This window comes from Bacteroidota bacterium, assembly GCA_035506275.1.
GTDB lineage: Bacteria > Bacteroidota > Ignavibacteria > UBA10030 > UBA8401 > JAGVPT01.
This window is the reverse complement of record DATJPT010000009.1, coordinates 56693-286578: the sequence shown is the minus strand read 5'-3', so window position 1 is coordinate 286578 and position 229886 is coordinate 56693. Positions and strand designations below refer to the sequence as shown.

The window sequence follows — 229886 nt, the reverse complement described above, 5'->3', positions numbered from 1 at the left end:
AAACAGTCCGCAAGGTTCGCCGCTACGTTGAACTCCCCGCCGCTGACATGGATCTGGCATTCCGTCGCCTTCCTGAATGGAATGATGCCCGGGTCGAGTCGGTGGACCAATGCTCCCACGGAAACGAAATCAAGTCCCCCCGCCGCGGGGATCTTCATACCATAATTCATCGATGCTCCTTTTTAGTCTTGCTCATGAGATGCTGCAGTTATGCAGCATTAAGCTTTTTATCTTCTCTAAGCCGGTACAAATGCTGTCCGGCATTTTCGACAACTAAAAGATCTCCGTTTTGATTTGCCTTCCATTCCGCGACATTGATCGACCTGTAATCGACATATCCAAGGTTGACGGCCTCACAGACTTCTTTGGAAATTGAGGTGGCGAGTGTGACCTGAACGCGCGGGCGCTCTATTCCATTCTCAAACGTGCCGATCCCTTTTACATTGGTCGAGTGCGCAAGAATGAGCTTCGACATTCCTGAAAAACGATCCCATTGTTTCGTAAAATAGTCCCGGGTATGATATCCGACCTTGCGGATTTCTTTCCCATGAGTGTACGAAATTTCTTTGATGTGCGGAGCGTAGATAATGACTTCTCCGCCGTCGGCGACGATCGGCTCATGCTTATACATCACTTTTCCGGCGACCCAGATGTCATCGTAGATTTCCGGAGCGAGCCCGAGTATTTGTGGATAGCCATGATCGACATACTTGATGTGAATCCTCGACGATACATCAGCTGCTCTTCCCCATGCTTCTTCCGGCGAACCGATAAAAAGCGCGGTAACAGAATGATCATCCACGACGTATGCGAAGCATATTCGGGGAACCGAAATAAGCGAAGCGGCCTTATTGATGACGCGGCGCACCGGCGTATCCTTGATGCCGTTGACAGCGGGATTGGTGATGAGGGCTCCGATCCAGTGGAAGGTCTCGATGATCTTTTCTCCGCCGATTCCGGGAAAAAAATACTTGTTTCCGCCGGCGAATCCGACCGTTTCATGCGGCACGACCGGGCTGACGACAATAAGCTGGTCGTAATCAAAGATCCTTTTATTGATCGTGATATCCACCGCGTCTGTGAATAAACCAGTGGAAAGTTCCGTCATATCGGACGCAGAGATCATGCCGATGGTCCGAAGTTGCGCCGGGTCGTTGTGTGCGTGGTTGAAAAATCTCGTCTTGGCGTATTTGGACGAATGCTCTTCGGCGGTAATTCCGACATGGCGCAGAATAATCTCATCCTCAAGAGGATGATGCGTGCCGGTCGCGATCAGGTAATCGAGAGCTTTGACTTTAGGAGAGAGGATCTCTCCGAGCGTTTTAAAAAAGATGGGGAGATGAGCGTGTCTTGTTGTATCGGGAATGATGACCAGAACACGTTTCCCGTCCAAAGGCAATTCAACAAGCGCTTGCTCGCTCAGCCTATAGATCTCATCTTCAGCGTTTTGATGCGGGATATTGTCTCTTCCAACCATCATATGTTATTAGTCTCCACCAAACTCAACCCGGAACCCGATCGTCTTCAGCGGTTCGGCTAATGACGCCCAGGCCGGCGACAATTCAACGGTCGAGTTAAAAAATTCGCGCCGCACTCCGTATCCTGAACGCAATCGCTGAAAGAACGAGCGGCGTTCATCCGGTTTGACATTTGCAATCCCTCGTAACGATCTGTCATCGGTTTCGATGTCGTAACACTTGCTGACGATCTCACTCAAGATGTCTTCTTTCGATCTCGAGCTCGATGGAACGACGATCCGTCCGGCGGCAGGGGTTGGCAGGGAGTTCCCGGGTGTCCACGAGTCGCTTTCGCCAAAGAACTTGCAGGCGGCGGAATACGTCATTTTCACCGCAGCAAGCTTTCCATCATAGGAATATCCGGCGATATGCGAAGTCCCCAAATCGACCTTGCCTAACAACTCGACATCGATGACCGGTTCTCCTTCCCATACATCGAGAACGACGCCCCCGAGGTGATGCTGATCAATGGCATTCTTGAGCGCGCCGCCATCCACGACAGGGCCGCGCGATGTATTGATCAGGACCGCCCCCCGTTTCATCGCAGCGATGCGCGTCCCGTCAAAAAGATGATACGTCGGGTCGCTTCCCCCTTTTGTCAGCGGGACGTGAACGGTGATAATATCGGCTTGCATCAGTTCATCCAGCGGGAGAAACGCCGGATTGTTGCTCGAGCGTGCAAGCGGGGGATCGTTCTGCAGTACTTTCATCCCCAGGGCCTTGGCATTCCTCACGACCTTGCTCCCCACGTTGCCAACGCCGACGACCCCTAAAGTCTTCTCCGACAGCACGAACCCCTTCCGTTTCGCCATTGTGAGCAGCGCCGCAACAACATACTCAGCAACGGAATTTGCATTGGAACCGGGAGCGCTTGCGAAGCCGATATTCCGTGAAGCGAGATAGGCGAGGTCGACATGATCGGTCCCGATCGTCGCCGTTCCGACAAATCTGACATTGCTTCCTTCGAGGAGTTCCTTGTTGACCTTCGTTTCCGAGCGAATAATGATCAGGTCGGCGTCGTGGACCGCGTCGCGCGTGATCTCGCGTGTCAACAAAGGGTGGACGTTGCCAAATTGCCGGAAGGCCTCTTCAACGAGAGGATTTTTATTATCGACAACAACGTGCATACACTCTTTCCACAAAGGCCAGCCGGTGTTGGGTGGCCAACGATGTCATGTCTTTTTGTGAATCAGATCGTCATACTCGTAAAGCCGCCGTCAACGGCGATCATCGCACCGGTAACGAACGAAGAAGCTTTTTCCGAAGCAAGCCAGAGAAGCGCCCCTGATAACTCTTCCGGCTCGCCATACCGCCCCATCGGCGTATGGGCAAAAATCGACTTGCGCCGTTCTTCCGTCAGGATCTTTCGATTTTGAACCGCCGGGAAAAAACCGGGCATGATCGCATTGACGCGAACCTTATACGGCGCCCATTCCCGCGCCAAAAACCGGGTCATATTGTTGATTCCGGCCTTTGATATAGAGTAGGTGAACACACGAGAAAGGGGAAGCTCGGACGAGACCGATGAAATATTGATGATGCTCCCCCCGGATTTTTGCTCGATCATCTGCCGGCCGAGAACACGGCACGAGAAGAAGACCCCTTTGAGGTTCGTGTTGAGAATTCTTTCCCACTCTTCTTCCGGGATGTCAAACACGGGGGTCGGCGAATTAACTCCAGGAGCGTTGACGAGAATATCGACCTTTCCCCACCGCGCCAACACTGCGTCTTTTCCTTCGAGGATGCCCCGCTCCGACGACGCATCGAATGAAAATGCTTCTGCGATCCCTCCGGCTTCCGTAATGGTCGTCACGACATTGTCCGCACCGGCCTGATTATTGTGGAAACCGACGGCGACCCTGGCAGAAGCGCGCGCCAGTGTCCGAGCCATGGCTCCCCCAAGCACGCCGCTGCCGCCAATCACGACAGCGACTTTATCCTTCAGGTCAAAGAGATTTTCGACATACGACATGATAATCTTCTGAATGCAAATAAGGGACGATGGTCACATTTCAGATCAAGATACGAAAAAAGAAACAATGATACCGAGGCGTCCATGCGGTGCGAAAGATCTCTGCATGCTTTTCACGCAAACTCAAAATATCTTTTTGCGTTGTTATAGCAGACATCTTTCACGAGGCCGCCGACAAGGCCGAAATCGTCGGGGAGCAAACCCTGTTCCATTTCCCTGCCGAGAATGTCACAGATCAAACGTCGGAAATACTCATGTCGAGGGTATGACAGAAAGCTTCGCGAATCGGTCAACATCCCGACAAACTGACTCAGCAATCCCATGTTGGAAATTGCATCAAGTTGGCGGGTCATCCCGTCCTTCTGATCAAGAAACCACCACGCCGCGCCGTATTGCATTTTTCCCTGAATGGAGCCGTCCTGAAAATTGCCGACCATCGTCGCACACACCTCGTTATCGCGGGGATTAAGATTGTAGATGATCGTTTTCGCCAGTTTTCCCTCCTTGTCAAGCCTGTCAAAAAATTTTGCCATCGACTGAGCAATGGGCAAATCACCGACGGAATCGGAACCGTTGTCGGGGCCGAAAGCGCTAAACAGTCGGGAGTTGTTGTTCCGCATCGCGCCGATATGAAATTGTTGAACCCATCCCTGTTCCCAATCCATCACAGCCAATTCATACAACATGGCAGACTTGAATATTCTTGTTTCAACGGAATTTACATTCTTTTTCTGCAATAGCTTTTTGAAAATGGCCTTCACCCGGGATTCGGTGTATTCGTCCGCATAGATCGTTTCAAGCCCGTGATCGGAGAGTTTGCAGCCATGTTTGGCAAAAAATTTATGCCGCGCTCGAAGAGCGTCACGGAATGAATCGAATGACGTTACCGTAATGCCGGAAATTTTTGAAAGGGACCTGACGTATAATGCAAAAGCTCCGGCGTCCTCAACGGCAAGCGCTCTGTCCGGGCGGAACGCCGGAAAGAGCTTTGCTCCGTTCGGTTTTTTTGAATACTGCTCATGATATTCGAGCGTATCAATGGGGTCGTCCGTGCTGCAGACCACTTCAACGTTCATCTGCCGTAAAATTCCCTGCGTGGTGAATTGAGCGGTAGCAAGTTTTCCGTTGCATTCATCCCAGATTTCCTTCGCCGTTTCTCCGCTGAGCAGTCGATCGGTGATCCCAAAAGGGCGCTTCAGTTCAAGATGCGTCCAGTGATAGAGAGGGTTGCGGAGCGTTTTAGGAACGGTCTCCGCCCATTTCTGGAACTTCTCCCAATCGCCGGCATCTCCGGTGATATATCGCTCCTTCACTCCGCATGCTCTCATTGCCCGCCACTTGTAGTGGTCTCCTTTGAGCCAGGCGTCAGCCATATTCTCAAATTGCCTATTTTCAGCAATATCTCTCGGCGAAAGATGGCAATGGTAATCGATGATCGGCAGTGTCTCGGCATAGTCATGGTAGAGGCGCTGCGCCCTTCGCGTTCCAAGCAAAAAGTTGCTGTGTGCAATACTATTTTTCATAGAAGGATCTTTCCAGTTTGGTGTACCAACGATTCGTCGAGTATCAAGGTAAGAATTTTTATCTAATGGTTCAAAACGTTTCCCTTCGGGGGCTTATTTTGGTTGAATCTTCGAGGGCGCGGGATGGTGGAAAATAATACAAATGACTATATTCAATTGCCCACTCCCTTTTGGAACGCACGGTAAGAACTGAAAACAGCCTTGTTGTCTATCGATCGCGGCAGAATACGTTTTTTCCCTTTTGTCTCATTGGAGCAAAAAACAATTTGAAATGAATTCATCGTCCACTGTTTTTCTCTCATCAAGGAGGTTGTATGGAGGTTATGGATCTTTTAGGCGCCCTTTTCCGCTGGTTCCATATTATTGCCGGACTGCTTTTTGTCGGATTGAACTGGTGGTTCAATCTCGTGTTCACACCGTTCGCGGGAGCGACGGACGGTGAAACACGGAAGAAGGCCGTTTTGGAACTTGTTCCCCGCGGGCTTTACTGGTTCAAATGGTCCGCGATTTATACCGGCATCTTCGGCCTGTTTTTGTTGATCGTAATTTTTTATATGGGAGGTATGACGATCGAGGCTCAGCAGGCATGGACAACGGGAAGTTACATCATGGCAATTCTGGTCCTCCTCATTTATAGAGTCTACGTCGTCCTTGCAAACAGCGCTCTTGGAAAGGACCTGCGCATGATGGGTGCGATCGGTTTTGCCATCGTCGCCGTGATGATCTTTGGGATGATCGCATTCGGCAACTTCAGCTACCGTGGATATGTCATCCATCTCGGCGTGATGTTCGGCGTGATCATGATCGCAAACGTCTTCGAGACGATCCTGCCGTCGCAGAACAAGATCATTAAGGCGATAAAGGGGGGCGCCGTGCCCGACCCGCTTCTCGTATCTCGGATCGCTCAACGCAGCCAGCACAACATGTATCTTTCTGTGCCGCTGCTATGGACAATGATCGAAGCGCACACTGCGGTCCCCGCAGCAAACAGCTGGCTGTATTTGCTGGCGGTCGTTGCGTTCGGATGGATCATGGTCGCATACGTGCTGAAAAAAACGACGAAGGTTCAAGGGTAATTCCATAAGAGGGAGGACGAATCCGGGAGCGTTGCATCAAGCTTTTCTTGCATAGACAGGGAGATCAAACTCCTTCCCTAACACGGAAGCAAGCCCCTTTCCCTCCCGGCTGAATCCCCAATAGAAGAAACATCCGATGGGATGTTTTCTTTTGATCGCTTTGATCGATTTACGGAGGAGACGCTTCGCCAGCCCTTTTCCCCGTTCCTCGGGAAGGACAAGCACGGAGCACAGATAAAGTGCGTCGTACTTTATTTTCAGGGGCGTTTTCATCAAGAGATCCTTCTCGCTGATCTTCTTTGAAATGAATGCTTTCATAAGCGTCGAGGTGGTGGGGAGCACAAGCGCCCATGCAATCGGCCCCTTTTTATTTCGGATCTCCCCCATCGTATTCGGATGAATGGATCTCAGCAGTTCCATCGTCTCGGCGCCGACGGAAATTTGCATCGGATCGCTCTTCGCCTCGAAAAACTCATCGGCGAGCCGTATCATCCTTTCAAGATTTTCATTCTTCATACCATCCCCGTTACCTACTTTCGCAGAAGCGCAAATTTTCCTTTGATAGATTCGCCCGGGATCTGGATAAAATAAATATAGACCCCCGAAGAAGCGGGTTCGTTGTTGTCTTTCATTCCGTTCCATTGAAACACTTCCCCGCCGATCAATGTCGACAAGGTTGTCGTCAGCACTCCCGAGTACACCCGTTTCATGTCGGAAGAAAAGATCGAGAGAGTTCCTTTCACCGGGGCTGATCCGTTCACCGGAAAGCTGATCTGGTTGGATCCGTTTGCCCGAAACGGATCCGGGAAGGGAGTGTTGATCGGATTTCTGCCGACAAGAACTTTCGAATACCAATTTGAAGGGTCGGGGACATTCAAGCTCGCCGAAAGGCTTGTATTCGCCTGTTCCGAGAGGGTGGAAATGTATTGAAACAAGCCGCCGTATCCCGTGACGGCAGAATCTAACTCAATGTTGGAAACGACAAGCGGCTCGTTTTCTGTCCCGAACCGGATCGAATAATAATTCGAAGCAAGAACGGGAAGGCTGCCGCCGACCGATTGCGACGGCGGAGAAAAGTTGACCGCCGACGAGATGATCTCCGGATACAGCGCCCCTTCAGGATAGTAAAGGGTCGAATCGCTCCTGGCGCCGGTAAAGTAATTCCAGACCGTCCATTCCGCGAAAGCGCTCTTGAAGCTCGAATAGTACGGCCCCCTTTGCAACGCACGGTCGATGGCTTGGAGCGGCGGGGCAACGGTTATTTCCTGCCATGATTGGAGTATGGCGTTTCTGCCGAAGCGCTTCGCCACGAAATGCGCCCAGATAGCTCTGCTGTACATGATGAAGTCGCCCGAATTGAACGGCGTCTGCGGATTCGCAAAATGTCCCTCGGAAGAACTTGTGTACTGGAGATAATCTTTTACCTGGGGAAAGACAACGTCTTCCATCCACACCGAAGTGATCTCATAAAAGAAAATATCGCTCGACCAGTAACCGTAGTTGCCGATCTGAATACTGTGATGCAGTTCGTGCGCAAGGGTTACGCGCAGCGCCGGAAGTCCTCTGTTGTATTCTGGGTCAACAAATTGAAATGCGTTGTCGATGGTCGTGAACGATGTCCACGTTCCGCCGTCTTGTCCATCTGGCTTTATGAGCAGAGCGCTGTCGGGCGTCGTATAACCGTAATCGCCAAGGTTGGTAATGTAAATATCGTGTTCAGGCCCTCCTCCCGCGTCGCCATCCGATGGAATCGGAAGGTATCCAAGAGTTTGAGTTTCAAATGACATGCAATAGTTGGCGATGGCCGCAACGGAGTCGGCAAACTGATCGGAGGTTCCGGGGATTTGCCGGTAGAGCGAATCGAGCATGGCCGGAGCGGCAGCTCCAGTTGTGTCATAATGAACTCGCACAAGCCCGGAGAGAATGCTCTTTTGGGTTGCAGGGCGGTCCAGAACTATTTGCAGCGCCGAACGTTCTTCCGGATTCAGTGCGTCCCGATGCCTGATGGCGTATGAAATGACCGGGAAGCCGCACTTCTCATGAGAGGTAGTTCTTTCGCCTTCTCTCATGAATTGTTTGAGATCCTCATAGCTCCGGGCCCTTGCTTCTGAATCATACTTCTGCGGAGGGTCATTTCGGCATATACCCTTCTGCCCGATGAAGCAAAAAGCAACCGCTATCAAAATTCTGTATGTGTTTTTCGACTTCATCATCTGCACATACTATTGTAACGAATGAACTGAGAGAATTCAAGCAACGGTCTAAGGAAGCAATCTCCTGTTTCGAGGACAGGTCGCACCGGACTTGGACCGGAACCTGCGTTCGTTACCTGCCGAGTCGAGCTCCGAATGGCCATATTCTTTGGTCCGCATTAAATGCAACCGGACGTTATCCGCACGGAGATGATTCGTGGCTTTACTCGGTTGCCTGAATTGATCGCCCAAAACTGGATCACCACTGAAGCGTCGTAGTGATAGCCCCGTTACCTGAGGTGGTTTCTCCGGGCATATTCCCGCAAAAAGATGAATTTTTAAGCCAAAAACTAGATATGGACGTGATTATGGGGTCCGAATCTCGTCTGTGCTGCCGGACCTTCTCTACGTATCTTTACGCCCGGCCATCCGCCACGAACCGTAGAACAAAAAATACGATAAAGTACCTATTGAAAATCCCTCCATCCGGATTAACTTACTACCTAATAATTGTGCCGGTAGATTTCAGATGTGCTAATCCCGATTCATAGGGAGGGAAAAAATGGGAACATCAAAGATCATTGTAGGACTTGGCGCATACGTTATGATCGGAATGTACACGCTGCTCTTCACGAACACCGACCAGGCCATCTTCAACGTTGCACAGTCCCAGTCGTTCCACGACCAGGCGCGGCAAATCTCCACTTCGGGGATCAAGTTTTCTGTCGGCGATGTCGGCGGCAATTCCGCTGCGGTATTCCCATCGGCTACGGTAAGTTTTAGCGGCGGAAGCGTTACGTATGCGGGAGACAGACCGGCCGGTCTTTCGGCGACGCAGATGCGCATTACTTCTACTGGCTCGTATAACGGATTTCAGGTAACGATGGTGGCCATCCTCCAGTATACCGGAGTGAAATGGACAATCCAACGGATCTATCAAGTGCCGGATCCGGCGGAGTATTCAAGGCTCAGTTAGCAAACAGATCGACCCCCAATTCTCCTCCAATGCGGTGCCTGGTGCATCGCATTTTTTTTTGCCAAGACGCAATGCGATCGGCATATATCAAAACTCGCGTTGAACCCTGCCGTCGACGAGGGTGATGACCCTATCCGCCATCGCGGCGAACTCCTTGTTGTGTGTGACGATCACAAACGTTTGATGATGTTTTTGTCGGAGTTGCAGGATCATTGAATGAAGAGACCGGGCATTCTCTGAATCGAGATTCCCGGAAGGTTCATCCGCCAGGATCAACTTAGGCGAGTTCATCAATGCACGGGCGACTGCCACGCGCTGCTGCTCCCCTCCCGACAGTTCGCTCGGCTTATGATCAAGCCGTTCTTCAAGTCCGACATCGGCAAGCAATGTCCGCGCCCGATCCAATGACGGAGCAAGACGCCCTCCGGCGATGAGGGCCGGGATAGCGACATTTTCTGCCGCGCTGAATTCCGGCAGTAAATGATGGAACTGAAAAACGAACCCGACCTCTTTATTTCTGATCGACGCCAGCGCATCGTCCTTCAGTTCGAAAATATTCTTACCCCCCAGGATCATCTCCCCCTCATTCGGCCGGTCGATCATGCCGAGAATATGAAGAAGCGTGCTCTTGCCCGCCCCCGAAGGACCGACGATGGCAACGATCTCTCCGGTTTCGACCTCCATCGAGACGCCTTTCAGCACAAGCAGGGATTTCCCTCCGCCTGCCTCAAATTGACGATGAATATTTTTCGCAGAAAGAAGCATTATGAGTCCTGTCTTATTCCCATCGAATGGCTTCCGCGGGAAGCAGGGCTGCCGCCCGTCGTGCCGGATACAACGTTGCACCATAGCTCAGAGCGAGCGCCGCCGCTGCGACCGAAACAAAATCGGCCGGCCGAATTTCAACCGGAATTGCCGGAATGATGTACACCGTCGGATCCAGCGCAAACAAATGAAACTGTATCTGTGCATAACAGATAAGGAGCCCGAGGATGCTCCCGGCCGTCGTTCCGATGATGCCGACCAGCAATCCTTCATAGCGAAAGATGGAGATGATATCCCGGTTCGTCGCCCCCATCGTCTTGAGGATGCCGATGTCGCGCGTCTTCTCGATCACCGACATGGTCAGCGAGCCGAGAAGGTTAAAGGTCGCGACGCCGATGATCAGGCACAAAATAACGTAGGCCATCCACCGTTCGATCTTCATCACAGAATAAAGATCCTTGTGGAGGTCGTACCAGGTCATGACCTGAAAGGCCGAAGGAAAAGCTTCCCCTATTTTCTTCTTCATCCCGTCGGAATCGTTGATGTCTTTCAGCCGCACTTCATAACCCTGGATCGCATTCCCCTCCTGAAACAATTCCTGCGCCGACGAGAGAGCCATGTAGCCGTACAGCGCGTCGTAATCCTTGTTATTGGATTCATAGATGGCTGCAACCCGGTACGAACGAACGATGGGCGTGCCGAATCCGAGAAGTGCGCGCTGCGAACCGGCTGGACTGATCATCATAACGCTGTCGCCGCTTACAACGCCGAGCCTGTCCGCGAGCGTCATCCCGATCATCATATCCCGGGCGGCCGTATCCCGAAAATTGATCTTACCGAGCACAATGTCGTTTTCCACGCCGGTGATTTTATCGATGCTTCCCGGCTCGAGTCCGCGGATGAAAACAACTTTGCTCTGGCTTCGCGAGACGATCATGGCTTTGCCGCTGACGAATGCGCCGATTCCGGCCACCTGCGGGTCGGCGCGCAGCATGCGAGACACCCGGTCGAGATCCTGCTGCGCCGTCCGTTCTGTCCGCTGAATCCTGATGTGCGGGTCGAAACCGATCAGAATAGAAGTGACAAGGCCGTTAAATCCGTTGAAGACGGAGAGGACGACGATCAGTGCGGCAACTCCGATCGTAATGCCGGCGATCGAGATCACCGAGATCACCGTAATGAACCCGGCCCCTTTTTTGGAGATAAGATGCCGCTTCGCTATGAAGGACCTGAATGACATTAGTGGAACCGTATCGAACGAATAGGGTCAAGCCGTGCGGCGATCGCCGACGGAATGTACGCCGCGAGAACACATAGCACGAACGCGATCACCGAGACCAGGGCGAAATTTTCCCAATGGAAGAGGATCGGAACCTGCGTCATGAAGTAAATTGACGAGTTGAGCGCAAAGAAATGGAACGTCTGCTGGGCCCAGCAGACGGCGAAGGCGAACACGTTGCCGAGCATCGTCCCCAGCAGGCCGATGAACATTCCTTCGTAGAGAAATATTTTCTTGATGTCGGAATCCGAGGCCCCCATCGACTTGAGAATTCCTATTTGGTTTGTCTTTTCCATGACCACCATCAGCAGCGTACCGATGATGTTCACTGTGGCAACGAGAATAATGAGGCCGAGAATGATCGGCACCGGCTGTTTCTGCAGCTCGATCCAGGTGAATAAATTCCGGTACAGCTGGAACAGTGTCCGCGGATAATACGGGTAGCCCATAAGGTCCTGAATTTTTTCCGCGACGGCCGGCGCGGTGTCAATATCCTTCAACAGGACATCAAAACCGGTGGCCGTAGAGCCGAGCATGAAAAGCGATTGGGCAGCGGTAATATCGGTAAAGAGATAGACATCGTCGTATTCCGACATCCCCGATTCATAGACGCCGGTGATGACAAAAGGAAGTATTTTCGGCTGGCGCATTTCATAATAACTCCCCGTGAGACCGAAGACCGCGATCGTGTCGCCGCAGTGCGCATCCAATTTCTGAAGAAGCTTTTTCCCGATAACGCATGCAGCGATTTGTCCTCGGGAATGAAGGTCGTAGTTCCCTTCGATCATATAGTGCCGGGCCGTCGTAATATCGTTGGCCGGTTCCACCCCTTTGACCAGAACTCCTTCAACATCCTTGCCGAAGCTTACCATGCCCTCTTTGGAAACAAAGGGCGCAATAGACGCGATCTCCCGGATCGAGGTTTGCATTCTCTCTGCCGCGGAGTCATAGTTTTTGAACGTCTGTGTCTGGAAGCCCGTCACCTGAATATGTGTCGTGAAGCCCGCGACTTTGGATTTTATTTCGTGTTCAAACCCGGCAAGGATCGTGAGGGTAATGATGAGCGCAGCGACGCCGAGCATAATGCCGGCGATCGCAATGACGGTAAGAAAGGAAAGAAAATCTTTTTTCCCCGCCCCGTGCCTGAATTTCAAGTATCGGCGCGCTATGAACGAAGTGTAGGGCATCGGAAGGTACCCTTCCCTGCTAAGTGACGTTATTTTCCGCCATACATCATAAGGTACCCCTTAATGAATTTGTCGAGGTCGCCGTCCATTACGCCGTGCACATCGCTCGTCTCCACTTCCGTGCGGTGGTCTTTCACCATATTGTATGGATGGAACACGTACGAGCGGATCTGGCTGCCCCATTCGATCTTTTTCTTCGTCCCTTCGATGACGGCGAGCCGCGCCTCCTCCTCTTCGCGCCTCATTTGATACAGCCGCGATTTCAACATCTTCATTGCCCGTTCTCTGTTCTGAAACTGGGAGCGCTCCTCCTGGCATGCGACAACGACGCCCGTCGGAACATGGCGAAGGCGGACCGCGGTCTCCACCTTGTTCACGTTCTGCCCCCCTTTGCCTCCCGAACGGTAGGTCTCCATCTCAACGTCCGCCGGATTGATCTCGATCTCAATGTCGTCATCGATTTCAGGATACACGAATACTGAAGCGAAGGAGGTATGCCGGCGCTTGTTGGCATCGAACGGCGAGATGCGCACGAGCCGGTGGACCCCGATCTCTGCTTTGAGGTAGCCGAAAGCATGGTCCCCCATCACCTCAAGCGTGGCGCTTTTAATTCCGGCGCCGTCGCCGTCAAGCCGGTCGACAAGAGAAACCTTATACTTCCTGTTCTCGCACCAGCGGATGTACATCCGCAGCAGCATGTCGGCCCAGTCCTGCGATTCGGTCCCCCCGGCGCCTGAATGGATAGTGAGAATCGCATTGCGATGGTCGTCGACCCCGCTGAGCATATTCTTGAATTCAAGGTCGGAAAGAGCCTGGGTGATCGTGGAGATCTCGCGGGCGATATCGTTTTGGTAGGATTCGTCTTTCGATTCTTCAGCAAGCTCAATCAGCGCTTGCGCATCGTCGATCAATACTTTTATTTTTGCCCATTGATCGACCCACTGTTTCTGCTGATTGATCTCCTGCAGGACCTTCTGGGCGGCAACATTATCATTCCAGAAGCCTGCGGCCGAGGACTGTCCCTGCAGTTCGGCAACCTTCTTCTCTTTCGAATCAAGGTCAAAGGAACCCCCGGAGTTTTCCCAAGCGTTCAACCGAAGATTTTAACTGAGCTTTTGATTCTTCAAACATCAGATCCCTGCAGTCATGTTTACCGATTCGACATTAAACGACTATTTCAAGCGTATATGGAGCTCATCCAGCTGCTTCTTGTCGACTTCCGAAGGTGAGTCGTCCATCAGCGACATGCCGCTGCTCGTTTTCGGAAACGCGATGACGTCGCGAATCGACTTTGCGCCGGTGAGGAGCATGGTGATGCGGTCGAGGCCGAACGCGATGCCGCCATGCGGCGGGGCGCCGTAACGGAAAGCATCGAGCATGAAGCCAAATTTGGATCTCGCTTCCTCCGGACCGATGCCAAGCAGACCGAACACTTTGCTTTGCAGTTCGGGAGTGTGAATACGGATCGATCCGCCTGCGATTTCGTTTCCGTTGAGCACAAGATCATATGCGCGAGCGCGGGCCCTGGACGGGTCGGAATCCAAAAAAGCCTCGTCTTCCGCTTTCGGCGAAGTGAACGGATGATGCATCGCAACATACCGTTTTTCCTCTTCCGAATATTCGAACATCGGGAAGTCGACGACCCATAGAAGACTGTTCTTCGATTCATCGATCAGATTCAGCCTCTTCGCCATTTCGAGACGGAGCGTTCCGAGGGTTGCGTATGTCTTCTGCCACGAATCGGAAACAATCAACACGAGGTCGCCGGTTCTTGCGCCGGCCCGCTCGCATATTTTGACAAGTAAATCCTTTCCCAGAAATTTCTCGATCGCCGATTCCGCCCCCTTTTCCGTCAGCTTGATGTACGCCAATCCCCCCGCTCCCAGTGATTTCGTGAAGTCAACAAGGTTGTCCATTTGATTGCGTGTATAGCTGGCACCGCCGGGGACGGAAAATCCTGCAACGACTCCGCCTTTGGCGACGTTCTCCGCAAAAACCTTGAAACCCGACCCTGCAACAATGTCGCTGAAGCCGGCGAACTTTAGCTCAAACCGAAGATCGGGCTTATCGCTTCCGTACCCTTCCATCGCATCCCTGTACGTCATGCGCGCAAATGGAAGAGACAGGGTAATTCCTTTCACTTCGGAAAAGAAATTCTTGATCACCCCTTCGGTGATCGCCTGAATGTCGCTTTCATCGACAAAAGACATCTCAACGTCGATCTGGGTAAACTCGGGCTGGCGATCTGCGCGCAGGTCCTCATCCCTGAAGCACTTCACGATCTGAAAGTATCTGTCGAAGCCCGCAACCATGAGGATCTGTTTGTAGGTCTGCGGCGACTGGGGGAGCGCGTAGAATTTGCCCGGGTGAACGCGGCTGGGCACAAGATAATCGCGCGCCCCCTCCGGCGTGCTTTTCATCAGCACGGGGGTCTCAACTTCGATGAAGTTATGTCCGTCAAAGTAGCGGCGCGCGATCTGATAGAGTTTGTGCCGCGTCAGAAGCGATTGCTGCATCGGGGGACGGCGCAGGTCGAGATACCGATATTTGAGACGGAGGTCTTCGTTCGCTTCAACCCGTTCTTCGATCGGAAACGGCGGAGTCTCTGCCTTATTCAAAATCGCCAACTCATTCGTAAGAATGTCGATCTCCCCGGTCGATAATTCGGGATTGTCCGTTCCTTCAGGTCGGCGCTCGACCTTTCCTGTCACGGAAAGGACGTACTCACTGCGCAAGTCTTTCGCAAGCTGATAGACTTCCTGATTATGCTGTGGTCCGAACACGACCTGTGTCTTACCATACCTGTCGCGCAGGTCAATAAAGATCACGCCGCCAAGATCGCGCCGTCGGTCCACCCATCCGGTGAGAGTCACGGTCTGTCCGATATGCCCTGCATTAAGCTCGCCGCAGGTATGGGTTCGTTTTTTATACTCCATGAAAGAGTTCTTTTCCTGCTTTCGATGTTGAACAAAAAAAATCCCGTGATCGGGATTACAATGTTCGATGCTGTTTGATTCTCTGGTAGAATATAGATAAAATCAGTCGAAGTTTCAATTGTTTTTAGGCCTGAACAAATCATGGTTCCCGCAGCAACAAAGAGCGTCCCTTGAATGCTGCTTACAGGCTATCCCCCTATTATTTTTGCATCTTTCGCTACCCATAGGTATATTCAATCATGATTTCATCGCGTCGGCCGTTTTGTACTGAGCGGCTGCTCCCTAAAAAAGCTTGTCCTAAGAACACTTCTTCTTCCTCCTTTTGCGGTCATTAAAAAGATCAGATGTCTTACACCGTAAGAAAATTATCCCCGCGCTTGCTTTCCGACCTCGAGAAGCTTTTCGGGGCTAACGGGGCGTGCGGCGGGTGCTGGTGCCAGGCATGGAGGATTGAAAAAGGAGAACGGTGGCCGGAGATTAAGGGAGCAAAAGCCAGATCCCGGCTGCGCAAGGGGGTTCGCAACGGGTCGATTCGCGGGATGCTCGCGTACGATAAAAGTGTCCCGGTCGGCTGGTGCACCTTTGGGCCGCGTCATTCCTTCCCGCGGCTCAATCGCGCCCCCTCGCTGCGATGCGGCGATCCGGAGCGCGTTTGGTCTGTCCCCTGTTTTTTTGTTCCACGCGCATATCGGGGGAAGGGAATCGCGTCCGAGTTGCTTGCCGGGGCGTTGAAAGAAATGCGACGCCGTGGAGTTGAAATAGCCGAAGGTTATCCGACCAAACCGGGAAAGGATGGACAATACATCTCCTCCTTTTCCTGGACAGGGACACAGTCAATGTTCAAAAAAGCTGGCTTCAGTATCGCAGGAAACCCAAACGGCGCAAAGCAGCGCGTCAGAAAATTTTTGTCTTAAACGTAAAAACAACTCTTGTCGTCAAACCAGTCAGCATCAATGAAAAGATCCGCAATACGATGAGGATCTCATGGAACAACGAGCATTTGGCAATACCGGACTTAAAGTTTCTGCACTTGGATTTGGAGCCGGCCACATCGGCAGCAATAATTTGCCGGAGAAAGAAGCAGAAGAGCTGCTGAATCTTGTTCTCGATTCCGGAATCACGCTTATCGATACGGCACGGTCCTACGGATTATCGGAAGAGAGAATTGGAAAGTATCTCGGCCGTCGCCGCAGCGAATTCGTCCTGTCGACAAAAGTCGGCTACGGGATCCAGGGTTTTGAAGATTGGACATACGAGTGCGTCCGGGCCGGAATCGATCAAGCGCTGCGGCTTCTCCGGACGGACCATATCGACATCGTCCACCTGCACTCCTGTCCGATCGGCACGCTCCAGTGGGGGGAGCCGCTTCGGGCGATCGAGGAGGCCGTTCGTGAGAAAAAAGTTCTCGTCGCTGCATACTCTGGGGAAAACGAAGCGTTGGAGTGGTCCGTCGAGAGCGGCCGGTTCGGTTCGGTCGAACACTCGGTGAACATCTGCGACCAGCGATGCATCGAGAACAGTCTCGCAGCGGCGTCCGCAAAAGGAATGGGGGTCATCTCAAAGAGACCGGTCGCGAATGCTCCGTGGCGCTTTGCCGAATGCCCGGTAAGCCACTATGCGGAAGAATATTGGTGGCGATGGAAAACCATGGACGTCGACCCCGGCGGCCTTGAGTGGCAGGAAGTTGCCCTGAGGTTTGCCGCGTTCACACCGGGCGTTCACTCGTGCATCGTCGGCACCGTTAATCCGGAACATTTGAAAAGGAATCTCGACATTATCGAAAAAGGGGCGCTTCCTCAAAAACTTTATGAGACAATCCGGCAGGCCTTTAAGACGAACGACCCCGGCTGGTGGGTCGGCCAGGTCTGAGACCTAAAGATGTTCACGAACATTGTTATGGAGCCGCTGTGACGCTTGAAGAAAAAAAGATCTACAGTCAGATCCATCCGGTTAAACTGCTGACAGACGTCGTCACGGGATTTGGAGCGGTCTATTTGTTGTGGCTGCACTTTCTTATTGCCGGCGTTTCTCTCGCCTTCATTCCCTCGACGGTTGCCTCGCTGGTGCTCATAGCAAGGACCGATTTGGAGAAATACAAAGATTCACCGTTCGGGACATATCTCAGAAGAACCATGGCATCGAAATCATCCGACTGGATCCGCTTCGGAGGTTTCGCCATCATGCTGACCGGAGGATGGATCAACGTGCTGCCGTTGTCGGCGGTGGGGTTCCTGATCATTTTATTCGTCTGGCTGAAGGGGCTGATGTTCGGGAAAAAGGCGGGGGCAAAGACGCGTTAGCGCTTGAGATTGGGCGGCATTTCTGAAACCGTACCGGAAAGTAAAAAGCCTGCTGCGAACAACCGCGGCAGGCTTTTCTTTTTGAAAACTTCCGCTTACGCGACGTGGCGGCTTACTTTTTCCACAAGGTTTCTCTTGGGCACTGCTCCGACAATCTGCTCGACAACCTTCCCTCCTTTGAAAACCAACAGGGTTGGAATGCTTCTGATGCCGTACTGCATCGACACCGCCGGATTTGCATCGACATCGAGCTTTCCGACTTTGAGCTTGCCGTTGTATTCCGTCGCCATTTCTTCCACATAGGGCGCGATCATCTTGCACGGACCGCACCAGGTGGCCCAAAAATCGACGAGGACCGGCGTGCTGGAGTTCAACACTTCGTTTTGAAAATTCGCATCGTTGACTTCTACTGGCTTCATGAACTTCTCCTTTGTGAATAATTACGCTGACACTTTAATTGCATTTTTTCCCAAAATCGACCTCACGCTTTCGATGAACTGGTCCGTCGGAGCGACCGAATACTTCCTCGATACATAGACCTGCTGCTGTGCAAATTCCTTCCCTATAACATTGAAATAACAGTTGCAGTTCCCCTTGTTCTTTTCCATGATCTGCTGGAGCGTCAGCATCTTTCCCGAATCGACCTCATCCGAATTGATCAGGAAAAAGACCCGCTTGGCGAATTTCTCACGGACCTTGTCCATGGCAATAATATCCGTGGCCACGATCTTGATAACGTCGCCGCTTACCTCGCCGTTCCCTTCAACAAAGATCATTGACTCCGGCTGCAGCAGCTCTTCGTGCTTTTTATACAGGCTTGAAAAGACAACGCATTCCGCCTTCCCGGTAAAGTCCTCGAGCGTGATGAACGCCATCGTTCTGTTGTTCTTATCGATCTTCTTCTTCACGGTCGCGATGACCCCTCCGGCCCGGACCGTTCCGCTCTTCACCCCTTCCACATCGCCTAAATGAAGTGTTGCAAACGAGTTGATCTCATTCTCGTATTTCAACAGAGGATGGCCTGAAACATAAAAACCAAGGACGGCCTTCTCGTTCGACAATTTTTCCGACTCGGTCCACATCTGAACGAGCGGAAGGGGCGGGGCGCTGAGGGGCGAATCTTTTGTCCCGGCACCGTCAAAGAGGCTGGATTGTCCCCGTTCCGTATGGGTTTGGATATTTTGTGCGGCGGCGATCGTCTGTTCGACGGCGTTCAGCATTTGCGCCCGGTTCCTGTTGATCGAATCAAAAGCGCCGGCAAGGATCAGGCTTTCGATCGTTTTCTTGTTGACGACCCGGAGGTCGACGCCTTTGCAGAAATCGAAAAGCGAGGTAAACTTTTTTCCCCCTTCGCGGGCATGGATGATCGCCTCGACCGCATTCACGCCCACGTTCTTAATCCCGGCCATTCCGAAACGAATGCCGTTCTTTGATACCGAGAAAGTCGGCTCGCTCTCGTTAACGTCCGGCGGAAGCACCTCGATTCCCAATTTTCTGCAATCGTCGATGAGCAGAACGATCTTGTCCGTATTCCCGATTTCCGACGTTAACGTCGCCGCCATGTATTCGGCGGGATAATGCGCCTTCAAATACGCCGTCTGGTAAGCGACGACGGAATACGCCACGCTGTGTGATTTGTTGAAGCCGTACGAAGCGAACTTTTCGATAAGGTCGTAGATCTCTTCTGCAAGCTTCTGTCCGATGGCGTTCGTCCTCTTGGCCCCCTCAATGAATTTATTCTTTTGCGCCGCCATCGCCGCCTTGTCCTTCTTCCCCATTGCTCTGCGCATCAGGTCGGCTTCAGCAAGAGTATAACCGGCAATGTCGCTCGCGATCCTCATGACCTGTTCCTGGTACACGATGACGCCGTACGTTTCCCGGAGCGTTTCTTCCATTTTCGGGTGGAGATATTCGATCTTTTGCTGGCCGTGTTTCCGCTTGATGAAGTCGCCGATGTTCTCCATCGGCCCCGGACGATACAGCGCATTCATCGCAACGAGATCGCTGATCGACGTCGGACGAAGCTTGCGGAGCCAATCCTGCATTCCCGAACTTTCAAACTGAAAGACCGCAACGGTCTGGCCTTTATGAAACAGCTCAAAGGTCTTTTGATCCGTTTCAGGAAGCGCGTCCAGGTTGATCCTCACGTTGTGGTTTTTAGCGATCAGGTCAAGCGCATTTTCGAGGACCGTCAGCGTCCGAAGGCCGAGAAAATCCATCTTGAGCAATCCGGCGTCCTCCAGGTCCTTCATCGTATACTGCGTCATGAGTTCGGTGGAAGGCGACTTATACATCGGCACAAAATTGCTGATGGCCGCCGGCGCGATGACAACTCCTGCCGCATGGGTCGATGCGTTGCGGTTCATCCCTTCGAGAACCTTTGAGACCTGGATCAGCATCTGAATCTTCGGGTCTTTGCTTTCGCGGAATGATTTCAGTTCGGGGACCGACTCGAGCGCTTCGGCGATCGGCATGACCTTCCCCTGATTGACGGGGATCTGCTTCGTGATCGGCTCGACCACCGAAAGAGGAATGCCGAGCACGCGCGCGACGTCCTTCAATACCGCGCGGGAAGAAAGCGTACCGAAGGTGATGATCTGAGAGACCGATTCTTCGCCGTATTTATTCCTGACATAGTCGATGACCTTTTCGCGTTTGTTGTCCGAAAAATCGACGTCAATATCCGGCATGCTGATACGGTCGGGGTTGAGAAAACGTTCGAACAGAAGGTCGTATTTCAGCGGGTCGACGTTCGTGATCCCAAGCGAGTACGAGACAAGGCTTCCGGCGGCGCTTCCTCTCCCGGGCCCGACCATGACGCCCATCTCGCGCGCAGCCCGGATGAAATCGGCCACGATCAGAAAATACCCGGAGTATCCCATCTTGCGGATCACCCCAAGTTCATGGGTCATTCGCGATTCGATCGAGGGAGTGATCTCAGCATACCGGCTGCGCAAACCTTCCAACGAGAGCTTATCGAGATAGTCGTCAAGCGTAGAAACGCCGGCATCGGAAGGAATGGGGAACTTCGGCATGAAATTCGTTTTCATGTCCAGCTCGAGGTTGCACTTCTCCGCAACTTCAAGCGTGTTCTCGATCGCTCCGGGATAATCCCTGAAGAGCTCCGACATTTCCTCTGCCGATTTGAAATAGATCTGGTCCGTGCCGTAGCGGAGCTTGGAAATATCAGGGGCGTTTGTGCTGCTCGCATCCGGGATGAGAAGCATGATATTGTGTGCAACGGCATGTTCGGGCTTGATATAATGAACGTCGTTGGTAGCGATCAGCTTGATGCCAAGTTCTTTCGATAGCCGCGGCATTCCTTCCAGGACATTCTTTTCTACCTCAGTGTGATGATTCTGGATCTCGAGGTAAAAATCGTCGCCAAGGAGTCCCTTGTACATCCCCGCGATCTCCGCCGCTTCGGCATAATTGTTATTGACCAGATGCGCAGCGACCACCCCATTGGCGCAGGCTGAGAGAGCAACAATGTCTTCATGGTACTTTGTCAGGAGCTCGAAATCGATCCTCGGCTTATAATAGAAACCCTCAGTGTGGGCCAGGGTCGTAAGTTTGAGGAGATTTCGGTACCCCTTTTCATTCTTTGCCAACAGGACGAGGTGATGATACACGCCCCGCCCCTTTGATTTTGCTTCGCCGCGCAAGGTATCGGATTGCGACATCTGTCCCCGGTCGAATCGGCTCCCTTTCGTCACGATGTAAAACTCCGACCCGATGATCGGTTTGATCCCCTTCTTTTTCGCTTTCTTATAGAATTCAATCGCTCCGGACATGACGCCGTGGTCGGTAAGCGCAACGGCCGGCATCTTATGCTCGAGCGCGGCGTTCAACAGCGATTCTACGGTCGTCGCGCCGTCCAGGAGACTGTAATGAGTGTGGTTGTGGAGATGGATGAACTGAGGCACGGAATGCTTCTTGGGTTTAAGTGTTTGCTATAATATCGGACATGGACTTAAATTTCCAGCACTAGAAGTTTGCGTTCCGTCATTTCCTGAATCGCATAGCGAACGCCTTCGCGGCCGATGCCGGAATCCTTCACACCGCCGTACGGCATCGTATCGACGCGAAATGTCGGATAGTCGTTCGCTATCACGCCGCCAACGTCGAGATGCTTGTACGCATACATGATGGAACTCATATGATGGGAAAAAATTCCGGCTTGCAATCCATAACGGGAGTTGTTGACTTCTTCAACGGCATCTTCGAGCGAATTGACTTTTGTCAACGTCACCACAGGACCGAATACTTCCTCGCTGCAAACCTTCATAGACGGTTTGACGTTATCCAGCACCGTCGGCTCGAACATTGACCCTTTTCTTTTACCCCCCCATGCGACCGCCGCTCCTTCCTCAACAGCTTCCTTCACCCACGCTTCAACTCTTTCAGCCTCTGCGAGGCTGATCATCGGTCCAACGATAGTATCGTCTTCCAGAGGATTGCCGACCTTTACTTCCGAACAGGCTTCAAGAAATGGTATTTCGAACTCTCTCCACACATTTTTGTGGACGTAAATTCTTTGCACTTTAATGCACACTTGTCCGGCGTACGCAAAGGCTCCGAGCACACACCGCTCGATCGCAAGATTGAGGTCGGCCTGATGATCGACGATGACAGCTGCGTTGCCGCCAAGCTCGAGCACTACTCTTTTCTTTCCGGCTTTCTGTTTGAGATCCCAGCCGACACGGGCGCTTCCGGTAAAGCTCAGCATCGCGATGCGCGGATCGGTGACCAACAGTTCGGCAGAAGCGTTCGATGCCGGGAGAATGTTGATCGTCTCCCGGGGAAGTCCCGATTCAAGCAGACATTCGCCGAGCACGAGAGACGTCAGCGGGGTTTGCGGCGGAGGCTTGATGATAAAACTGTTGCCGGCGGCAATGGCCGGGGCGACCTTGTGGGCGATAAGGTTCAACGGAAAGTTGAACGGGGAAATGCAGGCGATCGGCCCGATGGGAAACCGTGTCACGATCCCCTGCCGATTTTTAACAGTGCTTGTGGAGTCAAGGGGAATCACCTCGCCCTCAATGCGCGTCGCTTCTTCCGACGCGGCCGAAAACGTCGATATTGCCCGATCGACTTCCGCATTTGAGAACCGGATCGGCTTCCCCGATTCATTGGAGATCAATTCGGCGAACACAGCGCGCCGGTCGGATATTGATTGCGCGATCCTCGACAGAATTTTTGCCCGCTCATACCCGGAGAGCGCCCGCATCGAGGAATAAGCAGTCACCGAGCGCCGGATGGCTTCATCGACATCGCTCTTGCCTGCCAGGGATACGACACCGACAGCACTCCCGTTGAACGGGTTTGCGATGTACGCTTTGTCGTCGGAAGAGCGCCATTCGCCGGCAACGAGAAAATCAAACTGCTTCGTCATTGACTCTGGACAAGATTGCTCACTTCCTGGAGAAGGTTTTCAACGGGAACTGTCCATCGCTTCCCCGTCGAACGCTCCTTCAGTTCGATCTGATTGTTCTTAAGGCTCTTTTCCCCCACCACGACCTGCAACGGCATTCCGAGTAGATCGGCGTCGTTGAACTTGAATCCCGGCGTAACGTTTGTCCGGTCATCATACAATACGGAGATGTTCTTTTCCAGCAGCTGTTCGTAGAGCTCTTCGGACTTCGCTTTGACGGAATCCGAATTTACATTGACGCAGATGAGATGAACATCATAGGGAGCAATGGACCTGGTCCAGATGATCCCTTTGTCGTCGTGATGCTGTTCGATATGGCAGGCGATGATACGGTCGATGCCGATGCCGTAGCTCCCCATGATGATCGGCTGCTCTTTCCCCTGGTCATCGAGGAAGTTCGCCTTCAGGCTGACCGAGTATTTTGTCCCAAGCTTGAAAATATGCCCGGCTTCAATGCCCTTCACGATCCGGAGAGGCTTTGAGCAATTTGGGCACGGCTCGCCGTGTTCCACCGTCCGCACATCGACATACGCTTCGATCTTTACGTCCCGGTTGAAGTCGATATTTGCGTAGTGATAATCGTTTTTGTTCGCGCCGCTGATGAGTCCGTTCGCTCCCTCGAGCCGTTTATCCGCGATGATCTTAAATTTCGTTTTCAACCCGATCGGGCCGATCGACCCGGCGTCGGCGCCGGTCAGGGCGGCCAATTCTCCGGGCTCTGCAGGCCGCACGTCGGCATTGAGGACCGACTGGAGCTTTGTCTCATTCAACTGATCATTTCCCATCATGAAAACGAGGACCGGTTTCCCTCCGCTGATATAGACAAGGGATTTCGCGCACAACTTCGTGTCCACATGGAGAAATTTCGCAAGCTCGTCGATCGTCTTAATATTGGGGGTATAGATCTCTTCTACCGATTTATTTTCAGGGACACGCGCCGCTCGTGCAGCTCCGGAACTGGCCACTTCAACGTTCGCGGCATAGCGGCAGTTGTCGCAAAGCGCAACCGTATCTTCGCCGGCGTCGGATTCGACCATAAACTCCTGCGAGCCGCTCCCTCCCATTGCGCCGCTTGATGCACCGACAACAAAGAAATTCAGCCCGCAGCGGGAATAAATATTTCTGTACGCCTTCGCGTGGAGGTCGTAGCTTTTGTCCAATCCTTCCCATGCAGCATCGAGGCTGTACGAATCCTTCATTAAGAATTGCCTGCCCCGCAGAACTCCCGATTTCGGCCTCGGCTCATTGCGGAACTTTGTCTGGATCTGGTACCAGATCTGCGGAAGCTCTTTGTAGGATCTAATATGATTTTTCGCGATCGAAGCGATCACTTCTTCATGAGTCGGCGCCAGGACCAGCGGGCGATTCTTCAGATGAAACATCGTATCGCCGAATGCCGCCACGCGGCCGGTCTCTTCCCACAGCTCTATCGGGTTCAATGCCGGAAGGAAAAATTCCTGTCCCCCGATCGCATCCATTTCTTCGCGAACGATCTGGATGACTTTTTTCATCACAGCGTACCCGAGAGGGAGAAACGAATAAATACCTGCGGCCAGCGGCCTCATCAATCCGGCGCGCAGCATGAGCTGGTGGCTCGGGATAACGGCATCGGCGGGAACTTCTTTGACGGTCGGTAGAAAGCCTTTAGAAAATCGCATATGGTATTCGATCGATCTTAATAAGGAGGAAAATAAAGCTTGAATACAGAATTCAGGAGACAGAACTCAGAGAACAATGACCGCTTACAAATGACACACAAGCTTCGCGATTTTTTTCAGATGGGCTGCACGAGCGGTTTTACATCATTCAACGCTGAAATTACTCTCAGGTAGAAGATACAAAAGACGGCAACGCTAAGCAAGTGAGGAGAAACAAATTGCGTGTGGCTTCGCGATTCACAATTGAATAAATCGGCATTTAAAAAAGCCAGCGTATTGACTTCTTGAAAAATCTTTGATTACATTGATAGGTGTCACTGAATAAGTGCATGTTGTTTAGTACGCTTTTTCAAGTTCATCAGCGTTATTTCAGACTGATTCGAATTAACGACCCAAGCAGCAGAAGGCGCGAATCTGAGCATCAGGAAAAATCAGCTTCATTGAACCGATCAACGGACCACTTTTTTTCTACCCGAGAAGATCACCATCGAGCTAACGCAACATGTCATGTTTTTTAGGCAAGAGAGGTTTCATCGTATCGCAACGGTCCCGCAGGTTGACGTGCGGGGCGCGATGAATCCCGGGTAGGAATTCCGCTTTCAAAGAATTTTCCGCTTCAGTTTACATCCGCGAGAATCGCACCTTCTGTGTCGACGTTAATTCCATGTGAGGATGGGCACGAATGGCTCCAGGCAGGTGACCTTGAGCCCGAATCTGCACGCTACCGAAACCATGGAAATTGTGCTTCTTCCCATCGATAAGAACATCCCAGAAGATCTACTTCCAATCCGATTGTACTTCAGCAAGAAAAGGAGTCTGCCATGCGCATCTCTACGATCATCATTTCTTTTTTCCTCTTTGTCGGCACAGGATACGCTCAAACAAACCTTTCCGGCACTATCGCCGCCGACTCTGTCCTTACACCGGCAGGCAACCCGTACATCGTAACCGGCGACGTTACCGTCAATGCGCCGCACACGCTCACGGTTGATTCGGGAGTCGTGGTGCGATTCCAGGCGAACACCGGTCTCTATATTTTGGGACACTTAAATGCCCGTTGGGCTGCGTTCACATCCAACAAAGACACCGCAGGCGGTTTTGCCCAAAAGGGAGATTGGAGCGGAATTCAAGTTGGAAATTACGGAATGGCAGGGACAGCGTTGCTCGACACCTGCCAGGTCAAATACTCGGGGGGCGTCCAGGCAGACCTCTATCTTGTCAGCGGCAGCGCATGGATCAACGGATGTTCAATATCGAATTCAAGCAAAGATTGTATCGTCAACATGGGGGGGAGCCTGACGCTGCAAGGTACTACCGTATCGAACGCATCGGGCAACGGTCTCTCTCTCAGCGGCACTTCAACGACCACAGTGAATGCCTCGACCATATCGTTCAGCTCATGGCCGGTATGGTGTGGAGCAAGCACCGCCGCGATCTTGTTCAACGGAGTCAACAATTTCATGTCGAACGCCAGCAACGGGATCAACATGGCCTTTACTTACAGCGGCAGCATGGTGCTCGACACGGCTTCGATCCCGTATGTTTTTTTGCAGGACTTTTACATCAACAGTGGCGCTGTAGTGACAGTATGCGCAGGGAATGTCCTGAAATTCGGCAACGGAGCTCACTTGAACGTCAACGGCGGCTTTTCGGCCGTAGGCTCGATCAATCATCCGATCAGTTTCACCTCATATAAGGATGACAACCTTGACGGGGACACCAACGGTGACGGAACGACAACCGCGCCGTCGGTCAATGATTGGGGGGGTGTTGTATTTGAAGATCAGTCGGTCGACTCTCTTTGCGTGATGAAATATTGCGCGGCCAGCTTCGCGGGGTACGGAGGAATCGGCGCCGTGACGATGTACAATGCAAACCCGGTCATCGACAGCTGCACGATGGCAAACAATCATTTCGGAGCGATGATCCAAGGAACCTCGAGTCCCATGTTCAGCAACAATACCATCGGATCGAGCGAGCTCGTGCCGATCGCGATGTCATTCTCGGCCAACCCGGTATTCAACAACAACGCATTTTCGTTCTCCGACAACGCCTACGACGCCATCGGGATCATCGGCGAAACGTTGTCGGCAAACGCGTCGCTTCCCATCAGGTCGGTCACGAGCAAGACGAATGTGACCTACCTCCTGCTCGGTACGGTTGTCGTGCCAACGGGAAAGACGCTGAACATCAATAAAGGGATCGTGATCAAAGCGTACTCGCCCGACCAGCACATCGCCGTCCAGGGAAAACTTGTCGCCAACGGGACGTCTGACAGCTTGATCGTTTTCACCTCCGCCAAAGACGATGTTTTCGGAAACCCGCATGACACCAACAAGGACGGAACCGCCACGAACCCTGCCATTGGGGACTGGTCGGGAATCGTTTTCGAACCCAACAGCGATTCTGCCTCCGTCTTGAATTACTGCAGAATTACGTACGCGGACCTGGAACCGTATTATCTCTATCAATACAACTCGACCTTCTATTACAAAGGCGAAATCACGATCCTCAACGCCAGCCCGACAATTTCCAACTGTCAGATCGGAAATGCGCGCTACGGAATCTACGCCGCTTTATCATCCAACCCTCACATCAATAATAACTCGATCTTCAATACTGACTTTACCCCCATCGCCATTTCCACGGCGGCAAACCCGGCATTCGTCGGAAATACTTTTACGAACGTTGCGTGGACGGCTCTCGGTCTTATCGGAGAAAATGTCGTCGCCAACGGAACGATCCCTCAGAGGACGGTGGCAGGGATCGTCAATATCACGTACGTGCTCCTGGGGGACATCATGATCAACTCGGGAGTGTACGTCACGGTTTCCCCCGGCGTGGTGGTCAAGTCGGGCGGACCGGGAATCTATGTCAACGGCGGCTTCAAAGCTAAGGGGACGGCAGCCGGAGGCATGGTCACGTTTACCTCCTTGAAAGACGACAACGTCGGCAATCCGCACGACACGAACGGCGACGGGGCTGCAACGTTTCCCGGCGCCGGAGACTGGAGTACGATTCGTTTTCAGGGGACCAGCGATGACGCCTTCTGCTTACTCGACAGCTGCATTCTAAAGTTCGGCGGGAACACGTCCAGTCTTCCCAATCAAAATTCTGTTGCATGGGGCCTCGTAACGTTCACGGATGCGGGGGGAACGATCTCAAATTGCACGCTTTCGGATTCGTATAATTTCGGGCTTCGATGCGAGAACAGTTCGACGCCGGCTGTGAGTAAAGTCTCCATTATCAATTGTAAATCCGACCCAATCGGCATGTCCCTTCTTGCCAATCCCGTATTTTCCAACATTACGTTCACGGCAAATCTCAGCAAAGGGATCAGAATATTGGAAGGGACGCTTTCTTCGGATGCAATCCTCGCCACGAGAAACATCGCGGGCATCACGAACGTCGGCTATATGATCGACCAGCTGATCGTGGCACCGGGGGCCGTTCTGACGATCCAGCCCGGCGTCGTCATCAAGTTCATCTACAATTATTACTACAGCTACGGCATCATGGTCGAGGGCGCCCTCATTGCAAACGGAACGCCCTCCCAGCCGATCGTCTTCACGTCATTTAAGGATGATTCCAACGGCGGCGACACGAACAACGACGGCAATGCGACGACGCCTAACCCGGGTGACTGGAGCTCCGTTGACTTCACCGCCTCCAGCAGCGACAGTCTCAACTCTTTGCAATACTGCTATTTTCGGTACGGCGGAGTATTTCCGTACGCCCTTTCGGGGGATATGAGCTACAAGTGGGCGTTGTTGAGGGTCTATGACGCTTACGTGAACGTGAACCATTGCACGTTTGAGCAGTCGGGAACGGCCGGCGTCGGGGTTTTTGGAAGCGCCCACCCTTCCCTTGTCAACAGCAATATCTACAACGTCAAATCAACGCCTGTTGCACTGAGCATGTTCTCGAACCCGTCATTTTCGACGGACAGTGCGCTCAATGTCGGGTACATGGCGCTCGGCGTGGTGCCGGAGACGTATTCGTTCGATGCAACCGTTCCGGTCAGAAACTTCGGAGGGTACAACGACATCACGTATTTTCTCTTTTCCACATGTTCGATCAATACGGGAACGACCATCACCGTTCCAGCAGGCATCGTCTTCAAGAATGGGCAATGGGTCGTGAACGGCGGGCTGACGATCAAAGGGACATCGTCAAATCCGGACGTCTTCACCGATCCGGCCGATGATGCATACGGAAATCCCAAGGACACGAACGGCGACGGTTCGGCGACGAAGCCAACAATACAGAGTTTCAGCAGGATCACGTTCAACGACGTCAGCGTGGACAGCATATGCGCCGTACGATACGGAATTTTCCGTTTCACCGATGTCGGAGTATCGCTGCAGCAAGCCGCTCCGGCGATCACTCATTGCATTTTCGATTCCGACAATTGGGGCGTTTCACTGAACAGCGTCTCGACGCCGTCGCTCGATTCGTGCCTCTTCAGGAACCTGGTCTTTGCTCCGATGGACATTTCTCTTGTGTCGTACCCCCGATCGACCCTGGCGGACTCCATCTGCGGCACGACGTACAAAGCCATCGGCGTGATCACGGAAACGCTCGCCTCGGACGTGACGCTTGCGAAGCGTACCTTTGGCGGAATTCACGGCATCCCATATTTCTTCAACGACTACACCGTGGGAAGCAACGCTGTCCTCACGATCGCTCCGGGGGTTATCCTGAAATTCACCCCCGGCACCGGGATGAATGTGAATAAGGGGCTGATTGCCGTCGGCGCGGCTTCGGCCGACAGCACGATCGTCTTTACCGACATCCGTGATGATTTCTATGGCGGGGATACCAACTCCGACACTACAACATCGCACCCAACCGATACCTATTGGAACGGCAATTGGTCCTACGCTTATCAAGGATGGACGGGGATCTCATTTGCCGATCAATCGCTGGACCCGATGTGCACACTTTCGCATTGTGCGTTCCGTTACGCCGGGATCAATCAAACGTGGATCAACAACATGTATATGTACGGTGCGGCAGTCATGGCATTCAATGCAAGTCCAACCATAACGTACAGTTCGTTGACGAACAACGGCAACGGCGTCGCGGCATTCGGTTCCTCCAATCCTGCAGTGAACTATTGTGATATCTACAACAATCTTGACAACGGAATCAATAACGTCAACAAATCGTTCGACCTGGATGCCCGATGGAATTGGTGGGGAAATAATTCCGGGCCGACGAATGCAGGGAATCCTGACGGCACCGGACAGACGGTGACAGATTCCGTCAACTATGTTCCTTTCCTCGGAAGCGGCTCGGCCAACCCGATCGCGGGCGACGTCAGCCTCAACGGCTACGTCCAGGCCTATGATGCCTCACTGATCCTGAAGTATGTCGTCAACCCTAGCGGAGATACGCTGAATGCGATCCAGCAGAGCGTGGCAGACGTCAGCGGCGCCATGGGTATCACTGCTTACGATGCGTCGTTGGTGCTTCAGTATGTTGTCGGCCTCATTAATGTCTTCCCCAGCGAGATAGCATCTTCGACGAAGCAACTATCCCGGCAAGGGAAAGAGCTCATCGCATTGGAAAAGGCAACCCACGCCCTGCTTACCGTTGAAAGTACGGGGGCTGGTCGCGGAGATTCGTTGGTGGTGATGCTCGACCTTCAGAACGCTGCCGGCGTTGCTTCCGCAGAAATCACGCTGAAGTACGATCCCTCCGTCTTCACCTTTTTAAAAGGTGGGACAACAGATGCTTCAAACGGATTCTCGTTCGAATCATTCAGCAACCAAGCGGCCGGCACAACAAAGCTTGCGTTGGCAGGGACCGGCGTCATGAAGAACAGCGGAGCCTTTGCCTATGCGGCATTCAGGGTCTCAAACGACGTTCGGGGAACGATCGATTCAAAGATCGAGGTAGAGAGATTTGTCGCCAACGAAACCGACTTAACGAGCAGCGCAGCCGCCGGCAGCATCAAGGTGGTGGGGAAACCGACCTCATATTCGCTCGATCAGAACTATCCCAATCCTTTCAACCCATCGACGACCATCGGCTACCAGCTGCCGGAAGATAACACACATGTCCGGTTGACGATCTACAGTATGACAGGCCAGGCCGTTAAAACCCTCGTCGACGAAAATCAAAAAGCGGGCACCTATAGAGTTGTATGGAACGGCACAAATAACGCAGGAGCGCACATAAGCAGCGGCGTTTATTTCTATAGAATGACTGCTGGGAAATTCGTTCAGGTAAAGAAACTTTTGCTCCTGAAGTGATAAACCGCAGAGCGATCGGCTAATAATACTTTGATTATCATAAAAGGTGCTCTATGGTTAGAACTTTTAGGTTGGCCTCCCTACTTCTGCTGACAGTGATCTCTCTGCCGCAGGTGAAGGCGCAAGTGGGGATAAGCACCCACGATACCAGCGTCGTGAGCGGGACGAAATTTGCGCTCCCCGTCTATGTCGATTCAAGCCTTACAGGCAAAGGTGTTACATCGTATCAGCTTCAAATCAGCTACAACACCTACTACATGGCATTCGATACGGTGATTGTAAGCGGCAGTTTGACTCAAACACTCGGATCGGCAGACTTTAACATCCTCTCTCCCGGCACGCTTACGCTTGCCGCCGCGGGTTCGACTCCGCTTGCGGGCAAAGGTATTCTGGTGTATCTCCGCTTCAGGCTCTTGAATCCAGGAGATGTCTCTGTTTCTTTTTCAGGAGGAACGTCAAGCAATTTTCTGAACGAAGGAGACCCTCCCGTCATCCTTAGCGCGGGAGCCATTCACATCGCTCCCGCTCTTACCCTCCAGATCTATCCCGCCGGCGCATTATTGGCCGTCGGCGATCAAGTGCAGTTCAATGCATACAGCGGGACGGGTGCCTATCATTGGTGGTTGACAAACCCTGCCGTTGCATCGATCGATTCCAGCGGCCTCCTGACCGCGCGTCATGTCGGGTTTACGAAAGTCATCGCAAGGGACGATGCCGGAACAATCGATACGGCCGGCGGTAGTATTGAGGTGCGGCCGTTCAGACTCTTTATCCGGGACACTTCGAACACACAGGGACAAACGCTGAACGTTCCCCTTTGCACGACGGACCTGTCGGGGTTGAATGTGACCTCCGGATTTTTCCAGGTCCAATTCAATCCGAGCATTATAACTCCGACCGGAGTGATTCAGGGGGGCACGCTCCTCTCATCGTATCCAGCCCCGGCTTTCAATCTCGCCGCGGGGGGCATGGCAAATATTTCGTTTGCCGGATCAACTCCGTTGAACGGAAGCGGAATTCTCCTTTATCTTCAGTGTAAAGTCTCAAAAGAGAATTCGGGCTATTCGATAATAGCTCCTGCAAACATCCTCTTCAACGAAGATTTGGCGGGAGATTCCACATCGGCTACTTTTCAGGCGATAAGTTTAACAAGCTTCACGCTGTCTCCAGCAACCGCAAAAATAATTGTGGGCGATACGCTGCGATTCACACCGTTCGGAGGGACTCCTCCATATTCGTGGTCCACATCCGACTCGACCGTTGCAACGATTAGCGCAGGCGGCCTGCTGACAGCGCTGAAAAGCGGGACAATCTCGGTGCGTGCGGCCGACATCTACGGCGGGAATGGCTCAGCATTTCCTATAGAGATCTACGCCGCCCGGGTCAGTCTTGCCGATACGGTGGCTGTTATCGGCGACACCGTTGATGTTCCGGTTGCTCTCTCGCCGGTGACCCCCTCCATGCATGTGCAGAGTTTACAATCGACCATCGCGTTCGATTCATCGGTCGTTCATCTTCTTGGCCTGATTTCGAACGGGTCGATCACAGCTTCATGGGCCTACAGTACCAACGTTTCCGGGAATCAAATCGCCGTGGCGGCTGCAGGTTCATCCAGTCTGACAACGGCAGGAATTTTGTTCAAACTGCGCTTTGTCGTCCCCCCCTACGCCGCTTTGGGGGCCGTTTCAAACTTGACAATCGTTCAATTCCTATTGAATGAAGGGGCGCCGACAGTAATGCTTGTGAACGGCAGCATTCGAGCTTCGTCAGTGGGGCTCCCTGCTCCCCCATCGGGGCTTACAGCCGCAGCGGTCAGCTCTGGAAGGATCGACCTCACCTGGCGCGACAACGCAACAAACGAGACCGGGTATATCGTCGATAGAAGGACCGACACGCTTTCAAATTGGGCAGCGGTGGCAAATCTCTCCGCAAATACCACCTCGGTGTCTGATTACGGAGTTGCGGACGGAAGCAAATATTACTATTCGGTCTACTCAGTGAATTTCGCCGGGAACTCCTCCATGTCAAATGTTGCCTCTGCCGTTACGCCGATGCAGCCCCCGACAAATCTGACCGTCCAGCAACTATCCGGCGCCGTCGTCGGCCTGACGTGGCAGGATAACTCAAGCTCAGAAAACGGATATTACATAGAAAGAAAACTCGGCACAGCCGGCGTTTATGCCGTCATCGATTCAGTTCCCACAAATGCATCGACGTATTCTGATACATCAGGGATGCCCGGGAACACATACTTTTATCGTGTTCGCGGATATAACGGATTTATCAGATCCGGGTATTCGAATGAAGTGAATATGACGATCACCGGCGTCAAATCGTCGGGTACAATTCCGGATAGATTCGATGTTCTGCAAAATTATCCGAACCCGTTCAATCCGGCAACGACAATAACGTATCAGCTTCCGCTCAACTGTTTTGTGACGATGAAGATCTACGACATGCTTGGAAAAGAGGTCCAGACGCTCGTCAATCGACATGAGACCGCCGGCATTCATACAGCCGTCTTCTTCGCTTCTTCATTGCCCAGCGGAGTCTATCTATGCCGGATGCAAGCGGGAAACTATGTTGGAATAAGAAAGCTTATACTTATGAAGTAAATACGCCGTCATTTATTAAAACAGTGATCGACAAGCCCCGCTTAGAGCGGGGTTTTTATTGGCGCCACAACCTGACGATTGAGGGGTGATGTCCGGCAGTGGGGTCTCTTCAATGGATGGATCGAAGAAAACCAACACGCTGCAGCCCTTCGGGAGGACGAAAGCGCCGCGTCTTCGCTCAAGGGGGTAAATTCCTTGTATGCCATTCAAAACAAACGTCCCCCGCTCCCTGCTGAGCCCCCCTACTTGCAACTCACTATTTTATTTGGTATATAATCGACGCCAACCGGAGACTTGGAACATTCGCGGCGAACGAATGCACACTCTTCTCCAAATCTCCCCGACTAGAGTATGACTGAAACTGAAAACCGCCAAGCGCGGCCATTATCTATTCATTTTTTTGGATGAAACCACCAATGATTAACCCTGCCCTCATTCAGACTCCTCTGAAGTTGATTCGAACGTCCAGGATTTCCGGGTACGCTCTTGCTTGCTCGGCAGTCTTTCTTTTCTGGTACACATCGCCGCGCGTCTTCTCCCAGACCGAGCGTTCCGTCATATCGCTCGCCGTCGATGCAACCGACGCACCCCGCAAGATCTTGCACTCGCATGAATCGATCGCAGTTCACGCGGGGACCGTAGACCTGTTCTATCCAAAATGGATACCGGGAGAACATGAACCAAGCGGACCGGTCATCGATATGGCCGGCTTGAAAATCACTGCGGATGGAAGAACGCTTTCGTGGCGGAGGGATCTTGAAGAGATGTACGAAATACATTGCACCGTCCCTGCCGGAGTCGGTAAGATCGACGTGTCGTTTGACTTCATCCTGCCCCCGCAAGCCGAAGGGTTCTCCTCAGGGGCATCATCAACAGCACAGCTCCTCGTCCTTAGCTGGAACCAGGTGATCGTGTACCCGCTTTCGGCAAGCCCCGGTAACATCACCGTCGATCCGACATTGACAATTCCCTCAGGCTGGAAATTTATCTCTGCACTCACACCAAAGACTCAGTCGAATAATTCGATCGTGTTCGCGCCGGTTTCATTGACGATGCTGATCGACTCCCCTCTCTTAACGGGGGCCCATCTTCGCCGTGTCGACCTGACACCTTCGTCGGGGGTACCGCATTTTCTCAATCTACTTAGCGACAACGAGGCCGCGCTCAACATTCCCCCCGAACAGATCAAGGCCTACAAACATCTCGTAACGGAAACCAACGCTCTCTTTGCCTCCCACCACTATGAGCATTACGATTTTCTTTATACGCTCAGCGATGAGGTCGCGCACTTCGGGCTTGAGCATCATCAGTGCAGCGATGATCGAGTGGCGGAGCGAACGGTCATTGATGAAGATCTGTTCAGAGCCCGTGCCGGCCTGCTGCCGCATGAGTTCGTCCATTCATGGAACGGAAAGTTTCGCCGCCCCGCAGGACTCGCCACCGGCAACTACTCAAGCCCGATGAAGGACGATCTCCTCTGGGTATACGAAGGATTGACTGAATATTTGGGCGCGATATTGACGGCACGGTCCGGGCTTCTTACACCCGGGGAGTTTCGGGATGACTTGGCTCTTGTCGCGGCGCAAATGGATAACCGCCCCGGAAGGACATGGCGCCCGCTGCAGGACGCCAACGATGAGGCCTCGCTTCTGTATAACGCGCGGACCGATTGGGATTCGTGGCGACGGGACGTCGATTTTTATGATGAAGGAGAGCTTATCTGGCTGGAAGCGGATGTTCAGATCAGGCAGCTTACCGGCGGCGCAAAATCGCTCGACGATTTCTGCAAACTATTCCATGGCGGCGCCAATAATGGACCCGAGGTCAAGCCGTATGAGTTTGACGAGGTCGTGTCAACGATGAATAGAGTAGCGCCGTTCGATTGGAGGTCGTTCTTTGAGACCCGGCTCCGTTCTCTTGATGCCCATGCTCCATTGAACGGCATCGAGAAAAGCGGGTGGAAGCTGGTCTACCGCGATACGATGAACGAGATGCAAAAATCGATCGAGGAGAGCAAAAAAATCACGGACCTTCGCTTCTCTCTCGGCCTGTCTTTGGAAGAAGATGGAACGATCACCGACGTGATTCCGGGAACGCCCGCCTATAAAGCGGGGCTTGGCCCGGGGATGAAATTAATTGCGGTCAACGGCCGAAAATATTCAAAGGAGATCGTTCGCGACGCACTGAGACTCGGCACCGCCTCATCCCAGCCGCTTGAACTGCTTGCCGCAAACGGAGAGTTCTACAGAACGTATTCAACGGACTATCACGGGGGTGAACGGTATCCATATCTCGAACGGGAGTCAGCAGTCCCGGAAATTTTAAGCCGAATCATCGCTCCGGCAACGCCGAAGTGATCGCTCAATAAAAACCGAACGTCAGCGAAATCACGGTAATAAAGAAAGAAGTCTTTTTCCGATCATCCACCATTGTGAAAGGAACGTTCCATGAGCGACGCCGCACGGTATGAAATAAAAGACACAACGGGCAACCCAGCCCCTCTTGGGCTGCTCGCCTTCGGCATGACGACGGTACTCCTCAACATCCATAATGCTGGATTCTTCGAATTGAATTCGATGATCCTGGCGATGGGGATCTTTTACGGCGGTCTTGCTCAAATTGTCGCTGGAATTATGGAATGGAAAAAGAACAACACCTTCGGCACGACCGCTTTTTCCTCGTACGGATTTTTCTGGCTTATCCTCGTCGCGCTGATCGTCATGCCGAAATTGGGATTTGCCGAAGCGACGTCAAAAACCGGCATGATCTGTTTTCTGACTTCGTGGGGGATCTTCACCCTGTGCCTTTTTGTAGGCACCCTGAAGCTCTCAAGAGCCTTGCAGGTGGTCTTCGGATCGTTGACCCTCCTCTTTTTCCTTCTTGCCATCGGCGACGCCACCGACAGCGCATCCCTGAAACAATTCACCGGTTTCGAAGGGATCTTTTGCGGACTGTCGGCAGCATATGCCGGAGTGGCACAGGTCTTAAATGAAGTTTATGGGAAGGTTCTCCTTCCTCTGGGACCTGTAAAGAAATAGACTTCTCAGAAGAATTTTTGAGGCTGGATTCAACGCTGACGGGGGACGATGGTTCGCGACCATCGTGCCCTCGCGCAGACTCGAACTGCGATTAGAAGTTTAGGAAACTCCCGTTCTATCCTGTTGAACTACAAGGGCTGGGATTGAATGACGACAGCAGAAGCGTTGATGTAATTTACTGGTTAATGCTCACCTTGTCAACCTCATGAAAAAAATAATTCCGGCGTTCTGCGCATGATTTGACTCCACTCCGCATGAATGTTCTCCCCGACCGTTCATGGTGCAAATACTTTGGCTTTGCGCTGAACCTGGTTCGAGATGATGAAAGCAATTGCTCGGAGAGCCGCGGTATTCCTCCTGCCCAACCAACGTTAAAAACTTTTCCTCACCAAGCCGCCCCCGATGGAAATGTCTTCCAGAAAGACTGCTTCGCTGCCTGCTGTACGACTCCGTTTGAAGTGCAAAAGAGCACTTCGGAAGAACGAGCGGGCATGCTTTTAACATCGAGTATCACAAAATTCGAGGATGGTTTGAGAGAAGAAGATGTCTCCGGCTTCGACAGAGAGATGGCCGCTATCAAAGATCATCATATCTCACGACGCGCTTTTTGGATGCCATTCGGCCCCGATCCCATCAACAGCAGACAGTACGGCGAAAGTTTTTTGCTGATACGGCGCAACAGAAGGATGCGACTGTGGTGGTCGCGCGATCAAATGACAGCCCTCTCCCCCTGACTCAAGATTATACATAACTGCGGTCGGCCCCACCGCAGGACGACTCGCGGAGAACCCTGCAAGCGGCCGCTTCCGACGACGAGAATTGTTGGCGATGAATAATGCCGGCCTGGGGAGAATTTTGAAGACGTTTGGGTTTTACGGTGCTATGCAAACCTGTGGATAAATCGTCTTACATTGCCTGTTGCTGGTCGCAGCAGTCTCATCATTGGTCCCCTTTCCATTCCTTCATTTTTCACCCTGGCGAATTCGGCCACAATTCTTCCTATTTCTGATAAGTTAGTTTGAGAATCCTAATTATGCGGTATGATTTAAAGGCATAATTCTTGTGGACTTAATGATATATCGTTTTTAAGATTCCGGCCGAAAATTTATGGGGAAAATGCCGATAGACTACATAGGGTTTTCCTCTTTCGGCGATTAAGATTTAAGGATGGATCAGGGAGCTGACGCCGGCCGGCGGGGCGGATCGATGAACTTTGTTAGAGAAGGATCCTTTGAACAGTAGCGAAGAGCGTTTCTACATTTCCGTCGAATCGTTGCGCATCAACATCACAAGGCGGCTTATTCCTCTTTTTTTCACGGCACTCTTCATCACCACCGTCATTTCGTTCTCAAGAATCCCGATGATGGGATTCCCCCCCTTAATGATCGTGCAACTGGTGATGGTGTGTGCTGCAGGAGGATTGCTTTTTGCTCGAAACCGCCTCCGCGCCGATCACGCAGCGCTGGTGATGGTCGGGATTTTCTCATTGTACGTGATTTGCGGCGCAGCCAGTATGGGACTGCTCTCAGCCACCTTTGTCCTGGGGCCGATCATTTCCCTCTACCTTATGCTCCTTGGCCACCGGAGATCTGCTTATGCAAGCATCGTTCTCACGTTTGTCTTCTTATGTGTCATTGGCGCTCTGTTCGTTTCGGGAAAGTTCGATTACCGCCTTTCTCCTGATGAGTACGTGCATTCGTTGTCAGCATGGTTGTTGATGATCTTCAGCATCACCCTCATCTCCGCATCATTCGTTGTCCCGTTTGAACTCATCCCAGGCGTCTTGGAAGGAAGTGAAGAGCGTTTCCGCGAAGCAATGGAGAACGCGAATGTCGGAATCTGCCTGACAGGACTTGATGGACACTTTCTGATGATCAACGACGAAATGTGCCGTTTGCTGGGTTACGACCGGCAAGAACTGGGGCAATTAAGCGTTATGGACATCACGTACCGCGATGACCTCGAAAAGACGCGCGCTTTTATTGAAGGCGCTCCGAACGGCCGTGAGGAAAAAATCAACCTGGAAAAAAGATTCGTTTGCAAGAACGGGGGGCTCTTGTGGGCGAATGTTTCGAGCGCGTTGCTCCGTGACCATCAACGAAAACCGCTCTACTTTATCACTCATGTCCGGAATATCACTCAAACGAAAACCTCCGAGCAGGAACTGAAGCAAGCCCTCGAATGGCAGGAGGCAATATTTCAAGGTTCGCGCGATTCTGTTTTTATTACAGACCGCACGTCTCGATTTGTTGCGGTCAACGACGCCGCTTGTGCGCTCACCGGGTACCCCCGGGAACAGCTCCTCACGATGAGGATCCCCGACCTGCACGATCAACCCGATTTAGCGGCATACGAGAAATATCATCAGAGAATTTTCGACGGAGAGGAGATCGTCTCAGAAGCAAAGATTCTGAGACGCGACGGCACAAAAATCGATGTGGAATTCAGCAACAGGCCGATCACCGTCGTTGGGTCGTCCTACATGCACACAACGGGCCGCGATATCTCTGAGCGGAAACAGACGGAAGACGCTCTTCTTGAAAGCGAAGAACGGTATCAGCGCATCAGCAACGCTGTCACCGACTATATTTATACCGTTCATGTTGTTGACGGCCGCCCTGTCGAAACGGTGCATGGCCCCGGCTGCGCTACGGTGACCGGCTACGAAAGCTCAGAATTCGCGGCGAAGCCGTATCTCTGGTTCGAGATGATAGCGCCCGAAGACCGGGCAATGGTCGAAGAACAATCCGGGCGTATTCTTCGCGGAGAGGAGACCTCCCCAATCGAACATCGAATCACCCATAAAAATGGGGGGGTGCGATGGGTGAGGAATACTTTCGTCCCCCACCGCGGCGCTCGGGGGGAACTTTCTTCATACGATGGATTGATCCAGGACATCACCGAGCGTAAAGTTGCAGAACAAGCCCTCCAGGAAAGCGAGACAAAGTACCGCTCGCTGGTCGAGGAGTTCGCCGATGCTATCGCGATCTACGTGGACGGGAAAATCGTTTTTGCGAACAGCGCGAGCGCTGGTTTGATGAGAGCATCGAGCACGCAGGAACTCATCGGGAAATCGGTCATTGATCTTGTCCATCCCGATTATCGGGCATTGATCGCCACGAGAATGGCTGAAGTTCTGACCAACGGCAAACCGCTGCCGCTTCTTGAGGAGAAATTCATCCGCCTGGATGGAACCGTTGTCGACGTCGAGGTGAAAGCACTGCCGGTCTCGTTCGGCTCGAAAGCAGGGGTGCAGATCGTCGTTCGCGATATTTCGGAGAGAAAGCAAGCGGAGGCTGCGCTCCGTGAAAGCCAGGCCCGCTACCGCGCAATGATCGAACAAAGCAGCGAAGGGATCACCATCGCCGACCTCGACGGCCGCTATATCATGGTGAATCCCGCCTATTGTATGATGACCCAATACTCCGAGAGCGAACTGTTGACGATGCATGTCAGCGACCTGCTTCTGCCGCAATCCTCGTTGAAGCTCTTTAAGAGCGTTGCGGCCGAGAATAAAATAGGGTCCAGAGAAGTTGAGCTAAAGCGAAAGGATGGTACCACGTTTATCGCCCTGATCAGCGGGGCGCCCCTGGAAATTGGGAACAAGAGATATGTCCAGGGCATCGTCCAGGACATCACTGACCGTAAACGCGCTGAAGAAGAATTGCGCGAAAGCGAAGAACGGTTTCATACGATGTTTGAAATGCACGATGCGGCTATGCTGATCATTGAGCCAGATTCTGCGCGAATCCTCGACGCGAACCCTGCAGCCGAAAGATTCTACGGTTATGCCGGCGCTCAGCTCCGCACAATGACGATTCACGACATCAACATGATGCCGGTCGAAAAAGTCAGCGGTGAAATGCTGCGCGCGTCATCCAGTCAAAAAAACACTTTCTTTTTTTTGCACAAGCTCGCCAACGGCGAAAACCGGTTTGTCGAAGTCCATTCATCTCCTATCAGCATCGGGGGGAAACAAAGACTGTTTTCAATCATCCACGACATCACCGAGCGCAAGAAAGCCGAAGAGCAGCTGCGCAAACTTTCCGTTGCAGTGGAACAAAGCCCCGTTTCCATTATTATCACGGATACCAAGGGGTGCATCGAATACGTCAATCCAAAATTCACCGAGGTAACGGGTTATGCGAACGACGAGGTCCTCGGGAAAAAGCCCAGCATTTTGAAGTCGGGCGAGACCCCCGATAAGGAGTATAAACACCTATGGGACACCATCAGCTCGGGAAAAGAATGGCGCGGTGAGCTTCACAACAAGAAAAAAAATGGGGAACTCTTCTGGGAAATAGCGTCGATCTCTCCTGTCAGGGATGAGAACAATGCTATCACCAATTATCTCGCCGTCAAAGAGGATATCACGGAGCGAAAACGCGCGGAGGAAGCGCTTCGTCACGCACAGAAATTGGAAGGAATCGGAACGCTTGCTGGCGGGATCGCCCATGATTTTAACAATCTTCTGAACGCGATCATCGGCCAATCGTCGCTGGCTCTCGGGAGATTGCCGAAAGAGAGTCCAGCCGAGGGAAATATCTCGAAAGCTCTGAAGGCAGCCGAACGCGCGGCGGACCTCACACGCCAGCTTCTTGCGTATTCCGGCAAAGGGAAATTTCTTTCAGAAGATTTCGACCTCAATAAGCTTGTAGAAGAAAATGCCCAGTTGCTCGAGGTTTCAGTTCCAAAATCGAGCCACTTGCGTTACGATCTTGATACGTCGGTGCTCTGCATGCGCGGTGACATGGGACAGATCCAACAGGTTGTGATGAACCTCATTATCAACGCCGGTGAGGCCCTGGGAACGAAAGCGGGCCACATCACCGTGTGCACAAGGCGGATCGAGATCACCGAACGCGATTCAGAATACTGGAAATACACGAACAATCCTTTGCCGCCCGGGGCGTATGTTTCATTCCAGGTGAACGACAGCGGCCACGGGATCAGTTCACAGGTCATGGCGCGGATCTTCGACCCGTTCTTCACCACGAAATTTACGGGACGAGGGTTGGGGCTTGCCGCTGTCCTCGGCATCATTAAAGGACATCATGGAGGCATTCGGATCAGCAGCGAAAAAGGAAAAGGTTCGGAATTTGAAGTGATCTTTCCTTACGTGAACTCGTCCGGTTCGACAGCATCCCAAGAGACCGATGAGGCCTCGCCGATCAACGGGCGAGGAGAATCAATTCTCCTGATCGACGACGAGCCCGCAATACTAGAGATGCTCGCAGACGTTTTGACCGATGCAAATTTTACCGTCCTGCAGGCATCGAACCCGGCCGACGGGATCGCTCTTTACCGGGAACATTCCGACAAAGTTTCGCTCGTAGTCTTGGATTATTCTATGCCGGGGATGGATGGAAAAGCCGCCTTCAATGAGCTCGTGAAAATAAACAAGGCTGTCAAAGTGCTCCTGTGCTCCGGTTATACAGAAGAAGAGATCAGGTCGGCGTTCGGGGGGAGTGCACCCGAAGGGTTTCTTCAGAAGCCGTACAAGCCAAACGCACTGCTGCACAAGGCATCAGCGATGCTCGCGCGAAGATCTTCATAATGTGTTGTGAAGCGTAGACATTTCCGTATGATCTTACTGCCGTTTTCAACCCGCATCTAAGCACTATCAAAGGAGGTACTCTTCATGGATCCTGTATTATTATCGCGTCTTCAGTTTGCCCTCACAGTAGGGTTTCATTTCATTTTTCCGCCGGTCACGATCGGGCTCGCCTGGCTGCTTGTGATCGTCGAGGGGCTTGGGTGGAAGAAGAATGATCAAACGTACGTCCGTGCCGGAAAATTTTTCGCAAAAATTCTTGCGCTGACTTTTGCCGTCGGCGTCGCCACCGGCATCGTCATGGAATTCCAGTTCGGCACGAATTGGGCCGAGTATTCGAAATTTGTCGGAGACATCTTCGGGGCTCCACTGGCCGCGGAAGGGGTCTTTGCCTTCTTTCTCGAGTCGACGTTCCTGGGCCTCTACCTGTTCGGCCGGAATAAAGTCTCCAAAGGAGTCCATTGGTTCTCGATCCTGATGGTCGCACTCGGCTCCACCATATCGGCGTTTTGGATACTGGTAGCAAGTTCGTGGATGCAAACGCCCGCAGGATTCCGCATCCAGAACGGCCGGGCTGAGCTTACCGATTTCTGGGAGGCCGTATTCAACCCCTCGACACTTCCGAGATTTTTTCATACCGTCGATGCCGCCCTGATCGCCGGCGCGTTCATTATGGCCGGTATCTCGGCTTACTTGATCCTGAGAAACAAAGAAACTGAGACCGCAAAGCGCTCTCTCACCATTGCGATCACATTCGGCCTTCTTGTTTCTGTCATGGAAGTTTTCCCCTTCGGGCATATTCACGGTCAGCAGGTTGCCCGGACTCAGCCGGAAAAATTTGCGGCAATTCAAGGTCTTTACGCTACCGAGAAGGGGGCGCCGCTCGTCTTCTTTGCCTATCCGACCGTTCCCCCTCCCACACTTCGGGCTCCTATCGAGATCCCCGGACTGCTGAGCTGGCTGGCATTCGGCGATCTCCAGGCGCCGGTCAAAGGCATCAATGAATTTTCACAGGACCAAATCCCGCCGCTCTGGCCGACGTTCGTTTCATACCACAACATGGTGCTGCTCGGGCTCTACTTCATTGCGATGATGTCTTTCGGGTTTGTGCAGCTGCGCAGAAAGAAGCTGTGGGAAAGCCGCCGACTCTTAAAATTTTTCGTGTGGTCGATGCCTTTTCCCGTCATCGCTTGCCAACTCGGATGGATCACTGCCGAAGTTGGCCGGCAGCCATGGATCGTGTACCATATCATGAAAACCGGCGACGCCATTTCCAAGACCGTCAGCGCAGGAGAAATTCTCTTCTCCGTGATTTTATTCGGCCTTATCTATCTCCTGCTCGGTTCTTTGTACATCTATCTGTTTATTCAGGAAATGAAGCATGGACCTGAAGCTGCAAATGGTATTTCGTTCTCTCAGCCAGCAAAGGAGGTGGTACGCTAATGGACCTGAACACCGTTTGGTTTTTACTCGTGGGGGTTTTGTTGATCGGTTATGCAATTTTGGATGGTTTTGATTTCGGTGTTGGCGTCGTACATCTATTCACGAAAGGGGAAGAACGTCGACGAATCAACATCAACGCGATCGGGCCGGTATGGGATGGCAACGAGGTGTGGCTCCTGACGGGGGGCGGCGCACTCTTCGCCGCATTCCCGATCGTCTATGCCACCGTTTTCAGCGCGTTTTATCTCGCCTTAATGCTCTTATTGCTTGCCTTAATTCTGCGGGCCGTGTCGTTTGAATTCCGCAGCAAGGTCGATTCGCCGGGCTGGCGGGCGGCATGCGATTGGGCATTCGGCCTCGGAAGCCTTCTCCCCGCGGTTCTGCTGGGCGTAGCGTTCGGCAACATCCTTCGGGGCGTTCCGATCGATGCAACCGGCACTTTCGTTGGAAGTTTCCTCGGCCTGTTGAATCCTTATTCCGTGGCGGTTGGCCTCCTCTCGCTAGCACTTTTCGTGATGCACGGGGCAATCTATCTGGCCATGAAAACAACGGATGATCATCGTGGCTGGATTGTAAAATGGATTACTCCTTCTTGGATCACGTTTGTTGCCCTCTACGCCGTTGCAACGCTGGCGACGTTTTTTGAAGCGGGTTTCCTCTTTCAGGGAGTGTTAAGCAATCCGCTTTTCTGGCTTCTCATTCTCCTGCTGTTCGGGTCGGTCATCTACATCCCGATCGCAGCAAAGGGGGGGCAGTATTTCAAAACGTTCATTGCGTCTTCCACGCTCATTGCCGCGATGATCGGGCTTGCTGCTGTGAGTCTATTCCCGAGGCTCGTCCCCTCGAACATCGATCTTGCAAACAGTCTCACGATCTATAATGCATCTTCGACACAAGGGACACTCGGCACGATGCTGGTTATCGCATTGATAGGCATGCCGGTCGTTATTGGGTATACGATCTTCGTCTACCGCGTGTTCAAGGGGAAGGTCTTGTTGTCAAAAGAGAGCTATTAGAGAGTCCGTCAGAGGGCTGAGCGCCGTCCGCACCGGGGAAAAACCCGAACGCGGACGGCGTTTAAGTCTATCACGAAGAAGCCTCATACTTCCCGAAAACCGTCGGAGTGAAATCGTTCTCTGTCGCGGTTTCTACTCAAGCAAACAATGTCCATCGGGCGTTCAACCATCGTATGGCAGGAATGCCACTTGACGGCGTTCATAAAATATGATATATTGGCGTCGAGTGAGGGAAGCGGCGCGGAAAAGACAAAGCCTCCGCAATGATCGACGGAGCCATCCGGCTCTGGTCAATTGATTCTTCTCGCATCCAACCTCCATCGGGGACACTCATGTGAAATGGAATTATCGGTGCCCACAATGCAGCAAACGGCACGCCAACGACTGGGGAGACAGAGATAAGACTCTTATCTGTCCGAACGCGAAACAGAGCTTTCGATTGCCATCGCCGGAGCAACAACATGACGGATTTGTTGACTCCCACGAATGGCCGGAGGAGATGGAAAGAGCGGTTGTTCTCCTGAAAGGAAATATATGCACTGTGCCAGGATGCAAGAAACCGTACGAAACCCTCGACCATCGGATTCCCTGGTCGAATAACGGGCATACTTCCGTCGAAAACCTCTTTCCGATGTGCAAAGAACATAACGGTGCTAAAGGAGACATGCAGTACAACACATGGCTTTCCGTCAAGGATCATCAACCTCGCCTCCCCGTCGATGGGGGAAACGAGAGAATCGTGTCTGAGAAGGACCCGGCAATACAATAAGTCAATCCGGCTGAATCAATATGGAGGACCCTTTCCATGAAATGGTATCATTATGTGATGTGTTTCCTGGCCGGCCTCTTCCTGGCCAATACCGTACCGCATTTCATTCACGGAGTTTCAGGAGATAAATTCCCTTCGCCGTTCGCCAATCCTCCCGGCAGAGGACTCTCTTCCCCATTTGTCAATGTTCTCTGGGGATTCGCAAACATGCTGGCCGGATATTTTTTGCTTCGAGGAGGCAAACTCTCACGGGAAAAGATGTGGAGTCTCGTCGCATTTTTTGCCGGCGTGCTTTGCATGAGCATCATGCTCAGTTTTACTTTTGCCGATAAGGCACAATAAAATCTGACAACCGCCTCTTCAAGCTCATACTAACAAACGATGAGAACAGTGACCGTCCCCGACCGCCGATTCAGCCTCCTTCCTTTTCTTTTGAGTATGCTCCTCCTCCTTCCCTCCTGCTCACGGCACAACGAGGGGGAAAAAGGCCTCTCTCAAGATGCCGATGACTATCGGGCGATGTCCCAGGCTCCTGGGATCCAATATCCTTCCGACCAAATTACCTTTCATCAGACCAACCTCCATTTTCGGTACGAGCTTCAATCTGCCACAACGGATGCGCAACGTTCGGCTATCCTGGATGAATGTGATAAAGCACGAACGAAATTCTTCAAGGAGAGGAAGAAACATATTGACAACTGGATAGGCCGAATTGCAGAAGTACGGAATGAAAATAAAGGGGCATGGACATTTCTGAGAATTGTCAGCGAAGCTGGGATGCTGTTGGTCTCCTATCAAACCCACTACCAGCGCTGGCCCACATGGAAAGACAACTCCGTCATCGACAAAGGGACAAAACCATATCAGCAAGTCGCTCATCTCGGCGTCGGTCAATTAGTGACATTCTCGGGAGTATTCGTTGAGAGTATTTACGACAGATACAGTGAGACCAAGACCCTCGACCTTCCATCAGTGAATTCTCCTTCGGTGGTGATCAAATTCAATAGCATCACTCCGTACTCCCCGGCGGCGAAATAATAAAAATATTCATTCGATTTCTTCAATACGGCCGTCCTTCCTTTCTTCCATTCACATCACTTCGTTACCAGCCACTTGGCTGAAATTAGCCAGCACGATTAGCATCGAGCACTCCCCTCCCTTCTGCGCAATCCGTATCCGAGTATTTTCGCGATTCTCAGAGGATTCCGCCGCATACGAATAAGTTCGTCGTGGCACGCCTGTTGCTCAAGTAAATAGGGGGAGAGATATTATTGCAGGGGGCGTCGCTCCGGAGGTAAGGTTTACGTTTTCTGCCTCCTCAGGACTAATACGAAGGAGAAACAAATTTTCCTTCTATCGCAAACGGGTCGCCTCCGTTCGACCCCCTCAATGGAGCCCTGCTCAAGAAACAGTCACGATCAACATTGATGACAAAAACCCCATGGGAAAAATTTCTCTCGACAAACTCAGCGAAGGGATGATCATTGATGAAGCTGTCAGCGACCTTCACGGCACGATGCTGCTGCAAAAGGGGACTGCGGTCACTCAATCAGGAATCAAGATCTTAAAAACGTGGGGCATTACTGAAGTGAGTGTTGACGAAGCCAGCACAAAGCAATGCGAAGGGACGACGGAGCCTCAGACCCCCCCCCGGTTCATAGAAGAAGCGACAGCCGAAGCAGCAGTGCTTTTCAGATATGTCAACGAAGCGAACGCCTTCTCGAAAGAGCTCAAGCGAATCGCAATCAGCCGCATCGCCGGAGCGAAATCGAAAGAAGGGTCGCCATGCTGAACAATCCCCGGGAACTGATCGACGGATCGGAAAGGCTTTCTTCCATTTCGGTAGTCCATGACCGGCTGCATGAGGCAATTTTCAACCGGCAGACGACCGTGGCCCAAATCAGCGCCATTATCATGCAGGATGCCGGCTTGACCGCCAGGCTCCTCCGAATCGTCAACAGCGCATATTTCGGGTTTCCAAGAAAAATCGATACAATATCGCGGGCCGTGATGATCATCGGCACGCAGCAGCTGCATGATCTCTCGATCGCAACGTCGATCGTGAAACTCTTCCGCAATATTCCCGAGCGGTTCGTTTCGATGGAATCATTCTGGAAGCACGGTATCGCGTGCGGCCTTGCAGCGAGGGTCATCGCATGTCTCAACCGTGAATCGAACGTCGAGCGCTTTTTTGTCGCCGGGATTCTCCATGATGTCGGAAGGCTGATCATGTACGATAAAATACCCGACGTGATGGACGAGGTATTCGATTCCATCACTGAACATCCCGCTCCCATGTTCAAAGCCGAGCAGGAAATTGTCGGCTTCGACCATGCCGCGGTCGGCGGGGCGCTGATCGAAGCATGGCGCCTTCCGGGAAGCCTCGAAGAGGTTATCCGGTATCACCACACTCCCATGCTTGCAAGCCGTTACCGCGACGAGGCGTGCGTCATCCACATCGCCGATGTCGTAGCTCACACCATCCAATGCGGGAGCAGCGGAGAAATATGCGTCCCTCCTTTCGACGAGGAGGCATGGCTGGCGTTGGGGCTTAACCCGGGATTTCTTCCTCAAATCTTCGACCTCGTGGACCGGAATCTCGACAGTGTTTTGAAAATGTTTCATGCGGGGGAATCATGACAGATGCAGACCATCAGGCGGGCCCGAGCGCCGAAGCGCTGCTGGAGCGCGTGCGTTTTCTCGAGGAGACAAACCAATGGATGCTCGAGTCGTTCGAAGAAGTTTCCACCATCGACGACGAGCAATCCTCGCTGCAATCAGGCTGGGATAAACTTTCGATTTACAGTTCGACGCGCGAACATCTTCGCCGCCTTGTCGGGCTGGAGACGACGGCTTTTTTCATCCCCGACGAGTCGACCAATGAATTTACCCTGGACGATGTCGATCCGCCAGGCGACCGTCATCTGATTCTTAACGAGGTGAACCAGTTTATCGACGAGGGCCTTTTTGGCTGGGCGCTGCATCAAAGCAGGCCTATTCCTATTCCGTCCCGAACCGACGGGCGCGTCTTCGTCCTGCACGGCCTTGAGACCCGGCGGAGCGTCATCGGGATGTTCGTGGGCATCGCGGCCGGCGCTGAATCTATCCCGAATAAGCTGGCGCTCAACCTGATGTCGATAATCCTGTTCAAGACAGCCGCCGGCCTCGAACAGCTGGAATTATACCGCCGTATCAGCAATCAAAACAGGCTCCTCGAGCAGAAGGTTGAGGAACGGACAAAGGAGCTGATCGCCGCGAAAGAAATTGCCGTCAGGGCTTCGCGGCTCAAATCCGAATTTGTGGCGAACATGAGTCACGAGCTGCGGACCCCCCTCAGCGGCATCATCGGCATGGCAGAACTTCTCCTCGGCGCTGAACTTCCAAACGAAGAGCGGAGGTACGCGGCGATCATCCGTGCATCAGGAGATACCCTCCTCGCGATCATCAACGACATTCTTGATTTTTCAAAGATCGAGGCGGGCAAGCTGACACTCGAACGAATTCCTTTCGACCTGGGACAGATCGTCGCCGAGGTCGCCGCGATCCTTGAGGGAAAAGCGGCTGAAAAAGGGCTGAAGATAAAAACGGATCTCCCTGAGAAATGCCTTTCGAATCTGCTGGGAGATCCGTTGCGTCTGCGGCAGATCCTGATGAACCTCGTCGGTAACGGGATCAAATTTACCGACCGGGGCTCGATCGCGATAAGCGCATCGATCGAACCGCCGGGCGTTGAGAACCCGATGCTGAAGATTTCGGTCTCCGACACCGGCATCGGCATTGCCGATGAAATTCAAAAGAACCTCTTCCAGAGTTTCACCCAGGGAGACGGGTCGACAACGAGAAAATACGGCGGAACCGGTCTCGGCCTTGCGATATCCAAACAGCTGGTGGAACTAATGGGAGGGTCGATCGGCGTTCAAAGTCACGAGGGGGAAGGAAGCACATTTTGGTTTACTCTCCCGCTTCACGCTCAACACGCGGTCCGGGAACCATCAGCAGTCCATATCATAGACCGGCTACACGATCATTCCCCTGATCCCCCCCCAATTTCAAGCGGCAAAGAGGATCATGCGCCGATGATCGTCGGCAAGGATGTCCGCATTCTGATCGCTGAAGACAATCAAATCAATCAGGAAGTCGCCAAGGGGATGCTCGAGAAATTCGGCGTGCAGGCGGCAGTCGCCGGCAACGGCCGTGAAACTGTCGAAGCGAATCTTCGGACTCCGTTTGATCTGATCTTTATGGACTGCCAAATGCCCGTGATGGACGGTTATGAGGCAACCCGGCTCATCCGGAGCAGTGATCAGCGGAGGGACAGGCCCGTGATCGTCGCGATGACGGCCAATGCCTTCAACGAGGACCGGGAGCGATGCATTCAGGCCGGGATGGACGATTACGTTGCGAAGCCGTTCAGGAAATCTGACATCGAGGGAATCCTTAGAAAGTGGCTGCCGCGCATCGCGATCAACGCGGGCACACCCCAACCCGTTCAGGCGTCTTCGGTCCTGACAGCGCCCCCCGCGACCGTCATAGATCCGGAACGCATCAAAGAAATTAACAGCATCACCTCGCACGGACATCCCAGCCTGTTACGACGCATCACGCGGCAGCTCGATAATGACTCGCCAAAAAGAATTCTTCAGATGCGTGAAGCGGCGGTTGCACAGGATGCCGGGAAGATCCGAATGGCCGCTCATGCCCTTCGGGGAAGCGCCGCTCAAATCGGCGCCGTCGCAGTTGCAGAACTTAGCGAGCATATAGAACTTCTTGCAATCAACGGCCATCTCGCAGAGACCGAACACCTGGTCGATGAACTCGAGGAGGCCCTTAAAAAAACAGTGTCGCAGCTTGAGACATTAATCCCAAAGGATGACCTTTTATGAAAATTCTTGTTGTCGATGACGACGTCGTCTCCCAGCTCCTGATCACGGAACAGCTGCAAAGCCTCAATTACGAAGTGTCTGTCGCCTCGGACGGCAAAGAGGCATGGAGCGTCTACCAGGCTAAGAATCCCAGGATCGTCATTACGGATTGGATGATGCCTCAGGTGGACGGCCTGGAATTGACCCGCATGATCCGGTCAGAGAACAGGAATGCGTACACGTTCATCATTTTCCTCACCGTTCTCCGGGGCAAAGGAAGTTATCTTGAAGCGATGAAAGCCGGAGCCGATGATGTTCTCACAAAGCCGTTCGACTCGGAGCAGCTGGCCGCGCGCTTGCAGGTCGCGGAACGCATCCTGAACATGCAGCACGAGATCCGGCAGCTTCAGTCGATCCTCCCGATCTGCTCCTACTGTAGACGGATCCGCCAGGATGACGACACATGGGTGTCAATCGAAAAGCACATCAAGCAGAAGACCGACACCTCGTTCTCGCACGGCATTTGTCCCGACTGCTATCACAGTCATGTGAAGCCGGCCATTGAAAAGCTTCGCGGCAAAGAAAAAGCTGTGTAAGGATTTTCCTGCTCCAGGGATCCGATCATTACGTCAATGCATGAAGGGAATAGTATGGGAATGAAAATACCGGGGAAGCCGACACTCAGACTTTTGGTCATCCTTGGCGGAGCCATGGTGGCGAGCGAGATAGCCAGCGTAAAGATTCTCCCCCTTTTCTTCAAGAGCGAAAGCTGGACGACGTCGCTTACCGAGGCGGGGTTGTTTACGTTGATTACGTTTCCCCTCGTCTATCTTTTTTCGTTCAAGCCAATGGACAGATTGTATGACAGGCTTCGCGAAACGGAAGAGCGTTTTCGAGCCACGTTCGCTCAGGCGGCCCTCGGCATAGCTCATGTTTCGCTTAACGGCAGATTCATTCTGGTCAATGCCCGATGGTGTGAGATCGTCGGCTATTCCCGGGACGAACTGATGACAATGAGGTTTCAGGATATCACACATCCGCAAGACCTGCAAAATAGCCTCGTGAATTTGAACTCGTTGCTGGCCGACGAAACCCGGACACTGACTACGGAAAAACGTTACCTCCGAAAGGACGGATCTGTCGTCTGGATCAATCTGCGGACTTCGTGTGTTCGAGACACTTCCGGTACGCCTCAGTATTTCATCTCCATTATTGAAGATATTACCCAGCGGCGGCAGGCAGAAACGGCCCTGCGCGAGAACGAGCATAACATGAATGCCATTCTGGAGTCGACCGCCGACGGCATTGCAGCCGTGAACAGTGAAGGGAGAATAATAAAATCCAACCAGCGGTTTGCCGAACTATGGAGGATCCCTCAATCATTGATCGATTCGGGGGATGAAACAGAGGTGTTCAATCATGTCCTGACAGAGGTTACGGACCCGGAAGCATTCCGTTCGAAGATTCAGCAGCTGCGAGGATCCGACGGCTTCGATTTTGACACTGTGTATTGCAAGGACGGCAGGGTCTTTGAGCGGTATTCCTCATCGATAACCAACGGGAGACAACACAGCGGACGCGTGTGGTCGTTCCGGGACATTACAAAGCGGACGGAAATGGAAAAGGATCTGCGCGAAAGCGAAGAGCGCTACCGCTCCATTATCAATGCGTCCCCCGACAACATTACCTTCGCCCGGCTCGACGGAAGTATTGAGATGATCTCACCGCTCGCCGTTTCCATGTTCGGTTATGATTCCGAAGAGCAGTCGCGCGGGTTGAATATCGTGGATTTTATCGTTCCAAGCGACCGGCCTCGCGCTCTCGCCAACATCGCGGCGAGACTCCATGGCGAGCCGATGCGGTCGAACGAGTACCGGGCGTTGCGTAAAAACGGAAGCACGTTCGACATTGAGGTCAACACAGACTTTATTCGTGACCGTGATGGCCGGCCTGAAAAATTAGTGCTGGTCATTCGCGATATCACCAAACGCAAAGAGGCTGAACAGGCGCTCCGGGAAAGTGAAGAGAGATTCCGGTCCGTCTACGAAAACTCAACCATCGGGCTGTACCGTACAAAGCCCGACGGGACCATCCTCCTTGCGAACCCCACGATCATTGAAAAGCTCGGATATAAGACGTTCGACGAACTGAAGTCGAGAAACTTGAACCGCGAAGGGTTCGAGCCGTCGTACGAACGCCGGCAGTTTGTCGAGCAGATGGAACGATGCGGCGAGATTCGAGGGCTGGAATCGGCCTGGAAGAAAAGCGACGGGTCGATCATTCACGTCAGAGAAAGCGCCCGTGCGATCAAAGATGGAGCCGGCAACACGCTCTATTACGACGGTACCGTAGAGGATATCACCGACAGAAAACGGGCCGAAGAGGCGCTCAGAGAAAGCGAAGCTCATGCCAGAAAACTTGCCGCTATCGTCGAATCGTCCGACGACGTCATCATTAGCAAGACGCTGGAGGGCATCATTACCAGCTGGAACAGAGGGGCGGAATCGATCTACGGTTACTCTCCGAGCGAGGTGATCGGGAAGCCCATCTCCATCCTCCTTCCCCCCGGCTCTTCGGACGACATGGAGGAGATTCTCGATAAAATCAAGGCGGGTTCGAAACTGGTCCATTACGAAACTGTCCGCCAGAAAAAGAACGGCGAACGGATCGAGATGTCCCTGACGATATCGCCGATCAAGGATCCCGACGGACGCATTGTCGCTGCGTCGACGATCGGGAGAGACATTACGGAACGGAACCGAGCGGAGAGGCTGCTGAGGCAGAGCGAGGACAAGTTCAAAACGGCATTCCTGACAAATCCCGACGCGGTGAACATTAACAGGCTTGATGACGGGATGTACGTTTCGATCAACCCGGGCTTCACCCGCATCATGGGCTACTCGGAAGAAGAGATGGTGGGAAAAACATCGCTCGGACTCGATATCTGGGTGCATCCCGAGGACAGGGAAAAGTTGATCGACGGATTGCGGGAAAACGGAAGGTTCGACAACCTCGAGGCCCCCTTCCGGACGAAGCATGGTGAGATCATCGTCGGCCTAATGTCCGCTTCCATCATCGAAATGGAAGGCGTCCCCCACATTCTCTCCATCACGCGCGACATCACCGACTTGAAACGGAGCGAAGAGAAAAAACTCGAGTTGGAACGCCGCCTTCTGCAGTCGCAAAAATTAGAAAGCATCGGGACCCTTGCCGGAGGCATTGCGCACGATTTCAATAACGTGCTCGGCGGAATTGTCGGCTATACTGAAATGTCGCTTCAGTATGCCGAGAAAAACTCAAAACTCGAGCGAAATCTCTTCAAAGTCCTCAAAGCTACCGAAAGGGCAAAAAATCTGATCCAACAGATACTGACATTCAGCCGAAAGACAGCGCCGCAAAAAGCGATCATTTCGGTCCGGCCGGTCATCAGAGAAGTGCTGGACATGCTGAAGGCTTCGATCCCCTCCTCCGTCACGATCCTCTCCGAACTGGACAAGACCGCAAAGCCGATCTTAGCTGATTCGACCAAGATCCATGAAGTGCTTCTGAATCTTGCCACCAATGCGGTTGATGCCATGGAAAGGCGGGGGACGCTGACATTTCGCCTTCTGTCTGTCATGCTCGATAAAGGTTTTCACGGTCAAGTCGGAGAGATCACGCCGGGCGAGTATACCGTCGTGGAAGTGTCCGACACGGGATGCGGAATGGATGCCGCGACGCTCGCGAGGGCATTCGAACCTTTCTTCACGACGAAGGCGGTCGGGATCGGCACGGGAATGGGGCTCAGCGTCGTGTTGGGGGTCCTCCAATCGTTCGGAGGAGATGTTCGGGTGGAAAGCATCGTTGGAAGAGGGACAACGTTCAGACTCTTCTTCCCCGCGGTCGATGATCCGGTCCCAGAAATAACGGATGAGGAGGCATTGAAGAAGCTGTCGGGCGACGAAACAATACTCTTTGTCGACGATGAACCGATGCTCATCGAAATGACGAAAGAGATACTGGCCCCGATGGGATACACCGTGATCGGCATTACCGAAAGCATCGAGGCGCTGCATTTCATTCAACAACACTCGAGCGACATCGACATCCTGATCACCGACCAGACCATGCCGGGCATCTCGGGAATGGAACTGGCAAAAGAAACGTTGAAAATACGAAGCGATCTTCCGGTTGTTCTCTGTACCGGATTCAGCAGCGAATTGAACCCGGAGAGAGTGGCCGCGATCGGCATTGACCACATCTTAATGAAGCCTTTTCGCGCAAACGAATTGAGCGGAATTATCAGGGATATTATTGATCATCAACAATAAAGGTTCGTATGGCAAAAATACTTGTGATCGACGATGATGAAATCATGAACGGAATGATCGTGCAACTCCTGTCGGAAGCCGGGTACGACGTGGAAGGAGCGCACGACGGGAGCCTCGGCTTAAAAATGATCGAATCCAAAACGTTTGACCTGATCATCACGGACATCGTCATGCCGGAAAAAGAAGGAATTGAAACGATCATGGAAATCCGGGGACAGAGCAGGAAAACACCGATCATCGCCATTTCGGGGGGAGGGAAAATTGAGCCGGAACAATATCTCCGGATGGCTCAGCATTTCGGCGCAGATTACACATTCCAGAAGCCTTTTGACCAAAAGCACTTTCTAGCTGCGGTGCGGGAATGTCTGTCGGGACTTTAGCCATGAACCCCGTTCTTCAAAAAAGATCTCCGCAATAGGCCTGCTGTTAACGCTTGACTCTCCCCTTGATTACATATACATTGGGTTGGCTGTAAGCCTGGGGATGGAGTGGGGATTGAGGGGAAAGACCCTTGGCTTCGCAAAGAAGAGAAGATGAGGGTTTTTTGTTTTATAACGGCCGACTGTAAAGCCAAGAAAATCCTCCTCTTCCGGCACACGCGCAGCGAGCATCGATAGCTGCTTCACCCGACTTCCAATCAACTTCTCTCATGGGACAACAACAGATTCTTCTCGTCATTCTCGGCGTGATCGTGGTCGGCGTGGCGATCGCGGTCAGCATTGCGATGTACCAGGACAACGCGATTGACCACAACCGCGCCGCAGTCATCGGCGATCTGAAAAAACTCGCGATCAAGGCCCAGCAATACTATTCAAAGCCGACCTCTCTTGGAGGAGGAGTCAATACTTTTTCCGCCCTCACCGCTGACGCGACAGGCCTGGCGCAGCTCGCAACGACGGCATTCACGGACAACGCCAATGGGACGTACACGATCAAGACGGCCGGGAGTGATTCCGGGATTGTCTTTGAAGGGGTTGGAAAAATCGGCCTCAGCGACGGAACTTACCCTACGTACGACATGACCGTGACCCCGTCAACTCAGACACCCACAAAATTAAATTGAATAGGGGATCATTTCAGCCAGACCATACGGGGACAATTTTCCTTCGAATTCATCCTGCCGGAAAGAAAAAGGTAATTAAGCACGTTTGGGCGTTGGGCGGTTCAACTATCTTTCGGCAGAGGGGCCTCAGCGGGGAGATTACGAATCTCTTGAAGTTGATGGCGGATGTAGGCGAGCTCCTTTTTGAGTATCTGCTCCATCGTTTCGAATTCGAGAGCGCGCATTTCGTCGGTCTTGACATGCAGCTGCTGGAGCATTAATTCCGATTTCAAACTCACCTGGTAGTCGAGGTCCGCCTTCAAACGGTCCTGTTTTTGGGCTCTATTCTGGCTCATCATGATCAAGGGGGCCTGCAGAGAGGCGACCACGGCAAGGACGAGGTTGAGGAAGACAAAAGGATACGCGTCGAACGGTTTGAAAATAAACTCCATGACGTTAAGTAGAATCCACAGGATAAGGCAGACGAAAAAATAAATGACGAACGTCCAGCTTCCTACAAAATCTGCGACCTTGTCGGCGAGCCTGTCCCCGAAGCTCAATTGCTCCTCCATCTCGACATTCACGTTTTTCGAAGCGAGCGTCGTCACAAGGTCGTTCGTCGCGCGCAGCCGCTTTCCCATCTCGCTGATCATCGAGATCGCCACCGTGGGACGGGTGGTGACAAATTGGATGAAATGATCGCGCATCATTTCCAGAAGCCGGCTGTCGCTGGTTGCCGTGGCTTTGGCCGTCCGGGGAAGCCCGTCAACAAGAGAAAGCTCGCCGAAAAATTCTCCCTGGCTCAGGAGGGAGACCCGTATGTCCTTTTTCTCGGTCTGGGACGGGACTGAAATCTCAATACTCCCTTCCTCGATGATGTACATCGAAGACCCGCTCTCCCCTTTCCGGAACAACACTTCGTTCTGCTTCAAATCCCGGGGATGCCACAGGGTACGCAAGACTTCGAGATCAGCCGATGAGAGCTTTTCAAAAATCGGAATCTTGGCCAGAAACTCTTGAGAGATCATAGGCAGTACCATCGATAAAAATCAGACGTCTACGCGGAGCCGTAACGTTATCAGGCCGTGAGCTGGTTGCCGCATTCCTTGCAGAATCTGCTTCCCACGGGGTTGTTCGCATGGCATTTTGAGCACGTCACGCCGGAAAGAGATTTTCCGCATGAAGGGCAGAATTTTGCCCCCTCGACAAAGGGAGCGCTGCAGTATGGACAGACGTTCTTTTTCTCTTCGATAACTTTTGCTTCATCCGCGGCGATGTCTTCCTGAATGTCCTTGCTCGCTTTCCTGAATTCTCTGACTCCCTTCCCGAATCCTTGCGCGATTTCGGGAATTTTTTTAGCGCCGAAAAAAATCAGGATGACGAGAAGGATCAAGATCAGTTCAGGTGCACCAAGATTTCCCATTTTCTTCCTTTCAAAGATGTTTTTCTTTCCCCGCCTCTGAGACAGCCGAATCTCCTGCTGCCTTTCATCCTTTCGCATTGAAGACAAAACCAAAGGAATCCCCTCATCTTCCGCGAGGCAGAGTCATATTGTTCCAATATACACAATCGAAGAATAGTACTCAATGGCGGGAAGAAAATCACTTCGGCCTTGAATTCGAGGAAATAATGCCATATACTATATAGTTTTGGAACCGCATTCTTCATCTATCCACTCAGTGAACATGGGACATAAAAAGATCAATCGTCTTGTCGCTCTTGCAGTTTTTGCAGTAACGATGTGCACATACCTTTATACGCTTCCCCCGACCGTCGTTTTCTGGGACGTACCGGAACATTGCGCGGCATCGTATCTCCTTCAGGTTCAGCATCCTCCGGGCTCTCCTCTGCTCGTCATCGTCATGCGCGTCGCTTCGATGATCCCGCTGTTCTCGGACATCGCCGTCCGCATGCATTTCATCAACGCGCTGGCGAGCGCGATCGTCGTGACGCTTCTGTACCTTATTACCGTGAGGGTGATCCTCCTGCGTCATGATCTGCCCGAAGCTCCGTTCGACCGGATCGCGGTCTACGGTTCCGCAGCGATCGGCGCCCTTGCATTGACATTCAGTACGACATTCTGGTTTAACGCTCTCGAGACCGAAACGAGGAACACGAGCCTCTTGTTCACCGCCATCATCATCTGGCTCGCCCTCCGGTGGCATGAAGAATACGAGGAACCGCACTCCGACGCCTATTTGCTCCTGATCACGTTTCTTGTCGGGTTGACAACGGGTATTCACATCCACGGGCTTATGGGATTCTTCGTCGCTATTCTCGTGGTGTATTTCCGTTTCTACAAGCAATCGTTGAAACAATTCCTCTTTTCAACGGACATTATCAAGTTCGGCGTTGTCGCCTCGCTGATCTTTTTCAGCGCGTATCCCGGCATTGTGAAATGGTACCCGTCGATGCTTGCCGGCGAGGTCTTCGGGATCACGACCGACCTGTGGGTTGTGGCCGCCGTCGTTCTCCCGCTGGCGGCGTTCTATCTGCTGTACCATTCCATCAAAACCAATAAGAGGATCCTGAACATTGCGGCGCTGTCGTTTCTGTTCATTCTTCTCGGATATTCGATCTATGCCGTCGTCTACATCCGGTCGAATGCCAACCCCCCGATCAACGAGGACAACCCGAATACGCTCAAACGCCTTGTGATGTATCTCGAACGAGAGCAGTACGGCGAGACGCCGCTCCTCCAACGCCGCTGGTCGAACGAACCGGACAAGATGGAATATTTCAAACAGTACACGAGCGACAGCGATTATTTCTGGCGATACCAGATCAACCATATGTACCTCAGGTATTTCGGCTGGAATTTCATCGGCAAGGAGGACGACTGGCAGGGGGCCGGAGTCAAGTTCGCTCAATTGTTCGGCATCCCCTTTCTTATCGGATTGATCGGGTTCTATTATCATTGGAAGATAGACCCAAAGATGGCCTTCATCATGACGATCTATTTCGTGCTGACCGGCTTTGCCCTCGCGGTCTACTTCAACATGCAGCAGGAGCAGCCGCGCGAGCGTGATTACTTCTTCGTCTATTCCTTCTTCGGGTTCTGTCTGTGGATCGGCATGGGGACACTTGCCATCGTGAATTATCTTGAGCAGATACTGAAAGAACAGCAGGCGAGGATCGCCGGTTATTGCGCGCTGGCACTTGCGTTTATTTTCGTCCCGGCGAACATGCTCCGGTCCAACATCCATCCGTCCAGCCGCTACGGGCACTACCTCGCATGGGACTACGCGTACAACCTGCTTCAGAGCACTGAGAAAGACGCCATCCTCATCACCAACGGCGACAACGATACCTTCCCGCTGTGGTACCTGCAGGATGTCGAAGGAGTCAGAAGAGACGTCAGGGTCATCTGCCTGAGCCTTGCGAACACCGATTGGTACATCAAGCAGCTGAAAGATACCGAACCGTTCGGAGCGAAAAAGGTGCCGATCAGCATGACGGACGATCAGATCACGGGCATTCAGCCCGTGCAGTATGAACCGCAGATGTTCTCACTCCCCGTGCCGCGGAGCGCCAAGGAAGAATGGGACACGATGTCAACGCCTCCGGCAAATTCCGATGTTGCCCTCCAACATTCACTCGGGTCGGAAATTGTGGATACGGTAAAATTCGTCATGCCGGCAACGCTGCAATTCGGAAATATCAAAGCGCTCAGGGTGCAGGACATTCTTGTCTTTGACATTGTCCGCACGAACCGGTGGGAGCGTCCGATCTACTTTGCAACAACAGGCGGAGACGACAGCAAGATCGGTCTTCAGGACCATATGGAGATGCGCGGGCTTGCGATGAAGCTCGTTCCCCGGAAAGTCCGCAATTTTTGGGAAGGCGTGAATGAGAACGTTCTTCGAAAGCAGCTCATGACGGATGTTCAAACTCCGCTTCAAACGCCGTCATTCGGTTTTCGGTGGCGGGGACTCCAGGATCCGGCGGTGCATTTCGACGAAAACCAGCGCCGGCTTATCATGAATTACCGGCAGGCGTTCCTCTCGCTCACCGTCTATCTCACGAACGTCAAGCACGATTCGGCCGGCGCTATCGCAGCGCTGAACAGAATGGAACAGGTCATTCCGCATGCTCTTCTCTCCATCGACTATCGGTCCAAAGCCGACATCGCGGAAATTTACAGAATAAACGGAGATACTCTCCACGCACGTCAATTTGCCGCGGAGCTCGTAACGGAATTAAACCCGTACCTGACGAACGCACAGATGACCGAGCAATTGGATCAGTATAACCCTCTTATCGTCCTGTCGCAATCGTATGAATCCCTGAAGGAGTATGACAAAGCTATCGCGACCATGAACCATGTCGCCGAGGTCTATTCACGCATACCCGGGATCAGAAACATGGTGGACCAAAGGATCCGGGAGATAAAGGCGATCCAAGCGAAGTAGGCGGGCTACGGCTCTACGCCCGATGAAAAGAAAAACCCCCGTACGACCGGGGGTTTTTCTTTTTGAGGAGGCAAACTCGTTACCGGTAAAGACGATGGCGCTGGATGTACTGCTGGACAACGCGGGGAACAAGATACTGAATCGACCTTCCCTGGTGGATCATCTCCCTGATCTCCGAGGAGGATATTTCAACGTTAGGCACCGAGGCGAATATTACCTTCTTAGAGCTACTCTTTTCGGGGGCTCTCAATTGTTGAGATGGTCTGTTCATCACCGCCAGCGACGCCAGCTCGAGTATCCGCTCAGGATTTTTCCAGGTATCAAACTCCGCGTAGTTATCCGCTCCGATAATCAGAAACAATTTACTGCCGGGGAAATTCAGCCTGAATGCTTCCACGGTGGTATAGGTGAACGATGTTCCCCTCCTCTTTATTTCTATATCGGAAAAATCAAATCGAGGGTTTAAGCCAACCGCCAGCCGTACCATCTGCAATCGGTGCGTCGCCAGTTTTTCTTCCCCCTTTTTCTTATGCGGCGAGATGAATGAGGGGACAAAAAACAGCTTATCCAACCCGAGCTGGTCGCAAATACTTTCAGCGACGATCAAATGTCCCGCATGCGGGGGGTTGAAGGTGCCGCCAAAGATGCCGATCCTTTTTGGTGGAGTGATCATATATTCCTACATAGCGCGGTGATATACTTCGAGTGTCCTTCGTGCAGTTTCTTTCCACGAAAATCTGGAGGCGCGCTCGATTCCGTTTCGAATCAATGTATTCTTCAAATGATGATCCCGCAGCACGTTCACCATGGCATCGGCAAACATTCTATATTTCCCCGTCTCGCAGAGTATCGCCGCATCTCCGGCAATCTCCGGAAGGGAACCGGCATCCGATGCTATGACGGGAGTCCCGCATGCCATGGCCTCCAACACCGGCAGGCCGAAGCCTTCATAGAACGACGGAAGGACAAACATTTCGGCCCCCTGATAAGCGCGATTCAAATCTTCATTCGACAACCAGCCGAGCGAAGCAATTCTCCTGGAGAGATGCAGCGAATCTATTATTGCGGAGAATGCTGCATTCGACTTGGGATCGCTGCCGACAAAAACCAGGCCTAAATCCGGATATGATGCGGTCACCTCGTTGAATGCCCGAAGAAGAACATCGATCCCTTTATGAGGCTTTGTATTTCCAACAAAGAGAACATATGGACGATCCAGCCGGAATTTCTCTCTGAACTCTGTTGACGATGATGACCGGCTAAACTGCTCCGAGACTCCGAGATGAATAGGAATGATCTTATCCTCACTGACTCGGAATGACCGAAGAATATCGAGCTTAGTGAACTCTGAATCTGTAATGATAAACTCTGCGCTGCTGGTCGCATGCAACATCATTCCGTAAGAATATGACCGCTGCAATAAAGAAAAATCCCGCGGAAACCGCAAATGAATGAGGTCATGAATCGTTACCACTGATGGACATTTTAAGCCAAAGGGAAGAGTATAATGGGGGGAATGGAAGAGTGAGACGCCCCTGGAATTAATTTCTCTTCCAAAAAAAGCAAACTCTCCCACGGAATATTTCCCGTGGGCTGAAACGGATGTCTTCCATCTTTCGGGAACAGCAACAGTCTCAGCGTCCTGCGGACCTAGGAACAGGTGGAAATCAGGGGCCGCGGGGAGCGATATGAATTCGCTGAGAAGATGCTGGATGTATGTTCCGATCCCGAAGTCATGATATTTTCTTGCGTCTATTCCTATGAGCGGCATCGGAGGTGTTCGTTGTGACAGGAACTCTTCAGGCGTGTTGCTGCATTGCCCGTCTTCTTTGTCGTGCACAATTTACAAAAAAATACCCTAAAAGAAAGGACCGGCCGGTGACTTCTGTAACGGAAAGCCTGAACACTTCCCGTCGTTGATTAAGTAAAAACTTCTGTGTATCATCAATACGAGAAAATTCACACTTATAGGTTCAATGGAATCGTCCGTCCGCCCTGCCCAGACACTTCTTCGCAACACCGTATGGTTATTCGCAGCTCAGATCGTATTGAAGTTACTCGCATTTTACTCGACCGTTGTCGTCGCAAACCGGCTTGATGTCGAGAACTTCGGCCTCTTCAATTTTGCTATTTCCTATACCACCTTATTTCTTCCCTTTTTTGATCTGGGACTGGACGCCTTTTTGGTGCGTGAAATAGCAGTCGGCAAGGACGAAAGCCGTACTCTCTTATGGTCTGCAGTCGTTTCCAAGTGTTTTCTGTCGACGGCCGGTTTTGCCGCGATTTTCCTGATTTCCCTGTTTGTCGACGCCGCCCGACTGCACGGAACCGTCATCCTCCTTGCAGCTCTGGCCTTATTTCTCAAAAACCTCAGCACCTCGTTTGTAAGCCTTCTCAGGGGAAACCACCGGATGGACCTTGACGCAAAGATCTCCGTCGTCTCAAAGGTCGTCGAGGTAGCGCTCACGTTAGCGGCGGTCTGGCTCTATTCCAGTATAGAAATGATCCTCTACTTTTTGATCGTCGCAGCGCTTTTCCAGCTCGTGTATTCCGCTGCAGTTGCTTACCGGCATGCACGCCCGAATTTCGCCTTTTCCCTGCCGCTCGCAAGAAGATTGTTGGCAGGGGGAATGCCGTTCGCATTGACCGGCCTCTCCGTGATGATCTATTTTCACATCGACACCGTTATGCTTTCGGTGATGGTCAGCGAACAGGCGGTGGGAATCTACAGGGCGGCCTATAACATTGTGCTTGCGGCGACCAGCTTCTCGTCGGCTTTCGTCATTGCCTTGTTTCCCATGATCGCCAAGCTGTATGAATCGGACAGAAAGAGTGCGGTCTCGCTCTCGTCCAATGTGATATTCTATGCTCTTATTTTTTCGCTTCCCATCGCGGTCGGCGGGACGATCATTGCGGACCAGTTCATTCGCCGGCTGTACGTAGCGTCGTTCGGCGAGGCGGGATTTATTCTGCAAATTCTCCTCTGGTGGGTGCCGTTAAGTTCCGTCACCTCTATCCTTGGATTCATTCTCGGCGGGATGAACCTTCAGCGGTATGTGCTGGGAGTTTCGGTGATCAATGCATTGTTCAACGTGGTCGCGAACCTCATCCTCATCCCGATCATCTCGTTTGTGGGAGCATCCATCGTGACCGTGCTGACTGAACTGCTTGGTTTCTTTCTCCTTTCCGCTATCGTGCGGAAGCAGTTCGGAAATGTCTTTGAGTCTTTCCCGTTGGTCAAGGTGCTTCTGGCCAATGCCTTCCTCCTCCCCCTTCTTTTGGCAACGAACCATTCCCCGGTTGTCTGGCTTATCATTCTTGGCGGATTACTCTATTCAGCTGGATTGTTCGTCACAAGAGCGGTCTCGTGGGGGGAAATAGCAAAACTAAAATTTCTCCTGCAAAGATCTTGACTCCCCGTATGAAAAAGAAGTATCGGATCCTTGTCGATGCGCGTGGGACCCAGGAAGGCTACAAACAGCATAAGATCCGGGGAATTGGTACCTATGTTCACAACCTTTTGTCGCGCCTTCCCGTTTTGACGGACGAGGTCGAGTTCACATACCTGCTCGATAGTTCTAAACCCATCGATCCTCAGATCGGCGGTCTGCCGGTACAATTTATGTACCACAAAACGCCGGGAATAGATTTTTATCAGATGCAATATTTCGCGGCGCAGGTTTCGCTCTCGAAGCTACTCTCAAAGGAGTCATTCGATCTTTGCCATTTTGCGACTCAGGACGATGCCCCTTTTTCCCCGCCAGGGCCGGTCTGTGTTTCTATTCTCGACACCATCACAATTTCGATGAAGCAATTATACGGACCGGTGAAGCAATTGAAGCAGGCATTTGTCCGCTCATGGTCCCGCCGGGTTGTCCGTTATTCGGCCGCGGTCGTCACCATCTCGGAACATTCAAAAAAGGATATCATAAAGCATTTCGGCGTCCCTGCGGATTCGATCTACGTGACATATCTTGGCGTGGATGAGAAATATTTTCAAAAATATTCCCTGAAACAGATACAGAATGCCAGGAGCCGATTTGGACTGGATCAGCCGTATTGCCTTTATATCGGAGGCATCGACCCGAGGAAGAACGTTTTTACGCTTCTCGAAGCGCTGGCAATGGTCTGCCGGCAAAAACCCGATTATCCGAACTTAGCACTCGTCGGGCAGATATCAGATCAGCGGGAATATCCGAAGCTTCTTCACGCATTGCGCTCTCTCGGGATCCAGGATCGCGTGCGCCTGACCGGGTACGTCCCCGAAGAGAGTCTGCCGGCGCTCTATGCGGGAGCTCAATATTTCATTTTTCCTTCGCTCTATGAAGGGTTTGGCCTCCCCGTCGCCGAGGCAATGGCTGCGGGGACACCGGTTATCGCTTCGCGCAATTCATCGATTCCCGAGGTCGGCGGGGATGCGCCTCTGTATGTTGATGTTGCCGACCCGCACTCGCTTGCCAGCGGCATGCTTGCGCTGGAAGCGAATAGTTCCCTCGTCTCGAAAATGAGGGCAAAGGGAAAAATTCAGGCAAAACAATTTTCCTGGGAAGAAACCGCCCAAAAAACAATTGATATCTATCGCACCATCATTCACCGACAAGGTAAAGGCTCCGATGGCAAAGGAATTTAATCCAAGTCAGTTCATGGCGGGAAGCGAGTTTTCCCGTGCCTATCAAAAGAAATATGCGGAGCTGTTCTCCCCCGGACAGGTTGTGCTGGACGTTGGCTGCGGCACCGGTGTCTTTATGGAACTTCTCAAAGAACGCGGCGTCGAAGCAGTCGGCATCGATACATTCCATCAATCGATCATGGCATGCAAGGGGAAAAAGCTTACCGTTTTCGAGAAGGATGCGTTGCAGTTCCTAAAGACAACCCGCCAACAATTTGACGGCGTGATGCTGAGCCACATTATCGAACACATGGCACCAAAGACCGTGATGCAGCTCTTTGAATTTGCTGCGCGCTCTTTACGCAAAGGGGGACGCATTGTCATTCTTACGCCGAATTTCCTTCAGCTTGACGTCGCTCTGGAGACTTTTTGGCTCGATACCACCCATGTCAGACCTTACCCGATCCCTCTGCTCGAAAAACTCCTCGGGCATGCAGGACTTAACGTATCAGCATCCGGCTACGATAAAGACACGGGGCATACATTACGCACAAAGATCGGCCCGCGTGCTGTTGTGAAAGTATTGTGGTATACCTGGAAGAAACTGACGCTGGGAAGGCATTTCGGAAAAGGAGATATTTTTATCGTAGCAGAAAAACTGTAGCAGCCGTACGGAAGCAAGAATTCAGGTCACAGCTTCATCGCGTTCATTACCGTGCTCATATCTTTATCCCCCCGCCCCGAGAGGTTCACAATAAGCGTTTCTTTTTTTCCCATCGCCGGAGCAGCTTTTACGGCGTGCGCCACGGCGTGTGCGGACTCCAACGCCGGGATGATTCCCTCGATACGGGAAAGAAGAACCATCGCATCGAGCGCTTCTTTGTCCGTGATTGAAACATACTCGACCAGGTTATTGTCCTTCAAATAGCAATGCTCCGGGCCCACTCCCGGATAATCCAAGCCGGCCGAGATCGAGTGGGCGAGTTGCACCTGGCCATCCTCATCCTGCAGCAAGTATTGCATCGCTCCGTGCAGCACTCCCTGTTTCCCTTTCGCAAGCGCCGCGGCATGTTTTCCGCTCTCCAGCCCAAGCCCGGCCGCTTCAACGCCGATGAGTTTAACGGCGGGGACGTCGTTCAAAAAAGGATAAAACATGCCCATCGAGTTGCTTCCCCCGCCGACACATGCAACGATGGCTTCGGGGAGTTTACCTTCTGCTTCAACGATCTGGCGCCGGGTCTCTTCGCCGATCACCGATTGAAAATCACGCACCATCATCGGATACGGATGCATTCCGACGACCGAGCCGATAATGTAGAACGTCGTTTCGACGTTCGTCACCCAATCACGGATCGCCTCGCTCGTTGCATCCTTCAATGTCCTGCTCCCCGAAGAGACCGGCCGCACCTCAGCGCCGAGCAATTTCATCCGGGCCACGTTGGGCGCCTGCCGCTCCATATCCTCCTCCCCCATATAGACGATGCACTCCAGTCCAAACAATGCACAGACGGTCGCCGTGGCCACCCCGTGTTGGCCGGCGCCGGTCTCCGCAATAATTCTCTTCTTCCCCATTCGCTTGGCGATCAGAACCTGGCCGATGGTATTATTGATTTTATGGGCTCCGGTGTGGCACAAGTCCTCCCGCTTGAGATAGATCTTCGCCCCGCCAGCATGAGAAGTTAAACGTTCCGCAAAATAAAGCGGGGTCTCTCTTCCCACAAAGTGTTTTAAATAGTAACGAAATTCTTTTTGAAAATTCCCATCGCTGCGAAGCTGAAGATAGCGGGAGGTCAATTCTTCGACTGCGGGCAGCAATGTTTCCGGGATGTATCGGCCGCCGTAGACGCCGAAGTGCCCCTTGCCGTCGGGAAGACTTTCCGGATATTTGACCTTCTGCATACTCTGCATGACTTTAACCTAAGGAATGCGCCTCACGCGCTTGACGAATAAAGTCTATCATTTTCTGATGATCCTTAACGCCGGGACGGATTTCAACACCGCTGCTGACGTCCACCCCGTATGGTCTCACTTTTCGAACAGCATCCATAACATTCTCGGGAGTCAAGCCGCCGGCTACAATGATCCTGCCGAATTGTTTTGCCCGCTCGGCAATCGCCCAATCAAATCTTTGCCCCGTTCCGCCGAACTCGCTGCTGCTGAACGCATCCAGCAAATAGCTGTCGACGGCATACAACTTCATTTCTTCGATCGACCTCATCCCTGCGATATGAATAGCTTTTATAACCGGAAGGCCGAACCCTGAAACATCGAGAGGAGCTTCATTTCCGGAAAACTGAAGAACATTGATGCCAGTCTCCTGAATGGCCGCCGTCACATACTCTTTGCTGGGATCCACAAATACGCCTACGCGGGAAACTTCCGCGGGCATCTCCTTGATAATCTCAGCGGCGCGGCCCGGCGCGATGTAACGTTTGCTCGCAGGGTAAAAATTAAAACCGAGAGCATCGGCGCCGCCCTTAACTGCTGCACGAGCGTCATCGAGGGTCGTAATGCCGCAGATTTTTATGAACAGGGGGCTCATCTAACCGGCCGCCGGGACCTGAAACAAATCGCGCAGAGCTTTTGTCCGGTTCTGCTGCGACATCAAATGCTCTCCGACGAGGATCGCGTCAAACCCGGCCTGCCGGAGCTGATCAAGATGATGCGGGTTTCGAATGCCGCTTTCGCTCACCGCCACGGTCGAGTTAGGGATAAAGCGCTTCAGCATCAGCGACGTTTCAACATTCACCTCGAATGTCTGAAGGTCCCTGTTGTTGATGCCGATCATGAGCGCACCGCATTGCACCGCCCGGTCGATCTCATTTTTGGTATGACATTCAACAAGGCACTCAAGATCGAGGTCGCGCGCAATGCTCATGAATTTTACCAGCTCCGACTCCTTGAGTGCGGCAACGATAAGCAGGATCGCATCGGCCCCAATGACGCGCGACTCGTACACCTGATATTCATCGACGATAAAATCCTTGCGAAGCACCGGCAGGACGACATGCTGCTTGACGGCGCCGACGTAGGAATCAGAGCCCAGAAAATATTTTTCATCCGTCAATACCGAAAGCGCTTTTGCCCCTCCGACCTGGTATTCGCGCGCGATCTTCTCCGGCCGGAAATTCTTCGCGATCACCCCCTTGGACGGTGAGGCCTTTTTGATCTCAGCGATGCAGGCGAGCTCATCGACCTCGCGCGACCGGATCGCATCCATGAAGCCCCTTGTCGGAGGAAGGCTTTCCAACTGCTCAACGAGGGCAAGAAGGGGCGCCTTGGTCTTCTTCGCGGCAACTTCGACCCGCTTGGTCTCGAGTATTTCCTTTAATTTATTCATGCTCCTCTTTCGCCGGGCTGATGATCGTTTTCACTTTGACCTGCCGGATACGGCGCTCATTCTTTTTAACCACAACGAAACTGAGATTCTCAAACGGGATCTCTTCGAGCAACTCAGGGATTCTTCCCGTCTGTTTATGGAGGAATCCGCTGATCGTTTCGTAATCGGCGTCGTCCGGAATCGAAGAATGAAACCGCTCGTTGAAGTCGTGGATGCTCATGCCGGCGTTCACAATAACCGAACCGTCGATATTCGTCTCAACGTCGCGGTGGTCCTCGTCATACTCGTCCCGGATCTCCCCGACGATCTCTTCCAGGATGTCCTCCATCGTAATGATTCCTTCTGTGCCCCCGAATTCGTCGATCACGATCGCCATGTGCTGTTTCTTCGTCTGCAGCTCGCGCATCAGGACGCTGATCTTTTTCGTCTCCGGGACAAAATACGGAGGACGAATAATGTCCTGAAGGAGAATGACATCCCGGTGTTCGAACATGCTCAGGAGGTCTTTGGTGTAAACGATCCCTACAATATTATCGATGGTCCCTTGAAAGACCGGCACCCTCGAATACCCTTCATCGATGACCACACGGATGAGCTTGTCCCGGTCGACCGAAAGTTCGACGGCCACAACGTCGGTCCGCGGAACCATGATCTCCTTCACTGTCGTGTCGGTGAATTCAAGAACGCTCTCGATCAGCTCGCGCTCGGTGGTATCGATGACGCCGCTTTTCTTCCCCTCCTCTAAAAGCTGTTTGACGTCGTCCTCGGAATATTTCTGGCGTTTCTTTTTTGAAGCGCTCAGCAGGCGCGCGATAAACGAGCTTAAAAAAGGATGCGGCTTTGAGCCGTCATTCATGTTCTCATCCTTTTTCATTTGCTTCCCGAAGTGCGGCGAACCCCTTTGAGAATCGCGGAGAGAGGGTTACGTTCCGAAATTGTATATTCTGACGTGGAGCACATGATCTTAATTAGTCTGGTTGACCAGCTCTTCCAGCTTCTTTTTTGCCCTCCCGGAATCAATGGATTCTTCCGCTAATTTCACCCCTTCGGCAAAGGTCGAGGCTTTCCCCGCAATATAGATAGCTGCCCCTGCATTCAGGAGCGTAATATTCCGCTGCGCATTTTTTTTCCCTTTAAGTATGTCATTAACGATGCGTGCGTTGAATTCAGCGTCCCCGCCGACGATGTCGTCAAGTGTGCCCGACGGAATTCCCACGGAAGAATGATCGAACTCGTACGTCGAAACGGTTCCATCTTTTATTTCGCTTATAATGGTCCTGCCGAACGTGGAAATCTCGTCCAACCCTCCTTCGCCATGGACGACCATCGCTCGTTCAGTCCCTAGATCTAGGAGGACGCGGGCGAGAAGCTCCGTTAGCCGGCCATCGAAAACTCCCATGAGTTGCCGCCGTGCGCCGGCCGGATTTGTAAGGGGGCCTAAGAGGTTGAAGACTGTCCGCATGCCAAGTTCCTTTCTGACCGGCGCCGCGTATTTCATCGCGCCATGCATCAGCGGAGCGAAGAGAAATGCAATTCCTACCTTGTCAAGACACTCTTCCACCTTCTCTTTTGGAATTTCAATGTTCACGCCGAGAGCCTTCAGAACGTCGGCGCTGCCGCATTTACTCGAAATTGCGCGATTGCCGTGTTTTGCAACGACCGCACCGGCGCCGCACGCAACAATGGCCGCGGCGGTGGAGATATTAAATGTCCCGAGCGCGTCCCCTCCCGTCCCGCATGTATCGATGACCGAGGGATGCTTCGTTTCGATCCTTGTCGCCTTCTCCCGCATCGCCTGGGCGCATCCTGCGATCTCCGCTACTGCTTCCCCCTTCATCCTGAGCGCGGTCAAAAAGGAGGCTATCAACAGCTCCGACGCATTCCCCGACATGATCTCCGACATCGCATCGTAGGATTCCTCACGCGTCAGGTCCTTTTTTGAAACCAATTTATGGATCGATTCTCGTACCATTTGTGACAATGTAACGTATGTGCGCTAGATAATCAATTTATCGAAATTGATGCTTGGCCGAATCGTTCAAATGGTAAAAATTGAACGACCATACAGGCTGCATGTCAGTACACAACCTCTTCCAGGAAGAGTCCCTGGGGAGGAGCAGCCATGCCAGCCTCGCGCCTGTCTTTTGCTTCGATGATCTTCCGGAATTCTTCAACCGAAATATATTCTCTCCCGACATCGACCATCGTCCCGACAAGCGCGCGAACCATCCCGTATAAGAACCTATTCGCACGGATCGAGAACACGAGCTGCTTCGGTGATGGTGTGCTCCAGCCGGCGCTCATGATATTGCATTCGTAATTATCGACACCCGAGTTTGCTTTGCAAAACGACTGAAAGTCTTTTGTTGTCCGGACGAGAGCGGCAGCATCATTCAATCGATCGACGTCCAGTGGATAAAAAAGCTGCCAGCAATAGTTTCGCTCAATAGCTGTCGGCTTCTGTACGATGAAATAACGGTAGAAGCGTTCGCGCGCGCTGTACCGCGCCGAGAACTTTTCCGGTACTTCTTCGGCGGAATGGACAATGATCTCGTCGGGCAGAAGGCTGTTGAGCGCCCGTTGCAGATCGTTCAACGATATCGACGACTCAATCTTAAAATTGGCCGCTTGCCCACGGGCGTGGACGCCGGCGTCCGTTCTTCCGGCACCGGTCACTGTCACAAACTCATCGGTGATCAGGCGAAGGACGGTCTCGATCTCTTCCTGGACAGAGCGTCCGTTGGCCTGACGCTGCCATCCAACAAAATCGGTCCCGTCATACTCGAGGACTACTTTAATGTTCCGCACAGCTTCCTCGCATAAAAAAAGCCCCGGTTCTTTCGGGGCTTGCGATCGTTGATGAAAGTACTCTCGGCCTAAAATCGTTGAGTATACGTCAACCGCATCCCGTCTATCTGACCGGTCTCGCCGTTCAGATTCGGCTCCAACTGCCAGGAGCCGAGTCCCTCAACGGCATTTTTGTTGTAATGCCTGACGAGCCGCGCAGCGTTCACCGCGCTGACGATATGATTCAAAAGCACGGCTCCCAGCACGAACTTCGCGTTATTAAAGATCTTATCCCCCGACACGCGCATCGACCTGAAATGCAGCCGGTCGGCATCGGTGTCCCAGCTCCAAAAGTATCCGGACGCAGGGTCATACACATCAACCAGGTCGCGTTCCCGAAGCTTCTGGTCGTTGTATTGATAGACGTTATCGAAGTTCCCCATGTTGACAAAAAACTGGTCGTTCTTCCCTCCCAGAAGTGCACCCGAATGAGCTGCCGCGTACTGACGCGCATCGCTTTGAAACCAGCTGCCGTATTGTTCAAACGATGCGTACGTCAGCCACAGGGCTGCTTCCGCAGTAAGAGAATATCTCCCGCTGCTGAACCCGTCAGCATACCATTCCCCCATTCCGGGCAGGATCAATGAATACAGGACTGCCACGGCCTGGCTTTTCTTTTTGAACCCTGGCGTGTTGTCAACCGGCGAAGACAACGGCGATATTTCCCCCCCTGGATTTGTCGACAGCGTATAGCGAAGCGGCGGTACGGGAATCTGTCCAAGCGATGCAGACCCCAACGCGATCACGGAAACAGCGAGAATGATGAGAGATTTCACGGTGCCCTCTTTAGAAGTACTAAAGTGAAGTATGGTATGGTCAGAAAGCTTTCACTAGTACCAAGTATTGCAGTTCCTCCGATCGTTGTCCGTGAATTATCGCGCAAAAGCCCGCGCTGAATGGGGCTCAACGGGGATTCGCTTCGCCGCTGGTTCGAGGCTCTTGACTTCTCCGCTGCAACCTTCCGGCGTGCGCTCTTTCAAAACAACCTCTGCGATGGAATTTTCCAGCGAAGGTTGATACGGCACCGAGACACGGATATAATTTTCCGTGTATCCGGAAAGCATTCCCTTTTCGATTGAACTTTCTATCAGGACCTTTTGTGTTGAATCGAGTTGAGACAGATAAAACGACTGACGTTTCTGCCCGCTCAAGATCCTCACCATCTCGCTCCGCCTGAATCTCACACGCGGTTCCACGCGTCCGTCGAGTTCCAGGGAGGGAGTATTCGGGCGCTCAGAATAGGTGAACACATGAAGATAGCTTACGGGAAGTTCATGGAGAACGTCGAACGACTTCCTGAACAATTCATCCGTCTCGCCCGGAAATCCGACGATGACATCGACCCCGATCCCGGCATCCGGCGCTTTCGTTTTAATGGAGCTGACAAGCGACCGGTAATCGGAGCTTGTATACCGGCGCCGCATTCGTTTCAGAATCTCGTCGCTGCCGCTTTGAAGAGGGATGTGAAAATGATTGCAAACCTTTTCCGACGAGACCCAGAAGTCGAGAAGCTCGTCCGTCAAGAGATTCGGCTCCACTGAACTTATGCGGATCCTTTCGAGACCATCGATCGTTTCCAACCGCCGCAGCAATGCGATGAGCGAGGTGGCGTCGTGCTTGCCGAAATCTCCGACGTTGACCCCGGTGAGAACAATTTCCCGGTATCCCTGATCGACCAGATGAACCGCCTGCAGAACACAGTCTTCGACCGATTGGCTCCTGCTTTTTCCCCTCGCCAACGGAATCGTACAAAACGAACAGTTAAAATCGCATCCATCCTGGATCTTGAGGAATGCCCTTGTCCGGTCGTCGGCGCCGCCGGAATAGGCCGGTCCAAAATCCGATGCGGCGCCGATCGGGGAAACGAAGACGCGCGGGGATTCGAACTTTTCGAAGCCTTCCGCATAATCGAAGAGATGGAACTTCTCGCTCGCGCCGAGGACAACGTCAACGCCGTCGATCGAAGCGACATGCTCCGGCTGGAGCTGCGCGTAACAGCCGATGACGGCAATGAATGCATCGGGAGAGGTGCGCCCTGCCCGGCGGACGAGCTGACGGCATTCCCGGTCCGCCCGTTCCGTAACGCTGCATGTATTGATGACGCAGACGTCCGACCTCTCACTGAACGGAACGATCATGAAGCCGCGGTCGGCGAATTGCTTCTCGAGGCTCGCCGTTTCAGCGTAGTTGAGCTTGCATCCTAGCGTATGAAAAGAAACTTTCTTCATTCAAAAAAAGGACGTATAAAAAAAGAGTCCCGGTGTCGGGACTCTTCAAACCATCAGCACCGATTGTCAGTGGAGCGACGCTTCGGCAGCGGCCCGTTCGTCGGGAGACGGCGAAACAGGTATTGCATCCTTCAGCGTGATCGGAGGAAGCTTGTGCTTCGAAACATACTCATCGACAAGCTTCTGTTCCTTCCCACGCAGATATTCCACGACCGAAAGGACGATCTTCTTGCTGTCGCGGTCGAATTCGATCACCGTCAACGGCAGCGTATCGCCTATTTGGAATGCTTCGGCAATATTCTTGATCGAAGTCTGCGAGAGCTGCGATAAGGGAACAAATCCGTCGACGCCGAGCGGGAGTTCAACGATGACCCCCTTCTCGATGATGCGGACGACCTTCCCCTCGACTTCTGTCCCGACTTTGTAGGAAGTAGAGAACGTCTCCCACGGATTGTCGTTCAGCTGTTTATGGCCGAGCGAAATTCTCCGTTGATCGACGTCGACGCCGAGGATGACCACATCGATGGAATCGCCTTTCTTGACGACCTCTCCGGGATGGCGAATTTTCTTTGTCCACGACAAGTCGGAGATGTGGATCAAACCGTCCACGCCCTGTTCCAGCTCAACAAAGACTCCGAAGTTCGTCAGGTTGCGGACGACGCCGGTATGTTTCGAACCGACAGGGTATTTTTGGAGGAGCGAAAGCCACGGGTCCGGTTCAAGCTGTTTGATGCCGAGCGAAATCTTCTTGTTGTCCTTATCAAGCGACAAAATTATGGCATCGATCATCTGTCCCATCGAAACGATCTGGGACGGATGCTTGACATGCTGTGTCCAGCTCATCTCGGAGATATGAATAAGGCCTTCGATGCCCTTTTCGATCTCGATGAATGCGCCGTAATCGGTGAGCGAAACGACTTTGCCGTTGACCTTCGTCCCGACCGGGTATTTGTTCTGGATGTTCTCCCACGGATGCGGCTGAAGCTGCTTGTATCCGAGAGAGATGCGTTTCTTCTCCTCGTCGAAATCGAGCACGACGACGTTGATGGTCTGGTCGAGCTTCACGATCTCCGAAGGATGGTTGACCCGGCCCCACGAGAGATCGGTAATATGGACAAGCCCGTCGACTCCGCCCAGGTCGATGAACACTCCAAAGTCGGAGATCGCTTTGACGGACCCTTCCAGGATCTGCCCTTTCTCGAGGCTGCTGAGAATCGCTTTCCGCTGGTCGGCCATTTCCTCTTCGACAAGGATCTTATGGCTGACAACGACGTTCTCCGACGGGTGGTTGATCTTCACCACGCGGAAATCCATTTCTTTTCCGATCAGCGCGTCGAAATCACGGATGGGACGAACGTCGATCTGCGAACCGGGAAGGAACGCGTCGATTCCCATGAGGTCGACAACGATGCCCCCTTTGATCCTGCGAAGGCAGCGTCCTTTGAGCACTTCGCCGCTCTCGAACGAACGGGTCACGCGCTCCCAGATGCGCATGAAATCAGCGCGCTTCCGTGAGAGGACGAGCTGTCCGTCCTTGTCCTCGATGCTCTCGAGGAAGACTTCGACCTCGTCGCCGATCTTCACGTCGTTGATGTTGGGGAACTCGTTCACCGGCACGGTCCCTTCGGACTTGAACCCGATGTCGAGCGCGACTTCATTATCTCCGATATGAACAACTCGGCCTTTGACGATCTCGCCTTGCGAGATCTTGCCGAGCGTCTTTTCGTAGATCGCCGCTAATTCCTTGAATTCCGACTCCGTGTATCCTTTTTCTTCTTCGAAGACGGGGGGTGCTGCGTTTATTCCTTTGGACATTACAACTCCTTTACATCCTCACTGCTGAGAACTCCTTGAGGGAGCATCTGCGACGAACAGTCATCGGATTCGCGCTTAATGCACCGACAAGTGACTTAGGTAAGTGAATGAATACTGTAATTAAGATGACTTTGTAAAATCATGACGGTACCGGAACCATTGCTTCCACGGAAACTTTTACCCGCTCCATCAGCCATTGCGGAGTCGAGGTTGCGCCGCTGATGCCGACGGTCTCGGCGCCGCTGAACCATTCCGGCTGCAATTCCTTCTCGTCCTCCACGAAATACGTTTTGGGATTCTCTTCTTTCGCTATTTCGTAGAGTACCTTTCCGTTCGAACTCTTTCTTCCCGCGACAAAGATCATCACGTCGTTTGCACGGGAGAATTCACGGAGTTTCTTGTCGCGTCCCGAAACCTGTCCGCATATCGTATCTTTTGCATGGAAATCGATCGCCATTTCTTCAAACGTGCCGACCTCGAACTCGGCTTTGATCCGCGATCTGATCTCATCCCGTATGCGGTAAAAGGTCGCCTTGTCCATCGTCGTCTGTGAAAAGAGAACGGTCTTTTTCGTCAGGTCGATCGTATCGATCTCTGGGATCGATTTTATGACAATAGCGGTGCCGTTTGTATGGCCCACCAGACCGATCACTTCAGCATGGTCTTTTTTGCCGAAAATGACGATCTGGTAGCCGTTATCGTAGAACTTCCTGATGCGTTCCTGCACTTTGGTTACGACGGGGCATGTCGCGTCGATCAACTCAATGCCAAGCTCCTTCGCCCGCCGGAACGTCTCCGGCGGCTCTCCATGCGCCCGGATCAGGACCTTCGCATCTTTGACGTTGTGCAGATCGCCGAGCGTGATCGTCGAAAGTCCTTGTTCCTCAAGCCGTTCGATCTCGACCGGATTGTGAATGATGTCGCCCAGCGAGTAGAGCTTTTTCGATTCCTGCAATTCCTGCTCTGCGATTTCGATCGTTCGGACAACGCCCCAGCAAAACCCTGAATTCTGGTCCACCGTCACTTTCAACGCAATTTCTCCTTTGCCTTCTGCACGATGAATTCTACTTGTTCCTCTATGCTGAGGGTGGTCGTATCGAGCGTGACCGCATCGGAAGCCTTCGTCAGCGGGCTGATCGCCCTGCTGGAGTCCTTGTTGTCCCGTTCCGCGATCTCTCGTTCCAGCTCGTCGACTTCTTTTGTAATTCCCTTTGCCGCCAATTCCTTGCTGCGCCGGACCGCCCGCTCACGCGGCTGCGCGACCATGTAAATTTTCACGTCAGCCTTCGGAAATACGACGCTTCCGATATCCCTTCCTTCAAGAACGATCGCCCCCCGCTTTCCCATTTCCCGCTGTTCGTGCACCATCAACTGGCGAACCTCGGGGACCATGCTCACCGCGCTGACGGCCTTCGTGACTTCGGCCGATCTGATCTTCTCGGTGACATCAACGCCGTCGAGTTCAACTCTGTACGCGCCGTCCACAGAGACGAGCCGAATTCTGGTCGATGCTGCCAAGGCAGAGATCTTTGCGGCGTTATCGGGGTCGATTCCCGCTTCGATCACCTTCAGCGTCATCGCGCGATACATTGCCCCGGTATCGACATGCAAATATCCGAGCTTCGCTGCGACAAGCTTCGCCGTCGTGCTTTTGCCGGAAGCTGCCGGCCCGTCGATGGCAATAATGAGGGGCTTCAAATTTCCAGAATTCTGTATGAGTATGAAATATACTTCTTTTCTAAAACGGAGGCAACTAATTTTTGCCCCAAAAATGGCGTGGAAATTGCTTGATTCAAAAGGTTTTCCCGTTTACTTTGTCGTCATCATGAGAAAACTGACGCACGAAGAGATTGCGTTGAAACGGACTCCTCTCGAGAGAATTTCCGCCCGTCCTCGCTTGCCGATCTATGCGATGGCCGAGAACGTCCGAAGCTTATACAACGTCGGCTCCATTTTTCGAAGCTCCGACGGCGCATTGGTTCAGAGACTTTTCCTCGCCGGCTTCACTCCGTCCCCACCAAGAAAAGAGATCGACAAGACCGCCCTCGGAGCGACGGAGACCGTTCCTTGGGAGTTCCGCAAGAATCCCGTGGAGATCATTCACCGGCTGAAGAATGAGGGAGTAAAAATCTGCGCCCTCGAACTGGCAGCGGAAAGCAAGCCCTATTTCAAGTTGACGAAGAAAGATTTTCCGCTGTGTCTCGTCGTGGGCAACGAAATCACCGGCGTCTCAAACGAGATCATGCAGGAAGCGGACATGGCCGTCGAAATCCCGATGTTCGGCAACAAGCAATCCCTCAACGTCGCCGTCGCGTTCGGCATCGTCGTGTACGACTGCGTCCGAATTCTGACGCCGGATGCATGACGTTACGCAAGAGTAAAGAAGTCTGCTTTCTCCAGCGTGTGAATTCTGACAACGCCCGCCCGGACGAGCGTCGTCAGAATTCGCGACGCCCTCCTGTCCGACACGTTGATCAAATGTGCGTACTCTTTTACCGTAATACGTTCGCTTGTCTCGAGGTATTCGAACAGGCGCCTCTCGTTGCCCCCGATTGAGATTTTCAGCGGCTCCCGGTCGCTCCTTTCATCACGCAACACTTTGATCACCTCTCTGCTGGCGAGAACGGTCTTATCATTGACGCGGATGAAGACTTTGTTTTCTTCGCCGTCTTCGCGGCTGAGAAAGTAATGAGGCTTGTCGTCGCTCTCCTCCACCGAGGCGGCAATGACGTCCTTGCTGTTGAACGGGACGATCGCGATCGCCGGCGCGATCGGAGGGTCGCAATACTGATTGCCGGCCAGGTCGATGAGGTCGAGCTCGGTTTTTTCGCTTTCGACGCCAACGATGGAACCGTCATCATCGACGCCGAACAGGATGGTTCCCCCCTTTGTGTTCGCAAAAGCGATCAACGCGCGGGCAATTTTCTCCGCGGATGAGATTTTCCGCTTGAACTCCACCTGGGCGCCTTCCCCTCCTTCGATCATTTCCTTGATATCGTGTGCCTGCATTTAGTATCCTCGCGCTGTCATTCGCTCCAGTATGAGTGATGCCCGCTTTTCAACGTATGCGGATGATTGAGTAGGTTGATGGCGCAGCGGACTTGGGATCACCGCTGCCAGCCTGGCTGCTTCCTCGCGCGACAGATCCGCGGCCGGCTTTCCAAAATATTTTCTTGCGGCGGCTTCAACGCCGAAAATGCCGTTGCCCCACTCGACGATGTTCAAGTAGATCTCGAGGATCCGTTCTTTGGAAAGGAGCCTCTCCATACGGAGCGTAATGATCAGCTCTTGTAGCTTGCGCAACGGGTTCTTCGACGTTGAAAGGAAGAGGTTCTTCGCAAGCTGCTGTGAAATGGTACTCGCCCCGCGGGCTGCCCGGCCTTCTTCGAGGTTCTTTTCGATCGACTCTTCAACTTCATACCAATCGACTCCGCCGTTCTCGTAAAACGTTCCGTCCTCGGACACGATCACAGCATGGGCAATGTTCGGAGAGATACGATTGAGCGGAACCCAGGTCTGCTGCACATGAAACGGCTTTCCCGCTTTCGCGGCTTCTTCTTCGCGTTGCCTCATCAGCGCGGTCCTTTGCGGGTTCGATGTTTCAAGCTTTTGCAGGCTGTTGTTCGGGAGGGAGAGATATTCCAACGAGAAAAAGAGACCGATCCCGTACACCACGCTTTGCGCCGGATGACGGCGGCACCATGCTGTGACGGAGCCGAGGTTCTCAAAGAATGATCTTCGAATCTGAACAAACTTCACGCCGCAACGATCCCTTTAACAGCCGATAGAATGTTTGGTCTGGTCGAGAAAGCTCTGGAGGATGATCGCCGATGCCATGGCGTCGATTTTCCCTTTGTCGGTCCGCCGCTGCTTTTTCGTCGTACCCATTTGAATCAACGTCTGCTTCGCTATTGACGTCGTAAAACGTTCATCCAGCGTAACAACTTCAACCGCGATTTTTTCCTTAAGCGTTCGAATAAATCGATCGACTTCACCGGCTTTCACCCCCTTCTCGCCTTTCAACGTATACGGCATACCGACGACGATGATGCCGACGTCGTATGCTGTCACCAGCGATGCAATGGATTGAATCACCGACGGTTTATTCGCGTACGTCCCGACGCTCTGTGCGATAATTCTTAGAGGATCGCTCACCGCAATGCCAATTCTTGCGCTGCCGTAATCGATCCCGAGGATTCTTTTATCCATTGGTCTCTTCAAACCGCTCGACTTTTGTGATCCCCTTCAGCCGCTTCAGCCGATCGACGATACCGGTGAGATGCTCGGTGTTTTTGACGTAGAGAATGAACTGTCCGTCGAAAAGAGAATCCTTCGTTGCGATATTGACGCTCCGAATATTCGTATTATTGTACGTCGATATGGCGTGGGTGATCTCGTTGAGCAAACCGGAGCGATCCTGCCCGGACAGCTTCACTCCGACGATAAAATCCGCATCTCCCGTGGGGGGCCACGAAACTTCGACGATGCGCTCTTCGTCATTCAAACGCATCGACGCGACATTTCTGCAGTCTTTGCGGTGGATCTTCAACCCCTCGCCGGTCGTGATGAACCCAACGATCTCGTCTCCGGGGATCGGATTGCAGCACTTGGCGTAATTGTGCATGAAGTTGTCGTTGGCGCCGAACAGCGATATGCCGCTTGTAATGCTCCTCGCGCTCTTTACAAAGCGGTCGAAGAGCTGCGACGGACCGTTTTCCTTCAGCTGTTCCTGTTCGGATGCCGGGCGTTTGGTCTTTTCAAGCAGCAGTCCGATCATGGCGTCCGGGTCGACCGCTTGTGTCGTGATCCCGAGGTAGAAATCCTGGGTGTTGTTGATCCGCTGGAGGTGGACAAACTTCGTCAGCTCGTCGTCGTTGACGTGGAGCTTGGCCTTCTTGATCTTTTTTTCCCAGAGGTCTTTCCCTTCTTCGATATGCCGTCGCTCTTCTTCTTTGATCCAATGCCGGACCGCTGACTTCGCTTTGTGGGTAACGGCAAATTTCTCCCAGTCGGCGTTGGGCGTCTGTTTCTTCGACGTGATAATTTCAACCTGGTCGCCGCTCTGAAGGATCGTGTTCAACGGGACGATGCGGCCATTGACCTTCGCCCCGATCGTATGGAAGCCGACATTCGAGTGAATTTCGAAGCCAAAGTCGATCGGCGTCGCCCCTTTCGGCAGGATCTTGAGGTCGCCTTTCGGCGTGAAGACATAGATCTCATCCTGGTACAGATTCAGCTTGAAGCTTTCCATCAGCTCCTTTGGAGTATCGTCGGTGCGCTGGTCGAAAATTTCACGGACCCAATTCACCCAGTTCTCCAGTTCCTTGTCGAGCGTTGCGACATTCTCCTTATACATCCAGTGAGCCGCGACGCCTCGTTCGGCAATTTCATGCATCGCTTTTGTGCGGATCTGTACTTCGACCATCTTCCCTTCCGGGCCGATGACGGTGGTATGCAGCGACTGATAGCCGTTCTTTTTGGGGATCGAAATATAGTTTTTGAATCGTTCGGCCACCGGTTTGTAGATCTCCGAGACAATGCCGTAAACGGAGAAGCATTTGTTGTCGTCGGTGGTATCCAAAATGATGCGAACGGCGAACATATCGTAAATCTCGTCGAGAGGCTTGTTCCGCTTCATCATTTTATTGTAGATGCTGTATAAGTGCTTCGGCCGCCCTTCGATCTCGAAAGCGAATCCCCCGTCCTTCAGATGGGTTTCAATGGGAACGGTGAATTTGCGGATGTAATGCTCACGTTCGCGGCGCTTCGCTTTGATGGCATGGACGATTTCTTCGTACTCCTTTCGGTGGAGATGCTTGAATGCCAGGTCTTCGAGCTCCCATTTGATTTTTGCCAGGCCGAACCGGTGAGCAAACGGAGCATAAATGTCCAGAGTTTCTTTCGCCAGCCGCTGCTGCTTTTCAAGAGGAAGGTATTCCAGCGTGCGCATGTTGTGAAGCCGATCGGCGAACTTCACGATCATCACGCGGATGTCGTTGACCATGGAGAGAAGGAGCTTGCGGTAGCTTTCCGCCTGGGTGATCTCGTGGCTCCGGAATATATCGGTGATCTTCGTCGTCCCGTCCACGATATCGGCGATCGTGTCTCCAAATTCTTCACGGATATCCTTGATGCCAAAGTCGGTATCCTCGGCCACGTCGTGCAGGAGCGCACACGCCACCGATACATCGTCCAGAGCGATTTCTTTTGCCACCACAGTTGCAACTTCATACGGATGGTAAAAATACGGTTCGCCCGACGCACGGATGTCGTGCTTGTGCGCCTCGAGGCTTAGCTCAAATGCCCGCGTGATGAGGTCCTCATTCACCGAGCGAAGATTCTTCCTGCAAATGACGAGCAGGTCATCGAGCTTTTTCTTGTACTTTGGCTGAACCATTCGTAATTAAACTGCAAGATCTGTGAGAAGACATTCTGAAATTCAAAAGATTAACCAAATATTAAGAATGAAATATTAAAAGCTATCAGATTCTCATGATAACGTTTTGCTGTCCATTGTTGATTGCTTACTGTTTACTGTCCACTGTTAGCGCTTCTTTTGCGCTCTGCATCAATTCCTTCGCCGCGTTGATTTTCTTCCCGAGATCGCGCCTCGTCTTTCCGACCTGGCTTTCATACTGAAGAATCAGCCGACACTCATCGATCACAGTTTCGTATCGGCGCTCGCCAATTGCGTATTGCGCGAGTTTCAAACGGCAGGCCGCTTCGCAATACGGGTTGCGGACCGGCGCTTTCATAACGCTCGCCAACATGCGCTCCGCCGCAGCTTTCATTGCCGCAGTATCCTGTTGAGGCATCCTCTCGACGATCCCCATCAGCGACCAGAGAAAAGAACGGTTCTCCGGGTACAGCGCAAGTCCTTTCTCAACAACAGCCAGGGCGTCATCATAGTTCTTTTCTTCGATGTACACCTCGGCAAGGCTGTTCAAAGCGACAAATCTTTCGAACATTCCTTTCTCTGCCGCTGCCAGGAGAAGATCAATCCCTTCCTTCTCTTTGTTGCTGATAAAAGGAAGCCAGGATAAGAACTCCGTCTTTTTGCTTCGCCAATAGTAATAGGTCCCGAGGCCGCTCATCGCATCATAGAATTTAGGGTTGCGCTCGAGGCATCGCTCAAACATTTTGGCTGCGTTCGTCCCGTCAATAATAACGCTCGGCCAGCTGCCGTTCTCCGATTCTGAAAACGCGCGATACGAAAGCGCCGTTCCGGCATAATAGTATCCCCAATCCGAAGAATCTTTTTTTTCGATCATCGCCTCTGCCAAAGCCTCCCCTTTTGCAAGGAGCGAATCAAAAAGACCCTGGTCAAACGTGTCTTCATAATCGGAATATTGCGCCTCCATCATGCCTGCGAGATATAAATATCCTGCCGGATTTTCGGGATGATCGTTGATCGCGGTTTGGAAGAGTAAATGTGCTTGAGGATAATCCTGCTTGAGCGTCAAGTCGATTCCTTGCAACAGTATCCCGTTCAGCGTTTGCTCCTGTGCGGTCGATGCAAGATCCCATTCCGGCCGCATGAGGAACATCGCAAGCGATGCCAGGAAAGCAACCCGAACACTGCGTGATCCTGACCATCTGTTCTTCGAGAGGACAGTCATCATTCTGTGCCGAAAATTCTGTCTCCGGCGTCACCAAGCCCGGGAAGGATGTACCCTTTGGCATTAAGCGCCCGGTCAAGGCTTGCGCAGAAGATCTGAACGTCGGGATGATGTTTGACGACCATCCTGACCCCCGCCGGCGCCGCAACAAGACAAGCGATGCGGATGTTCTTTGCCCCCTTTCTTTTGAGGAATGATATTGCCGCCGTCGCGCTTCCTCCGGTTGCAAGCATCGGGTCGATAAGAATGACCAATGCCTTCGAAATTTCTTTCGGAAATTTAGAATAGTAATCGACCGGCTGGAGCGTTTTTTCATTCCGATAAAGGCCGACGTGGCCAACCCGAGCTTCCGGAAGGACATTCAGAAAACCTTCAACCATGCCGAGTCCCGCCCGTAGAACCGGCACTACCACGATCGGGTGTTTAAGAGAAAATCCCTTGGTCGTTTCCAGGGGCGTACGAACGGGAAATTCCTTCAGCTCAAAATCTTTCGTCACCTGAAACGCCATCATCCCTGCGATGCGTGAGAGGATATGGCGGAACTCATCGTTCGATGTTTTTACGTCGCGTAAAAATGTCACATCTCTCTGAATGAGCGGATGCTTGACTATAGTGAGGTTTTTCATTCGATGTTGTTCTGTGCTTTCTCTGCTCACCGCCTGGTTCTTTTCTCTGCTGGTTGGTCCCCGTCGAGCTTTTTCTTCATCTGCTCTGCGCTGATAATTATTCCATCCCAAAGCGGAGCGTACGGCGGTGTATAAATTAAATCAAAATGCTCGACATCGTCAATCGTCATGCCGTGGCGGATAGCGGCGGCTAACGTGTTGGCCCGAAGAATTGCGCCCTCTTCTCCGATAACATTTGCACCCAAAAGCCTGCGCGATTGCTTGTCGGCAACGAGCGTAAAATGGATCTCCTTTGCGTCCGGCATAATGCCGATCTTTGAACGGGCGTGGATCGTATTGACCACTGGGTCAAACGAAGCATCCTTTGCTTCTGTTGAGCTCAATCCGACATGCGCGACCTCTTTGTCAAAAGCTCTGACACCAATGGCCCTGAGTGTTCCCTTGAACGCAGCATTTCCCCCGGCGGCATTTTCACCGGCGACGCGTCCGGTTTTGCTTGCCGTCGTTGCCAGCGCAATATACATCGGCTTCTTGGTAACCACATTCTTCAGCTCGCAACAATCTCCGGCGGCGAAAACGCTTTCGGCGCCCAGGGCCCTCATTTTTTCATCCACCCGGATCCCCCCGAAGGGACCCAGTTGGATCCCGGCCGCGAGAGCGAGCCTCGATTCGGGTTTGACCCCGATCGCGATGACGACGATATCGGTCTCGATCGTCACGTTGCGCGTGCCAACGGCAACGACTGAACCTCGCGCGCCAACCCCGAGCCATTCGACCTTCGTATCTCCCATGAATGTGACGCCATGGCTTTCGATCTCCCCCATGATGTAGTTTCGCCCTTCGTCCTCAAACTTGGACATCGGCAATGAGGCATGATGGATCATCGTGACATCCATCCCCCGACGGACGAATGCGTCGGCCATTTCGAGGGCGACAAACCCTCCGCCGACGATCACCGCCCGCCGCGGCTTTTCCTGTCCGAGCATCGTGTTCAGTCCGTACGCCTCGTCGAGGTCTTTGATCACAAAAACATTTCTCGATCTTTCCCCCTCGAGCTGGAGTCGTTTCGGCGTCGAACCCGTGGCGATGATGAGCTTGTCGTACGCTTCGGTGTTCGTTTTGCCGGACCGAAGATCTCTCACCGTTATTTCTTTTCGGGAAGGAAGAATTTCTTCGACGGTGTGCAGCACCTTCGCAACAACTCCTTTTTCTTTTTCCATCCGTTCAGGGTCATAGACGACGAGTTTCTGCGGGTCGGCTATTTCGCCGGCGATGAAATAAGGGATCTCACAAATGCCGTACGAGATGTGTTCCCCCTGTTCATACAGCACAACCTCGGCGCCGGGGCTGACCCGCTTCGCCTTGGCTGCCGCGCTTGGACCAGCGGCCAATCCTCCGATGACAAGGATGCGCCGTTTCATCAATGCTTCCTCCTGAACTGGAGGGTGAGCGGGACGCCGACAAACCCCCAATGCTCGCGTATCTTGTTTTCGAGATAGCGTTTGTAATTGTCGCCGATCAGCGCCGGCTCGCTCGCAAAGAAGGTGAAGATCGGCGGCAGACTCTTCACCTGCGTTACGTAGTTGAGCTTCACATCCTTCCCCGTCTTTGTCGAAGGAGGGTAATGATGGATGTCGTCGAGGAGCATTTTGTTCAGCTCGCTCGTTCCGATGCGCTTCGATCGCTCAGCGTGAACAAGCTTTGCCAGCTCTATCACCCTAAAGACTCTCTGCTTGGTCTTGGCAGAAATGAACACGAACGGAATATAATCGTAGAGGCGGAGCTTGTCGCGGATCGCCTTCTCGAAGTTTTTGGCGGTTGCATTATCCTTGTCGGCCACTAGATCCCATTTATTCACTGCGATGACTGCTCCTCTATTCCGCTCGATCACAGACTGGACGATCATAAGGTCTTGTTTCTCAATTCTTTCACTGGCATCGAATAAAACCACTGCAACGTTGCAGCGCTCGATACTTTTCAGCGTCCGGACGGTGGAATAGAATTCGACGCTTTCGCGAATCCGTTTTTTTTTGATCAGTCCGGCGGTGTCGATCATGACGATCTCTTCGCCGAAGTGCTTTAGCACCGTGTCGATCGGATCGCGGGTGGTACCCGCAACCGGTGTGACGATCGTTCTTTCTTCGCCAATAATAGCATTCACCAATGATGATTTGCCGACGTTCGGTTTTCCGACGACTGCCAGCTTCAACCTGTCGTCATCCGATCTATCTTTACCGTCCGTGGAAATATTTTTGGTGATAATATCGAGGAAATCGCCGATCTGCCGCCCCCCTAATGCCGAAATGGGGGTCGGATCCCCCAAGCCGAGGGAATGAAATTCAGCAGCGTTTGTTTCGGAGGCAGCATTATCAATTTTGTTGACAGCCAGGATCACTTGCTTATTCGATTTGCGGAGGATCGAAGCGATCTCCCTGTCGACATGCGTTATCCCATCGTTCGCATCGACCACAAAAATGATCTCGTCCGCTTCTTCCATGGCAATCTTGGACTGCTCCCGAATTGCTTTTTCGAACACTTCTTCGGACTTCGGGACGAAACCCCCGGTGTCGATCAACGTAAATGTCTTGCCGCACCATTCGGCGTTGGCGTAATGGCGGTCCCGGGTCACACCGGGCTGGTCGTGAACGATCGCATCCTGCGAACCGACAATGCGGTTGAACAACGTAGACTTTCCTACATTGGGACGGCCGATGATAGCTATGAGATGATTGGGCATTTAGAGACGGCGGTTGTCATTGAACGGATCGGCCGGTGAAAAGGTAGTTCGGCGCATAGTGGCGGCGGCTTTCAGGTATATAATAGCAAAAAGACCGAAGACTTTCAACGAAGATCGGCCTGGAAGGATCGCCGAGTGCCGCACAGCGGATTGACCCCTTTGGTTTGCATTTTCCTTAAAAGCTTTTTAAGTTGATCTTGTAGGAGATGGTACTCTTTTTGCCTTCGAATCCTCGACCCATTTTGCGCATTGCAGAACGCCAAAATCTCGTATCCATGGGCGATTAAAAAATGAAAGTTACCTACATATTCGTTTACGGTTTTATTATCGGAGGCATCTGTTTCTTTCTCGGTTTTGTCGGCCCGATCGTCCTTACACCTGACGCGAACCAGGGGCCATTGCTTGGAATTTTCATCACCGGGCCGCTCGGTTTCATCTTCGGTATCGCGGCCGGGCTATTTTTTTTCTTCAAGAGAGAACGCAATCCAAACTTCAAAGATCCCCTTCAGAAACTAATCGATAAATTCTGATCGCCAATGCCATGAAACGGTTTCTTATTACCATACTTCTCAGTGTGGCCGGGTCTTTTTCTCTGTTTCCTCAACAGCTTACAGTGGCGGTCGAAGGGACCGGCAATCCCATTCCATCCGCAACGGTACGGTTATTGGAATTAGAGCGAATTGCCCGTACCGATGCATCGGGACGTGCTGTTTTTCAAAATGTGCCCCGAGGGCCCGTAAAAATTTTTGTTCGGGTTCTCGGATATGCATCGGCAGCACAAACGGTCACGATAGATAGCATGCAAACCGAAACGAACATCGTGCTTACGCCATCCACGATCGATATGGATGAGGTCGTCGTCTCCGCATCGCCCTTTGAACGCCCATCGGGTGAGCAGTACCAATCGGCAGAATCGAGGTCAATGATGGAACTGCGAGATCCTCCAGGTTCGACTTTTGCCGAAAAAATATCCGACATGGCCGGCGTCGCTGTTCGCGGCAACGGTTCGGCTCCGTCCCGCCCGATCCTTCGCGGTCTCTCGGACAACCGCGTTTTGGTCCTGGAGAACGGCCTGCGCAACGGCGACATTTCGACGTACGATCCGGCTCATGCAGTTCCCATCGACGCGCTGAGCATCTCGCAAATCGATGTCGTGCGCGGACCGGCAAGCATTCTCTACGGCCCTAGTACCATCGGCGGATTGGTGAATATCATAACCAATACGATCCCTCTTTCATCGATCAATCCGTTCTCGGGGAGGGTTTCCATCGAAGGGAACTCCGTAAGCGATGAGTATGCAGGGTATTTCGACGGGACATACTCAAGCAACGGGCAATCGCTCGCCGTCTCGGCGGGGGGACTTCATTCACAGAACATTCATATTCCGGCCGGCGACTACGCCGATCCGGCAAGCGGTCAAATATTTTCCCTCGACCGCATGCCGCAGACATTTGACCATATGCAGGAAGGAAGCCTCGGCTATTCGCTGCAGGGGACTGAAGGAATGATCGGCGTCGGAGGGAAGCATTATGAGATGAATTACGGCATACCGGGCGTCCCGCCAAACCAGAATTGGATGAATGTCCCCCCTGCTACTTCTCGCATCGCGCAATATAAAAATTCCATTGAGCTGCAGAGCATTCTCCTTATCGACGGATCATTGATCAAGCAGGGAAAACTCTCGGCGGATTTCGTCGATTACAGGCATGCGGAATATCCGACCGCTGAAGATTCAACCGGCATCTCCGATCCGCAGGCAAATGAGTTCCATAAGCAGACGTTCAATGCGTCGCTTCAGCTGGAACAACAACAGTTAGGAAGGTTGCAAGGGGCCGTTGGGCTTTGGACAAACATCGAAAATCTGACGATCGAAGGGGAAATGCCTTTAGGGCCCAATTCGGTCACCACCGGCATTGCGGCATATGCGTACGAAGAATACCTTGCGGACGAAAATATCCGCCTGCAGGCCGGACTCCGTTTCGATGACAATCGCATTCACACAACGCCGTACGCGGCATCGAGTGATTCCGTCTTTCGATCGCTGAATGCCGCCCAGCTGTCAAACGCCGTGACGGCATCCGTCGGAGCTATCGAAAGAATCACCGACGCGCTGAAGGCTTCTCTAAGCATTGCACGCTCATTCCGTCCGCCGACGGTGCAGGAGCTCTTCGCCAACGGGCTCGATGCTGCAAGCGCCACCTATTCGAAAGGGGATGCCGGCCTCTCCCCCGAGACCGGATTGGGCATCGATGCCTCGCTGAAGGGGAGCTTCCCGGATTTTTCTTTTGAATTTTCTCCGTACGTGAATTTCATCAACCATTATATTTATGCGTTCCTGACGGGGGATACGGTAGAGGCCTTTCCGGTGCGGCAATTTTCTGCAACGGATGCCCGCCTTGAGGGATTCGAGGCGCTGGTTGCGGTCGAGCCTTTGCAAAGAATCGCTGTGAAAGCCAGCGTCGATTTTGTCAATGCGGAGGATACGCGAAATAATATTCCTCTCCCCTTCACCCCGCCGATGCGCGGTCTTTTAAGAATGAGTTACGACGGGGAAAAATATTCCGGCATGGTGGAATGGCGGCTGGCAGCCAGGCAAACACGGCTCGGCGACGGCGATACGCCCACCGCGGGGTACGGCGTCGTCAATATCGGGGGGGCTGTCCGTTTCATTCAGCAAGGTGCGGAACACATTGTGAGCGTGCATTGCGATAATCTCCTTAATCAGGTCTACCGGGACAACCTTTCTGTGATCAAAGACTTCGTGCCGCAGCCGGCCCGGGGCATACGCTGCAATTACGATATACTTTTTTGAACAACAGCCGAGGAGGCAGGGAATTACCGCATGAAGAATTTTCTTCCGTTGCTTGTGTTCATCTTCGCCGCAATTTTAGAAAGCGGCGGCGACGCGATCATTAGAAAGGGGCTCCAGAGCTCCGGCATCCTGACGATCGCAACAGGAATCCTCGTGCTTGGCTGCTACGGCCTGACGGTCAACAGTATAAAATCCGATTTTTCTAAGTTGATGGGAGTCTATATCGCCCTGTTTGCTGCCGTGAGCATCCTGATCGGCAAGTTCGCGTTCAAAGAGGTTATCCCCGCAACGACGTGGATCGGGTTGTCAGTCATCCTTCTCGGTGGAATGATCATTCAATTCGGATAATATGAACGCTGATCCATACAAGAACTTATTGAGGACACCTCTTTGACCAAAGGGCGACTGGAAGCATTCAGCGACGGCGTACTTGCGATTATCATCACCATCATGGTGCTTGAGCTTAAAATCCCGCTTGGAGCCGATCTCTCCGCGCTGATTCCCCTTGCACCGGTATTTCTCAGCTATACGCTGAGTTTCGTTTTTCTGGGAATTTACTGGAGCAATCATCATCATCTTCTTCAGGCAGTGAAGAATGTCGACGGCCGAGTTCTGTGGGCAAATTTACATCTGCTGTTCTGGTTATCACTCACTCCATTTGTCACGGGATGGATGGGTGAAAATCGGTTTGCCCCCGGACCGGTGGCGCTGTACGGCGTCATTCTCTTGTTTTCAGCGATCGCTTATTACATCCTGACACGCGCGCTGTTATCGATCCACGCTAAAGATTCCATCCTTGCCGCCGCGATCGGAAGCGATTTCAAGGGGAAAATTTCAGTCGTCATCTATGCTGCCGCGATCATTCTCTGCTCTGTCAACTCATGGATTTCTGGAGGATTGTATATCCTCGTCGCTATCATGTGGCTTGTTCCAGACCGGAGAATTGAGAGAAGACTTTTTCAATAGACGATCGAATCCCAATGAAAACATCATTCAACATTCGGAGAGCGAAGGCCGGTGACATCGAAGCGATCACCGCGATCTACAACGAGGCCATCCTCACAACCACGGCGACGTTCGACACGGAACCCAAAACCCTCGCGGAACGGATGACGTGGTTCAACGGCCACGATGAAAGACATCCGATCCTCGTTGCCGTCGTGGAGGGGAACGTCGTCGGCTGGGCGTCGCTGACCAAATGGTCGGACAGGCCGGCATACGACGGCACGGCTGAGACGTCTTTTTATGTGGATTCGAAATACCGGGGACGGGGCATCGGCCGCGCGCTCAAAGATGCCGTCATCGAGGAGGCACGGAAGCTTCATTTCCACACGCTGATCGCGCGCGTGGCGGACGGAAGCAGCGAGAGCATGCACTTGAATGAAGAAGCCGGTTTTGTCCTCGTCGGAACGATGAAAGAGGTAGGAAGAAAATTCGGAAAATTACTCGACGTGCATATTTTGCAGAAAATGCTCGATTAAGCCATTGCTCCTTACCGAACGTCCCTCAAGAATTCTTCGACAAACCTGCCGAGCTGTTCAAATTCGATGAGAAATGCGTCATGACCGAACGGGGAACTGATCTCTCGATAACGAGCGCGGGGGAGTTGCGAAGCAAGCTTTTTCTGTTCGCTGACAGGATATAAAATATCGGAATCGATGCCAACGCACAGCACTGGCACATTGACCGAGGATAAAACGTCTTCAATACTCCCCCGTCCATACCCTACGTCGTGAAGATCCATCGCCCGCGAGATGTAAATGTAGGTGTTGGCATCGAACCGGTCGACGAGTTTCTTCCCCTGGTACCTCAGGTAGCTTTCCACCTGGAATAGATTTTCCGGATCAAACCCCGTCCTTGTACCATGTCCGTTGGACTTGATCCTTTCCCTGTGGAAGCGTTCCAGAAACGACGCCTCGCTCCGATAGGACACCATCGCAACCTGGCGGGCAAGCGATAGACCTTTTTCAGGCTGACCATGGTTGTAATAGTCGCCCTGGCGCCACTCGGGGTCATTCATGATCGCCTGGCGTGCGATTCCGTTCAATCCTATGCACCAGGGAGAATGCGCGCTCGCCGTAGCGATCGGGATCAGTGAACGAACGAAACCGGGATACATTACCCCCCACTCCAGTGCCTGCATCCCTCCGAGCGAACCTCCAATGATCGTTCTGAGCTGCCGCACGCCGAGAAAATCGGCCAGTGCCTTTTGAACGCGGACCATATCGCGGATCGTCATTTGGGGGAACGACATTCCGTACGGCCTCCCGGTACGAGGATCCGGCGAGACCGGCCCGGTCGTTCCGTAGCATCCTCCGAGAAAATTTGAGCAGACGACGAAATACTTCTGCGTATCGAGCGTTTTTCCCTCGCCGATAAACGAATCCCACCATCCCGCGCTTTTCGCGTCCCCCGACAGGAAGCCGGCCGCGTGTGCGCTCCCGGTCAATGCGTGGCAGACGAGGATCGCGTTATCCCCGGCGTCGTTCAATTCGCCATACGTTTCATACGCCACAGTGACGGGCGCCAGCTTTTCTCCGCACTCCGTTTCAAGTGGATTGTTCCCGGAGAAGAGCTGCACGTCCTTTGTCGCGACGATATGTTCCGTAAGGGTTGTCATGATCATTGTGCCGGAGTGTTTTCCCCTCCTGAGCGAGGAGGGGAAAACAGAAAAGACCCGGCGGTACCTCTTATGCGTGGACCGGTGTTTTAACGGCGCGAAGAGCTTCATCGAAGTCTTCAAGAATGTCGTCGATGTGTTCGATGCCGACAGACACCCGGATAAGCTCGGGCGTCACGCCCGAATCGCGCTGCTCTTTTTCAGAAAGCTGCTGATGTGTCGTGGACGCGGGATGGATGACGAGCGTCTTTGCATCGCCGACATTCGCCAGCAAACTTGAGAGCTTGACGTTGTTGATGAACGCCTTTCCCGCCTCGATGCCTCCTTTGATGCCGAAGACGATGATCGACCCGAACAAGCCCGATCGCAAATATTTTTTTGCGCTCGCGTGTGAGGGATGGTTCGGAAGCCCCGGATACGAGACCCAATCGACCTGAGGATGCCGTTCCAGCCATTGGGCGACCTTCAGTGCATTCTCATTGTGGCGTTCGACGCGAAGCGAGAGCGTTTCCAATCCCTGCAGGAACAGGAATGAATTAAACGGGCTCAAGCAAGGACCGATATCGCGAAGCCCTTCAACGCGCGCACGAATGGCGAAGGCGATATTTCCGAACGGACCACCCGAACCAAAAACATCCCAGAATTTCAGTCCATGGTATCCCGGGCTCGGCTCGGTGAAGATCGGGAACTTGCCGTTTCCCCAGTTGAATTTTCCCGAGTCGACGATCACGCCGCCGATCGAGGTGCCGTGTCCGCCGATCCATTTTGTCGCGGAGTGGACAATGATATCCGCGCCGTACTTGAACGGCTGCACAAGATAGCCGCCCGCGCCGAACGTGTTATCGACGATAAGCGGGATGTTGTTTTCGTGGGCCACTTTTGCGATCGCCTCGAAATCGGGGATATTCAAGCGCGGATTGCCGATCGACTCGATGTAAATCGCCTTCGTCTTGTTGTCGATCAGTTTGCGAAAATCCTCCGGCTTGTCTCCCTCGACGAATTTTACGCCGATGCCGAGCCGCGGAAAGGTCACCTTGAACTGGTTGTATGTTCCGCCGTAAAGATTGCTCGTCGAAATAATATTTTCGCCTGCCTGAGCGATCGTTGAAATAGCGAGGAACTGTGCCGCCTGGCCCGAGGACGTCGCGAGTGCCGCGGCTCCTCCTTCGAGAGCGGCGATACGCTCTTCAAAAACGGCCGTCGTCGGGTTCATGATACGGGTATAGATGTTGCCGAATTCCTGCAGACCGAACAGAGCTGCGGCATGCCCCGCATCGTTGAAATTGTATGACGTTGTTTGATACAGCGGTACCGCACGCGATTTTGTCGTCGGGTCGGGCGACTGGCCTGCGTGCAGTTGAAGGGTTTCAAACCGATAGTGCCGAGCTTTTCCATTTGTTGCCATGCTGTTCTCCGGGAAATGATTGAGATAATTGTGAGTCACAAAGAACTGAATGTTCTTCGGACTAGTTAATATTCAGTGCGATGTGCAGCGAAGAAATTAAACAGCGGATGGGCGACAACAGAGGAAGTTACCGACGAAGTACGCAGACAAATGCTCAAGCACCGGTCTGCAGGCATAGAAAAGATGTAGATTGAAAACGTTCATGGATGACTATAAATGAAAAAACCTCTTTCGAAGATGATCAAAAGAGGTTAACACGACGTACTGCTCTTTCGTTCATCTTTCTTCCGAACTCATTGCTCGGAACAGAAATTAGCACCTGTCGATCCGCCGTTGACGGATCCGGTTGCTGTGGCTTCGCAGGGTCTGTCCCTCCGCCACTCTTGATGAAGACTACGTTGTCAAAGAAACTACTGCAAGTAATATACGATAATTTCACGCGTTGTCAAGTACCCCCCTGCTCTTTTTCAATACAGCTCTCTGTTCAGGTCTATTTTGCGTGTTTTTTTCAATTTGCTCCTCCCCTTTTTCCGAGAAATGCGTTCTTCCTGAGCGCTCTTTGTCGCCCCCGTTGGAGTTCGTTTCTTTGCCTTCGTCACGGCGCTCGAAAGCAGGGAAATGAATCTTTCCACTGCATCTTCCCTATTTTTCCATTGGCTTCGGGATCCCTGAGAGACGACGCGCAGCCGCCCCTCAGAATCAAGTTTTGACCGGAGTTTCCGGAGGAGTGTCTCTTTTGTCTCCCGGTCAAAAGAGGATGAAGTCACGTCAAAAATCAACTCGACGCGCGTGGCGACCTTGTTGACATTCTGCCCCCCCGGTCCGCCGCTCCGTGAAAAGCGAAAACGCAAATCCGAAAAAGGGATTCTGATCTTATCGCCGATGACGATAGTTTCCATTGATCACATCAAATAAAAAACCGCTGCAAACAATCTGTTCACAGCGGGGGAAAAAGATTTGCCGGCTCGTTTGGGGAGCCCTCAACGCGGCTTAAGGATGAGCGCTGCGTGTTATTCGAGCGTAAGGGCATCCTTCTGCCCGATGTAACTCACCACGTCCTCACCGCCGTCAACTCCGATCACGTTGCCCGATATAAAATACGCATCGTCATGACTGAGGAGCGCAATGGCCCTTGCCACGTCTTCCGGGGTCGTGTTTCTCATCGCCGGGCTTTTCGCCTGGGCGACCTTCAGCATCATGAGCGCCCCGGGAATTTTTCTTAACGCTGCGGTATCGGTGACGCCGGCCAGGATAGCATTGCACGTGATCCCGTACGGGCCCAGGTCATGCGTCAGCTGACGAATGTACGATTCAAGCGCAGCTTTGGCGGCCGACACCGCCCCGTAATTCGGCAGCTGCGAATGCCCGCCCGAGCTTGTCATTGCAAAAACATGGGCTCCTTTCTTCAACAATCCTCCATTGAAGGCAGACTGCGTCCAATAGACCAGCGAATTGGCCATCACATCCATCGTCATTTCGACCTGCGCCTGCGTCATTTGTTCCTTTTCGTCTTTGCACACCAGGGGGCGAAGCGTCCCAAACGCCAGACTGTGCATCAGGACCCTGAGATTGGATTCCGGATGTTTGTGGAATTCTTTTTTCAACCCGTCGATCACTTCCTTTCTCTTTTCCGGGTCGGATGCGTTGACGTTGAAAAAGAGCGACTGCACCCCCTGCGCATCGACTTCCTTTTTGACTTTTTCCGCATTGGGAAGGGTGATCGCGCGGTCGAAATGAACGCCGCAGATATTCATCCCGTGACGGGCAAGCTCAACCGCAGTCGCTCCTCCGAACCCGCTCGACGCGCCGAGGATCAGCGCCCAATCCGTTTTCTTGAATTTATAGTCGCTGGACACGTTACACCTTTACTGATAGTGAATGAAACGACGAAAATGTCTTATGACGCGCCGCTCGGGCGGGACGGTCACTCGACCGTGACGCTTTTTGCCAAGTTCCTTGGCTGGTCGATATTGCATCCGCGCTTGACCGCAATGTAATACGCTAGAAGCTGAAGCGGGATGATGTTCACGATCGGCGAAAGAAGGTCGGCGGTGTGCGGCACGCGGATCACATGGTCGGCAAGCGATTCGATCGTCGTATCTCCTTCGTTCACAACCGCGATCACTCGTCCGCTCCGTGCTTTCACTTCCTGGATATTCGAAATGATCTTTTCGTACGTGCTGTCTTTCGAGGCAATCACAATGACCGGCATATTTTCATCGATCAAGGCGATAGGCCCATGCTTCATCTCAGCAGCCGGATACCCTTCTGCATGGATGTACGAAATCTCTTTAAGTTTAAGCGCCCCTTCGAGGGCAGCGGGAAAGTTGTAGCCTCTCCCCAAATAGAGGACGTTCACATTCTCCTTCAGCTCTTCGGCGATCTGTTCGATTGCGCTCGTATCGCGAAGGATCGACTCGACCTTGCCTGGAAGATCAAGCAGCGCCTGACCGATCTTCCTTCCGTCGGCCTCCGAAAGTCCGCGCTGACGGGCCACCATCAGGGTGATGAGCGATAGGACGACGAGCTGCGACGTGAACGCCTTGGTGGAAGCCACGCCGATCTCAGGCCCGGCATGGATATAGACGCCCCCCTGGCTTTCGCGTGCGATTGTGCTTCCGACAACATTGCAGATCCCAAAGACCGATGCCCCTTTTTGCTTCGCTTCGCGGAGCGCAGCGAGCGTGTCGGCGGTTTCGCCGCTTTGGCTGATAAGAAAGACGACGTCCCCCTTTTTAATAATTGCGTTGCGGTAACGGAACTCCGATGCGTATTCGACTTCGACGGGTATTTTGCCGTATTGCTCAAGCATATACTCCCCGACCAGTCCGGCATGCCACGAAGTACCGCAGGCAGTGATGATGATCCGCTGCGCATTTTCCAGGACGGGCATCACCTCGCTCAATCCGCTGAGCTTTGCGTTCCCTTCGTCCAGCAACACTCGTCCGCGCATGGCATTGCGGAGCGTTTCCGGCTGTTCCATAATCTCTTTGAGCATGAAATGCTCATACCCCCCCTTTTCGATCTCTTCGATGTCGATCGTGACCTGGTGGACCTCTTTCTCGATGTCGACGTTATCGATCGTCCGCGTCTCGAAGGAGTCTTTGGTGACTACGGCAATCTCCCCATCCTCAAGGTAAACGACGTTGCGGGTATACTGCACAATGGCGGCAGCATCGGAAGCGACGTAGTGCTCGCTTGATCCGATGCCGAGAAGGAGCGGGCTTCCCTTTCTCGCAGCGACAATCTTCCCCGGCTCCATGGCTGATACGACCGCGATACCATATGTCCCTTCAACCTGGCGAAGGGCAAGACGGACCGCGGTCGGCAGATCGCCGCTGTATTTTTTCATCTCTTCGACCAAATGGACGAGAACTTCCGTGTCGGTCGCCGATGAGAAGACGTGCCCCGTGCTCTCCAGCTTTTTGCGGATGGCAAGATAATTTTCGATGATGCCGTTGTGGATGAGGGCGATCTCTTTTGTGCAATCCGTATGAGGATGGGCGTTGACATCACTCGGCACCCCGTGCGTCGCCCACCGAGTGTGGCCGATACCGGCGGTCGTTTTCAGCGGCAACGGCCGGATTGATTTTTCCAGATCGGCGACTTTGCCGACCTTTTTGTAGATGTGCAGAGCGTTGTCCGCAAGGAGAGCCGCTCCGGCAGAGTCGTAGCCGCGGTATTCGAGCCGCTTCAGACTATCCAGGATGATCGGCAGTGGGTTCGCTCCGCCGACGTAGCCAATTATTCCGCACATAGTTTTTTCCCGATATTATCGAACGATTCCCAACACGCCCGCCATTCGCCCCGAAGCCTTTCCGTCGCGCCGGAATGAATGAAAGATCTCTGCTTCATGGATTGTGCAACCTGCATGTACTTCGATGTTTCCGGGTAGAATCCCTTCGGATACCAACTGATGCTGGTTGGCGGCTTTCAAATCGACCTTCCACCTTCCCGAATCGTCCTTCGTCAGAAACCGGCCGTCAAACTTCTCTGCGACCTCATCTCCAACCTGATAACAGCATTTTCCTGCCGCCGGTCCGACAAAAGCAAGGATGTTCTTCGGCTCTACTCCAAACTCGGCTTTCAGAAGGCCAACGGCATTCACGGCGATGCGCGAACTCGTACCTCGCCATCCTGCATGAACACCGGCGACGGTCTTTGTCAATGGATCAAAAAGGAAAATCGGAACACAATCCGCGACGCTCAGAACGATGAATACGCCATACTCACTCGTCGCCAGTCCGTCGCAATCTTCATAGCCGCCCCATGTCTTGACCGCGCGGACAGTGTTGGAATGGCATTGCATCGGAAATGCCAGTTCGTCGAGACCGATATGAAGAGCGCCGAAAAAACGCCTTCGATTTTCAATGACATTGATCTTGTCGTCTCCGACGTTGAAGCTTAAATTCATCCCCAATCCGCCCGGGCTGCATCCTCCCAGGCGCGTGCTCATGCCAAAAACTATTTGTCGGTGACGGGAAAAGGCTTCGGAGCGAATAATCTCCATGTGCCGTTAGTATCGTCAAAAATGGGATGAAAATCAAATTCCCTGCGATCGCTGAAGCCTGACTACACCTTCTGCAGTTCCCCGTGATTGAAAATTCCCACGGCACGCCCTTTCAAAGGTCGGCCGTTAAAGGGGGAATTTTTGGACTTAGATCGAAGGCCGCTGACATCGACTTTCCATTGCACTTTCGGGTCGATGAACGTGAAATTCGCTGGATTCCCCTCCCGAATTTCAATCGGCCGCTTGATGATCTTCCTGGGATTGGTCGAGAACTTTTCAATCATTTGAGAAAGAGAGATCACCTTCGGCTCAACAAGCTCGGTCATCGCAAGGCCGATCGCTGTTTCCAGCCCGACTATTCCAAACGGTGCCTGCAGATAATCGACGTCCTTCTCATCGAGCGAATGCGGTGCGTGGTCGGTGGCGATCACATCGACAGTGCCATCACGAAGGCCCTCTTTTATCGCTTCAACGTCACCTTTGGTCCGGAGGGGCGGGTTCATTTTGGTATTCGTGTCGAAGGAGCGGACCACGTCGTCTGTAAGAGTAAAGTGATGCGGCGTCACTTCGCATGTGACGGCGGCTCCTTTTTGTTTTGCTTCGCGGACCAATTTCACGGAGCCGGCAGTGCTCATATGAGCAACATGGTAACGGGAGCCGGTGTATTCCGTGAGGCGGATGTCCCGCGCGATCATGATTTCTTCTGCGATGGGAGGGATGCCCGGCAGACCAAGTTCCGTTGCGACGAACCCTTCATTCATCACGCCGCCGTGGACAAGCGATGGCTCTTCGCAATGCTGGATGACAGGAACATCAAACATCCCCGCATACTCGAGTGCACGGCGCATGATTTCCGCATCGAACACCGGCGCGCCGTCATCGCTGAGTCCGACCGCGCCGGCCTGGACAAGTTCGGCAATTGGCGACAGGTCTTTTCCTGCCCTCCCCTTCGTCACTGCGCCGACCGGATACACGTCGACGATCCCGTTATGAACAAGTTTCCCCCGTGAAATGATAAAATGAACGATCGATTCATCGTCGATAGCAGGGTTCGTGTTCGGCATACAGCAGACAGCCGTAAACCCGCCGTGAGCGGCCGAGAGTGTTCCCGTCTCTATTGTTTCCTTATGCTCGAAACCGGGTTCGCGCAGATGAACATGCATGTCCACAAAACCGGGAGCGACGATCTTTCCGCCCAGGTCGACCACTTCGGTTCCGGCCTGCGGGGCGATTGATGCTTTCATCGACTCGATGATTCCGTCGACGATGAAGAAATCCAGCGATGCATCGGATTCTGTTGCCGGATTGATGTATCGTCCGCCTTTCAAAAGAAATTTCTTTGCCATGAAGATCTCTGATTCTGGTGTGATGAAATCGTTTAGTTCACGGTCCCCAGGAGGTACAGGACCGACATTCTAACGGCAACGCCGTTCAGGACCTGCTCAAGGATCACGGAGTGGGGTCCGTCAGCGACATCGGCCGAAAGTTCTACGTCCCGGTTGATCGGCCCGGGATGCATGATGGTGATCGGATGGTCGATCTTATCGAGGCGCTCTTTTGTGACGCCGAAGAACCGATGGTACTCCCGAAGGGAGGGGAACAGTCCCCCGGATTGCCGTTCCATTTGGATCCGCAGGACGTTCAGTGCATCGACCCTGGGAAGAACGTCGTCGATACGATGGTACACTTCGACACCCAGCCTTTCGATCTCTTTAGGGATGAGCGTTGCCGGGCCGCAGACAGATACTTTTGCTCCCATCGTCCTTAACCCGTAAATATTCGACCTGGCGACCCTGCTGTGAGTGATATCTCCGACGATGCACACCCGCAGCCCTTCGAGCGCTCCGAATTTCTCTTTCAGCGTGTACATATCCAGAAGCGCTTGTGTCGGATGCTCATGACAGCCGTCCCCGGCGTTAAGCACTGCCGATTGCACGACACGGGTCAAAAAGTGAGGGGTGCCCGCCGAACTGTGGCGTATGACCACCATATCAATTTTCATCGCCTCAATGTTGCGCGCGGTATCCTTGAGCGTCTCCCCCTTGCTGACACTCGATCCCGACGCTGAAAAATTTACGACGTCAGCGGACAACCTCCGTTCGGCCAATTCGAACGATATCCTCGTCCGGGTCGAATTTTCAAAAAACAAGTTGACGATCGTCTTCCCCTGCAGCGTCGGCACTTTCTTGATGGGGCGATTCAATATTTCTTTGAACGAGACGGCGGTGTTGAGGATCAGTTCAATGTCGGCTTTCGGCGCTCCGTCGAGGCCGAGCAAATGCCGTGATGATAATCCCATGGATCTTCCTTCCTTGCTTTAAAGTTTGACCGGGCCCAGATACACAGCGTCTTCCCCGTCTGCTTCGGCCATCCGGACCTGAATTTCTTCATCCGCCGAAGTCGGCACATTCTTTCCGACGAAATCGGCTTTGATCGGGAGTTCCCGATGGCCGCGGTCCACGAGCACGGCGAGCTGGATCGAAGCAGGCCTGCCGATGTCCATCAGCGCGTTGAGCGCAGCGCGAACCGTCCGGCCGGTGAAGAGCACGTCGTCGACGAGAACGATGTCTTTCCCCGTAATGTCATACAGGATGTCGGTCGTATTCAGCCGGGGCTGGGATAATCTTCCCCTGAGATCGTCGCGGTACAGGGTGATGTCGAGCGTGCCGATCGGCGGCGCCACCTTTTCCATTTCGAGAACGGCGGCCGCAATACGCCGGGCAAGATATTCCCCTCTTGTCCTGATGCCGACGATGCCGAGCGACGCGGCGCCTCGGTTCCGCTCAACGATCTCATGAGAAAGGCGATTGACTGTGCGGGTGAAATTTTGGGCGTCGAGAATTGTCTTTTCTTCATTCATATGCGCTTTGACCGGGTGGGGTACAAAAAGAAGCCTCCGTCCACGGATGAACGGAGGCTTCTTGAAATACTGAGAAATTCTGATCGCTGACTTTCGACATTTCCTTTCCTACCTCTCAGGATAGAATTAAAGGATCCACTACTTGTTCAAATGTACAAAACTCTTATCTCCGAATCAATACCCGGCAGGGTATTGCGAGAAAATATCTTCCCGGACGTTCATCAGGTCCCGCAGGCATGAAGGTTTATTCCGATCATTTCCATTGATACCCCGACACTCCTTACCCGCCCCGCTCTTTATTTTGCAATCCAAGGTTTCCGATCCGGATTACTGTACCTGGAGCTGGTTCATCCAATTGGCATTTTGGAGCTCATCCCGGTGAGTCGAATGCAGCAGGTCGTAGTCGGAAAAGCCCGACCGATCGCCGAAGATGAATTCAACTCCCCCCTGGATCGAATGGTACGTCCAGATCTCATACGGTTTTGTGTTGACCTCGTTGGCGTGCCGTTCGATCTCGTCCGGGGGACCGTAAACGATGAAGACCCGGCCGCGATCGGTCTTCCATCCGTCTTTGAAACCGGCGCGAAAATGCTCATTGGCGTAGTCAACCCGTTTGAAATATTCTGTTTTCGTGAGAGGATTCGGGTTCGTCAAATCGTCTGCCCGCTTCCTCCAGAACTCATACAGGACCTTCCTCTTCGCGTCGATGCCTTTGACGTTCTTGTATTCGGCCTGTTCCGCGCGGCTCATGATATATTTCAGTTGGCTAAACTCGAGGTCAAGCTCGGATTCTGTCATTGTCGCATATTCGCTTGCGAGGACCGACCCTTCGGTTCCGGCGGTCAGCGAATCCATGGGGAGCTGAGGATTATAAACGAAGATCTTTTTTGAGGAGGTGTAGTTTGAATTATCGACGGAGTCGATCACGGTGAAGTTCACGGTGTAAGCGCCGGTTCTTAACGCATTCACCTGGAAAGCGCCGACCTCTACGTTCGATTCGTTGACCCGATTTTTGATCCGCGAACGGGTGATCACCTCTTTCCCGATCGAATTCGTGACAGTCAATCTTGTATAGTAGTATGGCGACGAATTCTTCAGGAGATTGTAGGTCTCGATATAATAATACACAGCAGATTGATCCCCCCCATAGATCTTCGACGGGTTCGGCTTCACTTCATACGTGTTTTTGATAAACCTTCCGACGGAATCCTTGCCGACGGAGACGATCGAGGTACACAACTCAATATCGCTGAGCGAAATGTGTGCGGACTCAATCGGCCGGAGGTCAATGGGAACAGAAAAGCTGTCTCTTTTTGCCCAACTGTTATTTCCCCCTCCGACAACGTACATGCGATACACGTCCGGCGCCAGAAGAAAGCCGAGAACGTCGGAGTAACTCCGGGAGGTTGCCAGCAATGTCGAATCATTTGTTGTAAAAGGGATCCTCCACGTTTGGCGGGCCACGATGGAATCGTTCGACGAGCGTTTGAAATAGATATCCATGAGGGCTTCCGCTTTCAGGATGCTGTCGGTCTTCGCAAATTTCAATTTAGAGACGTCGAAAGTATAGTAGACTTCGAGGTAAACTCTGGCGGTGTCTCCTCTGAACCTTGCCAGATCAACGCCGATGCGAAACCCCGGTTGGGCTTCGGTCACCGTTGGGGAAACTGTCAGGCATATAAGGAGAGGCAGCAAAAACAAGGCAGAACATTTCATTGGGAACCTTTCTCATTCCGAGGACGAATATAGAGAAAAATAGATTCTTTTCCAATGGATAGATTACGCATCAACATCCTTGACCAGAAGGACCAACGCACCGCCGACGATCATCGAGGCTCCGCCGAGAACCAAGGCGTAGACCGCCTCGCCGCCGAGAAATGTCCGCATAAAGAAGCCGAGGATCCCCGCCGCCAGGATCTGCGGTATCACGATGAAGAAATTAAAGATCCCCATATAGACTCCTGTCCGTTCCGGAGGGAGAGATCCGGCAAGAATTGCATACGGCATTGAGAGAATACTCGCCCACGCCAATCCGACACCGACCATTGAAAGCAACAGCATCATCGGATTGTGGATGACCAAAAAAGAAATGAGGCCCAATCCTCCGCAGAAAAGACTGATCATGTGGACTGTTTTTCTGCTGGTCCTTTTTGCGATCACCGGCAACAGAAATGATGCGGCCGCGGCAAAGCCATTGTATGCCGCGAAAAGCACTCCGACCCAATCGGCACCTTCGTTAAAAAGGGGGGTCGTAGGATCCGAGGTTCCATAAATGTGGCTTGTCACCGCGGACGTCGTATAAATCCACATCGCGAAAAGGGCGAACCAGGAGAAGAACTGGACGACCGCGAGTTGGATCATCGTCTTCGGCATCTCTTTCAGGCTGATGAGAATTCCTTTGACCAATGCGGCGCCCCCTTCGCTCTCTTTCTTATGCTGATTGAACTCTTCGACATTCTCGGGAGGATATTCTTTCGTCCGAAACACCGTCCAGCTGACAGCGGTAATGAAGGCGACCGCTCCGGCGTAGAATGACAGAAGCACCGACCTTGGAATTTCACCTTTCGGCGCCGTATTGCTGACGCCGATCCAATTTGCAAAAATATACGGAAGCGCCGAAGCCACCACCGCGCCTGTGCCGATAAAAAAGCTTTGCAGCGCGAATCCCGTGGTCCGTTGCTCCGACGGGAGCAGGTCGGCGACGAGCGCGCGGAACGGTTCCATTGAAATGTTGATCGACGCGTCAAGAACCCAGAGCATGCCTGCGGCGATCCAGAGTGCGGGGGAATTCGGCATAACGACAAGGGCGGCGGTTGCAAGCAACGCACCGGTCAGGAAGTACGGCCTCCTCCTGCCGAGCCTGTTCCAAGTTCTGTCGCTCATGTAACCGATGACCGGCTGCACGAGAAGACCTGTGGTTGGCGCGGCGATCCAGAGAATCGGGATATCGGAAAGGTTTGCGCCGAGCGTTTCAAAGATCCGGCTGACGTTTGCATTCTGCAGCGCAAAGCCGAATTGAATGCCGAGGAACCCGAAACTCATGTTCCAGACCTGCCAAAAGTTTAACCTAGGTTTTTTCATAAAGGTATGAATTGATTTTTGTTGTCCATTGAAGTCCGATGAGAATCATCTATCCTTTGACGCTTCCAAGCGTTAACCCGGAGACAAGCCACTTGCTGAGCGAAAGGAAGAGAATCACCACGGGTATTGTCACAATCATCGAAGCGGCGCCGTAGAGTCCCCATTCCGAACCCATATTCGACTCGAATGATTTTAATCCGAGGGGAAGTGTCCACAGATCCGTGTCCTGAAGAATCTGCGCGGCGACGATATACTCCGTCCAGGCAGACATAAATGAGAAGAGGGCGGTGATGACGAGAGCCGGCGACGCAAGGGGGAGGATAACTTTATAGAATGTTTGGAATCGATTGCACCCGTCGATCCTTCCGGCCTCTTCAAGGCTGGTCGGGATCGTATCATAGTATCCTTTCATTTGCCAGACGCAAAAAGGGAGCGCGGTAGCGGAATACATGATGATGATTCCCAGGTAAGAATTGATAAGGTGGAGTTTCACGAGCATGATGTACATCGGGAGAAGGAGCATCGTCGCCGGAAACATTTGCGTCACGAGCAGACTCAGGAGCCCCAATTTTTTACCGATAAAATTGAACCGCGAAAAGGCATAACCCGCCGTCGACGCGAGAGCGACGCCTGTCATGGTGACCACGAAGGCGACGAACGTACTATTGACGAGCCAGAGAGCGAACGGCCGCTCCGTAAAAAGTGCACGGTAGTTCCTGAGCGACGCGTCCTTAGGAATGATCTCCAGCGACGTCGACAAGAGGCGGTCCGCAGGCCGGAGTGAGATCGTAAATATCTGGGAAACGGGATAGAGTGCGATCACGCAGAAAAGTATCAATACCAGATACGTGGCTGCAATTCTTAGAGCTGTTTTTGTCTTCGCGTCCATGCTTCAATTTCTGAGTGAATTAATACGCCGCCTCAGTTGCCTTTGTCCTGCGCATAAAGGTCAGACTAAACGCAAGAAGAATAAAGAAGATCACCATCGATAGCGCGGCACCGTATCCGTACCGATAAAAATTAAACGCTGCCTTGTAGACGAACGAGACAAGCAGATGAGTCTGGTCCGACGGTTCGCCGGCATTGCTGACCAGCCAGACGATGTTCAGGTTGTTAAAGGTCCAGATCGTCCCAAGGGTAATGGCCGGCACCATCGCAGGACGGATCAGCGGAATAGTGATATTCTTGAGCTTCTGAAACCATGATGCCCCGTCCATGTCAGCAGCTTCGTACAATTCATGCGGAATACTCTGCAGCGCACCAAGCGCAATGATCATCATGAACGGGAACCCAAGCCAGACATTGGTGATAATAACGGCAATGAACGTTTCGAGCGGACTTTTCAGCCATTGAACTGCTGGGAGTCCAAACCACTGGGTGAGCATCAGATTGATCGAACCGTATTCATAATTGAACATTCCCCTCCAGGTCAGTGCAACAATCAATTGCGGCACTGCCCACGGAAGCACCAAGATAGTCCGGAAGACAGCCTTTCCGCGAATGTCCTTTTGATTCAGTAAAACCGCAAGAAACAAACCGATGGAAACATGGAAGATGAGGTTGACGATCGTCCAGATGATCGTCTTAAGGAAAATACCGTAGAAGTTCGGCTTTGATTCTTCCGTAAACACTTTCACATACTGCCTTATTCCATCGAACCTCCAGTCTTTAATATGAGTCAAACTCATATTGGACATGGAAATGACGACGTTGAAAATGAACGGGTAGATGACAACACCGATCAACACGAGGAACGCCGGCGCAACGAGAAAAGCAACGAATGCTTTTGTTTTAATTTTCTGACCGGTCATTCGTTCATCTCTTTTATTTTGTTCAATGCATCAAGCTGCATATCCGCCGCCGCCTGCTCCGCCGTTTTGTATCCCCCAAGCACCGCCTGGTAGCTCGGTCTCATCGCATCCCAGATGGCCCGGAGCTCAGGCACCACCGGCATCGGCCTCCCGTGATCGATGGCGATCTCTGAATTCTTCATAATATCATTGTTCTTAACGAAGCTGCTGGCGAGGACGGATCTTTTGGTCGGCATCGTGTGAAGAATTGTCGCCGCTTCGAGTTCATTCTCATCGGAAGTGAGAAATTTAATAAGTTCGATCGCCCATTTTTTCTTTTCTTCAGAGATATTGGCATTGAGTGAAAAGCCCTTGGGCGAAACCATTGTGCCGCACCAAAGCCCGGTCTTGGAGATTTTTGGGAGCGGGGCGACGCCAAAATCGATCCCCGCCTTTTCATATCCCGACCAGCTCCAATCACCGTTGATGATCATGCCGACCTTTCCGTCCTTAAAAAGCAGGTCCGATATTTCATAATCGGATTCGTTCGGAATGATCTTATATTTATCGCGAAGGTCTTTGATGAATTTCAGCCCGTCAACAGTTCCCGGATTATTCAACGCAGGTTTGCCGCTGTCATCCATAATCCAGCCGCCGAACCCGGTCATGAACGGAATAAAAAAGAAAGGCTCCGTATAATTCCAGGCCAGGCCATAACGATCAGGTTTGCCGTCGCCGTTAAGGTCCTGAGTCAGATGCTCACCGATCGCGATAAGCTCCTTTTCGGTTGTCGGCGGTTTTGGCACCAATTTTTTGTTGTAGACGAGAGTCAAATGATTGCCGAGTTTATCGGCAATTTGATAGAGATGTCCTTTGTAGTATGTGAGAGCCTTGGGGTCGAATTGGTCAAGATAGGCCCTGTCAAAAAGATCTTCGAGCGGGAGAATAATATCCATCACCTGAAACGGTCCGACCTGGTCTGCAGGGCCGTAGACGATTTCGGGACCCTGTCCGGCGATCGCTGAGATGATGAAACCCGAACGGAGCGATTCTGTCTCCTTGAATAACTGCTCCACTTCCACTTCCGGATGGAGCTTCATGAACTTTTGAAGCTGCGATTCCAGCACAAGGCGGATATCGATCCTGTCCTGATGCCAGATCGTGATCTTTATCTTCCCTTCCTTCTTTGGCTTGCACCCGGAGAGACATCCGAGCAGCACGAAAGAAGCAAAGCAGATAAACAGAAGAATATGAAGTCTCCTTGAATCCATGCTCGAGGAATTTACGATGGCAGCCCCTTTTGTCATTCGGACGTAACGAATGACCAAAGAAACGCGGAAAGCGCAAGACTAACGCCGCTGATGATAAAAATGATGTTTTTGTCCGCAGCATTCTGGATGATTCCTCCCAACCCGAGGCTCACAAAAAGCTGCGGCAGAACGACGGACAGATTAAAGATCCCCATGAAGAATCCCATTCTGCTTTTTTGAACATTTTCGGACATCACCGCGAAGGGAAGGCTGACGATCGCTCCCCATCCGACGCCTACCACGGCCATGAGAACATAGAGCAGCAAAGGCGTCGCTGCAAAATATGCGATGAGAAAATACCCGACGGCCATGACGGCGACGGAGCTCAGATGGGTTTTCACCCGGCCGATTTTTTCAGCGATCGGCTCGAGAACGAACACGGGTAAAATAAAGCCGACGGTGTTGAGTACTGCAAACGAAATAGAGATGACCTGGCCGGAATAGACGGCCGGAGAACTTGCACCAGCCGCCAGTTTTTGCTGGACAAATGCGATAATGTACACAAACATCGTCTGTACGCCGATCCAGGAAAAGGCGTGAGCGGCATAGAGCCGAACGAGCTGTCCCCATCTCGTCGCGGGTTCACTCCTGGTTGGAACCGTTGACGCCATTTCTGTTCCGGTCTCTTCCAGTTCTTTGCTCTCGCTGATAAAAAATACCGGCAGGACCGAGAATGCCAGAACAATGAACACCCCGAGATAAATCAGGGCATAATTGCCGAAAAGCGCGCCGACGACATACGCAAGAACGCCAAAGAAACCGGAAATTGTTTGCATCCATGTATATCCCTTGGTGCGTGCGTTTCCTTCGGGAGTGACGTCGGCGATGATGGAGCGGGTCGGGTTGAAACTGATGTTGATCGCAAGGTCGAGGGTTAGCGCAACGGCAATGGCAACGCCGAGCAAACTCTCGATGCCGAAAAACGAACGTATCCTGTCGATGTTCGGGAGCGCGAGAAGCATGGATGCCGCTAATGCTCCGCCGATCAGAATGAAGGGGCGGCGCCTCCCTCCCCAAAACCAGACTTTGTCGCTGATCAACCCGATAATGACCTGTCCAAAAATCCCGGCAAGCGGTCCGGCTGCCCAGACGATCCCTACCTCATGGATGTCAAGGTTGTATTTCGTCGTCAGGATCCAGCTGAGGGCGGAGATCTGGATAGAAAGGGCGAACCCCATCGCTGTGGATGGCAAACTTATGATCGCGTAAAAGGAACGGCTGAGATTTTTCTGGATTTGAAGCATGGTTGAGATCAGAGATACTGAATGAATTGGATCTTCAGCCGCAAAGCGCTTTAACGAGGCGGCTCACTACATTTTGCCGAATGTATCGGTGAGAACCACCCTGTCGGTCGTACCGTCAAGAAAGACTCTCCGGTTGCCTCCGGGAAATTCTTCTCCGGGGTTCCACTCACCGCTGGGGCCGCTGTTGGTAAATTTGTATTGGATCTCTGTGCCGACAGGGAAACGAAACTCGATCGTCCAGATGCTGTCGTTTTGCTGGCGGTCGCCGTGGGTTCCGTCATCGAACATTCTCACCGTATTCGGTTTCCAATTTCCCAGCTCATCTTGATTGCCGGCGATGTAAATCCCCTTCCGCACGTACATCTTGCGCGCATCGCACTGGAAGACCACGGACACGGAGTCGTTTTTGGTGCTCTGCGCCATCGTCCCCTGGGCCGGTCGTGTTCCCGTCCCTTCATCCAGAATGATCTCCTTGAACTCCCTCTCAGGCATCCGACCGCCGGCCCGCCTTGCAAAGGAATAGATGTTCTTGAGATGCGTAATGTAAGCGATATCGAACGGCTTGTCTCCGGCCGGAGCCGTTTGGTCCGTGCCGTACCACCAGAACCAGTCCGACCCCTCCGCGGCATACATTTCATCCCATGCTTTATAGGCGAGATACTCCTTCGTTCCTTCTTTCGGCTCGGAGGATTTCGGGTCGGGCTGCGCCAGGCCTGAGAGCCCGAGGTCCTGCCGCGCGACGAGCAAATAATTCCATGCGCGGTTCTCTTCATCCTCGCCGATCCAGGTATCGTAGTTCGCATTGATCCACGAACCGGGATACAGCCAGTCGAGCTTCCGCATCGATGAAATGGGATGCGGGGCAACACCGCGTCCCGGATTCCCCTGCATGTACTCCGTCATCGTTACCGTGACGATCTGCCTCGTTTCGTACAGCGCGCTCAACTTCCTGTATAATGCGTGAAGGAATTCCTTGCCGTCGTTGTCTTTCCGGTACCATTCCCACGCATTTTCGCCGTCCAGGATGACCGTCAGCAAACGGTCCGGCTCCCCCTCCTTCGGCGCGTAGCGAAGAATGCTTTTGATGAAATCGTCGGCTGCCTCTTCACCGGGAAATGTCTGGTATGTAAAACCTATTTTGTCCGAGAGCTCGGTATCGCGGAAAACAACGACGACCGAATCCTTCTCATTGCCCGAAGAGTAGGCGCCGTAGGGATAGAATTTCGGCTGGCCGTTCGGCTTCGACCGGGCGAGGATCTTCTCATCCGTCGCGATCCAGCGGATGCCGTTCCTGCCGAAGATGGAAATGATCTCCTGCGCGACCGAACCTTCTGCGGGCCACATCCCGGCCGGAGCCTGCCCGAATTTTTCCGTGTAATACTCGATCGCTTTCGCGACCTGCGCATTCGCATCCTGAGGATACTGAAAGCGGTTGGGCATGGTATCGTTCGGCTGGCAGACCCTCGCCAGGTCCGTATCGAAAATAAGAGGGAGGATTGGGTGAAAGAACGGCGTCGTTGCGACTTCGATCTGCCCGTCGAACGTCGCGGGATGGTACATCAGCTTCTTGTGGATCGGGATGACATTGGACAGCACCTTGTACGTTTCGGCGACCATGCGGTTGCAGTCATCCTCGGTGAATGTCTTCTTTGCATAATATTTTCCGTCGGATCGTTTTTCTACGAGGTCCGTCACGTCAACGACAGAGCCGTCAACAAGCGTGATCCGGCGTTCCAGAAAATCGGGGTCGAAGTGCGCCAGGTAAAACCAGAGCTTGATATCTCGCAACTCCTGCTCGGTGAACTTTTCCTTCCGGACGTACCGCTGCTTCAACGCGTTGTATTCAGGAAAGCGGAGAATTTGCACTTCGCTGATTCCGAACGCATTCCAGATATTGTACAAAAGGAAATTCATGTCCCCTTCGTCGAAATCCTTCGTCGGCTTCAACGCCAGATCGATCCAAGGGTCTGTCTTCCCCTTCCAGCGGGCGAAGAATCCCGGCGCATCGACGAGGCTTTTGCGGACGTCGACGAACGGCCGGAGTCTGTCCACATAATATTTTTCGAGCTGAAATAAGAGCGAAGAGGTAAGGTTCACGTTGTAATGCACGTTTGGATATTCCTCAAGAATCGAGGCCATATCATAGTAATCTTTCGTCCCATGCGTTCGAACCCACGGCCCCTGAAGCTGATCGCTTTGGGGGTCGAGGTAGAGCGGCTGGTGCTGATGCCAAATGAGGTTGAGGAACAACGTGCTGCCGGAATTAGGATAAGAGTCGTTCATAGAAGATGCGTGGTCTGATGGAGAGCGTTGATATTCTGCGCTGCCCGGGTTATGACCGGGCTGCGCAGAAAGTGATGACAATATACAAAATGCTGCAGCGACAATTTTCATCGCGGACCGACCGATGTCATTTTAAGAGGAGCATCCGTTTTACGTCGGAGCTGTTGTTCGCCGTCAGGCGGTAATAATAGACTCCGGACGAAAGCGTTTTTCCGTCGAATTCTACTTCGTACGTCCCGCCGTTCTGACGCTCATCGACCAGCGTTGCCACCACCCTCCCCAGCACATCGTAGACCTTCAGGCTCACTTTGGTTGTGTGAGGGATCGAGTACTGAATAAGTGTGGTCGGGTTGAACGGATTGGGAAAGTTCTGGCTCAATGAAAACGCCAACGGCACCGGAGCTTTCGCCCCTTCTTGAACAGAAGTAAGCGCCGGAACTGTCAAATGGAGGACGGAGTCCGCAAGGATGTACACCGCAGAGCCGTAGGCCGGCAGGTTGATGTTCAGATTCATCGTGTCGCTGTAAAAACTGACTTCGTACGCCGTGTCATGGTAGACGTCATTCAAGTAGTACGTCTTTCCGTTTGACCATCCATGTGAGAAAGCCAACTGAGCAGCTTTGATGGTGACAGAAGAGGACACAGAAAAGTTATTGAAGTTTTCAACGGCAATTCCATTTTGGTCGGAGAACGGACGGGCATAGGCGTACATCATATTGCTTCCTGCCGCTGGCGCCAGGGGAAGAACGCGCATAGAGAGCGACCAGAAAGCCGGAAAGGCCGAACGGATCCATGCCAGCCGTTGATAATGCGGCGAGAGAAGCGATTTCCCCGCACTGTTCCAGTCGATGATGCCGCGGCGGCGTTGATCAAAGTTAGCGATTCCCAACCCGAAGCCGACCTCCTGTCCCGAGTAGATCATTGGGATGCCTGGAACGGTGAAAATGAGCGTCCCCATCGGCATCGTTTTCGCGTACGAGCCGTATGTGTAGGCTATCCGGTCCTCGTCGTGGTTCTCGAGGAAACGCATGAAGCGCGAATTTGGGCCTGGGACAAACCCCATCGTATCCCCTCCGTAATTTGTCACATTATTGTTCAATGCCGATATATTGAACGGCTGGATCACGTTGTGAAGCAGATTCCAATCATACGCAGCATCGACGCCGCCGTTACGGTCGCCAAAGATGACCTCCGTGCCGGGACCCGTTGCCGGCGCCTCACCGAGGATGAAAACATCGGGTTTCGCGTGCTTCAATGCACTGCGAACAGGTTGTCCCATCTCGTTCTCTCCGCCGTTTCCGTTGTTCGCACGCGAGTCGGGTCCCCAGTACACGTCGAACCGGTATCCATCGATTCCGATTTGCTTTACCCACCACGTGAATACTCCTATCATGTACGCGCGTGCGTCGAGGTCTCCCCAATTGTAGTTTAGGATCTCATCGGAGAAGGCGCCATAATACACAAACCCGTCTGGTGTGATAGCTTCGCTCAATTCCGGATGGTAGTTCGAATTCGTGATCAGCTGATGCTGATAGAAGGGCCAATAGAAGGAATTGGTGGTATACAGCCGCGCATTCTGTACAAACGGATGTCCCTGGCTCGTATGGTTTGGGGTCACGTCAAGGATGACCTTGATGCCCCGCAAGTGTGCCTGCTGGACGAAATTTTTGAAGTCGGCATTGGTCCCGTATTGGGTAGCAACGGTATAGAAATCGATAATATCATATCCGGGCCCCGGGCCGTTGTCGATTGGCCCGTTGTTCTTCATCACGGGCATGATCCATAAAATATTGACCCCGAGTCTCTGCAAGTAATCGAGCTGCGGCACTGCGGCGTTGATGGTCTGCTGAGAGGTGAAAGAATTGAAGAACATTTCATAGATACGCCCGTTCTTCACCCAGCCCGGGTTGGACGGGGCCGTGGGGATGGTGACAGAACCGTCGCCATTGACGATGAAATAACCTCTGGTCGTGTCCTTGTTCCCTCCCGCGTCACTCACAATGAGGCCAAAATAATATTCTCCCGGCGTTTTCGGTACCGTAATCGGGATCGTCGACTGCGTCGAACCGTCGACCCCAGAAACGACCTCAGGATTGGCGGGGTCGATGCTCCAAACGCTGGTGAGGGACGCAGTCTCTGCGGTATCCGGGTCTGTGCTGTTTGCAGATGAAAGAGTCACTGCCCCTTCCCCAGGAACGATTGAGATCACTGCGGTCGGGGAGGGATTGACATAGCGGGTAATGATATACTGCGACGACGTAATCGTCGCGCCCGTGCTGTCCTTCGTGAATGCCTTAAATGTGTTCACTCCGGGGGTCAATCCTTCCGTTTTCGTAAACTTGCCGGCGGCGATAGCGACAGCCTGCGTGTCCGTGCCATTGCGAACAATTTCGGCGGAAAGAATGCCGACATCCTCGACCGAACCGTAGAGTGATATCGAGTCCTTCACCGTCGTGTATCCGCTCTGGTTCAGAATTTGTATGGGACCGGCGACTACTGTGAACGTTGCGCTGTCTGTCACCGGCGCCCCCCCCCAGGGTTGTACGGAGAGTTTGATTTTGTGAGGGCCGTTCTCGAGCGGCGAGGCCGGCTTGAAAGAAACGAGTTTGGTAGACTGATTATAGGAGGAAGGGGACAGCTGATATGATGCCGAATCAATCCACAGTTGAATTGTCTCTGTGTCGACTTGTGCGCCCATAGAGGGAAATACATGCGCGCTGATCACCGGGTGCTGCACACCAACAATTCCCGAGGTTGAATTCGGCAAGAGGTACTCAATCGTCGGGCTGTTGACGTAGAGAATGGAGTTATTGTTATCGGCAAGGTTTTGCCTAGGATTCATTGGATCGGAAAGCCATCCGGTTGAAGTACCGTTTTCATTAATTTTGTATTCATAGGCACCAGGGACTCCCCCTCCGACCATTCCCCCGACATGCAAACGTACCGTCTTCCACCAGATACCAGTCGCCGAGTCCTTTTTCATCAAGGAAACGGCATTCGAAGCGATCACACCGCTATTATTCGGCCCCCAATTATTGAATTCGCCCGGAAGGAACACATACGTGGGATTGTTTTTTGTTGTGTAGTAGAACGTCACGTCGACACTGTCTGCGGCCTTTGCCGCTGTTGACATCAGCAGCGCGACAAACATCACCACTCTCATCGATAGAATCTTCATCACATCGCCTCTCTTTTAAATGGTCTTCTTTTTCTGAACCTATAGCTGCACACTTTCACTTCATGGTTTCCTCAAGCTTCGACTGAAGAGCCAGCGCATCGGCATAGTGCGGGCTCAACGCAAGGGCTTTCTTCGTCATCTCAAGGGCTTTCTGATAATCGGCTTTTTCCACGTACACGCCGGCCAAATCGTACCACACCTGAGAATCGCTTCGATCCAATTCGATGCTCCTGGTCAAATAGTTTTCTGCCGGCGTCAGCGCGTGCCTATGCAGATTGATGATCCCCAGCCACTTCGTCGAATAAGCGGTCGGCTCGATGTCGTTTCTCTTCAAGAGATACCGGTATGCCTCATCGTACCGTTGCCGCTGAAGCAGCGTTTGAGTTGCATCGTCGTAGTACTCAAGAACGATGGGGTACTGGCTTATCAGGACATCCATCACCCCGAGGAATGAGGCGATCTCATTCTTCGCTGCATACCACCGAGCCGCCTTCCGATGGGCAGCATCCCAGCTTGTTTTATCCTCCACTAGATCGGCCGCTATCGAATCGATCCGATCATGCGGACGAAGAACAGTGTTCTCGGGAAGCTTATCCTTTTTGCTGATATACGGCCAGTCATTTTTCAAGAGTTTGATCCTGTAGCTTGCGATAATGCTGTCCAGTTTCGTGAACGGGAAATTTGTCACGGTGGCACTGTCCTGCTGCTTGTCGTCGAGGGCTATGGGTTTCGATGAAGGAAGAAGGCCGTCTTGTTCCATTTCCTTGTAAAAAAGATTCCCCATGAATTGATAACCGTGGAGCGTCGGGTGTAGATGGTCGGTCATAAGATTATCCCCCACGATGCCGCCGGGGCTTACCGCCCCGAATGCCGAATCGACATTGACAACGCGCGCGTGAAATTCCTTCGCCAGTTTGACAATGATGTCGTTCATTTCCGACGGAGCCCTGAATCGAAGCGCATCAAGGTCCCGTGCGTATCTGAATAGTGAATCGGCTTTCTGCCATTTTTTTTCGATGCACGACTGCTGCGCTTGCTGAAAAACTTTTTCGGCGGGGGGCAGGCCTCCCGATTCGATCGACACGAACGGAGGTTGATCCTTTATATTGCAGGCAAGCGTCCCCAGAATAACGGGGACGGCGGCATGGGTTGCCATGGCGAGAATATCGCGCATGTTTCCCTCGAATTGTGCGATCCCTCTCTCATAGACCTTCGAATGCAATTCGATATACTGATCCTGCGCCATTCGGGACATCAGCGTTCCGGTGGCCGGTTGTGGATTTCCTGCAAACAATCCCTCCACCTTGCCGATCGCATTCCGGACGAGCTGAAATGTCCTGAACTGCTCGAGAAAAATAACAAGGTTGATTATGGTCCTGGAACTCCCCAGCGATTCCTGCGACCCTACGCCGAGTGCGCCGTAGTATTCATTGTGGCCTGCATAGATAATGATCAGGTCGGGCTTTTCTCCTAGAATGCCGGGTGTTAAATCTCTCAAGGTGTAACTATTGACGGCAGTCATGCTGCAGTTCACCACTTCAATCCTGGATTGCGGATAGACGAGGCTCAGCCGCTGCTGCAAATATCTCGAAAAAGAGCCGATCGGCATATACGGATATCCCGCACCGCTGCTTTCACCGAGAACGAATACCCGGAAGGAATTCGATTTCTTCGTTTCGTCAAAAATGTCGCCGTTCGAGTACGGAACACTCGGAAGGTCGGGGAAATATTTATGGGCCATGTCGGGGTTCAAAACAAACGACCCCTTTATAGGGTTGACCCATTGAGTGTAATCCAATCCATAGTTGAAAAAACGAAGTCCCGCTTCAACAAGCACAAAGAAGAGCACAGGGATAAGGAGCGTCACCGCCACGAATAGAATTCTCGGCCGTTTAGCACCAGAACCATGTGCGCCGCTTCCCGTCTCGTGAGTTTCGGACTTGTTAGCCATCGTGCGTTGAATCCTTTGTCGGTTCGTCTGGTGCGGGCAGTTTATTTCAGTATGATGACTTCGTACGGCTGCAATTCGATTGAATACATGCCATGCGTTCCCGCGATCTTCCGTCCGTCCAGAAGATTGACAAGAGTATTTTCAGAAGTTCGGCCACCCGGCAGCGCCGCTCGAACTGTTTTCTTGGTACTCCCATTGTTGGCGATGACGACGATCATCTCACGCCCCAATTCCCTCTTGTAGCCCAAAATATTTTCCTCGTCGTCAAAAAAGAAGAACTCCAAGCTCCCCCGCGAAAGGACCTCATGATGATGCCGGATGCCGATCAATTTTTTGTACCAGTTAAACAGACCGGCATCAAACACGACAGAATCGGGCTGACGCGGTCTGCCTAAAGGGTCGGCTGTCTCTACTTCATAAGTTTTTTCCGGCCAGACCATCGGTTTGCGGCAATCGGGGTCGTCCCCTCCCCACATTCCCGCTTCGTCCCCGTAATAGACCATCGGCGCACCGGGGAGCGTCATCTGAAGACCGACGATGAGCCGGAATTTTGCCCGTTCAATTTCGTTGGGCTTTCGAACCTGGTACGATTTATTTTGTCCCGGATTTCCCGAATGGTCATACCAGAGGTCGGGGTTGACAAGCTGTGACGTCATTCGGTCGACGTCATGGCTATCCAGAAGGTTTTGGAGGACGTAAAGATTGTCCGGATGATAATCTTTTCGGAGCGCAGTGATGCTGTCAGCAAAAGCTTTTGCAGTAATTTGATCTTTTCGGTCCGCAACAAATTCTCTGATGGCGCGGGCGAACCGGTAATTCATGACGCCGTCGAATGCGTCTCCCTGGAGCCATGGCGACGCGTTGAACATCTGGTCGATAGGCCAGTTCTGCCACCAGATCTCACCGGTGATGTAGGCATTAGGGTTGACCTCTTTTACCCATGAACGGAACTGCCGCCAGAACGTGAGGCCGACCTTTTCTGCCACATCAAGTCGCCAGCCGTCGATGCCGTCGGACGGGTCGCCGTCTCCATTAGGGTCCATCCAACGCCTGACAATGGCGTGGACGTGGTCGCCAAAGCCGGGAGCAAGCGCTCCGGTGCTGTCCTTCTTGATCTCGGGAAGGTCTTTTACACCGGCCCATCCCTCATACTCAAATTCGTTTTCCGGCGTGTCGGGATCATCCCATCGTTTGATCCTGAACCAATCCTTAAAAAGAGATTTCTGCTGATTCTTGACGACATCCTTAAATGCCCAGAATGACGTCCCAACGTGGTTGAATACCCCGTCGAGAATTATTTTCATTCCCCGTTTGTGCACCTCCTTGACCAGTTTCAAAAATAATTTATCGGCGGAAGTCCACTTCCATGTCGAAGGGTCGGCCGGGTTTTCCGCGGCCCAGATCTTTTCGTCTCCCGCCGGGTCGGGGCCGAAATTATTGTCGACGTGGTGGTACATCCTCGTGTCGTATTTATGCGACGACGGGGATTCAAAAATCGGGGTGAGATAAATTGCCGTGATCCCCAGGTCATGGAGATAATCGAGCTTGTCGATGATTCCCTGAATGTCTCCCCCGTACCGCCGGACTCCTGCATTCCAGTAAAAATCTCTCCCCGTCGCCTTTTCCCAGGGCTGAAGCTTATACCAATCTGACGTCCATGGTGAAATTTGCCATCCATCAGGAATTTTATACGGCCATGCCCCGTCAATATCGTGAGGGGTCGGGTCGTTGCCGGTATCGCCGTTCGCGAACCTTTCGGTAAAGATCTGATACCAGACGGCATCTTTTGCCCAAGCAGGGACGCGCGGAATGTTTGTTATCGTTTGTGCCATACCGGAGCCAAAGAGGAGCAAAAAAACGCAGGCGGAGAGGATAACTTTTCGTGTCATATCTTGGTCTTTCGTCATGCCGCATGGATGCAGTTATCGGACAACTCTACAAGACCCGTCAGGAGCTCTATTTTGCGAAGCGACTGTGGAGAAAAAAAATCAATCGAATGAAAAACCATGAACAGCACGATGGCCCATCGTAAAACAATGAACAGTTCTTTCAAACATTCGAGCCGACAGGTAAACAAAACCCAATCCCGATATTCTCGGGATTGGGTTCTGAATGATCCATGCCAAGGACTCGCATCGATACCATGAGGTTCATCCTCGACATTTTCTTGCGGTATTACTTCAACAGCATCATCTTCTTCGACTGGACAAAATTGCCCGAATGAATCGTGTAGAAGTACACGCCGCTGGCAAGCCGTGAAGCATCAAACGTCGCCGAGTACGATCCGGCCTTCAATTCAGTATTCACGAGCGTTGCAACTTCCTGTCCCAGAATGTTGTACACTTTCAACGTGACCGCGCCGGCTTTCTGGATCGCAAAGTCGATTTTCGTGGAAGGGTTGAAAGGATTCGGATAGTTCTGCGACAACGTGTAACTTACCGGGTTCTGGCTGACAGCTTTCACTCCGGTAAGGGAAGTGTACGGATCGCTTTCCTGATCGGTCTTCAGATCATTGTTCGTCCACGTGTCCTTCGGCATTACCCACGGGTTCTTCGGGAAGTGGTTTGCAACATCCTGTCCAGCGTAGCGGACACGATAGTTGAATGCATCGAACCCTGAGGGTTCGGTCACCCACGTGCCATCCGAACCTTTTTGCCATTCATAGGTGTATTCGAACGCGTTCCATGAAGGATCTTTTACGTTCATGGTCGCCGAATACAGATTGCCTGTGGTCTTGGCCAGTTTCATGATCCTCATGTGGCCGTCGCTCGGACGGTACCAGCCCTGCGAACGCGCGAACGCCGGCTCGCCGGACAGCCAATACAATGTGTCATGCGCCGGGTCAAACGGGATCGCCTGCTTCGTTCCGTCCATCGCCGGGGTCATATCGACGGTAAACGTTACTTTCAGATTCGTCCCGGAGGGGATGAACCAGTCGGGATGAATGCCATCATACCAGTCCGACGTGTCCTGATTTGCCTGGCCGTGGAAGAGTGTCTCTCTGTTTCCGCCGCCCCAATGGACCGGGCGCTCGTACGGGTCATTCCAGATCGTGTCGATGCCTGTCGGTGCATGCTGTTTGGCGTAATACTTGTAGGGATTGTCACCATACGGCTGGCTTGTGAATACCTGGGTGATGAAGAATGAACTGTCGTCACTCGCGTCCTGGCTCATCCAGGCAGTCGGAGCGTTCGTGGTCCAACCGTTGAATCCGGCACTGATGAGAACGCTGTCTTTGGTAGGATCGAACATTCCCACTTTGATCAGGACACTCATATCGCAGGTAAAATTGATCTGTCCGCTTCCGATCTGAATATTCGGATTCTGATCGTTCCAGAAGGATGAGTAGACCGTAGAATCCTGTTCCGGAACAAAGTAGAACCGATTCCCATCGGTGCCCACGTTCGTCGGGGACTCCCAGCTGAGTGTTCCCCCCTGCCAATAGATGAACTTGAAGTGGATGGTTCGGCCAGAATCCAAACTGTCGGCGAGGGCTGTGAAAACGGAGTCACCTGCATCCTTCGTCAACTTAATGAAACCGGAACCGGTAGTGCCCCAGCCCGTGAAATCGCCGGTCACTCCGACGCTGTCCACACCGCCAGTTTTGAAGGGAAGAGACATGTCTTCCTTAAACCAGACGTGATAGGGTTTGCCAGTGATATTGTTGAAATGAGCCAACGGCAGCGTAGTATCATTCGATCCGATAACCGCTCCGCGATTGCTGATTGACTCCCAGTTCACTGTCCCTTTGTCGTTGTAACCGAATTTGTACGCGACTGCACCCGACGGAATTGAATCAGTTGTGGTGTAAATCGCCGTATCCGCTCCGGTCCCTTGCACCAGAAGAGTGTGTGCCGCCGTCCAATTGTTGACGTTATCACCGGCGATCCATACGGAATCTGTTGCAGGAGAGAAATAACCATTCTTCTGGTAAATCGACATATCGACCGAGAAGGTTACCTTCACCGACCCGGCGTATGCAACCATACCGAACGAAAAAAATGCCAATAGTAATAGGCCTTTTTTCATATGTGGTACTCCTTTATTGATTGTTATAGATTTCCCTCTGCAAAACTGCGCAGGGGGAGTTATTTAGTGTTAGAAGTTTAACTGAACGCCGAAACTATTCACGTTTCCCAGGTACGTATACTGCTGATATGCGTAATCGATCGCGATGTCGAGATACCCCGGCTTTTGATACTTGAGACCGATGCCGAGAGTCAACCCTTCCTGTGAATTCTTCAGGAAAAGCGATTTGTATCCCCCGCGGAGAAAGACCATGTTGTTGAAGAGTGCAAGCTCTCCGCCGACATTGACCGACTCATTGTTGTCGTTGGGGACGACACCGTCCACGGCAAGAGTAAACCGCTGTCCATCGAGGAATAAGAAATCGCGCGCCAGCCCGATCTGCAGCCGCAGCGGGAGGTCGAACTGGTCCGTCGCAATGTTCGCATCGACGGTATTGTTGCTTCCTGCCCGTGTGGGATCCACATCATAACGGATGAGGAGGTCGTTCCCGGACATCTGCATCTTGGTTCCGAAATTGGTAATGCTGCTGGCAAATTTGACGTCGTAAAACGGCGTCATGAACAGTGTGCCAATATCGAAAGCAACGCCCGTTGCATTCGAATGATAAATATTTTCAGTGACAAGCTTCGCGGTAGCCCCGACCGCAAAATCCTGGGTGATGCTTCTTGCATACGTCAAACCAAATTCGTAACTGGCCGGGGTGAAGGTTTCGCCCGTTCCGTCCGGTTGGTCCTCTGTCGTGACTCCCATCGAGCCGTAATCCACCGCAGTAACGTTAAGTGCAAAATCACCTGTTTCACCCGACGGGAGGACAAGCCCGAAATAATCAACGCCGATGCCGGCAAAGAGATTGGTGTAGGTGAACAATGCCTGGAATTGATCCATACCGGTGATGCCTGCAGGGTTCCAATAGATCGACGACGCATCGTTACCGACCGCTGTGTATGCGCCCCCCATCGCAATTGCCCGCGGACCGATGCCGATACTTAGGAATTTTGCTGCCGTCGTCCCGGTCTTTGTGATCGTTTGCGCAATAGCAACGGCAGACGAAAGGGAAAGAGCAAGCCCCATCACCCAAATAGATTTTTTAAGCACGTTAGGCTCCCAAAATAGATTTCATATGTTAGATTCTCAGATGAGACCAGGTCTCTATTTTATGACGGCAAACTTGCCCATCGTCTTGCCGATGCCGGGGGCATCGACATGATAAACGTATACGCCGTACGAAATGGACAAGTTGTCTTCCGAAAGCATGTTCCAATCTTCGGTGCCGTCATCAATCGGATTGCTGTGAATGATGGTCTTGACTAGTTCTCCGTCCGCCGTAAAGATTCTGATCGTGCATTGAGCCGGAAGATGCGTGAAATGCAACGACCGAGCGCCTCTCCCAGTCGAGTACGGGTTTTTCACCTCCCAGCGCGCAGAGCCGAGGTAAGGATTCGGAACCACTTTGATGTTGTCAAGCTGTACTTTTCCAAGGGATGCGTCGATATGTTCGGGCGCCGAAGTGAAGCTGAACACGTCGTCGGACAAAAACGGTTTCTTCAACTTAATGTACGCCGTATCGCCGGGCATTGGAATCGTTTGGACAGAATCGGGAGCAGCCGAAAGATAAAACCACCATGTGACTACCAGTGAATCTTTTGAGTTCGGCTCAAGAAACACGATCCTGTCCTTCGCCGAACCGAGTGCGGAAAGTTTCCCCGCCCCTCCTGTCTGGTCGAAATCAAGAAATCCAAACGTCACGTATGTATTCGTCGTGGTGTTTAGTACTCTGAAGTTGACAGGTTCAGCAGGGTACACTTTGCTTTTATATGTGAAATCCACGGAAGTGTCCACGCCAACATTGCCGAAGAAAATTCTATAGTCGTCGGGGCGCAACTCGCCGCTGATTCCTCCAGGCGCAACATACTTTTCGAACACAAAATTCGGAACTTTGGGGTCGGTCCACCGTGAAGACGTTGAATCCAGTTCAACGCTTGTCGCATTATTGAACGTCAATCTGAAGCCGTCCAGGACCGGTTGCTCATAGATGGAACCGAAATTCGGATTTTGGTATTCAAGGATCCTGCCGTCGGTAGAATCCACCAACGTATAGTTCTTCGTTTTTAAGGTGTCGGGCTTGCCCGGAGTCACTACAAGCGTATCCTGAAAAGTGAGGTAGTACGTTTGGCTGTTCTTGACGGCCTTCGGGTCTACAATCTCGTACGAAACGGTGCTCGTCGTCGCCCCTTTAAGCAGCTTGATTGTCCCGAGTGATGAATTGACGTATCCAGCCGAACTCGCTTCGGGTGTTACGCGGGCGACATTGGGACCGAGTGTCACGCTGCCGTCCGCTGCTAAATTGACTCTGATCGGACTTTCCGCGGGAAGAATGCCGCCGGCAGCATAACCTTTGCTGTACGAAACTACGGCATAGTAGTACGTAAATCCATCTTTCGCCGTGCTATCCACGAAGGAGTGCTGAAGTCCGGAATCGCTTCCGAGATAGTAGTGGATGCCGTCGATACCCACGGAATCGTAACCCATGATGCCATCGACAAGATCGAAGACGGCAAGCGGACTCATGAATTGCGGCGTTCCTTGCCCGTTGGTGATATTCAATGCATCCTGAAACGCCGGATCGGAAGCTCGATAGATGCGATAGCCTTCAAAATGATGGCCGTCCCCACCGATATTTGCGGTGAATGCATCATATGAACTCTCGGCTTTGTTATCCCAATAGAGGGTGACTCTGTTATCTCCCGGCACGGCCGTAACAATCGGGGCGGGAGGGGCAATTGCAAACCGGTAATTATTCTGGTATGTCTGCTGAGCCCGTGAACGTTTCAAAAGGATCTGACTTTTTCTGATCGCCCAGCCGGGATCATTCACCGGACCGTTGACAAGGATGACAGCCATCGAAAAAGGTTCAACGTCTCCAGCCGGCATCGGGAAGAGGCTGGAGGAGACAAAGAGGTCGACGTCGCTGGCAACGACGGTAGCCGGGTCAAAATATTTCCCCGGGATCATGAAGTCGAACCACATAGTTGCATCGCTGTTGATGTTCAATCCGCCCGCGACAATCCGATCCGCTCCCGTAATGCCAATCTGGTCCGTTTCTTTCACATCTGTGAGGTCGATATGCGGCTCGCCCGGTTCGCCCGTGCCGACTCCGGAGGTCGGTTTACCGTCACCTTCTCCAAAATCATGCGTCCCGGGAACTCCATCCAGTCCGACGTCATCGGTGAGCGGATTCCAATCCCCGTCGTTGTCGACACGATCCGTGCGCGACTCATCGATCATTTCGTCGATGTTTTCATCGACACCTCCATCACGCAAGCCGTCTTTATTCAGGTACGGTTTGCCCAGCGAGGACTGATCGAGGCTGTACAGGATCACATGCGTTCCTGGAACTTTGTAGCGATGCCATTGATCGTGCGATGCAGAGTCGATCATTCCCTGGGTCACCAGCGGCAGGTTATTGTAGCTGATGCTCGGGCTGTTGCCGTTGTTATCGATATTGTCTTTATACTTTTTTCCAAGATCAGCCTGGGTCACACCGATCAGCCAGATTTGCTTTTGCTGGATCGAATCCGACTCGGGGTTTGGGGGCCATCGGTTCCAGTGGTGAACATTTCCTGAACTGTCGACATTCATATCGGTTGCGGCCGCGTCGATCATCGCCTGCGTGATCACCGGGCTTCCCGCTTCGCCGTTGTTATTATCGTCAATGCCGTTCGCGTATGTTGTGCCGACCTGGGTTCCAAAAGCGATATCAGTCTGGTTTTCGTCGATCAACCCGTTCCCATTGTCATCAATGCCGTTGTCCGGTATTTCCCCCACCAGCATATCAGAAGTGATTTTGGGACCGTTTGCCTCACCGTCTCCATCGTTATCGATCCGGTCGGCCGAATTGCCGGGTGTCTCCAAAAAAGTCATCGCCACAGCTCCAACAGGATCGTTGCCGAACGTTGGTGCCCGGTTGTCGGCATCGCGCGACCAGAGGAATCGGTTCAAAATGTCGAAGTCGGCGATGTCGTCCTGTGAATCGCCGTTGCCCCCGACGAAATCAGCAAACCAAATTGTCACACCCATTTTCGGAATATTCTGAGTGCCATCATTCCGCAACGTGTAAAGGAGAAACACGTCGTCCTGAATAAGGATCTGCGACCAAGCCAGACTCCGCTGGTCGACGATGATTCCCAGCCCTTTCCTTGTGAGGTCCGTTGTATCGGGATAATAATCGGTGTAACGATCATAACGGTCGTCCGACGCTTTCGCAAAAAGCTCTTGGTCTGCGTTAAAAATGTTCTTCCCGAAGTACCCATTCCATTCCCCCTTCCAACCCGGGTCGATCTTGTCGTTCGCTTTATCAGGCCACGATGTCGGCCAGGTCGATGGATCGAGGCTGTTCGCCAGGCTGTTCGATGTCGGGTTGGAATACCCGGGAATCGGTTCGAGATTCCATGTTGCGCCCGACGGCGAAGTTCTGTAATCCGGAACATCGATAATATGCTGTAAATTTCCCTTGCTGTCCGTTACCTCGGCACCCAGCATTAATCCCGTCAATGCAAGGTACACCTCTCCGGTATTCTTCGGCCATTCATACGGCGTTTCCACGTTAATCGGATATTGCCCCCCCTCACGGCCGGTGAATGCGAAATTAAATATTGATGCCCGGACTCTGTTTCCTTCCAACTGAGTATGAGTGCGGACGCGCGGGTCCCCGCGTTCTTTGCTGGGAACGTGTCCGGCGACGGGATTCCCATATTGCGCAAAGAGAATTCCATTGAGTAAGAGCAACGCAACAAACAGGTGAAGGAAAATATTCAAAGTTCGATTCATTACAGTCATCCTCCGAAGCAGGAACTTAAAATGAAAGCTCAATACCAGTCTGGACTGATCTTGGTGCTGCGTAATTTGTAGGATATCGAATATACTCTGCCACCGTGTTGGGGCGGGCCGGGTCCGGTGGGATGTCCGCAACGGTTGTAGTAAAATCAGGCTCGCCTGTATCGCCAAAGACATTCACAACATTATGTTCATCAAAGAGATTAAACACTTTCAGATAGGCAGTGAATTGGGTACCGAATATCGAAAACGACTTGTTCGCATACAGGTCAATGTCGAACTGAGGGGGGAGATTCCTTGTGTTAGGCAGGAAGCCCGAGCTAAGTCCGCGGTCCGATGTCTCTTGAGTCACTGAAGGAGTGTACGGCAAACCGGTTCCATACTTTGCCAACAAACTCACATTCCATCCGTTGTCACCGACCATAAAGTTGAAGTTGAGGTTATGCCGTTGATCCCAGTTCAGCGGAGATAGAAAGATGACAGGGGCTTCATTATTCAGGGATGCATTGAATGCATCGTCCGGGTTGGAATTGCTTCCTTCGGCAACTTGATACGTATAATTCAGTTCGGCTGAATAATGGTTCGAAAATTTCTTTGAGAAATTGATCGTTATGCCTCGAACGTTGGAATAATCCCTGTTAGTGTACACTGAATACAACACACCGTTGCTGGTCGCCGTTGGAACGCCAGCAGTAATCCAGTCCCGTATATCTCTGTAAAATCCGGTCGCATCGATGACAAATTCATCCATGAACTGCTGCCTGAACCCGATTTCATACATGATAGTGCGCTGCGGCTGGAGATCGGGATTTCCGAACACTGTCGTTACTTCGCCGCCGGTTTCGGGCACTTTGTATTCTCCAAGGTTGAATAAATATTGGAATGTGGGTATCTGGAGGAAATGCCCGTAGGAGAAGTGGACGACACCGTTGACACTGATCGGGTAGGAGACGCCAAACCGCGGGCTTAGCTGTGACTTCGGCGTTGCATCCTTGTAAAAATACGGCTCGCGCTGTGCCAGCGTCAAAGAATCCAGCCCCTGACGGAGCGGGACGTTGATGTTCGGGTCTTGTGGATCGACGAGAACCTGGCCCTTCGAGTTGAAGTAATCGAAACGGAGGCCGATATTGATGATAACGTCTTTATACTCGATTTTATCCTGGATGTAACTGGCAAATTCTATCGGTTTCGCGTCATAGACATTCCTGTTAATCGATGTCGGGTCGGGAATCGAGGCGGCAAAAGGGACCACGGGTACTCCGCCTACTTCGAGAGGCTGGAGAGTATAGTCGTCAAACTGCAGATGATGCATCTTCCCATCGAATCCGAATTGAAGCAAATGGTTCTCGCTTACCTGACTTGAAAAATCCAGTTTCGCGGTGTACGACTGCGTCTCGCGGAAAAAACGTTCAAGGTTCGTTCCTTTGTCATGGAACGCATACGAGACGGTGTTCAGTGAATCCGGCGATAAGTATCTCGGGTCTGTCGGCGAGGGAAAAAGGTACTGCTTGAAGGTCTTGTAGAAATAATTGGTTCTGAAAGTATAAAAAGTCCCTGAAGAGAGAATATGGTTAAGGGTCAGCGTTCCGTCATAGTCCTCAGCATACTTGAATGGGTTTCCATCGGGCTCCCATTTGAATGAGTGGTCATAGTCCTGATAGTTGTCTTTTGAATAAAGAATCTCCGTATTGATTTTGAAATCTTTAATGAACTGGTATGCCACGTTCGCCTGGCCAAGCCATCGTTTGCTCCAATTCATCGGAACCGCATGCCCGTCTTCCGGCTGGCCATAAATGTTGTACTTATCGAGTCCGTAGAGATAGCCGTCGTCATACACGTACCTAAGATTGCCAAAGAAAGTGACCATGTCGTCCGTCATCGGCAACGGACCGCTCAAACTTCCCTGATAATTATAGTTCGTTACAGGATTATAATGGGCAATATCGGTAAAGTATGACGTAAAATTACTGAGGTAATCGCTTCCGTACACATTCAGGGATCCGTGATAATCTTTTCCCCCTTCCTTCGTGACGGTATTGACAATCCCCGACATCGCATTTCCATACTCCGCGTTGAACGTTCCGCTGATTACCTGTAGCTCCTGGATGCTGCTGTTATCGAGGTCGACCCCCTTGCTGTTATCATAAGGATCGGTAATGGATACACCATTCACCCAATATGCGATTTCGCTAGTACGGCCGCCGCGGATATGAAAATCTCCGTTCGCGTCCTTCGTAATGCCGGCCTGAAGGCTCAAGACGTCGTTGAACTCGGTCACAGGCAGCGTACTAATTTGATCCGCCGAAACCAACGCCTGGGACGATGTCACGTCTTTTTTGACGGCATCGATCTTCCCCTCAACCACGACCGCCTGCAGCTCGACGGTGGATTCATTCATCGTGAAATCCATCTTCGATGTCAGGTCGACCGAGATAGAGACATTTTCTGCAACAACGGGCTGGTACCCGACGTATTGTGCGCGTACCGAGTAATTGCCCGGGGGAATGTTAAGAATGACGTAATTGCCGTCAAGGTCCGCGACCGAACCGAGGGACGTTCCGACGACGGAGATATTACAAAAAGGGAGTGCTTCTTTTGTATTGGCGTCGATGACCTTCCCGGTGAGTTTTCCGGTGGTGCCGCCATACGCTGCGGAGGAGATAAGAAGGACAACGAGAAAAAGACGTGGTAAAAGTATTCTCATAAATTTCTCCAGAAATTTTCGCTCATATCGTTACCCGGCCACGCTCATCGTATAATTTTTGACGAGCGTTTCGTTGACTCTGATAGTTGTCAGTTTGGAAAGATTTTCCAAGCGATCTTTCATATACGGAAAACCTTTTTCATTTTGAATGGCTTTAACGATCTGTGGACGGACTGACGCAACATCGATCGGCTTTCCGCCTTCCTTCTCAAGAACACGAAAGAGCCCGTAATACTTGTCGAACTTCAACGGTCCCAGGAGTTCTCCGAGCGGGGCGGCCCAGAGTGTATCTTTCAGGCCCCCGAACTTCGATATGGGAGCGAGCCCCATCTCGCCGTTATGCTTTGCACTCCACGACCTCAAAGAATATTTCGAAGCCAGTGATCCAAAATCCGCCCCCAGTTGAATATCGGCTCTGAGCGCGAACGCCAGCGAGTCGTTGCCGACAACGATCTCCTGGACGTTCATCTCTTGTTCATTGGTATAGTAGCCAATATTCTTTGTGTAATATTTCGTAATCTCTGAATCCGCGACCGGGACAAGCGCGAGCACTTCATTTCTCTTATAATTCAGGTAAATATTGTTCGCCAGCTTTTCAAATGTCTCATTCACATACGAGGTCGTATCGTATCCTTTCTGCTTCGCGATATCGAGCAATACATCCTGCATTAATAGACCGATGACTGCTGCTTTCAGCTGATGAACCTCAGAAATAAGACTACGGTTGTAAGCCGGTACCTGCAGGATCTTATTTTCGATCTCCTGCGCCGAGTACGATCTGTTCTTGTACTTCACGCAAAATCGTCCGGCCCGGGACCGAGGCTTTGTTGACTCGATGCTGTGGCCCTGAATTTCCTGCAAGTCATCGCAAACGGCCTTCGTTGCCGTTTCGTCAAACTTCACGGCGGTCGTATCGAACACCTTCGCCATGTAATCCTTTTCGTAAGGAACTTTCTTGTCAATCTTGAGCGCCCGCTCTATCTTCCGCTTCATATTGAGGAAATCGGTTTCTGTCGTAAACGGATCCTCGATTCTGTCATCGACCTTGATGATGCTGTAGCCTTGCGCAGTTTTTACGGGTCGAGATATCTCTCCAACTTTCAGCGAATATGCGGCGTTCTCAAAATTCGGGTCCGTCTGCCCCCAGGAGATAAACCCGAGCGAGCCTCCGTTGTTTTTCAGCGCGGTGTCCGTGAACACCTGCTGGGCCAGCTCCTTAAAACTCACTCCCATTTTCGCCAGCCGATAGAGATTTTCAGCTTCGCCTTCGGTCTGCGCAAACAGGTGGCGGACCGAAACTTTTACTTTGGATCGCCGGTACGCTTCGTGCACTTCCTCGTCGCTCACTCTGATCTTCGCATAAATTTCCTGATCCTTCAGAAACGCCAGCACAGATTCTTTCCGGGCCCACGCAATTTCTTTCTTGTATTCGGGATCGTTGTAGATCTTCGAATTGTCGTCGTACTGTTTCAAGAGAATTTCGTTGATCATATTGTTCAGCACGGCGAAACGGGCCCGCATATTGTCCTGAACGCCCGAGAAGACGAGATAGTCCTCGTACCGGTCCGTAAACTCTTTGTAGGGTATTTGCGTGGCGCCGATTGTTGCAACAACATTGGGGTCGTGAAGTGTGGTATCGGGGAATGCGGAAGCTGACACGCAGAGGACGGCCGAGAGGAGCGCCGGCTGAGAACATCGGCTTATCCATCGCTGGAAAAGTCCGGCCATGGTCGAGTTCATTGACGCCGTTTTACTTATTACCCAACGTGTAGCAAGGTGCATCATTCAATCTCAGTCCTTTGCGTGCACAAAATCCTCAACGGGGGCGTAAAGTTTATTCATGCCGCAGGTTGCCCGGACAACCAGCTTCGGTAAAAAATTTATCTGAGAGGGAGGAGCCGACGTATGCTCCATCCGGTAAATAAGCTTGTCGACCGCAAGCTCTCCCATTTCGTACATCGGCTGGCGCATCGTCGTCAGACCGAACTGCTCGGCGAGCTCAATGTCGTCGAAGCTCACCACCGCGACGTCGCTCGGCACCTTGACGCCGTGCTGTCGAAGCGCGCTCATGGCTCCGATCGCCTGGATATCGCTCGAGATAAAGATCGCCGACGGCAGACGCGATCCGTTGCTCAACATCTCCTTCATAGATTGATATCCCGCCTCTCGGCTGAATCCGTCTTGCTTCGTCAGCTTGCTCACGACGATGTTCTCGGGACGAAGTTCCAGGCCGGCCGAGGTGATGGCATCCTTGAATCCGGCAATGCGCTCTCGCGCAGGAACGCTGTTGATGTTCGCGCTGATCATGCCGATGTTCTTATGCCCGAGTGAGACCAGGTGGTTCGTTGCCACCATCGCTCCCTGAAAATTTTCGACGGCGAGAGAATCGAATTGCTCATGGAACGTATCGACCAGCACGACCGGCTTGGAATGATCTTTGAATTTGTCGACGAACGACACCGGGAGTTTCATGGAGAAGAACAAAATGCCGTCCACCCTGCCGCGTTGGATGCTCTTGCGCAGATACTCCTCTATTTGCTCAGGATGGTTGATTCCGTACAGGATCAAGTCGTAGCCGAGGCTCGATATTTTATCCTGCAGCCCTTGGAGCACTTCTATGAAAAAATAGTTCGTGAAGAACGGGATGATGGCTGCGAGGGTGTTGGTTCGCTTCCGAGCCAGTGCTTGAGCGTACGCGTGCGGATGATAGTTCAGCCTTTTCGCAACCGAGAGGATCTTATCGCGCGTTTTCGGAGTAACGTTCGGATGGTTGTTGAACACACGAGAGACCGTTCCGATCCCTACTTCAGCTTCTCTCGCTATGTCATAGATTGTAACAGCCAATGAGCACCAGTAGTTTCACGCGGAAATTTGGAAGGGCTTCCAAAAAAGGTAGGCCTTTTTGCCTTTATTGTCAAGAAAAAAATTCAATTTCTTTTGAATGGGGGGCAGAAACCAAATCCTCTTCCAGGAATTTGGAAGAGGATTTGACAATTGAAGCGGTTAAAAAGAAAGGTAAGACAGCATTTTCCCTCTTAAAATAAGGTATAAATAAACGGGGCTAAAGCACTCCCTTTCGTGATCACAATCAGCAGCCCAAAAAAGAGCAAAGCGAAAACGATCGGCATCAGCCACCATTTCTTGTTCTCTTTGAGGAACTGGATGTATTCCGCGATGATCCTGACTTTGGCCACATTTTCCTCCTAAAACATTTTCTCGTAGTGCATTTTTTTTCCGCCTATGCGCGGAACCCAATACGATTCTTTTGCCCCTGGAAAAGAAACATCGATGAACTTCTTCCCAAACAACCGGGCTAATAATCCGACCGGAGTAATCACAAGATAAAATAAAAGAATGAGAATTGCTCGCGATACGATCCAGCCGAGACCGAACGCGATACCCATCCATGCTCCGTACACTCTGGTGAGGTACTGAGGCTTCATCGCGCCGCACACGAGAAGCAAAAACGCAATGATCAAAAGTAAAGAGACGACGGCTCCATTCCAATGTTTATACACGCCGTCTCCCCCGATGATGAGAAGCAGAGAGCCGACAAGATAGGCAAACTTCCGCACCTCTTTCGGCGTTCTCTTCAAGTGTTTCAATTCGCTTCGAACGTCACTAATCCAGCTCATACATCTCCTTCCATTGGATGTCGTCATGAAAGGCCGGCTGACCCGACTTCAGCAGAATGAATGACCCGAGAACAAGGACGTCAAGACCGGTCCGCATGAAGCATTTGTACGCATCGAGCGGCGTTGCCACGATCGGTTCCCCCCTGACGTTGAACGACGTATTCACTATGACCGGGCATCCGGTTCTTTTGTAGAATGCGGCAATAAGATCGTAGTATAATGGATTGTCCAATGTGTTGACCGTCTGTATTCGCGCTGAGTAGTCGACGTGCGTTACAGCCGGAATTTCCGAACGCAGGACATTAAGCTTCTCGATCCCCCAGAGTTGCTTCTCGGCATCGGTCATGACCCGCTGCTTTTCTTTCTTCACGTCGGCGACGAGAAGCATGTAGGGGCTTTCACGGTCGAGCTCGAACCACTCGCCCGCTTTTTCCTCCAGGACCGAGGGAGCAAACGGCCTGAACCCTTCCCTGAATTTTATTTTGATGTTCATCTTCTTCTGCATTGATGGCGAACGCGCATCTCCGATAATGGACCGATTCCCCAGCGCCCGCGGACCGAATTCCATTCTACCCTGGAACCAGCCGACGATCTTCTCTTGGACCAAATATTCGGAGACTTTATCGCACAACGACCGCCGGTCATTGATTCTTTCATGGGGCAGATTATGTTCTTTCAGAAAGCTGGCGATCTCCTGGTCATCGTACGACGGGCCGAGGTACGATCCATGCTGCAGATCTCTTCGACCTTTCTTCTGTACCGGCTGGCGAAGATGATGATGGTAAGCAACGTATGCCGCCCCGACCGAGCCGCCGGCGTCTCCCGCAGCCGGCTGGATCCAAAGATCTTCAAAGACACCCGACCGCAGAATTTTTCCGTTGGCCACGCAATTCAACGCGACGCCTCCTGCAAGGCATAGATATTTCTCCCCGGTCACCTTTTTTGCATGTTTCGCCATCCGCAACATGACCTCCTCGGTCACATCCTGAATCGATCGTGCCAGATCCAGCTCGCGCTGAGTCAGCAACGATTCAGGAGCTCTCGGTTTCCCGCCGAACAGCGACTCAAACTTCCGGTTTGTCATTCTCAATCCGGAGCAGTAATCAAAGAATTCCATGTTCATGACGAACGAGCCGTCCTCTTTGAGGTCGATCAGATGGTCGTAGATCTGTTTGACATATTTTGGCTCGCCGTACGGCGCAAGCCCCATCACTTTGTATTCGCCCGAATTGACTTTGAAGCCGGTAAAATAGGTGAAGGCTGAATACAAGAGCCCCAGTGAGTGAGGAAAATGCAGTTCCGACAGAATTTCGACTGTACTATCGTGGCCAATGCCTATCGATGACGTTGCCGCCTCGCCAACTCCGTCGATGGTAAGGATCGCCGCATCGGTAAAGGGGGAAGGAAAAAATGCGGACGCCGCGTGGGATTCATGGTGTTCGGGAAATAATACCTTTCCCTCAAAACGGATCTCTTTTTCGATCAGGTCGGGAATCCAGAGCTTCTCCTGCAACCACAACGGCATGGCCATCATGAACGATCGGATTCCCTTCGGCGAAAAGGTGAGATACGTTTCCAGGATGCGGTTAAACTTCAGCAGCGGTTTGTCGTAGAAGGCAACACACTCGAGTTTGTCTGCCGTTATCCCGGCTTCTTTCAGGCAGTACGCAACTGCATGCCGGGGAAAATTGTGGTCATGTTTTTTCCGGGTGAAACGCTCTTCCTGCGCAGCGGCAACGATCTCCCCGTCTGCCAGAATGCAAGCGGCGGAATCATGATAATATGCGGAGATGCCCAGGATGTACATGTTCTCGTTCGAAAAGCGTTTGTGTCGACGGGAAATTCTTGAACGGTCCGTTACTTTGTATAAAAATCTATCATTCGATTGATCGCCCGGGCGCACACCGGGTCGAAATCGGTGAGGCTCAGCGAAAACATCCGGCAATCAAGTGACGGCCGGTATAAGCCCGTGGAACTGTATCCGGCACCTTCAAACGCACCGACAACGCCGGTCAACTGCTTGTCGTTAAGGATCGAATGTTCAGCATCCAAAATCGCCTGGCGTTTCTCGGCATAGCCGGGAGTATTCCGCCGCAACGTTCCCCGTTCCGCTTCCAAGCTGTCGTAGAGGGTTTTGTTCCACGGAGTGGGAAGCGCAATTCCGGACGTCAGTAGGTCTCGCCATTTCATCCCATCGCGCGAAATGTTCGCAGCGATATTCGGCTCCCACGGCTCTATTCCCTTCTGATAAAAATCATTGTACGCAACCGACGACGAATAGTATTCGTCCCCCAACCCGGCAAACGAATGTCCGAACTCGTGGACAAAAACATAATCGGCCTGCCACGCCGTGGCGGGGGTCTCGCCGTTGGCGAAGCAAACGGCATACAATTGGAATATTCCTCCGCCGCCGTAGCGGTGCGTGTTGACCAGGATGAAGAGAAAATCATAAGGAGCAGCGGAAGCATACTCCCTCACATTTTTGTTCGCGTCGGTCAGAACATACCGGGCAGATCCAAAAGAGTCGTACGTTGTCCCGAGCGGATGGTCCGTCCAGATATTTTCGTCCGGCTGGTCGATTCCCGATTCGTGCGATTCGACCTCGACTGCACGCACGTTGAAATCATTCTTTCGATGCTTGAATGGCTCGGTGGAAAATAAAATTTGCGTGAAATGACGGGCATCGCTGACAAATTTCGTCATCTCTCCTTTTGTGTAGCCGTCACCGAGAATGGCGATATCAACCTTGGAATGGACATCGCCGTTTGAAACGATATCGACCACTTCGGTCCGAGAATGAACGACTCCGCGGCGAACGTCGGTGCCGCCCGGGTCGATGACGGTCGAGTACATCTCGCTGAATACCATCTGTTTCGTCCGCCGCGATACCGTCAACTGGAACTTATGAAGCGGGCAGGGGAACCTGACCGACTCATGAAAGGTTCTGAAGGTTCCGGCCGCAGCTTCGTCGGTCGTCTGCCATTCGTCGAACAGCGAGCTGTAGCCCCGTGAATAGATCGTCCGGTTGCTTTTGACATCGACGATGCGAAAAAAATATTCGCCGAGATTGAGCGTGTCGATCAGGTTGGTCAGGCTTCCCGGCCATATTCCCTCCAGACACATTTTATCGGCGGAGATCCGCTCTTCCCCCTTCGTTCCGGTATGGTAATAATCGAAGCGAAACGTGGAATCGCAAAAATACTCTTCAAACCGTTCCGCACCTTCCGCATTCATACAGAGAACGGCGAGAAGAACAAAGGAGCATGTCATTCGCGGGATGTTCATCGTTTTACCTTAATGATTGACGACTGGAGTATCTTATGGTTTGCATCATCCTGAACAAAGGCTACCAGAAATAATTGCTTCGGGTCTAATTCTGATTTTCTTTCTTTAAATACCGCTCCCGGTTTCCCTTCGTTCTTTTCGTAATTCACGAGATATTTTTCAAGCTGGTCCTCGACGGATGAGACCGTGAAGGCATCTTTGACGGCTGCCCTTCCGTTCTTGCCGAACGATATTCCTCCGGCGCCGCGGATCATCCTTCTGACGACAAACCGGTGTTCCGAAATCCCGTTCCCTCCCTGATACCGTATTCCATCCTCTGCGAGCACGACGCGGAGTTTATAGGTCTTCCGGACCGCGCTGACGTTCGCCGAAACCGCAAAGGAAATCCTGCTCCTCCTGATCTTCGCAGACATCTTGATCGACGCTTTTGCCGGGAGATTCAGCGTATGATCGATGGCGTCCGCATAACCGGCAAACTTTGCCCGCGCGGCAAAGCCCAAACCGCCGGTGTTGGTCACATCGGTCCCGTCGATGATTGACGTCGGAGTGCTGTTCACGTCATAATATCCCGACCGCAACTCCGTATCGCCGTTCGTCAACGGATCGGGGCGGGGAATGTGCAAATGATATTCCAGCACAACTAATTCAGATCGGTCATAGCGTTCCAACAGCTTGTTGTAAGCGATATCCGCAGCCTGACATGGCCGGCATTCGGCTCCCGTGAATAACTCTGCCAGCACGGTTTTATGGTTCGGCTGGTCCTCTACCGAATCGGGCCGCTCATATTTTTCCGGGAAGAAATCTACCCACCGCCTCTGTGCTGCGCTTATCATTGAATCGAGCTGCGCATGAGGATACAATTCCTTTTGGAGAGCGAGCAGCGGCTTCACCAAAGCCGGCGGCCTGCTCATCGTGAGTCCGCAGAGGTAGGTATCCAGCGCTTCGTTCTTCTTTCCCATTTTTTCCTGGACGGAGCCGAGCGCAAGAAATAATTCTGTTGCGGTCGGAAGGGCAGTTTTCTCCCCTTCTATAAGATACCGTTCTGCTTCTGCATTGTCTCCCGCGTACGCAAGAACAACGCCAAGCGAACCTGCGGCTTCACACCGGTCTTGAAACGATTTTCCGGCGGCCTCATGGTATGCTTCTCTGGCAAAACGAAGGGCGAGTCCCGGAAAGACCCTGTTCCTTGAAAAACTTTCCGCAATGAAGCTCTTTGCCCGGGAGGTATCCTTGACCGCGCGAAGATATTCATTTCCCGCACGCTCGAAAAGGCTGTCACGGACATGTGCCGCCGACGCAGAATCCTTCAACCGCGAGCGAAAGAGCGAGTCAAGGCCGGGATAGTCCGCCTGCGGCTGGGGAGAAATAAAGCTCGCGTGGACATACTGTTCAAGCCCCTCGACCCCGCGGTGAGTTTCCAGCTGTATCAGACCGAGCTGCGAGAAATAATTGCCATACCGGGGATCGAAAAGAGCGGTCGGCGGAAGCATCCCGATCGCTTCCCGCTGTACCGATTCAGCATCCGAATATCTCTTAAGAATGATCAGCGCAGCAGCTTTTGTGTATAACAACAGAGGAGCCGGGCCTCTGTGTTTTTCGCGATACAGGGTGATCGCCGAATCGACGAACCGCAGAGCGGTGTCCGCATATTGTTTCCGGAAGGCAAGTTCGAGCGCAATTTCTTGGAGCGCCCCTTGAAGGTTCACGGAATCTTTTGCGGCCAGGTATCGATGAGCGGCAATAAATGCGGCGCTGTCTCGATGCAGGGACATAAGCACGCTGAATTGGGCTCGATAGGCGTCCCCCGCAAGCCTGCTTTGAGGATAATTGGCAATCAGCCTGTCCAGTGCCGTGAGCTTTGCCGTGTCCGAAGTTGCGCTCATGGCAGATTTGAACAACTGGTCATCGGACAATTGACCAAAGACACTTATCGGAATCAAAAACCACCACACTATCAGTTGCACCGATTTCATAGCGATATTCTTCTCTTCGTTAATTGCGTTTGTCTTTTTTCTTAATAGCTCTGTACATGAAGCTGCCGGAAACACCACACACGGCAGCGCCGCTTGCGATCGCCCATCGGACGCCGATCATATTGGCCAGCACGCCGATCCCCAGACTCCCAAAGGGAAAGAGCCCCTGGAACACCAGCGCATACAACCCCATGACCCTCCCGCGCAAATGGTCGGGCGTGCGCGTTTGCAGTGTGGCGTTCGCCGTAGCAAAAAAAGCGATCAGACCGATCCCCACGCCGACCAGGCATGCCATCGACAGAAGAGGTAATGACGATACTGAAAAAATCAGAATCGCGCAAACAAAAATTGCCAGGCCTGAAAAGATGAAATTACGGGGACGCACCTTGTGACCGACCGAGGCGACCGTGAGAGCGCTGACGAGGGCTCCAATGCCGTTCGCCGTAAGCAGATTGCCGAGCCCTATTGCCCCGATATTGAGAATCTTGTCCGCAAAAATGGGCAGCATGACGGAGTACGACCACCCGAAGATCGTCACAATGGAAACAAGGATCATAATGACTTTCAGCGTCTCCTGAGAACGGACATAGGCGATTCCTTCGGTGATCGACTTGATCAGCGGCGTTTCAGTTCTTGCCGAGATCTTTTCCGGAACGTCCATCAGCAGCAGACCGATGATCACCGCGATGAATGAAACCCCGTTGAGAAAGAAGCACCACCCGACGCCGAGTATGCCGATGATGATGCCGCCTATCGCAGGGCCGAACATCCGGGCGCTGTTAAATACCGCCGAATTCAACGCAATGGCGTTCGGGAGGTCATCCTTCCCCACCATCTCCACGACGAACGACTGCCTCCCGGGCATATCAAAGGCATTCACCAGGCCGAGGGTGAAGGCAAGTATACCGACCATCACGGGCGTAATCAACTCCGTCCAGACCAAGCTGGCAAGGATGAACGCCTGGACCATCGAAGCGGTCTGCGTCGCAACGATCAGTTTCTTTTTGGAGATCCGATCGGCAAGCGAGCCGCCGAACGCCGAGAACAGAAGCACAGGCACCGACGTCAGAAAACCGATCGTCCCGAGCCACACCGACGAATGAGTCAACTGATACACCAGCCATGCCTGGCCAATATTCTGCATCCAGGTACCCATCAGTGAGATGAGCTGCCCGAAGAAAAAAAGGCGGTAGTTCCTGTGCCGAAGCGAACGAACCATCGGAAGCCTGATCATCCACCGCACAAAGGATTTCGCTCGCTCCATAAGACCTATTGCACGCGGATCTTAAGCAATTCGACCTTTGTTTTTGTGGCCCGCACTACCTGAATGAGCATCGTACCGATGCGCACCTCTTCCTTCTCTGACGGGATCCTTCCGAGGGAATGCATCATAAATCCGGCGATGGTGTCATACGGTCCGTCCGGTATTTCCGCGCCGATCACTTGTTTCAATTTGTGGATTTCCGCTCTTCCGTTCACGAGAAACGTCCCGTCCGGAGATCGCTTGATGTACTGGTCTTCTTCCTGCTGCCCGTCGGCGATCTCTCCCAAAAATTCTTCGAGAATATCCTCGGACGTTACGACGCCTGCGGTCCCTCCAAATTCATCGACCACGACCGCGAGGGAGATCTTCTTAAGCCGGAAATCGCGGAAAAGGTCGGAGCAGTTCTTCGTTTCGGGAACGAAAACCGTTTCCCGCAGGATGTGCGAGAGCGTCCGCGGCCTCGAGAAAAAATCCCGGGCGAATACCACGCCGATGATATTGTCGACCGTCTGATCATACACCAGCAGTTTTGAATATCCCCGGTCGACCAGCACCTGCCATGCCTGCTTGACCGGAGTCTTCACATCGACCGCGACGACGTTTGCACGCGCCTTCATGACATCTTTGGCCAGAACATCGCTTAACGTGATCACTTTGATAATTTTCTTCCCAACCTCTTTGCCGACTTCGCCCACTTCCGTACTCTCCTTGAGGAGAACCTCGACATCTTTTTTATGGAGGAATCTGCCTACGCTGGAGTTTTCAAACCCGAGTCCGGAAATAATGCCCTTCGAAGCCTGCTGTGTCACCCACACAAAAGGAAGAAGCAGGATGCGGCACGCCTGAAGGAACGATGATGCATATGGGACAACGGTATCTGCTATAATGCGGAAAAGGGATTTCGGAAGCAATTCGCCGAAGAGCAGAATGATAAAAGAGATAATAATGGTAATGAGCGTATCCGAGCCGTGCAGATGCTCCTGAAGAAGGATGGCCGCAATGGAAGAGAAGGCGATGTTCGCCACATTGTTACCCACCAGCACCGTGGTAAGATATTCTTCCGGGCTGCTGACAAAGGACAATGCCTGCGCTGCTCCGAATTTCTTCCGGCGCGCGCGGACTTCCATTTTTGCCTTGTTCGCCACAATGAAGACAATTTCGGATGACGAAAAAAGGCCGCTAAAAATAATGAGGATGAACAAAAGTAAAAGTTGGAGCATCATACCGCTGTCCTGGAATAGGTATTTTTTCCCCGCGCTGCGAGCTCCTGAAGGGCGGACGGAATCCGTTTCATGATATCGCTCGCAAGCATTCCCATTTCACCGATATCGTTGCGCGCAAGATCGCCCGCGTATCCGTGTACGAAGACCCCGTTGATCGCGGCCCGTTCGGGAGGGTTGTGCTGTCCGCATAGCGCCGCAATGATGCCGGCGAGGACGTCGCCGGAGCCTGCCGTGGCCATTCCCGGATTTCCGGTCGAATTGACAAACACAGAGCCCGACGGAACTGCCACGATCGTCGGCGCCCCCTTCAACACAAGAATAACATTATTCTTCCGGGCAAAGGATCTCGCGATCTGAATCTTCTCTCTCTCGATTTCCGCCGCGGGGAGCGTGACCAGCCGGGAAAATTCTCCCATGTGAGGGGTGAGAATAACGGATCGGCATTTTCTCTTTCGAAGCAGGGAAATATCTTGGGCCAATGCATTCAATCCGTCGGCATCGACGATCAGCGTCTGTTCAGCCGTTGAGACAATTGTATGAACAAGTTCAACGCTTTCGGCGTTCGTGGATAATCCAGGGCCTATGAGAATTACATCGGCCCATTTCATTTTGGGGCCCATAACTTCAAGGGCTGAAAATGCGACAGAGCCTTCGGCTGTGGACGGCAGCTCAAAGGGCATCACCTCCAATGTTCGCCGGGCGACTGCCGGAAAAACCGCCGACGGGATTCCCAGAACGACCGCACCGGCGCCGGATTTCATTGCCGATTGAGAACAGAGGAGCGCGGCGCCGCTCAATCCTTTTGAGCCCGCAACCACAAAGATTTTTCCGACGCTCTGCTTATGAGCTGTCTCTGACCGAACGGGGAGACCGTTTTGAACATCCTTCTTCTCGACAAAAAAGGTGTAAAACTTGCGGTTGTCAAGAAGCTTCTTCGGCATCTGAATGTCGGCAACGACAACCGGGCCGGTCATCCCTTTTCCTTTTCCGGTATAAAATCCGAGTTTGGGCAAGGCCATCGAGACCGTCAGGTCAGCTTGCACTGCCGCTGAGGAGCATTCTCCGGTTAGAGCATCAAGCCCGGAAGGAATATCCACTGCAATGACCTTTGAATTCCGCTGACGATTGATCCATTCGATGGTTGCCTTGAACGCACCGCGCACCTCGCCATGAAACGAAGTTCCAAAAATTGCATCGATGATGAAGTCAAATTTCTTCCGCGAAACTCCTTTGCCGCGCGTCGATGGCAAGAAAATGAGATTTCTGCCGCCGATGCTTTGCAATTTATCAAAATTTATTTTTGTATCCCCTTGCATATCGCCCCTTTTGCCGAGAAAAAGCACTGCAACTGTCGCTCCGCGCTGAACGGCATACCGGCCGGCGACGAAACCGTCTCCGCCGTTCTTCCCTTTTCCAGCGACGACAAGAATCTTCCGGCCACCAACGGGGCCGAATGCTTTTTCCATCTCGTCAATGACAGAGCGGCCCGCATTTTCCATCAGCGAGAGGGACGGCATCCCGAACCGGCGAGATGCCAGTTCGTCCATGGCTTTCATTTGTTGAGGACTTACGACGGGGAGCACGAACCCTCCAAAAATGAAAACCGTCCATTCAATGAAAGCAAGAAATGGACGGCAGCGATCTTCCACCCAATATCAAAAAAGCAATTGCGTAACATTCAGGATGAGTGATGGGAGAATTCCAAACAGGATAATTCCAGCGGCGGAGAGCATCACGGAAAAGGCGGCAAGCCGCGGTGTGCCGGCCTCCGGGGCTTCCGCAGAATCTCGGAAATACATATAGACGACGACACGCAGATAATAGTATGCCGATAGAAGGCTCGTCAGGACGCCGAGAATTGCAAGCCATGTCATTCCCGATTGCACGGCGCTCGTGAAAAGGTAATATTTCCCGACAAAGCCCGCGAACGGCGGAATGCCGGTCAGGGAGAACATGAACATCGAAAGGAGCGCCGCGATCGCCGGCCTGCGGGTGCCGAGCCCAGCGTACTCTTCATACGAAACATTTTTTCCGGATTCTTTCTCAAGGATCGAGATGACGCCGAACGCGCCAAGGTTGGTCAACGTGTAGGAAACAAGATAAAAGAGTATCCCTTGCTCTCCGAGCGGCTGGCCGGATGCAACCCCGATGAGCATATATCCCGCATGGGCGATGCTGGAGTACGCCAGCATCCTCTTGAGGTTGGTCTGGGACAGACCGAAAAGATTGCCGACGACCATCGAACTTGCGGCGAGTACCGCAAGAATCAATTTGAAATGTTCGTCGTGCTGTGCGATCGGAATCGAAAACACAAGCACGGAAGCGGCGAACGCGGCGGACTTCCCTCCCGTCGACATCAATGCCGCGACGGTCGTGGGCGAGCCTTCATACACATCGGGAGCCCACATATGAAACGGAACCGCGGCGACCTTGAACGCAAGACCGATCAGCAACAAACCGAATCCGACGTTGTATAACGTGCGTGCCGATTCGCCGACGTGTACCGAAGCGATACGAAGAAGATTCGTCGTTCCGGTCGTGCCGTAGATGAGCGCAATTCCGTAGAGCAAAAAACCGGTCGCGAACGCCCCGAGAAGAAAATACTTCAACGCAGCCTCGTTGGAGCTAAGCTTCGTTCTCATGAACCCTGCCAGCACGTAAAAACAGACGGACATCAATTCGACGCCGAGAAAGAGCGTGATCAAATCTGCGGAGGATCCCATCAGCATCATTCCTGCCACCGCAAGGAGCACGAGAACGTAGAATTCGCCGAAATGAATATTCTCTTTCTTCAGATAAGAATCGGAAAGAAGGAAGGTCAGAAGACCTGCAGCGAGGAAGATCACGTCGAAGAAACTGGCATAACCGCCGACAAGCACCATGTCGTTGAACGCCGTCGTGCTCAAGGAGAAGGTCACAACACTGAACCCGATGCTGACCAGAATTCCAACGATGCCGACGACAAGAATTGCGGTTTCGCTGTTCCGCTTTACGGACTTGACGATGAGAGCGACGAGCGCTGTGATCGAGACCGAAAGGATCGGAGATATTCCGTACAAATCTGACGCTGAAAAAACCATAGACTCGTCCTCTGGAAAGAACTATGAACGAAAGAAAACGAACCACACGAGAATGAACGTCGGAAGCAGCACCGGAACCGCATACCGGCCGACGTACCCGAAGAACGACGGCATGACGGCTCCGGCTTCCTCAGCAATCGCCTTGACCATAAAATTGGGACCGTTCCCGATGTACGTTCCGGCCCCGAAGAACACTGCGCTCAGCGAGATCGCTTTCAGATAAACATCCCGGTTTCCCATCAAATACGAAACCTGGACGACCGACTGCGGAACACTTCCGGCGGCAACGAGTTCTCCATGATATTTCGCAAGCACCGAGAACGTATTCCTGATTTCGACGGCAGTGAGGGCTGATAGTTCCGACCCGTGGGAAAGCACCAGCCGGTTCACCTGTGAGAGGATGTTCTGGCCGACGAACAATCCGACGGATGCGCTGAGAGAGTTCAAATACGTCGGAGCGTTGTCAAGCATGCTTGAGAGAAGGCCGGTGCCCCAGAAAAATTGGCCGGGCGTCGAAATGCCGGACGAGGCCGCGTGCATCTCAATCCAATCAAGGACAGGAACCAACGTAGCAAAGATCCCGACGAACAGAATTGCAACTTCTTTCAACGGGGCAAAGGTGAAAGCGTTGGCTTTGTGAATTTCATTCTTCGTCGAGAAATATGAACCGACGGCCGCCAGGATCATGACGAACTCACGAAAAAACAACGGATGTCCGATGAAGAGCGCCAAAACAATAATTGCCAAAAAAAAGACGTTGTGCAGTCCGTTCACCTTCGCTTCTTCATGTACCTCGGACATCGGAATACGGGATGGGCTTGTTTCGAATTTTCGAAAGCTGAGGTAGTCGACGGCAAAAAAAACCGCAAGCACTATCCCGATCGCCAAAAGCCACATATACCATGCCGACGAGAGTACCCAAAAGAACGGTATCCCTTTCAGATAACCGAGGAATATCGGCGGGTCCCCGATCGGAGTCAACGCTCCTCCCATATTGCTGACCACAAAGATAAAGAAGACGATATGAAACGGACGAAGACGATATTTGTTGGCATGGAGATACGGCCGTATCAAAATGATCGATGCGCCCGTCGTGCCAAGGATGTTCGCCGCAACGGCTCCCGTTGCAAGAAGGATGAGATTTCCAAACGGTCCGGCGTTCCCCGAAATACGAAGGAGAATTCCTCCGGAGACGATGAAGAGAGAGCCGATGAGAACAACAAAACTGACGTATTCTTTTCCCGATTCGAGGATGCGTTCTTCATTCCCCGTTGCAAGAAGATACCATGCGACGGCAACAACGCCGAGGCCAACTGCAACGGCTGGATAATTGTTCTTCCACCATGCTCCGTGGACGAACGGAACGACGGCGATCGCGGCAAGGAGGACTGCAAACGGCAGGATCATCGTCGAGGGAACTTGAGGGACGGCTGAAGCTTCTCCGGCGAAGGCGATCGAAGAGATGCCGGAAAGCAATAGAGATATTTTGAGCGCCGCTCGGATGATGGACATGTTACCGGATGCTCTGGGCAGTTTTAGCGAGCGAGGAATGAATTTCGCCGCTTCGGGCTTGTTCAAGCACTCTCACAATTTGTCTCGTGGACGCGGCGGACGATTTCAAAAACGTCGACGGGTAGACCCCGATCCACACGATGAAAACGATGATAGGAACCAAGACGGCAATTTCCCTTCCCGACAGATCATGGAGAGACTGGTTCGCAGGGTTCGTGAGTTTTCCAAACATGACCCGCTGAAACATCCATAGCATGTACACGGCGGCGAATATCACTCCCGACGCGGCGATGATCGTATAGACATGCGACCCTAACAATGTCGACTTAAACGATCCGAGCAGGATAAGGAACTCGCCGACAAAGCCGTTCAAGCCCGGAAGGCCGATCGACGAGAGCATGACGATCATGAACAACGTAGCAAAGACGGGAAGCCGGGCGGACAAGCCTCCGAACTGTGAGATGTCGCGCGTATGCCGACGGTCGTACAGCATGCCGACGATCAAAAAGAGAGCGCCGGTCGATAGGCCGTGGTTGATCATCTGGATCATCGCTCCTTGGATCCCTTCCTCGGTCATCGAAAAAATTCCGAGGACGACAAAACCAAGATGGCTCACCGAAGAGTAGGCAACGAGCTTCTTAATGTCCGTCTGCACCATTGCGACAAGGGCGCCGTATACAATACCGATGACAGCCAGCGTGGAAAGAAGCGGAGTGAATTCAATCGATCCCTGGGGAAACAGCGGCAGGCAAAACCGGAGCAATCCGTACGTCCCCATTTTTAAGAGCACAGCGGCGAGGATGACGCTTCCTGCGGTCGGAGCCTGGACGTGCGCGTCGGGAAGCCATGTATGGAACGGGAACAGCGGAATTTTGATCGCAAACGAGAGCGTAAAAGCGAGGAACATCCACGTTTGAATATTGCGCGGAATGCCCGGAGCGATCTGATAGAGCATCGCAAGGTTCGTCGTGAAATGTCCGCCCGGGACCGTCGATGCATAGTAGCCGAGCGACAAGATCGCAATGAGCATCAAAAGGCTCCCCGACATCGTGTAGAGGAAGAATTTCACCGCCGCATAGATCTTATCCTGCCCCCCCCAAATCCCGATGATGAAATACATCGGAATCAGCATCGCTTCCCAGAACACATAGAACAGGAAGAGATCGGATGCGAGAAACACCCCGAGCATCCCGAATTCCAAGAGGAGGATGAAAAACACGTATTCTTTTAACCGGACCGTGATCGAATTCCATGAAGAGAGCAAAGCAATCGGAGTAAGGAATGTCGTCAGAATAACAAGGAGGAGCGAAAGGCCGTCGATGCCGACGGCATAGCTGATATCCAGCCGCTGTATCCATGCAACACGATTCACAAATTGGAGCTGTGTGTTTGACGGATCGAACGAGAAATAGACAACGAGCGAAAGAAGAAACGTCAGGACCGACGAAGCGATCCCGACAATTTTGACGGCGGTCGTTTTACCCCTGTTAACAAACGGAAGGATCGCCATTCCGATAAAAGGGGAAAATAATGTATATGAGAGAATATTGTTCATCGTGAACGTTGAAAAATCAGATTATCGAATGATAAGCCATCCGAGGATGAATAAAATGCCTGCGACGAACACTACGGCGTACCCCTGAACCACTCCGCTTTGCACTCTTCTAAAAAATTGGCTCGCGTATTCTGCGGCTTTTGCTCCAAAATTTATCAATCCGTCGATGAAGCCGACGTCAACGCGTTTCCACAATAATTTTTCTGAACCCTTTACGAGCGGGTTGACAACCGCCCCGTCGTAAATTTCGTCGATGAAGTATTTGTTCAGGAGAAGGTTATAGATTCGCGAAAATCTCGAGGCGGCTTTCTCTGCAACATCTTTTTTCTCGAGATAAATTCTCCGGGCCAAATAAATCCCCGCCGCGGCGATCGCCACGGAAACTGCCATTAGCACATATTCCGCGGCGGAAGCTTCGTGATACGGAAGAAACATCTTCGCGTTCGCCCGCTCGAAGATCGGTTCAAGGAAACGTTCAAACCAATTGCCGCCCCCAAGGCTCTCCGGAATTCCGACAAATCCTCCGACAACAGAGAGCAGGGCGAGGATCATCAGGGGAACTGTCATCGTCCTCGGCGCCTCGTGAGGATGAATCTGGTGCTCGTCGAACCTTGCAGATCCCTCAAACGTCAGCGAGACGAGGCGGAACATGTAAAACGCCGTCAATCCGGCGCCTGCGGCACCGATCGCCCACAGGATCGGCGAACCGTCAGAGAATGCTTTCCACAAAATCTCATCCTTGCTGAAAAACCCTGCCAGGGGCGGAATGCCTGAGATCGCAATCGCTCCGATCAAGAACGTTTTATACGTTGTCGGCAGATGCTGCTTGAGTCCCCCCATCTTCTGGATGTCCTGCTCTTCGTGCATCGCGTGAATGACAGCGCCGGAACCGAGAAAGAGGAGCGCCTTGAAAAATGCATGCGTCATCACATGAAAAATTCCGGAGGCAAACGCGCCGACGCCCAGACCGAGAAACATGTAGCCGAGCTGGCTGATGGTCGAGTATGCCAGAACTTTCTTAATGTCATTTTGCACTAAACCGATCGTCGCAGCGTAGAAAGCTGTCAGCACTCCGATGATAGCGACCACCTCCATCGTGACCGGCGAGAGGGCAAACAAAATAGAACTGCGCGCGACCATGTACACCCCCGCAGTCACCATCGTCGCGGCGTGGATAAGAGCGCTCACCGGCGTGGGACCGGCCATGGCGTCGGGGAGCCAGACATACAGCGGGATCTGTGCTGATTTTCCGGTCGCGCCGACAAAAAGAAGGAGCGTGATCCACATGACCGTCGAATCCCCCCGGGCAAGAACGGACGCAGCGGAAAACACACTCTCGAAATTCAGCGAGCCGAACGTTGTAAAGATGAGGAACATCCCGAGAAGAAATCCGAAATCGCCGATACGGTTGACGATGAAGGCCTTCTTGGCGGCGTCACCAGTGGTTCCCTTTTCGAAATTCTTATCGTACCAGAATCCGATCAGCAGATAGGAGCACAAGCCGACGCCTTCCCATCCAACAAACATCAGCAAAAAATTGTCGGCAAGAACGAGCGTGAGCATTGCGAAGATGAAAAGATTCAAGTAAGCAAAAAATCTCCAGAATCCTCTGTCGCCGTGCATGTAACCGATCGAATAGATATGGATGAGGCTGCCGACGCCGGTCACGATCAGCGTCATGAGGATGGAAAGCTGGTCGACCTGCAGGGACGCGTTCACGGAAAACGAGCCGGCGCTGATCCACTCAAACTGCTTCACGACGTGCTGCCGGTCCCCTGCCGGGAGCGAAAGCATCTCGGCAAAGATAGAAACTGCGACGATGAACGGTATGATCACCGCGCCCGAGCCGATGCTTCCGATGAGTTTTTCGGACCTTATCTTCGAGCCAAAAAGACCGATGAAGAGAAAGCCGAGGAACGGAAAAAGGATGATAAGGCCGACGTACTGAACCATGGCTACCATTTAAGGATATTGATCTCGTCGATATTGACCGTTTGCTTATTGCGGAAAAGGGCGATGATGATCGCCAGCCCGACCGCCGCTTCCGCCGCCGCTACCGTCATCACAAAAAAGACTAGCATCTGACCCGTGGGGTCGCCGAGGAAGGACGAAAAAGCGATGAGCGAGAGGTTGACGGAATTGAGCATCAATTCGATCGACATAAAGACGATAATTGCATCGCGCCTGATCAGCACGCCCAGCACGCCGACGCAAAACATAAATGCGGAGAGAAGAAGGTAATACTCGATCGGGATCATTCTGTAAGTTTCTTTTTTGCGAGGATCACGGCGCCTACGATCGCCGCCAACAATAACAGCGAAGTAATTTCAAACGGAAAAAGAAATTTTGTGAACAACACTTTACCGATGTACTCGACCGTTCCGATCTCGACGGCATTCGGAGATTGCTGCAGTGCAGACGGGCCGGTGCGGTAGAGAAAGGCCGCAAGAAACTCCAGCACCAAGGCAACACTGAAACCGATGCCGAAATAGGTCCTCACGCCCAGGTGTTCGCGCAGTCGTTTGTCGTCGCCAAGATTGAGGAGCATGATCACGAAAAGAAAAAGGACCATGATCGCGCCGGCGTAGACAAGCACCTGGACCATGGCAATGAACTGCGCGTTGAGCGTCAGATACAAGCCGCCGAGACAAAAGAAATTGAGGATAAGGTAGAGGGCGCTATTGACCGGGTTCCGCTGGAGGATGACCATCACCGCCGAAACTGCTGCGACGACGGCCAGCGCAAAGAAAACTACTTGCTCAAATGTCATATCATCAATAATGCGAAAGGTTCTGATGAATAAGCGGAGTAAATATACGAACTGTCAGGAAGAGAATCAATAAAATGGTAGGAAATGAGCCGGTCTCGCCGTGAAGAAAAATGACACATCAGAAGCGGAATCACCACGCCGTCATCCGCCGATCTGGCTCATGGTCCGCTCGGGTTTGACAAACCCCGGTTGATTGATGAGATGCCCCTCTTCTTTCTTCAGCACTGCGGCGATGATGCCCTCTGAGATCGTGTCATCGCTTGCGCCGCTGCGGAGCAGACGTTTCAGGTCCGTTTCCTTGAGCGAAAAAAGGCAGGTGCGGAGCTTTCCGTCGGAGGTGATCCTAATACGATTGCAATGCGAACAGAAGGGCTCGCTGACGGAACTGATAAAACCCAGTTCTCCGACTCCGTCTTCAAACCGGAACCGGTCTGCCGGCTGCGAGCCGTGGTATTCGACCGGCACAAGCTTCGGAAAGCTCCTTTCGATCCTTTGAATTATTTCTCTCGTCGGCACCACCTTCGAATAATTCCACGCATCGCCTGCGCCGATCGGCATGTACTCGATAAACCGGATGATGAATGGCTTCGTCCTCGCCAACTCCGCAAACTTCTCAACCTCGCCGTCGTTCACCCCCCGCATCACCACCACGTTGACCTTAATCGGGGAAAAATCCAGCCGCTGAAGAAGGTCCAATCCCTCCCACACGGTCGTGAAATAATCGCGGCGGGTGACCTCCGAAAAAGTCGCTGCGTCAAGCGAATCCATGCTCACTGTCATTCTCTTCAATCCCGCAGAGTGAAGGTCCTCCGCCTGGTCTTTTAGAAAAAATCCGTTGGTGGTGAGAGCAATATCATGGATGCCGTCGATGCGGGAGATCAGCCGAACGAGAACGTGGAGGTCTCTGCGCATCAACGGCTCGCCCCCCGTAAGCCGGATCTTGTTGACGCCAAGGCGCGACATAATTTGCACCGTGCGCGCGATCTCCTCGAACGACAACAGCTCATCTTTTTTCATCCATGTCATTCCCTCTTCCGGCATGCAGTAGTGGCAGCGGAAATTGCATCGGTCGGTAACTGAAATGCGCAAATTGTTGACGACGCGACCGAAGGAATCTATTAATTGTGCAGTGGACGGCATGGAGGTTATGAAAAATTGATCTCTTCTTGTTGTCGGTCGATTGAAGGCCTGACAAATTTATCGGAGCTGAGCGGCGCATAGGACGCCTTCAGGCCATACTTTTTGCAGCTCGCGCGAAACAGCTGCGCTATCGATCCGGCGATCTCCCCCGTCCCTTTCATGCGCGTTGTGAACCCGGAATCATTCAACTTCCCATCCCTTACATCAGTAATCCTGTTCAGAACCCGATCTGCTTTGGAAGGGAATTCCCGACGCAGCCAATCGACAAAAAGTTCTTTGACCGAATACGGAAGCCGAAGCAAGGTATATCCGGCCCGCGTGGCCCCCCGCTCAGATGCTTCCCGAAGGATCGAAGGAAGCTCTTCATCGTTCAGCCCCGGAATGACGGGGGCTGCATTCACGCTGACCGGAATGCCTGCACCTGCGAGCCGCTCGATAGCGGAGAGCCTCTGCTCGGGAGTCGAGGTCCGCGGCTCCATGCTGCGGGCCAGATCGCGGTCAAGCGTCGTCACCGAGAGGCAAACAGAAACCTGATTGAGCGTTGCCAGCTGAGACAGAAGGTCGATGTCGCGGACGACGAGGGCGTTTTTCGTGATCATCGCAACCGGATTGCGGTAGCGGAGAAAGACCTCGAGACATTGGCGGGTAATTTTGAGTTTGCGTTCGATCGGCTGGTAGCAATCCACATTTCCGGACACCATCACGACGTCGGGGCGCCAGCCGTTTCTGCGAAATTCGGCTTCGAGAAGCGAAGCCGCGTCCACCTTTACCATGATCTTCGTTTCGAAATCTACTCCGGAAGAAAATCCGAGAAAGTCATGGGTGGGCCGCGCATAACAATAGATGCATCCGTGTTCGCAACCCCGGTAAGGGTTCAGCCCGAACGTAAATCCGAGGTCGGGGCTTTCATTTTTGGTAAGGATGCTTTTCGATGTATCGCGAAAATATTGGGTCGGAATCCGCCTCTCTTGCTCGGTGCCGCTCCATTCATCGTCAAACGGTTCGCGCGTGAGCGTTTCAAACCTGATGCGGGGATTTTCCTCTGTCCCTCTGCCCTTCATCGTCCACCCTTCAAACCTTTTTCACTTCGGAATTTTCTACCCACACTTCTCCATCCACAAAAACCTCTTTTTTCCAGATGGGGACTCTTTTCTTGATCTCATCGATCGCATACCGGCACGCTTCGAAGGCATCACTGCGGTGGGCCGCGGAGACCGCAATTCCGACGCTGGCTTCCATGACCGGCACCACTCCGGTCCGGTGAACGATCGCGACCCTTTGAACCGACCATCGCCTCCTGATCTCTCGTTCAATTTCTGCCATCATCTTGACCGCCATCGAGGGATAAGCCTCATACTCCAATCGTACGACCTTCTTTCCCTTGGAGTGATTCCGCGTTGTCCCGAGGAAGAGGTCGATGCCGCCGGCCTCGGGGACCGCGACCGACGATAACAATTCGGCCGCATCAATTTCTTTTTCGCTGATCCGGATCATTCATCGTCCGCCGCTGACAGGGGGAATAATTGCGACCTCGTCGCCGTCGTGCAATTGAAAATCAATATCGACATACGCTTCATTGACTGCAATGCGAATGTATGATTGAAAGGGCTCCAGTTCAGGATATTGCTTGATGAGGAATGAAAACACATCCGAGGCAACAGATGCGTCAGGGAGTTTGACAACTGTTTCAGACAGTTTTGCGACGTCTTTGACGGACGCAAAGAGCTTTACCGTAACAGCAATAGTGGATAATGGCACTCTGGAATATAAAGAAATGGCGGGCGGTTTTCAAATCGCGCCGGACGGGGGGAGCGCAGAGAACGATGCCGGAAATCCGTGAGGAGATCAGCCGATCGTTTTACGTTCGTACATTCTCTTATTAAAAAACGGAGCGAGCGCATTAAGCGTGGCCAGTTCGAACGAGTCCTCACGGGTGATGAGATCGTTGGTGAGAATTCCCCATGTCCCTTGATTGCTGCGGACATTTTTTTGTTCGGCAAAGATATCGATGACCTTCCCCAGGTCAGCTCCATCCCGCACGACGGCGTCCGAAAGGGCCTGCGGGATTTCTATGCTCCCCGAACTTCCGAACGAACACTGCGTTCCGTCATACACGCACGCCCAGCTTTGCAGGAACGCGCGGTGCTGCGAGACGTAGATCCCGCCTTCAACTCCGACCGAAAACAACGCTTCGCCGCTTTTCGGGCCGGACTTCACGAAAGCAGATTCGGCGCGTTGGTGTGCGCCGGTCATCAATTCATCAACCGAAAGAGGGGTTGCTTGAACTCCGCTCTCGACCTGCATTGGTTCAAAAACGATCTGCGCGAACGGAGGAATGTGAGAGAGTTTTTGGAATGCCCGCTTTACGCCGTTAACCTTTGGCGAGCGCGTGCTTGCGATGGCAACTCTCATTGCTTTGACGTCTTTCTTGCTCGGCGGGACAATTTCTTGAGGTCGGGGGGAATTGGAAAAAGTTCATCGAGCGACGTTACTTTCTTCTTCCCTTTGCCGTTCGTAAGAATGATCTCCAGCCGCGGGGCGAACTCAGCCAGCACCTGACGGCAGGCGCCGCAAGGGGTGATAAATCCCGGATCGTCGGACGTGATCGCGATCGCCCGAAAGTGCTTTTTTCCCGCAGCAACCGCACTGAAGACGGCGCCGCGTTCTGCGCAGATCGTCAGGCCGTATGATGAGTTTTCGACGTTGCATCCGGCGAAAACTTTCCCGTCTTTTGCCAGCAACGCAGCGCCGACACGAAAGTTCGAATAAACAGCGTAGGCTTTCTCCTTTGCCTCTTTTGCAGCAACGACTAGTCTATTTTTTTCCGACTCAGAGACTGGCACGAATTCTCCCGGGAAATGACGATTGCGTTCATCCGTCCGCACCACAATTGCTGGATGAATGAGGTTGTACCTGCAAACATCTGAAAAAGAAGAAACAGAAGCAAGATGGAAGGTCAATTCTTTTTGCGGGAACATTCATCACAGGGGCACGCTGACCGCAGATATTCCCACGGATAGATGCCGGTATCATGTCCGTCCCCCCAGACGATCTGGATCGCATAGCTGCCGACCGGTGAGATCGACCTCAGCGAATACCGGCCGGGAAGTTCCGGTTGAGGCGAAGGCTGGAAGGTATGCAAAAGCACCGTTTCTCCTTTGCAGCCTGCGCAAGGGCATTCATCGCGAAGCAGCCGGAGCGTGAAGGGACTGACGTGTCCGTCATCCCACGTCATAGTAAGAATGTCCGGCGATGTCTGCTTGATCGAAGTGATTCGCATTCAGAGCACTATAGCATGGTCGCAAATACTTGCCGCAAATAATTCGCCCACTTCTCATAGGCCGGCAACGTGAGGTGCAGCCCGTCCCCGGTGAACTCTTCCGCCAGTTCTCCCTTAGCATCGATGAACATCGGATAAATGTCCAGAAATTTAACTCCATACTTCATCGCAAGCTTGTGGATTTCCACGTTGAGAAGCTGGATGCGTTCCAGGGGCAGGCTCTCGATCCCGCGGGTCGGTAAAATCGACATGAGAAAAAGCTTGACATTGGGAATGTTCTTCGTGATCCTGAGGACCATCCGTTCGTAATTCACGAGCAATGTATTGTTTGAAAACCCCGAGCCGATGTCGTTGATCCCGATAAGAAGGAAGACCGCCGAAGGAGCCGCGTCGATGACATCGCGGTTAAGGCGTTCCAACACGTGATCGGTTCTATTCCCTCCTACTCCCCTGTTGACAACGGAAAACTCTTTCAGAAGAGTGTCCGTAGGAAACCCTTCAGTAATTGAATCCCCAAGCATAATAATAGGGGCCACGAATTTCCTTCCAAGAAAATAGTGTCATAAAAACTCTTTTGTCACCCGAGGTCACAATGAGCGGGCGACGGTCGTCTTCGGCCTTTCTTCAAAACGCGGATCATGAACGTAAAAATGGAGCCATGCCGCGGCGGCCAAACCGGTGAACGCTGCCGCATCGAACATGACCGGGAACCCGTCAACGCGCGCGATCCAGCCGAATAAAATTCCCACCGCCGCCGTCGGCGCTGTGATCGTATTCGTCAACGCAACGTACGTCGGCCGTTCGTTCTCCGGGCACAGTTCCACCACAAAAGACAAACGCGAAATGACCTGCAGGCTCACTGTCCACGACATGAAGAAAAACGCGAATCCGTAGACGAGAATATTGCCGGCAATGACCGCGATGAGACTTGCCGCAGCCGACGACAAGGCGAGCGCGATCAGCGTTACCTTGTGTCCCAATGCGTCTGCCAGATAACCGAACACGCTGTTCCCCGCAAGCATTCCTGCCATCACGATCGCCGTGAACGTGCCGGCGTACGACGCTGAAACGTCAAACTTCTCGATCGCATAAACGGCATAAAAAGCCGCTGCGGACATGGACATTAATGTGAACGCATCGGCGATCAAAAAGTTTCTGAAATTCTTGTTTCCCTTGAGAATTCTCTCCATATCCTTCAAGCCGCTTGAGGGATATTCGTTGACAGGATAGACGGAATCGGACGGCGGCTCGATGAGCTTGCGCAAATAGAGGTATGAGCCCATCGAAAAAAGGTACGCGATAAAAAATAACAGGCCGAAATTGCCGGGAAATGCGACGGTTGACAGGATGAATGTCACCAAGGAACCGCCGACGATCCCGAGCGAAGAGCTCAAGACTTGGCGGATCGCGAGAAGCCTTCCCCTGAGCTTCATCGGAGTGGTCATGGTATAGAGGTGAAACCACGACGGGCCGCCAAAACTTCCGGCAACGGCAGTAAGGAAAATCAATGTTAAGAGCAGCGGGACTGAGGTGGAGACGGGAAGGCTTTTGACAAACAAGAAGGTAAACAATCCGACAGCAAGGAAAAAATGTCTGGCCAACAAGCCGAACCCGAGTACCCGCGGTTTAACTTGTCTGACGGGGTCGGTGAAACGTACGACGATCGCCTGCGGGAAATTCATGCCGATCGTCCAGAGCACCGGAACGCTCCCTATCGCAACGACGCTGCCGCCCACTTGCTGGACGAAGACCGGAAGAATGGTGTTGTAAGAAATGAAACTCAGCGCGAGTCCGTACAACGCGCCGTCAGCAATATGGGCGCGAAGGTTGGACCGAAGCGTTGGAGAATCGAGGGCAGGATATTTTGAGAGCTGGAATAATTGTTTCAACATCGGTGAATAAAAATACACCGAAATCGGCTCTCCCGCAAGTTTCATTCACTCTTTCCCGGATCTCGCCGGCGAGGGATCATTGCCTCCCAGCGACATTTTCCGTACCTTACCACCGGTTCGAAAACATGCCTCGCCATCTTGAGCGCTCGGCGCAATCCGGATACTCCAGCGCCACAACAGAATTCCAAGGACACGATGAAAGAACACCAGCAGGTCTACAAACGGCGCATTATCCGCGAACGAGTGATGCAGGCATTGTACGCTTTTGAACTTTCGAAGGATCCGATCGCTCATATCATGGAAAATATCTTTGCCGAGATCCGCGAGCATGACGACGAATATACCTTTGCGGAAAAGCTCCTAAAAACAACGATCGAGCATCAAGCGACGATCGACGGCATCATCAAGAAGAAAGCGTCCAATTGGAACTTTGACCGCATTGCGCTGATCGACAAACTTCTCCTGCGGATGGGTATTTGCGAGCTTTTCTATTGCGAGGATATTCCGCCCAAGGTGACCATCAACGAAACGATCGAAATAGCCAAGCACTTCAGCACGGAAAAGAGCGGACAATTCATCAACGGAATACTCGACTCGATCCTCCACGATATGAAAGCCGACGGAACGCTTGAGAAACGGGGGCGCGGCCTCGTTGATTCTTCCGAAGGCAGGCAAAAAGCTTCGGCCAAAAAGAAAGTGGGAAACGATACATAAGATGACGAGCTTTCCATCCCCGCCCCAACGCACGACATCCCGGCTGCAAATTTTTGTCTGGACCTTATTCGATTTTGCCAACACCTCGTTCTCGGTGATCATTATCGCTGTCGGGTATTCGTTGTATTTCAAGGACATCGTCGCCGGAGGAAAAGGAATGGGGGATTTGCTCTGGGGGATCGCGGTCAGCGTCTCGATGTTCATCACGGCGGCTATCGCTCCCGTCCTGGGGGCGGCGGCGGATTTTTCGAGCCGGCGGAAAAGATTTCTCTTCGGGTTCACGATCGTCAGCGTCGCGTGTACGTCGCTGTTGTACTTCATCGGCGAAGGGATGATCGCGGCGGGAATGACGCTGTTCATCATCGCCAACATCGGTTTCGAGGGGGGGATCGTCTTCTACGACGCATTCCTGCCGAACATTACGACCGAACGGAGCTACGGAAGGGTTTCCGGCTACGGCTACGCGATGGGATATTTCGGATCGCTCACCACTCTCCTGTTTGTCATGCCGTTATACGCGGAAGGGTTTGTTCCGTCAAACCTCGGGAATGTGCGCCTGAGTTTCGTCCTCGCCGCTCTTATCTTCCTTGCATTCTCCGCCCCCCTTTTCCTTTTTTTTAGAGATCACAAAGTGAAGTTCGAGAAGAAGCCGTCGTATATCAGGGCCGGATGGGAGCGCGTTCGACAAACGATCAGCCACCTGAAGGATTACCGCCAGGTCGCCAGATTTCTGCTCGCATTCTTCATCTACAACGACGGCATTCTCACGGTGATCTCATTCGCGTCGATTTTTGCCAAGCAGTCGCTCAATTTTTCGTTGCGCGAAATTATCGCACTCTTTGCGGTCGTACAGGCCTCCGGAGTCGTCGGATCGCTGATGTTCGGCGTGGTGACGGACAAGATCGGCCCTAAAAAAACCATCGACATCAACCTCGTTCTCTGGCTGGTCGTCGTGACAGCAGCGTACTTCGTCCAGTCGAAGGTCATGTTCTTTGGAATTTCCATCATTGCCGGAAGTTCGCTGGGGGCGGCGCAATCGGCAAGCAGGAGTCTCATGGCATTGCTCACGCCGAAGGAGCGGGAAGCGGAATTTTTCGGGTTTTACGACGGCCTCTGCGGGAAGGCATCGGCAGTGATCGGTACTTTTTTATTCGGTTTGATTTCGTATCTTACAAATAATCAGCGGCTCTCCATCCTTTCGGTGGGGGCCTTTTTTATCCTAGGATTGGCGCTCCTGCAGCGGGTCGACGATACCCGGGCGGGGCGCGCTGCGTCATAGCAAGGAGTACAATTTATGCGACCGGCATTTTCGTTCTGCCTTTTGATCTTAATCTTCTCGATCCCTTTCGCATCGAGCGGCGAGGAAATGAGACAGGTGAAATGCGATATTCATTTGACGTCCGCAACGTTGAAGCAGGGCGCGACGGGAGAGATCGTCGTCTCCTTTGCTCCGGATGAGGGCATTCACATCAATACCGACCCGGCGATCGAGTTTGAGTTCGATAAAGATCCGCTCGTGCATTTTACGGGAGTTGTTTCAATGCCCAAAATGGCAAAGACCGGCTACCTGGACACGAAGAGGCCTGTCAAATACACGTTCACATTGGATAAAAAAATTCCGAAGGGGAAACACACGCTCAAAGGTTCGATGAAATATTTTTTTTGTTCCGATACAGAGGGATGGTGCAACCGGTCGTCACAGCCGATTGAGCTGACATTCTCGGTGTCGCAATAGCTGATGATGAAAAGCATTTTCTTCATTTCCGATGTTCATTTAGGTCTTCACGACAGGGACCGTGAAAAAGAGAAGGAAGCGCGCCTGCTTTCCTTTCTTTCGCACGTCGAGAAGCACGGGGAGCAGCTTTTTATCGTCGGGGACCTGTTCGACTATTGGTTTGAGTATAAATACGTTGTCCCGCGCGGCTACCATCACACTATCTCAGCGCTGGCGAGGCTCGTCGAAAAGAATGTAGCGGTTCACTACGTCGCCGGCAACCATGATTTCTGGCTGAAGGATTTCTTCCCCGACGATCTTGGCATCCCGGTCTATAAAGATCCGTTTGCCATCGTGCTGAAGGGGAAAAAGTTTTATCTCCATCATGGCGACGGCCTTGCCTTGAAGGATTCCGGTTACAGGATTCTCAAGACAATTCTCCGGAACAAGTTCAGCATTTTTTTGTTTTCAATTGTACATCCCGGCATCACGGCGCCGATCGCACGACGGACGTCTCGCAGCAGCCGGGAGTATACTGCCAAGAAAGATTACGGCGAAACTGACGGCATGCTCAAGTTCGCAACAAAAAAGATCGATGAAGGATGCGACGTCGTGATCATGGGGCACAGGCATATGCCGTTGTCGCAAAAGATCGGCAGCGGCATCTATATCAACCTCGGCGACTGGATCTCCTTCTCCACGTATGCAGAGTTTGACGGAGACACCGTGGAATTAAAAACCTGGAAAAAAGAATAACGTATGGGAAAAACACCGCCGCTCGACCCGCGTAAACCGCGGCCCAAAGGAGGATACAGCTCGGAACAGATGCGACGCTATTTCACGGAGCCGAAGTACAGGGACGAGATGTACCTCCGGAGCAAGAATTTCTTTAAAAAATACTGGTACGCATTTGCGGGAGGGGTCGTCGCCGCCTTGTTGTTGTTCGTGGTGTTCATGAAGCTCGTCTTTGCCGGCCTCCCTTCCCTCGAGCAGCTCGAAAACCCGAAGCCGGAACTCGCGACCAAAGTTCTTTCGTACGACGGGGAATTGCTCGGCCAATTCTATCTGAAGAACAGAACCTATATTTCGTACGACAAAATTCCGCAGAGCACCATCGACGCGCTGATCTGCACCGAAGACAAGGATTTTTACAGCCACTGGGGAGTGGTGATCTGGCGCATTCCTCTCGCCTTCATCAGAAACCAGGGGGCCAGCACGATCACGATGCAGCTTTCGAGGAATCTGTACAACTGGAAGAGCGCGCAGGAAAATGCCTTCGACAAGGCAACGCGCAAGATCCGCGAGTTCATCACCGCCGTGCAGATCGAGAGGACCTACACGAAAAAAGAGATCCTGGAGATGTATCTCAATTACATCTACCTGGGACGCGGGGCGTACGGCATCTCGGCGGCCGCGTCGATCTATTTCGACAAAGCCGCCCAGGATTTGACGCTCGCGGAGTCGTCGCTCCTCATCGGCATGGCCAAAGGGCCGGTGTATTACGACCCCATCAAACATCCTGAACGCGCTTTCCTGCGCCGCGAGATCGTGCTCTCGCAAATGGTGAAATACGGGAAACTGACGCAGGCTGAAGCCGACTCCGTCGGAAAAGACTCCCTCCATTTCAACAACAGCGATGCGCTGACGCCGACCGGCATCGCCCCTCATTTCGTCGAATACGTCCGCCAGCAGCTGCTTCAAAAAGCGGACAAGTATGGGTTCGATATCTATAAAGACGGCCTCTCGGTGTACACTTCGCTCGACAGCCGCATGCAGCGGTATGCGAACCGCGCCGTTGCCGAACATCTCGCGGACATCCAGCCCGCGTTCGACTCCACGTGGGACTGGAAGGCGAATGCCGAGATCCTCAACAAGGCGTTGGACAAGAGCGTCGACGACGTGATCGCCGCCAGAAAAACCACGAGCCGCGTTGAACGGGACAGCATCTCGCTGGCCCTCCGCACCAACAGATCGTTTGTCGACTCGGTGAAAAAAGCCTGGCAGACGATCGAGGTCGGATTGATCATCATCGATCCCCACTCCGGCAATATCTGCGCAATGGTCGGCGGCGCCGATTTCAGGTCGTTCAAATATGGCCTTAATCACACGACGCAGATCGTCCGCCAGCCCGGTTCCGCTTTTAAGCCGTTCGTGTACACCGTCGCGATCGACAACGGATATCCGCCGACATACGAATTGCTCAACCAGCCGGTCACGCTTATGATGGAGGACGGCTCGCGATGGACGCCGGGGAACTTCGACGGCACGATCGGCGGAAAGTATACGCTGCGTGAAGGGCTCCGCGAATCCATTAACCTGATCGCCGTCCGCGCCATCATGGAGATCGCCCCGAAAAACCAGGTGATCGAGCTCGCCCACCGTATGGGAATTACAACTCCGATCCCCCCGTTCGAATCGATCGCGCTAGGCACCGCAACGGTCAGGCCCATCGAGCTGACCGCAGCGTTCGGCGTCTTCGCCAACGAGGGGGTATATGTCCAACCAATGAGCATCTTGAGGATCGAGGATAAGGACGGAAATGTGATCGAAGATAACGCCCCCGAGAAGAGAGAGGTGATGAGCAAAGAGACGGCGTATATCATGACGTCGATGCTTCAGGATGTGGTCGACCACGGAAGCGGAGGCCGCGTTCGCCATTTTTTCCATCTTCCTGCCGCGGGTAAAACCGGTACGACACAGGACTTTGCCGACGCCTGGTTTGTCGGATTCACACCTCAGTTTGCCGCGGGCGTTTGGATCGGGTTCGACGACCAGCAGGTGAAATTCACATCTGCCGACGGGCAGGGAGGACGGACGGCAGCGCCGCTCTGGGGACGAGTGATGAAATATATTTATGAGGACCAATCAATTCCGATAACGAATGAATACTTCAACATGCCGGACGGCGTGGTCGTCGATACTATCTGCGCCGACACGCATAAGCTTGCAACGCAGTTCTGTCCAAAAAAGATGACTGAGGTATTCAACGTCAAGTATCAGCCCGCGACCTGCGACATACATACTTCAGCAAACTGGAAAGAGGGGGAAGAAAATCCGAGTGACATAAAGTTCTAGACGGGATGAAGGCGGAACGGTGCTGCTAGCTGATCCACCGGGCGAGCTTCTCGAACACGAACTCCGGGGAAATATTCATCATGCAGTCAAATGTCCCGATCGGACACCGATCTCCTCCGTGAATGCTGCATGGCCTGCACGACAACCCCTCCGTCTGGACGACCACATCCTTCTCGCCGTAGGGCGCAAACCCGAACGACGGAACCGTCGCTCCGAAAAGAGCGATGACGGGGGTTCCCATGGAAACTGCCAGGTGCATTGGCGCGCTGTCGTTTGAAACGAGCGCCGTACATCTCCGGATAATTTCCGCTGACTGGAGGATCGAAAAGCTTCCCGCCGACACAGAGACCCCCTCGCCCCCCGCTTCAACTGAAATCTGTCTGCACAACTCTTCATCTTCTTTCCCTCCGACAAGAACGACGTTCCCCCCTTCCGCAACGATCTTCTTCGCCAAGGTGGAAAAACGTTCGCCGGGCCAGCGCTTCGTATTCCACACAGAGCCCGGGGCAATTGCGATCACCGTGCGCTTCGATTGAACCTTCATCTTCGTAAACCATTGACCGACGAGGTCTGCGTCTTCTTTGGATGGATACAAAACCGGGAGTTCTTTTTTTGGGGGATCGATATGCAGCGTTTTCAAAAAAGAAAGATCCCGCTCGGTCTCATGGATCGTCTTATCATAGGGGACGGTCTCATTGAAGAGAATTCTTCCTGCCGCAGTTTCGAAGCAAATCCTGCGAGGAATCCCGCTCATCGCAACGACGATCCCGCTTCGCAAGGATCGATGCGGGACAAGCGCAACATCATAGCGCCCTGCTTTTAACACCCCTGCAATCGCCATCATTCCGCGCAAGCCTCGTTGGCTCCCCCGTTTATCATACTCGATGATTGAATGAATCGCTGGATGATTCCTCAGAACGGAGGACGCTTTCGGAGTCGCAACAAAATCAACTTGAGCATGAGGAAATTCCCGATGCAGCACCTGCACGAGCGGCAAGGTCAAAACGACGTCGCCAAGGAACGCTGTTTGAAAGACCAGGATCTTATTCGGCAGATGCATGGATTTGTGTTTCAGAGGGAAGGGTCGGAGAAGGTGTATGTTTCCAGCGCTTGTGCATCCACAGCCAATGGTCGGGGTAACGCGTGGCATATTCCTCAAGTATGGCAACATGGCGGGCCGTGATCTGCTCTATCTTTTCCTCATCGGTGCCGCCCACATCTTTCGTCTCGACCTCCTCGAACTCCACGTTGTAGAGCCCGTCGGGCTGGCGGATAATGAACGCCATAATGATCGGCGCTCCGGTCCTGACGCTGAACAGGGCCGGCCCGCGATGCGTCGACGCAGGGCGGCCGAAGAAGTTGACAAAGAGCCCCTCCCGGGGGCCGCTTTGATCGGCCAGGATCGCTACCACGCCGTTGTTGCGAAGCGTTGAAATTATTTCCCGCGGCGCCTTTTCCATCTCGACAACTTTGTTGCCGAAGAGCGTCCGGTTCTTGTTCATGAAGGCATCGACAAATTTGTTCCGCTGTCGCTGGACGATGATGGTCAAAGGATGCTTGCTCAACAGCCCGACGGCGATCGCGATGAGTTCCCAGTTGCCGAAATGCCCCCCCAGCATGATCAGCCCCTTCCCCTCTTGCAAACGCGCATCCATCACGCTGGTCTCCGGCATCCTGACTACTTCCCGGACCTTTTCCGGCGTCAAACGGGAGAACCAGAAGACTTCGAGCAGAGAAATGACAAGGTTGCGGTACGCCGCCAAAGCGATCGCGTGTATTTCGGCTGGAGACTTTCCCGGAAAGGCTCTGTGCAAGTGCTCGATCGTCAGCGAGCGTCTGATTGGGACGAGATAGAACACAATTGAGGCAAGCGCCGCGCCGAATCGATTGACGGACCTCCACGGCATCAGCCGCACGAGCCAGCCGATAACACTATAGCCAAGATATTCAAGTCTGTCTTGCATCATGACAAACATACGAAATCATTGATGCAGAATCAAAAACAGATTGATGATCGGTAGCCTGAAAGGGGTGGGATCATGAGGCGGCTTCGGCAAGGGACGAAAGGAACTTCCGGTAGAACTGAACGCTCCCAATAAGAAGGATCCCTCCCATGACAAAATACGGCACGGTAAGATAATACTTCGGGATCGATGAGTTGCGCAATGTGATGCCGATCGACATCATGAGCGCGATCATTACATAGCCGCGCACGGCGGTGAACGCAAAACAATTCGCCCGTTCGGGCATACGGTTGATGCGTTCTATGTTCCTGATGACGAGCTTTGAAAAGCCAAAACTATAACCGGCCGCGGCACATGCAGCGCTGATCAGCGCGACAGCAACTGCCGCCGGTGCCGACAACAATCCGAGCCAGATCGCTCCCCGAAAACAAAGGATCCCTCCTGCGACCGTCCAAAAACATCCAGCGAGGGCAAAAAGAAAATGACGGCGGATCGACAATATTGCCGGAAGCACGCTCATTGAAATGCTGTTTGGTGGAGGGGGAACATGCTCTCGGTCATTCTGTCGCAGTCTTCAGAAAATTCCTAACCAGGGGAAAGAACTTTTCGCCCGCTTCAATGAACGGGAAATGCCCGCAGTCGGGAAGTATAACGTACTGAGAGCCGCGAATGCTCTCATGGATTTGTTCATTAGCCTCGGGGACTGCGGCGTCGTCCGCACCTGCGATGATCAGCGTCGGACAGGTGACGGCGTTCAACCGCCTATGGATATCGTATGTCTGAATCCTGGTATCGTTGTATAATTGCTGCACCATGGCACTTTTCGAAGCATACGTCGAATCGAATTCCAGCGTCAGACTGTCCGCAAAGCGTTTGTCGCGGAACGAGCCGCGAAAAAGGAGGCGAAAATATTTTGCCATCGCCGACGGGTCTCTTTTCTTGAATGAATCTGTTTGCGCGATCTGCGATTCAGCGAGGCTGTCATCTCTGGACGTCTTTTGCGCCATCATCCCGAACGATCGATCGCGCAACGCGGGACTTGCCGGCGTTGAGTTGCTGAGGATCAATGATCGCAATCGGCCGGGATATTTTATGGCATAAAACATCGACACCAGTCCTCCCCATGAATGCCCCATCAGATTCATTTTTTCCAGCCCGAATGCCTGCCTTATTCCGTCCAGATCCTCGACGAGATCATCCATCGTCATCCGCTTCACGTCAAAATCGGCCGAGGTTTTCCCCATTCCGCGCTGATCGTAAAAGATCAGTCTGTAATTTTTCGCCAGCTCCTTCATTTGAGGGAGAAAATAACTATGGTCGAGTCCGGGGCCCCCGTGAACAACGACGATCGGAACTCCTTCCCCGATCACTTCATAATAATGCGAGACGCCGTTGATAACCTTGTAGCCTCTTTCTACGGGCCAGGCGGCATGGGAAGCCGTCGCTGAAAGGCAGAGAACGGCGGCGACGGCAATGGAGCAGGACAGAGTTCTGGCTGAGAATGAAAAGAGAGACATGGGGTTATCGTTCCATGACCCGGTGAAGGGGATGAGCTTCGGTGTTGAAAACGACCTTATCGAAATTCAATGCTGCGGGGGGGGCGAAAAGAAGATAGAGATATTTGAGCGTCTCGGCAAAGAAGAAACTTTCCATCTCGTCCCTCTTTTCTTTGGTTATGACGTTGCTGAGCGCGGCATAGGCAACGTCGGTCCGGCAATATTTGACAAGGTTATTGAAAAATATTTCGCCCATGGCGGGAAATTCATCCTTTCCCGTTATTCGATAAAGGTAATAGGCAGATTCCATGATTTCGGGACGAAGGTGATATGCAGCGTCGGTCACCTTCATGCTGGAGTAATCGATCTCTTCCGGTTCTACATTGGCGAGCGTCCACATTTTGAAGCACGATCGTTCCAGTGCAACGGCTCTTTTTGTGTCGCCCGATAATGCCAGAAGTGCGGGATAAAAAGCTTCGAGCGACCCGAAGAGCGTCGCTGTCCGTTTGCCGCTTCCCATCGCAACATGACCGTACCATAGACTTCCGTACGAAGTATCGATAACGTAGCGGTTCACTGATTTGAAGCTCTCTTCTGCCATCTTCTTACAATCCTCGTCGCCAAAAAGGAGCCAGGCTTTGTAGAGATATTCATAGTAGGAATCAATTCCGCCTCCGATGTGGCTGCTGCTGTCGACCCATTCTCCTGTCTGCACATTGATCCAACTCCCCACCAAACCGACGGAAGATCGCCGCGCATATAATGCAACAATCGCTTTCTTCGACTTTTCATAATACGCGGGATTTCCGGTGAGCTTGCTCAGCGTTCCGAATTCGAGGAGCGATGTGCCGATCTCGGCCGGGTTATTGATCGAATCCCGGATCTTTCCCGTTTGCAGATTGACGTAACGGTACGGCATGCCGGTAGGCGTATTAAATACGGGAAGCAACCGGTCGCCGAGGTCCTGCGCCAACGCGAGAAGCCGTTTGTCTCTGTCGATCCCGTAAGCGCTGAGAAGACCGCCGAGCAGCCGGATGGTGATCTCAAAACTCAGGACCTCGATATTCTTGTTGAACGACAGGCTGTCCAGAATTAATGTTTTCGCTTCTGCCGCTTCATCAGAAAGCCCCATGATGAGCATGGCATCGTACGCATCGACCGGGGTCATACACAGCGACGTGCCGTACCAATCACGAGGCTTTTTTGACAGCGGCCGCAGGGCATCATGCCCCCAGGCGTACTGTTTGTAGCCGTTCCAGGCGTGCACAAATTCAGCCCGGACAGAATCCGCCAGCTGCTGTTGCCCGTTCGCGTGAGAAGTCAAGGCGCAACCGACCAGAACAAAAAGCGCCCCTCTATTTATTAACCGGGAAAATGTGGTGCTATGCATTGGGATGGGAGCGGCTAATGATCTTTCAATTTATCCTTGAACACTTTGCGGAATTTAGCGACTTTGGGCCTGATGACAAATACACAGTATGGCTGCGCCCCGTGGTCGTTGTAGTAGTTCTGATGATAATTTTCCGCCTTATAGAATTTCGTGAACGGAGCGATCTCGGTAACGATCGGTGCATCGAAGGCGCCGGCTGAATCAAGCTCCTTCTTATAGTGCTCCGCAAGTCGCTTCTGCTCATCGTTATGATAGAAGATCGCCGAACGGTATTGCGTGCCGGTATCGTTCCCCTGCCGGTTCAACGTGGTAGGGTCATGCGTTTTCCAGAAAACTTCGAGCAGCTCGGCGTAGGTGATGACGCTCGGGTCGTAGGTGATCATGCATGCCTCGGCATGACCCGTCGATCCGGTGCACACCTCTTCATAACTCGGATTTTCGACGGTCCCTCCGGTATATCCCGACACGACTGATTGCACGCCTTTCAGTTCCTGAAAGACCGCTTCGACGCACCAAAAGCAGCCCGCGGCGAACGTCGCCGTATCCAATGTTGTTGTCATCAATCGTTGATCTCCTTCATGTCCCATTGACTCTCTTCCTGGTCCTCCGCCCAGGAACACCGCACAGATGCACACAGCAAAAAGTCCGAGGATCCAAAAGACCGCTTTCAGGTTTTTGTTCTTCGCCATTGCTCTTCTCTTCGTTGATGAAAAAAATACCGGGATCCGCCCCGGCTATTTTTTCTCCAGTTGCCTGTCAAGCATCCCGCGAAGCACGTAGGCAAACACGCCGAACGCGCGTACGGCCTGCGATTGCGGATGCACCGTCCCGATTTGGTCGACGCCGTATCCCTCCTCACCCCCCCGCGGATTCCATCCGTTGCGGATGCCGTCATCGCCGAGTCTATGAAGAAGAACATAAGAAGCGCCGTGATGGTTCGACCAAACATGCTCCAGCATTTTTTCTACTTTGAAAGGAATGTCGGGAAGCAATTCCGGCGCAATGAGGTACGCATCAAGAACAAAATGAACGAAGGCTCCGTTTCCGTCCATCCGGAGCTGATAAAAATCTGTCGAATCGACCCAGCCATGCGCCGGATCCATAATGTACTTCGCCGAGGCTGCGGCGATTGCCTTGTATTTCGGGTTTCCAGTCATTCTGTACATTGCGGCGACGACCGACAAGTACGAGGCGCTCTCCCACGGCAGCTGTTTTCCAAACGCGGCCATTCCCCCTTTTCCCTCCCATTTGCCGTCTCCCCTGTAAAAGGTCTTTTCGATTCCCGGATATTTACCGTCCCCCTCCCACACCCCGATGGCGTCGGTGTAAAACCGTCGGTTGCGGGTTGCTTCATAGAGCATACAGGCAACCGTCACCATCTGGTTCGTGTTGCTGTTGGTGAGGATCATATCATTGATTTTCGCATTTGGCGGCCAGGTGTACCAGCTCCAGAATCCTTCCTTATTCGAGAGGCGTCCCTCATTCCTCGCTTCCATGTAGCGTTTCTCGGCGTCGTCCACCCATTCCTTGTTTTTCTTCCCCGAGAACTGCCACCAGTACAGCTCTGCCAGACAGATCCATGCACGGTCGTCAACCCATGTGCCGTTGAAAAGATCGGTCAGCTTCCGAACATGCTCGTACCGATCCAGCAAATTCTGGTCGCCGGTTGCGGCATAGAGAAACGCCTCGCCGATCGCTCCGTTCGCAGCCTCCCAGCCATTGTTGTACACTTCTTGAAATCGTGCATCAACCGCATACGCCCGCTGAACGGTGATGGCCAGCGCATCTTCCGGCTTCAACGCCTTGGCCTCCCCTGCCGGAAGAGCTTGCGGCGGTTTTGTGTGAACCGCAAAAAGAAGGGGGATGACAAAATACGCGGCGGCCGCTAAGCCGATTCCAGCCGCAGCGGCGGTGAAAATTTTCGAATAGTTCTTCCCCGCCGCATCCGGAGTCTTGCGTGCTTTGCTTTTACTTGGCTTCATGAGAATGCACAGTGATGCGAAATTCCATGAATCGAAGAATCACCTGTTCACAGAAGACATCGTCGCGGCAGGATAGCGAAGGCCGGAGGCTGCCCCGCGCGGCATGGCTTCGTCGATACGGCGAAGGTCCTCTTTCGTCAGCGCAAGTGAAGCGGCTGCGATGTTCTCTTCGAGATATTTCCGCCGCTTTGTGCCGGGGATAGGAACAATATCGCTCCCCTGAGCCATCACCCACGCTAATGCAAGCTGCGACGGTGCGCATTTTTTTTCTGCAGCGATCTTTTCGACCTTCTTCACGAGGTCGAGATTGTGCTGGAAATTTTCTCCCTGAAAACGGGGTGAATTCCGGCGGAAGTCGTTGGGCGCCAGGTCTTCCATTCGTTTGATCCCGCCGGTGAGGAATCCGCGGCCAAGAGGACTGTAGGCGACGAACCCGATGCCAAGTTCACGGCATGCCCCGAGGATCTCTTCTTCCGGATCGCGCGACCAGAGCGAGTATTCCGTTTGAAGCGCGGTGATCGGATGCACCTTGCAGGCGCGCCTGAGAGTATTCGCGCCGGCTTCCGACAGCCCTATGTACCGTACCTTCCCTTCTTTGACAAGGCCACTCATCGCTCCGACTGTTTCTTCGATCGGCGTGTTCGGGTCGACGCGGTGGAGATAATAGAGGTCGATGACATCGACGCCCAATCGCCGAAGACTCGCGTCGCACGAAGAGCGGACGTACTCGGGCTTTCCATTCACGCTTCGCTTCAGCGGGTCAGCCGGATCCCGATGAATGCCGAACTTCGTAGCGAGAAAAACCTTGCTGCGTACCCCCTTGATCGCTTTTCCAACCAGCACTTCATTCTTGAACGGGCCGTACATATCGGCGGTATCGAGAAAATTAAGGCCAAGGTCCAGGGCGCGGTGAATCGTAGCGATCGATTCGTTATCGTCGCCGGCGCCGTAAAATTCCGACATCCCCATGCACCCTAGGCCGATAGCTGATACTTTCGGACCGCCCTTTCCGAGTGTTCGCATTTCCATAAAATAATACCTCTCAAAATTTTTTTATGATATTGAGTAAAATTCTTTATAAACCTATCACCTTCAAAACCTATTCAGCCGGCGCATAGCCGATCGCTTTCAACTTTTCCTTCACTCTTGCACGCTGGTCCCCCTGGATTTCAATGTTCCCCTCCTTGACCGTTCCCCCTGCACCGCAATGTTGCTTGAGAATTTTAGCGATCTCTTCCATTGTCGCGGGATTGTGCTTCAGCCCCGCAACGACCGTGACGGCCTTCCCCTTTCTTCCTTTTGTATCGAGAAAAACCCGAACCGGATTTCCTTTTCCGTGATGCGGAGCGGCCTTCTTCTGTTCCGTCATTGAGGTACGTTCGCCTTCTGGGAGGAGTTGATCGAGGTCGGCAAACGATGTTAATTTCATTTTCTCTTCAAAAAATCGCCTTGTTTAGAAAAAGTAGAAAAATCGGCTGCCAATAGCAACGAAGCAGTTAGGGAGTGTTACAGTCTCAGCCTGGGACCTTTTGGCACGAGGGTTCGCTCGTTCCCAATCTCACATTGGGAACGGCGCGAATCCAGTGCCCGATGTTTTCAGCTGAAAGAAATGTTCCCTTCTCCCTCCCAAACAAAGTTTGAGGGCGAGCAGGAAATTTCTCAAATTGTAATGCTGCCAGCGGTTAAACCTTTTGGACCATTGGTTATCTAATATGCAAGCAAGAAGTTTTTTTAGGTCGAATCCAAATTCCGTATATCATTTTCAACTAAAGAAGGAGCTACCTATGCGATACTATTTGTCGCTGTTATTCGCTGTCGTCCTCATGGCCGGCGTGTTCACAGCCACCGCATCAGCTCAAGGGATGATGCGTATGAGCCCCGAAGAGAGGGTGAAAGCACTGAAGGACTCATTGGGTTTGAGTGATAAACAGGCCGATCAGATCACGGTCATTTTCAAGGACATGGGAGCGAAACGACAGGCGTTGATGGATTCCGTGAGCGACCGGGATGCGAGGCGCGATGCAATGATGAAAATGATGAAAACGACCGATGACCAGATCGAAGCGATTCTCACCCCCGCGCAGAAAGAGAAATATGAAGCGCTGAAAAAGGCGCGGGAAGAGATGATGCGCCAACGGCAAAACTAACGTAATCTCCTTTTTTTATTTCCATTTTGATAAACGGCTTCAGGGAATAGCGGAAGCCGTTTTTTTTATTATATTTCTTACCGAAAATTTTGTATCTTCCCCGCGACAGTTTCTGCTTTAACGCATACTTCGCATTCGACCTAAAGGCACTCCCATGCAGATCGGCATTGTCGGACTTCCATTCTCGGGCAAATCAACCCTTTTTCAGACCATCACAAAGACACATCTCGACCCCTCCGTGCTCACAAAGGTGGAGGCGCATCACGCGATCGTCAAGATACCGGACGGACGTCTGGATAAATGCTCTGCGATCTTTTCGCCAAAGAACACCGTGCATGCCGCCATCGAATTTGTCGATGTCGTCGGCTTAAAAAAGGGGGAATCGGGCTCGACCCAGTTCACGACAAATTTTCTCGCGAACGTTAAGACGAACGATGCGCTGGTTCAGGTAGTTCGCTTGTTTGAAAACGAAGCTGTTCCTCATCCCGACGGTTCGGTCGATGCGCTACGGGACATCGCCTCGTTTGAGACCGAATTTATTATTTCCGACCTGTCCATCGTCGAAACCCGCGTCGACAGGATTCAAAAACAAATTCAAAAAACTCAGGACGAGCATCTGAAAAAGGAATTGCCCGTCCTTGAAAAATGCAGACATCACCTCGACAAAGAGATCCCGCTGCGCGAAGTTGAGTTCTCGAAAGACGAGATCAACATCCTGAAAACCTACCAGCTTCTTTCTTTGAAGCCGATGCTGATCGCCTTGAACTTCGACGAGCCTCAGCTTGCAACGTACGCCGACATTGTCCGTCGCGTGTCGGAGAAGAAAGATGGAACCCGTACGAAGGTCGTTTCGTTCTTCGGCAAGATCGAAATGGAGATGTCCGAACTGCCGGACGAGGAAGCCTCCGTCTTCATGGGGGAATACGGCATCAAAGAGTCGGCCCTGACCGCCTTGATCCGCGAGGCGTACGCCATTCTCGGCCTTCAGTCATTTTTTACCGTCGGCGAAGACGAGTGCAGGGCGTGGACGATAAAGAAAGGAATGACTGCCCAGGAGGCGGCCGGAGTGATCCATTCCGACTTTGTGAACAAATTCATCAGAGCGGAGGTTGTTCACTACGACCATTTTATCGCCCAAGGCGGCTCTTTCGCGAAAGCAAAAGAAACGGGCCATTGGCGTCTTGAGGGGAAAGAATACATCGTTGCCGACGGAGACATTATCTCGATCCGCCACAGTTGACGAATCGACCGCGGCGTCAACTTCCGCGTTGCTCTTACGACCGCAATTTAGTACAATGCGGCTGCCTGATCTCCCCACACTATCAAATTTTTCTTCAAGGAGGCCGCATGATACGTCTTGCTCTCTTTCTTTCGCTTTTCCTTAGTGCCGCTGTTGCTCTTGCAGGAATCGTCCGTCAGGAAATCACGTACACTGCCGACGGTGTAACGCTGAAGGGGTATCTTGCCTATGACGATTCCCTCAAAGAAAAAAGGCCGGGAATTCTTGTTGTTCATGAATGGTGGGGCAACAACGATTACTCACGCAAGCGGGCGGACATGCTTGCCGAACTCGGCTACGTTGCGTTCGCCGTTGACATGTACGGCGACGGAAAAGTTGTCGAGACTCCAGCCGACGCCGGAAAATTATCGGGGGAAGCGATGAAGAACATGAGCGGCATGAAGGCCCGGTTCACCGCCGCGTTGGACCTTCTCAAAAAGAATACGGCCGTCGACCCGCGCCGCGTCGCCGCGATCGGATACTGCTTCGGCGGCGGCATCGCGCTCAACATGGCAACGGCCGGCGTCGATTTGCGGGGGGTGGTCAGTTTCCACGGAAGCCTGGCCGCAGTGGCCCCGGGGAAACCCGGAACGGTCAAGGCAAAAATTCTCGTCTGCAACGGAGCCGCCGACAAATTTAATCCCGAGTCCGTTGTCAACAGATTCAAAAGCCTGATGGATTCGGCGAAAGCCGACTATAGAGTTGTGAACTACGAAGATGCCCTCCACAGCTTTACCAATCCTGCATCGACCGAAGTCGGAAAGAAGTACAATATTCCTCTGGCGTATAATGAAAAGGCGGACAAGAAATCATGGGCGGATATGCAGGATTTTTTTGGGATGATCTTTAAGAAGTAGGGCTTTCCGTTTTGCTTGATTCCGGCCCGACGTTGACGGATAATTTCGGGCCGGGATCGAGGCGCCGAGAATCTTCGAAGGGGAGAATTCTATTACCGAACGGTGTAGGTGAATGTGAGCATGAAGTATCTTCCCAGCACATTGTTCTGCGTGTCCTCAACATACGTCCCCGTCACCGTCCGATTGACGCTCTTATTTTGATTTAGAAGGTCGACAACCGACGCTGTCAATTCCCCCTGTTGCTTCGAGAAGAATTTCTTTCCGAAGCTCATGTTCCACAGAACCGAATTTTTGTTGTACCCGCCGCTCAGTCCGCTGTACAGGGCATTATCGACCTCGCTCCTAAACACCATGCCGTCCCAGAAAATCAGATTGGTTTTTATTGTCGCAGTATGCGAGTAGTACTGACTGTTCAGGTCGGGTTCGAACGAATTTCTTGAAATGTTATAGTTGCCGTTGTATGAGAGCGTAAAATCGATCTTCTCGCTTACATTGCTGCTCAAGACCGCACCCGCGCCCGGCCCGTACGTGTCGGCTATGTTCAATGCCTGGTTGATCAAGCCGGGAGTCCGGGCATAGGTCAATCCAGATGTGAGGTTGAGGTTGCTCTTCAGAAATCCGACGACGATACTGTGAGTGAAGAACGAGTTGACATTCCACTGTCCGTTAAGGTTGACGGGAAACGATAGCTGCGTCCCGCGGTTCATCACAACTCCACCGCTCAGTACCGTATCGCGCTGCGCTGTCACCGTGGCATTCCCGATATATTGGTTGGTATGGACGATCGACAACAAGAGAAAGGTGCTCCGGTTATTATCGACGTTCGTTACCATGTACCGTGTCGTCAGCGTCTGGGTGTACGACTCGTTCAGCGACGGATTGCCCGTTGCGAGCTGCAGCGGATTGGAATTGTCGACGACGTTTTGAAGCTGGCTGATGCTCGGAGCCTGCGTCGTTGTCCGGTAGAACATCCGGAGGTTGGTATGTTCGGCGATGTTGTAGGTAAGCATCCCGTTCGGAAGAAAATCGTAATAGGTCCGCGTGATCGTGGTGGTCAACGGGAATTGCTGCTGCCCGCGCAGAGCGGCGACCTGATATGAGACTCCCGCCATCCCATTAAATCCCGTCAGCCGAATACGATAGGCGATACCGCCGTTCTGCGTCCAATATTGATTCTGATAGGTGTTCGAAAGAGAGGTATCCGGGATCGTGTATTCGCCGGTAGCGGGATCAAAATTATATTTCTTGTTATCCGAATTATTCCTCGAATATGAAGGATTGTAAGTAAATTGAAGAAGACTGAGCACATCGATCGGTTCGGTATACGCCAGCCGGGATGACACCGTATAGCCGTCGGTGAAAATGGGCGTCTGCTGATTGAGCGTGTCGGCGGTGGTGCGCGTCCCCTGATAATACTCGCTGGCGGCCTGCTGTGATGTCGTTCCCCGTTTTTGATTATATGATGTGCCGAGGTCGAGCGAGATCGTTCTTCCGGGCAGGTCGAATTTATGTCTCAGGACGAGGTGATTGGATAGGTTATCGCCGTTTGTACCCGCGTTGTTGTCGTTCATGGTTTGATTGATCAACTGCTGTGTTGACAGGGAATTGACACCGCCCACCGTACTCGCGGAATTGTTGTTCTGGAAATAAAGCCTGGGGAGTTCGATGATCGAGTTCAGTGTATCGGCATTATATTCAAGCCGCATATCGGCGCGATGGTTCCCATTTTTGCTGTTCGCGGCGCTGTTCTCGTCATAGAATGTGCTGGAATCAGGCGTCGGAAAATACTGCATATGCAGCTTTTGGTCGTTGTCCGTGTTCGTATAGTTGAAGAAATAACTTTGCGTCACGGAAAGATGACTTCCCCACGAATCAGTGTAATTCAACCCGACTGAATTTGTCGTTGCAACACCGTTCTGCTGTCCCACAAGAAAATTGCTGATGTTCGCACCGCCTCCTCCCGGACCACCGCCGCCGCCGAATCCAGCGCCGCCTCCGCCGCCGCCTCCGCGGAATCCGCCGCCTCCCCCTCCTCCAAAACCTCCGCGCTGATTTGTATTCCCCACAACGCCGAGCAAATCCTGGGTGGAAAAATTCTGTTGATTAAGGTCATTGGATAATCCGATCGCCGAAAGCCGTGTTCCCTGGTGGAAATAGTTCGCACTCCCCCCCGCAATATATCTGTCATCGTCCCCGTACCCGCCGTAGCCTTTTCCGAACTGCTGGTTCCGTTTGTCGGTCCTCGTAATGATGTTGAGCGTCTTAACGGACTGGCCGTCGTCGAAACCGGTAAACTCGGCCTGGTCGCTCATCTTATCAAAGATCTGGATCTTTGCGATCGCGTCTGCCGGGAGGTTCCGAAGAGCAAGCGTCGGGTCGCTGCCGAAAAAAGGTTTACCATCAACAAGCACCTGCTGCACGGCTTCCCCCTGAGCCGTCACAGTGCCGTTGGTCACGATCACGCCCGGAAGCTTCCCGACAAGGTCCTCTGCAACGGCATCGGGATTTGTCTTGAACGCGCCGGCGTTGAATTCGGTCGTGTCGGCTTTCTGAACTGCCGGAGGGGGCGATCCTTCAACGTCGACCTCCCCCAGCTGGATCGGGATCTGGGTCAATAAGAGATCTGCCAGATCGGTCGGCTGTGTCTCCACTCGGACAGTTTTCGTGAACATGTTGCATCCAACGTAGGTCGCCTCGAGCGTATAAGAATGTTTCAGAATCCCTGAAAACTTGAAGACCCCGCGCTCGTCAGTCGAACTGATAAACGATTGGGAAGGATCGTCGCTATTTATAAGCTTCACGTGTGCGCCCGGAAGCGGGGTTTTCGTTTTGGCCTCAAGCACCCGCCCCTGAACGCTGACAGTCTGAGAAAAGATACTGATCGGGGATAACAGCAGAAGAGCGAGGAGGGTTCGAAGTGTAATTCGTGTCATCAATAATGCGAACTCATTTTAGTTAATCTATTCGACCCCGTGATTGCAGAATAGTTTAAGAGCGCTGCCGGGAGAATGGCTTTACTAAAAAGCGCGGACCGCCTTGCTTAAGAAGGAAAAAGTTCCTATTCTCTCACAACTTGTTTTCCCAGAAAGATGTGAATGGATATCTCCCGGTCATTCTCTTACATGTTCAAGGACAGTTCATGGTTCCTCAAGGTTTTTATCGGGGGAATATTCGTCATGCTGAGCGGGATCGTCGTCGGGATTCCGTTCCTCCTCGGGTATGAGATCGAGTATCTCCGTGCTGCCCTGGGCCACGACGACATTGTGCTTCCGGAGTGGCGGAACGTTCGAAGGCTTTTCAGGCAAGGTCTGATCGTCCTCTTCGCCGCTCTATTATATGCCGCCGTTTTGGCGGTGATCGTCGGGGCGGCTTTCGGTACACCGACCGCGGCAGAGCTCATCGGAATCCTATGCATTTTCCTTTTTTGTTGGCTGCCGCTCGTCCTGATTCAGTATGCGCACCGGCCGGCCTTCTTCTCATGCTTTTCCGTTTCGGACATCGCAAAACGAACTCTGCGTCACCCCCTGATGTATGTTGTTGCCCTTGCGGCAGGGTTTCTGACCGTTGCATCGTCAGTGTCGCTTGGGTGGATGTCGATGATCGTTGGGTGGCCGTTCGTTGTCTTTTGGGGGATCCTGGCTGAGTCGCATATCCTTGCACAGCTTGCCAAACTGTAATCCCCTGCACGACCATGACCCGATTGGACAAAAGAATAAGTTTTTTCGTACGCAATTTTTTGGATGCAACGCGGTACTATTCCCGCGGATTGATGACCCGGTTCATCGAGGATGATGTGTTGTTCCTTGCATCCGGCATTGCATTCAACGTTCTGCTCTGCATCATTCCCCTCTTGCTCCTTGTCTCCGCCCTCCTTGGGGTGGTGTTGAATTCCTCGGAGATGGCGATGCAGAACATCGAGAAGTTCCTCTCCAAAGCTCTTCCCAATCAGGCCCAGGCCAACGAAATCAAGAATCTCACTTTCCGGATCATCAACGACCTCGTTGAATTCCGCCAGTCGATGGGAGTGTTCGGAGCGATTGTCCTCATTTATACGTCGACGTCCCTTTTCAGCTCCGTTCGATCAGCCCTTCACCGGATTTACCGTATCACAACCACAACCGGAATTTTCCTGAGCCAGCTGAAAGACCTCGTCCTTGTTCTCGCGCTTGGATGGCTCTTTATTTCCATCAACACGCTCAACTGGCTTTACACGCTTATTTCACGGTACAGCGTCGAAATGTTCGGCCCGAATTTCGTCGCGATGCAGACTGCTCTTCCCGATTTTCTCGCGCGGCTTACTTCCTTTCTCCTCACCGTTCTCATGGCATTTCTGGCCTACCGATTTATTCCGTTCTACGGCACCACAACACGCTCTTCGCTTATCTCGGCAATTTCAACAACCGTCCTCTGGAAAATTGCCGGCTTCTTGTTCGCGCTCTATCTCACCACCTTTCAGCCCTTCAGAAAAGTGTACGGCGCCTATGCCTTTATTCTCGTGGCGATGGTTTGGGTCTACTGTTCCAGCATCGTGTTTATTCTTGGGGCGGCTGTCGGAGGGTTATACAGGGAAAGAAAAGAGATCAGCGATATCTGACAAGCAAAAAGAAATCAACCGTTTGCGCTGCGGGTTCGTCAGTTGTTAAGGAAATCCTTTACCACGTTCAAAAATTCGTCACGCTTTTCCAGGTAAAAGAAATGGCCTGCGCCGTCGAACGTGTGCATCTTGGCTTTTGGAATTGAACTCACCAGCGACTCCATCACGAATGGAGAAATGTAATCGTTTTGACCGACCAGAATCAGCGTTTTGATCTTCAGGGTCTTCAGGTCGTTCCGCACGTCAAAGTCCTTCAAGTTTCCCGAGATATCAAAATAACCGGTATTCCCCCACATGGCAAGATAGACGGGCCACGACCGTTCGGGCAAAGAGAAATCGGGGGGAACGCTTGAAGCGGTGGAAAAATAGTTTGGCACCATGATGCCGGATAAAACCGTCCGCTCATAAACATCCGAATAGCGGCCGTCGGCGAAGAGACTGTCCCTCTCATACCGTTTTATCTGGGCGGCAATTTGCCTTGGCATAAAATCCCTGAAGCTGTTGAGCCAGATGGCAAGGTCGGAAACCTGAGCGGTCGTGCTCATGAGAAGAAGCCTGTTGACGCGTGCGGGATATTTAATGGCGTACTTCTGCGCCAGCATTCCCCCCGTTTCATGGCCGATAATATTGAACGCGGAGATGTTGAGGTGGGTCCGGAGCGATTCAACATCGGCGACCATGTTGTCGAGCGAATAGAGCGCAGGATTCTTGAACCGGTCGGACCGGCCGCACCCGCGAGGGTCAAAATAAATCATCTGGCAGGATGAATCAAGTTCCGAAAGGACCGGGACAAGATAATCGAACCCGTAACCGGGACCGCCGGGGAGCACCAGCGTCGGCGAACCGTTTCCTTCGATGCGGATAAAGAGCTTTACTCCCCCTTTTCCCGTGACGTATCCGGTGATCACCTTGTCTTTCAGCGGGATCATTTCGGCGTTCACGGCATCGACCTTCCCTCCCCGCGTGCAGCCGGCAAGCGAGACGGTAACAGCGGAGATCAACACTATTGATGGAAGCAAACGCATAGACATCCTCCGGCAGAGGCAGGTCGTTGATGAGATACTTTCGGCAACAGGTTTCGCCTACACAAAATCACGATGAATGTAGAGAGTTTTTGACAGAATGTAAAGAATTATTTTTTCAGCCATTCACTGCAGAGGCGGTCAAACTCTTTTTTTTTGAATTTTGGTATCCCATAGTTCTCTTCGTTCAGGCGCTGCCGCAGCGCTTCGTAGAGCGTCACCGCACAGGCGACGGAGACATTAAGGCTTTGAATCATCCCCATCATCGGGATCATGATGCTCGCATCGGCCAGCGAGGCCGCTTCATCGGAAACGCCCGCATGTTCGTTGCCGAAGACAAAGGCGACCTTTTTCTTCAGGTCGAACGAGTAAAGAGGACGGGCCGCCTCATCCAGCCGGGTGGCATAAATCAAGAATCCTTCACTGTGAAGCCGGTCGTAGCATTCCCGGAGTGAATCAAACCTTCTTCTCTCCACCCATTTGTTTGCGCTCGACGAGCTTTTCTTGCCGACCTTTGGGAATTTCTCCTTTGTGTACACCAGCTGGACCTCATGAATGCCGACAGCATCCGCAGACCGGAGCATTGCGCTCACATTATGGGGATCATGAATATTTTCGATAACGATCGTCAGGTCGGGCTGCCGACGGGAGAGCACCGTTACTATCTTTTGCGTTCGCCTTTCCGATCTCATTCATGCCTTCCTTAGCTCTCCCGGTGCATGCCGGAAGTCGTTTCAAGCAAAATGATCGAGCCGATCACGAAGAACGCGCCGACGATCTGAAGAGGCCCCATCGTTCCCCCGAGAAAAATAAACTCCGTCGCAATGGCGACGACCGGTTCCAGCGTGCTGGTGATGATCGCCCTGGTCGGAGAGAGATACTGAAGCCCAAAAAAGTAGAAGGAGTACGGAACCAGGATCGAGGTCGTCGAAACAAGAGCGAAGATCTTCCAGTCGGCAAACGTATATCCCGCGGCCAGAATGGTCCGGGGAGGCTGCACAACGAGCCAGAAGAGCGTTGCCGCCCCCAGCGTGAACACGAGAGACGACCAGACGGAATATTTTTTCGTCAGCGGTTTTCCCGCCAGATTGAAGATCGCGTACGACACTGCGGCCATCAGAGCAAAGAGGATCCCTTTGTGGTTCGCGACCAGCAACCCGTTGAGGCCTCCGACGGCGAGAAAAATACCAGCCGTGGAGAAGACCAACGCGAGAAGTTTGAACCGCGTCATTTTCTCGTGCTGCATTGCGATGGCGTACAACGCGACCATGATCGGCGCTGAATACTGCACAACGATCGCCGTCGACACGTTCGATTCCTTGATCGCGAAATAGTAAAAATAGTTCGAACCGGCGATGCCGCACACTCCGACGAAAAAGAAGAGCGGCACGTCGCGAAGCCTGAACACGAGAAGGCGCGGATTAGTCACAAGAAAGGAGACGACGAGAACAACGAACGCGATCGAGACGCGCGTTTGTACGATGATCAGCGGCGGATACTGGATGTTGAACAGATGCTTGACGATCGTCGCCGATGCCCCCCAGAGCGTCGCGGCAATGGCGATGAAGAGATACCCTTTTACCTGCTTCATGTCGGCGGGAGTTCTCCCGATTCGTCTGCTTTGAGGCGGTAGTATTCAGCGAGATCCTCGTCGCCCAGAAGCTTGTACAATTTCGAGAGACGGCTGCAGAGACTCTTGTTGTCCGTGACCCGGTCGAGCCCCTTTTTGACAAATTCAACAAGCGTTTCAAGCGGAGGGATATTGAGGTCAGGATCGTAACAGTCGCATGCGTCCAGGTACGGGTCGGGCGCGACGGGATTGACCGAAGCGGCTTTTTGGTAGTACATCAGGCTGTGTTCAAAATTATCTTCGGAAGAAAACACCGCTTCGAAGACGTTTGCCATCCACATGTACACGTCGTAAGCGTTATGGGGGAATTCCTTCGCAAGCTTCTCCCCGAACAAAATAATTTCATCGATGCGAAGGGAATCGTTCCAGAAGAGCTGCCGGTAGAGTTCAATGTCGTCGATGTGCTGGTTGATCGCCGATTCGAAGGCGTCAAAAATCTCGTTGAAGCTTTTTGCAGAAGAAAAACGGAGGCGTATTTCTTCACGAGGCAGATCAGGCATCGTTTCCTCAGATTGAGGCATAAAATACAGACCGGAACGGTCAAAATCAACAACGCTGAGTCCGCGGTGGTGCTACAGGTAGATAATTTCCGCTCCTTGCCGATCGCAGATCGGGAACGAGAAAATCTGACGGCATTCCGTCACGCTGAGCTTGGATCAGCGACGCATGGATTCAGACCCCCGCTGAATCCATGAAACGGCATCCCGCTCCTTCCAACTGTCCGGAAATTATTTCACCAGCACAATTTTTCTGACGGCCGAAAAATTACCGGCCTCCATCCGGATGAAGTACATGCCGCTCGAGAACCGCTCCGCATTCCATGTCACGGTATAGACCCCGGGACTCATGGTTTCATTGACAAGCGTTCCGACCTCCCTGCCAAGAATATCATAGACCTTCACTGACACGAATCTTGCGTTGACGACCGAGAATTGAACATTCGTCGTAGGATTGAAAGGGTTCGGATAGTTCTGGCTCAGTTCGTATTTCGTCGGCGCCTCTGTCGAAACCGATTTCACAGACAAGACAATGTCGTCGCTGCCGCCGGCATCCTCATAGCGCTGCTTGAATTCCTGAAGATAAAGGTTGGCGATCAGCTGACTATGAATCACCAGCTCGTTCTCGTTATTCTGGGTCTCGGCGGCACTCGACCAGTTATGGGAACCGGTAAGGACAACGTTGCTCGGCGACGGATTATCAGCATCGATCACGGCATATTTATGGTGGAGGAGCGCGCTGCTTGGGCTCGGAGCCAGATTTTTTAAGAGGACATCAACGCCGGCATTTTGCAGCGCCGAGAATTCATTGCCGGTGTCGGTCTTGTTGTCCATCACCACATGAACTTTTTCCCCGGCATTCTTTTTCGCGATCAATGTTGCCGCCAGGTCGTCACGTGTGAAGGTATACATGCAGACGTTGATCGACGATGTCGCGGCGTTGAGCGCCGCGTTGATCTTGGACGTGGTCTTGTCAGAAGGGCTGAAGTACAGCTCCATCGGATACCCGCCGATGAGGAAACGGTGCGGAGTATTGTCGGTCTTGTCGGCTCCGAATCTCGACAATGCCTGATCCGGACTGTCTCCGCTGCTCCCCCACATCTCATTGAACTCAATTGTATACGCCTCAGCGAGCGACCGGTCCTGGATCTCGATCATGTTCTGGGCGTCGTCATCGGTCCCGGGGTCGGTGGCATTCCATGATCCCGTCACGACCCAGTCATTTCTCGAAACGGACGAATCGCGGTGGTCGAAAATATAAAATTTGTTGTGCATCAGTCCATTCCCCGCATTGACAAGGTCGTACGCATCGTCGATGACCGTGATGCCTCCGCTTTTCAGCGTGCCCCAGGGGGCGGTCGTAATATTATCGTGCTCGCCAATGACGCGCACTTTTATTCCACGGCCATGGGCTGCAAGCAGTGCTGAAGCGATCGTGGCTCCGACCCCTCCGCTGAAGCTGTATGCGCACATATCGATCGAATACTGTGCTTTGCTGATCCGGTACAGGAGCACCTTCGAAAGGTCGACCAGCTGCTTTGCGCTTTCCGCCTGGGCAATGGAAAAGCTGACGCTCTTATTGAAGAAGACTCCGATCGAATCGCTTGACGTCGAACCGGTGATAAAAATGGCGTCGGCAGTTGAGTTCGTTCCGGACGGATCAGAAACGAAAACCTGATAATGATAGACCGTCGAAACGGCAAGATTTTTCAATAGTACAGCATGGGCCGTATCAACCGGTGACGTCACCGAATCTGTGTATGAAGGGGTCAAACCATACTTGACAACGGCGATCGAAGGGGAAGACGTAATGACGTTGATGATCACGGAATTCGGGCCGATGCCCGATTCATACGGCGCCGTCGTCATGACCGGGCCGGGAAGCGGAATGACGTCTGCATCGAACCGTGGGTCGACCTCGTAATTTCCGGTGTACGGCGGAGCAGCGGGCGAACCGGGCTGGTATTGTTTCAGGATGCCGACGACGTCGAAGGCTCCGCTCGGAGGCGTGGAGGTAATGTACGAGCCGGTCGTCCCCGTTGCATCGGTAATGGTATTTGCCGATGCGTTGTAGGTGACGCCGTTGATGCGGACCAACCGTCCCTCGTTCAACTCTGTAAAATCATCCGTGTTGAAAGTCTCGTTGACGTCGTGCGCCGTTAAGACGAGCGGAACGGGAAGTGCATTCCCGCGCGAGTGAAGAATATAGTTCGTCGTGTCGGGAGAAACTTCAACAAGCCCGCGGAATTGTGTGATGGTCCCGGTCACCGTCACGCTGTCCCCCAGCTGGTAATCGAACGAACGGTATGGATGGTACACGCACACGCCGCCGGTAGCGTCCTGAACAAATATATTCGTCTGCGTTGCGCTGTAGTCTGCAGTGATAATTCCGGAAACAGTGACAGTCGCTCCGACCTGATACGGCGGGGCCGGGATCCCCTGAGCATTGTTGATATGAATGTCAACGATATGCGCGATTTTAAGCACCGTCACGCTCACGGCCGCGGCAATCTTTAATGGCGTACCGCCGTTGAGTCCGGTCTTGATGATGAAATTTGATGTCACAGAAGAGTCGGGAGCGGTGAGAGAGGTAATCGTGATCTTGCACGAATCCATATCTGTAATTGCCGCCTTGCCGATAGATATCGTGTCCGCGGCAACGGCCGCAACCGCGTTTGTTCCACCGCTTCCCGACAGCGATATGCTCGAAACAGACTCGGACCACACCCAGCCGGAAGGAGGGATCACGATCACGCTGTCGAGCGTGTTGGTTCCGTCGCCGGCAACGGCAATAGTGAATGACGTCGTAGAAAGCGCATTGACCGTCGCGGGGGAAATAACCGCCGTGCCGGTCCCGTTGCCCCCGACCGTAAGAGCTGGTTCCAAGGGACTTGAGGAATTTTGGGGCTGCGGAGACGAGCGAACGACGAAATCGGAGTCATTGTTATTCGAGTCGTATCCGTTTCCAGCCAGCTCGTCGCTGCCTCCCGGGGCCATTGACGAGGATGTCGCCGTTCTGTTAGCTTTTCGTTCGATTGAAGTGGTGTTGCTCGGCGCGGGCGCAGCACCGGCCCCTTCGTACCCGTTCGCTGTTCCGTATCCGACTCGATCGACAATGGACGGACCGGTCGGATTAGCGCCGCTGAGAGCGCTCGCAGCACTGGACAGAGAGATCTTCCCGCCTGTCGCGCTCAACTTAAGGGTATCAGCGACATCGGGCGTCGGCAGATTTACCGTTCCACCGGTACCGGCAGATTCTTGCACCAAAAAGTATCCATGAGCCGCAATGGTTCCGGACAAATTTGTCACCTGCCACGTTGTTCCCGCAGCTGAAGAATACTGGACCGACCATCCGCTGAGACTGACGGGGGACGTGGTCGGATTATACAGCTCAACGAAATCGTTCTTGTACGTCGAACCTGAATTCCCTCCCCCGCCATAGACCTCACTGATGACCACGTGGTTTGCAGGTTGTGCTGATGCCGATTGAATAATAGCGCCTGATACCATTACAACCAAAAGAACATTCGCGAGCACACATTTCATAACGATCCTCTCCTCATAATGATTGCGGAACAATTCCCTTCTCAATATATGAAATTAGCGCTTCAAATAAACGTGAATCTTATGGACACTGCGAAGGAAGGATCCCCTGGCACCGACACTCTTTTTTTATCCCTCCAAAACTCCAACGAGAGGAGGTATGCAACGGCGTCGCTCCGCCATTATCAGACCAGGCTGTTGCAGCAGTTGAAGAACGTGCGCTATCGCGCCCAGACTCACTTCGCGAGCGGCATCGGTCCGTCATTTTTTGAGCGAGACATCGGGAATGAGATTCACTCCTTTCCCGACCGGCGATCTCAAACGAGAAAGCCCTGGTCCCAAAAACCCCGAACGCAAGAGTGCAGCACTCCTCAGACCAGTTTATCGTTGACTTTGTAAGGAGTTTCAGTTATATTTTTGAACTTTTGAATAAACGGCACATGCAGGCTTTTTCTTTTGAAAATAATGAAATGAATATCCGTTCGGAGGTTACGACGTGAAACAGTCTCGCGGCAGGCTGATTCTGGTTCTTGCGGCAATTTGCCTTGCCCTCTACTTTCTTTACCCCACCTATCAGTCATACAGGCTGAATAAACATCTCGAATCACTCACCGGCGCCGACAGCATTGCGTTTCTGCAGTCGAATGAAAAGCAAATTCGCGACGCGCGATCAAAACGGATCAAAGTCGGCCTCGACCTTCAGGGCGGAGTGCGCGTTGTCCTCGAGGTCAACATCTTAAAGATGTTCGAAGAGATGGCCGGAACGAAAAGAGATGACCAGTATAACGCCATTGTTTCTGAGATAGAAAAAGAGACGCAGGTCGGCGATGAGAACGTTGCAGATGTTTTTAAGCAAAAGTTTGAAGAGAAGCAGATCCGCCTGAGCCGGTACTACGGCAGTCTCCGCGAATCGAATGATGAAATTATCAAGAGGCTCAAGGATGAATCCGATAAGGCCGTCGACCGTGCGATCGAAATCGTCCGAAACCGCGTAGACCAGTACGGCGTTTCCGAGCCTTCGATCCAGAAACAAGGAGCAAGGAGGATCATTGTCGAACTCCCCGGCGTTTCAAAAGAGGAAGAGGTTCGGCAGCTGCTGCAAGGTACGGCGCTCCTCGAATTCAAGCTGATGAAGGACCCCGACATCATCTACAAAACCATGGAGGCCATCGACAAATACCTGGCATCACAGGGATTCACGGACACATCCTCCACGCACGCGGCAAAGGACTCTTCGACCCGGCCTTCCAATGCTCTCTCGGCCTTGACTCGATCCGACTCCAATCAATCCGTCACCCCCGGCGAAAAGAGCCCGGAACAGTTCGCGAAAGAACATCCATTTTTTGCTTTGGTCCGTCCGAATCAAAAGGGAACCGGTGAAGGGTATGCTTCGGAGAACGACCGCGCAAAGATCGACAGGATCCTCAATCGGCCTGACGTGCAGACATTGATCCCGAGCGACATGGCATTCTACTGGATGTCAAAACCAAGTTTCACCAGCGAAGGGGTGAAATTTTACGGCTTGCTTGGTCTGAAGAAAACTCCCGAACTGACCGGCGGCGTCATCGTCGATGCGCGCGCAACGATCGACCCGAACTTCAATCAGCCCATTGTGACGATGAACATGAACAGCGAGGGAGCGAGGGACTGGGCGCGCATTACGGGAGCCAACGTCAACAAAAGGATGGCGATCGTCCTCGACAATGCCGTTTTCTCAGCCCCGGTCATCAAAGGAAAGATCACCGGAGGACGTTCCGAGATTGAAGGAATGGAAAATATCGACGAAGCGAGACTTCTGGAGATCGTCCTTAAAGCCGGCGCCCTCCCGGCTCCTGTCGACATCATCGAACAGCGGAGTGTCGGACCCTCGCTCGGAGAAGATTCGGTCCACGCCGGAATCAATTCGTTCACATATGCCCTGATCATCACGGTTCTCTTTATGATCGCGTACTACCGGACAGGCGGACTTGTCGCCAATACCGCATTGTTCATTAACGTGCTTTTTGTTTTCGCGACGCTTGCCGCGTTCGGCGGAACATTGACGCTTCCCGGCATCGCCGGCATCGTGCTGACGATCGGTATGGCCGTCGACACGAACGTTCTTATTTACGAACGCATACGCGAGGAATTGACCACCGGCAAAACGTTGAGCGCCGCGATCTCCGCCGGTTACTCGAAGGCCTTCAGCGCTATTTTCGATTCGCACATCACGACGTTCTTCAGCGGCGTCGTTCTCTTTCAGTTCGGGACCGGACCGGTACAGGGATTCGCATTGACGGTCATGATGGGAACGGCCGCAAACCTCTTCACCGGTATTATCATTACGCGCGTCATCTTCAATTTTATGACGTCGCGCTCAACTGCATCTATTAATTTCGGCTAACAATTGGATTCGGAGTTTTTTCCATGAGGTTATTCAAGAAAACGAATATTGATTTTATGGGGAAGCGAAAACTTTGGTACTCGCTTTCCGGGTTGACATTGTTCATCGGTCTGCTGGCGATCCTGTTCAAGCCCGTCAACTACAGCATCGACTTCGTGTCAGGAACCGAGCTGCTGATCCGCTTTCAGACTCCCCCGTCGATCAATGAAGTGCGGACGACGATGGATAGGATCGGCTTGCCCGGCACCGAAATAAAAACATTCGGCGCGCCGACCGATATTCTGATCCGAACGTCGGCTCAGGAAGAGGGCACCACCGTGGCCGATAGAATCCGGTCGGGTTTGTCAGCCCAGTTTCAGGGGAATAACTTCGAGGTCCTGAAGAAAGAAAAGATCGAGCCGAAGATCGGCGCCGAACTGCGCCGAAACGCCGTCTATGCCGTCGTCGCGACGCTCGTCATCATCCTCGTCTATATCGGGTTCCGGTTCAAGTTCATTTACGGGGTCGCAGCGGTCATCGCGCTCTTCCACGACGTCTTGCTGACGCTGGGGCTGGTGATCCTCTTTAACGGCGTGTCTCCTCATTTGAACCTCGAAATTTCACAGAACCTGATGGCCGCCTTCCTCACGCTGATCGGTTTTTCGACGAGCGATACTGTCATCGTCTTCGACAGGATCCGCGAGAACTTGAAGATTTACAGGAGCGAGAGCCTCTTCACCGTGATGAACAAATCCATCAACGAGACGTTGAGCAGAACGGTCATCACGAGCGGAACGGTCATTATGGTTCTCGTTGTCCTGATCATTTTCGGCGGCGAGGTCAACCGGGGATTCGCGTTCACCTTCTTGATCGGGACAATTACCGGTACGTACTCGTCGATCTACGTCGCAAGCGCGATCGTCCTCGATTATACCCGGTACAAAAACCTTAAAGCCCATCAGGTCTAGTAAAAAAACGGCGCCGTTTTTCGTCAGTCCATGGAGATTCCGCAATGAAATTTGCATCGAAAGAATCCGGAGGGGTCACGGTGATTACGCTCGAGGGAAACGTTCTCGGCGGCCCCGATGCGACAGAGCTCAATAATACGCTCCACAAATTGATCGATGCCAAGAAGAAGAAGGTCGTTGTCGACTTAAGGGGCGTTTCTTCCATGAACAGCTCAGGCCTCGGCATGCTGATCGGAGGCGTGACGACGATGCGGAATGTGAAGGGAGATCTCAAGCTTGCCGGCGCTTCAGAGAAGATCCTCAAACTTCTGCAGGTCACAAAACTTCTGTCCGTATTTGAACATTTCGACACCGTGAAAAAGGCGGTTGAGAGTTTCTAAACCTCTTCTGTCAACAATAAAAAAGGCGTCTGTGCACAAGCATGACGCCTTTTTTGTTGTTCGCCGGTCGTCCGACTATCCCGCGGTAAAAAAGCCGGCGATGATCATCAACAGCAGAAGGAAATTCAGGGCCATCGTGACCATCGATTTCAGGAACGGATAGATCATGCCACAGTAGACAAGAAGGCTCACGCTGGCGATCCCCGAAGCGAGCAGAGCCCATTGTTCATTCGCCTGCAATCCTTTGAAGACGACCATCTGAATCATCCCGCATGTGACAAGAACATGGCCGTCCATGAGCAGGCGGAGCAAATTGCGGTCGTATTGTTTACCATGCTCCGAACGAAGAACAAAAACATCATGCAAAACGCCATTGAGAACAACCCATCCGCCGACACATAATGAGGCGATCGGCAGGTACTCCGGCACCGGATTCATTGGACAAGAGAAATTTGTTTAACGGCAAAAGGGGGATGCGACAGAGTATCAAACCTGCAAGTTGCGCAATAGGCTCCAGCTGCGCGATCACCTACTTTGTAAATTTCTTCTCGACGTCCGTGATCTTATCGACCCGCTTTTTATGTCTCCCGCCCCCGAACCATGTTTCAAGCCAGATCTTGATGATGGACTTGATGACCTCGGCGCCGAGGACCTTCGCTCCCAGCGTCAGGACGTTCGCATCGTTGTGTTCCCGACTGCTCTGCGCGACAAATTCATTGAAGCAGGCCGCCGCCCGCACACCGGGCACTTTATTGCAGACGATCGATGACGCAACGCCGGTCGCGTCGATCATGATGCCACGCCACGCTTCCCCCTTCGCGACGATCCTCGCCACTGCATACGCGTAGTCGGGATAATCGCAGGCTTCTTCGGAATTCGTTCCGACATCGAGCGTTTTGTAGCCCAATTCCGCCAAATATCGCTTCACCATTTCCTTTGTCTGAAACCCGCCGTGATCGCTTCCGATCACGATGAGCTTTGAGCCGACGTTCGTTGACGGGATGGACGAAGTAGCATACACGGCAGGGGGTGTTTCCGGGCGCGGTTGGCTCGTCGTCTCCGCCTGGTCGGTGAGCCGGATGTTCAATGCTCTTGCCTTGTCGCGGGCAGAGGGAGTGACGATCGTATTCCGGTCGGCGAAGAGGACTTGCTTCCCTTCCCTCGCGGCGTTGACGATATCCTGTTCCGTGAGAATTTTTTTCGCCATAGTAGTAATGACTTGCCGAATACGAGCTAGCCACGACGGGAGCCAAGACCCGCGCTACTTCGCGTACTCATCATCCCCCCATTCGACCACTTCAAGTTTTACATTCGCGGTCCCCGTCCCCTTCATTCCCAGCTGCGTGGCAGCGGCGAGCGAGAGGTCGATAATGCGTTCCAGCTTGAAAGGACCCCGGTCGTTGATGCGAACGATGATCGACCGCTTGTTATCGAGATTCGTAACGCGCACTTTTGTGTTGAACGGGAGCGACCTGTGCGCCGCGGTCATTTTGTACATGTCGTACGTTTCCCCGTTCGCGGTTTTCTTGCCGTTAAAATCGTCGGCATAATACGATGCAATTCCCGTCATGGTCTTCAGCGACTTTGCATCGTCACCGGCGGCATGGGATGACGAGCCTGCCGACCGGTCGCGCGTGAACCGGGGTGAGGAAGCGCATCCGCCCGCGATCGACGCCGCAATGAGCACAACGATGATGAAGATCGATTCGCCGGCCAGCGTTTTCGTATGTCGCCTGACGGACTCTTTCACTTTTTTCGTTCTGGCAGGTTCGGAAACGTCCGGCTACAAATACTCATTCATTTGCTTGCGCCGTATATGGTCGACGATCTCCTTGACATCCTGCGATGCCCCCCGTTTGCAGATCAACAAGGCATCATCTGTATTGATAATGATCAGATCGTCGACGCCGACAGTCGTCACCAGTTTATCGCCCGTGTAGATGTACGAATTGTTCGTATTGTACGAAATGACTTTGCCTTGAATGAAGTTCCCGTGTTCATCCTTTGCAGAAAGCCGGTAGACCTCATCCCACGAACCGACGTCGCTCCATCCGAAATTTCCCCGGATGACGTATGTGTCCGTTGCTTTTTCCATGACGCCGTAGTCGATCGAGATCCCGCGCATCAATCCGTACGCGTGGTCAAGGGCCTGCTCGAACAACGGCGTCCCGAGGGACGGCTCGATGCTGGAGAGATGGTCGGAGAGTTCCGGCAGCGACCGTTTGATCTCATTCAAAATGACATCGGCACGCCAGATGAAAATGCCGCTGTTCCAGTAGAAGTCGCCGCTCTCAACGAATTTCTGGGCTGTAGCAAGGTTCGGCTTCTCCGCAAACGTCTTAACTTTGAAGACTCCCTGCGGCAGCGTTCCGTTTTTTCCCCGCTCCTCCTCGACAACTTGGATATATCCGTAGCCTGTTTCCGGATGTGTCGGTTGGATGCCGATCGTAATGAGAGAGGATTTTTTGTGCGCAATGTCCACTCCGACCTCGAGCAGGCGACGAAATTCTTTCTCGTCAGTGACAATATGGTCCGAAGGGAGAACGACCATGACCCCGTCCGGGTCCAGCCGGTGCACGAACATCGCCGCCAGCCCGATGCACGGCGCAGTGTTGCGGCCGATCGGTTCAACGATGATATTCTCCACGGGGATGCCGGGGAGCTGCTTTACGACAGCGCTCTTGTGCAGTTTGTTGACGACCACGAAGATCTTTTCGGAAGGGGTCAAGCCTTCGAGCCGGCCGACGGCATTCTGAATCATCGTCCGGCCTCCCACCATTTCCTTCAGTTGTTTCGGCGACCGTTCGCGGCTGCGCGGCCAGAATCGGGAACCTACTCCCCCCGCCATGATGACGGCGTAGACATTAGCCTTTCCCACAATTCACCTCTAGATTTTGAGCGAGTGTTCGGGATCCTGCAGCATTTCGTTAATGCTCTGAAGCATGGCTGCGCCGTTCGCCGGTTCAGCGAGTGCTTTCGTGAGATGTTCTCCGACTGCGCGCATCATCGCGGCAACGCGCGAATCCTGAGCCGAACCCGACGAATCGACATACTGAATAAATTTCGTGACCGATTGGAAAAAATCCAAAATTTCCTTCTTCCCCTGAGCGCGGGCAACCTCGCTCGAACTCCGTGCGATCATCGCGAGCACGGCAAAAACGCTCTTTCTCTCCGACGGGCTCTTTTCCTCCAGCTTGGAAACGATATCGGTGAATCTCTGGAAGCCGAGCAAAAGATTCTGGTCGAGCAATTCCTTCAATCCCGGCGGTTCCGCGGGAGCAGGAGGAGCGATCGGCTCCGGCTCCGGAAGTGTTTCCGGTTCAGGCTGCGCAACCGATGCTGCTCCCTGAGTTTCTTCGGTGGCCAGAGGTTGAACCTCTGGCTGCGGCTGTTCAGCGATCGGATCCGGGAGCGAAGGCTCAGCCGGCGACTCATCTGATACCACGGGTCCGGCGCCGACAGGGGCCAGAGGTTCTCCCGGAACGTCGAACGGCTCGCTCAAAAATGCTTCAAAAAATTTGTCGCTGAGCAGTGTGGCATCCACGTCAAACTGGTCCGGCGAAAAATCTTCCCCCGAGCGCGTCACGCGCTCCATCACCCATTCCATCGAAAGAGCGGCTTTGGTAAATCCGTTCACATGTTTCAGCAATTGAAGTTCCTGCCTGAGGTTGACCGACTGATCAAGCCGTTCGGTCAGCCGCTTCATTTTATTTCCGTGAAACGGGATCAGGCTGTCCTGCAAACCCGCCTGCGTCCTGTGAAGCACCTGCAATACGTATTGTTCTGGATTATCCATAAATGTAACTTCTCGGGACTCGTTCTGAGACTGCGCAAAAAACTTCATACGGGATGGTCCCCAGCGTTTCGGAAATTTTCCAGCAGGAAATTTCCTCTCCGCCGTCCTTCCCCAATAATGTCACTCGGTCGCCAACCTTGCATGCCGAACGCCTGCCAAGGTCGATCATCAGCTGGTCCATGCAAATCGTGCCGACAACCGGATATTTCTTTCCGTTGACGAGAACCTTCGCTTTGTTCGTCAACCTTCTGCTGATGCCGTCCGCGTAGCCGATCGAGACCGATGCGATGTTCGTCTTGGACGGTGTGTAATACCGGCGCCCGTAACTAACGCTCGTCCCTTTCTCGACCGTTTTCATGAATTCGATCCTCGAACGGATCGACATAGCGGGTTTTAGCGCGATGGATTTTCGCGTTTCGCGGGAAGGATAGTAGCCATACAACACGATGCCGGGGCGGACCATGTCCAGGTACGATTCGTTCAACTGAAGTACCGCTCCGCTGTTGGCGCAGTGTTTTATCGGAATATGGATCCCGGCGGCATCAAGCCCGCGAAGCAGCGAGGTAAAATCCGACAACTGCTTCCGGGCAAATGTGAGATTTTTTCCGTCGGACGTTGCGAAGTGGGTGAAGATCCCTTCCACCTCGATATGACGAAGTGATCTCACCTCGTTGATAAAAGCAAGCGTATCTTTGGGGGGGATCCCGATCCTGCCCATCCCCGTGTCCACTTTGACATGAACGACGGCCTTCTTCCCGGCTGCCGCTGCAAGGCTGTCGAGCTTGCGCGCGATGGAGATCGAACAGAGGGTTGCGCCCAAACGATGTCCAATAAAAAGTTCGAGCTGGGGCTCGGGGGGGGCGGTCAGCACCAGCACGGGGGCGGTGATACCATTGCTGCGGAGCGTTATTCCCTCTTCAACGATCGCTACACCGAGATACGAAGCCAGCTTTCCCTGAAGCACCGATTTCGCGACGGGGATCATACCATGGCCGTAGGCATTCGCCTTCACGACAGCCATGATACGCGGGCGGGCACCGACCTTTTTACGAACTTGCTGTAGATTGTAATGAATTGCTCCGAGGTCAATCTCTGCGTAGGTCGGTCTCATGAATTCAGCATTGTAAAAAATTCAAAGCCAATATAGCGGATAAATGAGGAAGAATCAACGCACATATAGAAAAGCCCACAACCAGATATTTTCGTTGTGGGCTCGTACGGTCGCGACGTTGACGGCTAGTGACCGCCGGCAACTTTCAATCGATTTATTGCTCTCGCAAGGGCTACGCGGGCGCGCTCTTCATCAATTCGCTCCCTTTCCCGCAGGCGCTCCGCTGCCCGCTCTTTCGCTTTCTCCGCCCTTTGAACATCGATCTCATCAGAACGCTCGGCCGTTTCAGCAAGCAGGATCACGTTGTTGCTGTTCACTTCAACAAAACCGCCGCTCGTTGCGTATCGGCTTTCGCTCCCGCCAGAGTCGACCACCTTCACTTGTCCGACGGTGATCGAAGAAAGAAACGGAGCATGGTTGAAGAGGACCTGAAAGCCTCCCGCTTCTCCCGGTGCGCTGAAGCTTTGCACTTCGCCCGAGAAAACTGTTTTGGTCGGAGTGACGATGTCGAGGTTAAAATTCTTTCCTGCCATTGATGTGAGCTGTTCGTTTAGGCTGCCTGCAGTTTCTTCCCCTGTTCAATCGCTTCTTCGATCGTTCCGACCATATAAAAAGCGTTCTCCGGCAGATAATCGTAATCGCCGTTAATGATCCCCTTGAAACCCTTGATCGTGTCCGCGAGTTTTACATATTTGCCAGGGACACCAGAGAATTGCTCCGCGGTAAAGAACGGCTGCGACAAAAATTTCTGGATGCGGCGCGCACGCTGAACGACAAGTTTATCCTCATCCGACAATTCATCCATGCCGAGAATATTGATAATGTCCTGGAGGTCCTTGTAAGACTGGAGAATATTTTTGACCGAGCGGGCGATGTCGTAATGTTCTTGGCCGATAATTTCCGGATCCATGATGCGCGATGTTGAATCGAGCGGATCGACCGCAGGATAAATTCCCATGTCGGAAATCTGGCGGCTCAACACTGTGGTGGCATCGAGATGCGAAAACGTCGTTGCTGGAGCGGGATCGGTAAGGTCGTCTGCAGGAACGTAGATCGCCTGCACGGAGGTAATGGAACCCTTTTTGGTCGACGTAATTCTCTCTTGAAGAGCGCCCATCTCGGTCGCCAGCGTCGGCTGGTACCCTACCGCGGACGGCATACGTCCAAGCAGCGCGGATACTTCGGACCCGGCTTGGGTGAAACGGAAAATGTTATCGATGAAAAGCAGAACGTCCTTTCCCTCCTCGTCGCGGAAATATTCGGCCGTGGTCAATGCGGTCAAACCGACCCGAAGTCGCGCGCCGGGGGGTTCATTCATTTGCCCGAAGATCAAAGCGGTCTTATCCAGCACTCCTGATTCTCTCATTTCCAGCCAGAGGTCGTTCCCCTCTCTTGTCCGCTCGCCCACGCCGGCAAACACGGAGTAACCGCCGTGCTCCTTCGCAATGTTGTGAATCAGTTCCGTGATCAACACCGTCTTGCCGACACCCGCGCCGCCAAACAATCCGGTCTTCCCTCCTTTGGTGTACGGTTCGAGGAGGTCGATAACTTTGATCCCCGTCTCAAACATTTCCTTCTGCGTGCTGAGCTGGCTGAAGTCCGGGGCGGGTCGATGGATGGGATAATATGCTTTGGCTTCGACAGGACCGAGCGGGTCGATCGGTTTTCCAATGATATTGATGAGGCGCCCGAGTACCTTCGGGCCGACCGGAACCTTGATCGGAGCGCCGGTATCGACCGCTTTCATGCCGCGCACCAACCCATCGGTCGAATCCATCGCAACCGTGCGAACGCGATTTTCCCCGAGATGCAGCTGTACCTCAACGACGAGATCTTCCTGAACGCCTTCAGTATTTACTCGCGGTATGGTTATCGCGTTGAGAATCCCCGGCAGTTCGCCGTCTGAGAAATCGATGTCAATAACGGGTCCGATAACCTGGACTATTTTTCCTTCGGCCATTCTTATCCTTTCGTAAACCTTTAATAGCGCAATGTTCGTAACTAATAAGATAAATTAGCGATTTTTTGCCTAAAAATCAATCCAATCCCTGAAAATTATCCTGCAAGTATAGCTGAAATAATGGACTTACCATGGTGGCGGCCGTTTTCGATGAATATTTTATTGTTGTTCTTCCCGGCGGCGATGGATCCCGCAATGTAAAGTCCCTTCACGTTTGTTTCCATCGTCTTCTCGTCGTGGACCGGCGCCATGGTTTGAGGATCTGTTTCAACTCCTGCGGATTTCAGAAAGGCGACGTCGGGGTGATATCCCGTGAGCACAAAAACGAAATCGTTCGGAAGAGAAAACCGGCCTTTGGCGCTGCTCTCCAGCACGACAGAATCCTTTTGAACCTCTTTCAGTTCGGTCGAAAAATACGCGGTAACCGTCCCCTCTTTTATCCTGTTCTCGATGTCGGGAAGTATCCAGTATTTAATGCCATCGCTTAATCTCTCATTTCGATGGACCAACGTAACGGAAGCTCCGTGCCGGTACAGTTCCAGTGCGGCGATAGCGGCAGAGTTCTTGCCGCCGATCACGGCGACTTTCTGCCGATAGAAGGAAAACGGCTCGGAGTAATAGTGAGAGACCTTCGGCAATTCTTCCCCCGGGATTCGCAATAAATTCGGGTTGTCAAAATATCCTGTTGCCACCACAATGTTCCGAGAGGTATATGCCGACCTGTCGGAGGTAAGTTCAAAACCGTGCACTGTTTTTTGCGCGGAAATTGCCCGCTCAAACAGGTTCAATCTCAGCTTGAAATGTTCTGCAACGCGGATGTAATATTCCAAGCCGTCGATCCTTGTCGGCCGCATCGAGGAGCAAGTAAACGGAATCCCGCCGATCTCGAGGAGTTCCGGAGTGGAGAAGAATGACATTGCTGCGGGGAAGTGCTGGAGAGAGTTGACCACTCCCCCTTTCTCCAGGAGAAGATATTTTAATCCTGCGGCGCGAGCTTCAATCGCTGCAGAGAGCCCCGCCGGGCCCGCTCCGATAATGATGACGTCATACATAGAAGATTCGTCCACAAAAAATCCGTCCTTCTTGGCTGCGAAAGGACGGATTTGAGTTTGCCAGAGCTGAAGGTGGGATTTGAACCCACGACCTGCGGTTTACGAAACCGCTGCTCTACCGCTGAGCTACTTCAGCATTGGTTCAAGGTCAGTTTCACCTGATAATATAGAAAAAATTAGAAGAAAATTCCAATAAACGGGCCCTGGATCAGCCGTGTATAATTTTGCGACTTATCGCTCATCGACCAGCTCTGAGCTTCAAACCTGTAGCCCGCCGTCATCCCTTCACCGATGAGACCCCGAAACAGAAACTGAAGTTCAACCAGGCCTGATGTTGAAGACCCGCTTTCAACGCTGAAGCCGGCAGTACTATAATAAAGGACACCAACACCTGTGATCTGAAATCCGAAGTTCTCCGACACCTGCTCAAACTTTAACCCTGTCCCGATGCCCACATTCGCTATGTTAAAATCTCTCGTCGAATTCGTCGCTCCGCTAGCCTGGACAAAATTAGTCGAAAAGACAATGGGGAGAAAAAAATTCGCATGGTCGGAGGCCGACGCGATCCCGATATCGGTAATGGATTCCGCAGCAAGCGAAATTTCCGAACGGTTCTCGTTGTTAAATTTGTACGGAGAATACCCGAACGCGACTCGCAATCCCATTTGCCGGTACTCAACCGACCACAAGGGGTTGGTGATTCGAATTCGTGCAGAATCGGAGAGTGTATTTCCCCCTGCGGCATAGAAATTCTGCGCCGAGGCGCCAAGGCCGACCGAGCGATAATCGTCAAGCGAGGGATAGCTTTCGTCAAAAAGCTGTCCATACGACTTGCCCGTCATCAATAAAAGAACGACACACCACAGCCAACTTCTGCGGGACATCATGCGTTGCATGCGTGAATATTTCCTGTATACTTTTGCTGACTCAAGGTAGCGCTTTTTCACTAAAGTTTCATCATTCAAATTTGGAATTTGAAGGTAAAAAACATTCGGCGTATATTTACTTATGCACCAGTATAAAAAAGCCACCGGCCCGTTGATACCTCTTCTGCGGTTTGCAGCAGCCGGCACATTCGCGATTCTCTTTTCCCTTTTCCCAGCGTGCAAAGACTCGTCAAATTCCGTTTCGGCGCTGGATCAAATTGTTTTTCCTGCAACCGGAATCAGCTATGAGAAACAGGTGCAACCGCTGTTTAACGTCGGCTGTGCGACCACCTCATGCCACGATAGTCAGGACGCAAAACTCAACCTGACAAGTTACGGGTTGTGGAAGCTGGACCCGGGCGTGATCGTAGACGGCGACTCAACCAACAGCAGATTTGTCTGGTGCATCGAAGCAAAGGCGGGATCGCCGCCAATGCCTCCGGCGAGACCGCTTGTCGAGAATCAGATCCAGGGGTTGAAACAATGGATTCATGAAGGGGCGAAAGACACCAAGTAACGGCGTTACTTCTTCTGCACGATATGCATCAGGTCGAGCTCGATGCTCTCTTCCGGCTGTTCCACGATCCTTCCAAGTTCCTTTCCGCCGGAGATCACGATAAAGGTGGGAACGCTCGTTATATCGTAGGTCTCGGTCAACCCGTCGCTGCTTCTCTTTGAACGATCAACGCCGTACAATTCGATGTTCGATTCGGGGATGCGGGCAAGGGAGACCGTCTTGAAAAATTTCGGAAGTTCGCGTTTCGTGTCGCCGCACCATGTGCCGCCGAAGACAATGAAGTGAATGTTCTTTGCAGCGGACGAAAGAAACGCAACAGATGCAGAATCCGGCGTGAACGAATCGTAGTTCTTCTTGTACCATTGGAATGAGCTGTCGGATTCGAGTATCGCGGGGGAAATCCGGCCCGTGAGAATTTTTTGACCGTGAGGATCAACGGAAACACGGTATGAACTGCTCGGGCCGCAGCCGCCGATCAACGCCACTACCACAATAACGACCGCCGCACGCGTCATTTCAATCCACCTTCGTTACTCTGATATCTTTTCCCCACATGAGCTTCGACCGGAGAACGTCGTAGTAGCTCTTGTCCTTCCGTTTCACAAGCTTTACCGAGTAATCCGCTTTCTGGACAAAAAGATTCACGGGGGGGGTGAACATCTGTTCCTGCTGTCCGTCTGCCGTCACCCGCACACTTTGAAGTTTGGATTCGACGACGACGCGGACCACGCTCGAGTCGGGGACGATGACGGACCTTGCCGTGAGCGTGTGCGGACAAATCGGACTGACGGTCAGAACGTCCGTCGTCGGGACAGCGATCGGTCCGCCGGTCGCGAGCGAATACCCGGTAGTTCCCGTCGGGGTCGCAACGATGATCCCGTCGGCCCGGTAGGTCATCAGGTAATCATTGTTGACGTATGTTTCAAGGTCGATGACGCGCGAAGAATTGCTCTTGTCGATGACGATGTCGTTGACGCCAAAGAATTGCAGATCGTCCCCCTCGGCAGTCACCTTGATCACCATCCTGTCCTCTATGACATGCTGGTTGTTCAGGATGTCATCGACAAAGGACTCCACTTCGTCGATCGAGAGTTCGGCAAGGAATCCGAGTTTTCCAAGATTCACGCCGAGAATCGGAACGGCTGCACGGCCGACAAGCCTTGCGGCAGAAAGGATGGTTCCATCGCCGCCGAACGCGACCAAAATGTCGCATTCGCCGGCAATCTCCTCGAGCGGGGCCGTGTCCTTCTTCGCAATGACCTTTTTGCCCGTCTCTTTGTTGACAATTTTAGCGATTTCATCGTGCGTTACGAATTCAATCAGCCGCTTCTCTCCAGTTCCAAGCAGCCGCTGAACAGCTTCCCCGAGTGTTTCCTTCGTCAGGTTCCCAACAATACCAAATTTCATTTCGACGCCTCACTCTTCTCTGCCGGCGATGGAGTCTCTTTCGCAAGTTCATCCACATAGTTCAATTTTAGGTCCTGGATCACGCTCGAAAGAAAACGCTCTTCATCTGCCGAACGGTTGCCTTTTGTCTTCTCCTTTAACATATCGAGCAAGTCAATTGATAGTTGAGCTTGCTCCAAGTTCTTTTCTATCTTATCCGTCACAGGGTTCTTCATTTTCCCCATTTGTTGAAGCGCTGCCGCCTGGAACATGGAAACAAGCTGGATAAACATGATCTCATTCTTTTCGAGATTTTCCATTTTATTTCTTCTGTCTATCGTTACACATTGTTTGAAACCGATCTTCTTTCCAAAAAGCGATGGATGCAATGGTACGAAAGAGAAGCGCCAAAATCAAATTCAGCGGAGCGAGCCGGCGCAATATCAATTTATGTCTATGCTGTTTAGTGAAGCGCCGGAGGGTTCAAGCAACCTCGGAATTCCATGTCTCCCAAAGCTTTGCGTACTTTGTAAAAACATAGAACGACGAAAGAAGAGCGAGGAGTAATCCGGGCACGCCGTCCAAAAAACCGAGCCTCAGAAAATACATTCTGATGAACGACCAGGGGGGACGAACGACGACATCGATCGGCCGGAATTTTTTCTTCCCGTCGAACGATTCTTTGCTCGCAAGCGTCGTGTAACGGTTGAATTTGGCAAGATAGTGGAACAGGTTCGGGTCTGTAAAATGAAGCAGGTCGTGTCGAAGTCTTCCCGTGGTCCCTTGAATATTCAATCCCTCATGCACCGCCGCTTGTGAGAACGACGCCCGATCTTTTCTGAACAAACGCGTCACTCGTCCCGGATACCAACCTGAGTGCCTGATCCATCGGCCGAGGAAATAGGCCCGGCGGGCGACCGAGTAGGCGGAATGGTCGGGGGGAGAATTCAAGAGAGTCCGTATTTCCGAAGCGAGTTCGGGAGTGACGCGTTCGTCCGCGTCAAGCCAAAGAACCCAATCATGGCTGGTTTTCGAGACCGCGAATTCCTTCGCTTCGGAGAAGCTTTTCCACGGTTCGACAAAAATTTTTTGCGTGAACCGCCGGGAAAGAGCCAGGGTGGCATCTTTACTCTCTGCGTCGACGATCACAATGTCGCCGGCCCAGGCTGCGCTCTCGAGGCAGGCAATGATATTCCGCTCTTCATTGCGGGTAATGACGATCACCGACAGCGGTGTCATGCCGTCTCCCTCACGAGCAGTCGCTTCATTGCAAGCGACAATCCCACCGTGAACCAGGTAAATACCATGATCTGATGGCTGCCGAAATTCCACTCAAACAAACCATTGACAAGAAATCCGATGAAAACGGCAAAGGCCCCCAACGTCACCGATCCGTAAAGCCAATCGGTGTTTGCACTTCTTAGATTCTGAAATTCCACGATGAGGATCCTGAGAAAAAGGGCGACGACCGCCGTGAGACCCACGATGCCGAGCGTGACGAGGAGCATGACGAAATTATTATGAAGGTGCCCGGCCACTTCTGTGTCGTCGGGAGACCGGTATTTGTCGTAAATTTCGTGCATGTCCGAATCGCCGACGCCAAGTAAAGGATGGTCGGCGAAGATCTTGAGACCGGTCGACCACATGACAAGCCGTGAATGATTCGTCGGGTCCGAGAGGTCGACAATGCTTTTTGCCCTGTGCACCTGCGTTGCGGGGGCGAACAAAAAGAAAAGGACGAGAAAGGCAACAAGCACGAAAAAGAGATATTTGTTCTTCAGAAGGCTGATGACGACAAACCCGGCGAGAAATCCCACCCAAGAACTGCGCGTATTGGTGAGGATCAAAGCGATGAACGAAGGAACGAAAAAGAGCGCCATCCATCGCTTATAGACTGCGGGGGTCTCTTTATGGAGAAGGAACGGGACAATGAGCAAGCAGGTGATCATCTTCAACCCCCCCGTCGTCATGTAATGCTGGAAAACGTAAAGCCTTCCCTCCCGCTCAATGTAATAGTACGCTATCTCGATGATCGAAACGGCGGCAACGGCAGCAAAAATAATGAAGAGGCTTCGCAGGATCTTTTTCCGCGAATCAAAAGACAGGAGTACTAAATAGATGACTGAGATGAGAAGCAACCGTTTGGCGTTTACCGCCGCCTGAGCAGGATAGATCGCCGTGGTAATGGTCGTCAATTCGATACACACATATGCCAAGAAGAAATAATCGAGCGGGGTCCGAAAAAAAAGCCACCGCCGTTCGGCAGCGCTCCAGTAGATGACGAACAGAAGCGAGAGGCCGAACGCAACCGAGGACGCGGCGATCGAAATTGAAATTGTCGCTACCTGAACCACCAGAAGCGCAAAGAGGATGAGGACATGCTGCTGCCGGCGGGAATCGGTGAGGGTTTCACTCATAGGTTCACTTCAGGCATTGAATTGTAGATCACACAGCCGCTTGTAGAGACCGTTCTTCTGTTTTAACAACTCCACGTGCCGTCCTTCCTGGACAATCTTCCCTTTTTCAAGGACAATGATCCTGTCGGCGTTGCGTATGGTCGAAAGCCGGTGGGCGATCACGAGCGAGGTGCGGTTGCGCATCAGGCGTTCGATCGCCTCTTGAACAAGGACTTCGCTTTCCGAATCGAGCGCTGAGGTCGCTTCGTCAAAGATCATTACAGGAGGATTCTTCAACAGGGCGCGCGCGATCGAAATGCGCTGACGCTGTCCGCCGGAAAGCTTTGTGCCGCGGTCGCCAATGACCGAATCGAAGCCGTCCGGCATCTCCTCGATAAAACTCAGTGCGTTTGCCGCCTTCGCCGCTTCGCGGATCTTGTCGTTGGGAAATTCGGCCAAGCCGTACGCGATGTTGTTGCGAACGGTGTCGTTAAAGAGAATCGTCTCCTGCGTCACGATGCCGATCTGGCCCCGCAGCGACCGGAGGGCAAAACGTTTAATGTTAACGCCGTCGAACTCGATCACGCCTTCGACCGGATCGTAGAACCGGGCGATCAGGTCGACGAGGGTGGTCTTGCCGCTTCCGCTCGGACCGACGATCGCTACAACCTCCCCCTTTTTGATCCGAAGATTAATGCCGCTGAGAACCTCGGGCCTGCCCCCCTTGCCGTTATCGGCAGATGAATAGACGAAGGAAACGTTCTTGAATTCGATCCCTTTTTTCAGCGTTGAGAGGGGGACTGCATCCGGATGATTTTCGATCGCGGGCTTCGTGTCGAGGATCTCAAAAATGCGCCGCCCGGCGGCTGCGAATTCCTGAAGCCGGTTTGTCACGCTGCTGAGCTCCTTGATCGGCGGCATCACCTGGAAGATGGCAAAGAGGAATCCGAGAAACTCCGCGGCTTTCATTTCACCCGTGACAAGCACCTGCCGTCCGCCGTACCAGATGATCGCAACGCCGGCGACGATCGAAAGGAATTCGGTGACGGGGGCTGCGAGGTTTCTGACTCGCGTCATCGTCAGCATCGTTCGAAAATAGCTTTTCGTTTCCTTCCGGAATTTTTTGTCCTCAAAATCCTCCATCGCAAATGCTTTCACCACTTTCACGTTCGAAATGGTCTCCTGAAGCACGGAGGTGATGTCGGCCATCTTCTCCTGCATCACGCCGCTTTCTTTGTAGAGCCGTACGCCGATCGAACTGATGATATACAGCGAGAATGGGAAAACGACGAACGAGAGAAGGGTCAGTTTCCAGCTCAGCGTGAAGGCGATCGCCAGAAAGACAACAACCAGCAAGGGTTCACGGATCAATGTCACGAAACTCGCCGAGACGCCGCCGTTGACGACGTTCACATCGTTCGTGATGCGCGAGATGAGATTACCGGTCCTCTCGTTCGTGAAATAGCTGAGCGAAAGATTGTGCAGATGGCGGTAGAGCTCGTTGCGAATGTCCATCATCAACCCTTGTTCAACGTATGCCATCATATACGATTGAACGTAGCCGAACAGATTCTTCAGCAAGAACACCACCAGAATCACGAGACAGATCTTCAGCAATGAATCGGTCTTGGAGCCGGTGAAGATGAGCGACTTGATAAGGCTTTCAAGCTGCTGCTTGCCGCTGATCACTTCATTCGGTACAACGCTGTTCCTCGGCGGCGTCTGCACTTGCGAGGCCGATTGGTCAAACAGCGTTTCAACAAGGGGGATGGAAAGGTAGATCGATGCTCCGCTAAAGACGGAATAAAATACCGTGCAGGTGATCGACAGGGCCAGCCGTTTCCAGTACGGGCGAAGGTATTCCAGGATCCGAAAAAATATTTTCATATCAGGAAAGTCGTTTGATGGAGTTCAGGCTCTCGCTGGAGACGGGCGGGAGCTCCGCTCCCCTCGCCCGTGCGGCCTGAAATTCCCACACTTTACCGAGCAAAACGAGTTTATAGAACGATGAATACACAGCGAGCAGAAACCCGCGGAAGCCGTCGCGGAATCCCCCCAGGACGATGAACATCCGCACGAACACGGAGAACGGATTGAGAATAAAATTGAACCAATGGACCGAACGGTCCCCTTTTTCATTCAATCTGTTTGTCACGTCGAGAGAAGTATAGTCGTTGAGCTTCGATAGATATTGCGCGAGCGAGTAATAGGTAAAATGATTCAGAGGCGCGCGCAAGGTGCCAACCGGCCCCGCTACCTCGACCCCCTCATGCACTGCCCGTTGCGGAATCGATGCTTTTGACCCTAAGAACAATCGAAGCTGATACCCCGGGAACCATCCTCCATATCGCATCCATTGTCCCAAAAAAAAACTTTTGCGGGCGATCCTGAAACCGGTGTGCCGTTGCTGAGAGTGAAGGGTCTCCTCAATCTCCCGGCGCAATTCTTCCGGGACCTCTTCATCGGCATCGACCAGCAGCACCCATTCGTGCGACGCCGATGAAATTGCGAATTGCTTTTGCGGAGCATATCCCTGCCACTCCCTCTGTACGACGGTCGCTTTCAGGCGGCGGCAGATCTCCAATGTCCTGTCCGTGCTGAAGGCATCGACGACGATGATCTCGTCTGCCCATTGAACGCTCGCGAGGCAGCGTTCAATATTTCGCTCTTCGTTGAAGGTAACGACGACGACGGAAATTCTCTGCATAGGACGGTTAGCGGGCGACGAAATTCACAAGTTTGTTCTTGACGACAATTTCCTTCACGATTTGCTTGCCGTCGAGATGCTGTTTCACATTCTGCTCGGCATAGGCCAGCCGTTTCAACAATGATTCATCGCTGTCCACGGGAACGCTGCTTTTGGCCCGAATTTTTCCGTTCACCTGGAATACCACTTCGACCGTCTGCTGCTGTATCTTCGATTCATCGAACGCGGGCCATGGTTCATGTGCCAGCGACGACGCATGGCCGAGCTTCTGCCACAGCTCTTCAGCGAGATGAGGAGCAAACGGGGCAAGAAGAAGAACCAGCGGCTCGAGGACCTGCAGCGGCCGCAGTTCGGTCTTTGTCAACTCATTCACAAGGATCATCATTTGGGAAATCGCCGTGTTGAAATGAAGCTCCTCGATATCTTCGCCGACTTTTTTTACCGTCGCGTGAAAAAGGCGCTCCACGTCGGCAGATATTTCAACGTTCTTCACCGCCGGATCAAGGTTCCCCTCTTCGTCGGTGTACAGCCGCCAAACACGGTTGAGAAATCGATACACCCCTTCTACGCCGCGCGTGCTCCACGGTTTCATCTCCTCGAGCGGCCCCATGAACATCTCAAACAACCGCATCGAATCGGCGCCGTACTCTTTCACGACCTCGTCCGGATTGACAACATTCCCGCGCGACTTCGACATCTTTCGCGAATCCTCGCCAAGAATGATCCCCTGATGCCTGAGCTTCATGAACGGCTCTTTCGTACTGACGAAACCCAGGTCGAACAGCACTTTGTGCCAGAACCGCGCATACATCAGGTGAAGAACCGTATGTTCGGAACCGCCGACATACAGGTCTATCGGCATCCAGTGGCGCTCGAGTGCCGGGGAGCAGAACTGCTTATCGTTCTTTGGGTCGATGAACCGGAGATAATACCAGCAGGAGCCCGCCCACTGCGGCATGGTGTTCGTTTCCCTACGCCCTCTCAAGCCGGTCTCTTGGTCAACAACGTTGACCCATTCGGGAGCCAGCACCAGCGGCGATTCGGTCGTCCCGCTCGGTTGGAATTTTTTTAAGTCCGGCAGAAGAAGCGGAAGCTCTTCCTCGCGAAGAGGTTTCATCGTCCCGTCTTCGAGGTGGATGATCGGGATCGGTTCCCCCCAATACCGCTGACGTGCGAACAGCCAGTCGCGCAATTTATAGTTGACCCTGCGTTCTCCGATCTTTTGGGACTCGAGCCATTGGATAATTTTTTCCTTGGCTGCTTCCACGTAAAGCCCGTCGAGAAACCCGCTGTTGATCGCCGGGCCGTCTCCAGTATACGCTTTTCCCTGAAATCCCTCCGATGGCTGCACAGTCCGAATGATCGGAAGGTCGAACTTCTCGGCAAATTCCCAATCGCGTTCGTCCTGTCCCGGAACGGCCATGATCGCTCCCGTTCCGTATCCTGTCAGCACGTAGTCCGCGATCCAAACCGGAATTTCTTTTTTGGTCGCCGGATTGATAACGTAGCTTCCTGTGAACACGCCGGTCTTCTCCGTGTCCGCGCCCCGTTCAAGATCGCTTTTTAATGCTGTACGTTCCCGGTATGATTGAACAGCGTTGCGCTGCGCTTCTATCGTGAGCGCATCCACCAGCTGATGCTCGGGCGCGAGCACCATATATGTTGCGCCAAAAATGGTATCCGGCCGGGTCGTGAAAATACGGACAACGTCGGATTTCCCTTTCACCGGAAAGGCAATCTCCGCCCCATCCGAACGGCCGATCCAATTCTTTTGCTGTTCCATCGTCGAGGGGGGCCAATCCAGTTCCCTCCCGTCTTCCAGAAGACGTTCAGCGTAGGCAGTGATCTTCATCATCCATTGGCGCATCGGCCGCCGCTCGACCGTGTACCCCTTGTCGGTCCACTCCGCAACTTCCTCGTTGGCAAGCACGGTGCCAAGGCCTTCGCACCAATTCACCGGAATTTCGGCGATGTACGCGAGGCGGAATTGAGCGACGAAATCATGCTTTTCTTTTTTGGTTTTCTTGTCCCACTCATCAGCAGTAAAGGAATCTCCCGCGCGAAGATCTTTGGTCCCTTGACGCTTCAGTTCGTCCTCAAGCGTCTGAATCGGGCGAGCTTTGTTCGCCCGCACGTCGTACCACGAATTGTATATCTGAAGAAAGATCCATTGCGTCCACTTGTAGTACGAGGGGGCGGTCGTATCGATCTCGCGCGACCAGTCGTAACTCATCCCCAGCATTTTGATCTGACGGCGGAAGGTCGAGATGTTCTGCTCGGTCGTAATGCGCGGGTGGATATTTGTCTGCATCGCATAACGTTCGGCGGGAAGTCCGAAGGCATCCCAACCCATCGGATGCAGAACGTTGAACCCTTTCATCCTTTTATACCGGCACAAAATATCCGTTGCCGTGTACCCCTCCGGATGTCCGACATGAAGGCCCGCCCCCGATGGATACGGATACATATCGAGAATATACGCCTTGGGCCTGCTCGAAGAACTTTCCGTTCGGAATGTTTCACGCTCTTCCCAATACTTCTGCCATTTAGTTTCTATTTCCAAAAAATTGTATTTCATTTTTTTCGAATTTATCCCTGACTCGATCCGCGAAAATCAAAATTAAGCTTAAAGTATAAGCCGTTTAGTTGTTGTCTTCTGTCTTCTGTCTTGTTCCTACTCCCCGCTGTCCACGGTCTTCTTAATGTAGATCATCGCCGTCCCTGCAGTGCCGATCCGGAATTTTGACTGCAATTCTTCAACCGTCGCTCCATTCTGGGCCATGATGGTTGCCGCGGTATGACGAAGCGAGAAGGCGGTGATGCGACGGCTCTTCCCGCTCTTCACGCCCGACTTTACCAGGTATGAATTGACGCGTTGCCTGATCCCGCGAGTGGTCATCCGTTTTCCGCGAGTGCGGTTGCCGGCGCTCATGAAAAGGGGTTCGTTGTCGTCGGCATCTTTCCTGAATGCCAGGTATCCCTGAAAGGCCTCCTTTACATCGTTCGGAAGGATCACCGATGTTTCTTTTGTGGTTTTCCCTTTCCCCTGTACGTAAAAAACCATCGTCGAGCTGACTGTTTTTAAGTCGCCGATGTTCGCGCGGATCAATTCAATCTCCGACAAACCGCAGCCGACCATCGCTTTGATGACGGCAAAGTCCCTGAATCCTCGTTCGTCAACGCGTTCGATCGATTGGAAAATGGCCTGGACATCCTGCATTGAAATGGTTTCGCGCGAATGCTGCTGCGGTCTTTTATTTCCTTTGACCTCCTTTGCCGGATTCCTCTCAAGAACTTTCATTCCGACAAGATAGTCAAAAAGACGCCTGAGAGCCGTCAAATACGTCGAAACCGAAACAGGCGATAACTTGAGTTTCTTGGTCAGGTGCATCTTGTAGCGTTCAACATCCTCGACCCGGAACTGAAACTTCTGATCCGAGGGATACCAACGCAAGAACTCATGCAGCGATCGTTCGTACGTGCCGCGCGTTTCCGGCTTGCTTTTTCGCAATTCTTTCAGGAATCCCTCGTAGTAACCGAGTAAACGCTGGTGAGATATCCGGACAGAAGAAAAATGCGACGGCCTCATGCAGGAGCGGCAGACTTTTTAGTGGGATGAATCCTTCTTCCTCTCTTCACAATAACAGAAATTAACGAAAATAGGAGTGAGAAGCAATGAAGCGCGGGGGAATGAGAATGCTCTTGTCCGCTGCGATCTTTCCCCCGGAAAGAAGTGCAAAAATATCCGCTCCTTTTTTGAAATCGCATATTTATTTAGTATCATTTATTGCCATGTACCATGTAAAAAAAATATTTTCCTCGGCCAACAGAGTCGTCATTAAGGTCGGGACAAATCTTTTAGCGCACCGGGTGAAGGGAATCAACCGCGACAGGATCACCGCGATCGCAAAAAGCGTTTCAAGCTACCAAGCAGCCGGCAAACAGGTGGTGGTCGTAACCTCCGGCGCTATCGGAGCGGGAATGCTGCTGCTCGGGTTACGAGACCGTCCGAAGGCCATCCCCGAAAAACAAGCCGCTGCCGCGATCGGCCAGCCGATTCTGATGGAAGCGTACGAGAAAGCTTTCAGGGAAAACAACTGCGCGATTGCCCAGCTTCTGTTGACGAAGGACGATTTCGTCAACAGATTCCGCTACAATAACGTTCAGAACACGTTCGCCGCTTTGTTTGCAAAAGGCATCGTTCCGGTGGTCAACGAAAATGACACCGTCGCCGTCGAGGAGATCAAGCTCGGAGACAACGACAACCTCTCGGCTCTCGTCGCGAATCTTGTCGAAGCGGACCTCCTGATCATTCTCAGCGATGTCGACGGCCTTTTTTCAGATGACCCTTCGAAAAATCCTGACGCCAAGCTCATTCCCGTGGTCGACAAATTTTCTCCGCAGCTTGAAAAGCTCGCAAAAAAGAACAGAAGCGAATTAAGCACGGGCGGAATGATCACCAAGATCCGGGCTGCGAAACAATGCGTGTCCGCTGGGATCGCCGTCATCATCGCCAACGGGACAAACCCGGCGGTTCTCGATGAGATCGCCCGGGGGAATTATCCCGGAACGTTGTTTTTGCCGGCGAAAAACACATTGAGCGTCAAGAAAAAGTGGATCGGATTTGTTTCCGATTCAAAAGGAAGCGTTGTCATCGACGGCGGTGCGAAGAACGCGCTGCTTACGAGACAAAAAAGTCTTCTTCCCTCCGGAGTTTTGGAAGTGCGGGGAGAATTCAAAACTGCGGACACGATATCGGTCGTCGATACAGAAGGAAAGGAGATCGCGCGCGGCGTAGCTGCCTATGCCTCGTCGGACTTGAATAAGATCAAGGGGAAACGGACGACCGAGATCCAAAAGATCTTGAACCGCAAGAACGGCGATGAAGTGATCCATCGTGACAATCTCGTCCTCATTGGAGCTGAATGAACTCCGGCGACGTACAAAAAAAAGCCAGGTCGGTAAAGGAAGCGAGCGCGGTTTTATACAATTGCTCATCGAAGAAAAAGAACGTCCTGCTGAAAGCAATAGCGGCAGAACTACGCAGACAAGTTCCGGCGATACTCGAGGCAAACAACAAAGATCTCACTAGGGCAAGATCCGCCGGACTTTCAAGTGTCCTCATTGAACGCCTGGCGCTGAGCGGGAAGCGGATCGACCAGATGATCGCAGGGGTCGGCGACATTGTTGAATTGCCGGACCCGGTCGGCGAAATAATGGAAAAGGTCAAAAGGCCGAACGGGCTTGTCATCGAAAAAATAAGAGTTCCCCTTGGAGCCGTCGGCATCATTTATGAATCCCGCCCAAACGTCACCATCGACGCTTCCGCGCTCTGCTTGAAATCGGGCAACGCTGTCCTTCTTCGCGGCGGCTCTGAAGCCATCAACACAAACAGGACGCTTGTTAACGTTATCAAATCGGCTCTGAAAAAAGCAGGTCTTCCAAAGGGTTGCGTTGAATTCATCGGCACGACGGAGAGAAGCGCTGTTTTAGAAATGGTGAAGCAGGAAGAGCATCTTGACGTTCTCATTCCGCGCGGAAGCCAGAAGATGATCAACTACATCCGGGCACATTCTACGGTGCCGGTGATCGCCCATGGAGAGGGGAACTGTCATGTATATGTGGACGGCAGGGCGGATCTGGCGGTCGCGGAAGAAATTGTCTTCAACGCGAAAGTCCAGCGGCCGTCGGTGTGCAATGCGGCAGAAAAGCTCCTGGTGCATGAAGCAATCGCGCCGGAATTTCTCCCGCGGGTTGTCCGAAGATTGCGCAGTGCAGGAGTGGAGATACGGGGGGATAAAAAAACATCCGCGATGATCGAGAATATTGTGCCTGCTTCGGAGGCAGACTGGTTCAAAGAATATCTCGATCTGATCATTGCGATCAGGGTGGTGAAGGACATCCAGGAAGCCATTGTTCACATCAACCGGTACGGGTCGCACCATTCTGATGCGATCGTGACGAAGAACAAGAAACACGGGGAGAGATTTTTGCAGGAAGTCGATTCTGCGTCGGTGTATGTGAACGCTTCGACCCGGTTTACCGACGGGTATGAATTCGGCCTCGGCGCGGAAATCGGCATCAGCACGCAAAAGCTCCACGCCCGCGGCCCGATGGGGCTCAAAGAACTAACCAGCGTCAAGTATATCGTTCACGGCACCGGCCAGGTCAGGAAATAATTCCAACGATCCCCCTCAATAATTCTTTTCTCAACGTGCTATCGTTCAACGTCGATTGACCGCTGTTCATTGGTCATTGTTGATCGTTCATTACCCGACCCATTTCATTACCACCAGCGTTATATCGTCCGATTGAGGCGCCCCCGAAGTGTACCGCGCGATCTCATTTTGAATTTCCCCCAATACTTCTTGGGCAGACAGCGAGCGCATATTTTTGAGGAACTCTTCGACCTTTTCTTCTGTGTAGTCAACCCCTTCCACGTTCATCGCCTCACTGATTCCATCCGTAAACATTACGACGGCATCCCCCTTCGATAACACGACACTCCCTTCCTTGTACGGAACTGTTTCCTTCATAACGCCGAGGATGATACCTCCTTCCGTCAGCCTCTCGATCGTCCTATTCGCCCGAACGATAAACGGGTGATTATGTCCCGCATTCACATACCGAAAAGTCCTGGTCTTGGGATCAAAAATGCCCCAGAAGAAAGTTATGAATTTATCGCTGCCGGTATTTTCACAGATCAAGGTGTTCACGCGCGAAGTCATTTCGGAGAGAGGGAGATCGAATTGAACGAGCGTGCGGATGATCGCCTGCACGTTGGCCATCAAGAGCGACGCCGGCGTCCCTTTCCCCGAAACATCCCCGATGGCGATCACACAGTTCCCGTTGTCGAGCGGGACAATATCGTAGTAATCCCCTCCGACCTGTTCTGAAGAAATGTTCAAGGCGGCAAGCTCCAATCCGGGGATCTTCGGCAACGTCCTTGGAAGCAGTCCCTTCTGGATCTCGCGCGCGATGTTCAGCTCGTTCTCGAGCTTTTGTTTCTCGACGGCTTCGTAAAAAAGGCGGGTGTTCTCAAGAGAAATGATGGCGAGGTTGCCAAGGCTGTAAATAAACTCCAGGTCGGATTCGGAATATGCCCCGCCGCGAAGCCGTTCGCCAAGGCACATCATCCCCTTCACTTCATTTTGAACTTCAAGCGGCACGAGCGCAACAATACCCTGCCCCTGGCAGGCGGCCCGAAGAGAAAGAAGGTCCTTTTTCCGTTGAAGGTCGTTCACCAGGACAGGCGACGAAACGTGTTCAAACATCACTTCCTTGAATTCCGCCAAACGGCTGGTTTCAACCCGAGATGCGACAGTTTCCCCGTTCCGCAGGCAAACGGCATATCTTCCTGCCCCCACTTGTCCCATCAATGTGAACGCCAGAAGTTTGAGGAGTTTGTCCCTGTCAAAGATAGCATTGAATTCCTTGCTCAACTCGAACAGTGTCCGCAGTTCCTGGACCTTCCCGTCCAGTCGCCGATTCACACTTTTTATTTCGTCGAATGCAATGCTCTTTTCAATGGCCGCCGCAGAGATGCTGATGATGGCTTCGACAAAGCTCTTTTCCGCCGCCGTCAGCCTCCCGTTGCCGGCACGCTTGCCGATGCCGAAAAAGCCGAGGACGGTCCCGTGCGATACGATCGGAAACATCCTCTCGATGCCGCTGTTCAGGAGCCGGACCTCATCGGTCCCGGCCGATCTGGTCAGGAGATAGCTCCTGCGCAGAAGTCGGGGAAAATGGAAATCCTCCGAAGCGAGGCCGAGCGGGATCCCTTTGGAGTTTTCGATGCGGAAATGCTTCTCCTTCGTCCTGATGAGCACAACGCTTTTTGAGAGGAGCAGTTTCCCCATCAGCGTCAGGAGGACCGTGCCGAGGATGAATTTCAGGTCGAGCGACGAATTGACGACGTTGCTGAATTCGAAGAGCGGCGTGATATCGGCAAGGCGGTCGGTGATTTTGGAGTGCGAGGAAGGCTTCAATGGAGGACGGCTCATGACATTCGCGGTTCGAAGGCCTCGATGAGTGCAGCGGCGAGGCCGGAGATTTTCAATGGAGGTATTTGATAAGTCTCACGACATTCTTTTTCGGGTGGATCGAGTACTCCACCTTGTCCATCAATTTTTTCATCAGATACATTCCGAGACCTCCCCGCTTGTAGTGGGACATGTACTCTTTCATGTTCGGAAGGGGGACCTGGCTCGGGTTAAAATGTTTCCCCTGATCCTCGATGAGGATCTCAAACTCCGGTTTTTTCATCGACACGACGATGTCGATCTCCTTGTCCGCCGCATAGCTGTAGGCATGCTTGATGATGTTTGTGCATGCTTCGTCCACTGCAAGAGCGATGTTGTTGATCTCGTCTTCCGTGAATCCGAAACCCTTTGCCGCATCGGCGACGAATTCACGGGCCATAATGAGCTTCTCCGTCTGGCTCGGAATGCGCAGGTTCAGTCGAGTTACTTTTTGATTACTGCCGCTGGTCAACGTTGCAATCTCCTTTTTCCCGTGATGTCCATGCTTCCTATTTGCTCGATTGCTTTTTTGCATCGAACTTTTTCACCGCCTCATGCTCGTCGGTGAATATTTCATACAGCATAGGAAACCCGAGGAGGTCAAAAATATTGTAGACCTTCGCCGTCATGTTGGACATCTTGATATCTCCCCCGCCGCTTCTCACATCCTCAATGAACGCCATAAAGACCCCGAGGCCTGCGCTCGAAATGTAGGCGAGGTCCTTACAGTTGACCAGAATATTGAACTTTCCGTCTTTGATAAGTTTCTGGAATGCTTCTTCAAGGTTGGGAGCGGTGTGTGCGTCCAGATACCCTTTCAAGTCCATCACATGGACCTTGCCGCTGTCCCGAAATGAAATCTTGAATTCATTCATCGTGCAACTCCTCGCAATAATAGTTTGAAAATCCTAACACTCACTTCAGCGGTCCGTTCCATTTCACAACGAACACCGTCAGGTCATCGTCGTAACCCTGCGCATCGGTGTAACTCCAGACGCGCTGAATAATTTCTTCTTTGATCTCCTCAGCGGAGCGGGAACGGTTTTCCTGGAGAACATTCTTCAACCGTTCATAGCCAAATTCTTCTCCGGCGGCCGAGCGGGACTCGGTGACACCGTCCGTGTAGAAAACGCAGACGTCGCCGGGGCTCAGCTTGATCCTTCGTTCTTCCAGCGAGTCCTCGAAGACGCTTCCTACGCTCAGCCCCAAGCCCATGCCGGTCGGAGTAATATATTCGATGGAAGTGGCCGTCGCGTACAGCATCGGACAATGCCCGGCCCGCGAAATGACCAGCTCGCCCGTCACCACATCAAGGATTGCATAAATTAAACTAATAAAAGAGCGTTTGTCAATGCTGGAAATGAGGGACTGGTTTGCCTTGGAAAGGAACATCCTCGGGGACGAATAGATCTTGCTGAGCGATTGGAAGATCCCTTTGACCTCTGCCATGTAAAACGCCGCGCCGACCCCTTTGCCGGAGACATCACCAATGACGATGCCGACGCGGTGGTCGTCGAGTATTGCGATATCATAATAGTCGCCGCCGACTTCGAGAGCCGGGGCGGAGACAGCCTGCATTTCCACGTTCGGAAAAGTCGGAAGGGTCTGCGGCAGCAGCCGCTTTTGCATTTCCTGAGCAAGGAGGAGTTCACGCTGGAGGCGTTCTTTTTCGAGAGACCGCCGGATCAACGTCGCGTTTTCTATCGCGATCGTGACCTGATCCGCAAAGCCTGAAAGGACCTCGATGTCGTCCTGATCGAAACCAAAATCCATCTGTTTGGTCGCATAAAGGATGCCGATGAGGTTTTGATGAGAGACGAGCGGGACCACCAGCAGCGAGCCGACCTTTTTCAATCTCGACATGTACTTCGTGCGCCGGTCGTTGCTCACGTCGTCGATGAGAAGGACCTTTTTGGACGAGAAGACGATCGAACGGATCGATGCGGTATCGCCGAATAGAATTGTCTGGATCTCATCCGTCGTAATATTCCTTGCCGAAATAATTCCGTTCGCCATGTGCGGTGCCTTGGGCTCAGCCTCATTCGGGAAAATTTCCAGCCAGGAGCTCGAGGCCTCGCACACTTCAAACGTCATTTTCGTGACGGTGTCGGCCAGTTCGTTGAGGTCGAACACCTGGGTGATCAACCGGCTGAGATTATGGAGAGAATTCAGTTCGGTCTGTTTTCGATCGAATGCCTCGGCGGTCGGCAGATGGAAAAGAGTGCTGATAAACGCCATACCGAAATAGACAGCCCCGAACAGCGACGTCAACTGCACGAACGTGTGCAGCGGATAACTAAAATAAAGAAGTGCTTTCGCAAGGAACGGCCTGTCGGGAATCGAGATCATGATATTGATCGCCATGAATGCAAAAAAAGCGAGCAGGGCGTAGACCATTCCGTAGATTTTCTCCCTTCGCGACATGTATGCGATCCAGGACAGTCGGAAGGAGTTTATGATGATCATGACAACGGAAAGGACAAAAAACCCGAACGTGTAGACTGAGAACTCAAGAGGCCTGAGGGTGATGGTCGTAGCCGAGGCAAGGAAGAAAAAGACAAGCAATATCCAGAAATTTCGCTGTGTTCCTTTTTTCCTTTTGTAGAGGAGCATGTCCTTCATGGCAAGCATCGTCATGGCGGAAACGATGCCCGCGGCGATGCTCAGGACGCTGGCGAAAAGAATGGTGATGTAATCACGGGGAAAGAGCTTGAACGCGCGAGTCTCGAATTGATTGAAGCGCAAGAAGCTGGCCAGGATCGATAAGGCGACGAAGACACCCGCCCAGACGGCGATCCGTCCGATGCGCTGGATCATCGTGATCTGATTTTCTTTCCCCAGCGTTTCAACATAGAACGTCCCCAAAACAAACGCGAGAATCACCATCACACCGCGGATGATGGAAAAACTGCCCAATTCCGTGTCGAGGCTCTTCATGCTCGCGTCGATAATAAATACCGACGTGAAAAGGAGGATGGAACCGAGGAGCGCGATGACCTTTCTAATTCTCATGAAAAGCGACTGATGAAAAGCGTGTGGTATTTACAGTACTTCGTTGAAAATGAGGGAAAGTTGCAGTCACCAACACAAAATATCAAAAAGGAGCCTGAATAACAAGGCGCAGAGAAAGTATCGCTGCCGTCAACAAATCCGAAAAAAATATTGCATCGGCAGAGAAATTTTCTTACCTTATGACAGAAAGTAAGCAAGTGAAAGAAAGGAATCTTCGGGTAAAATGGCAAAAGTATGTGAAATCTGCGGCAAAAAACCGATCGCCGGAAACAATGTAAGCCACGCGAACAACAGGTCGCCTCGCCGGTGGCTCCCCAATTTGCAGGAGGTCCGGACTATCGTGAACGGTTCTGTCAAACGCGTGCGCGTGTGCGCCTCCTGCCTGAAAGCGGGAAAGATCCAGAAAGCGATCTAAAGCAGCATACATTTTCGGATGGAAAAGGCCGTCGTAACGACGGCCTTTTCATTTATTAATGCGATTTAATCGATTCAGCGCGCTCATAGCTTTCATTTCTCCCGCCAAATATGTAGATTAGGCAGAATCGAGGAGAAAAGATGTCCCCACCGAATCAACTGACATTGTTGCGCATCATTCTGACACCCGCGTTTGCGCTTCTCCTCTTTTCCGACTCGCCGACGAACAAACAGATCGCACTTGTGGTCTACTGTCTTGCGGCCTTGACCGATTGGTACGACGGATGGGTTGCCCGAAAATGGGGATACATTACTCACTGGGGAAAATTTCTCGACCCTCTTGCTGATAAAGTCCTCACGTCTGCGGCGTTCCTCTCCTTCATGGTGATCGGTTATGCAAGTGCATGGATGGTCTGGATCATTGTCGCCCGGGATATCCTCATTACCCTTCTTCGTTCATATTCTGAATACAAAGGCAGGCCCGTCGAAACGATGAAATTCGCGAGGACGAAAACGTTCTTTCAACTTGTCGTCATTTATCTCTTCCTCATCATTTACGTCGTCAGAAATTCCCCGGCGCTCTATGCGCGATTTGGCCGCTGGCTCGAGATCGTTGCGACAAAGGAGATCATGGTCGGGCTCATGCTGCTCGTGACGATCCTCACTGCCTTGTCGGGAATCTTATACCTTTTCCAAAGCTGGAACACTATTAAAGAATTGTTCGTATCGAATGACCGAGCCGCCGAAACAGGACAACCCAACTGAGGCCCACGAAGCCTCGCAGCGATCGCCGAACGCTATTTCTCCCCTTGTTAAAATTTTTGCCTCCGGATTGTTTTCCGGTTACGCGCCGGTCGCATCGGGAACCGTCGGCACGTTTGTCGGAATTCTAATTTACCTGATCCCCTCTGTTTCGGAAACGGTCATCCTCGCACCGGCATGCGTGATCGTGTTCATTCTCGGGAGTCTTGCAGCGGGCACAATGGAGAAAGCATACGGCCACGACCCTTCGGTCGTTACGATCGATGAGGTCTTGGGAATTTGGGTCAGTTTGCTGCTGTTAGAAAAAACATACGCGGTTGTCATCGCCGCCTTTTTTCTCTTCAGGGCGTTCGACATCTTCAAACCGTGGCCGGCGAGATTTTTCGACAGAAAGCACGGGGGGTGGAACATCATGATGGACGATGTTGTCGCGGGGCTCTACACCAACATTGTCCTGCAAATCGCCGTCAGAATTTTTTGACACACGCCGTTTCTATCAATGAAGGCTGAAATTATTACGATCGGCGATGAGCTGCTTATCGGGCAGGTCATCAATACAAACCAGGCTTACCTTGCCGAAAAGCTGAACACCGTCGGAGTCTTTGTCGAAAGGATGACGACAGTCGGCGACAACCGCGCCGCTATTCTCCAGGCATTCCGTTCCGCGTGGGGGGTATTCGATGTCGTCTGCGTTACCGGCGGGCTCGGTCCGACCCACGATGACATCACGAAAAAAATCGTCTGCGAATTCTTCAACACCGACCTGATCAGAAGCGAAGAGGTATTTGAAAGTCTCAAGGCCCTCTTTGCGAAGCGGAACTGGCCCTGGACGAAGATGGCCGAGGGACAGGTCATGGTTCCACAAACGTGCAAAGTGCTTCGGAACAGCACCGGAACGGCTCCGGGGATGTTATTCGAAGAACCGAACGGCATGAGGAAAAAATATTTTGTCGTCATGCCCGGTGTTCCCTTTGAGATGAAAAGCATTGTCGACGAAGAGCTTCTCCCCTTCTTTGAAAAAGAACGATTCGGCACTGTGGTTCGGCATCGTACATTGAAGACGACCGGCATCGGGGAATCAATGCTTGCCGAGGAGATTGGAAGCATCGAAGCGGTGATAGGGACCGAAGGGACTACGACGCTGGCATTCCTTCCCAATCCTCTCGGCACGAAGCTTCGCATCACCGTGCGGGAAACTTCCGTGGAAGCTGCCGAACAAAAATTAGCGCGCGCAGAACAAGCGATCAGGTCGAAGGCGCAGAAATACATTTACAGCTCCGATGAAATGGATCTTGAGGATGTGGTCGGAGCTCTTTTGCAAGAGCGCCATTGGACACTCGCCGTCGCGGAGTCGTGCACGGGCGGAATGATCGCCAATCGCATCACCAATGTCTCAGGAAGTTCCAACTACTTCAACAGGGCTTTTGTGACGTATTCGAACGAATCCAAGATCGAGCTCCTTTCGGTCCCCGAAGAGTTGATCAAGAACTATGGCGCCGTGAGCCGCGAGGTAGCAACCGCGATGGCGGAAGGGGCAAGAAAAAACGCCGGGGTTGACATCGCGCTCTCGACAACCGGAATTGCGGGACCGACGGGGGGAACCGCTGAGAAGCCGGTCGGCCTGGTCTGGATCGGCTTTGCTGATTCCGCCGGCGCACTGGCGTTGAAGTTCAATTTTGGGGATAACCGGCTTCGGTTCAAAGAACGAGCATCTCAGGCAGCCCTCGAATTGTTGCGGAGAAAACTGTTGAAGCTCGAAACTCAAAAATGATCAGCCATGAAAGGCATCCGGACTTTCGTCGGCATTTTTCCCCCTTCTGAGATTCGATCAGCCATCGCAGATATTCAATCGACGTTAAGGCCAGGAGACCCCGCCGTTCGATGGGAACTTCAGGAGAAATTCCATGTAACGATCAAATTCCTTGGCGACATTTCTTCTGAGCAGCTTCACGCACTCAAATCGTTGTTACATCAGGCGCTGCAGCCTTGCCGCCAATTTGAAATTCGGCTTGACACGGTCGGTTGTTTCCCCGATTCGCGCATGCCAAAAATTGTTTGGATAGGCTCTGCAAGGGATGAGAACAAGGAGATCACCAAATGCTTCGATGCGGTTGAACGTGCGTGTACTTTGGCGGGGTTCTCAAAAGATGACCGGTCGTTCCATCCGCATATCACCATTGGCAGGGTGAAAGGAAGAACCTCAGAGAACTTGATTAAAAAGATTGAAAACACTACCTTTGAACCATTACAATTCCTCTGTACCGAGTTGCTCATCATGAAAAGCGACCTCTCCCCCTCGGGTTCAGCATTTTCACAACTGTCCAGCATTCCATTGACACACTAGGAGACGTTATGTCCGAAGAAAAAGAGTCGAAGCTCCAGGCGCTCAAAGTCGCCATCGATCAAATTGAAAAGCAGCACGGCAAGGGGTCGATCATGAAACTGGGGGAAGGACCCATCGTGAAGATCGATTGTATCTCGACCGGCTCGATCTCCCTCGACGCCGCCCTCGGCATCGGCGGCATACCGAGGGGAAGAGTGATCGAAATTTACGGGCCGGAATCGTCCGGCAAAACGACGCTGTGCCTGACCATTATTGCCGAAGCGCAAAAACAAGGAGGCCTCGCCGCGTTCATCGATGCCGAGCACGCGCTCGATACGGCCTATGCGAAGCGCCTCGGCGTCGACACAAATAATCTGTTGCTGTCACAGCCCGAATTCGGCGAGCAGGCGCTCGAAATCGTCGAGACGCTCGTGCGAAGCGGGGCCCTGGACGTGGTCGTCATCGACTCGGTCGCTGCACTAACGCCGCGCGCCGAGATCGAAGGAGAAATGGGAGACCCGTCAATGGGCGTCCAAGCCCGGTTGATGTCGCAAGCACTCAGAAAACTGACCGCGGCGATCAGCAAATCGAAAACGTCGGTCATCTTTACGAATCAGTTGCGGATGAAGATCGGCGTCATGTTCGGCAACCCGGAGACAACGACCGGCGGCAATGCCCTGAAATTCTACGCTTCAGTCCGGCTTGACGTCCGCCGCATCGAAGCGTTGAAGGACGGCACGAACGTGATCGGGAACCGGACCAAGGTGAAAGTGGTAAAGAACAAGGTCGCTCCCCCGTTCCGCGAAGCACAATTCGATATTCTCTACAACGAAGGGATCTCGAAACTAGGGGACCTGATCGATGTGGCCGTCGAGCACAACATTATCGTCAAGAGCGGTTCGTGGTTCTCGTACAAAGACGAACGCATAGGTCAGGGGCGCGATGCAGTGAAAGCGTATTTAACGTCCGCGCCGAAGATCTCCGACGACATCCTTACCGCCGTCCGCAAGAAATTAGGGATGATCCCTGAAAACGAGCCGGCTGCGGCTTCAAAGCCGGCTTCGTCTTCGGCAAAGCCGGCCGAGCCGCCGAAGAAAGCGGCAAAATAATATCGTTCAGACGCGATGCGTATCACGAAAATTGAGCGCCAAAAAAAGCGAGCGTCGCGGAAATCAATTTTCATCGACGGAAATTTTGCGTTCGGCGTCAGCGACGACGTTCTGCTGAAATTCGCTCTCCATGAGGGGGCTGAACTCAATGAGGAGGCCGTGGAAAGAATTGCCGAGGCAGAAAACGAAGCGTCGGCGCAGCAAAGGGCCCTTCGGCTGCTCGGCATTCGCCCGCGCAGCAAGAAAGAGATCCGCGATTATCTTATAAAGAAAGATTTCTCCGCCGGGCTTGCTGAGAGGATCATCGGCAAGCTCGAGTCTTTAAGAATGCTGGACGACCTTGCCTTTGCACGGATGGTCTGCCGCGACCTCCTCGCAAAAAAACCTTCGGGCGAAAAAATGCTCCGGCAGCAGCTTGTCAAAAAAGGGGTCCCGGCTGCAACCGTCGAAAACGTCCTTCAAGAATTCTCCACTCCCGAAGGTGAATTCGAGATGGCGCTCAAAGCGGCAGAGAAGCAGAGCTTCAGGATCGGACGCTCGTCGCGGGCGGTTGACGATGACGGCTACAGGAAAAAGATACTGGAGTACCTGCTCCGTCGCGGTTTTGCTTTCGACACGGCATTACGCGCAACAAAGAAGATCCTCGCGAAATGATCATGCACAATTTCTTCAAAAGCCGGCACTGGAAGGTCTTCGTGGTGACACTCGCCCTCATGGGAATGATCTTTGCGCTCTCCCTCCTCGGCCAGGTCTTCCTTCTGCTGACAATTTCCCTTGTGCTGACGATGGTGCTCAGGCCGGTGATCGATTATTTCGAAAACAACGGTATTCCCCGACCCGCTGGAATACTCATGATGTACGTCGTCATCGGCGGCGCCGTATTCTTCGCATTCATCAGCATCTACCCGATCGTCGTTTTTCAGGTGTCGAGCTTGTCAACGCTCATGAGCAGCGAGCATCTCTCCGCAATGACGAAACAAATGGCCGCATCCATTTCTGCCAAGCTGCCGTTTCTCAAAGCTGCCGTCATTGTCAACAAGATCAATACGCTCCTTCCGGAGCTTGCAAACGCTGCCGAGGATACTCTGACGAGCGCATTAAGCCTCGTCGCATCGTTCATCATCGTGCCGTTCATCACGTTCTTCCTGCTCCTCGATTACTACAAGATGCAGAAAGCATTGATCGAGAACGTACCCAACAAATATTTCGAGATGGCGCTGAACGTCGTCCATTCGCTCGACAATCAGATCAGCAAATACATCCGGGGAGTGTGCATCGACTCGATGGCGGTGTCGATTTTTTACATCATCGCATATCAAGCTCTCGGTATTCAGTACGCAACGGTCCTCGGACTGGCCGGCGGCGTTACGAATATCATTCCGCTGGCCGGACCGGTCGTCGGAGCGATCCCTCCGATGATCGTTTCCGTCATTCAGTACGGAGATTTCCGGATGATCGTGCCGGTCGCCGTCGCAACTTTCGTCGTGCGCCAGGTCGACGATATTTTCATCCAGCCAAATCTCTACGGGAAGCTGCTGAATATGCATCCGTTAACGATCATGATCGTCATTTTGCTGGGCGGGGAACTGTTGGGGATTCTAGGAATGGTGATCGCGATCCCGATCTATACTGTGGTCACTGTCACTGCCCGAGAGACAAACTGGGGGCTCAAGAACTACCGGATCACCGAACTCCATGGATAATTTCTTTTCAAGCAGATACTGGAAAGTCTTCATCGTCACGTTTTCCATCGCTGCCCCCATTTTTATCCTCTCCATCTTCGAGCAGGTTTTTCTATTGCTCGTGCTTTCGTTCGCTCTGACGATGGTCCTTAAATCCCTCGTCGATTTCCTCGAGTCGAAAGGGATCCCCCGGGTGGTGGGGATCCTGGGCCTGTATATTGTCATCGGACTTCTTTCGTTCGCCGGATTCATGACGATTTATCCCGTCATCGTCAAGCAGATCACCAACATTTCGGCATTCTTATCGGGCGACCGGCTTTCCCGGCTTTTAAGCCAGCTCAGCGTTTCAGTGAGCAAGACGCTCCCCTTCATCAAGTCCGGCGAGTTGACGGCAAAGATCCAGACAAACCTTCCCGTGCTTGCTTCCAAGGCGGAAGAGACGGCGACGAGCGTGCTCAGCATGGCCGGCTCGTTCATCATCGTCCCGTTCATCACGTTCTTTCTGCTGAACGATTACCACCGGATTCAGAAGGCCTTCGTCGAAAATGTTCCGAACAAGTATTTCGAGATGTCGGTGAACGTCATCCATAAGCTCGAGCAACAGCTGAGCAAGTATATTCGCGGAGTCTTTATCGAGCTGGTGTCGGTGGCCATCCTCTACATCGGCGCCTATTCGGTCCTCGGGTTCCGGTATGCGATATTGCTCGGCATCGTCTGCGGGCTTTCCAACATCATTCCGATGGCCGGGCCGGTCATCGCCGTCGTCCCCGTCATCGCCGCATCGCTCATTCAATTCGGCGACTTCCGGATGCTCCTCCCCATCGCCTTAACGACGTTCGTCGTCCAGCAAATCGACCAGATGTTCATCCAGCCGAACGTCTACGGAAAAATTCTGGACATGCATCCGTTGACCATCGTGCTCACCATTCTCATCGGGAGCAAGCTGCTTGGAATTGTCGGCATGGTGCTCGCGATCCCGATCTATACCATCATCAAAGTGACCGCTCGCGAAACCAACTGGGGGCTGAAAAATTACAGGATCACACGCTAATGTCACGCGTCGTCTTTGACATCGAAACTCTGGCTCTGCCGCTGGAGTTGTTCGACCAGGCAAGCCGGGAATATCTCTTCAAGTTTGCAGATACCGAGGAGAAGGTCGAGGAGACAAAGCAGAATTTGAATCTCCATGCTCTCACGGCCAGGGTCGTGGCAATCGCATTGCTGAATCCGGACACGAACATGGGGAAGGTCCTTTTTCAATCGGACAAAAAGGAGGAATTTTCCTCGGCGGACGGTCTGGTGCAATTTAAGTCCGGTTCGGAAAAAGAAATGCTCGGGGAATTCTGGAAGGTCATTCCGTCGTACCGCCAGTTCATTACCTTTAACGGCCGCGGATTCGACTGCCCGTTTCTCATGGTCCGTTCCGCACTCCTCAACGTCCAGCCGACCCGAAACCTTGTCCCTTACCGGTATGATGCGAACCAACACTGCGACCTTTTGGAGCAGTTGACCTTCTACAATACAACACGACGGTTCAGTCTCGACTTCTACTGCAAGTCGTTCGGCATCGACAGTCCGAAGGCGCACGGGATTACGGGGCTCGACATGGGAACGCTGGTAGAGGAAAAGCGGTTTCACGACATCGCGGAATATTGCCTCGGCGATGCCCGCGCAACAGCCGAACTTTTCAGACGATGGAGTCTGTTGCTCGATCTCGGCAAAAATGGATCCTGACCGACGTAGGTCAATTGACCGGCCTCATGGATCAATTTATTCTGCCGGATCGATAGAGGCAAGGTCACGATTGCATGGAAAACGATACTGCGCGAAATTCGGCAATCGTTGTTCTTTTGTGGACAACCATAGCGGTTAGGATGACGTCATGGCAAAGATTCTAATTCTTTGCAGCGGCAATTCATGCCGGAGCCAAATGGCGGAGGGCTTTCTTCAGTCATTGGACAGCAGACTTACGGTGGTCTCCGCCGGTACAAGCCCTGCTGCTCGGGTTCATCCCCTCGCCGTTAAAGCCATGCAAGAGACAGGGATTGATATCTCGGCAAAGACGCCGAAGAACGTACAGAAATTTGTCCGCGATGCCTTTGACTACGTGATCACCGTTTGCGATAACGCAAGGGATTCCTGTCCCGTCTTTTCCGGTAAGGTCGATCACCGGCTCCACTTCGGATTTGACGACCCGGCCAAGGCATCCGGCACCGAGGAAGAAAAGCTGAGGGTTTTTCGACGGGTGAGGGATGAGATCAAAACGAAGTTTAATGAATTCTACCGGTCGGAATTCTCGAAGACTCGGTGACGCCGATCGGTAATCGTCACGAGTCGATACGGCGCGACGCCGCGAAACAAAGAAGCCTCTCAATATTTGAGAGGCCGCTTTTGATCCTTCAAAAATACTGCTGCTTAGAATGGCAGTTTTCTGTATCGTCGGGCGAACTCGTTGTAGATAGCCGCCGCTGCCATCAGCTTCAACATATCCCACCAGGAAAAGATCAGGAAACCGTTCACGATCGATGCGCCGGCATTATGGAGATAGAAAAAATTCAAAAATAGTGCTCCGCATGCAAAGACAACCACAAGCCCAAGAAACATCCCGGCGAGAGTCCAGAAATATCCTTTATGCCGCTGCACAATGGACCCAACAACAATCGCCGCAAGCGGAAAGCTGAGCAAATACCCTCCGGTCGGCCCGATGACTCTTGCGAGACCGAAACTCCCTCCTGAAAAAACCGGTCCGCCCGCCAGGCCGATCCCAAGGTAGAGCAATTGGCTTATCGACCCGTTGCGGCTTCCCAAAAACGCCCCCCCGAGAAGAACAAAAAAAGTCTGCAGCGTGTATGGAACCGGCTGATGCGGTATTTCGACCTGCGCCCCCACAGAAGTGAGCATCGCAAAGAAAACAATCCAGGCTCCCTGAATAAAGATATTTGACTTTTCCCGTATCAGCGTTTCAACAAAAGCATTGTGCACCGATCGTTCGGCTGTTTCCATCATTACTCCTTTTCCTGTTACAAATGTTTATGAAACCAGGCAGAAGTCAATTCAAGAACATGATCCATTGACCACGCCGGCTTTGTATAGGGATGACGCGCTCCGTACATATGTCCAACTCCGTCCAATTCCACCAATTCGGTCATTGTTTTATCCGCCCCTTCGTAAAGACGTCTTGCCTCTTCGATCGGAACCGGAATATCTGCGGTCCCATGAACAAGAAGAAGCGGCTTTCCCAAATCGTACACCGCATTCCGAATATTCAACCGGGCAGCGTTCTTTTCCAGATCATCCAGAAGATCAGTCTTGATCCTGAAGAGAGAATCCGGATTAATGGACGGAAGCCCGACGTATCCTTTTTCCCTCCATCGCTTTCGCTGCGCGTCGGTATATCGGTCAAAATAGGAGACCGTCGACCATCCCGCTACGGCTTTTATCCTTTTGTCCTCCCGAGCCTTGATGATCGCGATTCCGCCGCCGCGGGAATGCCCGACAATTCCGATCTTTGATTTATCGATAGCCTGACAATCTATCTTGTCTGCCGAAATCGCGTCGAGAACCGCGCCGACATCTTCCAGCTCAAGACTGAACGTGTTCACTGAGAACTTCTCCCGTTCGGAGAATTTCCGGAAGTTTTTCCCGATACCGTTATGTGAGAAATTGAACACGATAGAGACAAAACCGGACTCGGCAAAGTACCGGCCTATCGCGGGAAACGGCCCCCAATCCTTGAACGCCTTGAAGCCGTGGCAGACAATAATGACCGGCTCGTGCCCGCCTGCACTCTCCTTGATCCACCTGATGTCTCCATACAATTCAGCTCCCGAAGGCGTTGAAATCTGGAACACGCGTTCGATCAGAGTATTCATAAAATCATACAGGAAAATAGCCAACCATGGAATGAATGTCAAGAAAAGCCGGTTCGTTCTCGCATTGCGATCAATGATCCCGCGGCCCATCGAGGCACAATTAATTTAGCCGGTCAAATATTGACAGTCTGCGCCATTTTTGCTATATTTAAAGGCTTAAAAGAAATGTCTCTGAAGGTGTTGCGATCTCCCCGCCGTAACGGAGAAAAACAACCGATCGGCTGAGCCGATACTCTTGTTCGTTCTACCATATGAACGTCTCATGTATCGATTAAAGATTTTTTCCGGCAGGGCAAACCAGCAATTAGCCACCGAGATTGCAAAAAACCTTGGCGAGGAATTAGGCGGGATCGATTTTCGCAATTTCAGCGACGGCGAGATCTGGGTTAAGTTCATTGACAATGTCCGCGGAGCGGATGTCTTCCTGATTCAGCCGACGAACCCGCCGGCCGATAATTTGATGGAGCTTCTGCTCACGATCGACGCGGCGAAACGGGCCTCCGCACGAAAAGTGATCGCGGTGATTCCGTATTTCGGCTACGCACGGCAGGATCGGAAGGACCAGCCGCGCGTCGCGATCACAGCCAAGCTTGTCGCAAACCTGCTGACGAAAGCGGGCGCCGACAGGATCATCGCGATGGATCTGCATGCGCCGCAGATCCAGGGATTCTTCGATATCCCTTTCGACCATTTGTATTCGTCGGTCGTGTTCGTCGACTATTACCGGAGGAAAAAGATCCCCGATTTAACGGTGGTTTCTCCCGATGTCGGCGGGATCAAGATGGCGCGCGCGTATGCGAAGCGTCTCGACGCCGACCTGGTGCTCATCGATAAACGAAGGCCGGCCCCCAACGAGGTCGAAGTGATGAACATCGTCGGCGAAGTGAAGGGCCGCAATGTTCTCATCGTCGACGACCTGATCGATACCGCAGGTACGTTTACGAGCGCAGTCAAGACCCTGAAGGAGGCCGGAGCAAAGGAAGTGTACGGCGCCTGCACGCACCCGATCCTCTCGGGAAAGGCGATGGAGCGCATCAATCATTCAGAGCTTTCAACGCTGCTGGTGACGGACAGCATTCAGCTGAAGCAGTCATCACCGAAAATCGAGGTGATGTCCGTTGCGCGGATTTTTGCCGAAGCGATCAAGCGGTCCTTCGAGAACAAATCCATCAGTTCACTGTTCGACGTTGATAAAGATAAAACACAGGACGATTAGTTTTTCAAAGGAGTAAGACATGTCAGAAGTAGTTCTTCAAGCGGAAGTCCGTACACAAACCGGGAAGCGCGGGAAAGCGGTCCGGAAGGAAGGAAAAATTCCCGGCGAGTATTATTCGCGCGGTGAAAAGAACATTCATATCGCGGCGACACCGCTTGGATTGAAACCGCTGATCTATACCTCTGAAGCGCATATCGTCAGCCTGAAGCTCGGCGACGGCCAGACGAAGACCTGCGTGCTTCGCAACGTTCAGTTCGACCCCGTAACAGATTTACCAATCCACTTCGATCTGCAGGGAGTTCGCGCAGACGAAGAATTAACCATCGAGGTGCCTGTGATGCTTATCGGCACGCCGAAAGGTGTGAAAGACGGCGGAACCGTTCAGCATGTGATGCACCGACTCAAAGTATCCTGCTTACCTAAATTCATTCCCGATCATGTTGAGGTCAATATCGCGGAACTGGGCATCAATCAGTCCGTCCATATCCGCGATATCAAAGTCGACAACGTGAAGATTCTCGAAAGCGAATCGAGCACGATTGTCGCCGTCGTTCCTCCGACCATCCTGAAAGAGGAAACGCCGGCAGAAGCAGCAGCGGCTGCAACGATTGCCGAGCCGGAAGTCATTGCCAAGGGCAAGAAGCCTGAGGAAGGTGAAGAAGGAGCCGAAGCCGCTCCGGCCGGAGCAAAGGCCGCACCGGCTGCAAAAGCTGCCCCTGCGGCGAAGGCTGCTCCCGCGGCGCCGGCAAAAGAAGAGAAGAAAAAATAATTCGTCCTCCGATCGTTGTTGCAATATTTTGTTCTTTGAGAAATTATTTTTCATCGCTCCTTCGTTCTGTGCAGACCTTTTTCGAGGAAGACTCGGCTTCGGGCAAGAGAATTTGCGTCGTCGGGTTGGGAAACCCGGGGAAGCAATACGCCGCGACGAGACACAACGTCGGCTTTAACGTCGTCGCGTCACTTTCTCAGGCATTGCGGTCACGCATGTTCGACGGCAACGGCGATTACCTGTTCTCTGAAGCGCGCGCTGAGAACCGTCCGCTCCTTTTGACGACGCCCATGACGTACATGAACGACAGCGGTATCGCGGTGGTACAGATCATGGAGCAGTTCCACGTTGCGCCTTCTGACCTGCTGATCGTTCTCGATGATTTTCAGCTGCCGCTTGGTACGCTGAGAATCCGCCCTGAAGGAAGCGACGGCGGGCATAACGGTCTGGCCTCGGTCATCTACCAGGTGCAGAGCGAGAAAATTCCGCGTCTGCGGATCGGCATTGCGGGCGCGACATGCCCGGCTCAGGAGAGAAAAGAGGTGATGGCCGAGTATGTTCTCTCCCCCTTTGATAAAGAGGAGACAAAGCTCGCTGCGGCGATGGTCGACCGCGCACGCGACGCCGTCCTTGCGCTCGTCGCCAACGGGATCGAGTTCGCGATGAACAATTTCAATAGATCGTTTCTAGAGACCGAACCTTAATCATTTAAATGTTTTGCTTCTTTAAATTTCATAATTAATTTCTAATTCATCCTGTTCCATCATAAAAGAGATGGGACCAACAATCCAAGTCCATAGGAGATTCGTCATTGGAAAAAGAGAACAAGCTATACGAGACGACCTTCATCGTCAACGCGACGCTCGACGATGCGCAGATCGATGCCGTCATCGAAAAGGTGAAGGATGTGATCGTGAAGAACGGAGGCGAAGTCCGCTCGCTCGAAAAATGGGGAAGGAAGCGCCTTGCCTACACGGTCGATAAAAAGAACAACGGCTTTTATGCCTTCTTCGAATTCAAAGCCCCCGGCGATCTTATCGCAAAGCTCGACCGGCACTACCAGCTGGATGAGCAGATCATTCGTTATTTGACGATCCAATTGGACAAAAAAGCGCTCAAGGCAAAGGAAATAGCGTCCGCGCTCCAGAAAAGCCAGGCTGCTGCGGCAGCCGGAGCCGGCGATGTCGTCGTGTAATTAGTTCTGAGAAGACCAGTCCACAAAAAGTCCGACTATCAAAGAATTTAAGAAGGAGAATCATCGTGTTCCATCAAAATCAAAATCGGCGGGGGGGCGACGACCGGCGGGAAAAGCGCGAATCGAACGCGATCCGCAAAAAACGAACATGCCGCTTCTGCGACTCGAAAGAGGTCTACATCGACTACAAAGACGAAAAGAAGCTCTACCGGTTCGTCACCGAACAGGGAAAAATAATTCCGAAACGGATCACCGGATCGTGCGCAAAACATCAGCGGCAGTTGGTCAAGGCGATCAAACGGGCACGGCATCTTGCACTGCTCCCCTTCGTCTCCGACGCCATTAAATAATTTGCACTCAACAAGAATGCTGGAGAGAGTATGAAAGTCATTTTACGTAAGGATTTTGAAAGCCTCGGAAAAATCGGCGAAGTCGTCGCAGTGAAGGACGGTTATGCGCGCAATTACCTGATCCCCCGGAGCATCGCATACCGTGCAACGACAAGCAGCCTGCGCGCTCTTGAAGAAGAAAAGAAGCAGCACGAGCGGCAGGAACAAAAGCTTTTGAAGGACGCGGAGAAGCTCGGCGTAGAGCTTGAGAAGCTTTCGGTGACGATTCCGATGAAGGTCGGAGAGGACGACAAACTCTTCGGCTCGGTGACATCGCAGATGATCGCTGATGCGCTGAAAGAAAAGGGCTTCACGGTGGACAAGCGGGTCATCGAACTGGAAGAGCCGATCAAAACACTGGGCATTTTTGAAGTTCCTGTGAAACTACACACGAAGGTCAGCGCAAAAGCCAAAGTGTGGGTTGTCCGGGAATAACCCTTCCCGAGTCCTGCTTTATACCTGACGCCTCAATCACGACCGTCAGGTATTTTTTTTAACATCGTTACTGAATGAGGAAATAGTCATGTCCCATCAACAGCCGTTATGGAGCGGACGATTCAAAGAGCCACTGTCCGAAATTGCTCTGAGGTTCTCGTCATCCGTCGAGCTCGACAAGCACCTCTACCAGGAAGACATTGCCGGGAGCATCGCGCATGTTGAGATGCTCGCGGCGGTAAAGATCATTTCGCCGGAAGAAGCCCGGCGCATCCGCACCGCGCTGAGAGCCATCGGCAAGGAGATCGATTCAGGGAAACTCGACCTTTCGTGGGACAAAGAAGACATCCACATGGCGATCGAGCAGAGGCTGATCCAAAAGATCGGCCCTATCGGGGGAAAACTCCATACCGGAAGGAGCAGGAACGACCAGGTTGCCCTCGACGAGCGCCTCCATCTTCGGGGGGCGATCCGCGAACTGCAGAAGCTCATCCTCCAGCTCCAGCGGGTGTTGCTCTATAAGGCTGAAAAATATTTCGATACTATCATGCCCGGCTACACCCACCTGCAGCGTGCCCAGCCGGTATATTTATCCCACCATTTCCTCGCCTACATCGGGATGTTCGAAAGAGATTTCGGGCGTTTGGCGGATTGCTACAAACGGGTGAATAGGCTCCCCCTCGGAGCGGCAGCGTTAGCGGGAACATCGTTTCCCATCGATAGGGCGATGGTCGCCCGCAAACTGGGGTTCGACGGCATCATTGAGAACAGTATGGATGCGGTGAGCGATCGGGATTATCTTATCGAGTTCATTTCCGCGTGCAGCATTATTTTAACACATTTGAGCAGGTTCGCCGAAGAGATCGTCCTCTGGAGCTCGCAGGAGTTCAATTTTGCGAAAACCGACGATGCCTATACCACCGGAAGCAGCATCATGCCGCAGAAAAAGAACCCCGATATGGCGGAGCTTGTGCGGGGAAAAGCAGGAAGAGTGTTCGGCGATCTGGTCAACATCCTCACGATCATGAAAGGCCTACCGCTCGCCTACAACCGCGACATGCAGGAAGACAAGCTACCAATGCTCGACGCGGTCGCGACAACACGTCAATGCCTCTTCATCTTTTCCCACATTCTCGTTCACACAAAATTCGAGAAAAGCAGGTTTGAAGAGGAACTGAAGAATGATTTCTTGACGGCGACAGAAATTGCGGATTATCTCGTCAAAAAAGGAGAGGCGTTCAGGGACGCGCATTCGATCACGGGAAAAATTGTCGCATACGCCATCGAACATAAAAAGAGCTTATCGCACCTTACGATGCCGGAGTTACGACATTTTTCGGATTTGCTCGGCGAAGATGTGTTCGAGGTGCTGACGCCTCACAAGAGCGTCGAACACAAGAAATCGGCAGGCAGCACTTCCCCTCAGGAAATAAAGAAACAGATCGTCCACTGGACAAGGGTGCTGAAGAACAAAAAGGCCTGAGGCGCGGCATATCGCGCTTCGCGGCTATTTCCCCTCGCTCAGCGAGCGCAGCCGCACCCCCTCAAATTCATCCCCCCTGTTCCATTGCGGCATGGACCGTTGGTTGGCAAGAAGATACGCAAGGTGGAAATAGAACTTGGCTTCCTGCATCGTCCCCTCATACGTCCAATCGCTGCGAATCTCGTCGCTGGGCTGGTGGTAGTTGTAGTCATTGTACTCTTCGGCCATTTGTTTTCCCCAGCCGGCAGGCTTGCCGATGAAATCAATTCCGCCGTCGAAATACGCTACGGGCACGCCGATCTGCGCAAAGCTGAATTGGTCTGAACGGTAGAAGGCCCCTTGTTCGGGAAACTGGTCGGGTTTCACGACAAAACCGGCCAGCGTTGCCGCCTTCTTCACCGATTCATCGATCGTCGACCGCCCCTTCCCGATCATCGAAATATCCCGAGTCTCACCGAACATATTCACGCCGTCGATGTTGATATCGGCGGCGATCTTTGCCGCGGGGAATGTCGGGTGGGCGGCGTAATATTCCGAGCCGAGCGTGCCTGCTTCTTCCCCGCCGACAAGCAAAAAGAGGATCGACCGCTTCGGCCTGATCGCAAGATGAGTGAATCCGTTCGCAAGCGTCAGCACCATGCTCACGCCGGACGCATTGTCAAGCGCGCCGTTGTCGATCGAGTCGCCGTTGACCGGCTGAACAATTCCCAAATGGTCGAAATGCGCGGTGTAGATGACGGCTTCCTTTGAAAGGCTGGAATCGCTCCCAGGAAGCAATCCCGCGACGTTCGCCGTGGTGATCTTTCTGATCGTGTTATGAAGATGGACCGAAACTACTGTACCGAGCGGAACCGGTGTGAACTTTCTTGAATTCGCCCTCCTCATCAACTCATCCAGATTGTTCCCCGACAACGCAACCAGGGTTTTGCTCGCGCTCCATGAGAGCCACGATTCCAATTTCATCGGCTCTTCTTTGGGATCCTCGATCGAAAAATTCTCGCCGCTCCATGATGTCTGGACCACCTGAAAGGGGTAGCCGGCCGACCGATCCGTATGGATGATGATAGCCCCGGCCGCTTTCTTGTGCGCGGCGATCTCGTATTTGTACGTCCATCGCCCGTAGTATGTCCGAGCCTTGCCTCCGAAGAACTTCGGGTCGTTGCTCGGGGGTTCGTCATTCATCATCAGCAGCACTTTGCCCGAAACATCGACCCCTTTGTAATCGTCCCATTTTTGTTCCGGTGCATCGATGCCGTATCCTACAAAGACGACCTCGGCGTTCGCGATATCGACATGTTCTTCCTGTATCCCAGAAAAACCGATGAATTCATCCCGAAATTTGAACCGTTCTTCCTTTGTCCCGCACCGGGCAACCAGTTCCATCGACGAATCTGCCGTGATCCCTACGATCGGGAACCGCTGAAGGTAGGTCCCGTTTTCTCCTCCGGGCTGAAGTCCGAGCAGCTGCAGCTGCGACATCAGATATTTTTCCGCTACTGCGTCGGCGCGGGTGGCAGGGGCGCGCCCTTCCAGCAAATCATCGGCGAGAAATTTCAGGTGGCTTTGAAAAATGCGAGGATTGATGGCTGCGAACGCTTGTGCCTCGTCTTCCGGCATTTGAGGATAAAGCGAGGAAGAACATATGTTCAACCATGCAAGCGTATAAAGCGCGATCTTGGCGTTTCGGCCGGCATTGTATCGTTTCCCCGTGCGGTATCCCCGGCGATTTCGATGAAGTTTCTCTAACACTTGATCTTCACGATTTCTTGTTGAATCGGTCCTCCCGGAATTTCGATCTTTCTCTCCTTGCTGACATACACGTCGATCTCCAGCCGGACGCCGAATTCGCCCGGAAGATAGATACCGGGTTCGATAGAAAAACATGTTTCCGGAATAATTTCGCGCTGGTCATGGGTCTCTAAATTATCGATGTTGGCGCCGTTTCCGTGGACTTCGGTGCCGATATTATGCCCCGTTCGGTGGATAAAAAATTCGCCGTACCCTTTATCACTGATGTACTTTCGGGTAATATCGTCCACATCGCAGCCGCGTACTTTGCGTCCGCTGGAGAATTCCGACTTTAAATACTCGACCGCGGTATCGCGCGCCCCTTTCACGACCTCAAAAACCTTCTGATACTTCGCCGGGATCTCCTCACCGGCAAACGCAACCCAGGTGATATCGGAATAGACGCTCTCGGCTTTGTTCTTCTTTGCCCACAGATCGATCAGGATGCGATCCCCCTTCTTGATCTCTGAAAAAATTTCTTTCGTCGGTTCATAGTGAGGATTTGCCGCGTTCGCATTGACGGAACAATTCGGGGCATCGTCGATCACAAGCCCGTTTTCCTTGAAATAATTTGCCATTGTTTGCTGAACATCGTATTCCGTCACCCTCTGTCCTGCCCGAAGCCTTTCGCCGATAAACCCAAAAGCGACATCGACGGTCTTCCTCAGAACCTTCGAGGTCTCAAATTGATCCGCCCGCTGTTCCTCGGTCCACCGTGCTTCGAAAAATTGAACGATATCCGCCGAGGAGACGACATTGACGCCGAATGACCGGA

Annotated in this window: 196 protein-coding genes, 2 tRNA genes and 1 riboswitch (1 of these 199 cut by a window edge); of the genes, 67 read left to right on the top strand and 131 right to left on the bottom strand. The window is 52.6% G+C overall.

The features are described 5' to 3' along the window. The 5 genes from VMF88_09035 to uxaC form a co-directional block, all read right to left on the bottom strand. On the bottom strand, nt 1-170 hold a 170-nt coding region (locus VMF88_09035), incomplete at its 3' end, for a sugar kinase (protein HTY11205.1). Between the two features lie 38 nt (nt 171-208). Next, nucleotides 209-1480 carry a lactate racemase domain-containing protein gene (locus tag VMF88_09030; protein HTY11204.1) on the bottom strand — a complete coding sequence of 424 codons (1272 nt, stop codon included), beginning with the start codon at nt 1478-1480 and terminating at the stop codon, nt 209-211. Nucleotides 1481-1486: 6 nt separating this feature from the next. Beyond that, a complete protein-coding gene (locus VMF88_09025; protein ID HTY11203.1) occupies nt 1487-2644 on the bottom strand; it encodes a 4-phosphoerythronate dehydrogenase in 1158 nt (385 codons plus the stop codon). A 62-nt stretch (nt 2645-2706) separates the two neighbouring features. Then, nucleotides 2707-3489 carry an SDR family oxidoreductase gene (locus VMF88_09020; GenBank protein ID HTY11202.1) on the bottom strand — a complete coding sequence of 261 codons (783 nt, stop codon included), beginning with the start codon at nt 3487-3489 and terminating at the stop codon, nt 2707-2709. 113 nt (nt 3490-3602) lie between these two features. After that, nucleotides 3603-5012: a glucuronate isomerase gene (gene uxaC, locus VMF88_09015; GenBank protein HTY11201.1), complete on the bottom strand. Its 1410-nt coding sequence runs from the start codon at nt 5010-5012 to the stop codon at nt 3603-3605. Between the two features lie 323 nt (nt 5013-5335). Between uxaC and VMF88_09010 the strand changes: the two genes are divergently transcribed. Next, nucleotides 5336-6088, top strand: a complete 753-nt coding sequence (locus VMF88_09010) for a urate hydroxylase PuuD (GenBank protein ID HTY11200.1) — start codon at nt 5336-5338, stop codon at nt 6086-6088. A 36-nt stretch (nt 6089-6124) separates the two neighbouring features. On the opposite strand, the gene VMF88_09005 is transcribed toward VMF88_09010, so the two are convergent. Both VMF88_09005 and VMF88_09000 read right to left on the bottom strand, forming a co-directional pair. Beyond that, nucleotides 6125-6604 (bottom strand): GNAT family N-acetyltransferase, encoded by a 480-nt coding sequence (locus tag VMF88_09005; GenBank protein HTY11199.1) that lies wholly within the window; start codon nt 6602-6604, stop codon nt 6125-6127. A 14-nt stretch (nt 6605-6618) separates the two neighbouring features. Continuing rightward, on the bottom strand, nt 6619-8157 hold the full coding sequence (locus VMF88_09000; GenBank protein HTY11198.1) for an MXAN_6640 family putative metalloprotease: 1539 nt from the start codon (nt 8155-8157) through the stop codon (nt 6619-6621). Between the two features lie 685 nt (nt 8158-8842). Here VMF88_09000 and VMF88_08995 point away from each other — a divergent pair. Continuing rightward, nucleotides 8843-9256, top strand: coding sequence for a hypothetical protein (locus VMF88_08995; protein ID HTY11197.1), 414 nt, complete (start codon nt 8843-8845; stop codon nt 9254-9256). 87 nt (nt 9257-9343) lie between these two features. Here VMF88_08995 and VMF88_08990 read toward each other — a convergent pair whose 3' ends face one another. The 5 genes from VMF88_08990 to aspS all read right to left on the bottom strand — a co-directional run bounded on the left by VMF88_08990 (nt 9344) and on the right by aspS (nt 15423). Further along, nucleotides 9344-10021 carry an ABC transporter ATP-binding protein gene (locus VMF88_08990; GenBank protein ID HTY11196.1) on the bottom strand — a complete coding sequence of 226 codons (678 nt, stop codon included), beginning with the start codon at nt 10019-10021 and terminating at the stop codon, nt 9344-9346. A 13-nt stretch (nt 10022-10034) separates the two neighbouring features. Further along, a complete protein-coding gene (locus tag VMF88_08985) occupies nt 10035-11261 on the bottom strand; it encodes an ABC transporter permease (GenBank protein ID HTY11195.1) in 1227 nt (408 codons plus the stop codon). Next, nucleotides 11261-12487, bottom strand: coding sequence for an ABC transporter permease (locus VMF88_08980; protein ID HTY11194.1), 1227 nt, complete (start codon nt 12485-12487; stop codon nt 11261-11263). The genes VMF88_08985 and VMF88_08980 overlap by 1 nt, the downstream gene beginning before the upstream one ends. A 29-nt stretch (nt 12488-12516) precedes the next feature. Further along, nucleotides 12517-13618 (bottom strand): peptide chain release factor 2 gene (prfB, locus tag VMF88_08975; GenBank protein HTY11193.1). Its coding sequence is split into 2 segments (ribosomal slippage): nt 12517-13548 and nt 13550-13618, totalling 1101 coding nucleotides; the frame shifts between segments, so codons are not numbered across the junction. 41 nt (nt 13619-13659) lie between these two features. Further along, nucleotides 13660-15423, bottom strand: a complete 1764-nt coding sequence (aspS, locus tag VMF88_08970; protein HTY11192.1) for an aspartate--tRNA ligase — start codon at nt 15421-15423, stop codon at nt 13660-13662. Nucleotides 15424-15767: 344 nt separating this feature from the next. Between aspS and VMF88_08965 the strand changes: the two genes are divergently transcribed. The 3 genes from VMF88_08965 to VMF88_08955 all read left to right on the top strand — a co-directional run bounded on the left by VMF88_08965 (nt 15768) and on the right by VMF88_08955 (nt 17723). After that, the gene (locus VMF88_08965; GenBank protein HTY11191.1) at nt 15768-16337 is read left to right on the top strand and encodes a GNAT family N-acetyltransferase; all 570 of its coding nucleotides are present in this window, start codon (nt 15768-15770) and stop codon (nt 16335-16337) included. 70 nt (nt 16338-16407) lie between these two features. Then, nucleotides 16408-17292 (top strand): aldo/keto reductase, encoded by an 885-nt coding sequence (locus tag VMF88_08960; protein ID HTY11190.1) that lies wholly within the window; start codon nt 16408-16410, stop codon nt 17290-17292. Nucleotides 17293-17330: 38 nt separating this feature from the next. Further along, nucleotides 17331-17723, top strand: coding sequence for a hypothetical protein (locus VMF88_08955; protein ID HTY11189.1), 393 nt, complete (start codon nt 17331-17333; stop codon nt 17721-17723). A gap of 95 nt (nt 17724-17818) precedes the next feature. Here the strand turns inward: VMF88_08955 and trxA are convergent, their stop codons facing one another. From trxA to VMF88_08935, 4 genes are read right to left on the bottom strand one after another with little or no spacing between them, the layout of a single operon-like run. Then, nucleotides 17819-18142, bottom strand: coding sequence for a thioredoxin (gene trxA, locus VMF88_08950; protein ID HTY11188.1), 324 nt, complete (start codon nt 18140-18142; stop codon nt 17819-17821). Nucleotides 18143-18163: 21 nt separating this feature from the next. Next, nucleotides 18164-21649 carry a DNA polymerase III subunit alpha gene (gene dnaE / locus VMF88_08945; protein ID HTY11187.1) on the bottom strand — a complete coding sequence of 1162 codons (3486 nt, stop codon included), beginning with the start codon at nt 21647-21649 and terminating at the stop codon, nt 18164-18166. A 47-nt stretch (nt 21650-21696) separates the two neighbouring features. Then, a complete protein-coding gene (locus VMF88_08940) occupies nt 21697-23118 on the bottom strand; it encodes an aldehyde dehydrogenase family protein (protein HTY11186.1) in 1422 nt (473 codons plus the stop codon). Then, nucleotides 23115-24815 (bottom strand): proline--tRNA ligase, encoded by a 1701-nt coding sequence (locus VMF88_08935; protein HTY11185.1) that lies wholly within the window; start codon nt 24813-24815, stop codon nt 23115-23117. The genes VMF88_08940 and VMF88_08935 overlap by 4 nt, the downstream gene beginning before the upstream one ends. 821 nt (nt 24816-25636) lie before the next feature. Between VMF88_08935 and VMF88_08930 the strand changes: the two genes are divergently transcribed. From VMF88_08930 to VMF88_08915, 4 genes are all read left to right on the top strand, one after another. Then, nucleotides 25637-31075, top strand: a complete 5439-nt coding sequence (locus tag VMF88_08930; GenBank protein ID HTY11184.1) for a right-handed parallel beta-helix repeat-containing protein — start codon at nt 25637-25639, stop codon at nt 31073-31075. 53 nt (nt 31076-31128) lie between these two features. Beyond that, nucleotides 31129-33690: a cohesin domain-containing protein gene (locus tag VMF88_08925; protein ID HTY11183.1), complete on the top strand. Its 2562-nt coding sequence runs from the start codon at nt 31129-31131 to the stop codon at nt 33688-33690. 416 nt (nt 33691-34106) lie between these two features. Then, the gene (locus VMF88_08920) at nt 34107-36047 is read left to right on the top strand and encodes a M61 family peptidase (GenBank protein HTY11182.1); all 1941 of its coding nucleotides are present in this window, start codon (nt 34107-34109) and stop codon (nt 36045-36047) included. Nucleotides 36048-36137: 90 nt separating this feature from the next. Beyond that, on the top strand, nt 36138-36728 hold the full coding sequence (locus VMF88_08915) for an acetate uptake transporter (protein ID HTY11181.1): 591 nt from the start codon (nt 36138-36140) through the stop codon (nt 36726-36728). A 65-nt stretch (nt 36729-36793) separates the two neighbouring features. On the opposite strand, the gene VMF88_08910 is transcribed toward VMF88_08915, so the two are convergent. Then, nucleotides 36794-36866: transfer RNA gene (locus tag VMF88_08910), tRNA-Arg, on the bottom strand. Between the two features lie 116 nt (nt 36867-36982). On the opposite strand from VMF88_08910, the gene VMF88_08905 reads away from it, so the two are divergent. The 14 genes from VMF88_08905 to VMF88_08840 all read left to right on the top strand — a co-directional run bounded on the left by VMF88_08905 (nt 36983) and on the right by VMF88_08840 (nt 55745). Next, nucleotides 36983-37462: a hypothetical protein gene (locus tag VMF88_08905; GenBank protein HTY11180.1), complete on the top strand. Its 480-nt coding sequence runs from the start codon at nt 36983-36985 to the stop codon at nt 37460-37462. A 497-nt stretch (nt 37463-37959) separates the two neighbouring features. Beyond that, nucleotides 37960-42285, top strand: coding sequence for a PAS domain S-box protein (locus tag VMF88_08900; GenBank protein HTY11179.1), 4326 nt, complete (start codon nt 37960-37962; stop codon nt 42283-42285). Nucleotides 42286-42369: 84 nt separating this feature from the next. Then, nucleotides 42370-43725: a cytochrome ubiquinol oxidase subunit I gene (locus VMF88_08895; GenBank protein HTY11178.1), complete on the top strand. Its 1356-nt coding sequence runs from the start codon at nt 42370-42372 to the stop codon at nt 43723-43725. Next, entirely contained in the window at nt 43725-44741 is a 1017-nt protein-coding gene (gene cydB, locus VMF88_08890) for a cytochrome d ubiquinol oxidase subunit II (GenBank protein HTY11177.1), read from the top strand. The genes VMF88_08895 and cydB overlap by 1 nt, the downstream gene beginning before the upstream one ends. Nucleotides 44742-45240: 499 nt before the next feature. After that, the gene (locus VMF88_08885) at nt 45241-45510 is read left to right on the top strand and encodes an HNH endonuclease signature motif containing protein (GenBank protein ID HTY11176.1); all 270 of its coding nucleotides are present in this window, start codon (nt 45241-45243) and stop codon (nt 45508-45510) included. Between the two features lie 36 nt (nt 45511-45546). Next, the gene (locus VMF88_08880; GenBank protein ID HTY11175.1) at nt 45547-45852 is read left to right on the top strand and encodes a hypothetical protein; all 306 of its coding nucleotides are present in this window, start codon (nt 45547-45549) and stop codon (nt 45850-45852) included. Between the two features lie 39 nt (nt 45853-45891). Then, the gene (locus VMF88_08875; GenBank protein HTY11174.1) at nt 45892-46548 is read left to right on the top strand and encodes a hypothetical protein; all 657 of its coding nucleotides are present in this window, start codon (nt 45892-45894) and stop codon (nt 46546-46548) included. Between the two features lie 403 nt (nt 46549-46951). Continuing rightward, on the top strand, nt 46952-47302 hold the full coding sequence (locus VMF88_08870) for a hypothetical protein (GenBank protein HTY11173.1): 351 nt from the start codon (nt 46952-46954) through the stop codon (nt 47300-47302). Further along, the gene (locus tag VMF88_08865; GenBank protein HTY11172.1) at nt 47296-48150 is read left to right on the top strand and encodes an HDOD domain-containing protein; all 855 of its coding nucleotides are present in this window, start codon (nt 47296-47298) and stop codon (nt 48148-48150) included. The genes VMF88_08870 and VMF88_08865 overlap by 7 nt, the downstream gene beginning before the upstream one ends. Further along, complete coding sequence (locus VMF88_08860) at nt 48147-50393, top strand: ATP-binding protein (protein ID HTY11171.1); 2247 nt, start codon at nt 48147-48149, stop codon at nt 50391-50393. Before VMF88_08865 ends, VMF88_08860 begins: the two co-directional genes overlap by 4 nt. Further along, on the top strand, nt 50390-50968 hold the full coding sequence (locus VMF88_08855) for a response regulator (protein ID HTY11170.1): 579 nt from the start codon (nt 50390-50392) through the stop codon (nt 50966-50968). The genes VMF88_08860 and VMF88_08855 overlap by 4 nt, the downstream gene beginning before the upstream one ends. Before the next feature lie 54 nt (nt 50969-51022). Next, complete coding sequence (locus VMF88_08850; protein HTY11169.1) at nt 51023-54682, top strand: PAS domain S-box protein; 3660 nt, start codon at nt 51023-51025, stop codon at nt 54680-54682. 8 nt (nt 54683-54690) lie between these two features. Continuing rightward, nucleotides 54691-55062: a response regulator gene (locus tag VMF88_08845; protein HTY11168.1), complete on the top strand. Its 372-nt coding sequence runs from the start codon at nt 54691-54693 to the stop codon at nt 55060-55062. 269 nt (nt 55063-55331) lie between these two features. Next, nucleotides 55332-55745 carry a hypothetical protein gene (locus VMF88_08840; protein HTY11167.1) on the top strand — a complete coding sequence of 138 codons (414 nt, stop codon included), beginning with the start codon at nt 55332-55334 and terminating at the stop codon, nt 55743-55745. Between the two features lie 101 nt (nt 55746-55846). Here the strand turns inward: VMF88_08840 and VMF88_08835 are convergent, their stop codons facing one another. Then, complete coding sequence (locus VMF88_08835; GenBank protein HTY11166.1) at nt 55847-56752, bottom strand: DUF1003 domain-containing protein; 906 nt, start codon at nt 56750-56752, stop codon at nt 55847-55849. Between the two features lie 50 nt (nt 56753-56802). Continuing rightward, nucleotides 56803-57147 carry a twin-arginine translocase TatA/TatE family subunit gene (gene tatA, locus VMF88_08830; protein ID HTY11165.1) on the bottom strand — a complete coding sequence of 115 codons (345 nt, stop codon included), beginning with the start codon at nt 57145-57147 and terminating at the stop codon, nt 56803-56805. 262 nt (nt 57148-57409) lie between these two features. Between tatA and VMF88_08825 the strand changes: the two genes are divergently transcribed. Then, nucleotides 57410-60136: a DUF2723 domain-containing protein gene (locus VMF88_08825; protein ID HTY11164.1), complete on the top strand. Its 2727-nt coding sequence runs from the start codon at nt 57410-57412 to the stop codon at nt 60134-60136. A 79-nt stretch (nt 60137-60215) separates the two neighbouring features. On the opposite strand, the gene nadD is transcribed toward VMF88_08825, so the two are convergent. After that, a complete protein-coding gene (nadD, locus tag VMF88_08820; protein HTY11163.1) occupies nt 60216-60809 on the bottom strand; it encodes a nicotinate (nicotinamide) nucleotide adenylyltransferase in 594 nt (197 codons plus the stop codon). 6 nt (nt 60810-60815) lie between these two features. Continuing rightward, a complete protein-coding gene (locus VMF88_08815; protein ID HTY11162.1) occupies nt 60816-61907 on the bottom strand; it encodes a glycosyltransferase family 1 protein in 1092 nt (363 codons plus the stop codon). A gap of 205 nt (nt 61908-62112) precedes the next feature. On the opposite strand from VMF88_08815, the gene VMF88_08810 reads away from it, so the two are divergent. Genes VMF88_08810 through VMF88_08800 form a run of 3 tightly spaced genes read left to right on the top strand, consistent with a single transcriptional unit; the run spans nt 62113 to nt 65409 of the window. Continuing rightward, nucleotides 62113-63549, top strand: a complete 1437-nt coding sequence (locus VMF88_08810; protein HTY11161.1) for a flippase — start codon at nt 62113-62115, stop codon at nt 63547-63549. 8 nt (nt 63550-63557) lie between these two features. Next, complete coding sequence (locus VMF88_08805) at nt 63558-64766, top strand: glycosyltransferase family 1 protein (protein ID HTY11160.1); 1209 nt, start codon at nt 63558-63560, stop codon at nt 64764-64766. Then, nucleotides 64750-65409, top strand: coding sequence for a class I SAM-dependent methyltransferase (locus VMF88_08800; GenBank protein HTY11159.1), 660 nt, complete (start codon nt 64750-64752; stop codon nt 65407-65409). Before VMF88_08805 ends, VMF88_08800 begins: the two co-directional genes overlap by 17 nt. A 26-nt stretch (nt 65410-65435) precedes the next feature. Here VMF88_08800 and trpB read toward each other — a convergent pair whose 3' ends face one another. The 11 genes from trpB to cmk form a co-directional block, all read right to left on the bottom strand. Further along, nucleotides 65436-66644: a tryptophan synthase subunit beta gene (gene trpB, locus VMF88_08795; protein ID HTY11158.1), complete on the bottom strand. Its 1209-nt coding sequence runs from the start codon at nt 66642-66644 to the stop codon at nt 65436-65438. Nucleotides 66645-66657: 13 nt separating this feature from the next. Then, nucleotides 66658-67287 carry a phosphoribosylanthranilate isomerase gene (locus VMF88_08790; GenBank protein HTY11157.1) on the bottom strand — a complete coding sequence of 210 codons (630 nt, stop codon included), beginning with the start codon at nt 67285-67287 and terminating at the stop codon, nt 66658-66660. Continuing rightward, nucleotides 67288-68085: an indole-3-glycerol phosphate synthase TrpC gene (trpC, locus tag VMF88_08785; protein ID HTY11156.1), complete on the bottom strand. Its 798-nt coding sequence runs from the start codon at nt 68083-68085 to the stop codon at nt 67288-67290. It lies immediately after the preceding gene. After that, nucleotides 68078-68941, bottom strand: coding sequence for a hemolysin family protein (locus VMF88_08780; protein ID HTY11155.1), 864 nt, complete (start codon nt 68939-68941; stop codon nt 68078-68080). The genes trpC and VMF88_08780 overlap by 8 nt, the downstream gene beginning before the upstream one ends. A gap of 108 nt (nt 68942-69049) precedes the next feature. Then, nucleotides 69050-70057, bottom strand: coding sequence for an anthranilate phosphoribosyltransferase (gene trpD / locus VMF88_08775; protein HTY11154.1), 1008 nt, complete (start codon nt 70055-70057; stop codon nt 69050-69052). A gap of 104 nt (nt 70058-70161) precedes the next feature. Beyond that, a complete protein-coding gene (truA, locus tag VMF88_08770; protein ID HTY11153.1) occupies nt 70162-70893 on the bottom strand; it encodes a tRNA pseudouridine(38-40) synthase TruA in 732 nt (243 codons plus the stop codon). A gap of 68 nt (nt 70894-70961) precedes the next feature. Then, nucleotides 70962-71708: a hypothetical protein gene (locus VMF88_08765; protein HTY11152.1), complete on the bottom strand. Its 747-nt coding sequence runs from the start codon at nt 71706-71708 to the stop codon at nt 70962-70964. A gap of 96 nt (nt 71709-71804) precedes the next feature. Further along, nucleotides 71805-73160 carry a tRNA (N(6)-L-threonylcarbamoyladenosine(37)-C(2))-methylthiotransferase MtaB gene (gene mtaB / locus VMF88_08760; protein ID HTY11151.1) on the bottom strand — a complete coding sequence of 452 codons (1356 nt, stop codon included), beginning with the start codon at nt 73158-73160 and terminating at the stop codon, nt 71805-71807. 66 nt (nt 73161-73226) lie between these two features. Then, entirely contained in the window at nt 73227-74975 is a 1749-nt protein-coding gene (gene rpsA / locus VMF88_08755) for a 30S ribosomal protein S1 (GenBank protein ID HTY11150.1), read from the bottom strand. 139 nt (nt 74976-75114) lie between these two features. Beyond that, nucleotides 75115-75999 (bottom strand): 4-hydroxy-3-methylbut-2-enyl diphosphate reductase, encoded by an 885-nt coding sequence (locus VMF88_08750; GenBank protein ID HTY11149.1) that lies wholly within the window; start codon nt 75997-75999, stop codon nt 75115-75117. 2 nt (nt 76000-76001) lie between these two features. Further along, nucleotides 76002-76673, bottom strand: coding sequence for a (d)CMP kinase (gene cmk, locus VMF88_08745; protein ID HTY11148.1), 672 nt, complete (start codon nt 76671-76673; stop codon nt 76002-76004). A gap of 85 nt (nt 76674-76758) precedes the next feature. Between cmk and VMF88_08740 the strand changes: the two genes are divergently transcribed. After that, entirely contained in the window at nt 76759-77340 is a 582-nt protein-coding gene (locus VMF88_08740) for an RNA methyltransferase (GenBank protein ID HTY11147.1), read from the top strand. 2 nt (nt 77341-77342) lie between these two features. Here the strand turns inward: VMF88_08740 and VMF88_08735 are convergent, their stop codons facing one another. The 8 genes from VMF88_08735 to der all read right to left on the bottom strand — a co-directional run bounded on the left by VMF88_08735 (nt 77343) and on the right by der (nt 85957). Continuing rightward, a complete protein-coding gene (locus VMF88_08735; protein ID HTY11146.1) occupies nt 77343-77984 on the bottom strand; it encodes an ATP-binding protein in 642 nt (213 codons plus the stop codon). Further along, on the bottom strand, nt 77985-78734 hold the full coding sequence (gene mtgA, locus VMF88_08730; protein ID HTY11145.1) for a monofunctional biosynthetic peptidoglycan transglycosylase: 750 nt from the start codon (nt 78732-78734) through the stop codon (nt 77985-77987). It abuts the gene before it with no gap. Between the two features lie 15 nt (nt 78735-78749). Further along, nucleotides 78750-79184 carry a Holliday junction resolvase RuvX gene (gene ruvX, locus VMF88_08725; protein HTY11144.1) on the bottom strand — a complete coding sequence of 145 codons (435 nt, stop codon included), beginning with the start codon at nt 79182-79184 and terminating at the stop codon, nt 78750-78752. Further along, nucleotides 79177-81372, bottom strand: coding sequence for a bifunctional (p)ppGpp synthetase/guanosine-3',5'-bis(diphosphate) 3'-pyrophosphohydrolase (locus VMF88_08720; protein ID HTY11143.1), 2196 nt, complete (start codon nt 81370-81372; stop codon nt 79177-79179). Before VMF88_08720 ends, ruvX begins: the two co-directional genes overlap by 8 nt. Nucleotides 81373-81499: 127 nt before the next feature. Continuing rightward, a complete protein-coding gene (locus VMF88_08715) occupies nt 81500-82597 on the bottom strand; it encodes a hypothetical protein (protein ID HTY11142.1) in 1098 nt (365 codons plus the stop codon). Further along, on the bottom strand, nt 82594-83220 hold the full coding sequence (gene upp / locus VMF88_08710) for a uracil phosphoribosyltransferase (protein HTY11141.1): 627 nt from the start codon (nt 83218-83220) through the stop codon (nt 82594-82596). The genes VMF88_08715 and upp overlap by 4 nt, the downstream gene beginning before the upstream one ends. Nucleotides 83221-83246: 26 nt before the next feature. Continuing rightward, on the bottom strand, nt 83247-84641 hold the full coding sequence (locus VMF88_08705) for an FAD-dependent oxidoreductase (GenBank protein ID HTY11140.1): 1395 nt from the start codon (nt 84639-84641) through the stop codon (nt 83247-83249). Continuing rightward, nucleotides 84641-85957 carry a ribosome biogenesis GTPase Der gene (gene der, locus VMF88_08700; protein ID HTY11139.1) on the bottom strand — a complete coding sequence of 439 codons (1317 nt, stop codon included), beginning with the start codon at nt 85955-85957 and terminating at the stop codon, nt 84641-84643. The genes VMF88_08705 and der overlap by 1 nt, the downstream gene beginning before the upstream one ends. 290 nt (nt 85958-86247) lie before the next feature. Here der and VMF88_08695 point away from each other — a divergent pair, with 290 nt between their 5' ends. From VMF88_08695 to VMF88_08675, 5 genes are read left to right on the top strand one after another with little or no spacing between them, the layout of a single operon-like run. Continuing rightward, nucleotides 86248-86487 carry a hypothetical protein gene (locus tag VMF88_08695; protein HTY11138.1) on the top strand — a complete coding sequence of 80 codons (240 nt, stop codon included), beginning with the start codon at nt 86248-86250 and terminating at the stop codon, nt 86485-86487. A gap of 11 nt (nt 86488-86498) precedes the next feature. Beyond that, on the top strand, nt 86499-88769 hold the full coding sequence (locus VMF88_08690; GenBank protein HTY11137.1) for a TonB-dependent receptor: 2271 nt from the start codon (nt 86499-86501) through the stop codon (nt 88767-88769). Nucleotides 88770-88799: 30 nt separating this feature from the next. Beyond that, nucleotides 88800-89117, top strand: a complete 318-nt coding sequence (locus VMF88_08685) for a hypothetical protein (protein ID HTY11136.1) — start codon at nt 88800-88802, stop codon at nt 89115-89117. Between the two features lie 42 nt (nt 89118-89159). Beyond that, complete coding sequence (locus VMF88_08680) at nt 89160-89735, top strand: TMEM175 family protein (protein ID HTY11135.1); 576 nt, start codon at nt 89160-89162, stop codon at nt 89733-89735. A gap of 14 nt (nt 89736-89749) precedes the next feature. Then, nucleotides 89750-90250 carry a GNAT family N-acetyltransferase gene (locus VMF88_08675; protein HTY11134.1) on the top strand — a complete coding sequence of 167 codons (501 nt, stop codon included), beginning with the start codon at nt 89750-89752 and terminating at the stop codon, nt 90248-90250. Between the two features lie 11 nt (nt 90251-90261). On the opposite strand, the gene metX is transcribed toward VMF88_08675, so the two are convergent. From metX to VMF88_08435, 48 genes are all read right to left on the bottom strand, one after another. Further along, nucleotides 90262-91389, bottom strand: coding sequence for a homoserine O-acetyltransferase (metX, locus tag VMF88_08670; GenBank protein HTY11133.1), 1128 nt, complete (start codon nt 91387-91389; stop codon nt 90262-90264). A gap of 70 nt (nt 91390-91459) precedes the next feature. Then, a complete protein-coding gene (locus VMF88_08665) occupies nt 91460-92794 on the bottom strand; it encodes an O-acetylhomoserine aminocarboxypropyltransferase/cysteine synthase (protein HTY11132.1) in 1335 nt (444 codons plus the stop codon). 273 nt (nt 92795-93067) lie between these two features. Continuing rightward, nucleotides 93068-93187, bottom strand: a riboswitch (SAM riboswitch). 74 nt (nt 93188-93261) lie between these two features. Next, nucleotides 93262-93693 (bottom strand): alternative ribosome rescue aminoacyl-tRNA hydrolase ArfB, encoded by a 432-nt coding sequence (gene arfB, locus VMF88_08660; GenBank protein HTY11131.1) that lies wholly within the window; start codon nt 93691-93693, stop codon nt 93262-93264. Between the two features lie 111 nt (nt 93694-93804). After that, a complete protein-coding gene (locus VMF88_08655; protein ID HTY11130.1) occupies nt 93805-94650 on the bottom strand; it encodes an SDR family oxidoreductase in 846 nt (281 codons plus the stop codon). A 68-nt stretch (nt 94651-94718) separates the two neighbouring features. After that, a complete protein-coding gene (gene glmS, locus VMF88_08650) occupies nt 94719-96551 on the bottom strand; it encodes a glutamine--fructose-6-phosphate transaminase (isomerizing) (GenBank protein ID HTY11129.1) in 1833 nt (610 codons plus the stop codon). Nucleotides 96552-96566: 15 nt separating this feature from the next. Further along, nucleotides 96567-97250: a peptidoglycan editing factor PgeF gene (pgeF, locus tag VMF88_08645; GenBank protein ID HTY11128.1), complete on the bottom strand. Its 684-nt coding sequence runs from the start codon at nt 97248-97250 to the stop codon at nt 96567-96569. A 116-nt stretch (nt 97251-97366) separates the two neighbouring features. Continuing rightward, nucleotides 97367-98650: a dihydroorotase gene (locus VMF88_08640; GenBank protein ID HTY11127.1), complete on the bottom strand. Its 1284-nt coding sequence runs from the start codon at nt 98648-98650 to the stop codon at nt 97367-97369. Between the two features lie 32 nt (nt 98651-98682). Continuing rightward, nucleotides 98683-99603 carry an aspartate carbamoyltransferase catalytic subunit gene (locus VMF88_08635; GenBank protein HTY11126.1) on the bottom strand — a complete coding sequence of 307 codons (921 nt, stop codon included), beginning with the start codon at nt 99601-99603 and terminating at the stop codon, nt 98683-98685. A gap of 18 nt (nt 99604-99621) precedes the next feature. After that, nucleotides 99622-100164 carry a bifunctional pyr operon transcriptional regulator/uracil phosphoribosyltransferase PyrR gene (pyrR, locus tag VMF88_08630; GenBank protein ID HTY11125.1) on the bottom strand — a complete coding sequence of 181 codons (543 nt, stop codon included), beginning with the start codon at nt 100162-100164 and terminating at the stop codon, nt 99622-99624. A gap of 327 nt (nt 100165-100491) precedes the next feature. Continuing rightward, on the bottom strand, nt 100492-101880 hold the full coding sequence (locus tag VMF88_08625) for a GWxTD domain-containing protein (GenBank protein HTY11124.1): 1389 nt from the start codon (nt 101878-101880) through the stop codon (nt 100492-100494). Between the two features lie 63 nt (nt 101881-101943). Next, on the bottom strand, nt 101944-103206 hold the full coding sequence (locus VMF88_08620) for an MFS transporter (GenBank protein HTY11123.1): 1263 nt from the start codon (nt 103204-103206) through the stop codon (nt 101944-101946). 88 nt (nt 103207-103294) lie between these two features. Continuing rightward, the gene (locus tag VMF88_08615; GenBank protein ID HTY11122.1) at nt 103295-104134 is read right to left on the bottom strand and encodes a sugar ABC transporter permease; all 840 of its coding nucleotides are present in this window, start codon (nt 104132-104134) and stop codon (nt 103295-103297) included. Nucleotides 104135-104153: 19 nt separating this feature from the next. Then, nucleotides 104154-105056: a sugar ABC transporter permease gene (locus VMF88_08610; protein HTY11121.1), complete on the bottom strand. Its 903-nt coding sequence runs from the start codon at nt 105054-105056 to the stop codon at nt 104154-104156. Next, nucleotides 105053-106306 carry an extracellular solute-binding protein gene (locus VMF88_08605; protein ID HTY11120.1) on the bottom strand — a complete coding sequence of 418 codons (1254 nt, stop codon included), beginning with the start codon at nt 106304-106306 and terminating at the stop codon, nt 105053-105055. The genes VMF88_08610 and VMF88_08605 overlap by 4 nt, the downstream gene beginning before the upstream one ends. Before the next feature lie 32 nt (nt 106307-106338). After that, nucleotides 106339-107589, bottom strand: coding sequence for an MFS transporter (locus VMF88_08600; protein HTY11119.1), 1251 nt, complete (start codon nt 107587-107589; stop codon nt 106339-106341). A gap of 66 nt (nt 107590-107655) precedes the next feature. Continuing rightward, nucleotides 107656-109872: a carbohydrate-binding module family 20 domain-containing protein gene (locus VMF88_08595; protein HTY11118.1), complete on the bottom strand. Its 2217-nt coding sequence runs from the start codon at nt 109870-109872 to the stop codon at nt 107656-107658. A gap of 127 nt (nt 109873-109999) precedes the next feature. Beyond that, entirely contained in the window at nt 110000-113050 is a 3051-nt protein-coding gene (locus tag VMF88_08590; protein ID HTY11117.1) for an alpha-amylase family glycosyl hydrolase, read from the bottom strand. A gap of 55 nt (nt 113051-113105) precedes the next feature. Continuing rightward, a complete protein-coding gene (locus VMF88_08585) occupies nt 113106-115001 on the bottom strand; it encodes a hypothetical protein (protein ID HTY11116.1) in 1896 nt (631 codons plus the stop codon). Between the two features lie 41 nt (nt 115002-115042). Next, entirely contained in the window at nt 115043-116890 is a 1848-nt protein-coding gene (locus tag VMF88_08580; GenBank protein ID HTY11115.1) for a glycoside hydrolase family 13 protein, read from the bottom strand. A gap of 286 nt (nt 116891-117176) precedes the next feature. Continuing rightward, nucleotides 117177-119030, bottom strand: a complete 1854-nt coding sequence (locus VMF88_08575) for a T9SS type A sorting domain-containing protein (protein ID HTY11114.1) — start codon at nt 119028-119030, stop codon at nt 117177-117179. A gap of 69 nt (nt 119031-119099) precedes the next feature. Further along, entirely contained in the window at nt 119100-120125 is a 1026-nt protein-coding gene (locus tag VMF88_08570; GenBank protein HTY11113.1) for a PorV/PorQ family protein, read from the bottom strand. Nucleotides 120126-120179: 54 nt separating this feature from the next. Beyond that, nucleotides 120180-123857 carry a hypothetical protein gene (locus VMF88_08565; protein ID HTY11112.1) on the bottom strand — a complete coding sequence of 1226 codons (3678 nt, stop codon included), beginning with the start codon at nt 123855-123857 and terminating at the stop codon, nt 120180-120182. A gap of 25 nt (nt 123858-123882) precedes the next feature. Continuing rightward, nucleotides 123883-126567, bottom strand: coding sequence for a TonB-dependent receptor (locus tag VMF88_08560; GenBank protein HTY11111.1), 2685 nt, complete (start codon nt 126565-126567; stop codon nt 123883-123885). A 30-nt stretch (nt 126568-126597) separates the two neighbouring features. Then, nucleotides 126598-128307, bottom strand: coding sequence for a peptidylprolyl isomerase (locus tag VMF88_08555; GenBank protein HTY11110.1), 1710 nt, complete (start codon nt 128305-128307; stop codon nt 126598-126600). 51 nt (nt 128308-128358) lie between these two features. Then, nucleotides 128359-129411: a LacI family DNA-binding transcriptional regulator gene (locus VMF88_08550; protein ID HTY11109.1), complete on the bottom strand. Its 1053-nt coding sequence runs from the start codon at nt 129409-129411 to the stop codon at nt 128359-128361. 191 nt (nt 129412-129602) lie between these two features. After that, nucleotides 129603-129761 (bottom strand): DUF5989 family protein, encoded by a 159-nt coding sequence (locus VMF88_08545; protein ID HTY11108.1) that lies wholly within the window; start codon nt 129759-129761, stop codon nt 129603-129605. A 9-nt stretch (nt 129762-129770) separates the two neighbouring features. Further along, nucleotides 129771-130202 carry an SxtJ family membrane protein gene (locus tag VMF88_08540; protein ID HTY11107.1) on the bottom strand — a complete coding sequence of 144 codons (432 nt, stop codon included), beginning with the start codon at nt 130200-130202 and terminating at the stop codon, nt 129771-129773. Next, nucleotides 130189-132009 carry a carbamoyltransferase gene (locus tag VMF88_08535; protein HTY11106.1) on the bottom strand — a complete coding sequence of 607 codons (1821 nt, stop codon included), beginning with the start codon at nt 132007-132009 and terminating at the stop codon, nt 130189-130191. The genes VMF88_08540 and VMF88_08535 overlap by 14 nt, the downstream gene beginning before the upstream one ends. A 50-nt stretch (nt 132010-132059) precedes the next feature. Beyond that, nucleotides 132060-133487 carry a M64 family metallopeptidase gene (locus VMF88_08530; protein ID HTY11105.1) on the bottom strand — a complete coding sequence of 476 codons (1428 nt, stop codon included), beginning with the start codon at nt 133485-133487 and terminating at the stop codon, nt 132060-132062. After that, complete coding sequence (locus VMF88_08525) at nt 133484-135460, bottom strand: hypothetical protein (protein ID HTY11104.1); 1977 nt, start codon at nt 135458-135460, stop codon at nt 133484-133486. Before VMF88_08525 ends, VMF88_08530 begins: the two co-directional genes overlap by 4 nt. Before the next feature lie 19 nt (nt 135461-135479). After that, nucleotides 135480-136724 (bottom strand): MFS transporter, encoded by a 1245-nt coding sequence (locus tag VMF88_08520; GenBank protein ID HTY11103.1) that lies wholly within the window; start codon nt 136722-136724, stop codon nt 135480-135482. Between the two features lie 5 nt (nt 136725-136729). Beyond that, nucleotides 136730-137947, bottom strand: coding sequence for a hemolysin family protein (locus tag VMF88_08515; protein ID HTY11102.1), 1218 nt, complete (start codon nt 137945-137947; stop codon nt 136730-136732). Continuing rightward, complete coding sequence (locus tag VMF88_08510; protein HTY11101.1) at nt 137944-139530, bottom strand: NAD(P)H-hydrate dehydratase; 1587 nt, start codon at nt 139528-139530, stop codon at nt 137944-137946. The genes VMF88_08515 and VMF88_08510 overlap by 4 nt, the downstream gene beginning before the upstream one ends. Nucleotides 139531-139602: 72 nt before the next feature. Continuing rightward, the gene (locus VMF88_08505; protein HTY11100.1) at nt 139603-141027 is read right to left on the bottom strand and encodes an NADH-quinone oxidoreductase subunit N; all 1425 of its coding nucleotides are present in this window, start codon (nt 141025-141027) and stop codon (nt 139603-139605) included. A 21-nt stretch (nt 141028-141048) separates the two neighbouring features. Beyond that, complete coding sequence (locus VMF88_08500; protein ID HTY11099.1) at nt 141049-142539, bottom strand: sodium:proton antiporter; 1491 nt, start codon at nt 142537-142539, stop codon at nt 141049-141051. A gap of 1 nt (nt 142540) precedes the next feature. After that, complete coding sequence (locus tag VMF88_08495) at nt 142541-144094, bottom strand: NADH-quinone oxidoreductase subunit M (GenBank protein ID HTY11098.1); 1554 nt, start codon at nt 144092-144094, stop codon at nt 142541-142543. A 21-nt stretch (nt 144095-144115) separates the two neighbouring features. Then, the gene (nuoL, locus tag VMF88_08490; protein ID HTY11097.1) at nt 144116-146047 is read right to left on the bottom strand and encodes an NADH-quinone oxidoreductase subunit L; all 1932 of its coding nucleotides are present in this window, start codon (nt 146045-146047) and stop codon (nt 144116-144118) included. Between the two features lie 2 nt (nt 146048-146049). Beyond that, on the bottom strand, nt 146050-146352 hold the full coding sequence (nuoK, locus tag VMF88_08485) for an NADH-quinone oxidoreductase subunit NuoK (protein ID HTY11096.1): 303 nt from the start codon (nt 146350-146352) through the stop codon (nt 146050-146052). Next, complete coding sequence (locus VMF88_08480; protein ID HTY11095.1) at nt 146349-146864, bottom strand: NADH-quinone oxidoreductase subunit J; 516 nt, start codon at nt 146862-146864, stop codon at nt 146349-146351. The genes nuoK and VMF88_08480 overlap by 4 nt, the downstream gene beginning before the upstream one ends. A gap of 141 nt (nt 146865-147005) precedes the next feature. After that, nucleotides 147006-148004 carry a GTP 3',8-cyclase MoaA gene (gene moaA, locus VMF88_08475; GenBank protein ID HTY11094.1) on the bottom strand — a complete coding sequence of 333 codons (999 nt, stop codon included), beginning with the start codon at nt 148002-148004 and terminating at the stop codon, nt 147006-147008. A 5-nt stretch (nt 148005-148009) separates the two neighbouring features. Further along, nucleotides 148010-149065, bottom strand: a complete 1056-nt coding sequence (locus tag VMF88_08470) for a PA0069 family radical SAM protein (protein ID HTY11093.1) — start codon at nt 149063-149065, stop codon at nt 148010-148012. A 10-nt stretch (nt 149066-149075) separates the two neighbouring features. Then, nucleotides 149076-149498 carry a molybdenum cofactor biosynthesis protein MoaE gene (locus VMF88_08465; protein HTY11092.1) on the bottom strand — a complete coding sequence of 141 codons (423 nt, stop codon included), beginning with the start codon at nt 149496-149498 and terminating at the stop codon, nt 149076-149078. After that, nucleotides 149499-149762 carry a MoaD/ThiS family protein gene (locus VMF88_08460; protein ID HTY11091.1) on the bottom strand — a complete coding sequence of 88 codons (264 nt, stop codon included), beginning with the start codon at nt 149760-149762 and terminating at the stop codon, nt 149499-149501. It lies immediately after the preceding gene. Between the two features lie 87 nt (nt 149763-149849). Further along, nucleotides 149850-150416, bottom strand: a complete 567-nt coding sequence (locus VMF88_08455; protein ID HTY11090.1) for an inosine/xanthosine triphosphatase — start codon at nt 150414-150416, stop codon at nt 149850-149852. Beyond that, nucleotides 150413-150847 (bottom strand): cytidine deaminase, encoded by a 435-nt coding sequence (gene cdd / locus VMF88_08450; GenBank protein ID HTY11089.1) that lies wholly within the window; start codon nt 150845-150847, stop codon nt 150413-150415. Before cdd ends, VMF88_08455 begins: the two co-directional genes overlap by 4 nt. Before the next feature lie 113 nt (nt 150848-150960). Further along, on the bottom strand, nt 150961-151284 hold the full coding sequence (locus VMF88_08445) for a DUF971 domain-containing protein (GenBank protein ID HTY11088.1): 324 nt from the start codon (nt 151282-151284) through the stop codon (nt 150961-150963). Between the two features lie 8 nt (nt 151285-151292). Beyond that, nucleotides 151293-151820, bottom strand: a complete 528-nt coding sequence (locus VMF88_08440) for a GDSL-type esterase/lipase family protein (GenBank protein ID HTY11087.1) — start codon at nt 151818-151820, stop codon at nt 151293-151295. A gap of 51 nt (nt 151821-151871) precedes the next feature. Then, nucleotides 151872-153221 carry an MFS transporter gene (locus tag VMF88_08435; protein ID HTY11086.1) on the bottom strand — a complete coding sequence of 450 codons (1350 nt, stop codon included), beginning with the start codon at nt 153219-153221 and terminating at the stop codon, nt 151872-151874. A gap of 150 nt (nt 153222-153371) precedes the next feature. Between VMF88_08435 and nusB the strand changes: the two genes are divergently transcribed. The 5 genes from nusB (at nt 153372) to VMF88_08410 (ending at nt 158679) form a co-directional block, all read left to right on the top strand. Then, nucleotides 153372-153890 (top strand): transcription antitermination factor NusB, encoded by a 519-nt coding sequence (gene nusB, locus VMF88_08430; protein HTY11085.1) that lies wholly within the window; start codon nt 153372-153374, stop codon nt 153888-153890. Nucleotide 153891: 1 nt separating this feature from the next. Beyond that, nucleotides 153892-155169, top strand: coding sequence for an MFS transporter (locus VMF88_08425; GenBank protein ID HTY11084.1), 1278 nt, complete (start codon nt 153892-153894; stop codon nt 155167-155169). 87 nt (nt 155170-155256) lie between these two features. Further along, the gene (locus tag VMF88_08420; protein ID HTY11083.1) at nt 155257-155625 is read left to right on the top strand and encodes a hypothetical protein; all 369 of its coding nucleotides are present in this window, start codon (nt 155257-155259) and stop codon (nt 155623-155625) included. A gap of 3 nt (nt 155626-155628) precedes the next feature. After that, nucleotides 155629-156360, top strand: coding sequence for a UDP-2,3-diacylglucosamine diphosphatase (locus tag VMF88_08415; GenBank protein ID HTY11082.1), 732 nt, complete (start codon nt 155629-155631; stop codon nt 156358-156360). A 3-nt stretch (nt 156361-156363) separates the two neighbouring features. Further along, entirely contained in the window at nt 156364-158679 is a 2316-nt protein-coding gene (locus VMF88_08410) for a PBP1A family penicillin-binding protein (protein ID HTY11081.1), read from the top strand. A gap of 25 nt (nt 158680-158704) precedes the next feature. Here the strand turns inward: VMF88_08410 and waaF are convergent, their stop codons facing one another. The 9 genes from waaF to VMF88_08365 form a co-directional block, all read right to left on the bottom strand. Next, a complete protein-coding gene (waaF, locus tag VMF88_08405; protein HTY11080.1) occupies nt 158705-159739 on the bottom strand; it encodes a lipopolysaccharide heptosyltransferase II in 1035 nt (344 codons plus the stop codon). After that, a complete protein-coding gene (locus VMF88_08400) occupies nt 159723-160646 on the bottom strand; it encodes a lysophospholipid acyltransferase family protein (protein ID HTY11079.1) in 924 nt (307 codons plus the stop codon). The genes waaF and VMF88_08400 overlap by 17 nt, the downstream gene beginning before the upstream one ends. Before the next feature lie 70 nt (nt 160647-160716). Next, on the bottom strand, nt 160717-161163 hold the full coding sequence (locus VMF88_08395) for a hypothetical protein (protein HTY11078.1): 447 nt from the start codon (nt 161161-161163) through the stop codon (nt 160717-160719). 37 nt (nt 161164-161200) lie between these two features. Then, nucleotides 161201-162160: an alpha/beta fold hydrolase gene (locus tag VMF88_08390; GenBank protein ID HTY11077.1), complete on the bottom strand. Its 960-nt coding sequence runs from the start codon at nt 162158-162160 to the stop codon at nt 161201-161203. A 4-nt stretch (nt 162161-162164) separates the two neighbouring features. Further along, nucleotides 162165-163529, bottom strand: a complete 1365-nt coding sequence (locus tag VMF88_08385; GenBank protein HTY11076.1) for a glycoside hydrolase family 47 protein — start codon at nt 163527-163529, stop codon at nt 162165-162167. Between the two features lie 14 nt (nt 163530-163543). Continuing rightward, nucleotides 163544-164116 (bottom strand): peptide-methionine (S)-S-oxide reductase MsrA, encoded by a 573-nt coding sequence (msrA, locus tag VMF88_08380; protein HTY11075.1) that lies wholly within the window; start codon nt 164114-164116, stop codon nt 163544-163546. A 147-nt stretch (nt 164117-164263) separates the two neighbouring features. Then, nucleotides 164264-165511, bottom strand: a complete 1248-nt coding sequence (locus VMF88_08375) for a hypothetical protein (GenBank protein HTY11074.1) — start codon at nt 165509-165511, stop codon at nt 164264-164266. 39 nt (nt 165512-165550) lie between these two features. After that, entirely contained in the window at nt 165551-166540 is a 990-nt protein-coding gene (locus VMF88_08370; protein ID HTY11073.1) for an aldo/keto reductase, read from the bottom strand. A gap of 70 nt (nt 166541-166610) precedes the next feature. Further along, complete coding sequence (locus VMF88_08365; GenBank protein HTY11072.1) at nt 166611-166940, bottom strand: translation initiation factor; 330 nt, start codon at nt 166938-166940, stop codon at nt 166611-166613. A gap of 355 nt (nt 166941-167295) precedes the next feature. On the opposite strand from VMF88_08365, the gene VMF88_08360 reads away from it, so the two are divergent. The 3 genes from VMF88_08360 to VMF88_08350 all read left to right on the top strand — a co-directional run bounded on the left by VMF88_08360 (nt 167296) and on the right by VMF88_08350 (nt 169794). Next, nucleotides 167296-167658, top strand: a complete 363-nt coding sequence (locus VMF88_08360; GenBank protein ID HTY11071.1) for a hypothetical protein — start codon at nt 167296-167298, stop codon at nt 167656-167658. Between the two features lie 154 nt (nt 167659-167812). Beyond that, entirely contained in the window at nt 167813-168898 is a 1086-nt protein-coding gene (gene ychF, locus VMF88_08355; protein HTY11070.1) for a redox-regulated ATPase YchF, read from the top strand. A 107-nt stretch (nt 168899-169005) separates the two neighbouring features. Then, the gene (locus tag VMF88_08350; GenBank protein ID HTY11069.1) at nt 169006-169794 is read left to right on the top strand and encodes a dienelactone hydrolase family protein; all 789 of its coding nucleotides are present in this window, start codon (nt 169006-169008) and stop codon (nt 169792-169794) included. A gap of 92 nt (nt 169795-169886) precedes the next feature. Here the strand turns inward: VMF88_08350 and VMF88_08345 are convergent, their stop codons facing one another. Continuing rightward, complete coding sequence (locus tag VMF88_08345; GenBank protein ID HTY11068.1) at nt 169887-172727, bottom strand: outer membrane beta-barrel protein; 2841 nt, start codon at nt 172725-172727, stop codon at nt 169887-169889. A gap of 162 nt (nt 172728-172889) precedes the next feature. Between VMF88_08345 and VMF88_08340 the strand changes: the two genes are divergently transcribed. Beyond that, nucleotides 172890-173471: a DUF4013 domain-containing protein gene (locus VMF88_08340; GenBank protein ID HTY11067.1), complete on the top strand. Its 582-nt coding sequence runs from the start codon at nt 172890-172892 to the stop codon at nt 173469-173471. 59 nt (nt 173472-173530) lie between these two features. Continuing rightward, on the top strand, nt 173531-174388 hold the full coding sequence (locus VMF88_08335; protein HTY11066.1) for a YihY/virulence factor BrkB family protein: 858 nt from the start codon (nt 173531-173533) through the stop codon (nt 174386-174388). A 38-nt stretch (nt 174389-174426) separates the two neighbouring features. Here the strand turns inward: VMF88_08335 and VMF88_08330 are convergent, their stop codons facing one another. From VMF88_08330 to VMF88_08310, 5 genes are all read right to left on the bottom strand, one after another. Then, entirely contained in the window at nt 174427-175413 is a 987-nt protein-coding gene (locus tag VMF88_08330; protein HTY11065.1) for an alpha/beta hydrolase, read from the bottom strand. A gap of 107 nt (nt 175414-175520) precedes the next feature. Beyond that, a complete protein-coding gene (locus VMF88_08325; protein ID HTY11064.1) occupies nt 175521-176102 on the bottom strand; it encodes an RNA methyltransferase in 582 nt (193 codons plus the stop codon). A gap of 11 nt (nt 176103-176113) precedes the next feature. Then, nucleotides 176114-177001 carry a DMT family transporter gene (locus VMF88_08320; GenBank protein ID HTY11063.1) on the bottom strand — a complete coding sequence of 296 codons (888 nt, stop codon included), beginning with the start codon at nt 176999-177001 and terminating at the stop codon, nt 176114-176116. Then, nucleotides 176998-177540 (bottom strand): hypothetical protein, encoded by a 543-nt coding sequence (locus VMF88_08315; protein ID HTY11062.1) that lies wholly within the window; start codon nt 177538-177540, stop codon nt 176998-177000. Before VMF88_08315 ends, VMF88_08320 begins: the two co-directional genes overlap by 4 nt. A gap of 228 nt (nt 177541-177768) precedes the next feature. Then, on the bottom strand, nt 177769-181083 hold the full coding sequence (locus VMF88_08310; GenBank protein ID HTY11061.1) for a phospholipase D-like domain-containing protein: 3315 nt from the start codon (nt 181081-181083) through the stop codon (nt 177769-177771). Nucleotides 181084-181576: 493 nt separating this feature from the next. Between VMF88_08310 and secD the strand changes: the two genes are divergently transcribed. Genes secD through VMF88_08295 form a run of 3 tightly spaced genes read left to right on the top strand, consistent with a single transcriptional unit; the run spans nt 181577 to nt 184790 of the window. Further along, nucleotides 181577-183463, top strand: a complete 1887-nt coding sequence (gene secD / locus VMF88_08305) for a protein translocase subunit SecD (protein ID HTY11060.1) — start codon at nt 181577-181579, stop codon at nt 183461-183463. Between the two features lie 23 nt (nt 183464-183486). Next, nucleotides 183487-184410: a protein translocase subunit SecF gene (secF, locus tag VMF88_08300; GenBank protein ID HTY11059.1), complete on the top strand. Its 924-nt coding sequence runs from the start codon at nt 183487-183489 to the stop codon at nt 184408-184410. Between the two features lie 44 nt (nt 184411-184454). After that, on the top strand, nt 184455-184790 hold the full coding sequence (locus tag VMF88_08295; GenBank protein HTY11058.1) for an STAS domain-containing protein: 336 nt from the start codon (nt 184455-184457) through the stop codon (nt 184788-184790). Between the two features lie 75 nt (nt 184791-184865). Here the strand turns inward: VMF88_08295 and VMF88_08290 are convergent, their stop codons facing one another. The 11 genes from VMF88_08290 to VMF88_08240 form a co-directional block, all read right to left on the bottom strand. After that, nucleotides 184866-185228: a hypothetical protein gene (locus VMF88_08290; protein HTY11057.1), complete on the bottom strand. Its 363-nt coding sequence runs from the start codon at nt 185226-185228 to the stop codon at nt 184866-184868. 91 nt (nt 185229-185319) lie between these two features. Beyond that, the gene (gene rpiB, locus VMF88_08285; protein HTY11056.1) at nt 185320-185997 is read right to left on the bottom strand and encodes a ribose 5-phosphate isomerase B; all 678 of its coding nucleotides are present in this window, start codon (nt 185995-185997) and stop codon (nt 185320-185322) included. Nucleotides 185998-186051: 54 nt separating this feature from the next. Next, nucleotides 186052-186540, bottom strand: coding sequence for a septal ring lytic transglycosylase RlpA family protein (locus VMF88_08280; GenBank protein ID HTY11055.1), 489 nt, complete (start codon nt 186538-186540; stop codon nt 186052-186054). Between the two features lie 33 nt (nt 186541-186573). Further along, nucleotides 186574-187668: a mannose-1-phosphate guanylyltransferase gene (locus VMF88_08275; protein HTY11054.1), complete on the bottom strand. Its 1095-nt coding sequence runs from the start codon at nt 187666-187668 to the stop codon at nt 186574-186576. A gap of 9 nt (nt 187669-187677) precedes the next feature. Beyond that, nucleotides 187678-188586 (bottom strand): hypothetical protein, encoded by a 909-nt coding sequence (locus VMF88_08270; protein ID HTY11053.1) that lies wholly within the window; start codon nt 188584-188586, stop codon nt 187678-187680. Next, nucleotides 188579-189697, bottom strand: coding sequence for an alanine racemase (gene alr, locus VMF88_08265; protein HTY11052.1), 1119 nt, complete (start codon nt 189695-189697; stop codon nt 188579-188581). Before alr ends, VMF88_08270 begins: the two co-directional genes overlap by 8 nt. Nucleotides 189698-189822: 125 nt before the next feature. After that, nucleotides 189823-190230, bottom strand: a complete 408-nt coding sequence (locus VMF88_08260) for a F0F1 ATP synthase subunit epsilon (protein HTY11051.1) — start codon at nt 190228-190230, stop codon at nt 189823-189825. Nucleotides 190231-190247: 17 nt separating this feature from the next. Next, nucleotides 190248-191657, bottom strand: coding sequence for a F0F1 ATP synthase subunit beta (gene atpD / locus VMF88_08255; protein ID HTY11050.1), 1410 nt, complete (start codon nt 191655-191657; stop codon nt 190248-190250). Between the two features lie 95 nt (nt 191658-191752). Beyond that, the gene (locus tag VMF88_08250) at nt 191753-192724 is read right to left on the bottom strand and encodes a YpdA family putative bacillithiol disulfide reductase (GenBank protein HTY11049.1); all 972 of its coding nucleotides are present in this window, start codon (nt 192722-192724) and stop codon (nt 191753-191755) included. A gap of 49 nt (nt 192725-192773) precedes the next feature. After that, nucleotides 192774-192845, bottom strand: a tRNA-Thr gene (locus tag VMF88_08245). 40 nt (nt 192846-192885) lie between these two features. Beyond that, nucleotides 192886-193596, bottom strand: a complete 711-nt coding sequence (locus VMF88_08240) for a hypothetical protein (protein ID HTY11048.1) — start codon at nt 193594-193596, stop codon at nt 192886-192888. Nucleotides 193597-193717: 121 nt separating this feature from the next. On the opposite strand from VMF88_08240, the gene VMF88_08235 reads away from it, so the two are divergent. Then, nucleotides 193718-194152 carry a hypothetical protein gene (locus VMF88_08235; GenBank protein HTY11047.1) on the top strand — a complete coding sequence of 145 codons (435 nt, stop codon included), beginning with the start codon at nt 193718-193720 and terminating at the stop codon, nt 194150-194152. A gap of 5 nt (nt 194153-194157) precedes the next feature. Here the strand turns inward: VMF88_08235 and VMF88_08230 are convergent, their stop codons facing one another. The 9 genes from VMF88_08230 to VMF88_08190 form a co-directional block, all read right to left on the bottom strand. Continuing rightward, nucleotides 194158-194667, bottom strand: coding sequence for a thioredoxin family protein (locus VMF88_08230; protein HTY11046.1), 510 nt, complete (start codon nt 194665-194667; stop codon nt 194158-194160). Between the two features lies 1 nt (nt 194668). Further along, nucleotides 194669-195559: an NAD(+)/NADH kinase gene (locus VMF88_08225; protein ID HTY11045.1), complete on the bottom strand. Its 891-nt coding sequence runs from the start codon at nt 195557-195559 to the stop codon at nt 194669-194671. Further along, nucleotides 195556-195858: a DUF1844 domain-containing protein gene (locus VMF88_08220; protein ID HTY11044.1), complete on the bottom strand. Its 303-nt coding sequence runs from the start codon at nt 195856-195858 to the stop codon at nt 195556-195558. The genes VMF88_08225 and VMF88_08220 overlap by 4 nt, the downstream gene beginning before the upstream one ends. Before the next feature lie 163 nt (nt 195859-196021). After that, nucleotides 196022-196777 carry a glycosyltransferase family 2 protein gene (locus VMF88_08215; protein HTY11043.1) on the bottom strand — a complete coding sequence of 252 codons (756 nt, stop codon included), beginning with the start codon at nt 196775-196777 and terminating at the stop codon, nt 196022-196024. Continuing rightward, entirely contained in the window at nt 196774-197955 is a 1182-nt protein-coding gene (locus tag VMF88_08210; protein HTY11042.1) for an O-antigen ligase family protein, read from the bottom strand. Before VMF88_08210 ends, VMF88_08215 begins: the two co-directional genes overlap by 4 nt. A gap of 9 nt (nt 197956-197964) precedes the next feature. Further along, nucleotides 197965-199821: an ABC transporter ATP-binding protein gene (locus VMF88_08205; protein ID HTY11041.1), complete on the bottom strand. Its 1857-nt coding sequence runs from the start codon at nt 199819-199821 to the stop codon at nt 197965-197967. A 1-nt stretch (nt 199822) separates the two neighbouring features. Next, nucleotides 199823-200641 (bottom strand): glycosyltransferase family 2 protein, encoded by an 819-nt coding sequence (locus VMF88_08200; protein ID HTY11040.1) that lies wholly within the window; start codon nt 200639-200641, stop codon nt 199823-199825. Between the two features lie 7 nt (nt 200642-200648). Next, complete coding sequence (gene leuS / locus VMF88_08195) at nt 200649-203219, bottom strand: leucine--tRNA ligase (GenBank protein HTY11039.1); 2571 nt, start codon at nt 203217-203219, stop codon at nt 200649-200651. Between the two features lie 96 nt (nt 203220-203315). Continuing rightward, on the bottom strand, nt 203316-204230 hold the full coding sequence (locus VMF88_08190; protein HTY11038.1) for a tyrosine-type recombinase/integrase: 915 nt from the start codon (nt 204228-204230) through the stop codon (nt 203316-203318). 203 nt (nt 204231-204433) lie between these two features. On the opposite strand from VMF88_08190, the gene proB reads away from it, so the two are divergent. Beyond that, entirely contained in the window at nt 204434-205570 is a 1137-nt protein-coding gene (gene proB, locus VMF88_08185) for a glutamate 5-kinase (GenBank protein HTY11037.1), read from the top strand. Beyond that, entirely contained in the window at nt 205567-206820 is a 1254-nt protein-coding gene (locus VMF88_08180; protein HTY11036.1) for a glutamate-5-semialdehyde dehydrogenase, read from the top strand. Before proB ends, VMF88_08180 begins: the two co-directional genes overlap by 4 nt. A 90-nt stretch (nt 206821-206910) precedes the next feature. Here the strand turns inward: VMF88_08180 and VMF88_08175 are convergent, their stop codons facing one another. From VMF88_08175 to VMF88_08160, 4 genes are read right to left on the bottom strand one after another with little or no spacing between them, the layout of a single operon-like run. Further along, entirely contained in the window at nt 206911-208644 is a 1734-nt protein-coding gene (locus VMF88_08175; GenBank protein ID HTY11035.1) for a GAF domain-containing SpoIIE family protein phosphatase, read from the bottom strand. Between the two features lie 52 nt (nt 208645-208696). Then, entirely contained in the window at nt 208697-209134 is a 438-nt protein-coding gene (locus VMF88_08170; GenBank protein ID HTY11034.1) for an ATP-binding protein, read from the bottom strand. Nucleotides 209135-209171: 37 nt separating this feature from the next. Then, complete coding sequence (locus VMF88_08165; GenBank protein ID HTY11033.1) at nt 209172-209537, bottom strand: STAS domain-containing protein; 366 nt, start codon at nt 209535-209537, stop codon at nt 209172-209174. Between the two features lie 40 nt (nt 209538-209577). Then, nucleotides 209578-211674 (bottom strand): SpoIIE family protein phosphatase, encoded by a 2097-nt coding sequence (locus VMF88_08160; GenBank protein ID HTY11032.1) that lies wholly within the window; start codon nt 211672-211674, stop codon nt 209578-209580. A gap of 223 nt (nt 211675-211897) precedes the next feature. On the opposite strand from VMF88_08160, the gene rpmB reads away from it, so the two are divergent. The 11 genes from rpmB to VMF88_08105 all read left to right on the top strand — a co-directional run bounded on the left by rpmB (nt 211898) and on the right by VMF88_08105 (nt 220275). Next, on the top strand, nt 211898-212089 hold the full coding sequence (gene rpmB, locus VMF88_08155; GenBank protein HTY11031.1) for a 50S ribosomal protein L28: 192 nt from the start codon (nt 211898-211900) through the stop codon (nt 212087-212089). Nucleotides 212090-212229: 140 nt separating this feature from the next. Further along, nucleotides 212230-212853: a CDP-diacylglycerol--glycerol-3-phosphate 3-phosphatidyltransferase gene (gene pgsA, locus VMF88_08150; protein ID HTY11030.1), complete on the top strand. Its 624-nt coding sequence runs from the start codon at nt 212230-212232 to the stop codon at nt 212851-212853. Further along, nucleotides 212819-213331 (top strand): phosphatidylglycerophosphatase A, encoded by a 513-nt coding sequence (locus VMF88_08145; GenBank protein ID HTY11029.1) that lies wholly within the window; start codon nt 212819-212821, stop codon nt 213329-213331. The genes pgsA and VMF88_08145 overlap by 35 nt, the downstream gene beginning before the upstream one ends. Nucleotides 213332-213349: 18 nt before the next feature. After that, nucleotides 213350-214621, top strand: coding sequence for a competence/damage-inducible protein A (locus VMF88_08140; protein HTY11028.1), 1272 nt, complete (start codon nt 213350-213352; stop codon nt 214619-214621). Between the two features lie 6 nt (nt 214622-214627). Beyond that, on the top strand, nt 214628-215194 hold the full coding sequence (thpR, locus tag VMF88_08135; protein ID HTY11027.1) for an RNA 2',3'-cyclic phosphodiesterase: 567 nt from the start codon (nt 214628-214630) through the stop codon (nt 215192-215194). 8 nt (nt 215195-215202) lie between these two features. After that, a complete protein-coding gene (gene recA / locus VMF88_08130) occupies nt 215203-216282 on the top strand; it encodes a recombinase RecA (protein HTY11026.1) in 1080 nt (359 codons plus the stop codon). Nucleotides 216283-216297: 15 nt separating this feature from the next. Continuing rightward, nucleotides 216298-216936 carry a RecX family transcriptional regulator gene (locus VMF88_08125; GenBank protein ID HTY11025.1) on the top strand — a complete coding sequence of 213 codons (639 nt, stop codon included), beginning with the start codon at nt 216298-216300 and terminating at the stop codon, nt 216934-216936. Nucleotides 216937-216938: 2 nt separating this feature from the next. Then, nucleotides 216939-217985: an AI-2E family transporter gene (locus VMF88_08120; GenBank protein HTY11024.1), complete on the top strand. Its 1047-nt coding sequence runs from the start codon at nt 216939-216941 to the stop codon at nt 217983-217985. Continuing rightward, nucleotides 217978-219015, top strand: a complete 1038-nt coding sequence (locus tag VMF88_08115) for an AI-2E family transporter (protein ID HTY11023.1) — start codon at nt 217978-217980, stop codon at nt 219013-219015. The genes VMF88_08120 and VMF88_08115 overlap by 8 nt, the downstream gene beginning before the upstream one ends. After that, a complete protein-coding gene (locus tag VMF88_08110) occupies nt 219015-219698 on the top strand; it encodes a ribonuclease H-like domain-containing protein (GenBank protein HTY11022.1) in 684 nt (227 codons plus the stop codon). Before VMF88_08115 ends, VMF88_08110 begins: the two co-directional genes overlap by 1 nt. Before the next feature lie 148 nt (nt 219699-219846). Beyond that, on the top strand, nt 219847-220275 hold the full coding sequence (locus VMF88_08105; protein ID HTY11021.1) for an arsenate reductase ArsC: 429 nt from the start codon (nt 219847-219849) through the stop codon (nt 220273-220275). A gap of 104 nt (nt 220276-220379) precedes the next feature. Here the strand turns inward: VMF88_08105 and VMF88_08100 are convergent, their stop codons facing one another. Both VMF88_08100 and VMF88_08095 read right to left on the bottom strand, forming a co-directional pair. Beyond that, nucleotides 220380-220970 carry a biotin transporter BioY gene (locus VMF88_08100; protein ID HTY11020.1) on the bottom strand — a complete coding sequence of 197 codons (591 nt, stop codon included), beginning with the start codon at nt 220968-220970 and terminating at the stop codon, nt 220380-220382. Nucleotides 220971-220984: 14 nt separating this feature from the next. Beyond that, nucleotides 220985-221836 carry an alpha/beta fold hydrolase gene (locus VMF88_08095; GenBank protein HTY11019.1) on the bottom strand — a complete coding sequence of 284 codons (852 nt, stop codon included), beginning with the start codon at nt 221834-221836 and terminating at the stop codon, nt 220985-220987. 262 nt (nt 221837-222098) lie between these two features. Between VMF88_08095 and VMF88_08090 the strand changes: the two genes are divergently transcribed. The 7 genes from VMF88_08090 (at nt 222099) to argH (ending at nt 227323) form a co-directional block, all read left to right on the top strand. Further along, nucleotides 222099-223052, top strand: a complete 954-nt coding sequence (locus VMF88_08090) for a ribose-phosphate pyrophosphokinase (protein HTY11018.1) — start codon at nt 222099-222101, stop codon at nt 223050-223052. A 19-nt stretch (nt 223053-223071) separates the two neighbouring features. Continuing rightward, entirely contained in the window at nt 223072-223821 is a 750-nt protein-coding gene (locus tag VMF88_08085; GenBank protein ID HTY11017.1) for a 50S ribosomal protein L25, read from the top strand. Nucleotides 223822-223856: 35 nt separating this feature from the next. Next, nucleotides 223857-224525, top strand: coding sequence for an aminoacyl-tRNA hydrolase (gene pth / locus VMF88_08080; protein HTY11016.1), 669 nt, complete (start codon nt 223857-223859; stop codon nt 224523-224525). 107 nt (nt 224526-224632) lie between these two features. Next, a complete protein-coding gene (gene rpsF / locus VMF88_08075; GenBank protein ID HTY11015.1) occupies nt 224633-225016 on the top strand; it encodes a 30S ribosomal protein S6 in 384 nt (127 codons plus the stop codon). A 65-nt stretch (nt 225017-225081) separates the two neighbouring features. After that, the gene (gene rpsR, locus VMF88_08070) at nt 225082-225366 is read left to right on the top strand and encodes a 30S ribosomal protein S18 (protein ID HTY11014.1); all 285 of its coding nucleotides are present in this window, start codon (nt 225082-225084) and stop codon (nt 225364-225366) included. Nucleotides 225367-225396: 30 nt separating this feature from the next. Next, a complete protein-coding gene (rplI, locus tag VMF88_08065; GenBank protein HTY11013.1) occupies nt 225397-225840 on the top strand; it encodes a 50S ribosomal protein L9 in 444 nt (147 codons plus the stop codon). Between the two features lie 88 nt (nt 225841-225928). Continuing rightward, a complete protein-coding gene (argH, locus tag VMF88_08060) occupies nt 225929-227323 on the top strand; it encodes an argininosuccinate lyase (GenBank protein HTY11012.1) in 1395 nt (464 codons plus the stop codon). Between the two features lie 24 nt (nt 227324-227347). Here the strand turns inward: argH and VMF88_08055 are convergent, their stop codons facing one another. Next, the gene (locus VMF88_08055) at nt 227348-229072 is read right to left on the bottom strand and encodes a M28 family peptidase (GenBank protein HTY11011.1); all 1725 of its coding nucleotides are present in this window, start codon (nt 229070-229072) and stop codon (nt 227348-227350) included. Then, on the bottom strand, nt 229066-229886 hold the 3' portion of the coding sequence (locus VMF88_08050; protein ID HTY11010.1) for a M24 family metallopeptidase. It continues 388 nt past the right edge of the window; 821 of the gene's 1209 nt are visible here — the last part of the coding sequence; its start codon lies off the right edge, out of view; it ends in the stop codon at nt 229066-229068. Before VMF88_08050 ends, VMF88_08055 begins: the two co-directional genes overlap by 7 nt.

Bases quoted from the DNA above. Each gene is read 5' to 3' on its own strand.
- metX (HTY11133.1), bottom strand. From the start codon at position 91,389: ATGACAACCCTTACGGAACATATCGTCGCGACAAAGGACGTGCAGCTC.
- VMF88_08690 (HTY11137.1), top strand. From the start codon at position 86,499: ATGAAACGGTTTCTTATTACCATACTTCTCAGTGTGGCCGGGTCTTTT.
- VMF88_09000 (HTY11198.1), bottom strand. From the start codon at position 8,157: ATGAGAGAAGGCGAAAGAACTACCTCTCATGAGAAGTGCGGCTTCCCG.
- upp (HTY11141.1), bottom strand. From the start codon at position 83,220: ATGAAAAACCTCACTATAGTCAAGCATCCGCTCATTCAGAGAGATGTG.
- VMF88_08790 (HTY11157.1), bottom strand. From the start codon at position 67,287: ATGAGCCCCCTGTTCATAAAAATCTGCGGCATTACGACCCTCGATGAC.
- VMF88_08805 (HTY11160.1), top strand. From the start codon at position 63,558: ATGAAAAAGAAGTATCGGATCCTTGTCGATGCGCGTGGGACCCAGGAA.
- waaF (HTY11080.1), bottom strand. From the start codon at position 159,739: ATGCATCTGCCGAATAAGATCCTGGTCTTTCAAACAGCGTTCCTTGGC.
- VMF88_08685 (HTY11136.1), top strand. From the start codon at position 88,800: ATGAAGAATTTTCTTCCGTTGCTTGTGTTCATCTTCGCCGCAATTTTA.
- VMF88_08415 (HTY11082.1), top strand. From the start codon at position 155,629: ATGATGAAAAGCATTTTCTTCATTTCCGATGTTCATTTAGGTCTTCAC.
- VMF88_08895 (HTY11178.1), top strand. From the start codon at position 42,370: ATGGATCCTGTATTATTATCGCGTCTTCAGTTTGCCCTCACAGTAGGG.
- trpB (HTY11158.1), bottom strand. From the start codon at position 66,644: ATGCAGAAGGTCAAATATCCGGAAAGTCTTCCCGACGGCAAGGGGCAC.
- VMF88_08980 (HTY11194.1), bottom strand. From the start codon at position 12,487: ATGCCCTACACTTCGTTCATAGCGCGCCGATACTTGAAATTCAGGCAC.
- VMF88_08515 (HTY11102.1), bottom strand. From the start codon at position 137,947: ATGATGCTCCAACTTTTACTTTTGTTCATCCTCATTATTTTTAGCGGC.
- VMF88_08390 (HTY11077.1), bottom strand. From the start codon at position 162,160: ATGTCTCTCTTTTCATTCTCAGCCAGAACTCTGTCCTGCTCCATTGCC.
- VMF88_08940 (HTY11186.1), bottom strand. From the start codon at position 23,118: ATGACGAAGCAGTTTGATTTTCTCGTTGCCGGCGAATGGCGCTCTTCC.
- trpC (HTY11156.1), bottom strand. From the start codon at position 68,085: ATGAATAAATTAAAGGAAATACTCGAGACCAAGCGGGTCGAAGTTGCC.
- VMF88_08990 (HTY11196.1), bottom strand. From the start codon at position 10,021: ATGCTTCTTTCTGCGAAAAATATTCATCGTCAATTTGAGGCAGGCGGA.
- VMF88_08395 (HTY11078.1), bottom strand. From the start codon at position 161,163: ATGAGCGTGCTTCCGGCAATATTGTCGATCCGCCGTCATTTTCTTTTT.
- VMF88_08085 (HTY11017.1), top strand. From the start codon at position 223,072: ATGTCAGAAGTAGTTCTTCAAGCGGAAGTCCGTACACAAACCGGGAAG.
- VMF88_08420 (HTY11083.1), top strand. From the start codon at position 155,257: ATGAGACAGGTGAAATGCGATATTCATTTGACGTCCGCAACGTTGAAG.
- nuoK (HTY11096.1), bottom strand. From the start codon at position 146,352: ATGATCCCGATCGAGTATTACCTTCTTCTCTCCGCATTTATGTTTTGC.
- recA (HTY11026.1), top strand. From the start codon at position 215,203: ATGTCCGAAGAAAAAGAGTCGAAGCTCCAGGCGCTCAAAGTCGCCATC.
- pgsA (HTY11030.1), top strand. From the start codon at position 212,230: ATGTCCCCACCGAATCAACTGACATTGTTGCGCATCATTCTGACACCC.
- VMF88_08505 (HTY11100.1), bottom strand. From the start codon at position 141,027: ATGGTTTTTTCAGCGTCAGATTTGTACGGAATATCTCCGATCCTTTCG.
- der (HTY11139.1), bottom strand. From the start codon at position 85,957: ATGCCCAATCATCTCATAGCTATCATCGGCCGTCCCAATGTAGGAAAG.
- VMF88_08365 (HTY11072.1), bottom strand. From the start codon at position 166,940: ATGAAATTAACATCGTTTGCCGACCTCGATCAACTCCTCCCAGAAGGC.
- VMF88_08880 (HTY11175.1), top strand. From the start codon at position 45,547: ATGAAATGGTATCATTATGTGATGTGTTTCCTGGCCGGCCTCTTCCTG.
- VMF88_08345 (HTY11068.1), bottom strand. From the start codon at position 172,727: ATGACACGAATTACACTTCGAACCCTCCTCGCTCTTCTGCTGTTATCC.
- VMF88_08675 (HTY11134.1), top strand. From the start codon at position 89,750: ATGAAAACATCATTCAACATTCGGAGAGCGAAGGCCGGTGACATCGAA.
- VMF88_08930 (HTY11184.1), top strand. From the start codon at position 25,637: ATGCGCATCTCTACGATCATCATTTCTTTTTTCCTCTTTGTCGGCACA.
- VMF88_08915 (HTY11181.1), top strand. From the start codon at position 36,138: ATGAGCGACGCCGCACGGTATGAAATAAAAGACACAACGGGCAACCCA.
- VMF88_08640 (HTY11127.1), bottom strand. From the start codon at position 98,650: ATGGCAAAGAAATTTCTTTTGAAAGGCGGACGATACATCAATCCGGCA.
- VMF88_08225 (HTY11045.1), bottom strand. From the start codon at position 195,559: ATGAAATTTGGTATTGTTGGGAACCTGACGAAGGAAACACTCGGGGAA.
- VMF88_08870 (HTY11173.1), top strand. From the start codon at position 46,952: ATGGGAAAAATTTCTCTCGACAAACTCAGCGAAGGGATGATCATTGAT.
- secF (HTY11059.1), top strand. From the start codon at position 183,487: ATGAGGTTATTCAAGAAAACGAATATTGATTTTATGGGGAAGCGAAAA.
- VMF88_08435 (HTY11086.1), bottom strand. From the start codon at position 153,221: ATGAAACTTGCGGGAGAGCCGATTTCGGTGTATTTTTATTCACCGATG.
- VMF88_08735 (HTY11146.1), bottom strand. From the start codon at position 77,984: ATGCAGGCACACGATATCAAGGAAATGATCGAAGGAGGGGAAGGCGCC.
- VMF88_08605 (HTY11120.1), bottom strand. From the start codon at position 106,306: ATGGATTCAAGGAGACTTCATATTCTTCTGTTTATCTGCTTTGCTTCT.
- nadD (HTY11163.1), bottom strand. From the start codon at position 60,809: ATGATCACTCCACCAAAAAGGATCGGCATCTTTGGCGGCACCTTCAAC.
- pgeF (HTY11128.1), bottom strand. From the start codon at position 97,250: ATGAGCACGCGCCTGGGAGGATGCAGCCCGGGCGGATTGGGGATGAAT.
- VMF88_08115 (HTY11023.1), top strand. From the start codon at position 217,978: ATGGATAATTTCTTTTCAAGCAGATACTGGAAAGTCTTCATCGTCACG.
- VMF88_08145 (HTY11029.1), top strand. From the start codon at position 212,819: ATGACCGAGCCGCCGAAACAGGACAACCCAACTGAGGCCCACGAAGCC.
- VMF88_08165 (HTY11033.1), bottom strand. From the start codon at position 209,537: ATGAATGAATTCAAGATTTCATTTCGGGACAGCGGCAAGGTCCATGTG.
- VMF88_08840 (HTY11167.1), top strand. From the start codon at position 55,332: ATGGGACAACAACAGATTCTTCTCGTCATTCTCGGCGTGATCGTGGTC.
- VMF88_08555 (HTY11110.1), bottom strand. From the start codon at position 128,307: ATGAACTCGACCATGGCCGGACTTTTCCAGCGATGGATAAGCCGATGT.
- VMF88_08780 (HTY11155.1), bottom strand. From the start codon at position 68,941: ATGAATGACGGCTCAAAGCCGCATCCTTTTTTAAGCTCGTTTATCGCG.
- VMF88_08120 (HTY11024.1), top strand. From the start codon at position 216,939: ATGCACAATTTCTTCAAAAGCCGGCACTGGAAGGTCTTCGTGGTGACA.
- VMF88_08200 (HTY11040.1), bottom strand. From the start codon at position 200,641: ATGCAGAGAATTTCCGTCGTCGTCGTTACCTTCAACGAAGAGCGAAAT.
- ychF (HTY11070.1), top strand. From the start codon at position 167,813: ATGCAGATCGGCATTGTCGGACTTCCATTCTCGGGCAAATCAACCCTT.
- VMF88_08720 (HTY11143.1), bottom strand. From the start codon at position 81,372: ATGGTTCAGCCAAAGTACAAGAAAAAGCTCGATGACCTGCTCGTCATT.
- pyrR (HTY11125.1), bottom strand. From the start codon at position 100,164: ATGAATGAAGAAAAGACAATTCTCGACGCCCAAAATTTCACCCGCACA.
- VMF88_08615 (HTY11122.1), bottom strand. From the start codon at position 104,134: ATGGACGCGAAGACAAAAACAGCTCTAAGAATTGCAGCCACGTATCTG.
- VMF88_08270 (HTY11053.1), bottom strand. From the start codon at position 188,586: ATGGATAATCCAGAACAATACGTATTGCAGGTGCTTCACAGGACGCAG.
- rpiB (HTY11056.1), bottom strand. From the start codon at position 185,997: ATGGCGAAAAAAATTCTCACGGAACAGGATATCGTCAACGCCGCGAGG.
- VMF88_08850 (HTY11169.1), top strand. From the start codon at position 51,023: ATGGGAATGAAAATACCGGGGAAGCCGACACTCAGACTTTTGGTCATC.
- VMF88_08705 (HTY11140.1), bottom strand. From the start codon at position 84,641: ATGAAACGGCGCATCCTTGTCATCGGAGGATTGGCCGCTGGTCCAAGC.
- VMF88_08610 (HTY11121.1), bottom strand. From the start codon at position 105,056: ATGACCGGTCAGAAAATTAAAACAAAAGCATTCGTTGCTTTTCTCGTT.
- glmS (HTY11129.1), bottom strand. From the start codon at position 96,551: ATGTGCGGAATAATTGGCTACGTCGGCGGAGCGAACCCACTGCCGATC.
- VMF88_08410 (HTY11081.1), top strand. From the start codon at position 156,364: ATGGGAAAAACACCGCCGCTCGACCCGCGTAAACCGCGGCCCAAAGGA.
- VMF88_08125 (HTY11025.1), top strand. From the start codon at position 216,298: ATGCGTATCACGAAAATTGAGCGCCAAAAAAAGCGAGCGTCGCGGAAA.
- VMF88_08160 (HTY11032.1), bottom strand. From the start codon at position 211,674: ATGAGAATTAGAAAGGTCATCGCGCTCCTCGGTTCCATCCTCCTTTTC.
- msrA (HTY11075.1), bottom strand. From the start codon at position 164,116: ATGGGACATGAAGGAGATCAACGATTGATGACAACAACATTGGATACG.
- VMF88_08105 (HTY11021.1), top strand. From the start codon at position 219,847: ATGGCAAAGATTCTAATTCTTTGCAGCGGCAATTCATGCCGGAGCCAA.
- arfB (HTY11131.1), bottom strand. From the start codon at position 93,693: ATGGAAACTATCGTCATCGGCGATAAGATCAGAATCCCTTTTTCGGAT.
- VMF88_08595 (HTY11118.1), bottom strand. From the start codon at position 109,872: ATGAACGACTCTTATCCTAATTCCGGCAGCACGTTGTTCCTCAACCTC.
- VMF88_08330 (HTY11065.1), bottom strand. From the start codon at position 175,413: ATGCGTTTGCTTCCATCAATAGTGTTGATCTCCGCTGTTACCGTCTCG.
- VMF88_08140 (HTY11028.1), top strand. From the start codon at position 213,350: ATGAAGGCTGAAATTATTACGATCGGCGATGAGCTGCTTATCGGGCAG.
- VMF88_08860 (HTY11171.1), top strand. From the start codon at position 48,147: ATGACAGATGCAGACCATCAGGCGGGCCCGAGCGCCGAAGCGCTGCTG.
- VMF88_08575 (HTY11114.1), bottom strand. From the start codon at position 119,030: ATGAAAAAAGGCCTATTACTATTGGCATTTTTTTCGTTCGGTATGGTT.
- VMF88_08205 (HTY11041.1), bottom strand. From the start codon at position 199,821: ATGAAAATATTTTTTCGGATCCTGGAATACCTTCGCCCGTACTGGAAA.
- VMF88_08180 (HTY11036.1), top strand. From the start codon at position 205,567: ATGAACTCCGGCGACGTACAAAAAAAAGCCAGGTCGGTAAAGGAAGCG.
- VMF88_08095 (HTY11019.1), bottom strand. From the start codon at position 221,836: ATGAATACTCTGATCGAACGCGTGTTCCAGATTTCAACGCCTTCGGGA.
- VMF88_08965 (HTY11191.1), top strand. From the start codon at position 15,768: ATGTCTTACACCGTAAGAAAATTATCCCCGCGCTTGCTTTCCGACCTC.
- VMF88_08695 (HTY11138.1), top strand. From the start codon at position 86,248: ATGAAAGTTACCTACATATTCGTTTACGGTTTTATTATCGGAGGCATC.
- atpD (HTY11050.1), bottom strand. From the start codon at position 191,657: ATGGCCGAAGGAAAAATAGTCCAGGTTATCGGACCCGTTATTGACATC.
- VMF88_08885 (HTY11176.1), top strand. From the start codon at position 45,241: ATGGAAAGAGCGGTTGTTCTCCTGAAAGGAAATATATGCACTGTGCCA.
- VMF88_08835 (HTY11166.1), bottom strand. From the start codon at position 56,752: ATGATCTCTCAAGAGTTTCTGGCCAAGATTCCGATTTTTGAAAAGCTC.
- VMF88_08295 (HTY11058.1), top strand. From the start codon at position 184,455: ATGAAATTTGCATCGAAAGAATCCGGAGGGGTCACGGTGATTACGCTC.
- VMF88_08500 (HTY11099.1), bottom strand. From the start codon at position 142,539: ATGTCCATCATCCGAGCGGCGCTCAAAATATCTCTATTGCTTTCCGGC.
- moaA (HTY11094.1), bottom strand. From the start codon at position 148,004: ATGCCGTCCACTGCACAATTAATAGATTCCTTCGGTCGCGTCGTCAAC.
- VMF88_08985 (HTY11195.1), bottom strand. From the start codon at position 11,261: ATGTCATTCAGGTCCTTCATAGCGAAGCGGCATCTTATCTCCAAAAAA.
- VMF88_08360 (HTY11071.1), top strand. From the start codon at position 167,296: ATGCGATACTATTTGTCGCTGTTATTCGCTGTCGTCCTCATGGCCGGC.
- VMF88_08175 (HTY11035.1), bottom strand. From the start codon at position 208,644: ATGAGCCGTCCTCCATTGAAGCCTTCCTCGCACTCCAAAATCACCGAC.
- VMF88_08215 (HTY11043.1), bottom strand. From the start codon at position 196,777: ATGACACCGCTGTCGGTGATCGTCATTACCCGCAATGAAGAGCGGAAT.
- trpD (HTY11154.1), bottom strand. From the start codon at position 70,057: ATGGTACGAGAATCGATCCATAAATTGGTTTCAAAAAAGGACCTGACG.
- VMF88_08260 (HTY11051.1), bottom strand. From the start codon at position 190,230: ATGGCAGGAAAGAATTTTAACCTCGACATCGTCACTCCGACCAAAACA.
- VMF88_08625 (HTY11124.1), bottom strand. From the start codon at position 101,880: ATGAAATGTTCTGCCTTGTTTTTGCTGCCTCTCCTTATATGCCTGACA.
- VMF88_08560 (HTY11111.1), bottom strand. From the start codon at position 126,567: ATGAGAATACTTTTACCACGTCTTTTTCTCGTTGTCCTTCTTATCTCC.
- VMF88_08325 (HTY11064.1), bottom strand. From the start codon at position 176,102: ATGAGATCGGAAAGGCGAACGCAAAAGATAGTAACGGTGCTCTCCCGT.
- VMF88_08210 (HTY11042.1), bottom strand. From the start codon at position 197,955: ATGAGTGAAACCCTCACCGATTCCCGCCGGCAGCAGCATGTCCTCATC.
- VMF88_08800 (HTY11159.1), top strand. From the start codon at position 64,750: ATGGCAAAGGAATTTAATCCAAGTCAGTTCATGGCGGGAAGCGAGTTT.
- VMF88_08520 (HTY11103.1), bottom strand. From the start codon at position 136,724: ATGGAGCGAGCGAAATCCTTTGTGCGGTGGATGATCAGGCTTCCGATG.
- mtaB (HTY11151.1), bottom strand. From the start codon at position 73,160: ATGAAGAAAGTTTCTTTTCATACGCTAGGATGCAAGCTCAACTACGCT.
- VMF88_09005 (HTY11199.1), bottom strand. From the start codon at position 6,604: ATGAAGAATGAAAATCTTGAAAGGATGATACGGCTCGCCGATGAGTTT.
- VMF88_08665 (HTY11132.1), bottom strand. From the start codon at position 92,794: ATGGCAACAAATGGAAAAGCTCGGCACTATCGGTTTGAAACCCTTCAA.
- VMF88_08810 (HTY11161.1), top strand. From the start codon at position 62,113: ATGGAATCGTCCGTCCGCCCTGCCCAGACACTTCTTCGCAACACCGTA.
- VMF88_08220 (HTY11044.1), bottom strand. From the start codon at position 195,858: ATGGAAAATCTCGAAAAGAATGAGATCATGTTTATCCAGCTTGTTTCC.
- VMF88_08600 (HTY11119.1), bottom strand. From the start codon at position 107,589: ATGCTTCAAATCCAGAAAAATCTCAGCCGTTCCTTTTACGCGATCATA.
- VMF88_08190 (HTY11038.1), bottom strand. From the start codon at position 204,230: ATGAGGCCGTCGCATTTTTCTTCTGTCCGGATATCTCACCAGCGTTTA.
- VMF88_08815 (HTY11162.1), bottom strand. From the start codon at position 61,907: ATGCCGCTCATAGGAATAGACGCAAGAAAATATCATGACTTCGGGATC.
- VMF88_08530 (HTY11105.1), bottom strand. From the start codon at position 133,487: ATGAACATCCCGCGAATGACATGCTCCTTTGTTCTTCTCGCCGTTCTC.
- rpmB (HTY11031.1), top strand. From the start codon at position 211,898: ATGGCAAAAGTATGTGAAATCTGCGGCAAAAAACCGATCGCCGGAAAC.
- VMF88_08315 (HTY11062.1), bottom strand. From the start codon at position 177,540: ATGCCTGATCTGCCTCGTGAAGAAATACGCCTCCGTTTTTCTTCTGCA.
- VMF88_09030 (HTY11204.1), bottom strand. From the start codon at position 1,480: ATGATGGTTGGAAGAGACAATATCCCGCATCAAAACGCTGAAGATGAG.
- leuS (HTY11039.1), bottom strand. From the start codon at position 203,219: ATGAAATACAATTTTTTGGAAATAGAAACTAAATGGCAGAAGTATTGG.
- VMF88_08565 (HTY11112.1), bottom strand. From the start codon at position 123,857: ATGAATCGAACTTTGAATATTTTCCTTCACCTGTTTGTTGCGTTGCTC.
- proB (HTY11037.1), top strand. From the start codon at position 204,434: ATGTACCATGTAAAAAAAATATTTTCCTCGGCCAACAGAGTCGTCATT.
- VMF88_08400 (HTY11079.1), bottom strand. From the start codon at position 160,646: ATGATGCAAGACAGACTTGAATATCTTGGCTATAGTGTTATCGGCTGG.
- alr (HTY11052.1), bottom strand. From the start codon at position 189,697: ATGAGACCGACCTACGCAGAGATTGACCTCGGAGCAATTCATTACAAT.
- VMF88_08375 (HTY11074.1), bottom strand. From the start codon at position 165,511: ATGAAGCCAAGTAAAAGCAAAGCACGCAAGACTCCGGATGCGGCGGGG.
- VMF88_08825 (HTY11164.1), top strand. From the start codon at position 57,410: ATGGGACATAAAAAGATCAATCGTCTTGTCGCTCTTGCAGTTTTTGCA.
- VMF88_08370 (HTY11073.1), bottom strand. From the start codon at position 166,540: ATGGAAATGCGAACACTCGGAAAGGGCGGTCCGAAAGTATCAGCTATC.
- cydB (HTY11177.1), top strand. From the start codon at position 43,725: ATGGACCTGAACACCGTTTGGTTTTTACTCGTGGGGGTTTTGTTGATC.
- VMF88_08875 (HTY11174.1), top strand. From the start codon at position 45,892: ATGAGAACAGTGACCGTCCCCGACCGCCGATTCAGCCTCCTTCCTTTT.
- VMF88_08585 (HTY11116.1), bottom strand. From the start codon at position 115,001: ATGGCTAACAAGTCCGAAACTCACGAGACGGGAAGCGGCGCACATGGT.
- VMF88_08350 (HTY11069.1), top strand. From the start codon at position 169,006: ATGATACGTCTTGCTCTCTTTCTTTCGCTTTTCCTTAGTGCCGCTGTT.
- VMF88_08470 (HTY11093.1), bottom strand. From the start codon at position 149,065: ATGAAGGGCAGAGGGACAGAGGAAAATCCCCGCATCAGGTTTGAAACG.
- uxaC (HTY11201.1), bottom strand. From the start codon at position 5,012: ATGAAAAATAGTATTGCACACAGCAACTTTTTGCTTGGAACGCGAAGG.
- rpsA (HTY11150.1), bottom strand. From the start codon at position 74,975: ATGTCCAAAGGAATAAACGCAGCACCCCCCGTCTTCGAAGAAGAAAAA.
- VMF88_08455 (HTY11090.1), bottom strand. From the start codon at position 150,416: ATGAGAGTTGCCATCGCAAGCACGCGCTCGCCAAAGGTTAACGGCGTA.
- VMF88_08865 (HTY11172.1), top strand. From the start codon at position 47,296: ATGCTGAACAATCCCCGGGAACTGATCGACGGATCGGAAAGGCTTTCT.
- VMF88_08445 (HTY11088.1), bottom strand. From the start codon at position 151,284: ATGCGAATCACTTCGATCAAGCAGACATCGCCGGACATTCTTACTATG.
- argH (HTY11012.1), top strand. From the start codon at position 225,929: ATGTCCCATCAACAGCCGTTATGGAGCGGACGATTCAAAGAGCCACTG.
- VMF88_08635 (HTY11126.1), bottom strand. From the start codon at position 99,603: ATGGGATTATCATCACGGCATTTGCTCGGCCTCGACGGAGCGCCGAAA.
- VMF88_08090 (HTY11018.1), top strand. From the start codon at position 222,099: ATGTATCGATTAAAGATTTTTTCCGGCAGGGCAAACCAGCAATTAGCC.
- rplI (HTY11013.1), top strand. From the start codon at position 225,397: ATGAAAGTCATTTTACGTAAGGATTTTGAAAGCCTCGGAAAAATCGGC.
- VMF88_08920 (HTY11182.1), top strand. From the start codon at position 34,107: ATGATTAACCCTGCCCTCATTCAGACTCCTCTGAAGTTGATTCGAACG.
- VMF88_08580 (HTY11115.1), bottom strand. From the start codon at position 116,890: ATGACACGAAAAGTTATCCTCTCCGCCTGCGTTTTTTTGCTCCTCTTT.
- VMF88_08110 (HTY11022.1), top strand. From the start codon at position 219,015: ATGTCACGCGTCGTCTTTGACATCGAAACTCTGGCTCTGCCGCTGGAG.
- aspS (HTY11192.1), bottom strand. From the start codon at position 15,423: ATGGAGTATAAAAAACGAACCCATACCTGCGGCGAGCTTAATGCAGGG.
- VMF88_08845 (HTY11168.1), top strand. From the start codon at position 54,691: ATGGCAAAAATACTTGTGATCGACGATGATGAAATCATGAACGGAATG.
- VMF88_08535 (HTY11106.1), bottom strand. From the start codon at position 132,009: ATGTACATCCTGGGCATCTCCGCATATTATCATGATTCCGCCGCTTGC.
- VMF88_08995 (HTY11197.1), top strand. From the start codon at position 8,843: ATGGGAACATCAAAGATCATTGTAGGACTTGGCGCATACGTTATGATC.
- nuoL (HTY11097.1), bottom strand. From the start codon at position 146,047: ATGGTTCAGTACGTCGGCCTTATCATCCTTTTTCCGTTCCTCGGCTTT.
- ruvX (HTY11144.1), bottom strand. From the start codon at position 79,184: ATGGATAAAAGAATCCTCGGGATCGATTACGGCAGCGCAAGAATTGGC.
- VMF88_08540 (HTY11107.1), bottom strand. From the start codon at position 130,202: ATGAGCTGGATTAGTGACGTTCGAAGCGAATTGAAACACTTGAAGAGA.
- VMF88_09010 (HTY11200.1), top strand. From the start codon at position 5,336: ATGGATCTTTTAGGCGCCCTTTTCCGCTGGTTCCATATTATTGCCGGA.
- VMF88_09020 (HTY11202.1), bottom strand. From the start codon at position 3,489: ATGTCGTATGTCGAAAATCTCTTTGACCTGAAGGATAAAGTCGCTGTC.
- thpR (HTY11027.1), top strand. From the start codon at position 214,628: ATGAAAGGCATCCGGACTTTCGTCGGCATTTTTCCCCCTTCTGAGATT.
- nusB (HTY11085.1), top strand. From the start codon at position 153,372: ATGAAAGAACACCAGCAGGTCTACAAACGGCGCATTATCCGCGAACGA.
- VMF88_08320 (HTY11063.1), bottom strand. From the start codon at position 177,001: ATGAAGCAGGTAAAAGGGTATCTCTTCATCGCCATTGCCGCGACGCTC.
- VMF88_08425 (HTY11084.1), top strand. From the start codon at position 153,892: ATGACGAGCTTTCCATCCCCGCCCCAACGCACGACATCCCGGCTGCAA.
- VMF88_08620 (HTY11123.1), bottom strand. From the start codon at position 103,206: ATGAGTTTCGGGTTCCTCGGCATTCAATTCGGCTTTGCGCTGCAGAAT.
- VMF88_08925 (HTY11183.1), top strand. From the start codon at position 31,129: ATGGTTAGAACTTTTAGGTTGGCCTCCCTACTTCTGCTGACAGTGATC.
- VMF88_08100 (HTY11020.1), bottom strand. From the start codon at position 220,970: ATGATGGAAACAGCCGAACGATCGGTGCACAATGCTTTTGTTGAAACG.
- VMF88_08525 (HTY11104.1), bottom strand. From the start codon at position 135,460: ATGAAATCGGTGCAACTGATAGTGTGGTGGTTTTTGATTCCGATAAGT.
- VMF88_08935 (HTY11185.1), bottom strand. From the start codon at position 24,815: ATGCGATTTTCTAAAGGCTTTCTACCGACCGTCAAAGAAGTTCCCGCC.
- VMF88_08905 (HTY11180.1), top strand. From the start codon at position 36,983: ATGAATGTTCTCCCCGACCGTTCATGGTGCAAATACTTTGGCTTTGCG.
- VMF88_08310 (HTY11061.1), bottom strand. From the start codon at position 181,083: ATGAAATGTGTGCTCGCGAATGTTCTTTTGGTTGTAATGGTATCAGGC.
- VMF88_08465 (HTY11092.1), bottom strand. From the start codon at position 149,498: ATGATCCGGATCAGCGAAAAAGAAATTGATGCGGCCGAATTGTTATCG.
- VMF88_08480 (HTY11095.1), bottom strand. From the start codon at position 146,864: ATGACATTTGAGCAAGTAGTTTTCTTTGCGCTGGCCGTCGTCGCAGCA.
- tatA (HTY11165.1), bottom strand. From the start codon at position 57,147: ATGGGAAATCTTGGTGCACCTGAACTGATCTTGATCCTTCTCGTCATC.
- VMF88_08495 (HTY11098.1), bottom strand. From the start codon at position 144,094: ATGAACAATATTCTCTCATATACATTATTTTCCCCTTTTATCGGAATG.
- trxA (HTY11188.1), bottom strand. From the start codon at position 18,142: ATGAAGCCAGTAGAAGTCAACGATGCGAATTTTCAAAACGAAGTGTTG.
- VMF88_08385 (HTY11076.1), bottom strand. From the start codon at position 163,529: ATGCATAGCACCACATTTTCCCGGTTAATAAATAGAGGGGCGCTTTTT.
- VMF88_08715 (HTY11142.1), bottom strand. From the start codon at position 82,597: ATGATGACTGTCCTCTCGAAGAACAGATGGTCAGGATCACGCAGTGTT.
- VMF88_08340 (HTY11067.1), top strand. From the start codon at position 172,890: ATGGATATCTCCCGGTCATTCTCTTACATGTTCAAGGACAGTTCATGG.
- VMF88_08235 (HTY11047.1), top strand. From the start codon at position 193,718: ATGCACCAGTATAAAAAAGCCACCGGCCCGTTGATACCTCTTCTGCGG.
- VMF88_08855 (HTY11170.1), top strand. From the start codon at position 50,390: ATGAAAATTCTTGTTGTCGATGACGACGTCGTCTCCCAGCTCCTGATC.
- VMF88_08230 (HTY11046.1), bottom strand. From the start codon at position 194,667: ATGACGCGTGCGGCGGTCGTTATTGTGGTAGTGGCGTTGATCGGCGGC.
- VMF88_08290 (HTY11057.1), bottom strand. From the start codon at position 185,228: ATGAATCCGGTGCCGGAGTACCTGCCGATCGCCTCATTATGTGTCGGC.
- VMF88_09025 (HTY11203.1), bottom strand. From the start codon at position 2,644: ATGCACGTTGTTGTCGATAATAAAAATCCTCTCGTTGAAGAGGCCTTC.
- VMF88_08960 (HTY11190.1), top strand. From the start codon at position 16,408: ATGGAACAACGAGCATTTGGCAATACCGGACTTAAAGTTTCTGCACTT.
- VMF88_08240 (HTY11048.1), bottom strand. From the start codon at position 193,596: ATGATGTCCCGCAGAAGTTGGCTGTGGTGTGTCGTTCTTTTATTGATG.
- VMF88_08590 (HTY11117.1), bottom strand. From the start codon at position 113,050: ATGAAGATTCTATCGATGAGAGTGGTGATGTTTGTCGCGCTGCTGATG.